This is a genomic window from Coraliomargarita parva, from assembly GCF_027257905.1.
In the GTDB taxonomy this organism is placed as follows: Bacteria; Verrucomicrobiota; Verrucomicrobiia; order Opitutales; family Coraliomargaritaceae; genus Coraliomargarita_A; species Coraliomargarita_A parva.
The window spans coordinates 1-214,745 of sequence record NZ_JAPZEI010000008.1; the positions used below are offsets into that span (position 1 = coordinate 1).

Sequence of the window (214,745 nt, forward strand, 5' to 3'; positions counted from 1 at the left end):
TGCTGGTTGAGTAGGCCAGAGTCTCAACTGCTGTCCAGAGAGCTAAGACGATGTTGAGCCACGCAACTATCTGCAAAGGCTTTGGAAGTGATTTTAGTTTCTTTATCATATTCTTAGCTAACGTCGAAGATGGGCGCGGCGTTAGCCGTTGCCCACTCTGGCTGGTTCTCATTTAGTAGTCAAATGCTGCATACCACAGACGGCTCCTATCTGGTGTCACAATAATATATCTAATAACCGTCGGGATGTGCTTTTCGTAAAGCAACAATGCTCCATTTGGCAAGGGAGGTGCGGCAGGGAAATTCATACCTTCTCTTCGATGAGAATCTGCATTTTCATCGTAATTGACTTTTTCGAAATCGTTCCCTGATAGAATTCTCTCTATTACTTCTGGGTCTGCCTCGAGATAAAGATGCACGGTGTAGTCTAGGCCACCGATATACTCAGCTTCTAATCGATTTATTCTCTCTGAATATTCGATGCCGAGACTATTTTTTAGTAGAGTTTTGGGGCGTGTCGACCGCCAGCTGGAAAGAAAATATAAGATCAGAAGGCCAGCTACGATGGCTAAAAATATCGGCAAGCAACCCAATTTTCTTTTTTCCTTTTTGGTCATTCTTATTTTTTTGAGAACGTAAGTGATAGACGCGACATGGAGGCGCAGCCGTAATGTCGTTGTCTACTCACCCTGGTTGTAGTTTTTATTTCGTTTATCGTGGGTTCTTAAACTCGATCACTTCATCTGATATGTATAGATCGGAATTCGTGTGAATTTTCATGAAGTTGAGAAGGTCTATGGCTCGAATTTCTTTAAAATTACAGGAGACAGGCTGGAATTCACCTTCAGGGGGCGAAACGGATATATGCAGGCCTTCATTGGAATATACCATCCACTCGTTGAGAAGCTCTTCGACAACTTCGAATGCCTTCTCTGATTCTAACTGCTCGAAACGAATAGCTGGAAAAGTAACATTCTCAAGGCGATGCATGAAGTGGGATGGCTCTTTTGGGGAAACCAACAATTCGTATCTGGTTTCTACTGCTAAGAATCCTCTTTTCTGCTCTAATTCCTTTTTGAACTCAAGAGGTTGGTATCGCTGATATCCAGCATGGAATCCGCCCTCATGGTAGGTGAGTATCCAAATTCCTTCTAAGCCTTCCTTGTAGCGTATGTCGGTTGAAATTCGCATGGTGTTGCTTGTCGAAGGCATCTTTAGCGGAATCACTTCTCCTTTTTTGACTTCAAGTTCGTTAAGCGAGTTTTTGAAGACTTCACTGATGCGAATCTCGCCAATATCGAAAAGGTATTCATCCTTTTCAGCGTGACTCCTTGCTGGTGGTATTACTCTTTCAATTTTTCCGGAAACGATGATATCGCCTGTAGCTAAGACCTTTTCGATTGGCATCTCGATGAAGCATGCAAAGGCACAGTTCGAAATCAGGCTAGCAATGATTATGTGGGCTAGTATTTTCATTTCTACAACGTAAAGCGTAGTCGATACGAGCCTAACGAGTCAATCGTGCAAGTGGTTCTCGGACAATCCAGCGGGCTGACTCGCATTGACTGCCGCGTCTGGTTCACCTTTCCGTTTCGTTAAGAAGTTTCTCACCGGGTTCGCATTCTTAATTCGAGTATCCCCATAAATCAGTCCGACAGAAGGTCCACCATCCAAATTCAGCGCTCGCTCCAATTCTGGGATCTCGGATTTCAAGATCCGAGCTAAGTCATAAAGAAAGACCTCGGTCGTGGTCAGAACCAATATTCTCTCATCTTCTGTCTGTCCAATGACTGTTCGCTTTGCTTCTTTCCCCGAGCGCGCGTGGATCCCAATGGTTCCACCTGGATCAATAATAAAGGGTCCAGCCTGTAGAACGTCTCTGTATTCTCCTTCTGGGATGTCCTTCCAGTGCAGTGATAGCTTACCTTTATCCGTAATAGTGATGAATCCAGATAGCTTAGGATTGCGGGTAGTCGATATGGCTTTCCCGTCGATTCGAAAGTAACCGATGGGGTTCAGATTGCCGTCAAAATAGCCAGCATTGACTGTGAAGATATTACTCTCAGGGGAGTAGTGGTCAGAGACGTAACTTTTCTTTTTCGCTCCGTCGATTAATTCAAAATCGAGATTCTCATCTTTCCTGAACTCGATCGCATGGATGCTCACCCCTTCTTTTTCTACGATGAAAGATCGCTCAGCGCAGGCCACGCTTCCAAGGATGAGCAAGCTGGCGATGATGATTTTCATTCTTTAGGTGAACGATGAGGTCTGGCGCGGCGCGTTAGCGACGTTGTCCAGCACCGACTGGTTATAGTTTCATTTCTTCAATTCTCGCCTCCGACATCTCTTTGACCTTCCTCGAAGTGTCATGCCTAAGTTTTTCTCCAATTTCTTTCTGAATCTCTTCGGGAATGTCCTCGAGAAAGCACGCTACTCGAAATCTGGTATTTGCTTTCTTTGATTCCGCCAGTTGGCCCCATACTTCTAAAAAGCTCTCATTCTCATTACAGAGCTTACGCAACCAAGTCCCTGCTGATTCCCATACCCCAGTGCAACCATCTGCGAATGCTAGCTTTATCGACTCTTCGATTCTATTCTCTGTTCCTTCGAGATAGTTATGCAGGTCATCGACGAGAGTGATCAACAATGCAGCTTTCTCTTTTGATCCCACATGCTTTATCGCGTTTTCGATTTCTCGATCTCTTCCTAGAGTGAACATTTTCTTTCTATAACGTGGAGATGTATCGATGGAGTGAAGGCGAAGCCGTAACGGAATTGATACTATCGACTGGTTATACCGATTTCTCTTTTCATGTCAGTTGCCTGAGGAATTCATGAAACACCTGCCAGTAGCAGTAATTCGCGATTTCTGCGACTCCGCATGAAAAAAGAGCAACAACTATCCCTACCCCAAGGCAAGCTGGTTTCTGCTTTCTGACCAGAATCAACGAAATAGCTGCAATAGCAAGGGCCGTTAAGATGCCGTAAATTAAGTTGTGGTGAATCGTAAATATGCGCGCCAGGAACGGCAATTCCCGGCTTCCTTCCAGCATATCGTCGAATGTGAGAGCAAATTGTCCACCATTCCACATAACGTTCCAGAGCCTTAAGTTAGAAGTAATGAGGAATGCGACCACGAGCACTCCCAAAATTTGAGATGACGCTTCAAGCCGATGATTTAGACTGGGAGTCATTTCGTCTTTATCATTCATCTTCGTATAACGTAGAGATGTCTCAAGAAGTGGAGCGCGGAGCGCGTAACTGAATTGAGACGATCGACTGGTTAGAGTTTTAGTTCGTTGGTTCATGGTCGCTCCAGAATGATAGCCAGATTCCATAGGGTAAGAATAATGTGGCTGGGTCTATCAAAGTCGGAATCAGGTAAAAGATGCCATTCTTTGGTGCTAAGAAAAATGCTAACACGCATGCTCCGATTGAGACAAGAGGGATGACTGAGAAGTTCTGTTCATTCCCTTTCTTTCTTTGGATCGCTGCCCAAATCATTCCCCACCAATTGCCAATCGCTATCAGCAATCCGAATCCTGAGAGTATGATAGCAATTACATTCATTCTTTTCTCTAACGTCGAGGTGTATCGATGGAGTGAAGGCGGAGCCGTAACGGAATTGATACTACCGATTGGTTAGATCAGTTGTTTGTTTTGCGAAATCGATGACTCGGATTCCTATGGACTTACCTTCATATGGAGGTTGGTCAAATACGTCTTCAAGTGACATTGAAAAAGCATTTAATTCGTCTGCCCCTTTCTTGGTTTTAATCAGTAATAACCACGACTCCTGATTAGTGATTAGAGTATAGTGCTTTTTGTAATTCGAGTGGCTTTCTATTCGGCGCACAATCTCAGCCCACATATTCTTTGCGAACTCAGAGTTTCTCTTGTTCGGGTTTATATCTAACTCCATTCTGAGATCGTCTGTTGTTAAGATTTGCAAAGTTACAGTTGGTTCTGCTTGTTTTTCGCAACCGACAAGCCCGACCATAAATGATAGTGCGATTAGAAATTTTAAGCTGTTTGTTTTCATTTCTAACAGTATTATAATACCTCTTTGCTCATCTTGAGTTGGAGGTGGATTTAAGTGATTGAAGATATGCTAAGTGCTTGGAGCAAGCTATATTAGCTATCGTTTGAGTGTCGGCAGCACTCTTTGCTTGATTTGCCGTATATGGGCGAGGAAAAGGCTTGTTAGTGGAGGTTTCGGGGCGTTTCTTCGACCGCCGGTCTAACGCATTTTTAAAATAGGGCATAGCTGATCATTTAAGTAAGGTATAAACCTTATTTTACTCTCAAAAAGAGCCTCGATGCGATCCATGGCGCTCAAACCCGCAAGATCAATACCACCGGTGCCCTGAAACCCGCCCTATCAAGGGAGATGTGAAGGGAAGGCTGATGGCTGAGACCTGGGGGCTCAGAGCCTAACCGGTGAATAAATATACACATATCATTTGACAATCCGGACATGTAAATATTTGTTCACCAACTATGGCAGCGGTTCATTTTCCGGATTGGGGCTCGGCGTTGGAGTCCGACATGAAGCTGAGTGAGTCTGAGCGCACCGCGTTCAAGATCACGATCCGGTGGTTTTTGTCCCATTGTAAGCGAAACGGCGTGGGTGCGGACATCGAGCAAGCGCGAGCCTTCGTGGTGAATGCGCAAGCAGAGAAGCAACCAAAGGATTGGGTCCTCCAACGGTGGAAGGAAGCGATCAACTGGTTTTTCCGGAATGCGCCGAAAGAGAAGCGGAAGGATACAGGCTGTCGGGAAGCAGCTAATGGCTCTAATGGCTGCGAATCGCCGGAAACCGAATACAAAGCTGAGCTCAAAGCAGGCAGGCAGACATGTGCTGCGGCACGGTCGCGCGGGCCGGAAGCACAACCGGCCCGCATGGCGGATTCGGAGCCGGAGTGGCGTTTAAAGGCGGTGCGTATGGCGCGCATACGAAGCTACAGTTACCGAACGGAGAAGGCCTATTTGCAGTGGCTGTCCCGTTTTGCCAGCTACTGGAAAACGCAGGATCTGGAAGCACTTGGCGAGAACGAGATCAAACTGTATCTCGATCATCTGGCGGTGAAGGAAAAGGTCAGCGGCGGGACGCAACGGCTGGCATTGAACGCGTTGGTGTTTTTCTACCGCGATACCTTGAAGCGTGAGCTGGGTGATTTTTCCGACTACAAGAAGGCGAGCACGGGCAAGCGGATACCGGTGGTGTTGAGTGTCGAGGAGATCCGGCGCTTGTTTGCGGAATTGAACCCGCACGTCGCCCTGATGGCGCATTTACAGTATGGTGCTGGGTTGCGGGTTTCGGAACTGGTGCGGTTGCGGATCAAGGATGTGGATTTCGAGCAGAAGCAGGTCATCGTGCGTGGTGGCAAGGGCGACAAGGACCGGACTACCTTGCTGCCGGAATCGTTGGTCCCGCGCTTAAAGGCGCAGCAGACCGAGGCGCGGAAGCTCTACGAGAAAGACCGGAAAGATCGCGTGGCGGGAGTCTGGTTACCGGAGGCGTTGGCGCGGAAGTTCCGTCATGGCGGGGAGCGTTGGGAGTGGTTCTGGTTCTGGCCGGCGGCTGGACTGGCGGAAGATCCTCGCTCGCCGGGAACGGTGCGTCGGCATCATGTAGCGGCCAAGGTATATCAGGCGGCAATCTCGCGTGCGGCCCGGGAGGCGGGCATTCCGAAACGGGTCACTTCGCATGTGCTTAGGCACAGCTTTGCCACGCACTTGCTTAGCAGCGGTACGGATTTGTGCCGTATCCAGGAATTACTCGGACATACGGAACTCGAGACGACGCGCATTTATTTGCATGTCGACAACAACCGGAAGACAACGAGTCCGGCGGATAGCCTGTAGCTCCAATTGCAGGGGCGGTGCAGATTCCTGTCGACCGGACCAAGATGATACCGCCTCGCCATCAGGCAAGCTACCGCCATTGGTCGGGCGCTCCCCCACCTCGGGAAATAATGGACTGGCATGAACAAACTCAAACGGTTCGATGCCATGCTAGCGGCAGTGCGGATTCGCTGTCTAGGCTAATTGCGGCTTTTCCTGTGTTTAGGCAGCCCTCCTCATCCGGCTCACGCCGGATGCTACAATTTCAGGCCAACAACCGGAGATCTGCGACAGCCCCAACTCATAATCTTAATCTTACTCTTAATCCTAATCCCTCAGATTCAGAGTATGAGTCTGATAAAGACAGGAACTAGCCCCTCGAAACTCCCGACTCGCGAACCACCCTCATCCGGCTCACGCCGGATGCTACGATTTCAGGCCAACAACCGGAGATCTGCGACACCCCAACTCATAATCTTACTCTTAATCCTAATCCCTCAGATTAAGTGTATGAGTCTGATAAAGACAGGAACTAGCCCCTCGAAACACCCGACTCGCGAACCCTCCTCATCCGGCTCACGCCGTATGCTACGATTTCAGGCCAACAACCGGAGATCTGCCACACCCCCAACTCATAATCTTACTCTTAATCCTAATCCCTCAAACGTAGCTCAATGATTAGGATTAAGAGTACGAGAAAGCTTAAGAGTCAGACTTAGATGCGAATAAGCCTCCACAGAAGAACTGCATCCGGCCTGCCGGGGCCGGCGGCGGCCTAGTGCTTGAAGTGGCGCTTGCCGGTGAAGATCATGGCCATGCCACGCTCGTCGGCGGCGGCAATGACTTCCTCGTCGCGGACGGAACCACCCGGCTGGATGGCGGCCTTGGCTCCGGCTTCGGCGGCGGCGATGAGACCGTCGGCGAAGGGGAAGAAAGCATCCGAGCAGACCACGGAACCGTCGAGGGAAAGACCGGCCTCGCCCGCCTTCCAGACCGCGATCTTGGAGCTGTCCACACGTGACATTTGTCCGGCACCCACACCGAGGGTACGCTCGCAGCCGGCATAGACGATCGCGTTGGACTTGACGTGCTTGACCACATTCCAGCCGAAGATCATGGCGCGCATTTCCTCTTCGGTGGGCTGGCGCTTGGTCACGACCTTCCAGTCGCTCGGACGGTCCGGCATGGTATCGCGGTCCTGCATCAGGATACCGCCCACGACGGAGCGGACCTCGCGCATGGAATCGGCCGGCAGGCTGTCCTTCACGGTCATGAGGCGCAGGTTCTTTTTCTTACCGAAGAGCTCACGGGCGGCCGGCGTAAAGTCGGGAGCGATGATCACCTCGCAGAAGATCTTGCCGATAATGGCGGCCAGATCCACGTCGATCGTCTGGTTGGCCACGATGATGCCGCCGAAGGGTGCCTGCTGGTCGGTCACGAACGCCTGCTCCCAGGCGGTGACGAGATTGTCAGCGGAAGCCACACCACAGGGGTTGGTGTGTTTGAGGATGGCCACAGTCGGCTTCTGGAACTCGCCGATCAGGTAAGTGGCGGCCGTGATATCGATGATATTGTTAAAGCTGAGCTCCTTGCCCTGCAGCTGCTCGAAGCAATCGAAGAAGCTGCCGTAGAGGGCGGCCTGCTGGTGCGGATTTTCGCCGTAGCGCAGGATCTGCGCCTGGGGCAACTGGATGTCCAACTTGGAGGGAATGCCGGAGATTTCGGCGAGGTCCGGCTCGTCGGACTGCAGCTCCTTCTCCAGGTACTGGGAAATCGCACCGTCGTAGGCGGATGTGCGTTGGAAAACCTTGAGGGCCAGTTCGCGGCGCAGTTGGCTCAGAGCGGCTTCGTCATCCATGGCAGCAAGGACGCGGTCGTAATCGGCCGCATCGACCACGACCGAGACGGAGGCGTGGTTCTTGGCCGCACTGCGGAGCATGGAGGGACCGCCGATGTCGATGTTCTCGATAGCCAGCTCGAAGCTCACATCCGGCTTAGCCACGGTGGCTTCAAAGGGATAGAGGTTGACCACCACGAGGTCGATCATGTCGATGCCGTGCTCGGCCGCGGCAGCCATGTGGTCCTCCTTGTCGCGGCGGGCCAGCAAGCCGCCGTGAATCTTCGGGTGCAGGGTCTTGACGCGCCCTTCCATCATCTCGGGAAAACCGGTGTAGTCGCTGACCTCGGTCACCGGAATGCCTTCTTTTTCCAGGAGCTTGGCGGTGCCGCCGGTCGAGAGCAGACGGTAATTGTGCGTCTCGACGAGCGCCTTGGCAAAGGGCACGAGCCCGGTTTTATCACTGACAGAGAGGAGTGCGGTCTTTTGCATGTATCGGAGGTGTTGCGGTGAAAATAAGAAAAGCTAGCGATTAAAGTTCCTCCCCGGGAATCGCCAAGCCTCAATTTGTTTTCGACGCAGCATGCAGACACCCCTGCCGGTATTGAGAACCCAGGCGTCAACGTAGGTTTCAGGCTTCAAAAGAGAATGGCTTACAATGACGTGTTTTTGAAACCACGAATTTACACGAATCCGCACGAATGCTTACAACGACGTGTTTTTTGGACCGTTAATGGACGTTAATTTACGTGAATCGTGCACGAATGGCTTACAACGACGGTGTTTTTGAACCACGAATTTACACGAATCGGCACGAATGCTTACAACGACGTGTTTTTGGACCGTTAATGGACGTTAATTTACGTGAATCGTGCACGAATGCTTACAACGACGGTGTTTTTGAAACCACGAATTTACACGAATCCGCACGAATGCTTACAACGACGTGTTTTTGGACCGTTAATGGACGTTAATTTACGTGAATCGTGCACGAATGCTTACAACAACGGTGTTTTTGAAACCACGAATTTACACGAATCCGCACGAATGCTTACAACGACGTGTTTTATTTTTTTGGGGTGTAGCGAGTGCTGGGCAAATAATCCTCCTTCAGGTTTCAGACTTCAGCCCTCAAAAGCCCGCGTCCTCTCGGACGGATAAGGATATCCGTCCCTACCCGCCTAAAAGCATGCAGCGTTGTAAGAAAATCATTTTGCTGAACCTCCGGTCTTGCCGGCATTGAGTTCAGACCCAGCGTACCTGGTTCACGAAAGCCCCTTCCCTGCGCCAGAGCTCCCGGCGCTCCAGGTCGAGGATACAAAGGGCGTGGTGGTGCACATAGACATGTTCGCGCTCGGCCATGCCGCCGGCCTGACGGGTCACGCCTTTGAGTCGCTTGGCGGTCAGTGACATCGCGAGGTAGCGGCCACAGGGGCTTTGCCGGACCGGGCGCGCGTGCCAGGTCTCGGTCTGGCGGTTTTGCCGGATACCGAGGATCTTCTCGATTTGCCCGCTGCCGGTATCGTAACGAAACAGGTCCGAGCTGCACTCGCCGTACCAGATCCCGCGGCCATCCTGCGACCAGACGGGATGTCGCCCGACCACACTGAGCCGGTCCAGCGAGCCGGCCTCGTAATCCCAGATCCAGATACCGGCCCCGCCCAGCGCCACACGGCCGCCCCCCTGCGGGTCGAAAGAGGCGCCATAGCCTTCCGGCCGGGATTCACGGGTCAGGCTGACCCGGCGCTCCCCTTTCAAGCCCACCACGTGGATGCCTTCGGCACCGGCAAATACCATCTCGCGCCGCTGCCGACTAAAGGCCAGCGGCTTGTAGGCATCCCGGCAGAGCGGACGCACGCGCGGTGCGGCCTCGGCCGGGTTGAAGGCAAACAGGCGGTGCTGGATCACAATGCGGTCGTCGTCCTCGGTATGATCCGAAGCCAGCAGGCCGAAGAGTTGCCCCGGCTCACCGTCCTTGCCGGGGAGCCAGTCCAGCTGCCAGAGCACCCACTGGTTGAGCGGCAGCTCCAGCAACGGAAAAACGCCTCCGCTGTTGAGATCGTAAGCCCGCAGCTGGCTGAAATCCTTCCGCAGCAGCCGGGTCTCGCAGACATAGCGGTAGGCGCGGCGTGAACGGGCATCGTAGGCCAGGGGGCAATCCACCGGCCCGACGGAGCCGAACTGATGCAACTCGTCAAAATCACCGCGCAGATGACGGAGCACGCCCCCCTGCTCGACCAGTAGCTCCGGCGCATCGGCACGCGGATCGACTTCGCGCCAGCCGGGCGCAAGTTCTAGGTCGAGATGGGGCATGCTTCGAGCAAAGTGCCGCTCCGGTAAAAGGTCCAGCGTTTCCCGGAGCGTCTCGCGAATCGCTTAGTAGGCGCGCCCGTCCTTCTTCTCGTAGTAGTTGATGAAGGCGCGGTTGAGCACCGAGTAGCCACCCGGTGTCGGATAGTTGCCGGTAAAGTACCAATCCCCGTTGTTCACCGGTATCGCCTCGCGCATCTTTTCGACGGTCAAGAAGACGATATCGAGGTCCCCCTTCCAGGGGATGTTCTTCGGATAGACCAGCTCGGCGATCTTGGCGGAGATCTGGTCGTCCGTGTAGCGGTCGTAGATGCGCCGCACATGGTTGACCATCTCGGAGGCCGGCAAGTCCTTCTGCGCCAAACAGTCGCGGTAAATCTCCTGCAGGATGTCGCTCGCTCCGTCCTCCTTGAGCAGCGCAACCGTCGCCTTGAACGCGATGAATTTGCCCAGTTCGGACATATCGATCCCGTAACAGTCCGGGTAGCGGATCTGAGGGGCGGTGGAGGCGATGACGATCTTGCGCGGATTGGTCCGGCTCAGGATCTTGAGAATGGATTCCTTCAGCGTGGTGCCGCGCACGATCGAGTCGTCGATCACCACTAGGCAGTCCTTCGATTTGACCACCCCATAGGTGATGTCGTACACGTGGGACACCAGCTGGGCCCGCCCTTTTTCCTGCGAAATGAAGGTGCGTAACTTGATGTCCTTGTGCGCGATCTTTTCGCCACGGGGCCAGTTGTCCATGATCAGTTGGTCGAGCAGGTCCTCATTCAGCGTGCCCTCCGCCTGTGCTTTAATGATCGCAGCCTTCACCTCCTTGCGGCGATGAATGCGGACGGACTCCAGCAAGCCGTAGTAGGCGGTCTCCGCCGTGTTCGGAATAAAGCTGAACACACTGTTGGTGAAATCATTGTCGATCGACTCGACTACCTGATCAAGCAGCGCACCGCCCAGCGCCTTGCGCTCCTGATAGATATCCGGGTCGTTGCCGCGCGAGAAATAGATGCGCTCGAAGGCACAGGGCTTGACCGGCTCGTCCTCGATGAAGCGATCGGAGTAAATCTTGCCGTCGTTCTTGATCACGATCGCGGTGCCCGGGTCCAACTCGCAAACGCTCTCCTGCGGCTGGTTGAAAATCGTCATCAGCGCAACCCGCTCCGAAGCAAAAGCGATGATTTCATCATTCTGGAAATAGAAACAGGGCCGGATGCCCCGCGGGTCCCGCATGACGAAGGCATCGCCGTTGCCAATCAGTCCGGCGATGGTGTAACCGCCATCCCAGCCTTCGGCGGATTTCTGCAGGATACGAATGGGATCCAGCTCCTTGCTGATGATCTTTGGGATCCGCCTGCCGTCCATGTTCTGGTCGCGCATGCGGTGGTAGATGGCGTCGTGCGCCTCGTCGAGATGGAAGCCCACCTCCTCCAGCACAGCCTGCGTATCGGTCCCGAAGATCGGGTGCTGCCCGCGGTTGATGAGCGAGTTGTTGAGGTCCTTCTCGTTGGTAATGGTGAAATTGCCGGCCAGCATGAGGTTCTTCGTCGGCCAATTGGACTGGCGTACGAAGGGATGGCAGTTCTTTGACGTGTACACGCCGGAGGTGCCGTAGCGCAGGTGGCCCAGCAGGATTTCCCCGCCAAAATCGAAATTCTCCTTCACGGTGGCCGCGAACTCGGGGTGGATGATGCCCTTGTCCACCATCTTATGGTAGTCTTTGAGCTGATCCTTGAAAATGCGGGCCAGCGGGTTCGCCTTAATACTGCGCTCCCGGGCCATGTAAGACCGCCCGGGAGAGACGTTGAGCTTCACGCAGCCGATACCCGCACCGTCCTGCCCCCGGTTGTGCTGCTTTTCCATAAGAAGGAAAAGCTGGTTAAACCCGTACAGCGCAGTCCCGTACTTCTCCTGGTAGTAACCGAGAGGCTTGAGGAGTCGGATCATCGCGATACCGCATTCATGCTTCAAAAAGTCGCTCATAAGGTAATAAGGCAGCGGAGGCTAAAAGGCTTGCAGGCAGATAGGCGATGCAAAGTTTCAATTTTGTGAAGGGCGTCAATCCACGATCGCGCCCGGAGGTGAATTTTCCACGTCAAAAATCCCGCTTTGCTTGATGTGTTCGTCATTCGCAGGCTCCACATGGATCAAGACCTTGCTGACTTCAGGGTGCATCTCCAGCATCTGCTGCTTGACCTCCCGGGCAATCGCATGTCCGCGCTCCACCGTCAACTCGGGCTCGACCTGAAGGTGCAGGTCCACCTCGTAAACGTCCCCGACCCGGCGTACCCGGAAATCGTGGTAGGCGAGCGCCCCCGGCACCTGCAGGATGTGCTCCCGAAAATCCTCGATGATCTCCTGCTCGGGCGCTGCATCCAGGAGGTCGTCGCAGGCCCGGCGAAAGATCTTGAAGGCCTCCAGCAGGAGGTAGAAGCCGAGTACCAGCGTGACCGCCCCGTCGAGAAAGGCCCAATCCGCCCCGCCGATCCAGACCGCTACCAGTGCCACGGCCACCCCCAGCGAGGAAATACTGTCCATCCGGTGGTGCCAGGCATTCGCCATGAGCAGGTCCGACTTGAGCCGTCGAGCGACCGCGCGCGTCCACCAGAAGAGTCCCTCCTTGGCCAAGAGGCTCAAACAGGCGACCAGGAATGCGCCCTCCGCCTTGGGCGCCCCGCGGCCGGTACGCAGGTCGATCAGCACCGTGACCAGCAAGCCGCCGGCAAAGACAACCAAGGCCCCACCGATGAACAGCTTGGATAAACTGACAAACTTATGATGCCCGTAATGGTGGTTCGCATCTTCCGGACGCCGCGCCATGATCAGCCCAAAAATGACCGCCACATCGGTCAACAGGTCGATCAGGCTGTGTAAGCCGTCGGCCATCAAGGCCTTGGAAGACAGGTACCAACCGGCAACCACCTTGCCCAAGCCCAGCAAGAGGTTAATCGCCATCCCGATCCACGTGATCCGCAGTCCGTCTTCCATTTGCACCATCTTTTCTTCGCTAACAACTATGCAAGGCGCTGTCGCGCCAATTTTTCCATTGTCGTCCCCTTTTCCGCACCGTTGACTGCCTGCGACAACATCCAACATAAACTTCGTGTCCGACGAGAGCAAAACGCTGCCGGGCCTCCGCGCCTCACTCGACAAACTGGTCTATTTTCACGACGCCCAAAAACGGGGCAGTGAAATGGAACACGTCTTCATCTATTTCATCACCATCAGTAACCTTTCCGACCAACGGGTGACCCTGCTGGGCCGGCGCTGGGTGCTCAACGAGGCCACCGGCCACCGGAAAGTGATCGAAGGCGACGGAATCGTCGGCAAGGAGCCGACACTCTCCCCCGGCGAGGTATTTTCCTACAACAGTTATCATATGACGCATTGCAATTGCACCGCTCAGGGCGCATTTCATGGCCTCGACGAATCCGGAGCACATATCCATGTGCCCATTCCAGCCTTCGAAATGCACATCCCTGAAGCGGACGGAGGTCATTCCACCACATGAAGCTAATCGACCTCAACCGTCACGGCGGCATCGGCGCCAACTCCATCTTTGTTCAAATCGGCGACTTCAATATACTGGTCGATGCCGGCCTGCACCCGAAAATGGTCGGCAAGGAAGCCCTGCCCGATTTCGAACCGATCGAAGACCTGGATCTGGACCTGATCATCCTCACCCACTGCCACCTCGACCACTTGGGCGGGCTGCCGATCGTCGCCTCCCTCCACCCCGACGCCCCGATCATCACCTCGCTGCCGAATCTCACCCTCGCACCGAGGATGCTGCGAAACTCGATCAATGTGATGAAGCGGCAGCGGCAGGAATTGAACATCCTCGACTACCCGCTCTTCCTGCACCGCGATGTGGCCGCCGTTTCGAAGCGCTTGGTCGGCCAGCGCTTCGAGCGGGGCGAGGTCTACCTCAAGGGCAAGGACCGGATCGAGGTGACCCTCCACCCAGCCGGTCACGTGGCCGGAGCCGCCGCCGTCGAGTTCATCCATAAGCACCGGCGCATCGTATTCAGCGGCGACGTCCTGTTCGAGGCCCAGCGAACCCTTCCGGGCGCACACCTGCCCAAAGGCAAGATCGACACCTTGATCCTGGAAACCACCCGGGGACGAACCGCCCGTAAGCCCGAAGTCAACCGCGCGAGTGAAGTCGACCGGCTGATCGACACCGTCGCGGCCATCCTCGAACGAGGCGGCAGCTGCCTGATTCCCGTCTTTGCCCTCGGCCGGATGCAGGAACTGTTCAAGATCCTCTACGAAGCACGGAATTTCGGTCGATTGCCACGCTGCCCCGTCTTTGCGGCGGGCCTGGGCATCGACCTTTGCAATCATTTTGAAAAGATCCGCCGGAGTACGCGTCTCGTCGACTTCGACCTGGGCATGTTGGAAAAGATGCGGGTCCAGCAACCGGACCCCAAAATGCGCCCGGGCCGCGACCTGCCCCGCAAGGGCATCTACCTGGTCAGCAGTGGGATGATGGTGGAACACACGCCCTCCTACCATATTGCGGCTTCCCTGCTCCCCCATCCCGACAACGGGATCTGCTTCGTCGGCTACTGCGACCCCGAAACTCCGGGTGGCGAAATCCTGGCGGAACCGGAGGCGGAAAACTACTTCTTCGATGCCCTCGACTACCTGGCCCCGAGGCAAGCCAGTGTCGACCAGTTCGACCTCAGCGGCCACGCCGACCGCGAGGAGCTCGCAGCCTATGCCGTCCAATCCGAAGCGCGGGCCGTCGTCCTCACCCACGGCGATGCGGATGCGCGCGAGTGGTTCCTGGAGGAATTGCAGGCCAACATGCCAGACAGCACGGTGATCAATCCTGAACCGCTCTGCCAGTACCAAATCTGAGCTGCGCGCCCTTGCAAGCGGCCGGCAACCGCGCTAAACGGTGAGGACATCGTCCCCTTCGGGATCAGGCGGAATTGCCTCATTTCGTACGGCTTTCCTTGTCATTGCCCGACAACCTATCATATTTAAGCTCATCCCCTGCTCAATCAACCCCATGAATTACCAGATCAACATACTCAAGGAACACGGCATCGTCATCGAACGCATCCACGGGGAGGTCACAATCGAAGGCGTCATGCAGAAGACCCGTCAAATAATGGAAAACCCTGACTATGCCCCGCACTACTGCGGCGTGGTCGACCTGAGGGGGGCCACGTCGAAGATGAACAAGGCAGATCTCAACGGCTTTGTGGAGATGATCAATGGCAGTACACTGTTCGGGCAGTCGCTTTGGGTGATGATCGCTGACGACCCGATTGTGGTCGCAATGGGGCAGATTTTCCAGCACCGGCTCAACAATGTCGACAGCCTGCGTGTCGTCAGCTCCCGGCAGGCCGCCATCGATTTCATCCAGAAACCGGTCATCGCGGATTACCTGCCGGACGATTAGTCCCTCCCCGCCGCAATCATTACCATTGACTTCCCGCCCGCCCGCGCCACTTATCGCGGGCTGATTTTTTTTACCCCCGCCGAATCCATACGGCGGGATTTTTGTTTTCGGCCGACCGTGCCGGACTCTCACACACCCTCCGCTTCCATTTTCCATGAACGCCGCACACATCCGAAACATCGCCATTATTGCCCACGTTGACCACGGCAAGACCACCCTCGTGGACTGCCTGCTCAAGCAGAGCGGCACATTCCGCGAAAACCAGGCCACCGAGGAGCGCATGATGGACTCCATGGACCTCGAACGCGAAAAGGGCATCACCATCAAGGCCAAGAATACGGCGATCAAGTGGGCGAACCCCAAGGACGGGATTACCTACACCATTAATATCGTCGACACCCCGGGGCACGCTGACTTCGGCGCCGAAGTCGAGCGGGTGATGAAGATGGTCGACGGTGTGTTACTGCTGACCGATGCCGTTGGAGGCCCCCAGGCCCAGACCCGCTGGGTGCTCCGCAAGGCCCTCGATGCCGGACTCAAGACGATTTGTGTGATCAACAAGGTCGACCGCGAAACCGCACGCCCGGACTGGGTGCATGACAAGGTGCTCGAACTCTTCCTCGATCTGGACGCCGACGAGGACCAATTCAACGCCCCGTTCCTCTACGCCTCCGCCAAGAACGGATTTGCCGACCGCGAAGCAGACGGCCCCCGCGAAAACATGCAGGATCTCTTCGGGACGATCATCGAGCGCATTCCGCCGCCGGTCATCGAGGAAGGTGACTTCCGCATGCTCGTCTCCAACATCGACTGGGACGATTACGTCGGTCGTATGGCCATCGGCCGTGTGCTCTCCGGTACGGTCGCGCAGGGTCAAAACATCCACGCCCTCCGCAAGGATGGGCGTAAGGAACGCATCAAGATCACCAAGATGAAGACCTTTACCGGGCTCGCCACCGACGATGTGGCCGAGGCCGTGGCCGGTGACATTGTCGGCATCGCCGGCTTCGACGAAATCGATATCGGTGACACTTTGTCGCTCACACCCGATGCCGAGGCGATGCCATTTGTCGAGATCGACCCCGCTACGGTGCAGATGGAGTTCTCCGTGAACAATGGCCCGCTCGCCGGCAAAGACGGAAAGAAGGTCACCTCACGCCAGATCCGCGACCGCCTCATCCGTGAAACCCAGTCGAACATTTCCATCTCCGTGGAAGACACCGACGAGGGCACCCGTTTCCTCGTCAACGCCCGGGGCGCCATGCAAATCGCCGTCTTGGTCGAAACCATGCGCCGCGAGGGCTTCGAGGTGCTGGTTTCCCGCCCGACCGTGCTGTACAAGACGATCGACGGCACCCGCTGCGAGCCCTTCGAACAGGTCTGGGTCGAAGTACCGGAAGACCAACTCGGCGGCGTGATGGAAAACTTGTCCAAGCGCAAGGCCAAGGTCACCAACATGGAGCACCACAACGCGGGTGTCACGGTCGAGGCCGAAGCCCCGACCCGCGGCCTGATCGGCTTCGAGAGCGACCTCGTCACCATGACCTCCGGCCACGGAGTGATGAGCCACTCATTCCTCGAGTACCGTCCCTTCTGCGGCGAAATCACCACTCGTCAAACCGGCACCCTGGTGAGCATGGAACTCGGCAAGGCCATGCCCTACGCGCTCGACATGATCCAGAACCGCGGCAAGCTCTTCATCGCCCCCGGCGAGGAAGTCTACGGCGGCATGATTGTCGGTGAAAACCCGCGCAAGGAAGACATGCCGGTCAACCCGGCCAAGGCCAAGCATCTCGACAACATGCGTGCCTCCGGTTCGGACAAAGGCATCCAGCTCGCCCCCCCGGTACAGTTCTCCCTGGAACGTGCGATCGAATACATCGCCGCCGACGAACTGGTCGAGGCCACACCGAACCATCTGCGCCTGCGCAAGCGCATCCTCGACGAGAATACGCGCCGCAAGCTCGCAAAGGCCGCCAAGGCCTAAAATGTAGACGCGCCGCTCCACTCCTGGAAGCGGTAGAGCCAAGTCTTCCAACGCAGCGTCCATCCGGATTCGGCCCATTCCTCGTAGGGCTGGCTCTCGGTGTAGCCGTCGGTATTGTTCCATACCTTGTCAAAATACAGGTCGTAGGCCTCCCCCAGTGAACCTGCCCGGCGGAAGAGCAGGTTCGCTTCGAGGTTGCTGTCCCCGATATTGCGTCGTGTCCAGTTCGAGGAGCCCAGACAGATCAGGTCCAGCCCCGCCCCGGAAACACGCAGTACCTTGGCATGGTATTGCTCGCCATGGGTCGACGCCCAGCGCACCTCGATCTCGTGCGTGGATGCCAACTGCATCAGTTCCGCGGCTACCTGACGGTTCGGAATCCCGCTTTTTTCGCGGCCAAAAGCGTCTCGGTTCGCATCCAGCAACAGACGCAACCGGCTCCCGCGCTCGACCGCCTCGCGCAAGGCCGAAACAACTTTCCGGTCCGAAAAATAGAACAGCCCGATATCAATACGGGCACCTGCCCCACACTGCCCCAGCACATCTACGAGGGCTTCACGCACCTGCCCTTCGCTGAACCAGCTGACCGAAGGCGCCCCGGTACGGACAGTGCCAAGCTCATCCGCCTGCGGCAGAATCACGTCCAACTGCGACAGCGTTTTGCGGAAATGCTCCTCCGGCATCTGTGAATTTTCCCCAGAGCCTGTCGACCATCCTGCAATCGCCATCTCGGAGCGACCTGCGTAGGCCGCCACCGGACCCTCCACCAATGCCGCTACATTGGAGTGATTGGCGCTGCCGTCCGCCGGATTGAAACTGCCGACCAAGGCACGAAAACGCCCACCGTTGCGTCCGGTCACCAGAACCTTGCGATGATTGGCCTTGAAATACAAGAGGCTGGACAGCTGCCCCACCGACAGACGCGGCCCGTCGGGATTGAAAGGGTTCGGGAAATAGCGCATCGCATCGGGCCCCGTGTCCGGCTGGAAGAAGTGCCCCCAAAACTTAGCCTGCGGCCCGTAGATTCGGTTTGAGTCCGGCAACCGTTCCAGATCCGTAAAAATCACAGGGATGCCGGCTTGCGACATGCGTCCGTAAAAGACGGGGTAGTCCTCCCCGTAGACACGGTTGATCGGGTCGGTAATCACCAGAATCGGCATATCCGGATTCTTGATACGCTTTTCGATCAATGCCTGCGCCAGCTCGCTCGATAACCCGCGCAATTCCGTATCTTCCCCGACCGCGCCCTTCCATGGGTTCCAGAGAAAGAAATCGGCGATAATGAAGGTATCCGCCTTCTCGATTTCAGACAGGATCGAGCGAAAGATCTCATGCTCCAGCAAATGGCGTTGGCCCTTCGAGTCCCAGAGCGTACGGTCTACCAGCAGGCGCGCGGAGTCATAGCCGTACTCGGGACTGCGCTGGCTGGTTCCGGACGGCATTTCAGGCTGACGAATCAGAACATAAGGCAGCAGGAAGACCCCAAGCACCGCCCCGACTCCAATCCAGAAAAGTTTCTTCATTCCCGCGAGCATGGAGAAGACCAGAGGCAGTCTGCAAAGTAAATATGACGGGTGTGCGCCCTCCCGGACATGTACCGACGGACCCTATACTTCCCACCGTCATTCATTTTGTTCACAGATTCCATTGGTATCTGCCTTGACCCGGGAGATACGGAGTCAACGATACCAGCATGCCTCGCCTGAGAAAACTCCAGCCCCCAATAACCATACTTTCGACCGTTCTTTTGTTGGCACTCTGGTCGGGCTGCGACGAAGGAAACAATTCGGGATACCGGGCGACGGGACCGGGACCAAATCCGGATGATCCCTTTCCCTTCTCCCACGCTCCGGTACAAATCGCCAAATACGGGCCGGACTCCTGCCTACCCTGCCATGAGCAGGCCGTGCTGGACTGGCGCAAGAGCCACCACGCCAAAGCGAACAGGCGGGTCTCCACAGCCAAGGATCGCGCGGCCTTTACCCCGACCCGGACCGTCGAGGAATCCGGCGTGATCTACGAACTGTCCGAAGCAGAGAACAAGTTCTGGCTCACCGTCGTCAAGCCGGACGGAACACGAGAACCTCATGAACTGGTCGGCGTGATCGGTGAGACGCCACTACGACAATACCTGACCCGTTTCGAAGGGAACAAGCTGCAGACGATCAGCGCCAGCTACGATGTACTCGAAGACGAATGGTTTGACGTGTATGCCGGGGAAAACCGCATGCCGGGCGAATGGGGCCACTGGGCCAGCCAGGGCATGAACTGGAATGCAAACTGCGCCTACTGCCACACGACCCACTACGAGAAGGGCTTTCTATACGGCGCAGACCACTATGAATCGACATGGATACAGCAGGGAATCGCCTGCGCGGAATGCCACACAGGGCTCGACGTACATGTCGAAGCCTCCGCACGGAAAGACTACGTCACGGGACTGACCAAGCTGACGAAGGAACAAACCACCGAGAACTGTGCGAGTTGCCACGCCCGACGCGACCAGCTCACCGCCGATGCCTTTGTGCCGGGTGATCATTTTCACGATCATTTCGACCTGAGCTTGCCGGACCAGCCCGGCTTGTACTATGCCGACGGACAAATTCTCGATGAGGACTTTGTCTATGGCTCCTTCCAGATGAGCCGGATGGCACACAAGGGCGTGCAGTGCATGGACTGCCATAGCCCGCATTCGATGGAGCCCATCCTGCCGATCGACAACAACATGCTTTGCATGCGTTGCCACGAAGGCGGGGTGCTCGAGGCGCCGATCATCCAGCCGCAGACACACAGTTTCCACGCAGCCGACAGCACTGGGAACCTCTGTGTGAACTGCCACATGCCGAAGACCAAGTATATGCAGGTCGATCCGCGGGCCGATCACGGCTTCCACCTTCCGGACCCGCTCATGACCCGCGAGCTGGGCATTCCCAACGCCTGCAGCGGCTGCCATGAAGACAAGGGTCTGGATTGGAACATCGACTGGTCCGAGAAATGGTATGGCGAAAAACTGGCAGACAGCCGACAGCGGGCACGGGCGCGCGCGGTTTCGGCAGCCTATCAGGCAGATCCGGAAGCTGCAGGGCAACTGCTCGCGCTCTGCGAGGCCGAGGACATCCCGGCATGGCGCGCAATTTATGCGGGGCTCCTGGCCAATTACCTGCCTCGGGAAGACGTTCGTCTGCAGCTCGAAGCCTTGAGCCGGGATGCCGATCCCATGGTTCGAAGCCGGGCCATCAGGGGACTGGCAAGAGTGGATAGTCAGGAATCACGATTGAAAGATTCAATGGAAGACCCCTGCCGTCTGGTCCGGATTTCGGCTGCGCGGGGCGCCAGCATACGTGGCATGGCCCTCACACAGGAGCCAGCTGCCGGAGAGTGGGAAGGCTACCTCGCGTTCCAGTCGGACCGCCCGCAGACACTCTTCCTGCTCGCACAGCAGGCGGCTCGAGCCGGTCAGGCGGACTCGGTAGAAGACTATGTCACGCGCGCGATCGCCATGGATACCGCCAACCCGGAAATGTACCATCAGGCCGCGATCCTTTTGAGCAGCGCCGGTCTCAACGAGCAAGCCTCTCAAACACTCTACAAAGGCTGGGATCTGGCTCCGGAGAATCCAATCTTCCCCTACTCCCTGGGACTGCTCGCCGCAGAAGCCAATGATTATGAAAAGGCGATTTCCTTCCTGCAGGAAACGGTCAGTGTGGAGCCTGAATTCTACCGGGCTTGGTACAACCTCTCCCTGGCCTACCAGAAATTAGGACGCGTGGAAGAGGCTCAGAAGGCCATGCAACGTGCGCGTGGCCAATAGCACCGGGAGGCCGGACTCGCTCAGGCTAGCCGATGAATACCGATCAGTAACCAGCCAGTGTAGTCCGAAAACCACCCGGCCATCGGCTCCCCACCTCACTCTCGTAGGTCGACGGCTCGGGAAAATTAACCAATCGGGGCCGGGGCATCGGGGTAGCCGCACGCATTCGCTCAAATAGCTCAACCGCACGGTCACGCTCGCTGCGGCGGACTTCCATCCATTCTGGATCGATACTCGTGAGGTTGCGATCCTCCGGCGTGAATTCCGGACGCAACCCAGCCAGACGCAGTTGGGCCGCCAAACAAGAGGTCGGGACCACGGCGCTCTTGTTGCGCACATGGTAGCGACGGATATCCGACGGCTCGATCGCGTCTTCCGCCAACGAAGGTGTCAGGCTCGTCGTCTCCAACGGAGTCTCAGCATTCAGGGCATTCTCGACCTGGGCCAACATGAAACCGATGCCGACAATGAAACAGGCCGCCATGCCCGCACCGGCAACCCAAGTACGAATGGAGACCACCTTGCCTTCGGCAGAGTGTGTCTCTGCAGCGTCAAAGGCTCCCAAAGCCACCAACATGGCCTTGTGCAGCCGGCAGGAATGCTCAAATTCGTTTTTTCGCGCGCAACTCGACTCCAGCTCGGCACGCAGCTCGGCCAGCTCGGCCGCGCTGATCTCCTTGTCGAGGTAGAGATTTACAAGTTCCTTGAATCGCTCGTCATTCATGCAAAATCATTGCCCATCAACTCGCGAAGACTCTCCCGCGCACGGGCGATTCGACTCTTCACGGTGCCGACACTGATGTCCAACTGCTCGGCAATTTCCTCGTAGGAAAGATTCTTCACATTACGAAGTACCAAAACCTCGCGATGCTTCTCGTTCAAACCGCTCATGCACTCAGACACACGGTCGACAAATTCATGCGTCAGTGTCGCCGCAGCCGGGTCCTCGCCCTCGCTCGGCATCACATTTTCCAAGGTCATGTCCCCGTCATCCGTGATCGGCTGGTCCAGTGAAATGGACTGGTCGCGCTTACGGCGGAACCAATACCAGTACCGGTTGTGGGCCAGATTCGTGGCAATTTGATACAGCCAGGTCGAAAAAGAGGCGTCTCCGCGGAAGTTCTCCAGTCCGCGATGGGCCCGGATAAAGGCGTCTTGAGTCACTTCCTCGGCGTCCTCACGGTTCTTCAAGAGTTGGTGAACACGTGCGTAAATACGGTCCCAATAACGGGTTACCATATCATTATAGGCAGCAACATCCCCCTGCCGGACACGTTCAAGCAGTAGTTGTTCGGGATTAGCGGATTCAGTCTTAGCGCTCATTGTAGTAGATTTGTATATATAGGAGTGCTTAACCTTAGATATGTTCCATAAGAAGATGTTCAAAAATATCCAGCCCCGATCTTGACAACCAGCCGATAGATTCCTTCCATCTCCGGCTTCCAAAGGGGGTCGTTAGCTCAATCGGTAGAGCAGTTGACTTTTAATCAATTGGTTCGGGGTTCGAGTCCCCGACGGCCTACCATCCTTCGCTTGAGCGTAGCGGTGCGAAGGATGCCACGCCGGAGACGCCACAGGCGCGCAGGCGGGCCAACCCCTACTAGACACACGCTCAAGACTACGGCTTGGCATGCCTCCAGACGATTTCACCTACGTTTACATCCTACAAAGTTTGCAGGAGCCAACCAGGCATTACACTGGTTGCACATCAGACTTGGAACGACGCCTGATTAAGCACAATAAGGGCGACGTCTTCCACACCGCTAAATACCGCCCGTGGAAAATTGAAACCGCTATTCGGTTTTCATCGGAAGAAAAAGCTCGAGCCTTCGAAAAATACCTCAAATCGGGCTCAGGCAGGGAATTTGCCAGAAGACACCTATAGGAAGGACCTTCGCTTGAGCGTAGCGGTGCGAAGGATGCCACGCCGGAGACGCCACAGGCGCGCAGGCGGGCCAACCCTACTAGACACACGCTCAAGACTACGGCTTGGCATGCCTCCAGACGATTTCACCTACGTTTACATCCTACAAAGTTTGCAGGAGCCAACCAGGCATTACACTGGTTGCACATCAGACTTGGAACGACGCCTGATTAAGCACAATAAGGGCGACGTCTTCCACACCGCTAAATACCGCCCGTGGAAAATTGAAACCGCTATTCGGTTTTCATCGGAAGAAAAAGCTCGAGCCTTCGAAAAATACCTCAAATCGGGCTCAGGCAGAGAATTTGCCAGAAGACACCTATAGGAAGGACCTTCGCTTGAGCGTAGCGGTGCGAAGGATGCCACGCCGGAGACGCCACAGGCGCGCAGGCGGGCCAACCCAACTAGACACACGCTCAAGACTACGGCTTGGCATGCCTCCAGACGATTTCACCTACGTTTATATCCTACAAAGTTTGCAGGAGCCAACCAGGCATTACACTGGTTGCACCAAAGATCTCGAACGACGCCTGATTAAGCACAATAAGGGCGACGTCTTCCACACCGCTAAATACCGCCCGTGGAAAATTGAAACCGCTATTCGGTTTTCATCGGAAGAAAAAGCTCGAGCCTTTGAAAAATACCTCAAATCGGGCTCAGGCAGGGAATTTGCCAGAAGACACCTATAGGAAGGACCTTCGCTTGAGCGTAGCGGTGCGAAGGATGCCACGCCGGAGACGCCACAAGCGCGCAGGCGGGCCAACCCTACTAGACACACGCTCAAGACTACGGCTTGGCATGCCTCCAGACGATTTCAGAGATAATACGGTTGTCTTTCACGAATCGGCCCTCGAACTAGCATTCGATGGAGATCGACCTAGAAACCATTATCCGCTCCGAACCGGATGCAGTCGTCCCGGGCGTGCGTCAACACAGCGCCGTGCCCATCCGGGTGGTCGACGGCTGGCAACAGGAAATGTGGATATTCGAACCCGAACTGCAGCCTGAATCCCCACATCCCGCCCTCCTCTTCTTCCATGGCGGTGGTTTTGCGGTCGGGCACCCCAACTCAGGCCGGGATTTGGCTCAATACCTGGCCCTTCGCTGTGGCATGACCACATTTTCGGCCAGCTACCGCCTGGCCCGTCCCCACCATCCGACTTATCCAAAGCCTATTGAAGACGTGGCAGCCGCTTGGAACTGGGTCCAGACGTATGCCGCGGATTGGAATGTGGACCCCGAGCGGCTCGCAACAGGCGGCGCCTCTGCCGGCGCCTGCCTCAGCACTTTGTCACTCACAAAGGGCCTACTCCCCGGCGTAAAAGCACACATCTGCTTCTGGGGCCCGATCGACTTGATCGCCAGGTGGTATGACAACGGCGAGAAACCCGGTGCCGAACGCATCCTGTTGGGAACAAACTACCAGGCAAATCCGGCACTCTACCATCAAGCCAGCGCCCTGACTCATGTAAAGCCCGGCCTGCCGCCAGCGGCCTTCATTTACGGGAATCAGGATAAAGTGGTGCATCCCCGCCAGGGACGCTTAGGCGAAGCCGCATGGAAGCAGTGTGGCAGCCACGCGGAACTGCATTATTTTGACAACATTGGGCACGGCATTGAGGGCGACAATACCGCAAGCATGGTCCAAGTGATCGAGCGAGCCGCCAGCTTTCTGGAAGAACAGCTGATCGGGCAGTAGGCTCGCAAGCGCAGCTTAGGACTGCACCCAGTTCAGGTATTTCTGGCTGGCCGATTCGGCCTGTACCACCACCCATTCCGGGTTCTCGTAAGGATGGTTGGCGTTGAGGAAAGCCTCAATCGACTTCAATTTACCGGGGGCAAATTTCAGTGTCAGGCGGAGCTCCTGATGACTATCCATCTCCCCCTTCCATTTGAAAATGGAACGAATCGGGTCCAACTGCACACAGGCGACCAAATCTCGCTCCACAAGTTCCTGAGCCATGCGCTCAGCAATATCTTCATTATCACAGGTTGTCCATCCAATCAAAAGTTCTACACTCATGACATTATAAAAACCGTCATTCCCTTGATTGAAAACAGGAAACGACAATGAAGTGATCAATAATAAGAGCTGCTTTAAGCCCAACCTAGTGCTAATATTAGATCCTCTAACAAGCAGATATGAACCCACCGCTCTACGATGCACATTGCCATTGGGCCGATGCCAGACTCCAGGCATACTGGAGTGAAATCGCCCCACATCTGGAGGGTATCCAGCTGCAAGGTGCCGTGGTGAATGGCACCTCTCCGGACGACTGGCCCGCCGTCCTAGCCTTGGCCGAAAGGGACAGCCGCGTGCTGCCGAGTATCGGCTTGCATCCATGGAGGGTCAACCAGGCGCCTGCCGGTTGGCGTGAGCAATTTCTCGATGCCCTGGATCGGGGGGCCCGCGGCATCGGTGAAATAGGGCTGGATCAATGGATTGAGGGCCACGACATCCAACGTCAGCAGGCAGCCTTTCGCTGGCAACTCAAGCAAGCGGCTGAGCGTAATCTGCCGGCTTCAATCCACTGCCTGAAGGCGACGGGCCCCCTCCTCCAAACACTGAGATCGGTCGAGTTACCGGCCCGCGGCATCCATTTGCATGCGCTGAATGCATCGCTTGAGGTATTCGATCAACTCACTGCCCTCGGGGCCTATTTCTCATTCAACAGCGGCCAACTCAAATCCGGGAGCCACAAGGTCCGGGAGGCCATACGCTTCCTTCCGGCAGACCGGATCCTGGTCGAAACCGATGCACCCGACTTTCTCCCTCCGCCGGAATACCGCCAATTCAGCCTGCCGAAGCCTCCTCAAGGGCAGGAGATTTGCCATCCGGCTAACCTGTGCCGGACCTACGAAGTGATCGCAGAGCTCGGAAACACCTCGACAGAGGCGCTGGCAAAACAGATAGAAGTCAACTTTCTGCGGTTTTTCGGCGCGCCAAAAGGCTGATTTTTTCAGGAAAAAGGCTTGCTTGCGGGCCGCGGTCCCCTACTTTGCACCGCTTTCATCCAAAACAAAGGTATTTCCATGGCACGTATTTGCGCAATCACAGGTAAGCGCCCGATGAAGGGCGGACGCATCATCCGCAAGGGTTTGACCAAGAAGAGCGGCGGTATCGGCACGAGCCTCGTTAAGAACACTCGTCGCAAGTTCCGTCCGAACGTGCAGCGTGTTCGCGTCAAGCTCCCCAGCGGCCAAGTCAAGCGCATGTGGGTCTCCGCCAAGGCCATCAAGGCTGGTCTGGTCGAGAAGGCATAAGCGCCCCAACATGACTTTACGGAGCCCCGGCTTAGGCCGGGGCTTTTTTGTATCACACAAGCCCACACCCCGAGTGTAGAGAAAGCGCGATAGCGATTTCTTCAGGCATCCCCACAAGCCGGTCGAAACGACATTCGTCGTTCCACTCCGACTGAGATCCGTGCTAGTTGCCCAGAACCGTATTGAGGAGATCCAGCCCCATTTCGATATCTTCGCGGCGCTTCTCCTCTTTCGTTTTCTTTTTCTTGGTCTCAGTGGTTCCCGTGCTACTGTCAGTCAATTGCTGGCTCGCATCTGTGGATTGAGCCTCCGTTGTGGCCGCAGGAGTCGTTTCGCTGCTTGCAGTCTTGCTCTTGCCGGGCTTAGTCAGGGCGTTATTGGCGGCCGTCTTCAACATGTCCATGAGTGCATCGGTATCCGGATCACCAAGAGTCCCTCCGATATCAACCGTCTTGTTCCAACGCCTGAAACCGTCATCGGCCGTCTCAGCCATCAACAGCTGCAGCGTTTCCAAGTAAGTGGTGAGACGCCCCTTCGCCCCCAGTTCCATGCTCAGACTCAAGGGTTGGTCCATCACTTCACTCAGAGAACTGGCAGCCACAAAGCCACTGGCATCCAGAAGCAGACTTTCACCGAGAACCTTCAACTGGGGAATCAACAGACGCTTGTCGTCGCCACGCGTCAGCTTGAAGGCAAACTCTTCAAAGTGGATATCCTTGAAATAAGGAACCGTGTTGGCCAGCGCAGTCACGCCAGGCCGGTCCAGACTCTGACCGAGGATGCTCACGCCGATCAGTCCCAGCTTGCTCCGGTCATCAAGTTCAAATGCGGAGACTACTCCGTTCGTGCCCGTGATGCTGAGTTCTCCGGTCGCATCGTCCAAAGCGGCTTCCAGGCTTTGGCCCGCCCCTTCGGCCTTCAGGCTACCATCGAATTTGCCACTGACCGGGATCCGGGCACCGGGCTTGGAAAAAATAGAGGGGTCGATTTGCTTGAAGCCGAGATCGGCCAAAACCGCATACGCACTGGCTCCATCTGGCTCATACCGCACCGAGCTATTCCCATCGATTGTCCCGTCCCCCATTGAGGCGGAAATGTGTTCCAACGCCAAGAGAGGCTCACTTACCTTGGCCCGGGCGTCCAGATTCCGGATCGTCTGGCCTGAATCCAGATAGATCTCTTTGACGGACACGGAGGCCTTGCCGTCAAGCATCGCCCATGGCGGAGGCGTAGTCTCTGTCGTCACAGAACCACCGGCCGGAGTATTTGGCGAGGAATTGCGCCCAGACGTGCTTGCGGCAGGCGCCTTCGGGGTAGTACCCGTTTCACGCGGCGAAAATGCACTCGCCAAACGCATCAGGTCGGACTGCGTCACCCGGTCCCCCTCCAGTTTTGCTGTAACCGGGATCGGTGTTTTGGCAGGATCAACTTCGCCGGCAAACTCCAAGTGCGTGGAGGGTCGCGCGCTCAAACCGGCTTCCAGATTCAGCCCCACGGCGAAGGCACCGGATGCCTGCTGCTTTACCTGCGCGGCAAAGCGATAATCCAGGGGCGATGCCTCGTCCGGAACTCGCAAGCCATTTAGCTCCCCCGTCAACTGAAGCGGGTATTCTTCCGCACCTCGTACGCTCAGGTCAGCCTTCAATCGCCCCGCCAAAAGTCCGTACTTCTGCTGAAATACAGGCTGCCGAAACACGCTGGCCAGATCCGTATCAAGCGTGGCATCTGCCAGAATGCCGGCAAACGGCTCCGCAGCGGTCCGATCGACTTGCACCACGGTCCCTTGGGCGCTTGCACTGACAATGCTTCCGTAGCGGTCCAAAACCTGTATGGCATTCAGATTAAAGGCGACAGAACGGTCCGCCTTCAGGAGCAACTCAGGCTGGATCTTGAAACTCACCTGCTCCAATAATGGCGACTCGTCCTGCGTGATGGTCAGCGGTCCGACCTGCACCGGCTGAAGACTGGTCAGACGCAGACCGCCTCCAGACTCGCCGGAGACCAACAACGCCAAGCTGACCGGATCGCCCTGGATGAACAGTCCTTCAGGCAGCCAGGGATTGATCCAGGACATGGGCAATTGCTTCACCTGCAGTTCCACGAGGTCGCCCGTGTAGTGCTGTCCCGCATCCAGCGTCAGCTTTTGCTTCAAATTAAACTCCATCACGTGAGCCCCGTTGTTGGCAACAAAGGCACGGCCTTGGGTCACACGTACCGTCTCGCCCGCGACACTGGCCTCAAACTGCCCGCCGCTTTCCACCGCCCCAAGGCTCGCAAGCTCGGGAACGAAGAGCTCCGGACGCGGGAGCTTGGCACTGAACTCCAATGCAATCGAGGCTTCCTCCGCGGTCGAATCCAGCTTCAGTTTAAAATTCTGGGATGCCGTCACAATCGAGGTACCCGATGCATCCGTCCCGTTAATCTGAGAGCGGAAGTTGACTTCGTCGAAACCGCCGCGCGACAGCTGGCTCAGCTCCATGACCCCTTCGATGCCAAAGCTCTCGACCCCAGCCTGCAACGACTCACTGGAATCCAAGGTCAAACTGGTCTGGATTTTCGAGCGTTCGCCCGGACGAAGCGGGTCTGCGTCGAGTTTGAATTTAAAGCGATTGCCTGCCCCGTCCCGGAGCCCTCCATCAATCTGGATACCGTCGATGACAAAAAGCCAGTCAAGATCCCCCAGTCCATAGAGTGACTCCATCGGCGAGCCCGAGCGCTTAGTGGCTGAAGGAGACGACGCACCGGATGCCTTTTGCGAAGAGCCAGAGCTCCCCGTGGTATCACTACCAGGAACGCCTGCCTCAGCATCGGAACCAAGCAAGACAGTCGGGGTGTCGACAAAAAGCCCCTCAACTTTCAGCTCTCCGAGTTGGATCGTATTGTCAAAGAGGGCAGCCAAGGGCGAGAAACTGGTATCCAAAGCTTCCAGTTTGACCTTTGTCCCGTCCGGCAAGGCCAAAATCAGACCGCTGATGCTGGCCCGCCCGGTGGTCACCTTGACCTGCTTGACCGAGCTCCCTTCCGGCAGACGCTTTTCCACCATCCTGGTCTGGAAGCCCGAGTTTGTGAGAATAAGATAACCGGCGCCTAGCAAGACGACCACGATGATTACAAGCGCAACCAGGATTTTAAAGACTCGTTTCATAGGCAGAGAAAGTCAGACAGCAGAAAGCGTAGCTTGTATCCATTCGGGAGCAAGGCTCTGTGTCGAATTTCACCCGGTAGGCCGTCATATTACACCAGTCTTCACAGTTCTGCCCCCCTAAGGAGCCTCAGACCGCCCGATCCAGACAGAGACATCGGCGAAAACCAGCCCCCTCCCTCTACGAACGCTCTGATTCCCCGCACGCGCCGGACTGCGAGCGCGCCGCATCGTGAGCCATCCAGAGTGCAGTAGAGAGCAAAAGCTCCTCCTCTTTAAAGGGGAGGGGCTTTTACTTAATAAAACCACCAATGAGTCGCTCGAGATAATCCAAGCTCCTCTCCTGCTTGCAGGGGAGGTGGCCCGGCGACTCTGCCGGGACGGAGGGGTCCCACTCAAGTGCTGCCCTGACGGTATTAGCAGGCTTCACTCTGCCCCCACCGCCACCGCCCTTGACGATGAATTCACAAAAAAAGCCGCCCCAAAGGGCGGCTTCTGAAAAGAACTCGTGTTCGGACTTAGCGGGCTTCGACCAGGCGCTTTTCCTTCACCTGGTTGGCTGCCTTACCGATACGGTCGCGCATGTAGTACATGCGGGCGCGCATGGTGACGGACTCGCGGTCAACCTCGACCTTTTCGATCGTCGGGCTGTTGACCGGGAATACCTTCTCCACACCCACACCGGAAGCGATGCGGCGCACGGTAAAGGTTTCCGCGATGCCGGCACCCTTACGGGCGATGACGATACCGGCGAAAACCTGGATACGGGTCTTGTCACCTTCCTTAACTTTCAGGTGTACGCGAACACCGTCGCCGACTTTGAAGTCGTTGCGACCTTCCAAAAGTTGTTCTTTGGTGATGTCTTCGAGGATTGCTTGGCTCATTTGTGGTGGTCTCCGTTTTCTAAAATGTCTGGTCTCCTGTCCCGGGTCTTTTCTAACTGTTGCTCATGTCGCCATTTCTCAATGGCGGCGTGATTTCCTGATAGTAGGACCTCGGGAACCCGCATTCCGCGGAAGTCCGCAGGGCGCGTGTATTGAGGAAAGCCGAGCAAAGTGGTCATGAAAGACTCCTCCGTCAAGGATTTTTCATCACCTAAAAATCCGGGGATAAAACGACTGACACAGTCGATCAAAACCGCCGCCGCAAGCGTCCCGTTGGTCAGCACATAATCCCCGATGCTGACCTCCCGGTCGATCAAGCTGTCGCGCACCCTCTGGTCGACGCCCTCATAATGGCCACTCAGGATAATCAGGTGCTTTTCCTGCACCAGCTCACGGGCCAATTGACTCGTAAGTGGTTCACCATCAGGCGCCATGTACACAACCTTCGTCTCGGGACGGCGTAATTCCTCGACCGCAGCAAAGATCGGCTCGGGCTTCATCACCATGCCCGCGCCCCCGCCGTAGGGAATCTCGTCCGTCTTGTGATGCTTGTCCGTCGCCCAGCTCCGCAAATCATGCGCACTGGCGCGGATCAGCCCATTCCGTTGGCCTCGCCCCAGCATACTGGACGTAAAAAAACCCTCCACCATTTGCGGGAAGAGGGTTAGAAGATCAAACTCGATGTGCATGACGGCCGGCGTCGAGTCTACCCGCATGGCGGGAGCGCTGCAATTACTCAGCGGCCTGTTCGGCCGGAGCTTCGCGGCGGGCCTTGCGGATCAGGCTGGCTGCAGTGTCGGTCGGCTTTGCGCCCACGGACTTCCAGTAATCGATGCGATCCAGCTTGAGGCTCAGTTCGTCCTGAGCCTTGGCAGCTTGCGGTTCATAAGTGCCAAGAACTTCGACGAAGCGGCCATCACGGCGTGCAGTCGCTTCCGTTACAACCATACGGTAGAAAGGACGGTGGCTTGCGCCGTGACGTTGAAGACGTATTTTGAGTGCCATAAGAATTTACGCTAGAGTGCAGGAAATTGAGAAAAGCGACGAAAAAAGGTGGTCTGTGCCCGCCTGTCAAGCGCGGAACGGAGGATTTTAATCGGGACGCACCACATCGGGGGAATCTGTCCACGGCAACGGAAAGGCGCTTTTTTGCCAATCATTACGAATCTCCCCGATCTTCGCATAATCGTCCTCCACCCCTTCGATCAATTCACCCGTGAATTTGTAGCGCTTCTCCTCGCCTCCGGTCAGGCGCACGACACGCTTGCCACTATAGGATACAAGTGTGCGCGGCGTCTGATAATCAATCTGTCGGACTTTGGACATCATCCATGCTCTCCTTCATCCGAGCCCGGAAGTCAAACCAGCAGATCAGCCCCCTAATTAAGCTGAATCTGAAAATAGCTACTCAAGGTCACCGAAGCGAGTTCGACTTTCTGGCTGATTGCCATCGTAGGAATGGTTGGGATGTTCTTCATTTAAAAGCACTGTCCGCAGTCGAGAGACATTCCCGATTTGCAATCGGCCCGCAGTATGCTTCTCATAACACATGCCCAAAATCATTTTTAAGAAGTCAGGCGTCGAAGCCGAATGGACCGGTGACGACGAAAGCATCCTTGAACTGGCCGAAGCCAATGACTTGGACTTGGACTACGGCTGCCGGATGGGGAATTGCACAGCATGCCAGCAGACCATCCTCTCCGGTGAAGTCGAGTACCCGAACGGACACACCGGCGAACCGGAGCCGGGCAACGCCCTCCTTTGCTGCTGCATGCCGAAAGGTGACAGCGACGTCGAGGTCGACGCCTAGCGTCTAACTGAACACCTGCCTGCGTAGCGGATTGATCACGGCAAGGTCGCCCCAGTCCGCCCCCTCCAGAGCGAGTGCCCTGGGCGGGTATTTCCTGCGTTTTTGGGCCTGCCAGGCCTCGGCAAAGCCCTGCACGAAGTCCTGCGAGCCCAGGATGGCCCCGTCAGTAAAGTAGCGCACCCGGCAGCGCAGCACCGAGGCCTTCGGCAGCTTGCCCTGCTCCTGTTCCAGTACCTGGACTGCCTGCTCCCGGGGAATGCACACCCCCTTGGCCGGCACACTGCCCTTGCCGAAGAGCAGCATCCGGTGCTGGCTCAGCGCATCCGCCGCCTCCCGCACGTAGCCCGACCAGACAAACTGCAGGCCCCGCCGCGCAGCCACCTGACCGGCCACCGCCTCGGCATACCCGCAGAAGCGGTAGTCCTTCGGATCCGAGACCAGGCCGGCACGCACCGGATTCAAATCGATATACGCCGCCATCGTCTGCAGCGGATTGCCTTTTCCCTCCACCAGCACGCTCTTGAAGCGCTCCGACCACAAGGTCCCGTAGCGGCCGTGCCGGCGGTTGAACCACACCGAGAACCGCTGCTTCACCGTCTTCATGTACTCCGAAACGTCCCCCATCCGCGCCAGCAGCTTCGAACGGATCGCCTCAGCCTCCTCGCCCCCCGCCGCCAGCTGCCGCGCCATCTCCACCGCCGAGGCCGCCTGGTACTTCGTCGGACGCGGGTACAGCACACGATACCGCCGCATCAGCTCCGCATCCCCCACCGACTCTCCATCCGGCACACGCAGCAACACATGGAAGTGGTTGCCCATGATGCAGTAAGTTAGCACCTGCACCCCGCAGAAATCAGCCACCTGGTGCAGCATCTTACGCAGCACCTCCTTCTCCACCTCACCAAACAAACTCTCACCGTTCACCGTGCGCGTCATACAGTGGTACACCGCCTCACAACCACTCACCTTCAATCGACGCATCCGCATCACTCAAACATGCACAAAAAAACGCCCTACGTCTAGCTTTTTTATAGACTGTCCCTTAAATATATTTTTATAGACTGTCCCTTAAATATAAACCTAAAGAAAAATCAGCTCATTTGCATGGGGTCGACGTCGAGGAGGTCGATGACTTCTTTGTCGAGGGGGAAGGATTTGCGGAGTTTGGCGATGGATTCGATGACGCGGCTGGCGCTGGGTGCGAAATACCAGAGCTGGAAGCGGTATTCATCCCGGATTTTCTCGATGGGTGCGGGTGCGGGGCCCCGAATTTCAATTTGATCCCCCAATTCTTTTTCCAGCACTTTGAGCCACTGCTCCATATAAAACTCGATCTTTTCGGGGTTTCGACCGCGGAAGAGGTGACGGATCAGGTGGCGAAAGGGAGGATAATTGAACTCCCGCCTTTGCTCGAGCTCCTCCAGTTGAAAGCCATCGAAGTCAGATTGGCGGGCAAACTGGATGGGCGGCGCGTGTGGGGTACTGGTTTGAATGACCACCTCCCCGGCCCGGTCGCCGCGCCCGGCACGGCCAGAGACTTGCACGATCAACTGAAAGGTACGTTCGGCGGCCCTAAAGTCTTCAACATGCAGCGACATATCGGCATCGACCAAGCCCACCAAGGTAACATTTGGAAAGTCGAGGCCCTTGGCGATCATCTGCGTCCCGACCAAGAGGTCAATTTTGCCGATCCGGAAATCGTTGAGGATTTTCCGGTAGAGATTCTTTTTCGACATGGAATCGGCATCCATCCGGACAATCCGGGCTCGCGGGAGTATCTTCTGAACAATGTCCTCGATTTTCTGGGTGCCCTGCCCCCTCCAACGAATGTCCGGTGCCTTGCATTTCGGACAACGATGCGGAGCGGGGTGCATCTCGCCACAAAGATGACAACGGAGGGTTTTATCCGTTCGGTGGAAGGTCATCGGGATGCTGCAATGCTCGCACTCCGCCACATAGCCACATTCCGGGCAGAGCATGCTGGTCGAATACCCCCGCCGATTGAGGAAAAGTATGCTCTGCTCCTTCTTCTCAAAGCGATCGACCATTTTGTCCATCAAGAGCCGGGAAATCGGAGACGGGCCTTTCCCTTGAAGGGCCTCACGTCGCATATCGACAAGATGCAGGCGGGGCAGTTGCCGGTCGTCCACCCGCTTCAAAATCCGGTCCACCGCATACTTGCCGCGCTCCACATTATAGAGTGACTCCAATGAGGGCGTAGCCGAACCCAAGACACAAACCGCCTGATTGATCATGGCACGATAGACCGCCACATCGCGGCCATGATAGCGGGGCGCCTCCTCCTGCTTGTAGGATGGCTCGTGCTCCTCATCGACAATGATCAGCTTCAGGTTCTGGACGGGGGCAAATACCGCCGAACGGGCCCCCACAACGACATGCGCCTCGCCACTGGCCAAGGCATTCCAGGCATCGTAGCGTTCCCCATCCGACAAATGACTGTGCCACACCGTAGTATGGACGCCCCGCGCTTCCAGACGGGAACGTACCCGCCCCACAGTCTGCGGCGCCAGAGCCACCTCGGGGACGAGAAAGATCACACCGCCCCCCGTCGCGACCACCTTCTCGATGGCGTTCAAATACACTTCGGTCTTACCGGACCCGGTGACACCATGAAGAAGACGTACACTGAATGTATCGAGATCGATTGCGCCATTGATCGCTTCCACCGCCTGCGCTTGTTCGGGGGTTAGAGTCGGCCTTAAGGCATGTCCAACTACTTCCGGGGAATCGCTGATATCATCATCGTAGGCCACCCTTGCCTCCTCTGTATCACTCTCCTGCAAATAGCCCTTCGCCACAAGTGCCTCACAGGCAGACGCGCTGATCTTGAGCCTGTTTAATACGGTTGCGCGCGGCAGCGGCTTGAACTGTTGCTGGATGAAACGCAGGAGCTCGGCCTGCTTGGGAGCCCGACGCTCCAATTCCTGCCATGCCTCGGCATCCGGCGCCTCGCCTATGGCAAGATAACGCCGGGTTTTCGGACGCATCCCTTTCCGGATCGCCGAAGGAATCATGGCCTCAAGCATGGATTCGGGCGTCGCCGAATAGTACCGCATCGCCCAACGAAAGAGCTGGAGCATATCTGCAGGCAGGACGGGATGCGGTTGCACGATCTCGTACAACATCTTCAACTTGCCAGGAGGAACAACCTGATCGGTTCCGAGACGCGTGACCACGCCCAACTCACTACGCCGCCGCAGGGGTATGCGCACGAGCAGGCCCGGTCGCATCTGTTCCACACAAATCGGCGGCACCGCATAAGCCAGATCCGCATCAAATCCGGAAAGCGGGACCACCTCCACCACGGCGGTATCGCGCTGTGCCTTAGCTTTGGGCATCCAACAGGTCCTTGAACGCCCCCTCCTGCTCCGCCAACTCGTCCCAGCTGCCCTGGCTCACAATGGATCCGTTCTGCAAGACAACGATGCGATCCGCCGCGCGAATCGTACTCAACCGGTGTGCGATGGTAATCGTCGTGCGTCCCTTGGCGAGACGATCGATCGCTTCCTGCACCGTCTTTTCACTCTCGTAGTCGAGCGCACTGGTCGCTTCATCGAGAATCAATATCTTCGGATCGCGCAGGAGTGCCCGAGCAATCGCGATGCGCTGCCGTTGGCCTCCAGACAAACTCACCCCACGTTCACCGACTTTAGTCTGAAAACCCTCCGGCAACTGCTCAATAAATTCGAGAGCATTGGCATTTTTTGCCGCTTCAAACACCTCGTCCATGGTGGCATTCGGCTTACCAAACCGAATATTGTCCAACAACGACCCCGAGAGCAGCAAGTTATCCTGCATGACAATCGCACAAGTCTGGCGAAAAACCCGAATGGCCAATTGCTCCTGAGGCACACCATCCACCCGGATTTCACCAATTGTGGGCGCGTAGAAACCAAGCATCAAGCTGACCAAGGTACTTTTCCCCGACCCGCTGGGGCCAACAAATGCAACGTGCTCGCCCGACTGGATCTTGATCGAAAAGTCGCGAATTACCGGATCTTTCTCCTCGTCATAGCTGAAAGTCACCGAATCAAACGCAACTTCCCCCCGGAAAGGATCGATGATTTCTTTCCCCTGCCATTTTTCCACATAGCCGGAATCAATCAGCTCTTTAATGCTACGATAACTCTCGGCCCCCTGCATGTATTGCATGCTGAACTGGGTAATAATATTTACTGGCTGCAAGCAGACCGTCAACGCACCGAGCAAGGCCATCATCTCACCCACGGTCATCTTACCCACAATCACCAACCATCCGCAGAAAACCGTCGCAAAAATAGTCAGGCCCGTCACGATCGTAAAGTTCACGTAGCCCATCTGCTGGTTGATGTTCATTTGCGACTCACGTGAATAGCTATAAGCGTCGCTCAATTCACCCAACTGACGTTTGGCTTCCTGCTCCTGGCCATAACCACGGACCAACTTGATCGCCGAAATAAACTCGCTGGCCTGGCCTGTCATTTTCTCTCGAGCCACACGCACGTCATGGTTCGTCGATTCAAGCAATTTAATGTAATGCAGCCGAACGAAAGCGAAGATCGGCAAACTGATGAGAACGATCAACAAGAGCCAAATATTGATCACTGAAAGTGCTATGATCAGGAGCACCGAGCGTAAGAGTTCCGGAATGATATTCGCCACAGTCATGACCATGACCATTTCGATATTATTCGTATCGAAAGCATACTTAGACAACAAGCGGCCCGTCTGCGTGCTGTCGAGGAAGCCAAAATGCATAAAGTTCAGCTTATGAAACAAGCGTCCGCGCAAACGGCGCAGAATCTCCTGGGAACGCGGCGAAATATCCTTCACCGCCAGATGCATCGCCAAGTAGTGCAAGGCCAGCAAGGCAACAAACATTCCGCCAAAGAGCATCAAGGCTTCCATGTCCTGATTCTGGATCGCGATATCGACTATCCACTGAGTCAGAATAGGAAATGGCGTAATCACCAAGACACTGACAATCCGCCAAAACAAGTAGTAGCGTAGGTATCTACGCTGGCTCCAGATATAGCCCTTCAGGGTCTTTTGGTGAAGACCGAGCAATTGATTGGGTTGCATACCGGATATATGAGATAAACTTCCGAAGCGCTAGCCAATCCCCAAATCACATAAAAGTTGCCGATAGCCCGGATAATCCTGCAGATCGGCCAGATCCGGATCATTACGCATCCACTCGAAATCCTTATAGCCCAGCGAAATCGCATCCCTCAACACCTTAACCGCATCCGCCCGCCGATCCTTCAGGGTAAGACTGCAGGCCAGATTATAATGGGCAACCGGGTCCTCCGGCGTCAGGCGGACCAGTTTGCGATCCATTTTAAGACCGGAATCGATTTGCCCTGTATGCGTGTACAAGTGAGCCAGAATCGACACAACCTTGACGTCCCGAGGCATACGCTTGTGCAAAGACTCAAAGAATCCCAGTTCGAACTGGTAGCTATCCCGCTTCGCCATGCCGATCCTTAACTGTAGCCGACCGAAGGGCCTCAGCCTTTGGAAATACCGCCCCGTTCGCAAATTCCGGCTTCGCGCAGCTCATTACAACGAGCTGTGACCTGCAGGCGCTGGCTCTCCACATTCAGCGACAGCTTATCCGCGACTGTTTTACCGTACCATTCCATAAAGGGGGCATCGATTTCGAAAATTTTCTCACAATCGAGACAAATCACCTGCGCCTGGAAGGTGGTGGCATTCTTATTTGCCATATAGAACTTGTAGTCCCGGCCAACGTCGACCTCACGAATCAGGCTGCTTTCAGTCAGGATGGGCAAGGCACGATAGACAGTCGCCCTCGAAACTGAGTCATCAATTTCGCGTGCACGCTCCAAAAGATCCTCAGCCGTGAAATGATCCGCATGGGAATAAGCCGCGTCAAAAATCGCCAGCCGCTGGTTTGTAACACGTAAACCCTTGCTGGTCAGGAACTCTTTGAATGTTTCGCGGACGCTATCGATATTGGCTGTATTCTGCTCCATGACTCTTTATTGAGACAGAATTGAGACAAGAACCCCCATTTGGCAAGACCATTGAGGGCTGCAAAAGCACAGAAAGCTCCCCCGAGAGGGCATTTTTTAGAAAAACTGCTTGATTTCGCTGGTCAGAGCGATTTGCTCCCTCCCTTTTCCCATGAAAGCCACAATCCAAACTCAAGGCCGCCAATTTACCGTCACAGAAGGTGATATCCTCAAGGTGAACTCCTACCCGGAAACCCAGGCAGGCGATACCATCGATATCAACGCAGTTCTGATGGTCGGTGAAGGTGCGGACACACGCTTCGGCACCCCTTATGTTGAGGGTGCTTCCGTCAAAGCTACTGTTCTTGAAAACAAGAAGGAGAAGAAGGTGATCATCTTCAAGAAGAAGCGTCGCCAAGGTTACCGTGTACGTCGCGGCCACCGTCAGCACATCTCCGTGATCAAGATTGACTCCATCAGCGCCTAAGCACTCAACCCAGGAGGAACTGACCCATGGCACACAAAAAAGGACAAGGAACTTCACGTAACGGACGCGACAGCGCATCCAAGCGCCTCGGCGTTAAGAAATTCGGTGGCGAGAAAGTCGTAGCCGGCAACATCATCATGCGCCAACGAGGCACACGCTATCATCCCGGCGTCAATGTCGGCATGGGTCGTGACCACACGCTCTTCGCTCTGAAGGACGGCGCCGTTGCCTTCGACACCGCACACCGCAAGATCAACGTCGTCGAAGCCTAAGCGAGTTCCAGACAACACTTTCAAAATCCCGTTCGATAAGAGCGGGATTTTTTTGTGCCCCATCCGAACGACGGGCTCACAATCCTGTACTCGACATTCCAAACGAAGTCAGGGAGAACAAGGCGGTGGACCGATCCTTGGAAGAGCTAGAGCGTCAGCGGGAATTGCTACGGCAACACCTGGAATGGCTCGACGCCTGTATTGCGGAAGCCAGGCTCAAGCCGAACGCCCCAACCGGAACCGAACCCGCCGCAGCACTTAGCCCTCCGGAAAAGCCGCAGCCCGAGAGCCTTCCCCACCAAGACCCCACCACAGAGGCGCATCTAAACGCGGCGCTCGAAGCGGAAGCACGGGAATACAAGACCGGCTGGGCCGCGATGAACGATGTGGCCAAGGCAAAAGTGGGCTGCTTCGTCCTCTTCGGCGCTGGCATCCTCGCTTTTCTCTTTTTCCTGTTCGTGCTGCCCTTCCTGATGAAATGATCACTCGTGGTGGTACTTCGACCCACTGTTAATGGACACCGCACGGTAGAGTTGCTCGCACAACAGCATGCGGGCAATTTCATGCGTAAAAGTCAGGGGCGAGAGCGAAAAAAGGACATCCGCCCGCGCCTTGACCTCCGGACTGAGGCCATAAGCGCCCCCGATGACAAAGACCGCCGGCTGGCCCTGTAGATCGAACAGTTCCTTGGCCAGCACCGCTGAGGTCCTGGTCTTCCCCTCCTCGGCCATGACGTAAACCCGAGCATCCCGCCGCTTGTCGAGGGCCTCAAGGATACGCTGACCTTCCGTTTGCACGTCGCCGTCCTTTAATTCCAGAAGCTCGAAATTGCCGGGCCGCTTCAAGCGCTTGGCGAAATCGTCGCACAGCGCCGCGAGGGAGCGGTTCTTCATCTTGCCGATCGCAATAATGGTATAGCGAAACATAACTAGTCCCGGATTTTCAAATCCACCAGCACCGGGCGGTGGTCACTGACGAATGAACGAAGCACCTCGCAGCGCGACACTTCATAAGTCGGCGGCACAAAAATAAAGTCCAAGCCATGAATCGGCAGAATCGAAGGGAAGGTACGCCCCGAAGTCGGCAATAGCTGGTACGCGCAATGCCCTTCCAGATAGGAGAAGAGGTGCCGAACCGCATCCCCCGGCTTCCCGGAACGGCTATTGAAATCACCGCAGATCAAGGGTGAGAAGTAATGCTCCCCACCCTTCTGCGCGTGCCTGGCTTCCAAATAGCCGATCAGCCGCTCCACCTGCTCGATCCGGCGGCGACGGGAGCGAAAATCAAGGTGTAGGTTCACGACAGGCAGGTGCCCCGAAGCCAAACTCAGCTCCGTGTAGCAAAAGCCTTTTTCACCGAGCGAGGCCTGACCGAAAGCCTCATGTTCGGCATGTTCGATCGCGAGACGCGACAAGAGACCGTTTCCATAAGCCAAAGGTAAAGGGCCGGCCCGCCGATTGTGGACCCCCAGATAACTGTGGGCATACCCCGCCCCCTCCTTGATGTAGTCGAGCAGATGAATCCGCCGGTTCCAATGCGAGTCCTCGTCGACCTCCTGAAAGGCCACCACGTCCGGCTGGGTCTTCTCCAACAAATTGATAATGCGCTGGAGATTCCGTTCGATCCCCTTCGCACCATGAAAGCCCTGATACGTGGACAAACCACGACCATGGGCAATGTTGAGGGTCATTAAGCGAAGCCGAGGCACAGCGGCGCTCCTCTCACTTAATTACCGTTCTGGAAAGAACGCGCATAGTTGGCGACGGATTTGAAAAGTGCATCGGCAAAAGAAGCCAGAGCGACCAGGACAAGTTGCAGTTCCACATCGCTGAAGACGATCGCCTCGCCTTCGCGGAAGACCTTGCGCTGGTCGACCAACTTCCCGGGCTGACGTCCCTCCGCATCCGGTTCGCCTTGCAGCTCAACGATCTTGAAGTCGAAGGCCAATTCCCCCTGGTCATCAACCTGCTCCGGTTTCACGATCCCGTTTTGCTTCATCAGGGCCTGAAGGGCAAAACCAAGTGAGATAATGGTATCCTCCATCTCGCACATGATCTCGTAGTCCTTCTCCAAACGGTTGAACTTTTCATCCAACTGCGCCTGGACAAAGGTCCGCTGCGACTCCTGCGCTTCCTTCTGCGACTCCGCATCGACCTTCGGGCTGGCATCCGTGGCCTTGATCAAGGCGAGGAAGAAATGCGCGTTATTGAGGGCGGTCACGGCCAGATTCAAGGCATCGCCGATCACCTGACGAACGAGCAAGTCGCGTGCATAAGCCTGCATTTGTTCGAAATTCTGATGCCGTGGCGCAGCCGGCATGACACGAGGCGCATTCACGCGCTTATTATAAGCAGCCTCCTGAACGGCCTCACGGGAAGCCAGATTAAAGGCAAGCATATCGGAATGGCGCTGCAAGCCGGCCATGAATTGCTGTGCCACTTGCTGCAGATTAACTTGTTGGGGCTGAGGCCCTTCAGGTGTATTTGAATCGGACATGGGAAATAAAAAGTCAGTTGAAAGGCCTAGTATCGAGCCAAAGCGGCGATGGCTCAACCCAGAATAGAAATATAGGCGAAAAACCCCTCTATCGGCTTGGCGATAGCCGCTTTTGCCGTTAGCCTTAGCCCTGATGATCGAGTGGCTGCAAACCCATGTGCTGGACCATCTTCCGTTCTGGATGAATACCAGCCTGACGTTTCTCATAACGAATGTGACCACGGTTCTCGGCTTCGTCATGGCGCTGGTCATTCTCCGTCGGGTCATTTCGAAAAAGCGCAGTCCCCAAAACTTCTTTGCCTGGCTCTTTTTCATCCTCCTCTTCCCAATTTTGGCGGTGCCGCTTTATTTCATGTTCGGCGGCCGCAAGAGCCGGAAAATGGCCGAGACGAAGCGTTTGATTACGAAAAAAGCCCACGAGCTGACCGGTAAAACCGATGATGCCCTCGGCTGGGATGCGCTGCAGATTCCCGAAGAGGGGGTCACCACCGGCAACCATTTCGAACTGTTGCCCGACGGGGAAAGCGCGTTTCACCGGATCTGCCAGGAGATCGAGGCCGCCGAGCATACCATTCATATCGCCACCTACATCTTAAGCGATGACGCCACCGGCCGCGCGATCATGGACCTACTGGAAGAAAAGGCGGAACAAGGCGTCACCGTCCGGCTCCTACTCGACTCGCTCGGCTGTTGGAACCAGACGCGGCGCGCCCGCTACCGGCTACGCAAAGCCGGCGTACAGGTCGAAATGTTCATGCCAGTCCTGCCGCTGCAGACACATACCTCCTCGAACCTGAGAAACCACCGGAAAATCGCTATTTTCGACAACTACCGCGCGATCACGGGCGGCCAAAATCTGGACAACCGCTTTCTCGGAGCCACGCCGGATCCGGAGCGTTTCACCGATTTCAGCGTGGTCACGCAAGGGCCGGCCGTCGCGGAACTCACACGGACGTTCCTATCAGACTGGAGCTTTGCGGCCAAGGAGGCACCGAGCCAGTACAAGGACCTGCTGGCCTATGTGCCGGAAGAAGCCGGCGACAGCACGATCGGAATCATCGCCAGCGGACCGGACATGGACAAGGACACGCTCTGGGAGCAGATCCTGCGCATGATCCAGGAGTTCCGCCAGCAGCTCACGATCATCACGCCCTACTTCATTCCGGACGATGTGCTTTTTCAGTCCCTCATCGTCAAAGCCCGGACCGGTCGTAATATCCGCCTAATCCTGCCCCTGCGCTCCAACCACCGGATGACCGACATCGCCCGCTACCATTTCCTCAGGCAACTGGATCAGGCCGGCGTGGAAATCCTCTTTTACACGCCACGTATGCTGCACGGGAAACTCATCCTCGCGGATGGCAGGGTGGGCCTTGTCGGCTCGGCCAACATCGACATGCGCTCGCTCTTCGTAAATTTCGAGATCGCCCTGCTGCACTACAGCCCGGCCGACATCCGCGAAATGGAAGCATGGGCCGCGGAAATCACCGAACACTCGATCCCCTTCAAACAGGCCGTCAGCGACCAGAACTTCATGCCCACGAAGATCACCGAGGATGTCGTGCACCTGATCGCCCCGCTTCTTTGAACTCGGGCCTGCGCCTTGCGTAAAAGGCTCCCGAATTTGTACCTGCAGGGATTTACGTATATTGTTATAGGCGTAAGCAATTCACCCCTACCCGAAAGGAACTCCCCTATGTCTGACCACGTCTACAAGAAAATCGAATTGGTCGGTTCGTCCAAACAATCCATCGAAGCCGCCGTCAACAATGCGGTGCATACCGCAGCCGACAGCGTACGCAACATACGCTGGCTGGAAGTGAACGAAATCCGCGGCCACGTCGTCGACGGCAAAGTCGACCACTGGCAAGTCGGCGTCAAACTCGGCTTCACCTTGGAAAAGAAGGACTCACCCGAAACGCTCGAAGAGAAGCACCATCACGAAGAAGTGGATGAAGCCATCACCAGTGCGACCGGCGGCTCCGCGCTGACGCACAAATAGAGCGAATCCACCAAATCCACTTGCGCGAATACATGAAGCCTCGTAGCGATAGAGGCTCATGCTGATTCGTTGCGTCCCGATCCGATACACCTGCCTGCTGCTGGCCTCCCTCTTGCTCTGGGCCGGCTGCTCGGACAAGGTTAGCAATGTCGAACGCGGCAATGTAAAACAGGAGCTGTACATCAGCCTGGGCACCGAACCTGCGACCCTCGACCCCCAGATCGCAACCGGCCTGACCGAGATGTATGTGATGCTGGCATTCTTCGAAGGCCTGACCACGTTCGACGCGGAGACGATGAAGATCCTACCGGGCGTCGCGCAATCCTGGGACATCTCGGACGGCGGACTGACGTACACCTTCCACTTTGATCCAGCCGCCCGCTGGTCCAACGGCGATCCGGTCACGTCTCAAGACTTCCTCTTTGCCTTCGAGCGGATCCTCACGCCCGTATTGGGTGCCACTTATGCCTACATGCTGTATCCGATGAAAAATGCGGAAGCGTTTAACAAGGGGGAGATCGAGGACTTCAGTCAGGTCGGCGCCAGTGCCCCGGATGAGCGGACACTCGTGATCGAACTGAATGCACCGACGCCATATTTCCTGAGCATGTTAACCCACTGCACCTGGTGGCCCGTGCATGCACCCACGATTCTGGCACACGGATCGATGACGGACCGGATCAGCAAATGGACCCGCCCGGGCAATCTCATTGGCAACGGGCCGTTCACCCTCGAAAGCTGGCGTTTGAACAACGGACTCGTCGCCCGCAAGAACCCGAACTACCGCGACGCCGACAGCGTGCGCCTCAAGCAGATACACTTTCTCACCACCGACCTTGAAGCCGAAGAGCGCGCCTTTCGCGCCAACCAGCTGCATATCACCGAGAGCGTCCCGATTCACCGGTTGGACTGGTACAGGGAACATCGCCCGGACAGCCTGCGTATCAGTACCTCGCTCGGCGTGTACTACTACCTGATCAACACCGAACACCCGCCGCTCAACGACCTACGCGTGCGAAAGGCACTCGCCTACGCCATCAACCGGGAGGAGTTGACCGAGCATGTACTTAAAGCCGGGCAGCAACCGGCCTATCACTTCACCCCGCCGAATACCGGCGGCTACAACGCGCGCGCGACCTTCCCCTACGATCCGGAACTGGCCCGCAAGCTCCTGGCCGAAGCGGGATACCCCGGCGGCAAGGGCTTCCCGGAATTCGAGCTGTTGTTCAACACCAGCGAAGCCCACAAGACCATCGCCACGGTCATCCAGCAGATGTGGAAGAAGGAGCTCGGCATCGATGTTGAACTCTACAACCAGGAGTGGAAGGTCTATCTTGCGACCCGGGAAAACGGCGAGTTCGATATCGCCCGTGCCTCCTGGTTCGGCGACTACGACGATCCCAATACCTTCCTGGACCTGGGCCTGAGTGACAGCGGCAACAACCACTCAGGATGGAAGAACCCGGAATACGATGCGCTCATTTCACAAGCGGCACTCACGACTAATCCGGAAGCGCGAATGGAGCTCTTTCAACAAGCGGAAAGCATCCTCATCGACGAAATGCCCTTTGTACCGATCTACTTCTACGTCACCAGCAAGCTGGTCCACCCGTCCGTCAAAGGCTGGTACCCCAGTCTACTCGACTACCACCCCTATCAAGCCATGTGGCTGGAAGATTAAGAGTACGATTAAGATTTCAAGTCAGACCTGAACGAACTTCCCACTTTCAACTGTAATACCTTTCACTCCACAAAGTGCTGATCCACATCACCAGACGCCTGCTTCAAGCGATTCCCACCCTGTGGGTGATCGCAACGGCAACCTTTGTGATGATGAAGCTCACTCCGGGCGGCCCCTTCGATGACGAAAAGGCCGTCAGCCCGGAGGTGAAACAGATGATCGAGGCCCATTACGGGATGGATAAGCCGGTCTTGGAGCAGTACTTCAGCTTTCTCGGCCAGCGACTGACGGGCGACTTCGGTCCCTCCTATAAATATCCGGGCTGGGATGTGGACGAGATCATCGCGCAGAGTTTTCCTGTCTCGCTTGAACTCGGCTTCTACGCCCTGCTCATCGCTCTGGCCATCGGCATCCCGGTCGGAGTCATCGCCGCCATCCGACACAACCGCCCGACCGAAACGGTTCTCATGGGCTTTGCCATGACGGGTATCTGCCTGCCCTCCTTCGTACTCGGACCGCTACTCATACTCTGCTTCAGCCTGAAGCTTGGCTGGTTCAACCCTTTCGGCTGGGAGTATGCCGGGGACCGGGTACTACCGGCCCTGAGCCTCGGTCTCTTCTACGCGGCATACATCGCCCGCCTCGCGCGCAGCGGGATGCTGGATGTCATGAGAAATGAATACATCCGCACGGCACGCGCCAAAGGCCTCAAGGAAAGCGTCGTGGTAATCCGCCATGCGCTACGCACCGCCCTGTATCCGGTAGTCGCCTACCTAGGCCCCGCCGTCGCCGGCCTCATCAGCGGGTCCTTCGTCGTCGAAACCATTTTCTACATTCCCGGTCTCGGTAGTTTCTTCGTCAACTCCGCCTTCAACCGGGACGACACGATGGTCATGGGGACCGTCCTCTTTTACGCCGTTCTCATCATCGGGTTCAATCTGGTGGTCGACCTCCTGCAGATGTGGATGAACCCACGTACACGCCATGATTAGAAACCGCGACAAACGATTAACAAGTTCCTTCCCTAGATTAGGGAAGGTGTCTGCGCTTGCCGCAGACGGAAGGGTCGACTCGTCCAACCACCCCGCCCTTCGGGCACCCCTCCTTAGCCAAGGAGGGGAATTCGCACTTGCGATTTCCACACATGACTAAGCTGAAACGAGAAGAACTGGCGAATTCGAGTCGCTCCCTCGGACAAGACGCTTGGGATCGCTTGTGCCAAAACCGCATGGCACAGATCGGCGGCATCACCTTTTTCGTCATTCTACTGCTCTGCCTCTTCGTTCCCTTCTTCAGCGGTCAATCCTACCAGTCCACCGACCTGTCGTACGGCGCACATGGCCCCTCCTTGCAGCATTGGTTTGGGACGGATGACTTGGGACGCGACCTGTTCATCCGCACACTGATCGGCGGACGCATCTCCATCGGCGTGGGCTTTGCCGCCACCGCGGTTGCGCTACTCATCGGGGTCAGCTACGGCATGCTCGCCGGCTATTTCGGAGGCAAGACCGAGACGATCATGATGCGTTTCGTCGATACGATGTATGCCCTGCCCTTCACACTCATCGTCATCCTCCTGACCGTCTTCATCGGGAAAAGCCTCATTCTGATCTTCCTTGCCATCGGCGCGGTTGAGTGGCTGACCATGGCGCGCATCGTGCGCGGGCAAACCCAGGCGCTCCGCAAGCAGACCTTCGTCGCCGCCGCCACTGTCAGCGGCGCCCGCTCCGGGCGCATACTGATCCGGCACATTCTTCCAAATCTCCTCGGCCCGGTGATCGTCTATACCACCCTGACAATTCCCGCAGTCATCCTGTTGGAATCCGTCATCAGTTTCCTCGGTCTGGGCGTACAGCCCCCCATGAGTTCTTGGGGCATCCTGATCAACGACGGCGCCGAGAAACTCGACGTTTACCCCTGGATGCTGATCTTCCCGGCGATTTTCTTCTCTCTCACGATCTTCTCGCTCAACTTCATGGGCGATGGCCTGCGCGATGCCCTGGACCCGAAGGAGGTTGGGCGTTGACGGTTGCAAGTTGTTCGTTGGAAACAAAAATGCAGGCAGGTCTCGTGCTTGCCACAGCCGCCACGTTGTAGGCGATACTCTGACTCTTATCAATGGCGGACAAGGCCGCAATGGCGTGTGAGGACACACGCCCCTACCAACGTTCACCAAACAAGATGCAACACCCGCCCTGTCCCCATCTACCAAAGCCCGAGCCGCAGATGTCGCACCGTTGCCTGACCGAGTTGCGTGATGGCGACTGGGAGGCCTATTATTTCAAAGCTTTGCAATACGGACACTACCTCTGGATCAATGGCCATGCCGGCCGCGCAATTCTTGCCGTGACACGCGCACTTTACACCGACCTACCTGCGGATGCCCCGATTCTCAAGAACTGGCCCCTGCCCTACGCGGCCCTGCATTGGATCGTCCAACACCACGACTCCGACCACTTCCCCGGCAACCCACGTATCAGTTTCCAACACCAAGCCACCCGTCTCCGCCGCCAGCCGGTCGTGCGCCTCCGTGCCCGCGCCTGGGCCGTCTGGGCGCTCATTTGCGACGCACGCCCCAGCTTGCCAGGAGACGGCAAACAAGGTATTACCGAACCGAGCCTCATGGAGATCGAACAAAGCTTGAAAGATCACGGCAGACCGAATGAAGCCCGGATCTGGATACAGGCCTTGAAAGCGGTATAACTACCACACCCGCCTTAAGCCATAGCGCTCGAAAACCGGATCGCGACTGATGATCCGGAGGCCACGCCGCTGTGCCTGAATCACCTGAATCCGGTCGAAGGGATCGCCGTGAACCGCTTCCAGATCCTTGGCTAATACCACGTCGTCCAGTTCAACAGGTAGGAGCTCAAAGCCACAATCCTCCAATATGCCCGGAAGCCCCGTTTTCAAATCATAGGGCAACTGGAGTTTCCCAATCCCCACTTTGATCGCCGCCTCCCAGATGCTGGCGATGCTGACATAACACTGCACCTCAGCCGATTCAAGAATCTCGGCCGCGGCGTTACTGAGTTTCGGCGAATCCTCGAAGAATGCAATCCAAGCGTTGGTATCAACCAGATAGCTCACGGCATATATTCTTTAAATTCCTCCAGTGGCGCATCGAAATCCGGTGCCATATAAAACTCGCCCGGTTTGCCCTTCGCACAGCCTCGCTTCGCCTTCTTTTTCTTCGGTGGTTCAGGCGGGACCAGACGGGCCACACGCTTGCCACGACGCGTGATGTAGATGCTCTGGCCTTCCTCCACCAGATTCAGGAGTTCTGACAAATGCGTCTTTGCCTCGAATGTGCCGACCTCTTTATCCATACCAATAAACTAGTCTAACTAGTTAAGTAGTCAAGTGGGAGATTTCCTGAAGTTGAACTGTCACGCCCCATCACCACTCGCCCCCCCCCTTTGGGACACATCCGCAACAAAGCAAATCCAAACTTGTCTCCTCCATGCGAATGCTTAATTCCCATAGCATGTCATTGGACAATTACCAGTTTACCGACCCGCACCTGCTACTCGGCTTGGTGAATACCGAGCTGCGCAATCACAGCGAGTCCCTGGAAGACCTGTGTGCCACCCATGACATCGACGGGGAGATCCTGGTCGAACGCCTCAAGTCCGCCGGCTACGACTACATGCCGGAGCAAAAGCAGTTCCGGTAGGACGAGGTAGCGGCCTCACACAAAGGCACGAAGGCACAAAGCTTATGCCTCGAGACGACCGTTAATGATGCGGCTGATGCCGTACTTCATGAGTTCATCTCCAAAATTGAGGAGCAACCCAAGTTTAATGTCCGACAGACGCAGATACGTGAGTAGCTGCTTCTTGTGAGCGGCTGTCACGCTCTCCACTGACTTTAACTCGAGGATCAACTTGTCGTTAACAATCAAGTCTGCTCGAAACCCTTCCTCATAGATCTCACCATCGAATTCGATCGGCACAGAGACCTGTCGTTTCACATTCAGTCCCCGCTTCGAAAGTTGCCGGGCCAACACAGCTTCGTAAACAGATTCAAGTAAACCGGGCCCTAATTCTCGATGTATATAAAGAGCACAATCAACAACAATACGGCTTATTTCATTTTCATTCATCCAAGCTTTATTACTCGCCTCATTACGTTAGTTCAAGCTTTGTGCCTTCGTGCCTTTGTGTGAGAAACATTAGCCTATCCCAGCAATTCAGTTGCTGCGAGGTCGAACTCCCGAAGTGCAGTCGCCTTTTCAGCGGGTTCCATGAAGCTGGCTTCGAAGCCATTCCGCGCCAGCTCCACCACGGCAGCGGCATCGAGCTTGAAGCAATCCACCACGGCTTTGAAATCGTCAACCATGTCGCAGTCGAACATCGGCGGATCATCCGAATTGATCGTCACGAGCACACCGGCTTGCCTCAAGGTCTCGATCGTGTGTGCCGGCATCTCGGGAAAGACCCGGAGCTGCAAATTGCTCAAGGGGCAAACCGTCAGCGGAATTCGATGCTCCGCCAGATAGCGGACCAAGGCAGGGTCTTCCACCGCACGCACCCCGTGGTCGATCCGTTCAAAGCCGCATTCGCGGATGCCTTCCCACATGTAGGCGGCCGGACCATCCTCGCCGGCATGGCCCGCGCGCCGGAAACCGAGCTCCGCGGCGCGCGCATAGGCAGCCTTGTGCAAAGCCGGCGGAAAGCCATTTTCCTGACAATCCAAACCGACCGCAATGATCCCGGCCCGCTCACACCAGGCCGCTCCCGTCTCCACCAGGTTCAGTCCAAAATCCGCCGGTTTGGTTCGATCGATATCCAGCACAAAGCGGGTCTCGACACCGAACCGTTTGCGATTGAGTTCACGGCCCGCAGCCATCCCCGCAAACACTTCCTGCAGCGGGACATCAGGACGTAGCCCCGGGGAGACCATCAGTTCGTGGTAATGAATGTTCTGTCGGGCCGCGCGTTCACCGATAATCGAAACCGCCCGGCAGTAGTCTTCCGCATCGCAGAGCGTCGCCACCGTTGTACGGAGGATATGGATGAAGTGGTCGAGGCTCTCAAACTTGTAGAACTCGCGGGCCGAATCCAAATCCTCGAAAGGCAGCGGCACCTTGTTTTTCTCTGCCAGTTCGAGCGCAAATTCAGGATACATCGCGCCGCCCTCAATATGAAGGTGGAGTTCCGTCTTGGGCAGTTTATCAATTAGCTCGTGTAGGTCTTGGGACATGCCCATACCCTCGCACGAAGCATGCCATCCGGGCTATTCCTGCACGGCCGCCATTTCCTTCTCGATCGTAGTGAGACGGTGCTGCTTCACGCCGAGCTTGGGAATGCAGGCGATCAGAGCCTTGGTATAGGGGTGCTGCGGGTTTTCGAGTACCGAGTCGACCGGTCCCTGCTCCACAATATCGCCGCGGAACATGACGATGACCTCGTCGGCGAAACCTTTGACGATGCCGAAATTGTGGGTGATCAGGACGATACTCATGCCAAGCTTTTCACGCAGCTCGCGCAGCAGGTCCATGATCTGCGCCTGAATGGTCACGTCGAGTGCGGTCGTCGGTTCATCGGCCACCAGCAGCTTCGGTTCGCAGGCCAGCGCCATGGCAATCATGACGCGCTGCTGCATGCCACCGCTCATTTCGTGCGGGTAGGCCTTGTAGCGCTTGGCCGCGTCACGGATCCCGACCAGCTCCAGCAGTTCCACGACCCGCGCTTTCACATCCTTGATGTCCGGACGGTGTAATTTGACCGCTTCGGCAATCTGGTGTCCCACAGTAAATACAGGATTCAAGGAAGCCGAAGGCTCCTGGAAAATATAGGCAATACCGCCACCTCGAATGGAGCGGAGTTCCTCCTTTTTCATGGCCAGCACATCCCTGCCGTTGAACAGGATCTTGCCACTGACCGTGCAAGTGGGCGGCGCCGGCAACAAACGCGTGAGGGAAAGACAGGTCACGCTCTTGCCGCTACCGCTTTCCCCCAAGATCGCGACGGTCTTACCACCCGAGTCGACCGAAAAACTGATTCCCTTGACGACCTCATTGGCGGCTCCCTTCGAGTGGAAGGCGATACGTAGGTCGGAAACTGCAAGTAGATCGGACATGATACTATGTTTAAACCGTGAATGGACGTTAATTTTTTTCTGCCGGGTGAAGGGCCTGCTGCGTTTGCCAGTAAAGATTCTGACCATCGTGCACCATCGCCCGATAGACAAACTTCTTCTGAGATACGTTGAAGATCAAATCGCTGCCAACAGCACGCCCCCACCACACACGGAGATAAATCAGTTCCTCGTTGATCCATGCCACTTGAGTCGAGAAGTTCGGATAGCGGTCGGTGATCCGAATGATAAAAGGAAGCCCCTGGTCGGGAAGAACGCAGATCCGGTCCTCACTGGAAGACGGTTCGGACAGAAAAGCATAAGCCATCAGCTGATTCGGCGACGTGACCTTGCCATTCACGACTGGAATGACTCCGTCAACCGGCTCGACTGTAATTCGTTCCGAAAACTCCGAGTCAAAATCCAAGAGAAACTGCTTCGGCGCATCCCAAGCTCGCGCATCCGGAACCCCACGAACAGTCTCGGCGGACAATCCAGTCAGCCAGGAACAAAGGGTCATCATCCCACAAAACAATAATCCGTATCCATCCGCGTTCATCTGTGGTTCAAAAATACGCCTGCAAAGATTCACGTCCATAAACGGTTCAAATCACCGCGTCTGCATTTTCGGGTCGACGATATCACGGAGCACATCTCCCAAGACATTGAAGGCGATCACCGTGATGAAAATGGCGAAGCCGGGGGTCAGCATCCACCAGAAGTTCATGAAGAACACGATCATGTTGCCCTGCGACTGCTTGAGCATGAGTCCCCATGAGGTGGACGGCTCGGAAATACCGAGCCCCAAAAAGCTGAGAGCGGCTTCCGCGAGGATGTACCCGGGAATGGAAAGCGTCGCCGCCACGAGCAGATAACTCGCAAGGTTTGGAAGGATGTGCTTGATCAGTATCTTCGGGGCGGACTGCCCCATACTTTCCGCCGCCGTGACAAAGGTACGATTCCGGATCGATGCCGTCATGCCCCGGATGATGCGCGCCGCTCCGGCCCACCCAATCACGGATAGAATCACCACGATGATCGTGTAAACCTGAGCCGGCGACATATCCGGGCTGATGAGGGCAGAACGCAAGGCCAGCAACAAGTACAAGCCTGGGATCGACATGAGCAATTCCACCACACGCATGGCGACGAAGTCCACCGTACCGCCAAAATAACCGGCAAGAGAGCCCACGAGGAATCCAATGATCATGGTGATCGAGATACCAATAAATCCGATCGAGAGCGAGATGCGCGAGCCGTAAAGCAAGCGGCTGAAAATATCACGACCGGTATCATCGGAACCGAGCAGATAGACCCGTGCATCTGGATCATCGCTTTCCAACTGTAAGAACTTCCGCTCCATGGGGATGAATCCCAGAAACTTGTATGGCTCACACTTGGCGAAAAAGCGTAATGGCACCGTCTCTCCGGACGGTACATAGACCGGCGAGCCAAGCTCTTGCTTCTCGTAGAGTTCCACCTGCAAGCGCCCGTCCTTCCATGTATAAGTGCTCGGTGGGTGAAAGGCGTACGACAGGTTTTGTTTGGTGATCGGATAAGGCGCGAAAAACGGGGCGAACAATGCCGCGCCATAGAGCAGCACGAGAACCGCCAGCGCGGACGCACCCAAAGGCCGGCGCAGGATCTGCCCGATCAAATTCTTAAACAAATTGAAGACCACATAGCCGACCAGGGTCACACAGGCGACCGCCAACAGGGCCACGAGCAGAAGTCCGAGATACTTCAGCACCACCCAGATGCTTTGCAGCAGGCCCGGGGCGAACGACTCCAGTAGAATCTCAAAAAGAATCACCCCCAGTACGATCACCCAAAGGAGCCAGGACTTGCCCGCCTTTGAGGCACGGGCGCCGCCTCCCTCCAAACGGATGCGCGGATCGCTCCAAGCCAGCAGCAGGTCGGCCAGCAAATTCCCCAGCACCAGCATAACGACGCCCACGACCACGCCCGCCATGACCACATACTGGTCTTCACGGATGAGTGCGTCATAGATCAACTGCCCCAAGCCAGGGTAGTTCATCACATTCTCGACCAGGAGCGCACCGGACAGCAAGCTGGCGAAAGCATAGCCGAATGAAGTAATCAGCGGATTGATCGCATTGCGAAGTACATGCTTGAACATCACAACCCGCTCCCTCAGCCCCTTCGCCCGCGCGGTGGTGGCAAACTCCGCCTGCATGTAATCGATGAAATTCGCCCGCATGATCCGCATCATTCCGGCCACGCTACCGATCCCCAAAACGATGGTCGGAAGAATGAGGTGGTAGGCATAATCGGCCAGCTTCAGTGCAGCCGGATAAAACTCGCTTTCCACCGAGGACCGTCCCCCTTCCGGAAAAATACCGGTAACCGAAGCAAAGTACACAGCCAGAATCGCAAGGAAGAACTCGGGGATCGAAAGCGCGGCATAGGCCAGAAAGGCAGCGAGTCTGTCGAAGATCGAGTCTTTGTAGATAGCGGCCAAGACCCCGAGCGGGATCGCTACGCACCAGGCAAAGAGGATGGAGCTTAGGGAGAGCAGAAAGGTTGCCGGCACCCGTTGCTTGAGCAGAGTGAGCACCTCGACCTTATAGGTCCAGGACTCCCCGAAGTAAGGGGCACCGAGATGCAGGCCCTTGTCGTCCTGCCCCACCCAGGGGCCGTACTTGACGGGCGAGACATTGGCCAACCAGTGTCCGTAGCGGACAAACCAGGGCGTCGGGTCGCCCGCCTCGTCGACCAACCCCAGCTGCTGCTCCTGCTGCCGGATGATCTCAGGAGAAATATCCTTGGCGGCCCGGGCCTGCGTCAGGAAGTCGCCCGGAGACAGGTACATGAGCAGAGAGACCAGCAAACTCACCGCCAGCAAGAGCGGTATAAGCGAAAGGAGTCGGCGGACAATAAAGGCAAACATCTATGAATTTGAGATCTGGTTATGTTTCATTGGCAGCAAGCCGGCAGCTTGGCAACCTCGTCATTGCTTTTCACTCCGGGTCTTCCGTCCAGATCTCGTCGATATTCCATAACATGGTACCAGCGCTGGGCACATAGACGTTGCGCCACTTCTTTTTAATTCCTGCGTAAGTGATCGGACTGAACCCGTAGAGGAGCGGCAATTCATCTGCCAGGATGGCCTGCACCTCATGCATGTAAGCGACACGCTGATCCATGTCCAGAGTCCGCTCCTGTAAGCCGATCAATTCGTCAATCCGGGCTTCCCATTCGGTCGCCGGTTCCGGCTGCTCGGGATACCATTGGTGATAGACACCGCTGCTCAGATAGAGCGCCTTGCTCCCAGAAGGGTCATAGGCCGCGCTGCTCGACCCCCAGCCCAGAATGGTAATGTCATAGTTAAAGGTGTCATCCGTACGACGCAGCAGGGTGGCAAAATCCGAGCGCTCGATTTTCACATCCATTCCCAGATCCTTCATGTTCTCCACAAAGGTCACCCCGATCTTGTCGTAGGAGGCACTCTCCACCAGAAGCAGCGTAAAGGCCACCGGCACGCCTTCGCTATCGATCAGGCGGCCATCCTCGCGCCAACTAAAGCCCGCCTCCCGCAACAACTCGCGCGCCTTGTCCGGATTATAGTCGTAACGCGGCAAATCCGGATTGTGCCACTTGCCCTGGGCGGGCGGAATGATGGAAGTCAGGGGCTCCCCCTTGCCGAAGAGCAAGGCGTCGATCATGCCTTTGCGGTTCAGCCCATACTGCACCGCCTGACGGAAGCGCTTGTCCGTGAACCAGCGTAACTTATGAGCCGGCACATAGGCAGTGCCTTCCTCGTTCTTTCCACGGTGCTGGTTGAACCAGAAAAAATTCACGCTGGCCGAAGGCCCGCGGTCAAAGATCTTGAAATCATAGGTATCGGCGGCCTTTCGCACCCAGATCAAATCATCCGCACCAATACCGGACGCATCACTCTTGCCGGTGGCAAAATGCGCGATCGCGGTGTTCGACTCGGCGACAAACTTCAAGACCAGATAGTCGAGATAAGGAAGCCGCTGCCCCTCACGGTCCACCCGCCAATAATGCGGATTGGGCGTCATGACCAGGCGCTCCCCCGGCTTGTAGGACCGGATCATGAACGGACCCGTGCCCACGATTTCCACCGGCGATTCGATCGCGACCTGGGTCGACCATTGCTTGGTGAAACTGCCATCTTCGAACGACTGATAGAGCTTGTGCCTGGGAAGGATCGGTTGACTGATGTCGTAGATGAACGGTGCGTAGATCGTCGGCACATGGAAACGCACCGTGTAGTCGTCGATCTTTTCGTAACGAATCTTCTCACCGTTGATGATGTATTGCTCGTAGTAGCGTGAGGGGTACTTCGGCCGCGCCTCCCCCGTCTCCGGATCCACCACCTCGGAAAGGATGCAATCAAAGGTGAAGACGACGTCGTCGGCAGTGAACGGCTCGCCGTCACTCCAGCGTATACCGCGGCGCAGATTGAAGGTGTAGCTGAGCTTGTCTTCACTCACCTCCCAGGACTTCGCCAGGCCCGGCACAAACTGCTCCGTACGCGGATCATAGTCCACCAGACTGCTGAGAATACGCGATAGTATCAGGCTCGTGCTGACGTTATTGGGCACCTGCGGGTTGAAGGTCGTCGGCTGCGTCGTCTCGTTGAGCACGAAAATGCCACCGTACTCACCCGGCTCGCAATCCGCCACCATCGCATCCTCCGGAACCTGAAAGGCACCCCGTTCGATTTTGGGCGGTTCCCCGCAGCCCGACAGAAAAGCCAACAAAACTGCGGCGATACATCGCCAGAAAAATCGGGAGCGCTCGGCAGTCGACATGGTCATCAATCGCTCCTACGAAAGCGCAGGGCTGCACAGGTTCAACGCTTTTTGATGATTTCCAGTGATTTAGCAGGTAGCCCCGTTAAAGTTCCCCTCCTGGGCAGGAGGGGTGGATTCCGCAAGGCGGAAGACGGGGTGGTTCGTCCAGTATGCATGCCCAAAACACTCTCCACCCTCACCTTCACCTTCCACCCCGCTCAAACGCGCGGAACTGCGGCTTGACAATGGACACTTGTTCACCTAAACAAGTGCGCACTATGAAAGACCTGACCCAGCGGCAGAAGGAAATCCTCGAATTCATCGAGCACCACGAATGGCGCAACGGCTACTGGCCCAGCATTCGTGAGATCCAGGAAAAGTTCAATTTCGCCAGCACCAACGCCGTCATGGGGCATCTCAGAGCTCTGGAGAAGAAAGGCGTGATCGAGCGGATCGCCGGTCAGGCCCGAACCTTCCGGATCCACCGACCGGAAGAGAGCGACCTGCCCGACATTCCGGACGACGCGACCGAAGTCGTGGACGTCCCGGTTTATGGTGCCATTGCCGCAGGCTACCCTGACCGGGTGGAACCGGCCGGCGAGATCGGTCGCCTGCAGGTCGACATCCGCACCGCCGGTTTCGGCAACCGCCGCACCAGTTTTGCACTTCAGGTACGCGGGGAGAGCATGGTCGACGCGGAAATCTACGATGGCGACATGGTGATCATCGAGCCACGCGAGCCACGTGACGGCGACATCGTGGCGGCGCTCATCGACCACGAAACGACGCTCAAGCGCTACATCAAGAAGCCCGGCGAACCGCCCTACCTGAAGGCGGAAAACAAATTCTACCCCGAATTGTATCCGATCACCGAGCTGACCGTGCAAGGCGTGGCCAAGGCGGTGGTTCGGAGCCTGTGAGCGCCTAAAGGCGCGATTCGAGATACATGATTCGAGGTTCGGGTTCACCCTTCGACCCCGGCAAGCGGATGCACCCTCCTTAATCACAGGAAGGATTAAAAAATAAATTCCCCTCCTGACTCAGGAGGGGTAGATTCCGCAAAGCGGAAGGCGGGGTGGTCCCGCATCCCGCATCGAAAATTGCCCTGAAAGTTTTGCATTCCAAAGGAAAGCCGCTAGCAATTTCCCCATGCCCATCACCTTCGACCACACCCGTATCCGCGTCTCCAATCTCGAAAAGTCCATCGACTGGTACTGCAAGACCTGCGGCTTCGAAGTGCTCAAGCGCACCGACAAGTCCCCCAGCGGCAACCAGTTGGCTCACCTTCAGATTCCGGGAAGCAGTCACAAGTTGGAACTGACCTATTCGCCGGACTACGAAGTCAAGTTCCCCGAAGACCTGGTGCATACCTGCATCCGGGTCGACGACATCATCGAATACTGCGACATGCTGGAAGGCCTCGACCTGAAGATCGACCTCTGGCCCGAGAACTGGCGCGAGAAATTTGTCGACGGCAACAAGATGGCCTTCATCACCGATCCCGACGGCTACGAAGTCGAGATTCTGGAACACTCGTATTAAGGCGGATGAACCAACGGAGCTAGGGCGTCCCGCCCTAGAACAACTGTATCCGGGCAAGATGCCCGGACTCCGTTCGAGCCAACCACACCCGCTACTCTTTCACTGCCGTCACAATCGCTGTGCAATGAATCCCCAATCCACGCCCGACATCATTCAGGCGCTCGCCGGTCGTTGCGGTAATGCACACATCGTCCACCGTCAGCCCCAGCAAGCCCGCAATCGACTCACGCAACGCCGACACCTTGGGATCGATCTTGGGCCGCTTGCACTCCAAGGCGATGGATAGATGGCTCAGTTCCCAATCCCCCAAATCCTTCAAGGCCTCCTTCAAGTAAACCTTGCTGTCGGTAATTCCCGACCGGCACATCGCATCGGCAACCGCACCAATGACCGTGCGCCCGGTGACTCCGGAAATCGCATCCGTCACCGCATGCAGGATGACATCGGCATCACTATTACCGGACAGCCCCGGCGCATCGTCAAAAACCAGTCCGCCCAAGACCAAAGGCTTTTCCGTTCCGTCTTCGACGAATCGGTGACTATCCAGCCCGAGACCGGTCTTGACCTTCATTTAGAGCTCAGGGAAGAAGCGTTTCTTTTCCGCGGCGGCGGTTTCCGGCCCGTCGGAGGCGTGGACCACATTGCGCATCATGTCGGTGCCGAGGTCGCCACGGATCGTGCCCGCTGCGGCTTCCTTTGAATTAGTCGGTCCGAGCAACTCACGCACCTTGGCAATCACATTCTCGCCGCGAAGAATCATCGGCATGACCGGACGGCTGCTCATAAAAGCCTCGATATCCGGGAAGAAGGGCTTGTCGGCCACGTGGGCATAATGCTCGCGAAGAATCGGACCATCCAACTGCATGACCTTGGCGGCAACGATATCAAAGCCAGCCTTTTCAAAGCGCGAAATCACCTCACCGGCGACGCCCTTTTCCATACAATCGGGTTTCAAAATAATCAATGTTTCTTCCATAAGCCTGTAATAGCGGAACGATTCGAATGCCTGAGCATCCCCGTTATGACAAGAATAAAGGGTGTTGCCTGCCGGTTCGCTGGAGTCCCACCAGCCGACGCTGGCCCGGAATCAACTGCACTCTGCCTCCACGGGGTTGTCCAGCACGCCGATTCCCGTAATCTCAACACGCACCTCGTCTCCCGGCTTGAGGCAATAAGGCGGTTTTGCCGCAGCCCCGACTCCGGGGGGCGTCCCGGTAAGGATGACGGTTCCAGGCAACAAAGTTGTACTGCCGCTGAGGAAGGCGATCAACTCCGCAACCGGGAAGATCATGTCGCCAGTCCAGGACTCCTGACGGATCTTGCCGTTGACAATGGTGCGAAGGGGCAAAATCTGCGGATCCGGAATCTGGTCTGCAGTGACCAGAACCGGCCCCAGCGGGCAGAAAGTATCGAAGCCCTTCCCTTTGATCCATTGCCCCCCTCCATGTTGTTTCTGCCAGTCACGGGCACTGACGTCGTTCGCGCAGGTATAGCCCAGAACATAGTCGAGCGCCTCCTCCTTGGAGACGTTTTTACAGCGTTTCCCGATGACCACGGCGAGTTCGCCTTCATAATCCACCTGGTCGCTATGCAGGTGGCGGGGAAGCAGGATCGGCCCCTGAGGGTCCTGAACCGAAGCAGGCCCCTTCATAAAGACCACAGGATACTCCGGCAACGCCGAGCCCATTTCCTCGGCATGCTCCCGGTAATTGAGGCCAATACAGTAGATCGCAACGGGTTCCACCGGAGCCAGACGCCGCACCGGATTGAGCAGTTCCTCGGTCTGGAAGTAATCACCATAGAGGTCTCCCCCCAGACGATAAACCCGGTTGACGACCTCAACCCCATAGCAGATCGAACCATCTGCCAATTCCACGCGCACGATTTCCATGCCACCGAGTGAGGGCAAAAGCCCCGGAACCGCAATCCGATTCGAAAATCCCCGAAAAAGAAGCGCAATTTTTGCTTGCGCTCCCCAAAACAGCTTCCTTTATTTCCGCCTTCCCATCTGGAACGGGGGCTTAGCTCAGTTGGTTAGAGCGCTACCTTGACATGGTAGAGGTCGTGGGTTCGACTCCCGCAGCTCCCACCAGGCTTCGTCTGAAGCGCAGCGGGTCTACACCAAAGATTGGGGACAAGGCATATTTTGATTATTAGTTTTGTCGTAGTTCAACCGCACAGAGCGATGGCTCTGAGTCTGTAGTTGTTAAAATTTCTGAAGCCATAGGCTCTTCGGGCCAACAGAGCGGGTGTTTGCTCCACTGCTATTTCCGTTCACACCAAAGGATGATCGATGACATACGCCACTCCTTCGTCTGAAGCGCAGCGAAGCAACGAAGCCTGTCCCGGCGTATCGAAGAGGAGCCGGACCCCACGCGGAAAGTCCTTAGAGCTGTTTCTGCGCTTCAAGGGTGAATCGCTTAGTATTCCAGTGAAACTTCTTCTGGATATCCTTATACATGCTACGAACTTCGGATTCAGATCCCTTAAAACTGCATTTGATGCAATAGTGCTGTCCATTCGCCTGCTGCATGAGAACATCAATATCCCTCGAAAAACAAACAGGGCATCGCATGATCGAGATATTGGTAAACGCTTCTTCCATGTCTAAATCAGTGTTTTAGGATTCAATCTTATTGAGCTTCAGCGTACTTCTCACGCAGCCGTTTCCGACAAGCTTATGTTTGAGCTGAAGAGTGAAATAGGGGCTGAACAAATTGCCGCACTTGAGTACACCGCCAATAACGGAATCGTCGGCTGAGTTCAGACTGACTTCGGTATTGACCTGAGGAATAGAGGCAGAGACCTGGGTGGCTCCATTCACTTGAGTCGGCACGCCTGCATAGTCATAATGGATCTTGGTGGCAGCGGGACCATTCGCAGTTAAAATGATATCCCTGAGATCGTCGGCATATTCAGTTTTACCAGGTGCTCCCTTGAAGTGCTCGGTGATGGTGAGTGTTGCTTCCGCACTGGACAGGTTCTCAATGGTTCGGGTGATTCGCGTACTCGCGGCATTATGCTGCAGAGTGTAGCTGGTAATAAGTTTGCCAGTGAGTCCGCTGGGAAAACGAAATTCAGCTGGAGTGAGTTTGAGTGTCGTAACGTGGTCTGTTTTTTCGACCGAGGCAACCTTGGTGCGGATACTCGCCAGATCGACACTTTCCTCTCCAAATTCAATGAAGCAGCTTGTTCGGGCTCCATCTTCGTGGTGATGGGCAAAACCGGTTCGGTGCTGTGATTGTATGATATAAGGATAGGTTCCAATTTCACGGTTGGGGGTGTCCGGTCCTGTTTCTGCCGAGTAGCGACCTACATAGCTGCGAATATCTCCGATCGAGCCACCTTGAGCCGGATCGATTAGAAGACGCTGCTCTCCATCCAGATACCAGAAGTAGTGTTTGCCAGAACCATACAGCATCTCCTTGGCGTGGTATACCTCCACCTCACCGTATTGGCGGTTCTTGCGAAACCATCGTCCATATTCGCTTAAATACATATCTTCAGCCTCACCTTGTTCACGTAGTTCCACCAGATAACGAAGCATTTTTCGATAAAGCTCCCAACAAACCTCGGGCGGATATTCACTGTTATGATTCCAGGTCAGCCAATTAACACCGACAAACGTATTCAAATAAGATTGGCGACCATTGTATTCCTCCTGCAAGCGGTATTGGTCGATCAGGTTGAGGTCGTAGGGGTTGAAAGAAGCATCGTTCCCCATCCCACGAACGACATTTGGCGGGTGGCTCGCCCAAAAGTCATTGCGGCCTTCATAGGATAAACTCATATCGCGAACAAGATGCGGAACGGCGACAACACCTGCGCTATCCGCTTCATCCACAGCGGGACGAAGGCTATGGGTTTTACTGGGATACCAAGGCCCCCATGGCATTCCTTCATTGAATAGATACCAGCTATGATTGCAGCCGTGGAAGACTCTTACCCCCTCTTCGAAGCAACCGCCCACAACGGTCTCACATTGAGGGCAGAGTTCTTTGAGGATCCTCAAAGCGGAACTGTCAAAGTGGTAGCTGGCTACCGATGTCGGCGCGCTGCCGAAAACCTCAATATATTTAGCCAGTATTTTCTGAATGATCTCACGTTTCTTAGCTTTATCAAAAAGCCAGATCGCGGGGAGATCGCCAACCAATCCTTCCATCCCCGGGCCCGACATGTCGTGCAGAGCCAGGCCGACTTCATCGCCAAACTCGCGGGCATCACGGGTGATTGATTCCAGCAGCGTTTCATTGAATAGGTCCTTGTAGTGAACGAAGACAGTGGTCTTAATCCCCAGTTCGTGAACAGTTCGCTGCTGCTCTAGAAAAATCGAGTATTTCGAGCCCTGTGCGGCCCGGTGCATAATATTATAGATCATAGTGGAATGCCTCTCGCTCGTGCCTAAGCGACGACAGACAAGGAGTTGTGATCATGATGGTGTTCGGCTGGCGTAATGAAGAGAAATGATCAGTTCTCCTCTACGGCATGGATCAGCTGCATGTAAACTGCCGCATAACGTCGCCCGAATTCCCGTTGTGATTCGGTGTTAAAGTGTGTTTTATCGGGCAAGCAACTTAGGCCGTCGCTGGAAACAAAACCGACATGGTATAACTCTTCGGCGACCTCACGCTGAGCTTGATCCACTGCGCGCCGGTTTGAGTTCCAGTGGCGTCCGGGGAACTGCCCCAGTTGTCCGATAACGAAAGGCAAACCGGGATCCTGAAACTCTTCCCGGAAGCGCTGAATGAGAGTGATGAGCCTTTCCTTATACTGCTCGGAATTAGGGGACTTACTGTCGGATTCTCCCTGGTGCCATAGGATAGCTTTTAAAGTGCCGTCCTCCATCGCTCGTCGCGTGCGGGCGATGGCGTCATCGTAGGGATGGCTATGAGTTTGATCATGATAGCCTCCGGGCACCCATGTCGTGATCGAGGAGCCACCGCACGCCGCCGGAATCAGACCGATCACAATCGAATCATCGAGTTCGGTGAGGGCCGCCGCAAACGTTCGTCCCGGACCAACACCGGCCGCAGGCTTATCGTAATGAACGGGGTCTCTGGCGGGAACCCATTTCCCACTTTGATCCAGCATCAACACACGCGGATACGGAATCTTACTTTGCACATCCACTTCCCCACGTCCTGCCATATTCGACTGGCCCGCCAATAAGTATAAATGGAAATGATCTTTATCCGGGATTTGAAACTCTTTGTCCTGAGCAAGGGCGATCGCTGAACTGAAGAGAGAGCAACTGACAATGGCCGCAATGACACTTCGGGCATAACGCTGAAAATCCTTTGTCTGTATCATGATCTTGTGGAATTTTTGAATCGAAGAGCCCCGACTAGAGTCTGACCTTTTCGGGTATCTGGCTCGTTGGACAATCGCCAGAAACTGTGGTGGACGAAGGGAGTGTGCTCAGGTCTTCATTCGCAGTTGGCATCTGGTGTCTCGCCTTCACTCGTTTGCCTCCCCAAACCAGAAGCAAGCCAATCGAAAGTATACTCGCAGCGACTCCAGAAATATAAAGTCGCCCAGACCATTCATTTGGAACCAATAGGATCAGCAGGACGAGGGTTCCGGTAACAAAAGCCGCTTTCGCGAGCACGAAATACTGTTCGTAGTCCACAGGAGATCTTCCGATTTCCTTGTCGAAATCCACCGGTGTTTTCATCGTCGTGTAGAATGCCTTGATTTCCTCCTGCTGCTTCAGCGGTGTCTTAAAAGCCAACATGCGGCAGATCACGGTGGCAATCGCTCCAAAAATAAAAATCCACATTGCCCGCTCCTGGATCGTCCATTGGGAACCGTTCAGTTTGCCATCAATAAAAGACCAAACCGACGGAACCAGACAGGCTCCAAAGACCGGGAAGTAGGACCATTTGGGCAATTTCTTAACCCATAAGCCCACGAGCATGGGAAAGCCCATGGGTATGCCGATAATCGAGGCGATAATCAGATAAGAGTCGAAGAGTGCGACTTTTTCCTGGTTGGCGATCAGGTAGGCGTAGCAAGCAATGATGATCCCCAGACAGACTGTAGCGATCTGACAGATACGTAGCTCAACCTTCGAATCGAGAGGTTCTCGGCGCCCAAAGAGACTCCTTAGCCGCGGGATAATATTGCGAGCCAAGACACCAACTTGGTTATTCAAGCCGGTGTCCATACTGCTCATCGTTGCAGCGAACATGGCTGCAATCAGCATGCCGACCATACCATTTGGCAACAACTTCATCGCAATGAATGCATATGAGCTTTCAGCGGCTTTCTCTACGCCCGAAGCAACAAGCTCCCCTTCATACAAGAAACGCGCGATCATCGGCGGGATGAACCAAACCGCGCTACCGATACACATTAAAACAAAGCCCAGCCAACCGGCACGGGAAGCTTCTTTACCATCGCGTGTGGAAATATAACGCCCCGCAATCGTGAGGCTGATTTGGCCGTTGAGCTGCATCAGAAAAACAATGATCGCCCATTTTAGCGTAAAACGTCCGTTATCGAAATCACCTGGCGCGTTGATAAATTGATAGTCCGAAGCAAATCGAGGATCCTTGAAATAGGAGAAAAACTCGCCGAAGCCACCAATTGCCTTGAGCGATAGATAACAGACTAGAAGTGTGATCGTGAACACCACGGTCGCTTGAATGAAGTCGGTGGCCATGACAGCCCATTTTCCACCCGTGGTGGAATAGAAGGTAACGATAATGCCAATCACGATCATAACCGGAACCAAGGGAAGTTCGAGCGTCGTGCTGGCAAAGAGGGATAAGGCATAGAGCTGGATCGCTGCGCTGATGGGGCCGAGGATCAACCCCGTGTAGGCGGACAACTGTTCTACCGAGGTTCCGTATCGGGCTCGAACGACATCCACAGTGGTAACTGCACGTGTCTGACGAAGCCAGGGCCCAAGGAAGAAGGCGCCCATGGCAAATCCCAATATATTGGCCAAATAGATCACCAACAGAGAGGGGCCACTTTCATAAGCAGCTGAGGCATTCCCGGTGAAGGTGAATGCACTGATCGACGACATCAGTATACTGCTGCCAACGAGCCACCAAGTCCCCTGCGCACCGCCTCGGGCAAAGTCGCTTAAGTTCTTGTTAAACTTGGCAAACATCCCGCCCAACACGAGGAGTAGACCGAGGTAGATTGCCAAGGTGACATATTCGATAGCCATGAAATAACTTCTAATTTTGTATAAGTTAGGCAATAAAGCGATATCTTCGATCTCGCTTCTAGCTCAGTTAAAAACGTAAACACTTCAAAGCCGGGTCACTCCACCGGCACAAACTCGACATGCCAGTCGAAGTAGAGTTGCAATCGGACATCACCGAAAAGTGGCTCTGGGAGAAGGTTAGACGCCCAGCCAGCATTCGGATTTCCTACATTAAGTGCATCAGCTGCACACATAGCCCAGGTGACTGTATTATCGCCCTGTAGAACATTAGTGATTTTCTGAGGAAGAACCGCCTCATCCTTTGTCTGGCTTAAGGACTGATACCCCCAAGGATTGCGCTTCCCTGCAGGGACCTTAACTGTCTGTTGCATAAAGTAGGCAGGAGAATTAGGCACTGGACGTATTTCCTCGAATAACGGGCAACTGACTTGTGGAAACTCGTATTTCCCTGAGACCGGATCTGGAAGTTCCAGATAGGATGCAAGATGATACCCAAGTGTTCGGTCATCCGGACCATATAGAGCCGTAGTCGTAGACCATAAGGGTCCAGGCAAATACCCATCATGATCATTCGCATAGAGTTGAATCGCAGCCCCGACTGATCGTAACCCCGCCAGCGCAACAGCTTTCTGGGAACTTTTGCCAACACGCCCGATCACGGAAGACGTAATTGCTGCCAAAACGGCAACAACTGCAATAACCATAAGTAGTTCGATCAGAGTAAACGCGGACTGATCACGCCCCTTATTGAAAATTTCCTGTTTTGAATGTAGCATGGTAGACAAATTTCCTCAGGGTTCAGTTAATTCCGCTAAGTGTGGGGCTAATAGTAATATCGATGACTGCATTTTTGACCGGCTCCAGCAAAACAATACCCAAGCGTTGAGCAAGTGGCCGGTTCGGTTTCGCAAATCCTGTCACGACATCCTCAGATAGCGCGAATGGTTTTCCACCGGTATCGATCTTCACATAAAGCGATACACCCCGGTCGGTAACACGCAAAGTAGTCGCATTGATAACCTTGAATGTTCCACGGGTAATAAGAGCGGTCGAGAAGGTCTCCGCTTGATTAAACTCAACGTGATCAGCCAAGGAGATGGAACCGGCATTCGCTCCGTCCGGTCTCAGGTAATGCAGCGAACGAGTCAGCTTCTCAAGCTCCGGAGAACGGTATGCACGAGTCAAGTCGACCAAGACAGTATCGGCCACATTCGTAGCCTCCGCATCTAGAACTTCACCATGCCCTTCGACACCCACCTTTTGCATACGGTTGGCAACAAGCGGAACCGGATGGCCATAGGAATTGTTCAAGCTCGCTTCATATCGACCTGCGCTGAATGACTTCGAGGTATAGCGCTCCATGCCCGGGTCAACTAAGACCGGGATACCTTTGTAAACCACAGTATAACTGCCAATATCATTATGATTGTGTGACTCGCCGTTATTGCCTGCCCGAATCGCAACGCTCATTGCGTCCTTTTCTCCAGGCCCAGGGCGGCAAATGTATAACTGGCTTTCCGAAAACCAGCTACGGTAATCCATTTCATCCAGAAGATTCGCATCGACTTCAAAGCCACTCACGAGAGGGGCATCCCCACCAAAAGTCCGGATGATCCAAGAGTATAGTTGAGGCGAGAGCGGATGCGATGCCCCCTTGCCCACCTGATCAAAACGCTGCGAATCATCGGTGTTCAGCCCATATCGTCGCGCGGCAAAGGTGCAGATCTGCTTCTGCGGTTTATCATAGATCGCCTGATCGCCAAAGGCACCGTAGATCCCATCCGCGACTTCCAGACTGACAGGTGACTGACTAATACGAAACACTTTCGCGTTATCCATCAAGTCCACCGCCCCATTGCTTGTTCGCCGGATTGCTTCACTGGCATAGAGAAAATGCGAGAAGCCAAAAGACCAGTAGCCGATTCCCTCTTCGCTGATTCCCTCATCGGAGAAGCTATCGATATACCGCGCGAGCAGTTGCTCGGCATCAGCGACAAACTCAGCCCGACGCGTCGGGTCCTCTTCCAAAGTTAAAGCCGCGCCGGTGATCGCACCAGTGCAGACAGCAGTCCAGTTGTTAGGCCTTATCATCCACCAAATGGGATGCCCGGAGCGAATCGCTGTGATATACGGCTCTAACACGCGGCGTTCAATTTCACTTTTTAGCTGAGTGCGCAAATCAGGAGATAGAGATTCTGCAAGCCAGTAGTCCACTGTCGCCAAGGTCCATGAGAGTTGGGCCGCGGCCAGATCGACCACGGTGCGCTCCCCGTTAAAGATTGCGATATCTTTGCCGTGAGCAGGAACACTCCACGCCCCCTGCTCCAGTATCTCAGTGAGCGTTTCTTCAATCGCTGGAATGAATCGTCCTTTGTATTCAATCGCTTCGCCGATCGCCAAATCACGCAGACGATTATAGCGGGAACAGACCGTATCCTGATAGACCTTACGATCACCATTCGTCGCATACAATTGCCATAATTCAAGAGTGATTGGCACGATTGGCTCAAGCAGGGCTTGCTCCGCATTCTTGATCAGCCCCCCGGCTTGCGGCTGGGCTGCAAGCCGGTCCCACACTTCACGATTTCCGGCAGGCACTCCGACGCCGACCGGCTGAGCGGTTACGATCGCCGCCAGTTCATCGATCCGTTCGCGTGTTGGCAACGGCGGCGGAGGTAATTCACGGTGACTGCTATCGGGCTTCACCGGCGTTTCATCTCCCAAGGCAGGCTCCGGAGTCAACGCGGCGATAAACTCAATGGACTCATCGGCAGAAGGTGCAAGATCGAGCCCTTCACGCGTCTTAGCAGGTGGAACTGAACTCTCTGTTTGATTCGAGCTCTGCCTCTGGCAAGCTCCCACAAAAAGCACCATGAGTAGTGCCAGGAACGCGGATACCGTGTATTTGTTCATGCCAGGTTTGGAATACATTATTTTCCGGTGTTTTGAGTCAGTGGCCACTTGGCATTCAACTGGGAAATGAGTTTCGCCTGAATGTCCGCGTAAGCAGGGACATTCGCTAAGTTTTTGATTTCCGGCTGATCCAGCGAGTAATCGTAAAGTTCAAGAGCGATCACTTCATTCGTCCGCGTATCCCACCAACGATTGAGACGATAGTCGCCGCTGCGGATACTACGTCCTTCAAGACTACCATCCCAATTCATGGCTGCATTCTTACCGCCGTCATTGCGTAGGACTTCCGTGTAGGCGTAACCGTCTTCGGAAGGCTGAACTCCCGACATGAGAGGCAGTAGGCTTTTGCCAGCAAGCTGGGGAGGAGCAGGTAAATCCAGAAAATCCAATACCGTCGGATAAATATCAAGCAGCTCCACAGTTTGCGAAACCTTCAATGGTTGAGCCTTATCGCCCGGCACCCGAAGAATCAAGGGCACCGAGCAGGTTGTCTCAAAAAGACAGGATTTATCCCATTGTCCGTTCTCACTCACATGAAAACCGTGATCGGCGGTAAAGATGACTAGTGTCTCCTCTTCGAGTTCGAGTTCGACTAAAGTATCAAGAATCTGCCCAACAAGACTATCGACATAGCTGGCAGCAGCGTAGTGTCCGAGCAGTTGGGCATAATCACGCTCATAGCGTTTATCTCCAGGCTTGGGCGCTGAGGTATGGTGCGTCTTCAGTGCAACCTCGGGAGCATCTTCAGGGATGCCACTCGGCTCCGGGAAGGAAAGCTGGATGTCTTTATAGAGATCGAAGTATTTCTTTGGCGCGGTAAAGGGACGATGCGGACGCTGGTAGCCGACGTAGAGAAAGAAGGGTTGATCTTTCAATTCATGTATAATCTCGATCGCACGTTCCGTCACACGTCCATCAGGATAGGCGTCATCGGCCACATCCGCAGCTTCAAAGAGAGGCCCCATATTAAACCAGCCCCGTTTCCCGGCCTTTATATTCGATTGAAAGAGTGCTTGGTTTTCCGGCAAAGCATATTGCTCATCACCCGACGCTTCGCCCAAATCTTTTCGCGACCAGGAATTCGGATCCGGCGGACCATAGGTTTTTCCCAATCCGATTGAAGTGTAGCCGAATTGCTGCAGATACTGGGGTAAAGTCTGAACATCAGGTTGATAGTTCCTAAACCGGGATCTGCGGTAATTATTGTCACGGGTGCCGACGGCATCCGGTCTCATCCCTGTCATGATACTTGCCCGCGAAGGAGTGCAAATGGTCGCTTGGGCATAAGCATGTTGGAAAAGGACACCTTGATCCGCCAATTTGTCCAAGTGGGGTGATATGACTGGACCGCCATAAGAACCCAAGCGAGGGCTGAGGTCATCAATCAGAACGAAAATAACATTTTTTGAATGCAGTGGACTGATCAGGAAGAGCAGTCCCACAATTAAGGATACAGAGTTTTGCAGAGGCATGGGGTTGAAAAACTAAATTTAGGAAGCGGTATGGATCGATGTCGATCAATCCGAATTGCAATTTAGCCGCGATGTAGCCCAAGCATCAATCAAGCTCATATTTCATACTTATGAATCCGCATCAAGAATGCCGAAATCCCACGCGACAGCTCCCCAACAAAATAAAGCGGAAAAACCAATGTGGTGAATCAAGCAATGGTTTCTCCATCCGTCCACTGCCCCTCGATCTGCAGCATCCGCCGAATTGCAGGCACGCCAAATTCACGACGCCGGATCGCACCAACCAAGACATCCACTGCGGCCATTCCTATATCGTAGGAGTTTTCACGAATTCCTGAGAAATGTTGATCGCTATCCATACAAACAAAATTGGCGATTCCGATATCACGCGGACACAGAATTTTGATCTGATTCAAACTTTCTTCGACAAATTCAGAGCACTCCAGCATGACAGCAACCGCATCAGGACGGTATTGCCGATACCACTCCTGCAGAACTGCAGCCTGATCAGCATTCGTAGACGTCAAGCGAAGCGTCGGTATAGGATCCTGTGCACCTTGCTGCAAAACACTCACCTCGACACCATGCGCCCAGAGGTGGAAATGTCGTTGGCCAAGATGCTGCGGAGGCATGAAAAGCACTGCAGCAATCCGCTCGTATCCACGAGACCGCAAGTTACGGACAAGCTCTGTACTGTTGTATACATGATTCGGACTCACCGAATGAAAACGTGGTTCAATCACCGTCCACCCGAATGTTACAGCAACAAAATGCTGCCAATTCAGTTTCAAGGCAGGCCCCACAACTCGAAGCGGCGGCAGTATAATACCTTCGATACCACGATGATATAATATGTCAGAGAGTCGCCGCTGGTTGGGCGCATCCATATCGACCTCTACGATCTCGAGCTTATATCCATGCTCGAGTGCACGCTCCTGAGCCCCTCTACGGTAATGGTAATATACTGAATTATCATAGTGATCGAGTTCATAGACCTTGGGATCATTCAACCAAGCCAGATTTCCATGATAAGACTTACGCTGGATATCACTCCGATATGAAGACAATGCCGTCAGCATTGGATCCTTACGGTAACCGAGTCTGCGCGCAACTTCCAACACCTGTTGACGCGTTTGAGCATTCACCCGCGGGTCCTCTCTCAATGCGAGGCTTACCGTTGATTGGTCTAAACCCGTTTCCCGGGCGATATCCTTTTGAGTAACCATCAAAGCTCACTCTTTCAGCCGCTCAAAATGGGGCGACTGAAAGAACAGACATCCGCTACAGTGAGAATGAAACATCTCCAAGCAAGCATATTTCATATGTATGAAATACTGGAGCCATGGACAACTCCTGCAGCAAAAGGGTATTTTCAAAGGCATCGCTTACATCGAAGCGTTTCAAACCCAATAACCCCCGAAATAGTCCAATTCTAGTTATGCATCAAAAAATATTCCTACTCGCACTGTCTTCCCTTACCTTAGCCAATCTGGCTCAGGCACAATGGTCTCCCTTGGCTTCCGACGACTTCGAAAGCTATACCTTTGGTGAACAACCTGGTGGCAATTGGTATAAACTAGGCAACAACGCCAGTTCGGCCGCGAATGAATTAATCACAAACCAAACAGGTGGCACCGCCACTGAATCCGGCGTCACCCTCCCGACAAATTCAGCAGGCAGCGGCAATGGGCTCTACTTTTTCGATAACTCAGCTACTTCAGTATCACGCGCGGCAATCAATTTTGGCGACAGCAGCCAGAATTATGACGTGGCCTATGTCAGCTTCGATTTTAGCTTTGCGACGGTGGATGCAGGAAACACGAGCTCTTACGGAGTCATTGTATTAACTTCTGCAGACACCACAGCCTTGGGTAGCACCTCAAATCAAGCACTCGCGATCAACCTCCGGTATGACGGCAGTCTGAGTTGGAGCGGCGGCAGCACATCCCTCGTCAATCCTACCGCTTCGCACACGCTAGAAATTGTTGCAAACGGAGGTGATACGAATTTCTCATACGCGGCACTGGATAACAGCGGCGACACCCTTCTATCGTCAAATACATATGACCTGTATCTCGACGGAGTCAGAGTCGACTCCGCAATTTCCTTCGTCACAGATACAGTCGCCCTTGGTCGTTTATGCCTGAACACCTATACGTCAGCAGCCAGCACTGGTTTCATAATGGACAACCTCGAAACTTATACCGCAGTTCCGGAGCCTGCTCAATATTCCGCAGTGTTCAGCTCGTTCGTTTTGCTAATTGGTTTGTGCATGAAGCGCATCAGAAAGTCCTGAGGATCTAAAAGGTAAAGAGGTCGCATCGACGAGTTCGTCGATCCTTTACCTCAGATACAGGCAGCATTTGGAAACGGTCCAGACGCTGCCGGATCATACAAATTTATTCCATATTACTCAATTACGCCGTGCTTAACGACTAGCATGGCCAGGTATTCCTATATCCGACTTATGAGCAGTGATAATAAATCGCGCCCGAATATTCTTTTCATGATGGCTGACCAGCTGCGTTGGGACTTTCTGGGGTACGCAGGTGCTAGCTTCATCCGCACTCCGAACATCGACCGCTTGGCCAAGGAAAGCACCCGTTACTGTAGGGCTTATTCGATTCACCCCTTGTGTGTGCCGGCTCGTGCGTCCTTGATCACTGGCATGCACGGCCTGAGGACAGGTGTTCTGACCAATGGTCAGTGGATTCGGCCCGATTACGAAAAACAAGGTATCCAGACCTGGCCCTCGCGCCTGAGTCAACTCGGCTATAGCACCGCCGGCATCGGAAAAATGCATTTCTACCCTTGGTCAGAGCGCATGGGATTTGACTACAGGTCAGTCACCGAAGACAAACGATGGCCCTGCATTCGGGACGATTACTACCGCTACCTGCGGGGGCATGGCTCTCGAAAGTATACGGGACTAGAACATGAGGGCTATTTAGAAAATAAAGGTGCAGTCATCAGCCGTAACCCCTGGGAGCTTTCATGGGACCATTTTGTCGGCTCTGAAGCGGTCGATTATATTAACCGTTATGGGCATGAGACGCCCTTTGCAATGATGGTTGGATTCACCGGACCACATTGCCCTTACGACCCCAACGAGGAATTTACCGTCGATATCGACCCGAACCAAATACCCAAGCCAGCACCCAGTGTCTCCAATGACTGCGCAGAGCTCAAGAGAAGGAATCACAACGGCAACCGCATGGCATGGAACGGAGTCGACCTCGATGGTTGGACTCTTGAGCAAAAACAACGCGTCCGCCATCACTATGCCGGCCTGATCCAGCAAATCGACCGAGAGGTCGGAGACATCCTCGATGCACTTGAGGCGAGTGGCCAGCTGGACAATACCTTAATCATTTTCACGAGCGACCATGGTGATTATGTTGGGGATCACGACATGGCAGGTAAGGGAAGCTACTACGAAGGGAGCTGTCACATCCCCCTCATCGTCCGTGATCCTTTGACACAAAGAGGATGTGATTGCGATGAACTGGTCACGTTAATGGATGTAACAGCAACCATACTGGCGTATGCAGGAGCGGAGATATCCAGTGAACTAGATTGCGTCCCCTTGCCCCAACTCCCCTACCCAAATCAGGACATGAACGCAGCAACACCCCGAAAATCCATCTTGGGAGCCTTGTCTGACGGATGTATGTATCTGAGCGGCCCATGGAAATATGCAAAATATGCGACAGGAGAAATAACCCTCTTCAATCTACAGGAAGACCCAATGGAACAGCATAATCGAATCAACGATCCGTCCTGCTACAGCTTGATGCTGGAATTCGAACAAGCGCTATGCCGGGAAATGATACCAATGATACACTCCGGACATCATGACAAAGTTATTGATAATGGGAATCAACTTTGGATAAGCGAAGCATTCGGACGCGAAAACTACACACGCACCTATCCATGCCCATGGTAGTGGTGCTGTTTTTTTGGGGGACGTCAGAGCTGCTTCCTGGCCCATAAAAGCACGAAAGCAGAATTGGACAGTGAATAACTAAAGAGAGACTTAAAGAATATGAGTCGGATAGTTTCACTCTAAATTGAAGGCACATCCGGTATAAAAACAGGTTCTCTCAAATTTAAAGAGCAGGCTCGCATTTCCCGTGAATTGCGACACCTTCAGAGCTAATGGATCTTCGTGATACCCTACTCACCCTCCTCAAAGCACCGGACTATGTCCCGCTTCGCAGAGAGGAAATCATAGCCGTACTCAAACTCAACCGCGACGAAGCCAAGAAGGCACACCAACTGATCGACCGGATGCTTGAGCAGGGCGAAATCGCCTACCTCAAGAAGAACCGGCTCTGCATTCCCAAAGACGCGGATCTGATCAGTGGTAAAATCATCTTCCGTCAAAGCGGCTCCGGATTCATACTCCCGGACAGCGATCCGAACGGCGAAGGCTATCCTGTTTCCGCCGAAGATACCGGACTGGCTTTTCATGGCGACCATGTGCTGGCCCGCATCATCGAGCAACCGAAGCCTCGTTACCGGCACTACCGGCGTAACGAACGCCCCGCAGCGCCCGAGCAGAAGCCCAACCTCCGGGTCATACGCATCCTGAAGCGCGCCCGGAGCAGCTATGTCGGCACGCTGCAAAAAGGCCGCCACGCCACCTATGTCATCCCCGACGACCCGCGTCTCATTCAGGACTTTCTCGTCCCGGACCCACGTAATTCCGGCATACGCCCGACCCCGAAAGAAGGCGACAAAGTCGTCATCAAGCTGGTCGAATGGAAACAACGCCACCTCAATCCCGAAGGTGAAATCATCGAAGTACTGGGGAAGACCCACGAACCCGATGCCGAGTTCAAGGCGATCCTTTACAAGTATAACCTCGAACCGCAATTTCCTGCAGCCGTTGAAAAGCAAACTGATGGTATTCCCGACAAGGTTCGTCCCTCGGATTGCAAGGATCGTATGGACTGCCGGAAACTCTTCACTTTTACCATCGACCCGGACGACGCAAAGGACTTCGACGATGCGCTTTCACTCGAGGAACTCGAAGATGGCAAGCTGCGCGTGGGTATCCACATCGCAGACGTCTCCGCCTACGTCAAACCGGGCAGCCCTCTCGACGTGGAAGCACAGAAGCGCGGCAACAGCACCTACCTGGTTGGTACGGTCATCCCGATGCTACCGCACGCGCTTTCAAATGGGCTCTGCTCGCTGGTTGAAGCCGAAGACCGCCTGACCAAGACCGCCTTCATCACCTACTCGGACAAGGCCGACATCCTGCACGTCGAGTTCGCCAACACCGTGATCCGGAGCAACAAGCGCCTCACCTATCGCCAGGCCTACGCATTCATGCAGAAGGATGACTTCGACGAGATCCGCAAAACTCCGCTACCTCCGAAGCACCAAACCGGCTCGACCGGGCGCTCGCTTGACGAAGTGAACCAGAAGGAGATGAAGCTCCTGCAGGTGCACATCCGCAAGCTCTGGCATATTGCCTCGCAGCTTCGAAAGAAGCGATTCCGTAAAGGATCCCTCGACCTCGACATGACCGAAGTCAAAATCTACGTGGACGAGCAAGGTTATGCCGACAGGCTGGAGATCCAGGAAAACGACGAAAGCCACCAGTTGATCGAGGAATTCATGCTCGGTGCCAACGAGCAAGTGGCCCGGACGATGCAACGCAATCATTTCCCCTGCATCTACCGGGTGCATGACGAACCCGAGGACGAAAAGCTGCAGGAACTTCGGGAGACAATGATCACCTTCGGCGTACAGTGCGGCAACCTGAGTAAAGCCAGCGGGATGGCCTCCCTACTGAAGAAATTAAAGGACCACCCGCAAGGCCACGCACTCAAGGTGCACGTGTTGCGCAGCCTCAAGCAGGCCCAATACCGAGCCAGCCCCGACGGCCACTACGGTCTCGCAAAGCCCGACTACACCCACTTCACTTCGCCCATCCGCCGCTACTCCGACTTGATCGTGCACCGCGTCCTGGACAGCTACCTGCACAAGATCGGGGCAGAATCCGCACCGAAACAACCCGATGTACGTTACTCACAGGGCAAACTGGAGTCTCTCGGCGAACACATCAGCATAACGGAACGCAACAGTGTCGACGCTGAGCGCGAGTCAGTCAAAACCAAGCTGCTCGAATACTACGAACGAGAACTGCACAAGGACAAGAAACAGTCCTTCCAAGCCGTCGTTGCCGACGTCAAGAACCACGGCCTATTCGTCGAGCTAGTCGACTCGCAAGCCTATGGACTGGTTCACATCTCCACTCTCGACGACGACTTCTACCATCCCTCCAGCGACGGCCAGTCCATCGTCGGACGCCGCAAGAAGAAGGTGTATTCGCTAGGCCAATACGTCGATGTACAGGTCGAGCGGGTGGACCGGTTCAAGCGCCAGATCGACTTCCGCATTGTTCCGGAAGAATCAAATAACAAGAAGCCATCGCCCAGACCGACAAAAAAAACCGCGCAATCAGCCAAGGAGCTCTCCCAGATAAGGAAGCAACGCCGCTCGGACCGGCAAAAGAAAAGTCCCGCAAAAAAGCGCCGCTGACTGCAGACAACCTGCGATACAGTGAAATACGGGCGGGAAACGCCCCCAAGCGGAGCTGGACGAGACGATTGACGCCAAGGCAAACCGGCGTTATTTGTATAGCACAATACAATATCCTAAAATGGACAACATGCTCCAATCCCTGATCGTCAGCGCCAGCCTCGGCGCCCTCATTGGGCTCATTCGCCAATGGGGCGAGCAGCAGGATGCACACAAGGACGACAACCACTTCGCCGGCCTGCGCACTTTCGTCCTCTGGGCACTCATCGGCTACACCGCAGCCTTCGTCGACAGTACACACGTGCCTTACGCATTTCTCGCAGCGCTCGGTATTGTCGGGGCACATCTCATCCTTCATGGTTTCATCGCCAAGGATCGGACCAGTATCGGACTGACGACCGGAGCGGCAGCCATTATCACTCTATTACTGGGTGCCCTCGTGTACTGGGGGCAGCTCCTCTTCGCCGTCATGTTCGCGGCCCTGACCATGATCGTCTTGGGCATGAAGCAAATGAGCCATTCGTGGACACGAAAATTCACAAATGAAGACATCCGCTCGACCCTGCAATTCGTCGCAGTGACCGGGGTGGTGCTTCCCCTGGTGCCCAACCAAGGCTACGGCCCCTACGAGGCGATCAATCCCTACTCGCTCTGGCTCATGGTTGTCCTCATCTCCGGGCTGGGATTTGTCGGCTACATACTCATGCGGCTACTGGGCACCAAGGCAGGCGTCATACTTACCGGGCTGGTGGGTGGCCTGGCCTCCAGCACCGCAACCACCCTTGCCTTCAGTCGAGAGTCCAAGACCTACCCTGAAATTTCCGGCAGCTTCGCCCTCGCAATCGTCATGGCCTGCACAATCATGCTCGGCCGAGTGCTGGTGATCCTCGGGTTTATTTATCCCGCTTTCATCGCCCAGCTATGGTACCCCTTCCTGATCATGGCCATGCCGGGTCTTCTTTACGCCGTCTTCATCGCCTTGCTCAGCAAGAAGAGCAAAACCCCTGTCGAAATCCCCAACCTGAAGAATCCGCTCGGTCTCTCGATCGCGATCAAGTTCGGTATCATCTACGGTGTCATTTCCTTCCTCGTCAAATGGTTGAGCCAAACCGAGCTCACCGATGAACTCCTGGCGCTGAGCTTCATTTCCGGCCTGACCGACATGGATGCAATCGCACTCTCGATTACGCAAAACCTGAAAGACGGCAGCGTCGCCCTTCAGCTCGGGACACGAGCCATTATTCTCGCGGCAGTCGCCAATACAATCCTGAAAGCCAGCCTCGTCTTCAGCATAGGCGCCCCGCAACTCCGCAAACATATCGGGATCGCGCTCGGCGCGACCGTACTGGCCGGCATCGGCGCATTCTTCATCGTGTAACGCCTCCCGGGTTCAGCTGCCACCCGGATGAGAATTCCCGGGGCTCGGACACAAAAATTCCGGCAGCGACTCGCACTGCCGGAATTACCTTGCACTACTTACTGAACCTGAAAGCGCCCTTAGCAACAAGAAGGGCACTGACATGAAGAAGCTCTAAAAGCTGAATCCAAACTGGGCACCAACGACGACCGCATCATCGATCTTCCCGGTACCACCGGGGTTCTTGATAAACTGAACGTCGGGCTGGATGTATGCGTACTTGGTCAGTTGAATACGATGCCCCAGTTCGAAAACCATTTCATAATCCGCATCATCCCCCGTACTCGTTTCAAGAGCATCCGAGTAATCATCGCTAAATTGCCCGTAGGTCATGAAGAAGACAGTCCGGTCATCCGGACGCCCGGGAAGTAAGCCCTTATAATGTGCACCCAAAGTGGACTGTAAGGGAATAATCGCCACTTCCTCCTGCGAGGTATAAGCAAGTGTCAGGAAAAGACTCAGGCCTTCGTCCGAATGAGCAGACTCGCGGAACACCTGGTAGTCGGCATGCGCATAGTATCGAGTGAACTCATCCGTCGTATCCGTACTGTCAAACTCATCCATTTCAAAGGAGAACGTCTGATTCACCCCGACATAGAAACGGGCCGGCTTACCAGCGATCTCAGGCGTCCAGTCATACTGAACAAAGAGCGAAACCCCATCTTCCGAGTCGATGCTGAAATCGACACCTTGATTTTCCCGGTCCCACATTTCGTGGGTCAGTTGAAACACGCCGACTTGAAGCGCGCTCTTCTCCGAAATCTTCGCTTTCAGCCGCCCGCCCCAAATTGCAAACGGGTATGAGGTCATGACACCGTCAAACAAGACGGCACGAATTTGGCCGTTCACCGCATTGTTCAAGGAGTAGCCGTAGAAAGATGAGCCGACGAAATCATCAGTTGCAGTCATGCGGCCCAGCTTCAGGGAAAAGTCACCATCTGCAAAAAGCTTTTCCAGAGTGACATTGTAGAGAAAGGTATTCTGCCCGCCAACCAACTGCATTGTACTATATTGGCTGCCAACCGATGGCGTAATGTCACTACCATGGCGCTCGATCCCAGTCAGACTAAAGGTTGTCGCTTCCCAGCCGAGCAATTTCTCAAAGTCAAAGGTAGCACCGGCGAAGAGATCGCCCGCATAGTTCGACTCCCGATCAATGCCGCCGGATACATTCGAAGCAATAATCGCATTGTAATAAGCAAAGAACTCGACACCCGAATCCGACAACTCGGTACGGGTTCCACTCCAGTCGCCGGTGAGTCGATCCGCATAAGGCTCGGCCCAAGCATGGCTGAGCCCTAGGCTGCCCGCAATAACAGTAGAGAATAGAATAGATGATTTTTTCATGGGATGTATTTTTTGGGTAAGTGTTTATGCAGACGCAGCGGAGAGCCTTTCAGCCACAGGGCGCTTGGCAAAATAGAGAGCTACGGTTGCCACGGCGGTCCCGGCGAGAATGGCGCCGACATAAGCTAGCCCTTGAGTAATCGCATTGGGAATCGCCAGCACGAAGATCCCTCCGTGCGGCACGACAAGCTTGCACCCCCACAACATGGAGAGGCCTCCGGTCACCGCAGCGCCGAGTACATTGCAGGGAATCACACGAACCGGATCCGCCGCCGCATAGGGAATCGCACCCTCTGTGATAAAAGAGATCCCCAGCACGGCTGCCGCCTTCGAAGCCTGGCGCTCATCATCGGTAAACTTCTTACGGAAAAGATTCGCGGCAAGGGCACAGGCCAGTGGCGGCACCATCCCCGCCGCCATCACCGCAGCCATGGGTGCATAAATCTGACTGGCCAATAATCCGACACCGAAAGTGTAAGCCGATTTATTGACAGGCCCTCCCATGTCGAAGGCCATCATGCCCCCCAGCAACAGGCCCATAACCAGGGCGCTCCCCTCTTGCATGTTGTTCAACCAAGCGGAAAGACCGTCGAGGATAAACTTCACCGGAGGTCCGATCACGAAGATCATAGCCAGCCCGACGACAAGCGATGTCAGCAGCGGTAGAATGAGTACCGGCTTCAAGCCCTGCAATGACTCCGGCAAGCTGATCTTGTTATTCAGGAACTTCGTCAGGTATCCGGCAAAGAAGCCAGCCGCCAAACCACCGAGGAAACCCGCACCGATTTGCGAAGCGAGCATGCCTCCGATCAAACCGGGCGTCAGCCCCGGACGATCCGCTATGGAAAAGGCGATAAAGCCGGCCAGCACAGGGATAAAGAGGGCAAAAGCGGCCGATCCGCCAATCTGCATCAGGGCCCAGCCAAAAGTCCCTTCAGCGTCTCCCGCGTAGATGCCGCCCACCGCGAAGGCGAGGGCAATCAGGAGACCGCCGGCGACCACCAGCGGAAGCATGTTTGAGACACCGGTCATGAGATGCTTGTAGACCCCCTTGCGCTCTTTCTTCGGAGGCATCTTCAAGCCCCCCGCAGACGCAACAGGTTGAAGGGTCAATGCTTCACGAATCAAAGCCTTCGAATCCTTAATCGCAGGCTTGGTTCCTGTTTCCAGCAGGCGTTTGCCCGCAAAACGCTTTGTTTCAACCGCGGCATCCGCAGCCACAATCACAGCATCGGCCTTCTCAATCTCTTCGGGCGTCAATTCATTCTTCGCGCCCACCGAACCACGCGTTTCCACCTTCATGGTGAAGCCCATCTCTTCAGCCGCCTTGGCCAGCGCTTTGGCTGCCATGAAGGTATGGGCGATGCCCGTCGGACAGGAGGTGACACCGACAAGAAACTTGGATTCCTTTGCGGACTCAGCCGGTTCTACAACATCCGGCTTGGAAGTACGCCGGGAAATCAGGCGGGCCCCATCAGGAAAGAGCTGGTCCAGGACTGCGCCGGTTTCACGGGCCAGTCGCGCGAGATCGACCGACAGGACCGGGTGGGTCGTCGCGGCCGGCTGAGCCGGAGCCTTGAGACCAACCAGAAGGACCGCGTCCGATGGATTCGAACTCGCCTCCCAGGCGGACTCCGGAGCAAGGCCAGGATCTATCTCGATTTTAAGGTCCAAGCCACGACGTTCGGCTTCGGCTTGGAGCGCCCCTTTCGCCAAACGACAGATCGGGCTGCGCTCCTCGGTTTGAATATAGGTATGTAGTGTAGACATGACAGTTCAGGGTTATGAGTTTAAAGAGACAAGGGATTGGACGGAGACCTGCCCCATCCGCTGTTTAAGTACGTCAGGCTCGGGCAAGGCGGAGACCAGCGACTCCAGGCGACTCCAGGCATAGACTGTGGCCAGGCGCGCACAATCCGAAGGGCTGTCGCCCCGAACTGTGGCCTGCAGAAATCCGGCCAGCAGGGAATCACCCGCCCCGACCGTGCTGACCACATTCACAGGCGGCGCACTGGCTTTCAACTCGGCCTCGGGCGTCAGAAACAAGGCGCCTTCATCGCCAAGGGACACGACCAGGCGGGACACCTTCTCACGGCGCAAGGCCCGGGCAGCAAGTAGCACGTCTTCGAAGCTCTCAAGTTTGGCCCCGATCAGTTCTTCAAGTTCATGGTTGTTCGGCTTTGCCAAATCGACACCGGCATCCACCGCAGCGGCAAGTGCCGGACCGCTGGTGTCAACCGCCACAAGCGCATCCTTCGCTTTCAGAGTACGTATAATTCGGACCAGAAAATCGGGGTTCACTCCGGACGGCAGGCTTCCGGCCAGAAGAAACCAGCGTCCGGCCTCGGCAAGAAAGTCGAGACGCATGAGCAACTTATCACACTGGGCCTCGGTTGGAGCCGGCCCCGGCAGGTTAATATCGGTCGTCTCATCCGCAGAAGTATCCACAATCTTGATACCGGTACGGGTTTCACCGGCCACACGAACGAACGCATCTTCCAACTGATGATCGCGAAAATGCTTGATAAAGATCGAGGGATTATCTTCCCCGAGAAAACCGCTGACAGTGGCATCATGCCCGCCAAGCGAGAGCATGGTGGCCACGTTGAGCCCCTTGCCGCCTGCTTGACGATGGGAACGGGACGCGCGATGCACGGTTCCTGCGGCCAGTTTATCAACAAAGACCGTGTGGTCAATCGCGGGGTTCAAGGTGACAGTTACAATGGAATTCATGGTGCTCATCTTCAATTTGGTTTCAGGGGTTAAGCCACAGGCGGGATCAGACGCACGGCAACCGCGTCTTCCTGATCCAAAGCACGTTGCGCCAGGGCCCGAAGGTCGGACAAACTCGTTTTCCTCAGAGTCTCTTTCACTCCGGGAATCAGGGCGGGCGGCATGCTCAGCTCGTCCACTCCGAGGCCGGCAAGGATCTGCGCACCGAGCGAATCGGACGCGAGTCCGCCACAAACACCGACCCATTTACCATGTTTATGCGCCGCGCGTGTGGCCGTATCAATCAATCTCAAGACCACGGGGTGCAGGGCATCCGCCCGCTTGGCCAGCAGCGCGTGAGTCCGGTCAACGGCCAAGGCATATTGCGTCAGGTCGTTGGTGCCGACTGAAAAGAAATCCGCAACCCGTGCCAGTTCTTCCGCCATAATAACAGCGGCAGGCACTTCAATCATAACCCCCAGATCAACCCTCGGACCGTCGACTTCCTTGCGTATTTCTTCAGCCAGCTGCCGCGTGCGACGAAAATCGTTCGAAGTCGCGATCATGGGAAAGAGCAAACGAATCGGCCCATGCTTGGCAGCACGGTAGACGGCCCGCAACTGGGTACGCAAAATGTCCGGCCGAGCCAACCCGAGGCGAATACCACGCAGCCCCAGAAAGGAAAGGTCGTGCTCATTCAAGCCGAGATAATCCACCGGCTTGTCGCCTCCAATATCGACAGTCCGCAATACCATAGGGAGGCCTTGCAACGCTTCAACCATAGCCTTGTACTGCTCATACTGCTCCTCCTCACTGGGTGCATGGTCGCGGTCGAGAAAGAGAAACTCAGTACGTACCAAGCCAACACCTTCGGCACCCGCTTTCAACGACTCACCGGCTTCGGAAACCTTCGCAATATTCGCGACAATTTCCACGCGATGCCCGTCCTGCAGCAAAGCCGGTTGAAAGCGGTGATTCCATGCCTGCTGGCGGCGCTCATCCAGCGCTTTTAGTGCGGCACATGCGGACTCCAGGTCCGCATCGCTGGGTTGAGTCAACAAGCGGGCACCCGAGGCATCAAGAACGACTTTGGTTTCCGCCTCTACAGCCGACAGGGCATCCCCCATCGCAACCACCATGGGAATCCCAAGAGACCTCGCAACGATCGCGGAGTGCGCATTCGGACTACCCTTTCGCAGGCAGATTCCACTTACCTTTCCGGGCGTCAACTGAGCCGCCTCCGACGGTTCCAATTCCTCCGCCAAGAGCACGACAGGTTCGGTGACCCCAGCCAGCGAATCCTGATCGGCACCGAGCAAGACACGGCTGACGCGATGCCCGGCATCTTTCAAATCAACGGCACGCTGGGCAAGGTTTGCATCCTCCAAGGCTTCAAGCTTGGCAACCTTATCCCCGACCACTGCATTCCAGGCGGACAGCACATCCTCCCCCTCACGTATACGAACTTCCGCAGCCTTCTTTAGATCCGCATCTCCAATCAACCCTGCGTGAGCCGTAAATAAGTTGCGCTGCACCTTGTTCATACCCGGGTCCGCAGCGAGTCCTGACAATGTTTCCACAGCTGTATCAATTGCGACACCCAAGGCCGAAATCTCAGCGGCTTCGTCGCCACGCTTCCGGCTCTCCGGCGCCACCCTTAACGCGTCCCAAAGCAGGACCGGCCCCACCGCAATACCGGGAGCTGCCATGGTCCCCTTCAACAGGTAATCCTGTTCACAAGATTCAGGCTCCCAATCGATCGCCGCATCCAGCGCCCCCTCTCCTTCCTGAGGCTCGTCGTTGATCAACTCAAGCAAGCGCTTGAGCTGGCGTAAATGGTCATCCGCATAGGGCGAGTCGGCACGGATTTCAATTCGACTCCCCGGCGTAATTCCGAGACTCACGATACTCAAGGCACTTCTGGCATCCGCTTCCTTGCCATTCACGACCAGACTGATCTTACCATCCATCCGATCGGTGGCTTCGGCCAACTGACTTGCCGGTCGCAAGTGAAAGCCGCGCGGGTTCGTAAATTCAACCACAACACGATCCCCCTCGAAGTCGTCTTCAGCAGCCCGTCCTCCGGCACCTTCGGATTCAATCGCCTCAATAATATCCTCCGCCCGATCGGTCACCGCCAACCTCCGTGCCAGATCCTCATCGGCAATGATTGAAGTCAATTGACCGAGTAACTCGATATGCTCATCGCCCTTCGCGGCGATCCCGAATACCAAATGAGCCTTGTCGCCCCCCTTCCAGGCAACGCCTTCGGGTAGTTGAAGGAGGACGACGCGAGTCTCATGAATGGCCCCCGCGTCTTGCGGTTGGCCGTGCGGGATGGCAACGCCATTCCCCAGATAGGTTGTCGCGGTACGCTCGCGGCCGAGCATACTGTTAAAATAGGTGGACTCCACAGCATTCCGCTCTGCCAGCAAGGCGGCAACCGCTCGGATGGCTTCTTCCCGACTGGATGCAGAGGCACCAAGGCGGATATCTGATGGGGTGAGCTTTAACATGACGGGGTCCTTCGGTTCAGGGTTCAGTAAAAGTATGAGGAAATATGTAATCGTTTACACATATATGTCAATTAAAAAGATCTCTCTCCCCAAACAAGAACTCTTTAAAATATCCTATTTACATTGGTATTGAATTATTTGTAGATTTAGAAAAATCCAAAAACAATCAGTAAACCTTTACACCATGGCTAGTATTAAAGATGTCGCTCGGGAAGCCGGGGTTTCGATCGCCACCGTATCGCGAATGCTGGCCAACAAGGGCTATATCAGCGACGACACCCGCCAAAAGGTACAAACCGCAGTCGACAAGTTAGGCTACCGCCCGAACCGCGTAGCCCAGCGTCTCCGCGAACAGCAATCCCGGATTCTTGCGCTCATCGTGTCTGACATCCAGAACCCCTTCTTCGGACAACTCTGCCGCGCGGTGGAAAACTTCGCGCAAAAGCGAGGCCTCTGCGTCTTTGTCTGCAACACCGATGAAGATTCCGGGCGCGAGCAACACTACCTCGAACTCATGGCCCAAGAACAGGTGGCCGGCATTATCATTTCCCCCTCATCCAAAGGCAGCCAACAGCTGGAAGCCTTACAGAAGTCCAAAATACCAGTCGTCACCGTGGACCGGCGCGCCAGCGACCAGTTCGACTCCGTACTCATCGACAACACCGAATCCGCCCAGAAACTCACACTGCGCGTCTTGGCTGGCGGCTACCGCAGGATCGCAGCCATTGTGGGGGCAAACAGCTTCACCGCGAGCGAGCGCCTGAGCGGGATTGAAGCCGCTTTGGCCACAGCGGGCCTAAAACCACACAAGATCCTCACCACCCCGGCCTTCGAACCGGAGGGACAGGCCGCCATGGAATCCCTGCTCGACGACGCCGACCCGCCGGATGCGGTCATTTGCTCCAGCGCCCTACTCGCAACCGGCGCCTACCGCGCCATCCACCAACGCAACATACAGGTACCTGAAACGCTTGGCTTCGCCTGCTTCGATGATCCACCTTGGGCCACCTTCATCCGCCCGGGACTGACTGTCATCCAGCAACCGGCAGCACTCATCGGAGAGACTGCAGCCGAGCTGCTAATGAAGCGTATCGAACAACCAGACCGGTCCCCCAGCCTCATCCGCCTACAAGGCAAACTCATCGAACGGGGCTCACTGCGCTAGAAGGGGTGACAAACCCAGTCCTCGGCCCCCTCGATTCCCAAAGTCGTGCGTAAGCGCCAAGCCACGACAAGGGCAGCTATCAGCGCGACTGAACGTTGCACCCGTGACAGAACCACCGGACTCAGGCGCCCATTCAGTCGCATGAACTGACTCTGAGCCAACCAGAGGAGCGGCAGCGTACCCAGGCCGAAACCAACTGCAAACTCGGCCCCACGGAACGCGGACCCGGAAAACAGGGCCAAGCCAAAAATCATGTAGAGCGGCCCGCAGGGCAGCAAAGGCGTAGCCAGGCCGATCACGGCAGCCGCAACCGGCTTACTCAGACGCGTAAACCGTTGGGTCACCGTCCGGTAGGTCGATCCCAACCACTTGGGCTTGGGCAGAAAACGGTCCAGCCGGAACGCCACCGAAATAAAGAAGACAACCAGCACCCAGGGAATATAGTTCAACCAGGAGGCCGAAACGGCATCCACCACGATACTGCCAAATGCTCCCGCCAAGGCCCCCACACAGGCATAGGCCAAAAGCTTGCTCAAATGATAGCTGGTAAGAACCAAATGGGGGCTGGCGTCGTCCGGACGAGCCGGCGCAAAGGCGCAGGAGAGCGGACCGCACATGCCCACACAGTGCACACTCGTCACCAAGCCCGCAAGCAGTGCCGTATATCCGTTATAAACTGTCTGGTACTCAAACATCAGTCATGCCGCTCCATCCGCATCAACTGGATATTTGAGGCGAGCACAGCCCGCCGTCAACCGGACAGAGCAATCTATTCACTCCAATCGCTAGCGTGGAGCCTTCTGCGAAGCTTCATTATAAAGCACTGTATACAAGACCCCCACCAGGTTCTTCGGCGTCACCCGATCCTTATCCTCGGTCACATTATTGATCCCTTTCGCGACCCAGGCATCCTTACCCGCCTTCCGGATCAACTGATGGAGCACTTGGTAGCCATCCTTATTCAAGTAGCCCACAATCATTCCAACCTCAAGGTCTTCAAAATCGATCGGCCGAACCACGATAATCGTATTCTTGGTCAGGACTGGCTCCATCGAGGTCCCGCTGGTACGCGCCATATAAAGACCACTATCATTAAACTTCACCATTTGCCCCAATTTGAAGGCTTCATCGTACTTAATCGGAGCAAAGGTCGTCGTGCTACCCGAACTCGTCGTATTGCAGGCAGAAAGCAAAAATAGAGCGGCAAAAAAAAGAGTTCCCAGCAAAGCATAGCGCATAGAAAGGAGCATCAAAATCTACGTGATAAAGGCAAGCTGCTTCCAGCTTTCACTTTAGAGGAAATACCCGATCCAAATGCCATTTTTTACGTTTTATAAAGTATTTGTAAAATCCAAACGCTTAAAACTCAAAACACTGGTAAACATACACTTTCGCCTCGGGTACGTGATTTCACGTACCCTTATTACGCCATTTCCGCGCCTACTCCTAAGAATCCTTCCTAAAGCACTATACAAAGTTCACGCGATACCTGAATTAAACGATAATCAGTATGATAGCGGGCATGAAAACAACAACGCTCGCTACGATCCTCTTCGCCTGCTTTGGCGCAATGCTGACAGCGACCGCAACTCCGAAATCTTCGGCTACTTTTGAACAGACGCTCCGCGACGCGGAGATGATTGCCTCCCTCAACCCTGCCTGGAGCATACACCGCACCGCCGGCGAATCCATGGGCGACTACTTCGGCGATAATTCCCTCATCATCGTCCAAGAAGCTGACATCGAGCAAATCGAAGTCGGGATGATGGTGGTCTACCGCTCCGCCAAGGGCGAACTGATCTCCCACAAAGTGGTCGCCCACGATGGAGACAGCATTCGCACCGCAGGCAGCGCAAACTGGAAAATTGATCCGGAACCAGTCACTTCAGAAATGATCATCGGCACCATCTTCGCGGTATTCCACAGCGAAGGCGCACCGAGCGGTCCCGCACTGACCTCCAACGGCCAAGCCATTCCCACCGCACTCTGCAAATCCCACTAAGCCACCGATGACTTTAATTTCTCGGATAGATTCGTTGTTGTTTTCATCTGTCCGATAATAAGGCCCCTTCCGCACCCCCCACTAGCGGGAGGGGTTTTCACTTTAAAAATTGCCAATAAGAATATGACACAGCTACTATCAACCCCCAAGCAGCGTTACGACAACGAGCTCTACACTGACCAAGACATGAAAAAAGTAGTCGTCATCGAGGATCAAACGATTCTCCGCGATCTCATCTGCCAACTGGTGGAGGGCTATACCTCCATGCAAGTCATAGCGCACACCGGGGACGGTGCCGAAGGCTTGGAGCTGTGCCTCCAGCACAACCCGGATTTGATCATCCTGGACATCATGCTGCCCAACCTGAACGGTAGCGAAGTGCTTCGCCGCCTCAAGGCCAAGAACCCGAAGCTGAACATTCTAATTTTCTCAGCCGCCTCCTCCAACAGCATGGTCAATCGCCTCCTCAAGGCAGGAGTGACTGGCTACATTGAGAAGGATGCCGGCCTCGAAGAACTGGAAAAAGCCATCAATCTGGTGGCCGACGGCCGTTCTTACTTCAGCCCCCGCGTGGTCGAAGCCATGCGAGAGCTCATGGTCAGCGGCGGTCAAGACGACTCACTCGAGTCCCTCACCTCCCGCGAGCGCGAAATCATCCAGCTAATCGCCGAGAGCTACAGCAACAAGGAAATCGCCGCCAAGCTTGGCATGAGCGTCCGCACCGCCGATACACACCGCACGAACATCATGAAAAAGCTCGACCTGCATGATGTCGCCGCCCTCACCCGCTGGGCGATCGCCAACAAGCTGGTAGATCCCGTAGGCGGTAACATGAGCATGGAGTAATTCCGGCAAGCAAGCGTTTCAAAAAAAAACAAAAGGCGCATCCTGAGGGATGCGCCTTTTTGTTTTCACAAACTAGACTTCGACTACTTAGCCACCATATTTTCAGTGACCGGCACCCGATTCAAGCGCGTGGTCCCCTTCACCAAATCGGCATAGAAGCTCCAGCTGACTGTATCATTCGCCAGGCACATGTAATTCACCCAGTTGCCGTTCGACTCAAAAATGACCCCGCGCAGCTCTATCCGCTTACCTTGCCTGCTACGTAGTTTCTGGTAGTAGAACAGACACTCCCCCTTCCACAGTAGCTTACGGTCAAAGTCTATAACGCTTCCCTGATCCCTGTAGGCTTTGATAATCGGATCCAGGGTCGCATTCACGAGGCGTGTGGGGTACCGGACACCGGGCTCCGCTCCGGCAGTGTCCAGGACGGAAAGCGCCAGCTTCTGCCCCCCCGCTGAATCGTCCAGTACGGCCGTATGCAAATAGCCGGCATCACCGAGCGAATTCCCCTTTGAACCGACATAAGACCAGCCGTCTGGAATTCTAACAATGATGCTATCCGCGATCCTCAAGTTTTCCGAAAACAGAGACAGCACGGTGGCTGGAAGCAGCAAGCAGATGAGGAGACAGTTCTTCATTTCAGGATAGGGTTAGCGCTGCGCGCAATTCGTGTACAATTTGCTTCCCGTTTGCGAAGATCAATCTGGCGCACACGAAAAGCATGGAACATGGATTCAGATTAGCGGGCCCGCAGAGTGCAGGCAAATGCAATCACTAACAAAACCGAGTACATCCGCTGTATTTCAAGCGAAAAGACACACTCTACGTCTTCAACCCCAGTCAGCCGACTGAAGGGTTCAACTCAAGCCAACAAGGCAGACCACCCACCCATTCCGCACTGCGGAGAATTCGCCCCCACAGACAGCAAAAAGGGCGCCCCAATTGGAGCGCCCCGTCTGTTGCTTGTTGGGAGGGAAACTTACTGGCAAGCCTCACACTCGCCGCCGTTCATCATGGCTTCGAGCGAGCATGCCTTCACTTGCTCCGGCGTGTACTCCTTCTTCTTTTCAACCGGGGCTTCCGCCTGGCCGGCACGTCCGCGAACCTCCTTCTTCACACTGGTGGTTGCCTTCTCAATATTGGAAGCACCGAGCGTGCGCAGATAGTAAGTCGTCTTCAGTCCCTTGTGCCACGCATCACGATACATGTGCGAAAGGGTCTTGATGTCCGGCGAAGGCAGGAAGAGGTTCACCGACTGCGACTGGTCGATCCACTTCTGACGTCGGGCAGCCGCATCAATGAAGTACTTATAGTCGATCGTGAATGCGGTCTTGTACTTCGCACGCAGGTCTTCCGGCACACCTTCGACCGAATCAAGCTCACCGTCGAAATACTTCACCTGGTCGAGCATCTCCTTGTCCCAGAGTCCGCGGCGTTTGAGGTCACGAACCAGTTCACCATTGAGAACGATGAAATCTCCGGACAGGTTGCTCTTCACAAAGAGGTTCTTGTAGGTCGGCTCGATACAGGGCGAAGTGCCCATGATGTTCGAGATCGTCGCGGTCGGAGCGATCGCCAGAACGTTGGAATTGCGCATCCCCTGCCTTGTGATCTTCTCACGCAGCGGCTTCCAATCCATTTTGCCGGCACGCGGCACCTGAATTTCCACACCACGCTCCTGCTCGAGCAGGTCGAGCGTATCCTGCGGCATCAAGCCACGATCCCATTTGGAACCCTTGTACGTGCTGTAGGTGCCATGCTCAGCGGCGAGGTCGGAAGACGCTTCGTAGGCATAGTAGGCGATGGCCTCCATGAACTCGTCGTTGAAGTCAACCGCAGCTTGCGAGGCAAAAGCGATGTCCTTCCGGAACAGCGCATTCTGCAAGCCCATCACACCGAGACCGATCGGTCGGTGACGGCTATTGGCCGTTTGCGCCGCTTTGGTCGGGTAGAAGTTGATGTCGATGACATTGTCGAGGGCGCGCACCGCAATGCGGATCGTATCGCGCAACTTTTCGTGGTCGAGGTTGCCGTCCTTATCGAGGTGCGAGTCGAGTACAACCGAGCCCAGGTTACAAACCGCGGTTTCCTCCTCGCTGGTATTGAGCGTAATCTCAGTGCAAAGGTTGGAACTGTGAATCACCCCGGCATGGTCTTGCGGGCTGCGGACGTTGCAGGGATCCTTGAAAGTGATCCACGGGTGCCCCGTCTCGAAGATCATGCGAAGCATATTCTTCCAAAGCTCGATCGCAGGAATCTTTTTGCCGAAGATTTCACCGCGTTCGGCCATCGCCTCGTATGCGCAATAGCGATCTTCGAAGGCCTTCCCGTAGAGGTCGTGCAAGTCCGGACACTCGTTCGAACGGAGCAGCGTCCAATCCTCACGGGCCTCCATCCGCTTCATGAACAGGTCCGGAATCCAGTTAGCCGTATTCATGTCGTGGGTACGGCGGCGGTCGTCCCCGGTATTTTTGCGAAGCTCGAGAAAGTCGTCGATATCGTTGTGCCAGGACTCCAGATAGGCACATCCGGAACCACGACGTTTGCCGCCCTGGTTCACTGCGACAAGCTGGTCGTTGTGCAATTTAAGGAAAGGGATCACGCCCTGGCTTTCACCGTTCGTGCCCTTGATGAAGCTGCCGGTACCGCGCACGGAAGTCCAGGAACCGCCAAGGCCGCCCGCCCACTTCGAAAGGAAGGCGTTATCGGCGATACCGCGGTGCATGATCGACTCGATGCTATCGTCCACCTTGTAGAGATAGCAGGATGACAGCTGCGAATGCAGGGTGCCTGAGTTGAACAGCGTCGGCGTAGAGGAGCAGAAACGACGGCTCTTATAGAGATTGTACAAACTGATCGCATAGCCTTCGCGGTCCGACTTCTCGTGATGGAAGAGCCCCATGGACACGCGGATCCAGAAATACTGCGGCACTTCCAGACGACGGTGCTTCTTGCCCGTCTTGTCAACAATCAGGTAGCGGTCGTACATCGTCTGCACCCCGAGATAATCGAAGTCCAAATCGGCCGAGGGATCGAGCGCTTCGCCGATTCGGTCCAGGTCGAAATCGAGGAGCTTCGGGTGTACCCGCTCGATCTCGATCGCACGCTTCAGGTACGGCTTCAGGCCGCGGCGGTGCGCTTCTTTCAAACTGCTGACACCGTCTCGAACGATATCCCAGTCAAGTACTTCCTCATAGATGTAGGACAGGAGAATCCGCCCGGCAAAACGTGCGAAATCGGCATCCCGCTCGATTAGCGACTTGGCATTGAGGATAATGGTCTTTTTCAAGTCCTCACGCTTCATCTCGGGATAGAGCGAGCGGCGGAGTTCGGCCTCTATCTCATCGGCGTTGAGGTTAAGGTCCAGGCCAATGATGGCGAAGTCAATGCGTCGCTTCAGGTCGACACCATCCCAGAATGTATTCTCCCCGTTTTCGTCGGTCACGACGATCATGGACTCCTGCTGGGACTCATCGATCTCGGTCAGTGCGCTTTCCTCGCGGACACGTGCGCGGTGGGCCCGGTAGAGGATGTAAGCTTCGGCCACCTTGAATTGGCCCTGACGCATCATCTCCTCCTGAACCGCGTCCTGCACATCCTCGATATTGACAAAGGCCTTGCCATCGTTGCTGAGACGGTCCGTCACGGCGCGCGCAATGTCGACCGCCGGGCTGGAATCGAGATGCAGGGACAGGAATGACTTGCGCACCGCAATCTCAATCTTGGACTCGCTCCAAGGAACGACCTGCCCGTTACGGCGTATCAGACGCATGGATACCGGCGCGCGTTCCTCGACCTTGCCGCGACCGAAGACCAGGCTTTTGGCGACATCATGGGCGTCGTTCTCGATCAGCGCCTTTTCAATAAGCAGATGGATATCGTGAGTGGAGAGCGTCAACGCACGCCCCTTGTCGATCTGCTCGGCCAACACTTCACCGACAGTCTCGGCGATCTTGGCCACAAACTGCTGGTTCACCTCCGTGAAAATCTCCTCTTCCTGGCGGGAAAGAAGCAGGTCGGTCAGAGCGGCACCGATCGTGTCCGCGATCTCGGCCAGATTGAAGGCGCGCTCGCCGCCTTCCGATTCGATCTTGATATCGCGGCCGTTGAACCGGTCCGGACTAATTACAGTACCCCAGTCGAATCGGGGCTTTTTGTCTTTGGGTGTGGAGGTGTAGCGCTTGAGTTCGAGGTCTTCTTCGAAGGAGATTTTCTGGATCATGTAAGTGTTTGGTTAGTGTCTTGTCGGAGGTAGTTTGCGGCAGGTAGCAAGTGGGTAGGTAGGCACGCAAAGCGGTTGGTAGCCGCCCCGCGGTGGTAAAGCGTCTTAGAGCTCGTCGTCGTCGATGCTACCGAGGGCTGAAGCCTTCTGGTATTCGGTGACGCGGCCTTCAAAGAAGTTCTGCTCTTTCTTGATGTCCATCATCTCGGCCAACCAGGGGAAGGGATTGGAAGTCCCCGGCTTGAGCGGTGCGAGCCCCACGCCCTCAAGGCGGCGGTCGGCGATGTAATCAATATATTGGCAGAATTCGTCGGCACTTAGGCCCACGGCATTGACCGGCAGGCAATCGCGAATAAACTCCTGCTCCAGGGCCACGGCTTCGCGCATCAAGTCACGCAGCTCTTCGCGAAAGGCCGGCGTCCAGACGTCTTCATTCTCCTCAATCAGATCCATGAGCAGGTTACGGAAGACCTCGATGTGATTCGACTCGTCGCGCATGGTGTAGCGGAACATCTGGCCGATTCCCGGGAACTTGTTCTGACGGTAGAGGGACAGCACCATTCCGAAAAGCCCGTAGAACTGGGTACCTTCCATGCATTGCCCGAAAATGAACATGTTCTTGGCAAAGGCTTGCTTGTCCTCGGTCGAATCGAGGTTCATGTCGCGACGCAGCGAGCGCGAGTTGTTCACCACAAAGGCCGTCTTCTTCTCAATCGTCGGAATGTCCTCAAACATGGCCTCACACTCGTGCGGATTGATGCCCAGCGAGCTGATCATGTAAACGAGGGAGTCGGCGTGGATGTTTTCCTCGTGAGCGTGGCGGCCGAGCACCAGCTTCAACTCAGGAGCGGTCACCAACTCACGGGTCACGTGCTGGATATTGTCCCCGACAATACCCTCGGCCGCAGAAAAGTAGCCGATCGCCATCTTGATGATCCAGCGCTCCACATCCGGCAGGTCATTGCTGCGCCAGAGCTCCACGTCCTTTTGCATGGGAATATCTTCCGGCTCCCAGTGATTGTTCTTCATCGTCTTGTACAGATCGTAGGCCCACTGGTACTTCAGTGGCAGGATGTTGAAGAACATGGTATCGCGACCGTTGATGATCTTTTTCGCCGCAAAGGCTTCTTCTGCTTTGGCTTGGTCGAGGACGAAGGTTTTGTTGCCGATAGTGTAGGTTTTTTCCATTGGACGTATAGAGCTGGGTAGTGGTTTGGTTAGAAATCAGCCGACAGCACTGCCACGAATTCGCGGACAGCGTGCGAAAGGCCTTGAGAGGGTGTTGGTTAGGAACGGTAGGGAGGTAGAGGGCGCGGGGCAGACCGCCTGATGGTGGTCCGAAGACTGAGTCCCGAAGATGCAGTTGTCAATATTCGCGACACCATATATCGTACATTTTTGCGCATCAGGCACTAGATATAGTAATTATACACCAATTATTCACAAAAGGCTGTGAGCAAGTCAGGCGCCAAGCCAAGTCTTGGCACCAAATTTATCGCCGATTTTCCTTCACTCGAAAGAGGGGTGATTGCCCCGGCATCCGCAAAGGCCTTGAAGACGAATTTCTTGTGCAACTTTCTTGGCAAAGGAGCGATTTCAGGAATAAGTATGCAGACACATATCCAGCGCATTTTCCCGATCCGCAGCGAGGCCCTAAGCAGCACTCCCGCGCGGGCACGGCAGCGCCCAGCAACGACTACTATGAGCGACTCCCCCGTCGAAGACATCGACAGCATCTGCCTGCGTGCCGTAGCGGACGGCGACCGGCAAGCCTTCTCCAGCCTGGTCGAACGCTGGCAAACACGTCTGATTAACTTTTTCTATCGCTCCGTTGGCAATCGCGCCGATGCCGAGGACCTTGCCCAGGACACACTCGTCGACCTCTACCGCAATGCCGCCCGCTATCAACCACGGGGCAGCTTCAATGCATACATTTTCACCCTGGCCCGCCGCCGCATGATCGACGTCTACCGCAAAAAGGCACGTCGCCCGCTCGACCTGCTCGATCCGATGGATTACACCATGCAACAACAGGCTGAAGAGAACGACGCCTCCCGCGAGATCGAGGAAGCCTTTCATAAGGCGCTGGCCGAGCTGCCGGACAACCAGCGCGAAGCGATCCTCCTACTGCAGCAGCAAGGTCTCGCCTATGAGGAAATCGCGACCAGCATGAATGCAAGCCTCAGCGCCGTGAAGACTTGGATCCACCGCGCCCGCCAGCACCTCCGCAACGAACTCAAAGACTTTTACCCATCCGCCTAAGCCTCCCACCCACCGGACCATGAACACACCCAACAGACCCGACCCGCTCGACCAGAAGATCAACTCCCTGCTGTCCAGCAAACCGCTGCGTCCATCCGAGGGCTTTGCCGACCGCGTGCTCGCCGCCGCCGACGGATGTACCCAAGTCCGGCGCACACGCTCGCTCCGCGCTTGGATCTGGGGCACGACAGCCCCACTGGCAGCCGCCATTGCCCTAGGCTTCAGTTTCCTCATCTTCAAGCAACCGGCCCCCATCACCTCCCCCGGCCCGGCGACCGTGCAGACCGAAACCGATGCAACGGTTTATACGCCAACACTGGAGGAAGCCTTCCTCCTCGACGAGGGCCTCCAAGGCCTGAGCGAGATCGACACCGAGCAAATCTCCGCCAACGGCCTGCTCGCCACCTTCGACGCACTCTACTACGACTTACAGTCATGAAAATCCATCGACTTCACCTCCTGATACTCACAGCCCTGCTTAGCTTCGGATTTCAGCTCGGGGCAGAAGAAGCGACAGCCCCCGAGGCCCAAGGACCACCGCCTCCCCAAGAGGCAGGCGCCCCGCGCCCCGACAATAACGCGCGGCTTCTGCGGCACCTGCTCTCAATGGACAATGCCCAGCTAGCCGAACTCCGTACCACCATCGAGCGCATCGAAAAGATGAGCCCCGAAGAACGCGAAGTCATGCGCCGGCATATCGACAAGATCCAAAAGCAGTCTCCCGACCGTTTTGACAACCTGCGCAAGCGATACGAGGCCATTCCCGAAGAAAAGCGTGAAGCCATGCGCAAGAAGTGGCAGGAGATGCCCAAGGAGGAACGACGCGCCTTCCTCCAGTCAATCAGAGACTTAAGCCCGGAGGAACGAGCCGAGGCCTTTGACGCCAAAGGCGTCTTGCCAAGTCCCCCGCGCAAGTTCCGTCCCGGCCCTCCACCAGACGACGAGACACCTCCACCTCCACCCGTGTCTCCCGAGACAACAGGGACCACGGAAAATTAATCTGTTTTTTTCTGATCAGGGACTTGACACACAGGGGGCGGATCACAATATCCGCCCCTTCTTGTTGAGAAATCAACGAGGTCGCCTGCTGGATTAGCTCAATTGGTAGAGCAGTTGACTCTTAATCAATTGGTTCGGGGTTCGAGTCCCCGATCCAGTAGGCTTTCTTTTTATATACTTCGGCATCATGCCAAGGCCACCTTAGCTCAGCTGGTAGAGCAGTTGATTTGTAATCATCAGGTCGTCAGTTCGATCCTGACAGGTGGCTCCACTTAAAAAGCCCTAGGTCAATGACTTAGGGCTTTTTTATTAAGAATCGACTCGCGTAGGTTGGAGCCCAAACCAATTAACGGAGACCAAAGACCTTCTTAATAAAGTCGAAGATGCTCCAACTGCTGGAGGTCTGAGGCGTTCCGCCCGAGGGACTGCTTGACGGATTGGAAGCTGAATTCGAGTTTGAGCTGCTGGAGGACGAGGTCGGCTCGAAACTAAGCTCGAGTCGATAATCACGGATATCCGGACGCTGGGCCACCGCCTGTTCCACGATGTCCTTGAGTTCGGCCAGATAATCTTCGCCGGTGGACTGCAGGAGGACCGGACCGAAGTAGTAATTGAGCGACTGGTGCTCATAGATGACATACCAGCCCGAACTGAGCGCAGAGGGATCCGGCAAAAGTTCGCCGGGGAAGCGCTGGTCAAAGTCCGCCTTAGACAAAAAGCCCGTATAGGGAATGGCGGATTCATCAATCACCCGGATCTCCGCCGACACCTCGAGCATGCCGCCCAAGACGATGCAAAAAAGGGATGCCCTCAGGCCTCTGAATATTGCCATAGCGTTGTTCATATACCCGATGGAATGTTGGTTCCGTAATCACCACTACCACTGCCGGTCTGCGGGGCAGAGCCTGATCCGCCCGTTCCACTGTTGCCTGTATTCTGATTCCCACTGGTGGTATTGCTCCCAGTCGCCGTTGTGCCGCTCCCCGTAGTGCCTTCGGCACCAGAAGCCCCCCCCGTCGCGCTCCCTGTACCGGGACCGGATTTCGAGCTATTGACTTCCACAGTCTGCGCACCATTAGCACCGCCAAAGCCGAAATCCTCGAAATTGCGATCTTCGCCCCCCGAGGCCGAACCGCCGGAGCCACTCCCCCCGGAGCTCGCAGGCGTGCCACCACTGCCCTCGGTTCCCGAAGTTCCGGCGGCACCGGAGCCACCTGTCACCGAACTACCGGAAGCTCCATCCGGAGCCTCCGCCGTTTCAGTGGAACCGCCACCGTCACTACCACCACTGGCCTGTTCTCCGGATTCCCCGCCGGCGTCCTTCGAGCTTCCTGTATTGACGGGCTGTCCGCCACCAACACCGGCGATCTCACCCATGTCGCGTTCCGAGCCCGAAGCGCCCGCCTCGGCGGAGTCAGCCGAATCCGCCGCCGCCCCCCCGGACGCTCCGCTACTGCCAGACTGTCCTTCTTCGGTTTCTGCTCCAGAACCACCCGCTGCTGAGGATGCGGATGCGGACACCCGGCCGTCAAACAGGTCGGGATCCGGCGCGGCCGGGAGAATCCAAGGTAGCAAGGCCGACAGCAACAGCAGCCCGGCCCGCCCGAGGCGGCCGGGGTAACAGACACCCGGAGTTATCGTTTTTCGGTGCATTCGACAGTGACAGTTGGGGAGGACGCAAGCGCATCCACCTTGAATTCAATCTCCACGTCCTGGTAGCCGCTACGCGTTCCTTTAACCGTATAGACGTCGGGATACAACTTCAGTTCCTCAGTGCGCAACTTACCGGGCGGCAAAACTCCAATGATGCTGACATAGGTGCGATTGTCGGACCGGATCACAACCGAGACCTTTTCCGATTGGGCTTCCAGGGCGGAGCGAATCTTCGCCTCCTCGGCCACTTGCACCGCCGGCACGTTGCCGGGCCGGGCCGCCATGGCCTCATTAAAGAACTTACTGGCGAGCGGATACCGCCCTTCCACCATATACTTGCGGGCGGTGCCCAGATTCTGAGTGTATCGGATATTGGCAAGGAAGAGGCTCGATGCCTTCTCGTAACCGGTTCGTGCCTCCTTGGAATCCGGAGCCAGCTGGGACGCTTCCCGGTAGTCATCCCTCGCTTTTTCGTAATTCCCGGTCTTCAGGGCTTCATAGCCGGACGCGAGCAGGGCCTCCAGTCGCGCGGCCTTGTATTTGGCCTTCAGACTGGCCATGCGTTCCTGCAACTCGGGGGTCGTGCGGATCGCGAGCGCCGCCTCCATGGCCTGCACCGCAGCCGCCCAATCCCCGGCGGCTTCTGCGGCATCCACCTTGACCAGAGCGGCTTTGAGGTCCCGCTCCTGTATCTTGCCATTCAAAATTTTGCGCTGACTGGCAACAAAGGGATTATTCGGATGCGCCTGGGCCAGCGCATCCAGCGCCGCTACCGCCTCTTCCAGCTTACCGGCCTCCGCCAGTGCCTGTACCGCCTGAACCTCCTCGGCAATGCCCTCAATCGCTGCCACCTTTTCGAGCCCGGCACGAGCCCCGGCATGCTCGGGATTTATCTTCAAGACGCCCTCATAGGCAGACTTGGCGGCCTCCAGATCAAAGCCGGCCATGGCCTGTTCCGCAGCCTCCAGCAAGCCCCCGACACGCTGCAAAGCACGCGCTTCCAAATCGCCCAGGATCGCCCCGGTCATCTCAAAGCCCTGAACGCTCTCGGCAAACTCACCACCATTGAGCTGGCGCAGCGCCTCGTTATAGGTCCCCACGGCCTCCTCATAGGTATTGCCAAAGCTGCTCTTCAGATATTCGATTTCCTGTAATTGTGCATAGCTGCTTTCGCTGAGAGCGCGCGCCTTGTCCGCCAGAGCCAATGCCTCCAACTGGACCTCGGCCGACTGGACGACTGCGGACAAATACTTGCGGGCACGCTCCCCCTTGCCGTCGACCAGCGCAGTATTGCCCTTGTCGAACTCCTTGCGGAGCTCGGTCATATAGTCGAGCGACACATCTCCCTGCTTGAGCGCTTCAGCCAATTCACCGTCCAGATAGCCCTGGGCTTTTTCCGAGAGCTGCCGTAGATCATAATCAACCGTCGTAGCTGCGCCGGAACCGTTCACCGGATCCGCCAAAGGCTGGTCTGACCCGCCACGCATGACCATCAGAACAAGAACCGGCAGCACAATCAGAGCGGAAAGTACGATTGCGACCGCAATCGCGGGGGTTTTACTGCGAGACATATTGTCCAAGTTAGGCGGGAAGCCATAAATTGCCACGCGAAAAGACAAATTCAGGGCGAGAGAAGGCAATCTTTGTTCGTGCTTGCATAGAGTTCCTAAACTCCCACGCTACCGACAATTTATGCCAAAACGCACCGACATCGAGACTATCCTCATCATTGGCTCCGGCCCCATCGTCATCGGGCAGGCCTGTGAATTCGACTACTCCGGAACCCAGGCTTGTAAAGCCCTCCGTGAAGAAGGCTACCGCGTGGTACTGGTCAACAGCAACCCGGCTACCATCATGACCGACCCGGAGTTTGCGGATGTGACCTACATCGAGCCCCTGACGGTTGACGCGGTGGAAAAGATCATCGCCAAGGAGCGCCCGAACGCCCTGCTACCGACACTGGGCGGACAAACCGGCCTCAACCTCTCGATGGACCTGAACAAAGCAGGCATTCTGGAAAAATACGGCGTCGAGATGATCGGCGCGAAGCCTGAAGCCATTGAGAAGGGAGAAGCCCGCGATGTCTTCAAACAGGCGATGCTGAAGATCGGGCTCGACGTGGCACGCTCCGCAACAGTCAACACCTTGGCCGATGCCCTCAAGGCGGCTGACGAACTGATCGGTGATTTCCCCATCATTATCCGTCCGAGTTACACCCTCGGCGGCTCCGGCGGCGGGATCGCCTACAACCGCGAGGAGTACGAGCGTATGGTGCAATCCGGCCTCGACATTTCCCCGACCCACGAGGTGCTGGTCGAAGAATGCCTGCTGGGCTGGAAGGAATACGAGATGGAGGTCATGCGCGACCACAAGGACCAGTGCGTGGTGATCTGCTCGATCGAGAACTTTGACCCGATGGGCGTGCACACCGGCGACTCCATCACAGTGGCCCCGGCCATGACGCTCACCGACAAGGAATACCAGCTCATGCGGGACGCTTCCTTCGCTTGTATCCGCGAGGTGGGCGTGGAAACCGGCGGTTCGAACATCCAGTTCTCGGTCAACCCCGATAACGGCCGCATGGTGGTGATTGAAATGAACCCGCGTGTTTCCCGCAGCTCGGCCCTCGCCTCCAAGGCGACCGGTTTCCCCATTGCGAAGATCGCGGCTAAGCTTGCCGTCGGCTACAGCCTCGACGAACTGCAAAACGACATCACCCGCGAGACGCCGGCCAGCTTCGAGCCCACGATTGACTACGTGGTAACCAAGATCCCGCGTTTCACTTTCGAAAAGTTCCCCGGCGCCGATGCCACCCTGACCTCCGCCATGAAATCCGTGGGCGAAGCCATGGCCATCGGCCGCACCTTCAAGGAATCCTTCCAAAAGGCGCTCCGCTCACTCGAAATCGGCGCCAAGGGCTTTGTTGGCCCCAAGAAGTTCGAAGCCCAGATCAGCGACCTGCAGAAGGTCCGCGAGGGCATCAGCGTTTCCACATCCGAGCGTGTATTCTGGCTGCGTCAGGGCTTCCTCAATGGGCTTTCCGTCGAAGACATCCATGAGCTCTGCAAGATCGACACCTGGTTCCTCCAGCAACTCAAGGAATTGGTCGACATCGAGATCGCGCTTCGCACCTTCAGCCTCGGCCGCCTCGAATTCGATCTGCTCAAGCAGGCCAAAGAAGCCGGCTTCAGCGATGCGCTCATCGCGGACCTCGTCGGCTCCAACCGTCAGGCGGTGCGCAAGAAGCGAGAAAAGCTCGGCATCCTGACCAACTACCGTCTGGTCGACACCTGTGCCGCCGAGTTCGAAGCCTTCACGCCTTACTACTACTCGTCCTACGGCGCCGAGAACGAGATCAAGAAGACCGACAAGAAGAAGATCATGATTCTCGGCGGTGGCCCGAACCGTATCGGCCAGGGCATCGAGTTCGACTACTGCTGCGTGCACGCCTCCTTCGCCCTGCGCGAAGCCGGCTACGAAACCGTAATGGTCAACTCCAACCCGGAAACCGTTTCCACCGACTACGACACCTCGGACAAGCTCTTCTTCGAACCGCTCACGCTCGAAGATGTACTCGAGATCTACTACCAGGAAGGCTGCGACGGCGCGATCGTCCAGTTCGGCGGCCAAACCCCGCTCAACCTGGCAACCGAGCTCGAAGCCCACGGCGTGAATATCATCGGGACCTCACCGTCCATGATCGACGCGGCCGAAGACCGTAACCTGTTCCGCAACATCCTGGAACGCGTCGGCCTGAAGCAGCCGATGAACCGTATCGCTAACTCTCAGGAGCAAGCCTACGAGCTGGCCGGTGAAATCGGCTTCCCCATCCTGCTCCGCCCCTCCTTCGTGCTGGGTGGCCGCGGCATGTTCATCGTCTACGACATGAATGAGATGAAGGGCATTATCCGCGAGGTCTTTGACGCCGCTCCGGGCAAGCCCGTCCTGCTCGACCAGTTCCTTGAGGACGCCTACGAGTTGGACGTCGACTGTATTTCCGACGGCGAGATTTCCGTCATCGGCGGCATGCTCCAGCACGTCGAATTCGCCGGGGTGCACTCCGGCGACGCCGCCATGGTCATGCCCCCGCACACCCTGTCCAAGGACATGCTGAACACCGTGCGCGACGCAACTTACGCACTGGCCAAAGAATTGGAAGTGGTCGGCCTGATGAATGTGCAGTACGCCATCAAGGACGACGAATTGTACATCATCGAAGTGAACCCGCGCGCATCCCGCACCGTGCCCTTCGTCTCCAAGGCGATCGGTAAGCCGCTGGCCAAGCTGGCAGCGCGGGTCATGGCCGGTGAAAAGCTCAAGGATCTCGGTTTCACCGAGGAAATCATTCCGCCCTACTGGGCCGTCAAGGAATCCGTCTTCCCCTTCAACCGCTTCCCGGGCGCGCCGATCATGCTCAGCCCGGAAATGCGCAGTACGGGTGAGGTCATGGGCCTGGATGAGGACCTCGGTGTCGCCTTTGCCAAGTCGCAGATGGCCGCCAAGCCCTCCCTGCCCGACTCCGGCGACGTCTTCATTAGCGTGAAGGATGCCGACAAGGAACGTGCGGTCGAAATCGCCCGCGGCCTGAGCGAACTCGGCTTTGGCATCATCGCCACCGCCGGCACCGGAAAGGTCCTGAATTCCCAAGGCATCGAGGTGAAGAGCGTGTACCGCCTGAGCGAAGGGCGCCCGAACGTGATCGACTTGATTAAGAACGGCAAGGTGGCCCTCATCATCAACACGCCTCAGGGCACCGTCCCCCGCCAGAACGAAAACCAGATCCGTACCGAAGCGGTGAAGCACAACGTCTGCATCATGACCACGATTTCTGCCGCGTCCGCCGCAGTCGACGGGATCCGCTCGATCCGCGAGAAGGGCTACAACGTCTGCTCGATCCAGGACTACGGCGACAAGCTGTAAGCACAAGAAAACGCCTGATTTTACCAAAGCCCGCCTTGTCTGAAGGCGGGCTTTTTTGTGGAGATTTTTCCACAAAGGTAGGGCACGATATCCTTATCGTGCCGCGCGACCAATAATGCACCACGACTCACACGAGTTCATCCGCAGGACACCCGCTTACAACAACGGCGGATCGTTAAGGATCCGTCTTCGCTAAAAGCTACGCCGCGACAGGTAACGATCCCCACCCAATACGAATCGAAGCAGGTAGCTTCCCGGAGAAAGAGCATTATCAGGTAGGGCACGATATCCTTATCGTGCCGTTCTGGCACTAATACCACGCGACTCATACAATCGAATGCGATCCCCCACCCCTAGCTCGCTAAGCCTCATAATAGTCGGTGAGTTTTTCGGCGCGCTCACGGACGAGTCGAACCACGAGGGAAGTCCAACCGGTCTGGTGACTCGCACCGAGGCCCTCCCCGGTTTCCGCATGAAAGTATTCGTGGAAGAGGACCAAGTTTTCCCAAGCGGGGATTTCGTCATAACGTTTGGCCACGCCGCCTCCAAAGCAGGGACGATAGCCATTGGCGTCTTTCTGAAAGATGGAGATGAGGCGATGGCTGATGAGATCCGCCACTTCCTTCAAGGTTAATTCCTGCCCGGATCTCGCGGGTGCTTCGATGGTAAACGAGTCGCCGTAGAAATTGTGGTAGCGCTCAAGTGCCTCAACGATGAGGTAGCTGATGGGAAACCAAACCGGTCCACGCCAGTTCGAATTGCCTCCAAACATCCAGCTATCGCTCTCGCCCGGAACGTAGCGAACTTCGTTGTATTCGCCTCCGTGACGGAACTGGAAGGGCTTTTTCTCATGCACCTTGCTGAGCGATCGAATTCCAAAGGTGCTGAGAAACTCGTCTTCATCCACCAGGCGCTCCAGACAGCGGCGTAATCGCTCCTGAGACGGGATGGCGAGCAATCGCACCGATCCCCGGTTGCCCGCATCCGTGCATCGGTCGCAGTAGCTGACATATTTTGCCAGCTCCGGCCGGTTTTCCAGAAACCAGTGCATACGTTTCTTGAAGCCGGGCAGCGCATCGATGACTTCCTGCTTCAAAACGGCCACGGCAATCATCGGAAGCAGACCGACCAATGAACGGACTTTGAGCGGGATCGGTTCCTTATGATCGATAATCAGCTGATCGTAGTAAAACCCGTCTTCCTCATCCCAAAGACCGTCGCCCCCCAGGGAATTGATCGCGTCGGTGATGTTGACGAAGTGCTCGAAGAACTTCGAAGCGATGTCCTCGTAGGCGGGGCGATCACGGGCCAACTCGATCGAGATATTAAGCATGAGCAGACAATACGATGCCATCCAGGCGGTGCCATCGGCCTGATTGAGATAACCGCCACCCGGCAGCGGACGTGAACGGTCAAAGACCCCGATATTGTCCAACCCCAGAAAGCCGCCTCCAAAGACATGACGCCCCTCGACGTCCTTGCGATTCACCCACCAGGTAAAATTGAGCAGCAGCTTCTGAAAGGCCCGTTCGAGGAACTCAATGTCACGATGGCCCTTGGGGTCGGCGGTTTTATAGACCCGCCAAACCGCCCAGGCGTGAACCGGCGGATTCACATCGGAAAAATTCCACTCGTAGGCCGGAAGCTGTCCGTTCGGGTGCATGTACCACTCGCGCAGCAGGAGCAGCAACTGGCTCTTGGCAAAATCCGGATCGACCTTGGCAAACGGTATCATGTGGAAGGCCGTATCCCATGCCGCGAACCACGGATATTCCCACTTATCCGGCATGGAAAGAACATCGCGGGCAAAGAAATGGCTCCAGTCGCTATTGCGGCCCTGCTTCCGGGATTCGGGCGGGGCGGGCTCATCCGAATCGCCATGAATCCAGTCACTAACGATATATTCGTAAAACTGCTTGGTCCAGAGCAAGCCCGCGTAGCCCTGACGACAGATCATGGCATCCTCATCACTGACCCTTTTCGGCAGCATGTCTTGATAGAAGGCATCGCACTCGGCAATCCGGGACGCAAAGGTCGCTTCGAAGTCTTCCAGGCGGGTCAGACCGTTATCCTCCTCCACCGGGTGCAAGCGGCAGCGAACGACGACAGTCGCTCCTGCGGGGATGTCGAACTGCCAGAGAGCCGCCGCTTTGGTGCCCCGTCGGGCTGGATTCACCGCGCCGGCTTCGCGGTTGATGACATAACGGTGAAAGGCGTCCTTTGTGTAACGGGAGGCACTTTTCGAATGAAAAATCCGTTCCTGATTGGTCTCGTTTTCAGTGAAGAGCCATTCGACCCCGGCAGCCGCACCATCGGCTTCGCAGTGAAACAGCATTTCACCCAGCTCCTCATGATGGAGCCGGATCGCATCGTCCTCCGGGTCGAATTCCAATGTCGGTCGCAGCCTGCTCTCCTTATGGATGCAACCCCAGGCCCAAACATTACGGAACCAGATGCTGGGCAGGACATGGAGCGGCGCAGACGCGTTGCCCCGGTTTGTAATCGTGATCTTCCACAGCAGATCATTCGGGCTACGCTTCGCCACTTCCTGCAGGACATCAAAGTATGCCTCGTCCTTGAACGCACCAAGGTCTGCCAACTCGACTTCACCCAAACTCTTGTCCCGGCCCCGGTTTTTTTGAACCAGTTCCTCGTAGGGATATCTGGCATGCGGATATTTGTAGAGCCCCTTGGTGTAAGAATGTGTCGGCGTCGCATCCAGATAGTAATAGCACTCCTTCACATCCTCACCATGACTGCCCTCCTTGCCGCTCAGCCCGAAAAGGCGCTCTTTAAGGATAGCATCCTTCCCGTTCCATAAAGCCGGTGCGAAGCAGACCCGGCACTCGCGGTCGGTCCAGCCCATCAAGCCATCCTCCCCCCATCGATAGGCACGGCTGCGGGCCTGGTCATGCGTAAAATAGGCCCAACTATCCTGGTTTCCCGAATAGTCCTCTCGCACGGTTCCCCATTGCCGCTCGGATAAATACGTGCCCCAGCGCTTCCAGTTGTTCTCCCGCGCCTTATCTTCGGCCAGACGTTGCTTTTCCGCTCCCAACATACCCACAAGTAGAGCAGGAACGATACGCGTTCAAACAAGAAGCGGATTTCACAAAACTTTCGCCCAAGGCAACTTGGCCGCGATGGCGACGCCTGCCGTCCCCTCGGCTCCCCCGACGAATCGCACGATATCCGCTTGATCTCTCCACTGATAATGCTTGTGCTGGTCGGTTTCCATGAGCGCACCCACCATCATCGCACTGCTTTCCGGCCCGGACCAACCGGGACTCGTTTCGCGTGTCTCCAGTTGGATTTTCCTGCGCGGCAGCAATATCCACCACGCCGACCAGCACAAGGATCCGGAAGCCAACATTTTCTTCCAACGGGTTGAATGGTCCCCTTCCGGACGCATCGAGGAAGAAGCCGCCAGCTTCGAGAAATTTGCCTCGACCGAGCTGGGCATGAAAGTCCGCGTCGTGCTCTCGACGGACCGCCCCAAAGTGGCCCTGTTCGTGTCTAAGATCGAACATTGCTTCCACGACACAATCCTGCGCTTCAAATCCGGCGAGCTCAATGGCGAACTGGCCTGCGTGATCTCCAACCATCCGGACTTAAAGGAAGCGACCGAAACCTACGGCCTGCCCTTCTACCACATTCCGGTGACCAAGGACAACAAGCAGGCGGCTGAAGACCAACAGCTTCAAGTCGTCCATGATCATGGGGTCGAACTCGTCGTCATGGCCCGCTACATGCAAATCCTTTCGGCACGCTTCCTCAGCGAACTCGGCTGCCCGGTGATCAACATCCACCATTCCTTCCTGCCCGCCTTTGCCGGCGGCAAGCCCTACCACCAGGCCTATACCCGGGGCGTCAAGCTGATCGGAGCCACCGCCCACTATGCGACGCCTGATCTTGACGAAGGCCCCATCATCTACCAAGACGTGACCCGGGTGAACCACCGGAATACCATCCCGGACCTGATCCGAAAGGGGCGGGACCTGGAAAAATCGGTCTTTGCCCAAGCCATCCGGCTTCACCTCGACAACCGCATTCTGGTCTACAATAACAAGACCGTGATTTTCGACTAAAGCCCACTCCACTTTCCACCTTTAACCTTCGCACTTTCCTACTCCAATCATGCACCGCCCAAAAAAGAAAAAGATTCACAACCCGACCCTTCCGGATGACCAACAGGACGTGGTCGATGAACGCCACCTGATCGACACAGAGGACTCGGTCGATATTTCCCTGGAAGACCGCCTCCGTCTCTACTGGATGGAAAACAAGGGCTTCATCTCCGGCTGCGTTACGGTGATTGCCCTGCTCATCATCGCATTCCAGGGCATGCGCATCTACAAGGAGAAAGCCATCGCCAATATGCAGGCCTCCTTCATGAGTGCCAAGGCAGACGACAGCCTCGACAGCTTTGCCCAGAAGTACGCAAACAAGGAACTCGGCGGTTTTGCCGCCCTCATGGTCGCCGACCAGGCCTTCGAAGATAAGGACTACGCACGCGCCACCGAATATTACGATTTGGCGCAAAGCGCATTGGAAGGCAGTACCCTCGCCGGCCGCGCCAAGATAGGCTCCGCCTTTGCGATCTATCAGGGGGGGGACACAGCCGCCGGCCTGGCCGCGCTCACCGCCGTCGCCGATGCCCCCAGCTTGTCCGAAGCCATTCGCGCCGAAGCCGCCTACCATCTAGCCGTCGAGGCGGATGTCGCCGGCCAGACCGAAATCTACGATGGCTATGTCCAACAAATCAACGCCTTCACCAGTGCCACCGGTTGGCAACAGCGCCTACGCTACTACGAGCAGACTGCGCATTGATTTACTGAACAGCTTCAACTTTCAAAGCCTTCCCCTCCGGAAGGCTTTTTTTGTGGATGGGCAAAGCAACTGGCTTCTACGCCCAAGCATATTCAATTACGACAGCCATCATCACCCCTTCTAAGCGAACAGATCCTAAGTACCTTATTTTCTATACTTGCCAGTCAAACTGCAACACAGTGCTCTCAACCAAAAATGACGAAACAATCACCAGTCAAAGTCATCCTCGTCGGCATCGGCGGCTACGGCCACCGTTACTACGAGACCGTCAAACCACTCGAAGCAAGCGGCCTGGCGGAGCTGGTTGCCATTATCGACCCGATGGCCAAGGCCGCTCCCTCCTGGGATGAAATCGAAGCGAGCGGGCTCCCTGTCTTTGACAATCTGGAAGCGTTCTTCAACTCGCCGCTTGAAGCCGAACTCGCAGGCATCGCCTCCCCCATTTCCTTCCACGCAGACCAGGCCTGCGCTTTGTTGGAGGCGGGAATCAATGTCCTCTGCGAAAAACCGATCTGCCCCACTCTGGAGGAAGCACAACGCATGCAGGAAGCCCGTGACCGATCCGGCAAATTCCTGGAAATTGGCTACCAATGGTCCTTCAGTCAGGGTATTCAGGACATGAAAGCCGATATCCTTGCCGGGCGATTTGGAAAGCCGGTCTGTCTGAAAACCCGCGTCGCATGGCCGCGCAACAGCAACTATTTCAATCGCAACAACTGGGCCGGAAAAATCCACAATGCCCGTGGTCAAGCAATCTATGACAGCCCGGTCAGTAATGCCACCGCCCACTTCCTGCACAATATGCTGTTTGTGCTCGGCCCGGCAACGCACCTCTCCGCCGTTCCCATCCGCATCTCGGCAGAATGCTACCGCAGTAACCCGATCGAGAACTTCGATACGGCCTGCTGCCGGATCGAAACCGAGCAGGATGCGGAAATCCTCTTTTACACGACCCATACGGTGGAGGAAAACGACGGCCCCAACTTCAGTTACGAGTTTGAAGATGCCGTCATCAGCTATGAGTCAGGCAGCCACATCATGGCTGATTTCAAGGACGGACACCAAGTGGATTACGGCGAGGCTGACATGGGCTCCATGCACAAACTGGAGATCTGCGTCCAGAAGTGCCGCCATCCGGATATGCCGGCGACCTGCAGCGTCGAGGCATCGATCGCGCACACTGCCTGTGTGAAGGCACTCCAACAATTGGAGACCCACAGCGTCGAAGAGCAATTCAAGCATATAAAGCAGGCCAATGAAGATGCCACACTCACCTATGTCCCCGGCATGGCAAAAGCGGTACGGAATGCCTATGATGAACGAAAACTCTTCTCCGAACTGGGACTGCCCTGGGCAAAACCTGCGAAAACCACGCCCGTCGATCATCAATTGCAGTCCGCGCTGAACGCCCGGCAACTCGAAGACGCCTAGTCGCCGGCTGCGGTGATTGATCCGTAGTCTCCCCTCGCAGCGATCCGGAAAAGCGAGCATAACCCTCCGATAAGCAGGTTTAATTTCAGCATCGTTCAATAATAGCTGCAATTAATAGCTCGTATAATCGAAATCGGGCTTGGAATTTAATTCGTTCGCCTGACGTGAATCATTGACAGCGAGCGGGTAGACGACACAACCAGTCATGCTTGCTCGGGCAAGGGACCGAGTCACGAGCGATTTCAAAAATTCGAAACCGATCATTGATATGAGCACAACCATCATAGACATCCGCGCCCGCGAGATTATTGACTCCCGTGGCAACCCAACCGTCGAGGTCGACGTTGAACTCGAGTGTGGCGTAATCGGCCGCGCAGCCGTTCCGTCCGGCGCCTCCACTGGCGAACACGAAGCTGTCGAGCTTCGCGATGGCGACAAGGACCGCTTCCTCGGTAAGGGCGTCCTCAAGGCCGTAGAAAACGTCGACACACTCATCGCTCCTGAACTCGTTGGTCTCGACGCATGTGACCAACTTTCCGTCGACAAGGCAATGCTTGCTCTCGACGGCACCAAGAACAAGGGCAAGCTGGGCGCAAACGCTGTCCTCGGCGTTTCTCTCGCAACTGCCAAGGCAGCTGCCGAAGCTTCCGGCCTTCCGCTTTACAAATACCTCGGCGGCCCGAACGCCAAGGTTCTTCCGGTCCCGATGATGAACGTCATCAACGGTGGCTCCCACTCCGACGCTCCGATCGCGTTCCAGGAATTCATGATCCGTCCGGTAGGCGCTCCGACCTTCAAGGAAGCCATCCGCATGGGTGCTGAGTGCTTCCACAGCCTCAAGAAGGTTCTTAAGGGCCGTGGCCTGAGCACAGCTGTGGGTGACGAAGGCGGTTTCGCTCCGACTTTCGAAGGCACCGAAGACGCACTCGACACACTCTGCAAGGCTGTTGAAGCTGCCGGCTACAAGGTCGGTGAAGACATCACCTTCGCACTCGACTGCGCATCCTCCGAGTTCTTCAGCGACGGCGTCTACGACTACAGCAAGTTCGAAGGCGAAACCGGTGCCAAGCGCAACTCCCAAGAGCAAGCTGAATACCTGGCCGAACTTTGCTCGAAGTATCCGATCGATTCCATCGAAGACGGCTGCGACGAAAACGACTGGGACGGCTGGAAGGTTCTGACCGACCTGATCGGCGACAAGGTTCAGCTCGTCGGTGACGACCTTTTCGTAACCAACGTCGAGTTCCTGCAAAAGGGTATCGATCTTGGCGTTGCCAACTCGATCCTGATCAAGGTGAACCAAATCGGTTCCCTCACCGAAACACTCGAAGCAATCGAGCTGGGCAAGGTAAACGGCTACAACTCTGTCGTTTCCCACCGCTCCGGTGAAACTGAGGACACAACAATCGCCGACATCGCGGTTGCCACCAACGCCGGCCAAATCAAGACCGGTTCCATGAGCCGTTCCGACCGTATCGCGAAATACAACCAACTTCTTCGCATCGAAGAAGAACTGGGTGAAAACGCGATCTACGCCGGCACACTCAAGTAGTCCCCGACTCAATCCACCATTTACCAAAAGCCCGGCGGCAACGCCGGGCTTTTTTGTGGGCTAGTTGGTAGCGGCGTGTGTCCTCACACGCCACACCACAGACAACAGCGCAATGGGCCGCTGAGGACAGCCGCCGCTACCACCCCCGCCTTCATCCAGGCAGGAAGGTGTCTCTGACTGGCTGCAGCCATCCGTCTTCTCTCCGATACGCCGTGACAAGCCTCCCCTGGGAAAAGAGGAGGTGTTTTTCTGTACAACGACCTCAACTCACACGCAGAGCCCCAATAAACTCCTCCTCCATGGCTCGGCGTAGTCTTAGACGAAGACGGGTGCAGGCAGGGGAGGTGGATCCGCGGAGCGGAGACGGAGGGGTCCACAATCAAGCCGACCCATAGAATCACTCGAGCTCACAGATAAGCGATACGCTAGTCTGACCCGATGGAATCCGTCCACTTCAACAAGCCCTTACCCGGTAAATGGCGATGATCCAAAAAAAGCCGCCCCCGGATGGGAGCGGCTTTAGAAATTCAATCGAATCCGAAGGACTTAGGCAGCGGCGTGGGCTTCCTTGGCCTTTTCGATGAGGGCCTTGAAAGCTTCCTCGTCGTGGATCGCCAGCTCGGAGAGCTGCTTGCGGTCCATCTCGATACCGGCAGTCTTGAGGCCGTTCATGAAACGGCTGTAGTTGATGCCGTTGGCGCGGCAGATCGCGTTGATACGAACGATCCACAGCTGACGGAATTCGGACTTCTTTTTACGGCGGTCGCGGTAGGCGTACACCTCGGCGCGCTCGACAGCGTCCTTCGCATAGCGGAAGAGACGGGACTTATTCCCGAAATAGCCCTTGGCTTTTTTCAGGACTTTTTTGCGACGTGCAAGCGTCGCGGGAGCATTTGTGGCTCTAGGCATGTTCTGTAATCTCTTGTTTGGGTGCCGTCGGGTCGCCCATTTTCATGTTACCCGGCTGGCTGAGTTTATATTTTCAAACGTTTCGTTGTATTATGCGAACGGCAGACCGCGGATCAGGTTGGCGCGCTGCCCGTCAGCGACGAGCTTGCTGCTACCTGCACGGCGACGTTGCTTCACACTCTTGTTGCGAAGGAGGTGACGGTGCCCCGGCGTACGACGCAGGAGTTTACCGGTGCCTGTCTTCTTGAAGCGCTTGGCGATGGATTTGCGTGTTTTCTGCATGAGAAATGAGGAAAAGATGGGGAAAACACAGATTTACCCCCTGCTTGTAAAGCTGAAAAACGGGTAAAGTGCGGCAATCCGGCCAAATTGGGCTCAGAACGGAGCCTGTCCGGATTTCGGATCCCAGTAACGGATCGCCTCGATCCGACCAGAAGCCCCCAGTTCAAAGACGGTCAGGCGGTCCTCTTCCTGAGGGAAATCGTCGAGCAAGCCCTCGGCATCGGCCAGCATGATGCGATGGTGGTATTTGCGCATCTTGGGCATGGCAAAGAAGCGACCGACCGCAGGCATCCCGTAAATATTGGCCACATAGACCGCATGATTGGCCTGCAGGTAGTCTTTGGGCTGTGCCGAGAAATACCCATTGGCCGCTTTGCCGACGGACATGGTGTAGGAAACCACCACATAACGGGTCTTTTCCGGCATCGGATAATCCAGCTCGTGCTGGTCCTGCATGCCTTCGAAGGCGGGAAAGGGCTGTCCCACCTCCAAGGATTCGGCGGAAAGCACGGAAAAACTGCCCCCAAGGCAGGCAATGAAGCTAAGAACAACAAGGATACGGCGTAGAGAGATCATAATGGTAGTCAGTAGATAGTATGGAGAAGCAATGAAGCAGGCGTGAACGAATTATGAGGATTTATTCATAAATGATTCAGCAAGGCTTCATGGAGAAGAGATAGGATTGCGTAATGAACACAATCCAGACCCTCATTTTCCTGCCAGTTTGCCTGTTGGCTGCCCAGCTCCATGCCGGTAATTTCAAGATGGATCCCGCCAAATCGAGCTTGTCTGTGGATGTAAAGGCCAGCCCTCCCCACAAATTCACCTGCGTCGCCCAAGACTTCAGTTGCGACATCGAGCTCGCGCCCGACACCCTGTCCGTCGTCTCCGCCAGCTGCCACTTCCCTTTCGGCAGCCTGGATTCCGAAAAAGCTTCGCGTGACAAGAAAATGCGCGAGTGGATAGAGATCAGCCAGTATCCGGAGGGCGTATTTACGCTCACCTCAGAATCAATGGACGCTGACGGCCAAACACGGCTGGGCAGTGGCCAATTCAGTATGCACGGGCAGACCCGGGAGGTCGAACTGCCCTACCGCATCGAACAGACTGAGGGCAAGGTGATCATCGAAGGCAGTTGCGAGCTGAAGTACACGAACTGGGACCTTGAAATCATTCGTCTCCTCTTTTTCACGGTCAAGCCGGACCTGACCGTCCACTTTCACCTCGAAGGACAAGTTCAAAACGATGCCTGACACAAGCGCACCGACCGAGATCGAAGAAGTCGTACTGCTGAATGAAGCCGGCCAAGCGATTGGCAGCGCGCCCAAGGACAAGATCCACGGCCGTTCCACGCCCCTGCACAGTGCATTCTCGATCTTCCTCTTTAATCTGCACGGCGAAATGCTGATCCAACAGCGGGCCTGGACGAAACAGACCTGGCCGGGCATCTGGTCAAATGCCTGCTGCGGCCATCCCATGCCGGGCGAAGCCCTCGAACATGCCGCGCAACGACGCCTACGTCAGGAATTGGGACTGCGGGGGATCTCCCTGCGTCTGGCACTCCCCGACTTTCGCTACCGGGCCAGCTATCAGGGAATTGAGGAAAATGAAATCTGCCCGGTGTTCATCGGCCTCTGTTCTCAAGAACCTCAGCTCAACCCCACAGAGGTGGCCGCGCTCGACTGGATCAACTGGGCGGAGTTTCTTAGTGAGGAGGCCGATCCGACAAAACTGGAGGACAGCAGCTATTCCCCCTGGTCGCGCTTGGAGGCTGCAGCCCTGGGGCAATGGAGCCGCCAGCATCCTCTCGGCTCATTCGTCGCCCAAAGGTAGACACCACTTTACGGCGTGTCCGGATGCCGCTGCCGCAAAACGCTGCAGCGGCTCATCCATCGCCTCCAGCGACAAGCGGTAGGTTCCGAAATGGTACGGGACGAGGTATTTCACTCCCAACTGCTCCGCCGCCTCCCAAGCCTCTTCGGGGTTCAAATGACGAATACGCAGGAACCACTGTGGATCGTAGGCCCCGATGGGCAGCACGGCGTAGTCGGGAGCAAAGGATTCACGAATCTGTTCGAAATGCGGACCGCTGGCGGTATCCCCCGCCACATATAAGGAACGCCCCTTGGACTCGAACACATAGCCACAGGCAAAAAGTCCGCGTTGCCAGGGATACCGCCAGCCCCCGTGTTTCGCGGGCACGAGACTGACCCGTAGATCCCCCAGATCAAGGACCGAGCCCATGGCCAGCGGCTCGATTTGGTGCCGGCGCCAGACCTCGGCGGAAAGAAAGCGCTCGGAACCCGCCGGCAGCACGACGCGACTGGGTGGCAGGGCCTCCAAAGTGCTGTTATCCAGATGATCCATATGGGCATGCGTGATCAGGATCAGGTCGAAACTCCGGCTTGTATCCAAAACGCGGTCGCGAAAAAGCCGGGGGGCCACTTTCACCCGGGTATTGGCAACCGGATCGACCACCACTTGTTGCCCCGCCCAAACCACCTCCATGGTGGCATGCCCCCACCAGAGCAAGCGGGGCGCGAGTGGATCCGACTCCCAAGCGTCCCCCGCTTCCTTAGCCCGGTTTCGAACGTCTGACGAAAGCTGGCCCCAACCTGAAGCTTGCGCCCAAGTCGAGCGACGCCCCCAGCCGAGCCAGACGGCGAAGCCGGTCCCGAAACAAAGCAGGGCAAGACTGCCGATGAACCACTTCATCATTCCAGGCAGCAATCTTCCTTGCTCGGCAGGCTCACCTCAACAATCAGGCCGGAACGGTCCTTTCGGTTACGCGCTTGGATGCAGCCGCCATGCCGGCGCACGATACTCCGGCAAATCGCCAGGCCCAAGCCGTTGCCTTTGGTCTCGCTTCCGCTGTCGATCCGCTCGAAACGATTGAAGACGGACTCGAGTTTGGATTCCGGCAAGCCCGGCCCCTCATCTTCCACGCGAAGTGTCGGCTGCCGGTTGAACTCGCTCCAGCTAAAGCTGACCTTCCCTCCCTTCGGGCTGTAGTTCAGCGCGTTCGACAAAAGGTTCAGGAGTACGTGCCGCATCCACACCGGATCCAGAACCACCGGTTCCTCCAACTTGTTATCAAGGACAAAACGCACGCCACGTTCTTCAGCCAGCAATTCCGCGTCGCACTTGAAATCATCCATATAGTCCTGCAAGTCCACCTCCTTGCACTGGAGTGACATCACTCCCGCATCTGCTTTGGCAAGAAGCAGCATGTCATCAATCAATTTGTTCAGCCGGCTGACCTCCTCCAGCTGCTCCGCCGCGGCATCAACCCGTTCGTCATCACTCATCGGATCCGCCGCGGCCAGGCGTTCCGCCTGCAAGCGAATGATGGAGAGCGGGGTTCTCAACTCGTGCGAAGCCTCCGCGGTAAAACGCTTGACCTGCTCATAGGAAGCCTCGAGACGATCCAGCATCTCATTGAGCAGCCCGGCCATACGCGCAATCTCGTCGTTTGTATTCGGAACAGGGATACGCTCACTGAAGCTCGATGCCGTAATCCTGCGCGCGGTCGACTGAATTGCCGCGACCGGACGGATCGCCAGACGGCTGAGCAGGTAGCCGACCCCGATACTAAGCAGGAAGACGACGCCACAGACAATGAATCCGCTTTGCTCGTAGTCGTCAAAGAGCCCCTCCGCGCTGTGAAGGGAAGAAACGATGTGAACATCCAAGCCGGCATATTTGAATTCGGCGGACCGGAGCAGGCCCAGCTCATCATCATAAACCGTCGCCTGCGGCTTTCCGTGAACAGCCTTGGGCAAGGCGTACGGCCCGAGATTGCTGCTCCTGAAAATAATATCACGGTGCCCCCGGCCGACCTGAAAGAAATAAAGCGCCGCATCCAGTTCGGCATGCTCCCGGACAGCCTTCAGAATCGCATCTTCTTCGCCTTCGTGGGAGAGGTCGATGCGCGAGCGGATCTCTTCGAACTCGACCTCGTTCAGCAGGTCGATGCTGGCGATCATGTTATGCTCAAGGTAGAAACGGCCGATGAGCAGCAAGACCGCAACCGTCAGGGTCACGATCAAGGCGTACCAGAAAGTGAGTCGGCTGGAAAAGGACTTCATGGCATCATGTAACCGACGGAACGGACCGTCTTGATCAGGGATGGCGCATCGGGTCCGAAGTCGAAGTGCTGACGGAGCTTGCGCACATAGACATCAATCAGGTTCGTCTGCATATCATAACTGGCATCCCAGATTTTTTCGCCGATCTGGGTACGAGTCAAAGTCCGCCCGCGGTTCGAAAGGAAGAGTTCCAGCAAGGCATACTCACGGTTGGTCAAGTCCACAGTTTCTCCGTCGAAGCTCACGGTATGCGCCAAGAGGTCCATACACACACCACGGTGTTCGAGCACCGTCTTACGGGCGGTGCCATGCCGCCGGAAAAGGGAGCGCACCCGGGCGAGCAATTCCTCGAAGCTGAACGGCTTGGGCAGGTAGTCGTCCGCGCCGAGGTTCAGCCCGCTGACCCGGTCTTCGACGGAATCCCTCGCACTGAGAATCAGCACAGGCTCGTTAAAGGCGCAACGCCGCCAATCGCGCAGCAATTCAATACCGTCTCCATCGGGCAAGCCGAGATCGAGGATCACTAGATCAAACCCGCTCTCACTGATCGCGTCGTTTGCTTCCTCCACACTGCGGCGCCAGACCACGGTGTAGCTGTTCTCCCGAAGGCCTTTTTCAACAAAGCGGCCAATCTTGTAATCATCCTCTACCAGCAGAATTTTCATCGTCTCGTGAGCGTACTGTAGCCGGGACTACGGGATTGTCAGTCACATTCAACTCCGGTTTCAACTGGTCGAGATAATCCAGCAAGGCCGGCCCCCGGGGATCGCCCGCTTCGAAGAGATAGCTGAAGGAAGGCATGCGCGATCCCGGCATAAGCTGATCGGGAGCGAGCAGGTGCAGACGGTTCCACTCCCTGGGACGGCGCAGGGCCACATTGGCCAAATCCGGTCCCTGCCGGCGGTTGCCGATCAAGACCGGCTCCTGCGAGTAAGCTTGCTCGACACTGGTCGGCGCCCCCCAGAGCCGGCGATCCTGGCCAACCGGCCGGATGTACTGCGAGTGGCAATGAATGCACCCCTCGGAGATATAGACCTGGCGCCCGTAGGCCACCGAGCTGTCCACCCTGTAGGATTTCTCACAAGACATCCAGAGCGTCGCGACGGCACTGCTGAACACGACAACCCCCAGATACAGCGATAATCGAAAAACTTGCTTCATGACTGTTTCACTCCTTTCCGCGCAAGCGGTACAAAGATGGCGAGCCCCAGAGCAGCAAACGCAAGGAGCCAGAACAGGATGGGTACTCGCCCGAGATCATCCACCATCCCGATCCCCATCGCCGACCCGAGCCAACCGGCAATGGCAAAGACCCAGCCCGTACCCCTGGCGATACGTAACGGATCCCGCTCCAGTGCCGCAAAGCTGACAAGAGCGGTCGAGTATGCCGAGACCCCGGCAACATAGAGCGCCCCTCCAATCACGCCCAAACCATGTCGACCGATCAACAGATAGCCGAGAAACAGGCAGGCGAATGATCCCAGGTACAGCAGACGGGGCGCATAACGGTCCATCCATTCACCAGCCGCCATCGCGGCCAGGCAGTGTATCACGCCAAAGCCTAACAGTTGGGCGCTGCCGCCCCAACTGGCCGACTTCAACCCACTCGTTTGCTGAATATCCGCAAACGCGGCACTATCACTCCAAATCAAGACAAGGAAGGCCAAGACAGTCCATGGCAACAGACTCCCCCATCCACGCACTCGCGATTGAATGGCCTGCCAGCTTCCCCATGTGCCCGTCCCCCGGATGCCCGGCAGGAAGCCCAGCGCGAGGATGCCTGCCAAACCCGCCATCCAGCAATGCACACGGGGCGATGCGTCAAAAACAGGTGGCAGATTACAGAACCAATAGGCGAGTCCGGTTGCCAAGCCCGCAGTCAAACCGATATGGGAGAATGGACAGGCCCATGGCAGGTACCCCACCACCGCAACCGTCAAGACACCGAGCGACAATCCGGTCAAAGCGGCCACCAAGGTAAATGCAGGCATAGTCTGGCAGACGGTCGCCAGTATCGCGGTCAACCCCGCAACGAGAAACGAAACAAAGATCATGCGATTTCCCCACGCTTCGCGAAAGGCGTAGGCGGCAAAGAGCGCCCCCGCCACTCCAGACAGGGCCATCGAGCCAAGTACCCACTTCAATTGCGGCCCATCCAGACTGGCCTCCATGAGATGGAGCAATCCGAATTGCGCATAAATCAGGAAATAGAACCAGACGGCCCACAGCAGTCCGATCGCCCGCCATCGCTCTTTCAGAAAACCGGACATCCCATCAATCCTTCCTAATCCATCCTGCCAGGACCAGCCAAGCTTGCAGTAATGCCAGCGAACCATCCGAAACCGGGACCGACCACCAGGCGACATCGAGCCCTCCGGAGAGAATCGCATTCAAGGTAAAGAAACAGATCACCGCACGGACCCAGGCAGTCACACCGAAGATCATGCGGAAAGCTTTCCAATCGCGCCTCCGCTGAACCCGCAAGGCGGCATAGAAGTAAAGCGTCCCGATACTGAACACAAAAGCCCCAATGTAGCGGATAAAGACGAGCGCCTCCGGATCAATCGGGGGCACCCCCATCAAGCGAAGGGCAAAAGCCGGGGCAGCCAATAGCAAGCAACCTGTCAGGCCGTCCATCAGGCCCGCGCCAACGGCCAGGGCCAAGATGCACTTTTCTCTCAAACTGTAGCTCATGTCCGGATCGCGCCTCCGACGCCGACAGATTTCAACTCGACCCGCAGGAGTAAGACCGCCCAGCGTGCGCTGGCGGAAACAAGAAGCCCACCTGCCAACAAACGGACAAGGTAAAGCGTCTGCGTAAGCGCATTGCCTCCAAACAGAACCGTCGGGTCCAAGCCTTCCCGTACGCCCTGTACCAGCATGGCCAGCACATAGATCAATGTGCCCGACTGCCAGAGCCAGAAGCCGGCCCGGTCTGTCCAGGGATCCCCGGATTCCGCACGCCCCAAAGTTCCCAACACGAGCATGTTCAGGGCACCGAGCATACCGGCCATGGCCAGGTGCGCATGCGCCACCATCCCGTTGGTGAATTTCAACACATCCAGAACCCCCGGAAGAAAGGTGATAAATCCGTCCACAGTCAGAAAGCCCCACCAGAAAAGGAACGCCAGCAACCAGGGACGCAGTTGGACGGGCCATTCGAACGCCCTGAAGTACACCGCGATCATGGGCACCCACGCGAGCAGAACACCCAAGCCGACAACCTGCCCAGCGCTGCGGTTGGACGCATTCCCGTGTCCGATCAGAGCCCAGACACACAAGGAGGCGAGGTAAGCGCCGGCATAAAAGCGGCTAAGTTTCCGAGCGCGCGCTTTGCCGCGGATCCGCAGCAGGTAGGGCAGGAATCCGAAAATCAGTATGATACCCAGCGTCGAAGCCAACAGGCTGTGCCCGGTCGCCCCGCCGCTCTCCGGATCGATCGGCGGATAGACCTTGCGCCCGGATGTAATGAAAAGCGAGACCGGGGAAGCGATCAGGACCAGCAGTAACAGAGCCTGCAGCCACTGCTTTGTATCAAATTTACCGATACGACGATAGCGACCCACACTTGCAGCGGCCAGGACCGAAAACAGGACCATCTGCGCCACCGGGAAGGCGATTCGCCCCACGCCCGACCAGTTCAGGAACAGTTTCCCGCTGACCTCCCCCTGCAGGCTGAGGAAACCACCGATAAAGAGCGCGACCGACCATGCGCCGTAACCGATGCCGATGTCCATTCGGGTGGATCCGTTGGAGGGCGACATGAAATAACGCATCAACAGGCCAACCAGTGGCAAGGAGCACCATCCATACAGCTGCCAGTCCATATGCAGGGGCATCCACCGTCCATAGGTCCAATCCGGAACCAGATCGCCCAAGTGCGGCCAGACCAGCAAGGCCGCCAGCCAAAGTCCGACCAAGTTGGCGGCAAGCAGCCAGAAAAAGCTGTAACTCGCTGTTGCCAGCTGCAGGTAGCGCGACCAGCTGTCCGGACGCTCAGTCATGCCCGACCTCCTCTACAGTCCCTCGGGTAACACGGAAGATCCGGTCGCAAGACTGTGCATAGCGGCGCTCGTGCGTAGCGATAACGATAGTGACTTTAAGGTTCTCCGAAAGCTCGCCGAGGAGCTTGAAGACCTGGTCGCCGGTATGTTCGTCGAGGGCGCCGGTCGGTTCATCGGCCAATAGGACTTTCGGCTGTTGGATGAGGGCCCGCCCGATCGAGGTGCGTTGGCGCTCGCCTCCGGAAAGGTCCTGGATGCGATGGTTCACACGGTGCGACATGTTCAGGTGCTCCAACAGGTCCTGCAGACGCGTCTCCGCCGTGACGTTGTCCATTCCCGAGGCCACGGCGGGGATCAGGATATTTTCCCGCACGGTCAGGTAAGGAATCAGGTTGTGCAACTGGAAGACAAAGCCCACCAGTTCACGCCGGAGGCGCAAACGGTTGTCCTCGATGGTGGGATCCACTCCGAAAGTACGAAGTGTCCCGTGGTCCGGCAGATCGAGTCCGCCAATCAAATTGAGCAAAGTTGTCTTCCCGGAGCCCGACGCCCCCCAGAGCGCGACTCGCTCCCCTTCACGGATGTGCAGGTTGGCGTCGCGCAGGACCGGTATTTTTCCGTCATCAAAGCTTTTCGAAACGGATTCCACGATGATCGCATTATCACTCATAGCGCAGGGCCTCCGCGGGTTGAATTTTACTGGCGTACCAGGCCGGATAGATGGATCCGGCGACACTGGTTAGGAAAGCGGTCAGGCAGATGCCCCCCAGCATCGTGGCCGAAACACTGGCTTGGATGTAGCCCTGCAACTGGGGAACATGCTCCAAGGTCACCAATAGGCCAAAGCCACAGAGCAGCCCCAGGGCGACACCAAGCAGTGCGATGCACGCCCCTTCTCCGAGTATGAGTGCGGCGATCTGCTTGCGGGAAAAGCCGCAGACCCGGAGTATCGCAATCTCACGAATGCGGGTAAAGACCGACATCGTCATCGTATTGGCCACACTCATGCCACCAAGCAGGAAGGCGCAGAAGCCCACCGCCCAAGCGGTTGCCGACAGTATTTTAAATTGGCTGTAATTGCTGTTGAATTCCTCGTTGGCCAGCGCAGTCAGGTCGGGAAAGGTCGTCTCAATGGACTCGCGGAAGGCATCCCCGCCATCGACGTCATCGAGATTCACCGAGATAATGGACGCCAGCCCTTCGCGGTGGAAGTAGTCCTGGGCAAGCGCAAGCGGGAAAAAGACCCCGCCGTCCTCAAATCCGTTCCGCGTCTTGAGGATACCGCCGACACGGAAGGTCCCCTTGCCGATTTCCACCTCATCCCCGACACCGGCTTCCATGAATGCGGCCGCCCGTTCGCCCAGATAAACGGTATCGTCCTTCGAGCCAAAGCCGGAAGCGTCCCCCGCCAGCCATTCAGCTCCCTGGATCCTCGGATTGTCGCGTTCGACTCCAAAGCAAGTAATGACAGGGTGACCGGGCACATTGACGATGCCGAAAAGCACGGGGTTAGCTTGACGCACCCCGGGCATACGACGCACCTCCTGCCAGGCGTCTTCCGGCACACTACTGAAGAAGAGATCCGACACATTGCGCTCGAAGACCAGAAAATGGCTGTCGCTCTCAAGAATATTTCGAAACATGCCGATCGCCCCCAGCACCACCGCCAGTACGGTCAACATCGCCGCGACACCAAAAGCGATCCCCACCACCCCGAACAGAGTCCGCAGGCGATGACGACGCAGGTTCGTCAAGACCAGACGTGCGAAACGCATACTCAAGCGGCCTCCACTGCGGACTTCAAAGCCGCCGCTTTACCCCCAAACCGGGCGTGATAGTCGCTCAAAAAAGACCATTTCGTATCCTCGACCACAAGGCGCTCGATCTGCTGCTTGGCACGTTCCAAATAGCGGTTGAGTTCGGCATAGGCCTTTTGCTTGCCCAAGGCCAGCACCAGGTTGGGTCGGGCCTGCTGCAGATCGCGAAACGCGGTCTTGCCGCTATTGCCGGGTCCCAACAGGAGATCGGAAAAATCATCCATGCCCTGATAGATGATGCCCCAATAACGGGCCAGGCGGGCAAGGCGCAAAATTGTACGGAAGGAAGCGCCGGCCAATACGGTCGGTAGCAGCAGGGTCAATTCCAGCAAGGCCCCCGTCTTACGGCCGGCGATCGCCTTGACCTCGGCGGCACCGCGGACCGGGTGATAGCTCAGGTCTCGGGCCTGCCCTTCGAGTATGCCCAATTCGCCCATGCTCCGCTCCACGACGCGTCCGGCATAGTGGCTGTAAGCGCTGTACCGAGTGGAAACCTTCCAGCAGAGTGTGTAGGCTCGGTTCACCAGGGCGAGGGCTGCCAGCACGGCCCGGTCTTCCCCGGCCACCCGATGCAGGCACAAGCGGCCACGACGTTCATCCGCATCATCCATGCAGGGCAAATCGTCGAAGATAAGGGAGGCGTGATGAAAGTACTCGATCCCTTCGGCCAGTAAATCGGCGTCACGCGTCTGGAGCCCGCAGGCAGCCGCCACATCGCGGGCCATTGCCTGACGCAGTCCCGAGCCTTTCGATTCGAGTGCATAGGCAATCGATTCGCTCAGTGAATAGGGCACCGTGCGTAGTTCCGGTGCGGAGGAAAAGTGGTTGGTATCGAGTGCGGCTTCCATGTTTTAGCGGTACGTAGTCATTTCAATTCGCCGGAGAGTGTAGCGGAAGGGGATGAGCATAAAATGAAGCTAAAATGAAATTTTCTTCATCGACCCCGATCGCCGATTCGATGCAAGCTCGCCCCGAATGACCGCGACCACAACCACAGCCGACCACGCCCCCACCGCCCTGCTCTACGGGCGGACCGAAGGGCGCATCCGTCGGCTGGGCGGATTTGAAAAGCACCACCATGTGCCGGACAGCCATCATGACGCGGCCCAGAGCTTTGTCCGGCGTGCCGGACATCCGGAGGTCCAAGCTGCGGCGGAACGCCTGCATGCGGACATCCGTAGCCTCTTCGGCTACAAGCGGCGGGAGTTCGACTACAGCTGCGAGGACGGCTCGGCGCTGATCAAGACCCCGGATTTCGAGCTCGAGATCCGGATCGACCAATCACCGGCGGACCCGAAGTCCTACTGTCTCAGCACCGAGGTCACACGCCTGCACAACGAAAGCATCGCAGCAGATCCCCGATTCCACCAGTGCTTCAACCACCATTGCAACCGCCTGCGGATCGAGTTTCCCGAAGCCATCGACCTGGAGGCCAAAATCGACCGCATCGAAGACATCGACGAATTGGCGGGCTGCCTCGACTACGCCCCCGATGCCAGCGAGTTCGAATTGAAATTGCCCGCCCTCGACCTGCGGATCGAGGTCACCGCGAGCGCGATGGAGTTTCAACTCCTCACCCTCGCAAATCTGGCCAAGCTGATGGAGCACAGCCAAAAAGCCTTCGACATACTCACCGCTGCCGGTTTTTCTCTGCGTTTGAGTTAATACCCCATGTTGAAAAAACTAGCGATTGTCTTCGGGATCGGCTTTCTGGTCCTGCTCCTTCTCGTCGGCGGCGCCCTCATCTGGTTCAGCCATGACGCCTCCAAAGCCCTGGCCGAGGCCAAAGCCGGGCTGGTCGAAGACGGCGCTCCCTTCAGCATCGAGCAAGTGCTCCCGGAAGTGGACGACGCCGACAACGCCGCCCCGCTCTATCTGGAATTGGATGCCTATGTGGAGGAGCACCCGTCGATTCTGGCATTCGACGATAGCTTGGAAGGACTCATCCCCGACGAAGACCTGGATCCCTACCAAGCCGTGCAGACCTTTCAGATTGAGCCCGAGCTTTGGCCGGAGATCGGCAAATTACTCAGCACGGAAGACTTCGAAGGCTATTTCAACCGAATCGAACAGATCGCGGAGAAACCATCCTTCAAGCCGGACTGGAATTATGATGCCGGCCCGGCCATGTTGGTCCCGGAAGTCGGCATTATCAAACGGGCAGCCGATCGACTCCTAATGAAAGCGGCCTATTCCATTCATATGGGACAAGACGGTGACGCCGCCCGCTACCTGTACCAGACGCTCCGGCTTTCGGAACACGTGGGCCAAGGGGACAACCTCATCTGCCTGCTCACCAGTGTCGCCACACAGAAGATGGCTTACCGCTTCCAGCAAGCCGCCAGCTGGCAGTCCCAGAACTGGCATCAAGCCGGACTCGGCAACTGGAACCTGAAGCCGAGTGAGCGCTGGATAGCCTCCATGGATATGGAACGGCTCGGACTGGCGAGTCCATTTTTTGAGGCCATCATTGAGGGAGACTATGAGCGCCTCCTGGAATTAAGCGGCGGGGAGGTTCCGTCGCTCCAGTTGAAGACGGCAAGCAATCCCCTTGTCGTGTGGTTTTTCAAATACGACTACGCCGCCTACCTGACTTACATGAGGAAGGCCCGACAACTGCAACCCGAGGCGCTCGGAGCGTTCGCGGACTTTGAAGAACGCTTCCAAGAGGAGGTAAAGAAGCACCGCCATCTTCTGACGGCAATTGTCACACCTGCGGTTCGAAGCATGTATGATCATGTGATCGCAGCTGAAGCACGCAACGAACTGGTACGCACCAGCTCGGCACTGGAAGCTTATAAAACGATCGCAGGCCAGTACCCGGACTCGATCGAGGCTTTGACGCCACAATATCTCGATCAGATCCCCATGGATCCTTTCAGCCAAGCCCCGTTGCACTACCGGAAAGAAGGTAACGCGTTCACGCTCTACAGCATCGGGACAAACCTCGTTGACGATGGGGGTTCAATCGACGAAGAGGACACCAATTGGCCGACGGAGGGCGACATCGTCTGGACCGGCCGCGGCAGTGTGCCGCATCGCGAACAAAGCCCGGGGGATCAGCCCACGAGCGAACCGGCCCTATCCCGGTAAGTGTAAAACGATGCCCCCAAAAGTGCCCGTCCGGGATCGAGATCTAGATATAAACGATCCGGGCGCACTGGTCGCAGTAATGCGGCTCCCCGTAGTGCATCGCCTCTTTGGCCACGTCATTGGACACCCGCAAATGGCAACCGCCGCACTTGTGCGCCTCCACCTGTACCACATAGGGCGGCCGCTTCGTCATCTTGCGCACGCGGTCGTAGTTTTCCAAAAAGTTGTCCTCCACCCCTTCACGTGAAAGCGCCAGTGCCGCCTGGGCTTCCCCCAGGGAGGCTTCGAGGTTGCCGGCACGCTCGGCGAGTTGGGCGATCTGCCCGTTACGGTCTTGGATCCGCAGCTCGATCTTGCCTTTTTCGGTCTGAAAGTCGGCCTGGAGTTCGTCGATCTCCAGCATCAGGGCAATTTCCTTTTCCTCCAGCTCGGCGATGGCCGCCTCGGTCTGCTCGATCTGCTGGGTCAAGGCCCGGTATTCCTCGTTCTTCTTGACCTCCATCTGCTGGGTGCGGAACTTCTGCACCGCCGTTTCCTTCGACTTGACCTCGTTGTCGAGATCGTGGCGCTCCACTTCCTTTTGTTTGAGCGATTGCCGCGCGGCCTCGATATTGGCGGTCTCCTCGGCGATCTGCTTCTCCAAGGCGGCTTTTTCAACCGGGATACGCGCCAGTTCCTGTTCGAGTTTCTGCAGCGCCAGATCACGGTCCTGGACAATCAGCAGTTTTTCAATTTGCGGGTCAGCCATATATTCTAAAACTCACTCAACCCTCACCGATATACCAGAGCAACCTAAAAGACCGCATGAGCGACACTTCCCTGCAGGACCAGATCGACGACGCCACCTTCGACTTCGCCATCGGCGAAAATGACAGTGCTCTGGCCAAGCTCCGCAGCATCACCGGCAGCCATCCCGACAGCTTCGAGGCCTGGCATGCCCTGACCGAGGTCCTCTACGCGAGTGAGGACTATGATGCCGCACTCGGCGCCGCGGAAACCGCACATAAGCTGCGGCCCGACGACATCCACATCAATACAAGCCTGTCGCGGATCTGGGTCGAGCGGGGCGACAAGGATAAAGCCGAACACTATGGGGCGCAGGCTCGCATGCTCGGCTGGAAGGAGGAGCTTAAATCTCCGCCTCAAAAAGACGAGCTCTAGGCGAAGAGGCATAAAATCCACGAAACGACCCAAAATCGTCCGATTTAGACCGAATTTTGGCTAAAACCGGCCCAAAAGTCGCCCAAAGCGCAAAATTTCGGCGCCAATCGCCCTCATTCCCCAAACTGAAAATACAGGGCAATCCGCCTCTCCAGCCTCAGGGCCGACCTTGCCAGCGGCATTGACAGGCCGCACCGAGGAGGGCTAAATCCACAATTTATATTTATGGAAGATATTACCTACACCCTCGAATTTGAGAAACCCCTACGCGAACTCGAAAAGCAGCTGATCACGCTGCAGCAGGTCTCGCAGGAATCCAAAGTCGATGTCAGCAGTGAAATCACCGCGATCGAGAAGAAGATCGAGAAGATGAAGTCCGAAATCTACTCGAACCTCACCGCCTGGCAACGTGTGCAACTGTCCCGCCACCCGAAACGCCCCTACTCCCTCGACTACATCGAACGTATTTTCACCGACTTTGAGGAACTGCACGGGGATCGCCGTTTCAAGGACGATGCCGCCATCGTGGGCGGCCCCGCTTTTATCGACGGACAGCCCGTCATGGTCATCGGCCAGCAAAAGGGCCGGAACACAAAAGATAACCTCAAGCGTAATTTCGGCTGCCCGCACCCGGAAGGCTACCGCAAGGCCATGCGTCTGATGGAGATGGCCGACAAGTTCGGAATGCCGATCATCACGCTGATCGACACGCCGGGCGCCTATCCCGGCATCGGGGCCGAAGAGCGTCACGTGGCCGAAGCGATCGCCGTCAACATCCGCGACATGAGTGCCCTGAAGGTGCCGATTATCACGATCGTGATCGGCGAAGGCGGCTCCGGTGGTGCTCTCGGCATGGCCGTGGCCGACGAGGTCATGATCCTTGAGAACGGCTACTACTCGGTCATCTCACCCGAAGGCTGTGCTGCGATTCTCTGGAAGGACCGTGCCGCCGCCCCGGAAGCGGCGGAAGCCCTCAAGTTCAGCCCGGAGCACCTGATGAAATTCGGCATCGTCGACCAGATCCTGAAGGAGCCGACCGGCGGCGCCCACCGCGACTATGAAGAAGCGGCCGCCAATATGAAGGACGCCATCCTCAAGTCCCTGGCCAAGCTCAACAAGCTGAGCACCGACAAACTCCTGGATCAACGCTACGCCAAGTTCCGCAAGATGGGCGTCTTCACCGAGTTGGAGAAATAGGCGCAGCCGACAAGGCCGCAAATAGGTAGGGCTCGTTGTCCCCGGTAAAGGATATTGAACCCTACCGAGATCGATCGACCCTCGGTACCGTCGAACCCTACCAGCTGACGCGCAAGCCGTCGTAGGCCAGTCGGATATTATCCGGTAGGCGTGCCTCCGTGCTCTCGTGATCCACCATGTAGGTCATGTGGGTCAGAAAGGACATGCTCGCCCCCATCTTTTTGGCGGTATCGACCGCTTCGTCCACCGACATGTGGGACGGGTGCGGATCCGGACGCAGGCCATCCAACACGATCAAATCGGAACCGTCGGCCACAACCAGGGCTTCTTCGGTCACTTCCTTGCAATCGGTGTAGTAGGCAAATTGTTTCCCCGTCTCCGCTTCGGTGAAGACGAGTCCAAGCACCTGCATGGGGCCATGCGGCAAGATAACCGACTCCACGGTGCCACCGGGTAGCTCCAATGCCTGCGGCATGCTGTTGAGTTGAAAAGCCGGATAACCCTTGACCTTGGGCTTATCCAAGACGGCATAAGGGTAGATCTCACGGATCCGCGCCAGTCCGGCCTCGCTGCTGTAGACCGGCATGGCCACGCCTCCATTCAGGTCACAAAAACGGCGCAAGTCATCCATCCCAAGGATATGGTCCGCATGCGGATGGGTGAGAATAAAGGTGTCGATTTGCGTGACCGCATTATTCAGGCACTGCATGCGAAACTCCGGAGCCGCATCGACCTGGATGTGATGCCCTCCCATCTCCACGTGGATGGAAGTACGCGTGCGCCAGTTCTTCGGGTTGTCGAGATCGCAGCCGTCTTCGGGCTGTGCGATCATCGGCACTCCTTGCGATGTGCCCGTGCCTAGAAAGATGATTTCCATAATCGAGATTCACGCTGACAGCGGATTGTCCGCTGGCAACTGAGTAATAGCGCTTCGTGGCCATACTGCACAAAGCGTGCGAGACTCACCGGGAATCTTCTTTGAGGGCACTCAAATCGAGGTCCAGATACACCATACGATGGTCCGAGCCCTCAAGAACCCCGGGAGCGTCATAGATGCAGGCCGAGTCCTGCTTCAAGGCAGGCTTGAGCGCCTCCGAAAGAATGAATCCGTCCACAGTGGTATAGCTGCCCTGCTTGCGGTAATAATGCGTCCACCACTCCTTCCGGGAATCCGTTGCCGGCACGTGCCAGCCCAGCACCAAACTGCCTCGCTGATAAAAACGGCGCAGCGGCGCGCTGTTCAGGTCGTCATTAAAATCACCGGTCACCAAATAATGCCTCTCGCCTAGATCCAAGGTCCGCGCCACCACCCGGTCGCGGCAAGCCTCGGCCTCGCGCACGCGCCGAAGCGCCGATTCCGGGTCCTTTTTCTCATCCGACCACCGGCTTTTCAGGTGGACACCGAAGAGCCTGAACATCACGCCCTCGACGGGTTCGAAACTCACCTCCAGCAGCCCACGTTTCACCGACTCGCGCCGGTCCATGTACTTGAAATCAAGATCGCGGTGCTTCACCACCTGCTTGGGTGCCAGGCGGCTGAGCACCGCAGTCTGCCGGACCTCGTCCTGAGCTTTAAAATGCACGGCATAGGGATAATGCAGGCCAGCATTGGCGAGATCGGTGCGCAATTCCTCTAGAAACATGGTCTCGCCCATCTCCTGAAGAAAAAGAATGTCCGGCCGGACCTCCAGGATCGCTGCCCGTATCCGCGCTTTTTCCGGCTCGGGCTTGGGATAGGCAGGTCGCCACTGCCCGTCCACCATCCGGTCCATGACCAGGTAATTCTGCAGGTTGTAGGTGGCCACGCGCACCGGCTCTGCGCCCAGTGAGCACAAGGCGGAGAGAACACAGAGATAACTGAGCAGAGACTTCATCCCGGGGCTGGGGTTGAACAATGGCTACTGCCCCGCCTCTGCCTCAAATAAGGCGGCTTCGCGCTCCAAAAGCGTCGGGTGGGAGTAGTAGAAGCCACTGTAGGCCGGGTGCGGGGTTAAATTGCTGAGGTTCTCCTTGTGCAGCTTGCGTAAGGCGCGGGACAGGGATTGCGGCTGCCCCATCGCGTCACGGGCAAAGGCATCGGCCTCATATTCGTGCTTGCGGGACCACAGGCTGCTGAACGGAGCCAACCAGAAGGTCACCAGGCCGCTCAGAAGCATGAAAAGCAGGAGCACCGGTACAATCGACTGTGTGCTCTCCGAAGCAAAATGGAACGCTTCGGTGAACCAAGCCGCATTGGCCAGCCAGCCGATCAAGGCAAACATCAGGAAGGTGGTAACCGCCGAAAGGATGATCCGCTGGGGAATATGCCCTTTCTTGTAGTGGCCGATTTCGTGAGCCAAGACGGCTTCCAGCTCATCCGCTTCCATCTGTTCGATCAGGGTGTCAAAGAGCACGATCCGCCGGAACTTGCCGAAGCCGGCGAAAAAGGCATTGGAGTGGCCGGAACGTTTGCTGCCATCCATCACCAAAATGGTCTTCGCCTGGAAACCGGTACGCTCCGCCAGATTAAACAGACGTGTCTTCAGCTCCCCATCCTCCATCGGCTCCAGCTTGTTAAAGAGCGGCATGATGAACATCGGATAGGCCACCACCATGACCAGCTGAAAGAGGAAAAAGACGGTAAAGCCCCAGAGCCACCAGAGACTGCCCACCGCGCTGACCAGAAAGATAAGAAGGGCCAACAAGGGGTAACCGATGATGAAACCGATCAGGAGGCCCTTGAACTTGTCCACGATCCAGAGTTGCAGGCTGCTCTTGTTGAAACCAAAACGTTCCTCCAGACGGAAGGTACTCCACCAGTCGAAGGGCATCCCGGGAATGCTGAGGAGGATACCGGTGGCAAAGAGCACCAGGGCCTGCCCCCAAACCCCGTAACCAAGCAGCGCAGTCAGTTGCCCGTAAAGCCAGGGCAGAAAGCCGGAAAGCAGCACAAGGGCAAGAATGCCCGCATCGTAGAGATCGTTCACGATCCCGAAGCGTGTCTTGGCCACGGTGTACTCGATCGACTTCGCATAGGTCGGCTCGTCGATGAAATCCCGGAATGCTTCGGGCACCTCGGCGGACTGCGCGCGGGCATGGCGCATGTTCAGGACATCCAGCCCGATGGAGCTCAGCAACTTGAGGAGTAGGAGGATGACGAAAACAGTCAGAATCAAATTCATCCCCCCGACCCTGACAGAGCCATCCTCCGCAGGTAAAGCAAATCCGTACCCGGCATGGAAATGGAACCGACTGCTAGGTGGCATGTGCAATTTTTACTTATAGTCTGTCCCTTGTAATAAGGTGCGGCGCGGGACGCGCCTGCGCGACCACTCATTCAGGCTGAAAACGAACCCCTCCACCCTTCGGCAGGCTCAGGACAGGCCGCTTCGCGGTCCCCCTCCCCTGCGTGCAGGGGAGGAATCAAGGGGTATTGCATAGTCTGTCCCTAATTAAAGTTCATAGACCGGGAGGAACTGAACATGCGGATTGCCCTTCGGGCCGATGGGGGCAATGTGTTGCGGAAGGACACGGAACCCCATCACGGTGAACCGAGTCCCAAGACTTGCCGCACACATGGAGCCGACTCACACAACCCCGACACCTGCCCCGGAAACAGTCCGTGCGGCCATGAACGGGAACGAGGCGGCCTTTGCGGAACTGTTCAAGCAGCACTATCCCAGGGTGTACCGAACGGTACATGCCATGCTGTCCGACGAGGCCGATGCCCGCGAAGTCAGCCAAATGACCTGGATCAAGGCCTGGCAAAAGCGAAACCGCTTCGATTTCAACTCCAGTTTCACCACCTGGCTGCACCGTATCGCGGTCAATACGGCGCTGGATGAGCTGCGCCGGCGCAAGCGCTATTGGAAGCGTTTCCAGCGGATTTTTCGCCAAACGGACGACAACAAGGAGGAGGACCTGCCCCTCCCCCATGAAAACAATCCCGCAACCGGCATGATCGAGGACGAGCGGCATCTGGCGGTACGGGAAGCGATTGCCAAACTTCCGGAAGCACAGAGAACGGTGCTCGTACTCCGCGAATTTGAAAACTATACTTATGAGGAAATTGCCGCTACACTCGGATGCAAAACCGGCACTGTGATGTCCCGTCTGCACTTGGCACGTAAAAAACTCCAACAGCTTTTAACCCTGTCCGCACCATGAAACGCCTCCCTTGCATCACAACCATCTGGCTCATCCTCTGCCTGACCTGCTTCGCCCAGACGGAGGTCCGGGGACAGGACGGCGGCCACATCAAGGTCCAGGCCATTCTCGTGGCTGCCTCCAACGATGGCGGCGGGGTCGACGGTTCGCTCAACCGCTACGCCGGCACGCTCAAACGGCTCTTCCGCTTCGACACTTACCGCAAGGCCGGTCAGGGCAGTACAAGCATCGACCTGCCCGGTTCCGGAAAGATCAAACTGGGTAAGGGGCAGAGCCTCAGTATCGATGCCAAGCCGGACAAGAAAGGCGCCTCCCTCGACCTGCGCTGGTCGGAGGGCATCCATGCCCGGATGAAATTGAAGCCCGGCAAGCCCGGTGTGCTCGGCGGGCCCAAGATCAAGGGCGGCGACGGTAACTACCTGCTGCTGGTTATACTCGAGTAGGCCGATCGAAGGTCTGTACTCGTAACGCCGCAGCCCTTTTGGCTTAGGCAAAATCATTCAGCACACCGCAAACGACAACACCGCAGGCGTCCGCAAGCGGACACGCCACGCCGGCTCGTGCGGGCGTAGAGCAACGGAGCCCCAAGAAACGAAGGCGGGACACACTACACTGGCAGCGAATGGCACTACTTTAAGCTTCTTATCGTAGTGGCGACTTCAGTCGCCATCGAGCCGAGGTGGCTTAGGATGCTGAATATGGCAGCTAAAGCAGCCACTACGAGCGACGCTTTGTTGCAAAAGGAACCCTTCTATTTGTCCTTAAAGTAGTGCCATTCGCACTGGCAGCGGCGTTGCTAGAAAATCATTCTGCTGTCCATCATTCTGCCTAAATCACACGGCTGTAAGCATCATTCTGGCCTGTCCTGAAGAGCAGCGTCGAAGGGCAGTAATCATTCTAGAACGCATGCACCGGCACCGGGCTTACAACACTGCCATTTTGGCAGAATCATTTGTAGCCCTTCGACAAGCTCAGGACAGGTCAGAATCATACCTGCACACCGCAACTGACAACACCGCAGGCGCCCGCAAGCGGGCACGCCACGCCGGCTCGTGCGGGCGTAGAGCAACGGAGCCCCAAGGATACGAAGGCAGGGCACGCCACGCTGGTGTTACCCATGTCCTGACCCCTCCACCCCTCCAGTCAGGTCTCAGGTTTCATCCTTCAAGAGTCAGATCTCAGCTTTCATCCCTCAGCCCTCAGAGAGCCAGCGCGGCTCGATCAGCAGGGTCTGACGGAAGCTTGCGGTCGAAAGCGGCAAGCGCCGCATCTTCATCTCCAGGAGGTTGACCGCCACACTGCCGATCGCTTCCAGTCGAAGGTCCATGCCTCGCTTGCCGTCAAAGGGAGGCAGGGTATGCAGCGTGTAGATCGGCAAGGTCATGGCACGGGGCCAGTGCCGACGCAGATAATCCGCCTGCCGCTCGTTGATCGTAATGATCGCCTCCGGTGCCGTCTTCTTTAAACGGGCCAGATCCGCGGCATTCGGTCGCTGTGAAGCCACCACCAGCGAAATATCACCGACTTCCGGCACGGACTCGGCCACATAGGCCGCCCCCAGGATCGTGTGGTCGGAGACCAGTTCCCGCTCGATCGGGAGAAAGCAGGTCACACGATTGAACTTCTGGAGCAAACGCCGACAGGTTTCCTTGACCGCCAGCCGCAGGTCCGGACGCACCATCTCGCCCTCGACTTCACGCAGGAATCCGCAATGGACCACCGGGGCCACCTGCTCATTGAACAGGTCCTCGTCCAGAACCGCACGCGACTGCCCCACCAGCACGCCACGGATCCCGCGGCTCTGCACCACCCGCCAAAATGCGGCCGCCGAGGGAAACTCATCCCAGTAAAAAGTCGTCACGCCATAGCCCAGAAGATCGGCCTGCCGGCGGATGCCCCGCTCGTAGAGCTTGAGCTCCACTTCCTCATCCTTCCGGCTGTCCACCAGAAAGGCCAGCATCACCCCGCTGACCGATCGCCGTCCCTGCCAGCGGCTCGCCGCGATACTCGCCAGGGCGGGGTCCGGCCGGTAGCCCAATCGCTCGGCCGCCTCCCGGACCCGCCGGATCGTCGCCTCCGAGATCCGTGGATGCCCGCGCAGCGCCAGGGAGACGGTCGACACATCCACTCCCAGCTCCCGTGCGATATCCTTCTGCGAAACCCGCTCTTTCATACGCAAAAAATTGAGCGTTCAACGGAAACTAGTCAACGGCATGAACAACGACTCGCTTTCCTTTTTGAAGCCACTGCGGATTAAATGCGCCGTCTTTTTAACCCACCCAGCACCCATACAATTCATGAACGACTACGGACACTTCGACGACGCGAACCGCGAATACGTGATCAACCGCCCGGACACCCCGCTGCCCTGGCTGAACTTCCTCGGACAGGACGATTTCTTCGGGCTCTGCACCAACACGGGCGGAGGCTACACCTTTTACCGCGACGCCAAGCTGCGCCGCCTGACGCGCTACCGCTACAACGAGATTCCCTACGACAACAACGGTCGCTACCTCTACATCAAGGACGGCGACAGCGTCTGGAATCCGACCTGGAAGCCGGTCCGTACCGAGCTGGACAAGTACGAGTGCCGCCACGGCATGGGCTACACCCGCTTCGTCGCCGAAAAGGACGGCGTGGAAGTCGAGATCCTCTTTTTCGTCCCGAACGGCGAAACCCTGGAACTGTGGAAGACCACGGTGCGCAACAAGTCGGGCGCCAAGAAGGACATCCAGATCTTCAGTTTCATCGAGTTCTGCTTCTACGAAGCGCTCAACGACGCCACCAACTTCCAGCGCACCTACTCGATCGGTGAGGTCGAAGTCGAAGGCAGCGCCATTTACCACAAGACCGAGTACCGCGAGCGCCGCGATCACTACACGCTCTTCGGCTGCACCCGCCCTGTGGATGGTTTCGACACCTGCCGCGACGCCTTCGTCGGCATCCACAACGGCCTCCACGACCCGAAGGTGGTCCTGGCCGGACAGTCCGGAAACTCCATCGCCCACGGCTGGAACCCGATCGGCTCGCACAGCATCAAGCTTTCCCTGGAACCCGGCGCCGAAGAAAGCTTCAGCTTCATCCTCGCCTACGTGGAGAACGACCCGGCCAAGAAGTTCATCGCCCCGAAGGTGATCAACAAGGAGAAGGCCGAAGCCATCATGGCGAAGTACAGCGATGTGGCCAACGTGGACGCGGCCTTTGATGCCGTAGCCAAGCGATGGGACGAGCTGCTGGGCGTCTTCCAACTGGAAACACCGAGTGCCGCAATGAACCGGATGGGCAATATCTGGAACCAGGCCCAGTGCATGGCGACCTTCAACCTGAGCCGTTCGGCTTCGCTCTATGAAAGCGGCATCGGACGCGGCATGGGCTACCGCGACTCCAACCAGGACCTCTTGGGCTTCGTTCACCTTGTCCCGGAAAAGGCGCGCCAGCGCCTGCTCGACATCGCCGCCACCCAACTCTCCAGCGGACTCTGCTTCCACCAGTACCAGCCCCTGACCAAAAAGGGCAATGCGGACATCGGTGGTGGCTTCATGGATGACCACCTCTGGCTGGTCCTTTCCACCTGCTCCTACATCAAGGAAACCGGCGACACCGCCGTACTGCAGGAAAACATCGGTTACGCCGACCAGGCGGACGACGCCAAGAAGGGCAGCCTGCTCGACCACCTCGAGCTCTCCATCCGCTACTGCATGGAGAACCGCGGACCGCACGGCCTGCCGCTCATCGGCCACGCCGACTGGAACGACTGCCTGAACCTGAACTGTTTCTCCACCGAGCCGAACGAATCTTTCCAGCTCGCCGGCCACGGGGCCAACGACGATGTCGCCGAGTCCCTCATGATCGCCGGCCTCTTCCTCGTCGCCGCCGACCTGCTTGCCGGACTCTACGACTTCATGGAAAAGGACAGCGATGCCTCCCGTATCCGCAAGGATGCCGACACCATGCGTGGTGCGGTCGACGAGCACGGCTGGGACGGCAAATGGTTCCGCCGCGCCTACGACGCCAACGGCACACCGGTCGGTTCCGACGAAAACGAGGAAGGCAAGATCTACATCGAAAGCCAGGGCTGGCTCATCATGGGCGGCGTGGGCATCGAAGACGGCCGCGCCAAGCAGGCCCTCGACAGCGTGCACGAGCACCTCTACTACGAGCACGGCTGCGTGCTGCAAAGCCCGACCTACACGGATTACCATCTCGAGCTCGGCGAAGTTTCCAGCTACCCGCCCGGTTACAAGGAAAACGGCGGGGTCTTCTGCCACAACAACCCGTGGATCCACCTGTCCCTGATGAAGATCGGCGACACCGACCGCGCGCTGGAGTATTACCACTCCATCTGCCCGGCGGCCAAGGAAGACATAATCGAGACCTACCGCGGCGAGCCGTATGTTTACAGCCAGATGATCGCGGGCAAGGACGCGCCCACTCCGGGCGAAGCCAAGAACGCCTGGCTCACCGGCACCGCGGCCTGGACCTTCCTCAGCATCAGCCAGGGCTTCTGCGGCATCCAACCGGACTACACCGGCCTGCGCCTCGATCCCAGCCTGCCGAGCACATGGCCCGAGATCAAGGTCACCCGCAAGTTCCGCGGGGTCACCTACCAGATCACGGTCAAGAATCCGGACGGCAAGACACGCGGCATCAGCCAGCTGACCGTCGACGGCAAGACCGTCGAAGGCAACATCCTGCCTGCCGCACCCGCCGGTTCCGTCCTCGAAGTCGAGGCCGTCATGTAACTTTTGTCTGAACACAGAACACTAGGGTACAAATGGTGCGCAGGGGGGTTCGCCTCCCTGCGCTTTTTTGTGTCCCCACAGAATGATGGCAGCCCCATCCAGAATCGGGATCGACAGGGTAGCGCAGCCGCGTCCCGAATGGCACTACCTTAAGCTTCTTATCGTAGTGGCGACTTCAGTCGCCATCGAGCCGAGGTGGCTTAGGATGCTGAATATGGCAGCTAAAGCAGCCACTACGAGCGACGCTTTGTTGCAATAGGAACCCTTCAATTTGTCCTTAAAGTAGTGCCATTCGCCGCGTCCCCGCAGCGCAGGCATCGCTTGAAATCAAGTATTACCAGGCGACTCGTGCGGTCCGGGACAGACCTGCGCGACCTGCCCCCGTCCAGACCGAGCATACAACACCGCATTTAGGCAGAATCATTTGTGGCCCTTCGACAAGCTCAGGACAGGTCAGAATCATGCCTGTACACCGCAACCCATCACACCGCAGGCGCCCGCGAGCGGGCACGCCACGCCGTAGGATACGTAGGCAGGGCACGCCACGCCGTAGGAACGAAGGCGGGACACGCCACATCCCCAGCAGTGTTGCTAGAGAATCATTCTGCTGTCCATCATTCTGCCTCCAAGCAGCCACACCAGCTTCAGGTTTCAGGTCTCAGACTTCAGACTTCTGCCACTGCAGTCCCTCCAATGTATATGAATGAACACGAAAAAGGGACGCACTTGCATGCGTCCCTTTTGTTTAAATTCTAACTGACTACTTAGCTGCCGGATTGATCTCGATGAGTTCGCACTCGAAGATCAGCGTGTCACCGGGCTGAATCGGACCGCCCGGACGCGGGTTGTTGCCGTAGCCCAGCTCGCTCGGGATGTAGAGCATGATCTTGCCACCGACGCCCACCTTGGTCAGGCCTTCGCCGAAGCCCGGAACCACTCCGTTGAGCGGGAATTCGGCCGGCTCGCCACGATCGTAGGAACTGTCGAACTGTGTGCCGTCGATCAGGGTACCGCGGTAGTGCACCAGAACCGTGTCGCTCATGGTGGCGCGTTCCTCCGAACCGGCTTCGAGCACCTTGAAGTGCAATCCGGACTCGGTGGATTCCACGCCGTCTTCCGCCTTCAGAGTTTCGAAGAAAGTCTTACCTTCAGCGATGTTGCCTTCAGCCGCCTTGGCCTGGGCGGCCTCAGCCTTTGCCTGCGCTGCAGCCATGCGGGTTTGAATGAAAGCCTGGAAAGCCGGCATCTTGGCCTGCAGCGACTGGTCCGGCAGCTCGTCGGCCAAGCCCTTCTTCAGACCGGCGGCAATCGCCTCGGCCTCGGCCGCACCAAAGCCCAAATCCTTCATTCCGGACTGGAACACGGTGATGTAGCCCAGCAATTCAAGCATTTCGTCGTCCGAATACTCGGGTGCGGCCGGTGAGGTCGCCGCGGGGGCTTCAACCACCGGTGCTTCTTCGGCAAAAAGCGGTGCCGAGAACGGGGCAAGGAAAGAAAGAGCGAGGAGGTATGTGTGTTTCTTAGGCATATGTATGTTAAATGTATGTGAAGGCATCCCTGATTTATCGGGAAAAGGCAATAAAGACTTTGTCCGAAGCAAAGCGGCTTCGTTCCCTATAAATAAAAAAAGCCCCGGCAATCACCGGGGCTTTTCTAAATTCGTAGCGTCTTAGGAACGGCGACGGATCGCAACGTAGGCCAAGGCCAGTAGGCCAGCCAAGGCCGCGTAGGTGGAGGGTTCCGGGACGGCGCCTACTGTGTTAAAGCCATCCAGAGCCCCGCCGCCCAAGCCGTAATCATTGCTATAGTTTCCAAAAGCACCAGCGAGAATGCTACCAGACGAAGTCCCCAATAAGAGATCGCCGGGAGCAGCTGGTTCATCAGGGAAAACCGTATCAAAAACATAAATGAGGTGTTCACTGCTCGTGCTGTCAAATGCACCACCATCAGTTGCCCAAAGAACAATGGTCAAACCTTCAACACCCGCAGTAGACGTCAAAGTAGTAAGCGCAGTCTGAAAAACTCCATCGATACCAGCCCCAAAATCATTCATCCCGAAAACTTCATATTCGATAAAGTTAGCGTCAAGGTCGGCAATATTCCCAGAATCCCATGCTGCTTGCGCATCATATGTATCGGCAAATGCGCCCAAACGCAAATTAGAGGTCAAACTTCCGTCAACCAAAGTTCCGGTCGAGTCAAACAAGCCATATGCAGCATCGCCTGAGTCACTAATATTCTGAATGTTCAAATTCAGAGCGCTCACCGATTGGAATGAGAGAGCAACTGTAAGTAATGAAACAGAAAAGAATTTTTTCATGTGATGAAGTTCGAGTCAGAAATTAAACGATATTATTGATATTAGAAATGCCTTAATAAGCTGGAGTACGATTGAGCGTGACTACGCCATTTCGATTAAATACGGCGAAAGCTGAGGAAAGTTCAACATCAGCCATATCAACACTGCCACCACCAACTTGACGCCAGCCAACACCGGCAAAGCCGCCACTGGAGTAGTAGTATCTTTCGATCACACCATCATCATCGGAATCCGTAAGAATAAGATCTGCAGTAGTAGCGGAACCAGCAGTTAAGCTAGAACCTGGATTTTCTGAATCATAGAGGCCGCTATTCCCTAATGTAGTACCACTGGGGAAGATAGTGCTATACGGCACAAAGCCTTCTTCAACGACTACAGAGGAACTTGTAGTCTTCACGGCTCCAGTAAACGTGAGCGTAGCATCACCTGAACTCTTCTTGTAAATATAGAGACCATCGCTGAAATAAATCGGCAAATCACTCATGTCAGTAGAACCGCCACCGACTTGACGCCAACCAATACCAGCAAAGCCACCAGAACTGTAGTACAGGCGAATCAAACTGCTGCCTGAAGGGTCTGGCATCAAAATCAAATCTGCGGTAGTTGCAGAGCCACCGGCCAGAACATCTCCCCCTTCTCCAAAAATTTCACCGATCGTTGGCAATCGATGAATTCGAACTTGGTCAGAGTTTGCAACTAAGACCGCGGATAAGTCGTCTCCCAGAGTTAAGGTATCTCCAGTCCAACTTGCGATTGAGGTGTTCAGACCAGTATTATCGCCCGAGGTGATGTCGAGAAAGTAATGGCCTCCAGACTCCAACAGTGTATCAAAGTCAACAGAACTAACGGTCGCAGTGGAAGTCCCCACGCTGGAGACTTGGCCGATATAAGTTGCAGCCTCCAACAATTCGACACCAATCAGTGTAAGATTATCGTCTCCGTGAATAGTGACTGTCTTATACCCGACCGGATCCGTGGCAACGACTTCAGCGTGCAGGCCTGCGGACGAGGCAAGCAGGGCGCTGGCGAGGAGTAAAAGTGACTTTTTGGGAGTTTTCATGTGATCAACGGTAGAAAGTTAGACTTGGGTGCATTATGCAAACCGATAATGCAGCAAATAAGCCAGTTCAACCTGACTATTCGTATCTTTAACAATTTATTAAGGGCGAAGTCGCGAGGTCAATGCAAATAAGCCGGAGCGCAACTAGTTGCATGCCTCAGGACATGAAGCATTCCCTTCATTTTAGCCCGAAGGACGGACTTTCCCAAGCGCACGGCGGTTTACTTCGAGGTGCCGAAGGGACTCACAAAGCCCCCCTCAACAGAAGGCGTCCAATCCAAAGACGGCACGAGGGAGGCCCCCTCTGGAGCCGCATCGATCGTTACCGGCTCCTCCGAAAGCTCGCCCCGGCTGAAAAACCAGGGTGTCAGGCCGATATTGGCCTCCACCTCACGCAGACGTATCTCCTGGACAAACTGCCCGTCAATTTCCATACGACTGCAAAAGGGGACCTGCACACCGTCGACCCTACGAATGTCCGAATGCCTAGTCTCCTCCAATGCACCATTCACCGCATTCGTCACGATCAGCATCCGCTCCTGAAAATCAGTGGAATCCACGGCATACCTAACACGCTGCCCCCCCGGAAGGGTGACCTGCAAGTCATAGCAAAGGTCTCCTTCCACCCGCCGCATGCCGAGCAAGTCGATCTGCTTACCCGGCAATAAGGGGTAGAGCAGATGACCGCCAAAAGCGGCATCCCTGATAAAATTCACCGCCTCAGTCTCCGGCATATCGACCGGCACGGGATCCTGGGGGGACTGCTGCCAGGCGTCCTCGCCGTCGTAGGACATGACCATTTCCTTTCCCCCCGCCAGAAGAATACGAACCTTGCAGAAATCGGGCTTCTTCATGTAACCGACAAAACTAGCCTTATTCCCGTTTTCCATCTCCAGCACTCCCTTTAAGCGCATGCTTTCCACACTATCCCAGTTCTCCGCCCCGCCCAGGGAACGCTGATAATACCGCTGCAGAATCGTGGACAAGCGCGGATCCAAGCCTTCGGTATCCATCGGCTTCACCGGCCGGGACGGGGCCACCTCACCGGCCTCCTGAGCGGACAGCGGGACCGACAAGCCGGACGCCAGGAAGATAAGGCAAAACAGAGTAGTAAAAAGACAACGATTCACAACAGGCAGCAATCAGGATCCGGAACGGGGCAGACGGAACATCCAAGGCATCACACCGGAATTCACCTTGACCTCTTGAAGATAGAGGGTGGAGACAAGCTTTCCCTCCTCAAAGCTACGGATTTCCTTGGCGATGGGCATGCCGAATTCACGGATATAATCATCGTAGATGAGGGAATTGGTAAATCCCGAGCGCAGGTCCTTGTTCACGACCTTGATCTCCAGATAGCGGCGAATATCGATGTAATAGTCCACCTGGTAGCCGGTTGCCAAAGTCACCCGGATTTGATGGCAAATCGTCCCCTCGACCGGCACGGTATCGATGTATTCCAAGCGCTTTCCCCCGGCAAAGGGATAGAGCAGGTGGTTGCCAAAGTGGGCACTGTGGATGAAACGGCGGGCCTCATCGTCCTGCATCTTCTCGGCCGTGCGGCTGTTGCCCGCACCGGGCAGGACCTTCCAGGCATCCTGTCCGTCATAGCCCAGCGTCAGGATACCGCCATTCCCCCGAATGGTCATCTTTATCAGGTCCGGTTTCTTTTGGTAGGCCTGAAAGGCGAAATCATCGCTGCCCGAATGTATGGTTCCCGAAACTTTCAGGCTTTCGATCCGATTCCAGTTGTCCGGACCGCCAAGTCCCTCGCGATAGTAACGGCTTAGAATTTGCCCCAAACGGGAATTATTCAGCTGCGGCATGGGCTCCTGACGAAGCGAAACAGTCACCTCCTTGCCGTCTGCGGGCGCGAGGGGAAGTTCCGATTCCGTGGAGGCCGCTCCGGCAACCACGACAGTCATTAGCAAGAAAGCAATCGTTCGATGTATCGAGTAAACGGGAAGCATGTGAAAAATTCAGATAATTCTTACAAAGGTCCTAGTTTGGATGGCAAGGCCGTAGGGAAGTTCCCTGTACAGCGGGAACTTCGTCCATTTGAGCGAGCGTACCGCATCGCACCGACAAGCCGCACCCCTCCGTCCCGGCGAGCCGGTCCACCTCCCCTGCCCGCAGGGGAGGAGTTTTTTGGGGCACTGTGTGAAAAGGCGTTTTTTGATGCCTATGACATTGTGCTCGCAGGGGAGGAGTTTTTGGAGGCTCTGTGTGTAGCTTTACGTCGTTGTACCGTCAAAGCTCCTCCTCTTTCCAAGGGGAGGTGGATCCGCGCAGCGGAGACGGAGGGGTTTGCAACGACCGCACCCCTCCGCCCCGGACCAGCCGGGCCCCCTCCCCTGTTCGCAGGGGTGGAGTTTTTTGGGGCACTACGTGAAAAGGCGTTTTTTGATGCCTATGACATTGTGCTCGCAGGGGAGAAGTTTCTGGGGGCTCTGTGCGTCGCTTTACGTCGTGGTACCGTCAAAGCTCCTCCTCTTTCCAAGGGGAGGTGGATCCGCGCAGCGGAGACGGAGGGGTTTGGCAACGACTACGGCCCCCTCCGCCCCGGACCAGCCGGGCCCCTCCTTCGCTACGAAATGAAAAGTACGCGCTTATTGTCACCCACGCCTAGCCCAGAAAGTGAAGATGCCCCCAAACCATAGTATTAAAGCGGATAAAAGCATCGACTTGACCGGGGAATCCGGGCTCATTCAAAAAGCGAACGACTACCATGCCTCAATTTGTCTATAAAGCGCGCGAGAACAGCGGACAAATCAAGTCCGGGGTGATCGAAGCCCTGGACCGCCGGCAAGCCACACAGCGCTTGCAGTCGCAGGGAGCGATGCCCATCACCGTCGAAGAGGTGAAAAGCCAGAAATCCCTGGCCCTGCGCAAGTTGAAAGACACGTTGAGCAGCTTTGGCAGCAAGCCGGGCGCGGAAGCCTCCAGCGCAAGTGCCAGCCGGAGCGGCGGCCGGCCGCGCAAGGAAAGCAGCGGGCTGGCCCTCTTGAAACGGCTGCTGGAGCTGCACAGCTCGGGACTCCCCGTGGGCGACTCGATCCGCATCCTCAGCCAGCGCCTCAGCAATACGGAACTGAAGAACCTGGCCGGCGACCTCTGGCGGGACCTGAGCGAAGGGGCCACCCTCGCCCTGGCCCTGACCCGGCAGCCCAAATACTTCTCAAACTCCATCACCTACGTGATCGAAGCCGGTGAAGCCACCGGCAATCTGGCTCCCATCCTGAGGAAAGTCATCGACTACCTGGAGGAGAAACAGGCGATCAAGAAGAAGATGCTGGCGAGCATGGCCTACCCCGCCTTCATCCTGGCTGTCGCAGGCATTGTGATCGTGCTCTTCCTCACCGTGCTCCTGCCCAAAATCCAGGAGATGCTGGCCCGTCTGGGCGGCGAAATGACGCTGAGCGCCCGAATTCTCATCGAGGGCTCGGCGCTCATGATCCGGTACGGCCCTATTCTGGCCATCGCCCTGATCGTCGGTTTCATCGGGCTCGGACAATGGCGCAGGTCCGCCAAAGGACGCCTCCTGACAGACCGCTGGCTGCTCCGCGTCCCCCTAATCGGGAAAATCACCCTCCTAAGCGATCTGTTCCAGTCCGGCAGCCTGGTCAGCACGCTGTTGGAAAGCGGGATCAACACAACGGAGACCCTCAACCTCACGGAAAAGACGATTCAGAACCTCGAACTGCGCGAGCGCTTCCACACCGCTCGCGTCCAGGTCAACGAGGGTCTGTCCATCTCCCAGGCATTCAAGCGCAATCATTTCATGCCCGACCTCGCCCTCGACATCCTTTCGGTCGGCGAAAACACCGGCAACCTCGCCCACAGCATGCATGAAGTCACCAAGAGCTTCCGGGAGGAATTGACGCAGCGCCTGCTCCAACTGACCGCCTTCGTGACAACCGGGACCTTGTTTGGCGCCTTCGCCCTGGTGGCCCTCATCGCCATCGGTATCGTAACGAGCATTTTCCAGGTCAGCCAGACCCTTTAGGGAAGTGGGAAGGTAGGAACCGTCTTCGCAGCAGCTACGCCGGTCAAGAGGTGAGAAAGTCTGCCCTTCGACTCGACGTACAACCCCGCAATGGCGTTTGGGACAAACGCCCCTACCCTTTTATTGCCTGGCGGCCTTCAACCTGGCCCTGAGCAGGGCGGGACGCCCTGCCTCCGTTCGCCGTAACCGAATTCGTCAGAATTTGGAAACCACACGAAGCGGCACATGCACCACATGAGACAAGCCCGCATCGTCCCCGAATGGAGGGACCCGCTTCCACGGGGTCCGCTGCAGGATGGTAGGACAATCCACGCCGACTCGCCGCAGGCGTCCTCAAGCGGGCACGCCACGCAGTAGGAACGGAGGCGGGCACGCCACGCCGGCTTGCTTGCCTCGGCGTATTGTAAAGAAGCCGGGTGCGGGCGTAGAGCAACGGAGCCCCAAGGTACGGAGGCGGCACGCCACGCCCAAGGAACGAAGGCGGGCACGCCACACACCCAGCGGCCTTGCTAGAAAATCATTCTGCCTAAATCACAGCGTTGTAAGCATCATCCTGGCCTGTCCTGAGCTTGCCGAAGGGCTGTAATTCATTCTATTCGCCCAACCGTCCGGACATCATCCGGCTGACGCCGGATGCTACAAAAAAGGACGCACCTGCGTGCGTCCTTTTGAAATTCGGTTCTACGGAGAAGCCTAGCTGCGCTTGAGCTTGCTCTCGGATGCGATTTCCGGGCCGCCTTGAGCGAGCGCGCGGCGACGCAGACGCAGAGCATTCAGGCGGATGAAACCGCTGGCATCGTCCGGGTTGTAATCGCTGGCGACCCCTTCCATCGAGGCGACGTTCTCGTCGTAGAGCGAGAGCGGAGACTTGCGACCCACGGTTGTGACATTGCCCTTGTAGAGCTTCAGGCGAACGGTACCGGTCACGGTCTTCTGCGAGTCATCGATCAGGGCCTGAAGGGCTTCACGCTCCGGCGCATACCAGAAACCGTTGTAGACGAGTTGCGCATAGCGCGGGATCAGGCCATCGCGCAGGTGCATGAGATCGCGGTCCATGGTCAGGGTTTCCATGTTACGGTGGCCCATCATGAGGATGGTACCGCCCGGGGTTTCATAAACCCCACGGCTCTTCATGCCCACAAAGCGGTTCTCAATCAGGTCGACACGGCCGACACCGTGCTTCCCTGCCAGCTTATTCAAAGTCTTCATCACCTGGGCCGGAGTCATGGCCACACCATTGACGGCCACGCAATCGCCCTGCTCGAAGTCGAGCTCGACATATTCCGGCTCATCCGGGGCATCCTGCGGATCCACGGTCAGCTTATACATGCCCTTGTTCTCGGCCACCGTCGGGTCGAACCAGGGATCCTCCAGAATGCCTGCCTCGTAGGAGATGTGCAGGAGGTTGCGGTCCATCGAGTATGGCTTGGAAGCGCTGGCCTCGACGTCAATATTGTGCTCGCGGCAGTAGTTGATCATCTCCGTACGGCCCGGGAAGGCCTTGCGGAAGACGTCCATGCGCCAGGGGGAAATGATTTGCAGATTGGGAGCGAGCGCACCGTAGGTCAGCTCGAAGCGGACCTGGTCGTTGCCCTTGCCGGTCGCGCCGTGGGCCACGGCATCCGCGCCTTCCTTCTCGGCGATTTCCACGTGGGCCTTGCCGATCAAAGGGCGGGCAATCGAGGTACCGAGGAAATACTGGCCTTCATAGACCGCATTGGCGCGCATCATCGGGTAGATGAAGTCGCGGGCAAACTCGTCGACGAGGTCCACGGTGTAGTGAGCGGAAGCACCGGTGGCCTTGGCCTTTTCCGGCAAGCCGTCCAATTCCTCCTCCTGGCCCACGTCGGCGGCAAAGGTAATGATTTCGGCCGAATAGTGCTCCTTCAGCCAGCTAACGAGAACGGAAGTGTCGAGACCTCCAGAGTATGCGAGAACGATCTTCATAAGTGATACTACGAGTTAGGCCTTGCTCTCAGGGAAGCAAGCGGAAAGCGCAATTCCGGGCACGATGCAGGACGCCGGCTGCGCAAAATGGCTGAAACCGGCCAGGTGACTGGAATCATTCCCGCCGATGAAGCCCCTACATCACCCGATGGCCCTGCAGGGCGGGACGCCCTGCCTCCGTTGGCGATTTGAAGCTGTCGCCGAATTCGTCAGAATTTGGAAACTCAGGGACCAGGGAAGCGTACAACACCGCAATGGCGTTTGGGGACAAACGCCCCCACCCACCGAACCGTAGCGAAAGCGCGATAGCGATTTCGACCAGCTGTACTGAAGACAGAGCCAAATATCGGTAGACAGTACACCGGGCAGGCAAAGTTGGCACCCGAGACGAGGGAAACGTACAACACCGCAATGGCGTTTGAGGACAAACGCCCCCACCCACCGAACCGTAGCGAAAGCGCGATAGCGATTTCGACCGGCCGTACAGAAGACCGAGCCAGAAATCGGTAGACAGAAACACCGGGCAGGCAGCGTCAGCACCTGAGACGAGGGAAGCGTACAACACCGCAATGGCGTTTGGGGACAAACGCCCCTACCCTCCGACCGTAGCGAAAGCGCGATAGCGATTTCGACCGGCTGCCATGAATCAGAGGCCAGCACTTACCTCTTGCAGGGCGGGACGCCCTGCCTCCGTTCGCGATTTAAAGCTGTCGCCGAATTCGTCAGAATTTGGAAACTCAGGGACCAGGGAAGCGTACAACACCGCAATGGCGTTTGGGGACAAACGCCCCTACCCGCCGAACTGTAGCGAAAGCGCGATAGCGATTTCGACCGGCCGTACTGAAGACAGAGCCAAATATCGGTAGACAGAAACACTGGGCAGGCAGCGTCGGCACCGGAGACGAGGGAAACCTACAACACCGCAATGGCGTTTGAGGACAAACGCCCCTACCCTCCGAACTGTAGCGAAAGCGCGATAGCGATTTCGACCGGCCGCCCATGAATCAGAGGCAGCACTTAGCTCTTGCAGGGCGGGACGCCCTGCCTCCGTTCGCAAAAAAAGCCCGGCGTTGCCGCCGGGCTTTTGAAAATCGAATCGGGTTTCAACTAGAAGGAGAAGAGCAGTTCGACTGCACCCACAAGCTCCTCGTAGTCACCATCCGCACCACCGATGCCGCTGACGCTGGCTTCAACATCACCCTCGATGTAGCTCACTTCCGTGACCAGAAGGAGGTTGTCGGTGAAAGCCCAGCTGTGGGCCAGGGTGTACTTGAAGTAATCCGCTTCAGCCTTGACGGAATTCGGAGGACCAAAGGCCGAGGTATCGGCATCGGCTTCGTAGTCGACATAGCTGAAACGTGCAGTCAGGGCGCCTTGCTCGCTGTAAGCGTAGTTGGCCATGAGCAAACCGCTGAGCGACTCAGTCTCGAGGTCAAGCCCCGGGATACCGACGTCGTCCCATTCGTTTTCGCCATAGTTCAACTCGGCAGCGAAGACCCAGGCACCGGTTTCGTAGGTCACATAGGTGTTAAACACCCAGGCACCGGTATCTCCGGTCGAAACGGTGTCGATCGCATAACCGTCACCATCCTCATATGCCAAGCCGGCGAAGATAGTCAGGCCATTACCCGGCATGAAAGCCGCGGCAATTTCAGTCCCCCAACCACCATCATCGCTGGTGTCGTCGTTGTCGTTACCGCCGAGACGGCTGCTGTAACCGTACACACCATCCTGAACGGAAAGACCGAAGAAGAAGGTGTCGGTTTCATAGGTGTACTTGACACCTTGAGCATAGCCCGGAAGCGGGAAAATCGTGCCCAAGGCAAGACCCAACGCATCATCGAAAGGAGCCGGGATCAGACCAGTGTAATCACCCGCAAAGGTCGGAAGGCCGTAAGCGAAGGAATACTGGTAAAGGCCAGTCGGCTCGAAGGCTTCAAATCCGAGCATGGACGCATAGCGACCTGCGGTCACTGCGCTGCTGCCATCCTCGAAATGGTAGGTAGCGAACGCTTGCTCCACGGCCACACTGTCACCGGAACCTTCGTATTCGAGATCGACTTGAGCCGTAACCGGATCGAAGTCGAAAAGCCAGTCGATCTCAACTTGATCGATCTGGAAGGAATTGCCGGAGTGCTCGACTCCAACGGGTACATCATCAATGCTGGCTTCCCCGTCATAGTGGACATAAGACATGTCAACGAAGCCCTCGAAGGAGAGGAAATCATTGATCACAATCTCGCCATAAGACAGTCCACAGGTCGCCAACAAAGCAGAACTGAGTGCGATTGTTTTCTTCATAGTTTGTTGTTAGTCTAGAGCTGCTTACGAAACCAGCATGGGATCCTAAGCAACGCTCCAGAAAAAAATGCAGAAAGCACCTAGAAAGTGAAGTTTAAAATCGTAAGTTTTGTCACCGAGCTTAGACAGCTACAAGCCTCCAAAACATTGCAAAAGGACGCTATGCTAACCATAGCTGAGCACCGCAAAGCGTCCGCAAGCGGGCATGCCACGTCAGACTGCACCAGTTGTTACCCATGCCCTGCCCCCACCAGCGTTGTAAGAAAATGATTCTGCCTTACATCATTCTGCCTCCTCCACGCGGTTGTAAGAATCATGGTCCGGTCTTCCCGCTCTGCGGGACTCAGCACGCCACGCCGCAGGAACGAAGGCGGGTCGTCACTGCTCTCCTCGGAACTGTCCATAATCATTCTGTTCTCAGTCCTCCGCACAGAGCTAACAACACAGCAGTTTAGGCAGAATCATTTGTGGCAAAATCATGCCGACACACCGCTCCCCAACACTCCGCAAAGCGCCCGCAAGCGGGCACGCCACGCCGGCTCGTGCGGGCGTAGAGCAACGGAGCCCCAAGGAACGAAGGCGGGCACACCACACCAGCAACAGCGTTGTAAGCAATCATTCTGCCTTACATCATTCTGCCTCCTCCACCGCGTTGTAAGAATTATCCTGTCAGAAATCATTCTGTTCGCCTCACCGTCCGAAAACAAAGAAGCCCCCCGGCACGAGACCGGAGGGCTTCAAAGTAAAATTTAGCTTAGGCTAAATTAGAAGGAGAAGAGCAGTTCAACTGCACCGCTAAGGGTGTCGATGTCGTCGCTGTCGATTTCACCGTCAGCAAAGCTAACTTCAGTGACAAGCAGAAGGTTGTCAGTGAAAGCCCAAGCGTGAGCGATGGTGTACTTGAGGTAATCGTAATCGTAACCGCCAAGGACCGCGTCGGATTCTTCACCGTCGATGTAGGAGATACGACCGGTCAGGGAGCCTTGCTCGCTGTATGCGAAGCTAGCCATGATCAGAGCGCTGAGGATTTCAACGTCGTCGACGTCGGAACCAATGCCGAAGGCTTGGTAATCCATGTCAGACTCACCGTAGTTCACTTCAGCAGCGAAGATCCATGCACCGGTTTCGAAGGTCACGTAGGAGTTGATAACCCAGGAGTCACCGTCGTCGCCGTCTTCAGTGGCAGCACCAACGAAGAAGGAGAGACCGTTGTCCATGTAGTAACCGAAGGCAGCTTCAAGACCGAAACCACCGTCATCAGTAGTATCGTCGTTGTCGTTGCCGCCCAGACGGTTGTCATAGGCATCAGTGATGGTGCTATCCTGCACGGAGAAACCGAAGAAAGTCATGTCGGTTTCATAAGTGAACTTCACACCTTGGTTGTAGCCCGGAAGCAGAACACCGAGGTCATAAGCGAAGGAGTACTGGTACAGACCGGTCGGCTCGAACGCTTCGAAACCAAGCATGGAAGCGTAACGACCGGCAGTGATCGCGCCGCCGTTGTCCATGTGGTAGGTTGCGAAGGCTTGCTCAACTTCAAGGCTGTCACCAGCTTCTTCGTACTCGAGGTCGACTTGAGCGGTAACCGGATCGAAGTCGAACAACCAGTCGATTTCAACTTGGTCGATTTGGAAGCTGTTGTCCGAAGCCTCACCCAAGTCGGCGTCGACGTCAGTGTGAGTGTAGGACATATCAACAAAGCCTTCGAAGGAAAGGAAATCGTTGATCACGATTTCACCCATCGAGAAGCTCGAAGCTGCAAGGAATGCAGATGCGATAGCAATCTTGTTTTTCATAGTGTTGTATTTAGTTTGTTTGGTTTGTCTTCAAACCGGCCAAATTGCTTATTTCTGAGCAGATTTGACCAGCTTAAAATCGGGGGGCGTAACAGCAATAACTACGCCATCCTTAAAGGAAATACGGCCACGCAAGGCATTCGCACGATCGCGAATACTGGTCTCGTAATAGTAGACCTCATCGACACGCGGCTTGAGTGACTTGATACTGCGCGGCGGCTCACCGAGGAGTTCGATCACACGCTCCTGGCTAACCCCTTTACGGATACCTTCCCATTGCTCGGCCTGCGTCCAACGCAGGTTGCGCCAGGCACTGTTCGCCAGAATATCAAAAGTCACTGCATTGGAGAGCACATTGCCGCTTGTAGTGCCGGCGGCATTACCGGCCGTAGCGAGGACCTTGACTTCCTTGGTTTCCTGCTCCTGATCGGCCAGACGCGCTTCCAGCTCAGCCAAACGGGCTTCGAGCTTTGCCAGACGTTCCGCATCAACAGTGACCTGCTCCGCAAAACTATGAGTGAACAACGTGCCGGCCAACATGGCTACAGCACAGCCATTACGAAAATTAATACGCATATTCGCATGCTTTAAGCCCTCAAAATACAGCTCATGCAAGCCTAAAATCACCCTCGAAACGGGCGTTCAAGCCGTGTCCAAAGCCGGCTGAAAGCGTAAAACCAGCGGACGAAACAAGAGCAAAATGCAAATCCACCTAAAAACAGTTATCATCTGCCAGTGATACACTTACACAAAAAGCGAATGGATTCCGATTTCCGGCAAGCATTGGTGTTTGCCAAGAATGCAACGACTGAAATAGACCAGAGGCATGACGGAAGCGGAAGACAGAGCAATCCCCAACCCTAAAAGCGTCAGCAAAAACACGGTCTGGGGCGCGAGTTTCGCAGGCCTTGCGGTCGTACTCGGAGCGATGGGGGCACATGCGCTTAAGCCCGACTTATTGGAACGGAACAGTCTCACCACCTGGCAAACCGCGGTCGACTACCAGATGTGGCATGCCCTCGCCCTGATCCTCAGCGGGCTCAGCTCCAGCGCCTGTGTACGAAGAGCCGGCCGCTGCTTCATCCCCGGCATTATCCTGTTTTCCGGCTCACTCTATTGGCTCTCCTTTGATGGCCCCCGATGGCTCGGCCCGATCACCCCGCTGGGCGGGCTTTGCCTGATCGCGGGCTGGATCTTTCTGGCAATCGGGTACTGGCGAAGCAAGTAACACAAGTGCACGGGATCATGAATTTCATTCATCCTCCAAGGCGCATCGGGGTTTGATTAAATAGGAGTTTTGGCTTTGTTGAAGGACCCTATGGCAAATGCACTCGAAGCTCTCAAAACACTGACCACCGTGGTCGCCGACACCGGCGACTTTGAAACCTTGGCTGCCTACACCCCGCAGGACGCGACCACCAATCCGTCTCTCATCCTCAAGGCCCTGCAAAAGGAGGAGTACAAGCCGGTACTGGACGCCGCCATCCGGGCGACCGACGACTCCGGCGCGGAAGGCGAGGCCCGGATCGACCTGGTAATCGACCACCTGCTGGTCGGCTTCGGACAGAAGATCCTCGAAATCGTCCCCGGCCGCGTCTCCACCGAAGTGGACGCACGGCTCTCCTTCGATACGGAGGCAACCATCGACAAGGCCCGCGAGCTCATCGAACTCTACGAATCCAAAGGAACGCCCCGCGAGCGCATCCTGATCAAGATCGCCTCCACCTGGGAAGGGATCCAAGCGGCGAAAGTGCTGCAGAAGGAGGGCATCCACTGCAACATGACCCTGCTCTTCTCGTTGGCCCAGGCGGTCGCCTGCGCCGAAGCCGGGGCCCAGCTCATTTCCCCCTTTGTCGGTCGCATCCTTGACTGGTACAAGGCCAACACCGGCGAGGACTACACCGCGGAAACCGATCCGGGCGTCGCGAGCGTGAAGGAAATCTACACCTATTATAAGAAGTTCGGCTATGCCACCGAAGTGATGGGGGCGAGCTTCCGCAATATCGGGGAGATCCTCGAACTCGCCGGCTGCGACCTGCTGACCATTAGCCCGAACCTGCTCGAAGAGCTCAAGGGCATGGACGCGGAGGTCCCGGTCAAGCTGGACCCCACCGAAGCAAAGGGTACACAGGTCGACGCGATCGACGTCTCGGAGAAATCCTTCCGCTGGCTGCTCAACGAAGACGCCATGGCGACGGAAAAGCTCGCCCAGGGGATCCGCGTCTTTGGGCAGGACATGCAAAAAGTGCGAGACATGGTGGCCCAGGCAGTCGGATAATACGAAAAAAGCTTCATTCTTTTTGCTCTGAGCGCGCTCCCTGCTTAGCCGTGCCTACATGAGCAAAGAAACCATAGGATTCGTCGGTACAGGCGTGATGGGGGGCCCGATGGCCCTGCATCTTCTGAATGCCGGTTACAGCGTATGCGTCTACAACCGTACCAAGGCGAAAGCCGAAGCGATTCTGGAAGCAGGCGGCACTTGGATGGAGAGCCCCGGCGAGCTGGCTGCGGCCTGCGACATTATTTGCACGATGGTGGGCTACCCGACCGACGTCGAATCCACCTATTTCGGCGACGACGGATTGATCAACCGCGCCAAAACCGGGGCGCTGTTCATCGATTTCACCACATCGCGCCCCGATCTGGCGGTCCGCATCGCGGAAGCCGCGGAGAAGGCAGGCAAGGCCTCTCTGGACGCCCCCGTCTCCGGAGGCGACAAAGGTGCCCGTGAAGCGAAGCTGTCCATCATGGTCGGCGGCAGCGAAAGCGCCTATCAGCGGGCGCGCCCCGTCTTGGAAATCGTCGGCGCCAATATCGTGTACCAAGGCCCTGCCGGCAGCGGTCAACATACCAAGATGTGCAATCAGATCGCCGTTGCCGCCAGCACCATGGGGGCTTGCGAAGCTTTGCGCTACGCCGAGCAATCCGGGCTGGACCCGGCAACCGTGCTCCAGTCAATCAGTGCCGGGGCGGCCGGCAGTTGGTCGCTCAGCAATTTGGCACCACGCATCCTGAAGGGTGATTTTGAACCCGGTTTCTACGTGCACCACTTCATCAAGGACCTGAAAATTGCGATTGAGAGCGCCGAAAGCATGGCCATCGAATTACCGGGGCTCCAACTCGCATTGAAACTCTACGAAGAACTCGCCGCCATGGGCCACGAACAGGACGGCACACACGCACTCATGCATTGGTATCGAAGCAAGGACTCGTAAGCCAGGCTTGCCAATTGATAGTTGGCAGAATATGGATTATCCATGGCCTATGAACATACCTCGACACGGCAGATCGAGTTTTCCGAAACCGATATGGCCGGCCTTGTGCACTTCTCAAACTACTTCCGCTACATGGAGATCGCCGAGCGTGATTTCTTTGAAGCCGTGGGGATCGACTTGATTCACTCAAAGCCCGGCGATGTCGTCGGCTGGCCCCGCGTGCGGGTCGATTGCAAGTTTGCCGAACCGCTCCGCTTCGGCGACCATATCGACATTCATCTGGCCGTTAAAAACGTGAAGGACCGCTCCATCGAGTATCAATTCCGCATCTTCCGACGCAATGGCCTCGAAGACCGCAGCCAGGTCGCCAAAGGCAGCATGACGACGGTCCTGACCCGACTCAGCGAAAACGGCGGCCTGCAATCGATCGACCTGCCGCCGCAGGTGCTCGAAAAGATCGAGCCCGCCCCGGCCAAAGTACTGGCCCGTCCGGAAGACGTCTGATCAAGACACGAGCAGAGAAGGTGTTCTGCAGAATGATTTACAGCAGAACGATTCTTCAGTCGAAAACTTGAACGCACCGTGCCAATTGACGTCTCGATATACCTCAGTCCCTTGGGACAGGCCGATTTTCGAAATTTGGACCGAAAGGTCATGAGGCACGCGTTTGACCTGCATAATACCTTAGGCCGTTTTGCCGACGAGCGGATCTATCAGGAGGAAATGGCGATTCGCTGTGAAAGCAGTGGCTTTTCCGTCAACAAGGAGGTCTTGGTCCGCGTCAGCCACAATGGCTTCAGCAAAACCTACGACCTGGATCTGGTCCTTGAGAACGGAACAATTTATGAATTCAAAACTGTTGAGACCTTAAATACCAGACACCAACGACAACTCATCCACTACCTTCTACTCACCAACCAAAACCACGGTAAGCTGATCAACTTTCGACCAACCTCAGTACAGTCGCGGTTCGTATCAACCACATTGGACCATCACGAACGCCATCAAACAGAATGGAATACATCCCAGTATCAAGTGCGGACCACAAAGGACCATGACTTAGTCGAGCGATTTAAAAGTCTAATGAAAGACTGGGGCACTTTTTTGGAAGCCAGCCTCTACGAAGAGGCGCTCGCACACCTCCCCCATGGGGCCAATTCAGCCCCGACACCAGTCAACATAGAAATTAAAAAGCGCATCGTGGGGACACAGAACATGCATCTGCTGGACGACGCAACCGCATGGCACATCTCTGCAATCACACGCTACTCCAATAGTTACGAAACACATCTTTTCCGACTTCTACAGAATTCCAATATAGAACGTATGCACTGGATAAATCTCAACCATAAGACAATCTCTCTCAAAACGCTGCAACGCGGAGGCGCATCTCTCTAAATAATCATTCTGCTGAAAATCATTCTGCGATACAGCACTCAGTCCACAGGAACGCACACACCATGACAGCAAAGCCACTCGCACTCGTGACCAACGACGACGGAATTGATTCCGTCTTTCTCCACAAGCTGGTCGAAGCCCTCTTGCCGATGTTCAAGGTTGCGGTGGCCGCACCGGCCTTTGAGCAAAGCTGGATCGGACGTGCCGTCAGCCGCCGCGAGGAAGTCGAGGTCATCGCCAGCCCATCCTACTTCCCGGAGTCGGTCTCGGCTTGGGCGATTAGCGGTACACCGACGGACTGCGTGAACATCGCGCTGGGTCACCTCGTCACCCGTCAGCCGGACATTGTGATCTCCGGCATCAACATCGGCTTCAACACCACCGAAACCCTCATCCTTTGCTCGGGCACCGTAGCCGGCGCAATCGAGGGGGCCAACTGGGGCCTACCGGCCGTCGCATTCAGCAAGTGCGTGCCAGGCGAGCTCTTCGAAGCCATCCGGGACAGCAAGGGCCAAACCGAAGGCGAGTACAAAGCCTCCCTGGAATGCGCCACCACGACCGCCGCGCGACTCAGCCGGGAACTGCTGGCCCACCCGGAGGCTCCCGGCACGGTCGTGAATGTCAACTTTCCGCATCAGACGAAACCGGGCACTGAAATCGAAGAAAGCTTCCCCGCCAAGATCCGGCTCGGCTCCTTCTACCAGCCCTCACGCCCCGGGCATTACAGCTTCCGCTATTCCGACGGGGTCGAGGTCGATCCCCACCCCCGTTCCGACAGGGCCGTCCTGCAACGCGGCGGCATCAGCCGCAGCGTGCTCGACTTTTCACGGATCTGCCGACTCCGCGAGCAATTGTAAGTATAGAGGCAGAATCATTCCTGTCAGGAATCATTCTGCCTCGGGACCATAAACTGCCAGCACGCCGGCGACAACAGCGTCGGCATAACTCACAAGGATATCGTCCTCGGCCGGCGGTTCACCTGCAGCCCGGGTTGTCAGTGCATTCTGGATACGCGTATAGCCGTCGACCGAATTAGCCAGAAAGGGTTCCAGCAAGACCGACGGACACTCGACCGTACGCAGCAGCATTAGGTTCCGGGCCCAGAGGTAGGGCTCTTCCGGATACGGCAGGACGGCATTTTTCTTGTTATAGACCGAGGGCGGCAAGCCCATGGCCGCCCCCAGAGACGCCGCCAAAGCCGCCCCCAGTTCCAACTCCACCGGACCACTACCATTTCCGAGCTTCACGGCCAGAGCCTCCTGCTGGCGCGGGATCTTGATTTCGGAAGGAGTCAGACAGCCGAAGATCAGCACATGGGAGTGGCCGTTCGGCACCAAGCGGAGCGAGCCGTCTTCCGTTTCGGGCCAAACCGCGGCATTGATATGCAAGGAGATGAAGGCATCCGGTCGGATCTCACGGTTCACACGGTTCGCCCGGGCCTGTAGCTCATTCGACACCACCGCAAGGCGGGTGGCTTCATCCCGGACCGATACGATATAATCCGTCAAGGAAGCCATCGATCCGTCCAGAGGCAACGGGCGGCGGCGAACCACGCCCTCCACATAGTCGATCGGGCGCTTCGGGTTCACCGGCGTGGCATCTTCCCGCAAAAGAACAACTTCCGCCCCCAAGGCCGACAAGCGGGACTCCAGCAAACGCGCCACCAAGAGCACGAGCTCCCCTTCCCGCACCCAATAATCCGTTTCGGAAATGCGAAAATGACGCCCTTCCGCCTCCGCCCAAATACCACCGATATGCCCGGGATCCAAAGCCACCCTCAAGCCGGCCAGCGCCGGTGCGTCCACCGTACGTCCGGCGCGAATCACATCCGGAGTCCGCCAGTAGCGAGCCTCTGAAACGTCCGAAACCCGATCCGGGGCAATCAGCCCCTCCCAGTCCGCATAAGGCGCATAGCGCGTCTCCAAGGCCGCCTGCAGAGGCGATACAGGGGGCTGCGTCTCCTCTGTCACCGCTTCGTCTGCAGCCAACAGTGCACCGGCAGCCAGTAGGCACCAGCCAACCAGACTACAGGAACGCATCCGGACGCGGGGAATCATGCAGGCATCATTTTCCCCGCAACTCCCCATGCAATGCTATTCGACCTTGCGGCAGCGCTTAACTCGCCTGACCGACCCGGCGCAGGGGATTCACATCGATGACATCCATGCCGGCATTGCGGGCGGCTTCCATACCCAGTTCCGTATCTTCAAAAGCATGACAGTTTGCCGGATCGACGCCGATACCCTGAGCCGCCAGAAGGTACACGTCCGGCGCAGGCTTGGGCTGGCTCACCTGCTCCGCCCCCACGACCGCACCAAACCACTCACGGATCCCAAGCGCGCCCAGAATACGTTCCGCCACCCAGGTCATACTGCCCGTGGCCACCGCCAAGGGCATATGGCCGCGATGAGCTTCGGCGATCGCAACCACCTCAGGAATGGGCTGCACATCCTCCAGCAGGTCGAGAAAGAGCAGCTCCTTCTCCTCCGTCACGGCGTCCACGTCCACTTGCTTGCCCTGCTCGCGTGCCAGCATTTCAATAATGACCGGTGCGGGCACCCCGCCCAGCGCATAAAAGCGATCCTCCGGAAACTCGATCCCGTATTTATGCATCGTCCGCGTCCAGGCCACAAAGTGCGTCGGCATCGTGTCCGCGAGCGTGCCGTCCATATCGAAAACCAGGCCGGCATATTTCAACTGTAGGTTTTGCATGCTGCTACAGGAGCGGGAAGCGGGCCGATCGCAAGGGAAATGCCACATTATCGTCATGTAACGGCAGCGCTCAAAGATTGAAATCGATTCGCTTTTTCACCCGCACATGCTTTCTCTCCCTGCCAATACCATGTTTCGTGCGATTCGTAATGCTTTCCTCACCGGGGTCCTCGTCATCCTTCCTTTGGGGGTGACTGTGATCATCATCAGCTTCCTGCTGGAAAAACTCGGCACCCCGGCCAGCAACCTCTTTTTCTGGTTCCTCGACCGTGACCTGCGCGAACAACCGCAGATCCAACTCCTGCTGGAAGCCATTTCCGTCCTCGTCGTCTTTATCCTCATCACCCTACTGGGTTTCGGTTCACGACTGGTCATCGGACGCATGCTGCTCAATACCTTCGAACGTGCCCTGGACCGCCTGCCGTTCATCAATTCCGTCTATCGTACGGTCAAACAGATCGTCGACACCTTCAGCCAACAGAAAAAGGCAGTCTTCCAAGAAGTGGTCCTGCTCGAATATCCGCGATCCCGCTCCTACGTGATCGGATTCTTGACGGGGAAAGCCAGCGGCGAAACGCAGGCCGTCACCGGTGAATCCATCGTCAATGTATTTATTCCCACCACTCCGAATCCGACCAGCGGCTTCCTCCTCATGTTGCCGGAGGAAGATATCACACGGCTCGAAATGTCGGTGGTGGACGGCATGAAGCTGATCATCTCGGGCGGGGCCGTGGTGCCACCCTACAACCCGAGCCAGGCGGTCACGATTGATAACCCGAAATCCGCCGAAGCCGAAGCGCCCGGCACCTTTCTCTAGTTGACATGGGCGCCCCTACCACGACCGAGCGCGCCCTACTCCTGCGCAGCACCCTGACCGGCGAGTCCTACCTAAAACTGGACATCCTTTCCGCCGAACAAGGGGCCTGCGTCTGCCTCAAACGTGTCTCCCGCAAGAACACACAGGCGGTCACACCGGACCTGTTCGACACCGCGGAAATCGAACTGGAACAGGCCCGCCAAGGCACCACCCGGTTCGTCCGTGACTACCGTCCCCTCCTCCGCCGTGATGCGATCGGCAAGGTGTACAAACGCTTGCAGCACGCCGCCCATTTCAGCCAGATCATTATCCTCAACGCCCCCCATATGCCGGATGCCGATACCCTCTTCGCACTCGCCGAACGAAGCTTCGATGCCTTCAACAGCGGCAAGACGCCGGAGATCGTCGCACTGAAAGGCATCTATCTCCTGCTCCGGGACGAAGGCTTTCCCGTCAATGAGTCCTGGTGGCCCCAGGTACCGAACGGACTGCGCAGCACCGCCAAGGACATCCTCAATCAGCCCGCCCCCAGCGACGCCCCCGCCGACATCGTCGATGTGGGCAAAGAACTCATGGAACACCTCCACCACTGGATGCGCCGTGAGACCGACCTGATGCTACCGAAGGGGTAGATGAGCAGCACGCCGAAACAGGAGCGATGCTCCCTATTAAAAATTCATAGTCGCGAAGGAGGGGAAACCAGGAACGCCTTGACCAGAACCCCTCCACCGCTTCGACAAGGCTCAGGGCAATCCGCTACGCGGTGGCTGATCCGGGCTTGATACAGCGGCCCAGCTCAGAAAACGAATAGTGCCAAGCTCAGGCCAGTAGGCGCGGGTCCATCATCCAGCGCAGGATACAGGGACCGAATTGACCGTAGTTGGAGACCGGCGCCCATTCGAGGCAGATCATGCTTCCGGTTTTCAGGCAGATACGACTGCGGCAGCGTTCCTCACAAAGGAGCTGCGAAGCCAGGATTTCGAGATTGGGGTTGTGCCCGACGATGAGGATATCCGAGGTGCAGCGCTCCAATGCGTCGATCACGGGTTGAGGGTCCATTTCCGGCTCCAGGGCTTCCATCTCCCCGGTTTCACTCACCGCACTGCCCCAAGCTTCAAGGAAGAGCTCTGCGGTCTCGACGGCACGCGCCAGTGGGCTGTGCCAGAGTACGCGAGGCGCAAAGCTGGCTTTTCCTTTGAAAAACCGGCCCATCGCCAGAGCCTGAGCGCGCCCCCTTTCGGCTAGGCAGCGGCTGGCATCAGGAAAGCCGGGAACGGCTTTGGCGTGTCTGAGTAGATAGACTTTCATCTAGAATAGCTCCATGGCAGTCGAACCGATACAACTTAGACTAAAAGAAACGCCGCCTTGCAAGCAAAGCGGCGCTCTCCAACAAACAACAAACTAATTACACAATGAAGTGAATCTGATGTAATAGACGGGCCTGCAGGCAAAACGTTCAAAGTTGTCGGAAATTTTCTTTCTTTTCGTTAGCAAGCACCCGCCAGCGGCCCGATCCGGGCAAAAAAAATACGCCGCTTGAAAAAAGCGGCGTATCACAAACAACAAACTTAAACACTTTCGAAATATGTAGTTATAGACGCAGGGGTGCGCAGAACGTTCAAAAATGCCGAAGATTTTGTGTAAAAAGTTCGAGCTCCGCCCCAATCGAATCCGCAAGTCTCTACAATTCAGTATATTTAGAACTTCGCCCGCGCGCCTTTTCGATTGGATATTTTTCGGCATTGCGACGCATTTTACGTTCAATGCATTCCGAAAGGTCGATTCCGGTAACATTGGCGAACTCAAGGGCGTACATCAGGATATCCGCCAGTTCCTCCTCCACCTTGCCGCGCAATTCCGGATTCGACAGATCCGTACGGGACTGCTCGGAGGATTGCCAGAGAAAGTGTTCCATCAGTTCGGCCGCCTCGGCCGCAATCGCCATAGAGAGGTTTTTCGGGGCGTGGAACTGCTCCCAGTCACGCTCGCGCGCGAATGCCAGAACCTTCGCCTTCAAGTCTTCTACCCGCGTTTCTGAGTCGCTCATGGGCACAACAGTTGGGAATAAAGAGGAAAAGGCAAAACCTCGCTGCCTGAAAGCAAAGGAGCACCGAAGCCACCCCCAAAAGTCTTAGAAAGGCTGGCTGGAATCACCGACGGCAGCCAACTCCGGACGGTTCGTATCCTTGTTGAAGCGCATGGAGAGCAGCTTGGAGACTCCCTTTTCGGGCATGGTCACCCCAAAGACGGTATCCGCATTCGAAATGGTACGCTTGTTGTGGGTAATAATGAGGAACTGGGACTTCTCCGTGAACCCGTGCAGGGTATCGCAGAATCGGCCGATATTGGCATCGTCGAGCGCCGCATCGATCTCGTCGAGCACACAGAAGGGACTCGGCTTGACCATGTAGATCGCAAACAGGAGCGCCACCGCGGCCATGGTCCGCTGGCCACCGGAGAGCAGAGTCACGCTCTTAAGGCGGGTTCCCGGAGGACGGGCGATGATCTCGATCCCCGACTCCAGCGGATCCTCCGCGTCAATCAGCTCCAGATCGGACGAGCCACCACCGGAGATCTTCTCGTAGGTGAACGCGAAATTCTTCTTCACCTGCTCGAAGGTGTCGCGGAACAGATTCTGGGAGGTCTCGTTGATCTCGTCGATCGTCTGGATCAAGGCGTTCTTTGAGTTCCAGAGGTCCTCGCTTTGCCCCTTGAGGAAGTCGAAGCGCTCCTTGAGGTCCGCATATTCGCTGATGGCATCCAGGTTCACCGGCCCCATGTTGGCAATACGCCCCTTCAACTCGGACACTTCCTGCTCTACAGAGGACCAGTCGGTGCCGTCCATTTCGGCCAGTTCTTCTTCGTTCGGGTCCCGGCGCTCATGCTTGGGCTGGGCTGCAATCTTGTCGGGATCGTCGAGATCGTCGAGGTTGACGCGTTTCTCAAACTCGAGATTGGCTTCCCAGAGTTCGGCCTTCCAGTCCACCTCACCGAGATGCACCTGGTAATCCCCCTCCGCGGCGGACTCGACGAAACCAAGCTGCGAGCGGGACTCGGCCAGCTTGACCTCCAACTTGTTCAGTTCCTGCTCGTGGGTCTTGGCCTCTCCGCGGCGGCCCCCCAGGCTATTGTCAATCTCGGCAATGGAGAGGTCCATATCCTTTAGCTTGGCACGATCCTGATCGAGCTGATCGGTCGCCACCTGAAGCGTATGGGCGAGCTCCTCGCTTTTCTCCCGTTCCATCACGGCGGTCTGCTCAAAGCCGGCAATCTGCTCGTTGACGGTGTCAATCTCCTGATTACGGCGTAGCACACGGTCCTGAATGCTGGCGGTCTCCCGCTGCACTTCACTCAGGATCCGGTCCACACTTTCGAGGCGCTGCTTCTTCTCGGCCAGTTCCAGCCGTACATCGGCCAAGGCCTCGCGCTTCTGGTCGCGGATTTCACGGGCATGGGCGATCGCATCTTCCAAGTCCGTGTTGCTCTGACGCTCGGCGGCCAGTCCCTCTTCCGCAGCCGAAAGCTCCTGCTGGGCTTCTTCAAGCTCCTGCACCGAGTCCGCATGCTGGAGGTCCAATTTTTCCAGCTCATCCTCGCTGCTTTGACGGGAACGCGCGTTGTGCTCGATTTTCTGCTCCTGGTTGCGCTCTTCGGCCATCAGCCCGGAAACCTCGCCGGAGAGCTCGGAGAGCCGCTGGCGCTGCTCTTCCACCGCCGCTTCGGCAGCATTGCGCTTATCATCCAACTCCGCGGCCTGCTCACGCAGTGCATTCAATTCCTTGCGCCCGGTATCGATCTCGGCACGCAATTGGCGGATCTCCGCTTCACGCTCAAGCACACTGGAGGATTTTTTGCCGGACTCGCGACCGCCGTAGATCAGCCCGCGGCAGTCGATGAGCTCTCCGTTTTTCGTCGCAACATAAAGGAAATTAAATCCGGGATTGCCTTCCCAGTATTCGACAAACGAGGCCAAATCCTCGGCAAAATAGCAGCCCCCAAGCAGTCTCTTGACGGGATCGGCCAAGTCGGCATCCCGGGCCTCGACCACGGAATTGGCCGGAACCAAGCCGTTCGGCAAGTTGGACGCGGGACTGAAACCGGAACCTAAAGTGTCAATTTGCAGGCAGGCTCGCCCCAGCAGTTCCGCTTCAAGCTTGCGTACAATGGCCAGCGTCTTGCCGGAATTGCCCACATAAAGCGCGTCAATCGCCGAGCCCAACAGGGTCTCCAAGGCGCCGGTATAGGCTGCCGCCACCTTGAATTCCTTCGAGAGAATCGTGACATTGGCCTCGCCCGCAGTCTCGCCGAGCTTGCCGCCCAGAATAGCTTTCGCGCCTTCCCCGAAGCCTTCAAACTTGGCTTGCAGGTTTTCCAGGACATTGAGTTGCGCCGTCTTCCGCGCCACGTTCCGGTCCTGTTCCTGGATCTGCTCCTGCTTGGAACGGAACGCGACCAGCGTGCTACTGGACTCCTGCCTGGCTTGCTCGAGAGCGGACTCGCTGGAGGCCTGCTCTTCGCGGCGCTTTTCCAGCAGGTGCTGAATTTCGACCAAACCGCGCTCCAGGACTTCGACTTCCTGCTTCAGGGTCAAAATCGCCTCGTTGAGCGAAGCGTGCTTCACCTGATAGGTCTTGAGCTCGACTTCAAGGGTAGTGCAGCGGGAGCGGGCACGGTTGATCCGGTTCTCCGCCTGCAAGACCGCCTGACGGCGCTCCTGCAAACGTGCCTCCATCTCGCCGAGTTCCTCCTGCGAACGTACCAGTTCGGCACTGCGGTCACGAAAGATGCGGTCGGAATCGTCCACCACACCGAGCTGCATCTGCTTGTTCTCACTCTCATTTTCGGCGCGCTCGGCCAGGGCTTTCTGCTGCGCGTCCAACTCGGCGATCTCTTTCTTGTACTCCTCGATCCGCCCCATCAGGTCCCTCGAACGGATATCCGCAAACTCGGCCTGATTATCGGCATTCTCCTTTTCGGAACGCAGGTTGTAAACACGCTGCTGCAACTCCTGCATGGTCTCGAAGAGCTCGCCACGCGCGCCCTTCTTTTCCGCAAGGATCGCCTCGTCCGTCGACAGGCCTTCATTCTGAACCTCGACCTTCTTGCGGAGCTCGACCGCCTTGGCCGACAATTCATCGATCCCGGACTTCAGTTCGGAGTAGCGGTGCGAGGAGTAGGCCAGGTCAAGGTGGGTCAGCCGGTGCTTGATACGCTGATAACGTAAGGCCTTGCTGGCCTGACGCTTCAGGGACCCGATCTGGCGGCTCACCTCTTCAATCACGTCGGTCACACGAGCCAGGTTGGCATCCACAAGGGACAGCTTGTTCAACGCTTCCTTGCGCTGGGCCTTGTATAAGGTGATGCCCGCCGCTTCTTCAAAAATCGTACGCCGCTCGGCCGGATTGGTCGAAAGAATTTGGTCGATCTGCCCCTGCAGCATGAAGGAATAGGACACACGTCCCACCCCCGTGTTGGCAAAGAGGCGCTGAATGTCTTTCAAGCGGGAGACTTTGCCGTTGATATAGTAGTCACTACCTCCGTCCCGGGTCACCCGGCGGGAAATCTCCACCTCATTGAAAGCGGTCCCCAGATCCGCTTCACAGTCGGTGAAGGTCAGGGAGACCTCGCAGGTCGGCAGGGCCTTTCGCTTGTCCGTACCCTCGAAAATGACATCCTGCATCGAGGATCCACGCAGCGCCTTCGCACTTTGCTCCCCTAGAACCCAGCGAATCGCATCGACAATGTTACTTTTCCCACAGCCGTTCGGCCCCACCACGGCAGTGATCCCTTTGCGCAAGTCCAAGCGAGTCCGATCAGCAAAACTTTTAAAACCACTAATTTCGATCTGTTTGAGATACATGCTTGTCTAGGCGGCGGAGGGAGAAAAACGTCTAAGAGAAGCGTCCCCCCGCAGCCTCGCAACCCAAAAACACAGGGGCGGAACAGTTGCCAATCGCTGCTGTTTATATAGCGTAGCACTCATATAACTATTTCTGATCATTACCATGACCCTCCCAAGAGATTGCTCCCGCGACGAATGGCCCCTCAAAGCCTATAAAAATCTGGATTTCCTGAATAGTGATGCCGCCCGCAGTATCCGCGTACTGTGCGAATTCACGGAACCGAGCCTGCGCTTCGCAGAAGAGAATATTGACGACACCATCGTGCTCTTTGGTTCGGCCCGCACGCTCCCCCCCGAGCGTGCCCGCCGGGAACTGGAGAAGGTGAAGGCCCGGATTGCGGACCCGTCGCACCCGACCCCGGCAGAAAAGCGCGCCCTCCACATAGCCGAAGCGAATCTGCGCATGTCGCCTTACTACGACGATGCGGTCGAGCTGTCCCGACTCATGACCGAGTGGTCCATGAGCCTGCCGGAAGACCACGGCAAGCGCTTCACCATCTGCTCCGGAGGCGGCCCCGGGATCATGGAAGCCGCCAACAAAGGGGCTCAAATGGCCGGAGGCAAATCGATCGGCCTCGGAATCAGCCTCCCGTTCGAGCAGCGCGTCAACGAATACATTCCGGAGGAGCTACAGTTTGAGTTCCATTATTTCTTCGTGCGGAAGTTCTGGTTCGTCTCGATGGCCAAGGCACTGGTCGCCTTCCCCGGCGGTTTCGGCACAATGGACGAGCTCTTCGAAACACTCACCTTGATCCAAACCAACAAGATCGAGAACAGGCCTCCGGTTCTTCTCTACGGACGCGAGTTCTGGAATGACGTGATTGATTTCGACGCAATGGTGAAATGGGGCACCATTTCACCGGAAGATCCGGCCCTCTTCCACATCATCGATTCAGTGGAGGACGCCCGCGACTACCTGATCGAGGAGCTCTCCAAACACTTCATCGACAAACCGGAAAGCTTGCTGAGGCGGCACAGGCCCTAGCCGCCTGCGCTAGGAAAAGCTGGGCTGATAGGCATCGTGCAGACGCAGCAGTCCCTCCAAGCGTCCACTGGCTTCCTCCACCACCGGCAAGACCGAGATCTGCGACGGGCGGTCTTCCATAATGCGAAGCGCTTCGCCGAGTGACATGGCGGATTGCGCGGAAATCGGGTTGCGGGTCATACAGTTACCAACCGCCTTGCCCAAAATATCGTCCTCACTGGAAAGCAAGCGCCGGATGTCTCCGTCAGTCACTAAACCAAGCAGTTTGCCCTCTTCATTCACAACACAGGCAGCCCCCAAGGGATAGCGGGTCATCGCGATCACGACTTCGCGCAAGCTTGCGGTTTCCGGGGCACAGGCGACCTTGGGCGCGGGGTGCATCACCTCCCCCACGGTCATGAGCAGGTTGCGCCCGAGTTGGCCGCCGGGATGGAAGGTGGCAAATTCCTCTGCCGTGAAATCGCGGGCTTTGACCAGGGCTGCCGCCAACGCATCTCCCATGGCCAGGCTGACCGTCGAACTCGAAGTCGGCATCAGGTTCAGGGGGTCCGCCTCCTTCTCGACACTCGCGTCGAGCACGACATCTGCCTTCTCCGCAATGGGTGATTCGGTATTGCCCACGATGGCAATCACAGGCGATTCAAACTTCCGGAACATGGGCATCAGCCGCAGAACCTCGGCGGTACTGCCACTTTTAGAGAGCACAATGGTCGGGTCGCCCGGTTGGTACACCCCAAGGTCCCCATGAATCGCTTCCGCGGCATGAAGGAAAACCGAGGGGATTCCTGAGCTGGAGAAAGTTGCGGCCAATTTCGAGCCGATATGGCCGGACTTGCCGATACCACAAATCACGAGCTTGCTCTTTGACCTCAGGATCAACTCTACGGCCTTATCGAAGGCAGCATCCAGGCGGTCGGCCGCGATTTGAATCGCGACCGCTTCTGCGTGCATGGCTTGCTTGCCTACAGCAACATGGTTGGGGTTCGTGTCCGTCATCCTGTATGAGCTACAATGCCCGCCTCCGAAGGTAAAGCTATTTGCCACCTAGATAGCAAAGCACCAGGCAATCGCGAATGTGCCCAGAACCAGCGCCCCGCTCAACCAGGCAAAGCCCTGGACCCGACGAAAAAAGGATTGAAAAAAGGCAGCGACAAAACCGATGAGCCCCCCACAAAAGAATCCGCTAATATGCGCGGCCACATCCACCCGGTAATCCCCCATTCCCAGCAGTCCGAGCAAGGTTAACCCACCAAAGACCGGTACAAACCAGAGCGGCATATTGAGCCGACGATCCGGCTCCGAGAGGGCCGCCCGAACCCCCACCCCGGTTAAAAGTCCGAGTGCCCCGAAAATGGCGGTCGAAGCGCCAATCGACAGGTGTGCCTCCGGGTAGTAAACCCAGGCATTCAAACCGTTGCCCAGAACGCCTGAAATAAAAATCAACAGCCAGCCGGCAGCTGCCCCAAAGAAACGTGCGACAAAAAAGGCAAAGCCCATACCGGCCACAAGGTTGGAGACGAGATGCACCAGATCGCCGTGCAAGCCCAGCGCGGTTACGATCCGCCAATACTCATGTGCGCGGATGATCGCCACGGCATCTCCCGCCCCCCGGTCCACCAGAGGCAGACCCTGTTGCGCAATGAAGAGCGCAATCAGGACCAAGCCGTAAAGGATGAAGGAAGTGTAGCCGACCTCGAAATCCTCATAGACGAAACGGGAACGCTGCGGGTGCCGTAAGCGCATGCCCGACACAGCATCCAGTTCCTGCCGAACAGCGGTAATGGCCTTCTCGCGCACGCATAGGATATAGTTCTCCTCATGCAGGATCAGCCAATAGGCCTCACCCATCGCCAAAACCGCCAAGCCGGCATCCGCGGCCACTGACCGGTCCGTGTACAATTCGACTGGAACGAAGCCCTCCGGTACGTCCAACCCGGCCGGAACCGACAGCTCGAATTTCGCCTTTTCTTTGCAAGTCGACATCTTTTCATCAAATTAAGCAGTTAGGTTCAGAGATAAACCTTTAACCCAATATATTATGATAAAGAAAATTCTGCTCATTCTTGTGCTGCTGGCCGTTGCAGGCGTAGCTGCCATCTATTTCTTCGGCTCGAGTGCCCTGAATTCGGGGATTAAGAACGGGGTTGAGACTTACGGCCCTCGCGTGACTCAAACGACCGTCCGGCTCGATGCCGTCAATCTATCCGTCCTCTCCGGTAACGGCAAGCTGACCGGACTTTACATTGGCAATCCCGAAGGCTATCAGAGTGAAAACATCTTCGCGCTCGGGGAAATCGAAGTCGAAATCGATAAAGGAACCGTGTTCAGCGACAAGATTGTGATCAACAAGATCATCATCAATAAACCTGAAATGAGTTATGAAAAGAAGCTCATGGGCTCGAACGTGAAAGATCTGCTCAAGAATATTGAGGACTTCACCGGCGGTTCCTCTGAGACCGCCCCCTCGGAGGAGACCGCTACCGAAAGTGACGGGGCTTCCAAAAAGGTCGTGATCAAACAGCTCGTGATCGACGAATGCACCGTTTACGTCGGTGCACTCGGCGTCGGCCAAACCGTGACACTTCCCCGTATCGAGATGACTGATATCGGCGAAGGCGATCAATCCGTCACTCTGGCCCAGGCAACCAATCTCATTCTGACCCAGGTCCTCGCCAATATCGGCCCCGCCATCGCGGAAAGCGGCATTAGCACCGAAAGCACCACCAAAGCGCTGGGTGACGCCGCAGGTGATGCCGTCAACAAGGCAAGCGAGAGCATCAAGGGACTCTTCAACAAATAACCTGATTGGCACTCTTTCAAAGCCCGGCGGCAACGCCGGGCTTTTTTTGGGTTCATCGTGAATGGCACGGACTTAATGAGGGGAATTGAATATTTGGGCCTATAGAGGCTTTGGGCGGTAGTGGCTGCTTTAGCTGCCATATTACGTCCTGCAGGTGCGTCGACTTGCTGGCGACTGAAGTCGCCACTACGGATCATTGCCTTAAGTCCGTGCCATTCGGGTTCATCGTGAATGGCACGGATGAAACAAACCGCTCCGATTTGACAAACCGGCCTTATGCTCATGCTCGTTGCTTCTGCGGTTCGGTAATACCACTTCGAAAACTTATGGAAGTTTTGCAGCACTCGGTCGCACGGCGATTCGGGACAATCGCCCTCCCGTGCTGGTAAAAGGGGAAGAGCCAAACATGATGAATCCCGAATGATCCCAAAGGACCGTAAAACGGCCTGTCCTCAGCTTATCAAAGCGGTGGAGGGGTGTCAGTCACACTCAACTTCAAACGGAATGTCATACATACCCGCTCATCGACGATACACAAAAAAAGCGCGATTCCGGAAAGGAACCGCGCTTCTTGCACAAATGTTAAGGTCTGGCCTTAGAGACGATCGTAGGAGCTGCGCTTGCCACCATCTTCTTCAAGTGCTTTGCGCTCTTCCAAGAGTTGCTTGCGGTATTTGGCATCCTCAATCGCTTGGATCGTCGTGCTCAAGCGCTTGGCTTCCTCTTCACGAAGTTCTTTTTCCTTAATGGACGTCAATTCGTCGATCTTCTGCAACTCAGTGGCCGGCACCTTGTAGCCGGGAATCTCGCTCGGCAGGATATCCATTTGCTCAATCATACGCGGATCAATGACATCCTTGTATGTCGAACCGTCCGGATTCAAGGTCTTGGCGGTGATAAAGATAATCAGGTTACGCTGACGGATCGAATCAGAATCGCTGCGGAACAAACGACCAATACCCGGCACATCCCCAATGAAAGGAACACGCGAGGACTCCTTGGAGATGGTATTCTCGGTCAGGCCACCAATTGCCAGGGTGTATCCATCCTTGATGACAATCGAGGTTTCAGTACGACGACTATCGATGATCGGAATCTGCGTCCCTTCGATCAAGGCGAACTCCTCCGTACTGGAAACTTCCGGAATAATCTTCATGTTAATGAAACCGGCACTGTTCACCTGAGGCGTCACATCAAGGTTGATGCCGATATCTTCGAATTCGATATCATCCAACTGGCGGGTGCCGGTCTCAGCATTGAAGGTGTATTTCGGAATCGGATAGCGTTGCCCGATCGCAATCTTGGCTTGCGTATTGTTCAGCGTAACAACCGTCGGATTGGAGACCAGCTCCACATTATTCTTCGAGTCCAAAGCGCTCACAACCGCTTGGAAGGCATCGGCAGAGAGAACAGCCGTGTCGGCACGCAAGATCGTTTCGCCTCCTTCACGTACAATTTGCCGGGTAATGCCACCCAAGCTACCGTCTTCAGAGGTCAAGTCGCTGGCAGCCTGAAGGGTGAAATCCTGAAGCGAACTCCAGTTGATCCCCAGATCTTTGGAATCCGTATCCGTCACTTCAACAAACTTGGACTCGATCATCACCTGCTCGGTGGCCGTATCCAGACGATCAATGATATCTTGGATCTTGTTCATACGGGAAGGACGCTCGGTAATGATCAGCGCGTTACTCCGCACATCGACCTGAATACGTCCACCAGCGGCAGCATCGACCAACGGTGCGATGGAACCTTGCAGATCCTTGGCCTGCGCGTAATTCACGACAAACACGCGGGTGTCCACCGGCTCAGTGGTCAGTTCTTCGATACTCTTGATCAGGATGATATTGCGGTCTTCAACGTAAGTGTAGCCGAAAGGCTCCAGAACAACTTCAAAGACCTGGCGCCAGGTGATGTTGCGAAGCTTCACCGTCGAGCGGCCCTGCAGGGTCTCTGGAATCACAAGGTTGAGATCAAAGAGATCCGCCACATTACGCAGGATGATACGGACGTCTTCCTCGAGGAAGTCGACGGAGATCTTCTCTTCTTCAGCCATGACCGCTTCACCACCACTGGTTGCAGCGTCCGGCAGCTCCAGGACAATATCGGAATCACTCGGCAAGGCCGTGGTGACTTCGGCGATTTCCGGCTCGCTCGCAAGAGCGGCCCCTTCGATCGGCAGTTCCGGGATTTCGACGACAACAGGATCGGATGTTTCGACAACGACTGCGACATCCGAAGCCGGGCTGGCCGTGCTATCGACGGCTGCGATTTCTTCGACCACGACCACATCGGATACATTCATATCCTCAGTCGCCGGATCTGCTGCCTGCGCCCGGGCAATGATGGGCAGAGCCAGCAGCGCGAATATGACTTTGTTCTTTTTCATAGACAGTGAGCTTGGGTTAAATTTAAGCGATTTGTTCGGTTTATTGTTTAGTTAGAGTTATGTATTATTATTTTATTCGTTAGACAAAGAAATGCTGGAATTACTGTTGGAACTGGTGGCAAACGGAATGGTCTCGGCCAGCTCTTTCATCCCTATCTTGAATCCTTCGGTGGTCACCTCGAGAATCGTGACATTGAATTCCTGACCGGGAAGGTCCGGAAGTTTCGCAGGAAATGACGAGCCCATCCGGAGTAAGCCCCCCCCTTGCAACTGCATGTAGCGGGTCGAGCCGCGGGCCATGGTCCCCCGGACCTGCTTAGCCAGGCTGATTCCAATCGCCTTGAGTATGCTGGCGTCATCATAGACAACCGGGGTCGCCGGAACGTCAACCAGCCCGTCATCGGATGTAGCCACCCCAACGACCGCTTCCTCCGGTTGCTGTTCAAACGAAAATGGATTCTCCATATTTTCAACCACACTGAGAAAACGCGAATCCGCCTTGGATAAATAGCGGTCAGTCGCCTCCAGCACCTCTTCCCGGTTCTGGATCTTCAAAACCATCCCCTTCCCTCCGGTTAACTTGAGCGAGGACTTAGCCGGCAGCGCCTGCACCAAACAGAAGCCCATCACCGCGGTGAACACGATGCGCAAGTTGATCATGATTTACCTCCTTCCCTCTTTTCAGCCAGAACGACGACTCGGATCTTTGCGTCAAGCTGGGTCAAACTCTTGCCCGACTGGGCCATTTGCAGATCCGACACACGGATAAACGGATCCGCCGCATTGAGCGCATACAGTAACTTTGCCAATTGAGGAAAGCTGCCGTTCACCGTGATCTCGTAAACAAGGGTACCATGCAATTTCAAAGCATGCGGCCCTTTCGGAGCGAAAACAGGATCTTCTCCGGGCAACTGGTTCACATTCGAAATGACCACATCGACATCATCCTCGAAGGAATAGAAGAAATTGGTATTAATCGCGCGCTCGTCCTGTTGAAAAAGACGGGACTCAATGAGTTCGACCTTTTCCTCCAAGGACTTCGCATCCGCTTCCAGACCTTTCGAATTCTTTGAATTCTCGTCGATGACCCGCAGACGTGACGTCAATTCCGTCTCAGTCGTAGTCAGTTCTCCCAAAATATCGCCACGCAGGTAGTAGGTCACGGCACTGATCAATGCCACGATCACACATACCACTGCGAGTGGATACTGCTTGATAAGATCTATAATGTCCTTGGGCTTCATGCTCCTCCCTTCTTCACAGGCTTTGCTGCGCTTGGTGTCAGCACGATGGTCAGGCGATAGGGGAAGATCCCCGTCTTCAGATTCTTGGATTCAAGCGATTCACTGATTTCACGGGTATACTCCGCTTGGTTCAGGAATTCCGCTTCCTGCAAGGCATTCTTAAACTCATCGAGTACGGGCAGTTCGCGGACTTCACCGGAAATCGTGATCCGGCATTCCACGATATTCTTATTCTTCTGCTTCACGACCTGCTCGGACAACGCCAAGCGGGTAAAGATCAGATCCTTCGGCCTGAGCGTGAGCAGATCCGCCACAAACTCGTGTGCCAACCAGGGCGCAGAATAGAAGGTATCCACCTCGATGACATAATTAGCGGCATCCCGAAAGCGCTGACTCGTCTTCAAATGTAAATTGTCGTCCGCTTCAGCCACCGTGATCTGCTGCTGCAGCTCCTGGATCGTCGCGCCCAGCGAGTAGGCCTTGTATTCCTTCTGCAAAAGAAGGACCGCGGCAATCAGCGCCACACCAATCGCGATGGAATTAACGATGAATCCGGTCCGGATCACCTTGATATCCGGCAAGGTGGACGGGATATTGAAATTCGGCCGCCAGTACGGTTGAATATCTTTTTTATTCCTGCTCACTGGCAACTTCCTCCCTTAAGTGAAATTCCCCCATGAGGCTGAACAGGCCCATCCAGCGGCCTCCCAGACTCGAAAGTTCGACTTTATCCGAAACCTTGACCTTCAGGCTGTCCAACCAGGCGCCGAGGTCCGGCTGCATAATCTCCAAGCCCAGCGAATCCGAAACAGTCTTGGCCACCCAACTCAGGTTTTTGGGAAGCATGCCAAGAAATACCTTTTCGATAGTCTGGCCGGTCTGCACTTCATAGAATCCGGCCGTCGCCTGCAACTCCTTGGTCATGCGCCGCAGCAGTTTCGGACCCATTTCCGCGAAATCAAAGGTGTTGGAGAAAAACAGCTTTCGCGCCGAAGCCTCGTCCTTGAGACCAAGCTCACGCTGCAACATCGGATAAATGCTATCGAGGCCGAAAGGCAGAGGCCGGGCGACCTCAACTTGCCCCTGGTTCTGAATAAAAATATTGGCACTCTTCGAGGTCAGCTCGAAGCTAAGGATCGGTGCCTTGATGCTATTAAAGCGGGCATAATCGCAAACGCCGCCCAAGGTCGTAATGGTGGAGAGTTCCAAACGGCCGGGATAGACACCGTAGCTGAGCAGTTTATCCTGCTCCTTTTGGAAGGCAACGGTCGGCCCGCCGCAGAAGACCAGCTTCTTACTGAGGCTCTTCTGAAAATCAAAATCCGAGCCGTCACGCGCATCCAGAATCGAGATGCTGTTCTCGTCCGCATTCACGCTGAACTCTGATTTCAGCACTTCGGAGAGATACTTGGGATCCTTGGCTTTATTCACCGTCTCAGCCTCAAAGAACCGGACAAAACGGTTATCGGGGTAGACACCGCAACGGGAAACATAATAAGAGGCGTTCTTAAATTCGACCAGTTCTTCAAGGAAAGCACGAACTTCATCCGGATCCTGCCCATCCTTGAGCGGGAATTCGGCAATTTCCTCGATTTCAATCGGAAGTTTATAACCGGAGGTCCTGGCTGCCAGAATGGCGAACTCAGACGCATCCACGTATAGACCTTTCGTCTTGGGAGTCAGCATATCGATTATTCAGCGCGATAGATTAGAGTGCTTCCGGAACCACGGCCCGTCGGTATGTACACAAGAGAGCAGGTTAAGTCTAACACAGGGACAATCTTTGAACTCACCCATTTAGCTGGGCAAGCCGAAAAGCCCAAACTAATCACCTAAAGCCTTTAATAAAAAGATATTTACAAATATTCAGGGGCATTTACCTCATAGCTAGACCCAGCCCCCCAATAAAGACTCTACGAAGTTTAACGTAGAAATGCGGATCCAGTCCCTTCGCCATCTTCAGCGCAAAAAAAACGGCCCCATTTCGGGGCCGTTTGAAAATTGTAGGTGGAATACCTCTCCCAAGTGCGGGACTTTACCAAGTCCGCTTCTTGTGACGATTCGACTTCAAGCGCTTACGACGCTTGTGCTTGTTCATCTTGAGACGACGCTTCTTTTTAAGGTTACCCATTACAGTATTTGTGCGATTAAAGAGTGGAAAGTGGCGGAGAAAGACAAAATTGGGGAGCCATGTAAAGCGTTTTCTTTATTTACCTCCTCCCGCCAGCTCCGGCTCCAGCCCCAACAACCTCAAGAACACGCCCAGAGAAGACGGCACCTGGGCCCGAAGACAATCGCCATCGACAGGTTCCAGGAGCGCCAAATGCAGCGCCAGCCCCTCAAATGCAGAGCCTGCCAATCCCGGCCCCCGCTGCTTCGGCTTCAAATCTCTCAAGCTGGGAGCACTCCCCCCGCCGTAAAGGGCATCCCCGAGGAGGGGAAATCCCAAAGTCGCCGCGTGGGCGCGGATTTGATGCGGTCGGAGAAAGTCACATTCCGCACGCCAGAGACACAGGCCCGAAGCGCCCTCCCCGACAAGTGTAAAGCGTGTCCAAGCCTTCTTTCCTTTCGCCGAGGAAGGGATCATCTTTGGCTTAACCCGATGCGGCAAGAGCGGCGCCTCGCAGAGCAGCTCACACTCCCCCCCGTCGGCTGCACCGGCAATGCAGTAAAAGACGAAATGCATCTCCTGCGAACCAAAGCAATTACGCAAGGTACCAACGGCCTCACGGGTTTTACCGAAAAGCGCGACCCCACTCGCCTCGGGATCGAGATAATAAACCGAACCGAAGGCTGAAGCGTTCCGACGAAGCAATTCCGGCTTTCCGGATGCAAGCTGCGCATTCAAGGCGGAGTCCATGTCAGGCACGCCGGCATTCCAGGGATGCTGACGAATCGCAACGCCGGCCGGTTTATCCAGCGCAATCCAATCATCGGTTTCAGCCAGCACCTCCAGACGCAGAGGCTGGTCTCCGAGATAAGGCGGCGGAAAGCCGATCGCATTACTTGATTTGCTACGTCCCATATCCGCAGGTAAAAACAAAACACCCCCGGTTCGACAAGCGAAACCGAGGGCATAGTGGGTGGGGTAGAAAAATTCTACTTGGCCAGAAGCTGGGCGCAACGAGCCTTGTGACGTGCAACCTTGTTCGCGTGCACCAGACCGGCCTTGCCGGCCTTGTCCAAAGCGGAGATGTAAAGGCGCGAAGCATTGCCGAGCGCATCCTTGTCACCGGCAGCCACAGCTGCGTCAACCTTCTTGGCAAGGGTCTTCAGGCGGCTCTTCACCTGGCGGTTGCGAAGTGTACGAGTCTCCGTTTTACGGATATATTTGAGTGCGGATTTACAATTAGCCATATCAGAAAATGTTTAAGAGGCGGGAAAGTGGTGAGCGAGCCCCCCCCTGTCAAGGCCGAAAAACGCTCGATTCGTGTTCGCCGGACGCAACGAAAAACAGGCTCCGGACCACGAGAGCCGGCAAGTGTCGATCCCGGCATGCTGTAAGCCGGATTTTGTCCGCCAGTCGCAAGCGACCGGCTGTGCGCCCATTCATCTACCTCGCCGGAGCGAAGTTTCCGCGATGCGGAATGCGGCATACCCGGAATCATAGGACGGGCCGCCCGATTCCCTATTTTGCCTTGCACCGGATTGGGTTTATCCTGCCTTCATTGTTACCTCTGAAGCGGTGAGCTCTTACCTCCCCTTTTCACCCTTACCCCTCGACTCGCTCGGGGCGGTATATTTTCTGTGACACTATCCGTCATGACCGGTTACCCTGCCATGCCCCCGCTTTCACGGGGAATCCTGCCCTGCGATGTCCGGACTTTCCTCTCACCAGAAAACTGGCAAGCGGACGCCCGCATGCCGGGATCGACCCCACCAGCCTGCAGGCTTGAGTGGGAAAATCAAGCGGCGAATCCGCTACTCGACAACAGGCGCCGCCGGCGCCTCAGCCGGGGGCGTAGCCGCTTCCTCAAGGGAAGGCACATCCACGACCGGCTCATCGTTCCCCGAAATATGCGAAATAATCGGAAGGAAGAGAGCAAGAAGGACCGCGATCGATGAACCGAAGAAAGCCTTGCCCGCGTCACTGAAGATCAGATTGGTCACCTTCTTCTTACTGCGGTGTCGCATGCGAAGGGCCAGACCCACCTCACGCCCCGCCAAAAGGCCGAGGAAAACCCAAGTGGTGCTCATCGGCATCTTCTCAGGCCAGGGAATATCCATGTTCAACTTTGCAAATAGTTTCGGAATGTAGTCCACCTTGAAAAAGAGCAGCACCAGACCATAATGCAGGTCGATGAAGGTCGCGGAGCGGACGTCGAGCGTATTGGTCTTCTTGGTCACCACCTTTTGGATCTTCCCGCCCTTCTCGCGGAAGATATAAGCCTGCATCAGCGACATCGACCCGAGGGCCAAGGCCAAGCCCCACCAGCTGACCTCACGCGGCAAATATACAAAGATATTCGCCAAGTCCTGCACCAGCCACATCGACCAGAGGAACCCGGTAGAGAGCCATTGGAAACACATCCATGCCGGGTGCAGTTCGTTGTGGTGGTCCCCTTCCGCCTTAATTCTGCGTTCTACGAGATAAAGCACCGCATAGAAGATCAGGAGGCCGATCGCAAATGCGATGGCGTAGCCCACGAGCGACTTCTTCATCATCGAGGTAAAGAGATCCACCGCGGAACTGGGATCCTTGCCCTGCTGCTGGGCCACCAAGCCCTTGAACGCAGTCAACACCAGCAATGAGGTGCTGACCGGTATTCCTAAACGCGTCAAAAAGACAAGAATCAGAGGCGGCAGGACGAAAAGCCAGGTAAAGACACCGCTATACTGAAAGGGGTGCGGCACCACCTTCCCTTCGGCTGAAAGACGACCGAATGCCGGATCGCCCCCATTGGCCACCCAGCCCCAGGTCACCGTAACAATCATAATACCGGTGATCCAGATCCAAAGCCACCACCACGGACGCTTGGTGTTCGAAGCAATAAAGGTCCCTAAAGTTTGAATCGAATCGTTTGCCACAATGGCGTAAGCCGCCAAAAGGAAACCACAAATCATGAATAGCTCAGACATAGCAGAAATCGGGAAAGCCTTTGGACAAATAGCAATCCGAACAGCCCGCCAAGCACGAAAAAGCATTCAAGGCCAACAATTCGCTCCCCTTACGTCTCGCAATTCCTGTCCTTTTCTCCCAATACAAGCTCTGATCGAACTTTTCATCTCCAGAAAAATCCCCGAAATGCTACGTAAGTCCTTCATCGCCATAGCCCTGCTCACTTGCCTATTCCGCACCGCAGGGGCCGAAACCATCGTCATCATGGGTTCAGACACCATCGGGGCCAAACTCGTCGTCCTCCTGGCAGAAAACTTTCGCGCGAAAATGGAGGCACGTCACACCCCGGTCGCCTTTGAAATTTCTTCGGAAGGCTCCGCCACCGCGCTCGCATCTGTCATGGAGGGCAAGGCCGAAATCGGGATGTCCTCCAAAGCCCCCAGTAGCCGTGAAAAAGCCCGCGCCAGCGCAAAAGGTGCCGAATTACGCACCATCACGGTGGCCCACGATGCCATCGCCATTGTCGTCAATGCAGCCAACCCGATCGAATCGATCAGCCTCGAGGAACTCGAAATGATTTACTCCGGAGATGTGACCGACTGGTCGACCATCACTCCCGAATTTACCGGTGAGATCTCGGCCTACACACGCAATACGGCCTCCGGAACCTACAGCATCCTTCAACAGGTCGCGATGTCCTCGCGCGACTATGGCGACAACACCCGAAAAATGGCAGGAAACGAACAAATCGCATCCGAAGTCGCCAGCAATGCAAAGGGCATCGGTTATGTCGGCCTGGCTTACGCCCAGACGCCCGGCTTAAAGATCATCCCGATCGAAGGGGTCCGCCCCGGCGAAAAGGAGTATCCGCTGGCCCGGACACTGAATTTCATCATAGACAGCACCAAGCCCCTTTCCCCGGCAGCCAATGACTTCATCGGCTATACACTCAGTCCGGAGGGGCAGGCAGTGGTCTCGGAAGTCCAGTTCCTACCGATCTACTAAGCGGCCATTTCTCAACGCCATCGCCGAATTCCGGAATCTGCGTCCGGCGACAGGCCCTCGCTTGCGCACAGAGGAGGAGTTTGGACGCGTTGTTTGCTCCTGATGGCACCGCGTTTAGAAAGGGTGCCTCACGATTGATTCCAGGTGGAGGCCGCAAAATAAAAAGCCCGGCGTTGCCGCCGGGCTTCGTACCAAACAAATCTAAGACCTGGCCTAGAACAAGGCCTGCAGACGCAGACGGAATGCGTCGATCTCGACTTCGCTTGAGCCATTGGCACTCTCGAAAGAGGCACGCTCGTAACCACCACTCAGCTTCAAGTCGTTGCCGATGATGTAGTAGTTGAAACCGATGTAGTAGGAAGTCCCTTCGTCATAGCCCTTGCCGGTGTTGGAGCGGCGGACCAGATCATCCGCATCCAACAGATCGGCACCATCCGTATCGATGGTCGAAAAGGCGGCAACCAGCTCCCACTTGTCCGTGATCTTGTAGGACGGGATTACTGTCACACCAAACACATCAACGTCTTCACCAGCGACGTCCTCGACCGTTGCGCCCAGGAATTCGCCGCTAAGATTGAAGTTGCCGACACTGTAATTGGCGTGCAGGCCATATCCGAACAGATCGCCCATACCGACGCCGCCCGTACCTTCGTTGCTGGAATCATCCACGAAGTAGGAACCGTCCTGCTTGTAGCCCAGATCAAGGCCTACGAGCAGTTGGCCCATGTCGGTCTTCTCGCTCTTCCACTCAAGGCGACCAAAGGCACCCAGACCATTTTCGTAGCCGACTAGATCATCGTCACGCGCATTACTGGCATCCGCCGTAACCAAGGCGGCGTCATAGCTGAAGCCGGCACCGAGATCACCGTCCACAAAGACACCCGTATAGCGGGAAGCAAAACGAAGGCCGTCTTCTTCCGCGAAATAGCGGTTCGCGATGGAACGTTCAACGGTCTTGATCTTGGAAGACGAGGTGGTCTCATAGAAGCCGAAAGGAACCTTGGTGTAACCCACTTCGAACTCAGCCTTCGGATCGTACTTCCACCCGACCACAGCCTTGTCGACGTTGATACTATCGTCCTTGCCTCCGAAGTTCCCCACGATGCTGCCGTACCAGTCGTTCGCAAACTTGGCCTCGGCACCGAGATAAATGCGACGGAAGTAGAAACCGTTTTGCGAGTCACGATTGTCGTCATTGCTGATATTATCGTACTGCATATGGAGACGACCGGTCAGCTTGAGGTCTTTGACCGCCTTGCTTTTCGCGGTCACCATGACCGGACGCTCGGCTTCAAGTTCCTTGGCGACCTGGCTCGCCTCATCCTGGGAAATCACGCCTTTCTGAACCAGCAGGTCCAGAAGAGCGTCATTGGAAACTGCGAAACCGGTCGAGGCCATCATGGCAGCAAACAGGGCAGCAGTCTTGGTAATGTTACGTGTTTTCATAGTTTGTCGTATGTAAGTCTGTGTCGCGCTGGCGACCGACACAGCATACGGCAGCAATGTTACGCTATAATCTCGTTTATGTTACATACGTGTGAACTGTTACATTTTTGCCTGTTTTGTTACCCCTATAAGTCACCTACGAAACAGCCAGGTGAACTTCGTCGACAAAAAGACACATTCGAGACCGCCACCAGCCGCGCGCAAGCAACCCCAGCACGAAAAAACAAGCAACAAGCAACTGAACTTCAGCAAGTTGCAGAGGAATCGAGTAGGAAAACCCGCTGAAACATTCCCAAAAAATAGAAACAATTGTTACCCGACTGTAACACGTAAGCCACATTTACGACACATTGCCGGTGTAAGCTTTCTCCCATGCGCTGGCCCGAACGATACAGAGCCACGCACACAAAACGAACATTACACGCGTTATCTATGAATACACCATCCATCCTTCGTGCATTGGGCGCAGCTGCCCTCTTCAGCGCAGCCTCCCTCCATGCGACCGAAACTTTGGTCATCAAAGGCTCCGATACCCTCGGCGCTAAGATGGTCCCCCAACTGGCCGAAGCCTACAAGGCAAAGCTGGACGCCAAGGGCATTGAGGTTGCCTTCGAAATCGCCGCTGAAGGCTCTTCCACCGGCGTGGCCTCTGTAATTGACGGCACGGCTGAAATCGGGATGTCCTCCCGCGACGTCAAAGAAAAGGAAGTCGCCACCGCCCAAAGCAAGGGTGTGAACATGAAGAAGATCACCGTCGCAAAGGACGGGATCGCGATCATCGTCAACGAAGCCAATCCGCTCGAAACGCTCAGCCTTGAGGAAATCGAGCTCATCTTCACCGGCGATGTAGCCGACTGGTCCGGCGTCTCCACGCAAACAGGCGCCATTTCCGCCTATACGCGTAACACATCCTCCGGCACCTACGCTGTCTTCCAGAAAATGGCCATGTCGTCCCGCGACTATGGCGCCGACAGCCAAAAGATGGCCGGCAACGAACAAATTGCATCCGAAGTCGCCAGTAACCCGAATGGCATCGGCTATGTCGGTCTGGCCTATATCAGCACTCCGGGCGTAAAAGTGGTTCCCATCGACGGCATCGCGCCCGATTCAGCCGATTATCCTCTGGCACGCCCGCTCTACTACCTGATCGATAAGAACAAACCCCTGAGCGAAACCGCGAACGACTTCATCGGCTTCACCATGAGCCCGGAAGGCCAGGCGATCGTCAACCAAGTGCATTTCCTGCCGATCTACTAGGAACGCCCTCCATCCATTCAACAGGGGCCATTGCTTCAAAGCAATGGCCCCTTACTTGTTATGAGAGGACGAACACCACCGCCACGAATTGTCACACGACTGTAACATTGCAAGTCGGTGTATGCTTGGCTTCCTGCCGACGTAAACTATATCCATCCCCTTCATCGCCATTTCATCCGGGATATCTCTACCAGTCAGTTTTTTTCCAAACCAACCGCCGACCTGCACCAGAACCTCCGACCATGCCCAAGCAGAACCTAGAGCTTTCCAGCGACAAACCCAGATTCGGAAGAAAACGGGCGGTATTCCTTGGCAAGGAATCCGACAGCATCATCAAGGGCTTTTTTGGAAGCTCCGCGACCGTGGCGATCGTCATTCTCGCCCTGATCACGATTTTCCTATTCAAGGAAGGCGCCGGCTTCCTCGGCAGCTACCACCGCAGTCTCCAGACCTACCGTGCATCCGGCTTGGAGTATGTCGACATCCTCAAAACGAAGCAGGACGACTACACCGCCCTGACCCGCTATCTGAACGACATCCGGGCGGAGTGGATCAACAAGCTCAAAGCGGACGGCCTGACACAAAAGGAAATCAACGCGCAGGTTGCCTCGCCCGAAGCCAAATCGCTTTTCCTCGGCTACATGCGGATCGGCTCCGACATGCGCCGGTTCATCCGTGAAAAGATGAATACCGCCATTGAGATCCGGGACCAACACATCACCAACGAGAACCTCCGCGCCACCCTCGAAAACTACGCCAGCAAGATATTTGAAGTCCGCGGGGAAAGCTACCGCCTGACCAGCGAGGACAAGGCACAGTTCATCCTCCGGCTACAGGAAGCCAACCGCACGAATGCGCTGAACCGGGAACTGGTGACAAGAAACCAGCAGCTAATTGATAAAGTCCAATCAGGCGTGGAGTTGAACGCCAAAGACCGAAAAGTTTTCCTCGAACTGCTTGAAGTCCAATACGACTCCGTCGAGAGCTCGATCGTGCCGGTTCACTTTGAGGAAGCGGTCAAAAAGGTTACCAGCGGCCAAGAGGAATACGCCGCGCTCCTCGAAGACTTGAAGCAATCCATCGCAGAGACACTGCCGAAGGCCGATGCGATCAATTTCGACAGCGCGGGAATCGACGCACGCATCATTCGCTTCGAAGCGCTCAATCAGGAATTCATCGAGAATATACCGGTTCATCTCCGCCAACTGGAAACATGGAATCCGGAACAGGACGTATCCTTCTGGCATGCCTTGGGCGCATTTCTGACGGGACGTGAATGGATCACCGCAAGCGACCAGCAGGACTGGTACGGCCTGATCCCCCTGCTCTCCGGCTCGCTCCTCATCTCGGCGATTGCCCTGTTTTTTGCCGTGCCGCTCGGTGTCGGTGCTGCCATCTACGTGAACCAGATTGGTGGGCCCACCGAACGCAACCTGATCAAGCCTTATATCGAATTTGTTTCCGCCATCCCCTCCGTTGTGATCGGATTCTTCGGGGTGGTTGTCTTCGGCGAAGCGATCCGCTTGTTCTCACAATTGGAATGGATGCAATGGGTCCCGTTCTTCCCCATACAGGAACGACTCAACGCCTTTACCGCCGGTTGCCTGCTCGCGCTGATGGCGATCCCGACGATTTTCACATTGGCGGAGGATGCCATCAATAACATCCCGCGCCATTTTAAGGAGGCCTCGCTCGCCATCGGCGCGACTCCACTGCAAACCACCTTGCGTGTGATCGTCCCCACCGCGCTCTCAGGGATAATCTCAGCGATCATGCTCGGATTCGGCCGGGTGATCGGAGAAACCATGGTGGTGCTGCTCTGCGCCGGTAACCGCATCAAAATCCCCGACTTCAGCGAGGGCATGGGCGTCTTTTTCGAACCGGTTCACACCATGACCGGAATTATCGCACAGGAAATGGGTGAAGTCGTCCGCGGAAGTATCCACTACCGGGCCCTCTTCATGGTGGGCATCGTCCTTTTCTTCATCTCCCTGCTGATCAATTACAGCGCACAGTGGGTCGTCAAACGCTACCGAAAGGTGGGCGACTGATCCCATTCGCAACGTCAGCTGTCATCTAGCCATGCACCTTTTCTCACATCGCAGATCCCACCGAAAAACCGCAGAGCAGTTAACCATCCTGTTCTTCCGTCTTTCAACCTACTGCATCATCGCCGCGGCCGGCTACATTTTCCTGAATATCGCGGTCAACGGCTCAAAGGCGGTCTTCACCAGTCAGGCTCCTTTCATCAATTTCGAATTTCTGACGGATAAGCCCCAGACCTTACATGTCTTCGAACCGAAAGAAATCGACACCGCACTGAAACGGATCAATTCCGAAATCATCGGCCTGCGCGCCAAGCGCAGTGCACTGGGCAGCAACCAGGACGAGGAACGGGCTGAATATAATGCCGAGATCCAGGCTCTACTAAAGGAGAGCAAAGCACTCGATAAGGAACGCAAGGCAGGGCGCCTGATGTACAGCGACACCGAGTTCCGCGCCTTGGAAACACCTCCCTCGCGCGAGGCCTACAGCTACAACACCTACGCCTACAGCGGTGGAGGGATCGGTCCGGCGATCATCGGTACATGCCTCCTCGTGCTCGGCTCAATCGCGATCGCCCTCACCCTGGGGGTGCTGTGCGCCATCTACCTGAGCGAATACAGCAAACCGGGCCGGATGCTCCAGACCATCCGCCTGTCCATTCTCAATCTGTCCGGGGTTCCCTCGATTGTCTTCGGCCTCTTTGGCTTTGGCATGTTCGTGCTCTTCTTCGACTGGGGTGTCTCCATGATTGCAGGCTGGTTCACCCTCGCGATCATGGCGCTGCCGGTGATCATTGCCGCCAGCGAGGAATCCATGCGTGCGATCCCCAAAGGCTTCCGTGAAGGTTCACTCGCACTAGGCGCCAGCAAATGGACATCGATCCGCACCAACGTGCTGCCCTACGCCATGCCCGGCATCCTGACCTCCTCCATCATGGGCATCGCCCGGGTCGCCGGCGAAACCGCTCCCATCATGTTCACGGCGGCATTCGCACTGCGCGACCGACTTCCCTGGGAAGGACTGGAAAAGCCGACCGACTTCATCTTTCAGGGTGTGATGGCCCTACCCTACCATATTTATGTCGTCAGTTCGAAGATTCCCCAGAACGAGTACACCCGCGACATGCAATATGGCACCGCCTTCGTGTTCCTCTTTATCGTCGGCGTCTTTGCTCTCAGCAGCATCGTCCTCCGGATCCAAGTCCGCAAGAAGTATAAATGGTAAGCCGCATCCTACTGCCTAGAACGAATAGTCCTTTCTTATTATGACAGACAACGTCGAGACATCTACCACCGGTTCCGATCGGCAGGCCCCGATCATTGAGGTGAGCAATTTCAACTTTGCTTACGGGGACTCCCAGGCCCTGTTCGATATCAACATGAACATCAAGGCCAAGGAGGTGACCGCATTCATCGGCCCTTCAGGTTGTGGCAAATCCACCTTTCTCCGCTGCTTCAACCGCATGAACGACCTGATTGACGTAGCCCGCATCATGAGCGGTTCGGTCCGGATCAGCGGGATCGACATCTATGGTAAAGACGTCGACGTCATCGAGCTGCGCAAATATGTCGGCATGGTCTTCCAGAAGTCCAACCCCTTCCCCAAGTCGATCTATGACAACATCGCCTACGGCCTTCGCATCCAGGGGATTAAGAAAAAGAGTTTAATCGACGATGTCGTCGAAGAGTGCCTACGCGGAGCAGCACTCTGGGATGAAGTCAAGGACCGGCTCAATGAAAGCGCACTGGGCATGTCAGGTGGACAGCAACAACGACTTTGCATCGCCCGGGCCCTCGCAGTCCGCCCCAAGATCCTGCTCATGGACGAACCTTGCTCCGCGCTGGATCCGATCGCGACCGCCAAGGTCGAAGAATTGATCCACGAACTGAAGAAAGACTACACCATCGTAATCGTCACCCATAACATGCAGCAAGCGGCCCGCGTCTCCGACCGCACCGCCTTCTTCTACCTTGGCAAGCTCATCGAATTCGATGAAACCGACACCATCTTCATGAAACCGTCCAATCCTCAAACCGAAGCCTATGTCTCCGGTCGCTTCGGATAATTCACTCCCTCAAAACAAGTTATTAAACGACACCAATGAAACGCTACTTTCATAACGAACTGCAGGACATTCGAACCAAGCTGATTCTCCTCGGCGAAAAGGCGATCGAAGCCGGGCGCATGGCCATCTCAGGCTTTCTTGAAAACGACTTGGAGAAAATCGAGAAGGCACTCAAGCTGGACGACGAGATCGACAACCTCGAGATCGAGATCGACCGCGCGGCCGTCCGCTACACCACGCTGCGAGGCCCGGTGTCCAGCGACGTCCGCCTTGTCTTTGTCGCCATCAAGGCAAGCCACGACTTTGAACGAGCCGGCGACGAAGCCCACAGCATCGCGAAAAAGGCCCGCACAATCCTAACAAACAATCCAACAGTCAAAGAATTCTATGGCTTGGAACGCATGAGCGCACTGGCCTTCAACCTGATGCAGGATGCCATCTCTTGCTTCGTCGATGAAGACATCGAGAAGGCCCGTGATATCCTGAAACGGGATGCTGAGATCGATCGTATCAACAAGCAGAACTTCACCGAACTGGCTGGGCCGGAGGCAAGCGCAAGCTCACTCGACAATGCGACCAGGGTCAATCTGATCCTAATCTCAAAATCGCTTGAACGCATCGGTGATCATGCCAAGAATCTTGCCATGGAAGTGATCTACCTGCACACAGGCGAATAAGCCCCCCCAGGCGAAGGCTCTAGAACAGACATTTAAAATTTACATGCGGACGGCTTTTTTGAGTGTCATTTTGGCTTCATTTCTGCTAGCTAGGTTTTGACTGTGTGACAGGCTTCTCCCTGTCCCGGGTCTGAACAACAAACAGAAACTTGATCAACCTGTCTTATGGCTAAGAAAGCAGTAACCAAGAAAGCAGCGAAGAAAGTAGCTGCAAAGAAGGCGGCAAAGAAAGTAGCTGCAAAGAAGGCGCCTGCAGCTCCGGCTCCGGCGAAGAAAGCAGCGAAGAAAGCACCTGCCAAAAAAGCAACGAAGGCTGTCGTGAAGACGACGGTCACAGCTCGCGTCGACGTGGGCTTCGGCAACAGCCTGTATATTCGCGGTGAAGGCGCAGGCCTCAGCTGGGACAAGGGCGTCCTCCTTGAGAACGTCTCCCCCTATGAGTGGACCTGGACCTCGACCAAGGCGAAGTCTGACATCGAGTTCAAATTCCTCATCAATGATGAGCTTTGGGCAGAAGGTGAGGACCTGACCGTCAGCGCCGGTGGCACATCCATCAGCACTCCGGTCTTTGCCTGGTAATTCACCGAGCAAAGAGTCTTATTTCAGCCCGCTTCATGATTGAAGCGGGCTTTTTTGTCACAACCGAGACCTAGAGGTACAGGGGCGGCGCTCCGGCACCCCTCACGAATGAGATCCAAATCGGTACGGCCTAGACTTTCAAAGGGTCAACCGTCACGCCGTCCATCTGCTTCTTGATCACGACAACCCGCTCATCCGTATTTTCGCACGCACGGAGTTCATCCATATCAGGGAAGGCAAACTCCGCCGTCACTTTGGAGAAAGGGTAAGGCAGATAAAAATGGTCCCACGTCTTCAAGCGCCAGGCCCGGGTGAAATTAAACGACATCAGCACAATCGGCACCCCCGTTTTGGCGGCCACCGCAACCGCCCCCGGTTTCATGTCATACATGGGCCCTTGCGAACCATCCGGAGTAATCGCAATATCACGACCGGACTGCAGGCACGCAATCAGGTCGCGCACCGACTGGGCACCTCTACGATTGCGTGAACCACGAACTGACTCGAAGCCCATCTTCGCAAGCAGGGAGGCCAGCCAGGCCCCGTCCCCGCTGGCACTGATTAAAGCGGAAATCTTGCGATGCCTCAAGTGCCGCCGGGTAAACTCAATCGCGGCAAACAGGCGGTTGTGCCAGAGAATCAGGATCGAGGGCTCAGCTTCCCGGGCTTTAAAAGCTTCGGTCGGCCCACTACATTCAAAACGAAGCGTGCGCATCCATAGGCGCAGGCAAAAAGCCAAGACGAAAAGCAGGCACTGTTCATGCCATTTCAGCTGTTTTGCGGTTCCCTCTTTACCAGGATTTTTTGCCATAGTGTGGACACCTTGAAACAAATAATGCCCGACTCAACCTCCAACTTATCTCTGCCCTCCGGGCGTCCGAACGCTTATTCCACCTTGACCCACCGGTTCCCCCCTTCATTTTGAGCCCCTTATGACAGCTCAAGCAGCATCCAGTGAAAACCTCATGGAAGAACTCGTCGGCCTCTGCAAACGCCGCGGTTTCATTTTTCCCTCTTCGGAAATCTACGGGGGTTACAACGGCTTTTTCGACTACGGTCCACTCGGTGTCGAACTTCGCAACAACATCAAGAACGCATGGTGGCGCGACATGGTGCACCGCCGTGACGATATCGTCGGCCTCGATTCCAGCATCATCATGCACCCCCGGATATGGAAAGCGTCCGGACACGTGGACGGCTTCTCCGACCCGATGGTTGACTGCAAGGAATCCAAGCTCCGCTACCGGGCCGACCAGCTCTTCGTCGCGCCGGTGGTCCTCGATGGCAATGCATCCGGCTATGTCGCCTTCATGGAAGATGCGGACGAAGCAGCCATCATCAAGCAGGCCAAGAAGCTGCGCGACTCCCTGGGCAACAAGCAAGCCCAACTCGACGAATCGAAACTACTGGAGGAACGCACCGAATTCACCGAAGTCGATGAAGCCGTCCGCCTGCAGACCTTGGGCCCGGATGCCTCCAAGGTCGGTTCGCTGACTGCTCCGCGTGAATTCAAGCTCATGTTCGAGACCAAAGTTGGCCCTCTGGCCGATGACTCCGCGACCGCATACCTGCGCCCGGAAACCGCCCAGGGCATCTTCGCCAACTACAAGAACATCGTCGATACCGGCCGTGTAAAAATCCCTTTCGGCATCGCCCAGATAGGGAAGGCTTTCCGCAATGAAATCACCCCGAGAAACTTCATCTTCCGCTCCCGCGAGTTCGAGCAGATGGAAATCGAATATTTCATCGCACCTGAGGCCGACTGGAAAGCCCTCCACCGCGAATGGCTCGACACCTGCACCAACTGGCTGGTCTCCATCGGACTGCCCCGCGAGTCCATCACCGAGGATATCCACCCGCAGGAAAAGCTGGCTTTCTATTCACAGGCAACGACCGACCTGATGTTCCACTTCCCGCACGGGGAACAGGAACTCTGGGGTGTCGCCTGCCGCAGCGATTACGACCTCAAGCAGCATCAGGAGCATTCCGGCAAGAACATGGAAATCTTCGACGAGGCTTCCAAGAGCAAGTTCGTGCCACATGTCATTGAGCCCTCGCTCGGGGTCGACCGCACCCTTTTGGCGGTCCTGACGGCCGCCTACTGCGAGGATGAAGTGCCGAACGACAAGGGCCAGGCCGAAAAGCGTACCCTGCTCAAGTTCAGCCCGCGGGTGGCCCCCTACAAAGCGGCGGTCTTCCCGCTCCTCAAGAACAAGCCGGAACTGGTGGAACGCGCCCAAGCCATCTACAAGCGCCTGCAACGCCGCTGGAATGTCTTCTACGATGCGGCCGGCGCCATCGGTCGGCGCTACCGCCGCCAGGATGAGATCGGAACACCATTTGGTATTACCATCGATTTCGATACCATCGAAAAGGATGGGACCGTCACCCTTCGGGATCGCGACACATGCGAGCAACGCCGCGTGAGTGAAGACGAACTCTTCGACTTCCTCGAAGAGCAAATCGACGGTTAATCCCGGATCGCCGGCGCCGGTTGACCTGCGAAAAAACCGCAGGTCAACCCGGCGCCAGCCAGGAAAAAGGCCAAGACGGCAGGTTCCGAAGAATTTCGAAAGCGGTCAGAACGATCAAAGAAAACCAGGCAACCTGCGCGAGCAATCGCTCACAATTCAGAGCGAGGCTTCATTAAGCCTTCTTCTTTGATTTCTTTTCCTTCTTCTTTTTCTTACGTCCACGCAGGAGCTTCTTCACCTTCTTTCGCTGGTCCTCGCGGACAATATAGCCGATACAGGTATCCGCCCCGCATTCACACGGATGATCCAGGAAGTGCTCCATGTCATACCCGTAATCATAGGTCAGCTCTTCACCTTCCTTGATCGCCTTGCGGGCGACAATCCAGATCTCGCCATCGTAGTTGATCGCCTCACAGTTTCCATCACAGGAGTGATTGATATAACGAGCGGGGTTTTTGCCTCTCCGGCCATCCAGGTCCCAGTCGTCGTCGAGCTCGAAAATATAGACCAGTCCGGCGCCCTTTTTACGCGCCTGTTCCTCCCATTCCAACGCTCTGCGCGTCGACTCCTCCTTACTTATCTTTTCGCCTACATACTGAATAATGTCAGTACCCGCTTCGATGTCAGCTGTAGCGAAAAGGCCACGTTTATGAATGGGGGAAGGAGCGACTTTACACAGGCGTTTTGACATAATTGCAATCGATAGGTTTAGGTAGTTAGCGTTTGATCCGAGTGTGCCGAGGCTCACTCATGTTTAAGTTCACGGCTCATAAGGGACTGGAGAGCGGCCAGAGGCTCCTTGTCCTCGTAAAGAATCGCGTAGATTTGCGAGAGAATTGGCGCGTCAATCTGCTTCTGTTCGCAGAGTGCCTTCAGGCATTTCGTCGCCCGATAGCCTTCCACAACTGTCTTCTGGCTTTCAATCACGGTGGCAGGAGCCTCCCCTCGACCGACCCGCTCACCAAAACAGCGGTTTCGGCTCCAGACACCTGAGCAAGTGGCAACCAAGTCGCCAAACCCACTCAATCCGTAAAAGGTCGCCTGCTGCCCACCGAGATGTTGGCCCAGGAGAACCATCTCATTCAGGCTGCGGGTCAGGAGTGCGGCTTTCGCATTATCTCCGAGCTGTAGTCCATCACATAAGCCGGCTCCGATGGCATAGATGTTCTTCAGTGTCCCCCCGAGTTCCGTGCCTTTGACATCACGGGAGAGATACACCCGGAGCGAAGCGCTACTGAAAGCTTCCTGGTAACGAGCAGCCTCCTCGAAATCCGCCGATACCGCAAAGGTGATCGCAGTCGGCTTGCCGGCAGCGACTTCCCCCGCAAAGGTCGGCCCGGAAAACGCAGCACAGGCGATATCCGGGAACACCTCGGAGACGGTCTCAGTCGGCGCCTTGAAAGTCTCCAACTCCAGCCCTTTGCACATGGTAACAAAAAGCTTCAGCTGCCAAGCCGCATCCAAATGATCCACCAAGCGAAGGCAGAGCTGGCGCAGAGCTTTTGAGGGGCATGCTAGAAAAACCACCTCCGCCTCCATCAGAACCGGGCTGAGTTCGTGCCCGATCTGAATGGTATGGGGCAGCGGGTACCCTGGCAGGTAATCCTCGTTCACTCGGGAGGAAGCGATCGCCAATGCCTGTTCGATGCGTCGCGGCACAAGCGTCACCGCATGACCACAACGATCCAGGTGAAGGGCCATGGCGGTGCCCCAGGCACCGGCTCCAAGAATACAGATATTCATGAGGGGAATTTACGATTTCGTACTTCTTCAGCATAGGCCGCGAAAGCGGCCTGGGCTTGCTCGCCGATCTGGGCGTACTGCTTGACAAAGGAGGGCACATATCCGGCGTTCATGCCGAGTAAATCATTACAGACGAGAATCTGGCCGTCACAATGCGGACCGCTACCAATGCCGATCAGGGGGATGCCGATTTCCGCCGCGATGGTTCCGGCCAGTGTGCCATCCATCATTTCAGCAATAATGGCGAAACAGCCGGCTTCCTCCAGCGCCTGGGCATCCTTCAACAAGATATCTTTCTCCAGGTCCGTACGGCCGAACTTACGGTAGCCGCCGAGTTGATGAAACTGCTGTGGCAAGAGACCGATATGCCCCAAAACCGGGATCCCCGCGGCGACCAAGCGCTCAACCGTCGGCGCCAACAGAACCCCTCCCTCCAACTTGACCGCTTGGGCGCCCCCTTCCTGCATCAAGCGGCGGGAGGCATTCAAAATCGAGGAAAAGTCATCGTGAGCCAACGCGAAAGGAATGTCCGCGACAACAAGCGCATCCGGCTTGGCCCGGGCGACCGCAGCCGCATGATGTAACATCATGTCGAGCGTAACCGGGACCGTCGTATCGAAGCCCAACTGCGTCGTGCCCACGGAATCACCGACCAAAATCAGATCGACGCCCGCGGCATCTGCATAATGCGCCATCGCGGCATCATAAGCGGTCACCGCCACAATGGGCCGCTCCCCCTTCAAACGAGAAATTTTCTGCGTGGTAATACTCAAATCAGGACGAATTTAGATTGAAGAATGAGTCTGAAAAAACTCTATCATGTTGAACAGAGAAAGCACTGACAATCTTTTGTCGCTCACGAATCGACCCGCGAGACTAGCTCCAAGTATTTATTGACTGCCCATGTTCCGATTCTTTTACCAATGGCGCTACCGCCGGTCTCAGAAAGCCGACTCCTTCGACGTCCCCTCCGGAGGAAATGAACGGCGTTCCAACTTCAGCAGCTACCTGTCCCAAAGCTCCGTCAGGGGCCGCCAGTTCGATCGTTTCGATCTGCCGAACCGTCGGAAGCTCTGGCTTCGCATCGCATTCTGCGCAACGGGAGCCGCAGTCGTTGGCTGGTTGATCTACGAAAGCGTCGCGGCACTCTCGATTTTCAACAATTAGTCCTGCTTTTCGGCATCCTCAGCGCGCATCTGCTCCAGCTCCACCTTGACCACCTTATCATAGCAGGTCGGACAGACACTGTGGCTGAAATTCGCACCCGTACGCGACGAAATATAAGTCTCCACCTGCTGCCAGTAGTTATTGTCGTCGCGAACCCGTTTGCAATAGGAGCAAATCGGCATCATGCTTTCGAGGGTACTAATCTGAGTGGTATAGCGAAGAATACGTTCCGCCACTTGCAGGCGCATCCAGATCTGGTCGCGGTCCAGCGGCTTCGCCATAAAATCGTCAATGCCGGCCTTCATCGCTTCCAGATAGGTCTCTTTACCTCGGGCATTTGCAGTCAGCAGGATGAAATAGGTATAATCGGTCGAGGGACGGGAACGTACCTTACGGCACAAATCCAAACCATCGACTCCCGGCATGAGCCAGTCGCTGACAATCACCCGGAACGGCGATTCGTCGAATGCGGCCCAAGCCTCTCCACCATTATCAAAAGCCGTCACGTCATGCCCGAACTGGCGCAAAGTCGTCAGCAAGAGCTTACGTGAAATCAAATCGTCTTCAGCTACCAAGATTTTCATAACACCTGAACAACAGGAATGCTTGCTACGCTAGGAGCACTTGTCCGGACCCGCAAGTCAGTAAGCCCGCGCGCCGGCGTCAAGTTGCCCCAGATAGGCCTCAAAAGCATACCAGCACTCCACATAGTCCTGCAATTGGTACAAGGCCTCCGCCCGCCAGTAGTAGACATAAACCGGCGCTCGACTCTGCTCAATCATGCGGTCGCAAACCGACAAGATCTTCCTGTAATCTTGTTTTGCCAAATATTTGCGCAGCAGTGCCGTTCCTTTCGAAAGATCCCGCGAGTTTGTCATGAAGGCACGCTCCAAACGTGCGATCGGAGCCTCCTCGTCGGTCTGCCGGCCTTCCGGCACGACTTGCTCCGTCAAGGCCTCACGCGCAAATTCGATCGATTCCTTGAAACGAGCCTGATTCTTGCGCAGCAGGAACCAGAAGCGCCATGGCTGCTCAAGTTGCCCGGCGTGCGCGCTCATGAAAGTGTCAAACGCCTCGATATCCCCATGTTTTACCCATTGGAGGGCAATCCGCTTGCGCTCCCCCGGATCAAATTGGGATAAGTCCGGTTCTTCCCCCAACTCCTGCTCGATCTCCTTCATCAAGGCGTCCCCCTTGAGCGTGGAAATAAACAGCACACGATAATGCGAATCGATTCTGGACAACGCTGCCATGCGATCCATCACCGGTGGATGCTTTTTCGCCGCCCGTAGCATCACCTGATAAGCCCCATCTTTGTTTTCAAGTTCACGAAAAAGCGTTTGCCTGAAGGCCGAAACTGCACGTCCGGGATCATAGCTCAACCAAACCATCCCTTCTTCCATGGTGACCAGCCCTAGAATAGGCTCAAAATAGCGGGACCGTTGAAAATCATCGGCCGCACGGCTACGGTTTCCACTCTCGGCCAGTGTCAATTGGGCACGTTGAAAATAGGCCCGCCAGTCCATCGGATGCAGCGAGAGAAGTCGATCCAGCGATCGCCGGGACCGTTCGTAGTCGCCGATTTGCATGCTCCGGCTCGCATCCTCCCGGAAAACAGCTTCGGCCGTACGCGAATACACCGTCCACCCAGACAGCGCTCCAACACACCAGACTACTCCAGTCAAAAGGAGAACCACGCCCACGCCCCGGAAGTACAGAGCATTATACCGCCTCTCCGAGGCATCCATTCGCGGCAGCGCCAATGCCGCAAAAAGGATAGCAAAATAGACGGTACCTGGACGATGCCCCGGAACGTCGACCAGGGCATGAAGCAAAAAGATCAGAACCGCCGTCAAAGCAGTCAGCCGATAGCTTCTTCCTTGGCCTTCTTCTCTAGGCCAACATCGCAAGAGGTAGGCGCCAACAAACACGATCAGGCAGAGTGCGGCCAGTAAGCCGCCTTCGGATGCCAGCCAAAAGAAGTCACTCTCAGGGTGCACCACCGTCTGGTAGTTTCTGGAAAGATCACGGTATTGGGGAAAAACCGCCGAGTAATTGCCCAGCCCCACCCCCAACACCGGCGCATCTTGCATCATCTTAAAGGTATCTCGATACAACAGGAGCCGAAACTCTTCCCGGATTTGATCCGGCGCCTCCCAAAGATGTGTAATGCGGCCCATCGTACGCTCATTGCTGGAGATCAGGAAGCTGAAGATAATGAGTACTAGCGGAAGTCCGATTTTGAAGGAGCGCGCCACACGGCTCCCCTTCAAGCGAAAGATAAACCAGATGAAAATCCCGGTAAAATAAAGCAGCACACCTGCCCGGGAAACACCGAGTACCAAAGCCATTAGACAGACACTGGTGGCAAACAGCCCCGCCAGATGTATCAACCGGCGATGCCGCAACCCATCGATCGCGAACCCGAAAGTCACAACGCCCCCAAGAGCAAGAAAGTTCGCCATCTGGTTGCGGTTCGGGAAGAAACTAAAGGCAGTCGCATCCTCAGCTCCCGGGTAACGCAAGCCCAAGAGATTACAATAAATGGAGACCCCTCCAAATACGACCAGCAAGATGCAAAGAAGAAACATCAGCCACCGCCGGCCCGTCGTATTAATCGGCCAGTTGGCCGCCGCGTAGAGCCAGGCAAATCCCGCCAGGGCCAGCAACCAGGCTTCCAGACTGACTCTCGGCTGTACGGAGTGAAAAGCACCTAGATCCAAGTGGTAGGAACTCTCTGCAGTACTACGCCATTCGGCCTGCCCCGTCAACAAACTCGGGAGGAAGGCCCCCAACAAAAGCAGCAACAGTACAAACACAGCCCCGTCTCCCCATCGCCCAAGACTACGTCCCACCGGCCCGAAAACCAATGCAAGCCCGGGCAGAATCAAAGCCAACCCGAGTGCATAGGCATTATGCCCCCCCCCCAGTAGGACCAGCGCAAAGATGGAAACCAAACCGAAGACATACCATTTGAAGATCGGCTTGCGCGCCGTCTCGATCCGGATGGTGGCACGAGAGGGCGCCGGCATCGAAAACGAACTCCCCGTCCGTGTCGACGCCCCATGCCCGACACTGCGTCTGCTCGTTTTATGGCGATGGGACGAATGGCGGTGGCGGCGAGGATGATTGCCTGAATCCGAAGGCATATGTCTCTATCTCAGAAAGACATGCGGGGAACGCGAGATTAAATCCCGGTTCCAGTCGTTTCGCTTCGGTTGCGTTTGGTATCGGTGTAGTATTCCGAATAGCGATAGTAATAATAGCCCGGCTGGCTGGTATCCACACAATTCAGAATCAAACCGGAAACATTGATCTTGTGCTCATGCAGTCGTCCAAGCGCAGGACGAATCTGACGGATCTGGGTATACGCACTGCGAATAGCAAACAGGACCGCATCGACCTTGTTGGCAAAACAGGTGGTATCATCGGTAGCCAGAATAGGAGCCGTATCGAAAATGACGAAGTCGTAACTCGAACGCGCCTGCTCAATCAGGCCGTCAATCTGACGGCTCATCAACAATTCGGCCGGCTGCTCGGGATAGTCACCGATGGAAATAAAGTCCAGATAGGAGTACTCCGTCGACTGGATCGCCTCTTGCATGGGCAACCCCTCCTCCAGGATGTCAGCCAGCCCCTTTTCCTTCCGAAGATCAAAGAGCTTGTGCAAACGCCCACGGCGCAAATCGGCATCCACGAGAAGCACCCGGGACTTCGAAAACGAGAGCGCAATCGCCAAGTTTGCGGAAACCGTGGATTTGCCCTCAGAGGGCACGGCACTGGTGACGGCCAAAACACTCGGCTTCGTTCCGTTGTGTTCAAGAAAGTACACCGAGGTGCGTAGATTGCGACAGGCCTCCGCAAAAACATAGCGGTCATCCCCCTTTTTCAACAAACCGGTCGATGTCTGGTCTTTCTTTAATTCGGCTTGGTAAGGGATCGCGCCGAACAAAGGTTCCTCGAAATGGGCCGAAACCTCACTCGCAGAGAGAATACGGTTGTCCAGTGACCCTAAGAGGAAAAGTAAGCCCCCGCCTAATATAATTCCGTAGAGTGTTCCTTCTGCAAAACGACGTACCATTCCCTGCCCGGCCGGGCGGGGATGACGGGCAGGCTCGAGGATGGTCACCGTTTCCTGTTGCAGGTTCTCATTGGCATCAATCGCACGAAGGGCATCCTGGCTCTGGGCGTAGGCGGCCTTGGAACGCGCCAAACGCGATTGCAGGCGCTCGAACTCGGCGATTAAGCGGCTGTTTTCCAAGGCGCTCTGCTCCCAGATCGAAATCTCCTCATTCAGGTTCTGGATCAGGCTTTTCACCACTTCACGCCGTTCGGCAATCCGGACCAAGGCCTGACGGCGCAGGATACGCAACTGATTCTGGGTGCGCTCAATCTGGTCCTTCAACTCGATGATCTTGGGGTGCTTCGGCTTCAGGTAGATGGAAAATTCCTCCAATTCAGCCTGCAACTGTTCCAGTTGCTCCTTGCTCATTAAATACTTCTGATTGTCTTCTTCGCTCCCAACCGCGTCCACCAGAGCATTCCGACTGTTGTTGTCCTGTACCGCAGCCGTGTTGTTGTTCAGCAGGAGATGCTCGACATCTTCCCCGGAACCGAGGGATGCCAACGCCCGGCTTTCGGTCTTCAACTCGGCCAAACGACGCTTCAAATCCGCCAGATAGGTCCCGGCATTCGAGCCCTGCTCCTGGATAAACACGATATTGTTTTTCTTTTGGAATTCGACGATCGCGTCCTCATTTGTGTCGATCTCAGTTTCCAGGTCCTTCAACTGCGCCACCAAAGCCTCGTAGGTACGCTCCGAGGTTTGTGTGCGCATTTCACTGCGCCGGTTGATGTATTCCTCCATCACCGAATCCAGATAGGCTTGCGTGAATTCAGGATGCGGACCGTAGGCCGTCAGCTCGAAGATATTCGTGTCATCCTTGACATCGGCATCGATCGAAATCGTCTTCAAGCCCTCCTTCTTGTAGGCATCCGTCCTCAAATAGGCCTCATAGAGCTCCGGATTCATCAGCCGCACACGCTCGACCGACCGCGCCTTGACCTGATCGCTGGTCATCAGCTCGATCTGTGTACCGAAGAAATTATCCCGCTCCTCGGAATAGACCTCATTGCTGGGCAAGGCAATCCGCCCGCTCATGATCATTTGGGAGTCGGACTGGTAGTAAGGTTCTTCCAGGTAGCCTTCGATCGCCTTGTAGGCGACCCCTAAAGCCAGGGCGGTCGGCAGGATCCACCAATGGCAGCGCAGGACTGTCTTGGTCCGATAGAGAAACTTATGCAGCAATTCGGAGTAATCGACCGATTTTGCTTTGCTGTCATCCTGAAATAGATCGTCCATTCGAAGGTAGTAGAAGGTAATAAGGTGGCTGCTCCCTTAGCCGCCGAAACTGATCATCTTTTCTTCCACAATGACCATGTCGCCCGGCTTGAGCGGACGGTCCGCACTGCGGTCGCCGCCTTCGAGGATCTTCCCCACATCGATTTCAAGCTCTGTTTTTGCTCCTGCATCATCCTTGGTGATCAAACGTACTCGGTTGCGTTTCGCAAAGCGGGTAAAGCCGCCGGCCTTGAGGATGGCCTGACTGATCGTCACCGCATCGTCACGTATTGTAAGCAGGCCGGGTGCCTGAACCGCACCAAGTATGTAAACCTGACGGTCCGCCTGGTTCGAGCGCCCAATGATTACGACATCCCCCGCTTTCAACATCGGGTCCTTCGAGAAATCGCCCCCATCCATCATCGCACCGACGTCGACTTCGATGCGAGGCTCCTGCTGGCCCTCGCTCACCACACTCACTTTCGAGCGATCCGCCACAATGGTGAAACCGCCGCTCTGAAGAATGGCCTGACTAAGAGTCAACGGCGAATCCACCGGGATCAATTGCTCGCCCTGCTTGTTCACCTCGCCGATCACCGTGACACGGCCACGGTTCCGGTCCTCCTCCCGTTGTATGATCAGCACCGTGGCCCGGTGAAAGAAATCCTTTTCCAGCGCCGTCTTGATTTCATAAGCCAGCGCCTTGCTCGTTTTCCCCTCGGCCTTGAACGAACCGACCAGTGGCAAGAGCAAATCGCCGTTGCCGTTCACCGCCAACAACAAGGGCTCCTCACGCTCTTCCATCACCTGATAGATCAGCCGGTCCCCGATCTGCAGCTTCCACTCGTCGTCAAGCAGAGCCATACGGGTAGGCGCCTCGGTGCTCGCAACCCCCGCCTGCGCCGACAGATGCGGCAACATGCCTGCAAGCAATAGCCCCAGACAGCTGGTTTTCCAAAGAAGTTTCAATATCATCTGTTTCAGCCGTTTTCTTTAAAAGTCATACTTAAAGAAAACACGAAACTGGTTTTGTTCATAGCTTTGGAATTCTGCGGAAGAACTCTTGTCGATGTAGCGGTAACCGACTTCAGCCGTCAAACGAGGCCCGAGTACCAATTCGGTAGAAATCCCGGCAATCCAGCGATCGTAGTCGTCGTTCAGCAAACCGCCCGAACTTTCATTCTCATCGTAACCGACGGAACCATTGAGGGTGATACGCGAGTTGATGCTGTAAACGCAACTGTAACGGATGCCGTCAAGTGTGTTGAAATTGGCCGTATTGCTGACATTGACCGCACGGTACAATTCCAGCTGATGGTTGAAGACCTCATTCAGGACATGACTCAGGCGGACATTCCAAGTGAAATCCTCCTTACTGTCACTGTCACCGTAAAAGGCGGGGTCGTCCGTGAACGCACCACTGTCAAAACTGCGGTCGTTGTAGGCCACACCGGTATAGAGTCCGATGAACTCGGTAATCTTCCAATCCAGATAAGGGCCGATCGAAAACACGTCACCGTCATTGTTCACGTCCTGGTCAAAGTCGAAAACGGTGTAGGACGTCCCGATTCCCGCGAGCAGATTGGCGGCAAGCGCACGCTCCACATTCAAGGCCGCCTTATATTCATAGCGATTCACGTACTCGAACTTACTGTCCGGACTGTAAACATCCTCCCGACTCAGCTGGCCGCTGAACACAGTCTCGCCAATGAACCATTCGCTCTGTACCCCGAGCACATTACGCCAGCGCTCGAAGGTTTCCGGATCGTTTCGGGTCACCCCGTTCTTGTCGATATAGACGGCATCCGACGAATCAAACGCATACTGGATGCGGTCATACACACGGAAGACCACGTCGCCGACCAGCACGCGAAACGACAACTCCGTATTAGGCGAGATCGCCAACTGGTTCGACGCGTTGTTTAACTCATTGTGGTCGAGATAGTACCAGTACTCGGCGCCCACATTGACATCAAATTCATTGTTTTCGGAAATCTGCCATTTCAAACCAAAGTTGATCCCCGGCTGGAGAATCCAGTCCTCGATCGGCTTGTCCTCCGAGGTGTTGATGTTGTCGTTATACTCGATCCCGAAGGTGCCGACCACATCGACATTCACCGGTCCAATCCGGAAGTTGTAGTCCTCGCGCTCCACCCGTTTATCCAGGATGAAGGGGGCATAATTCGGAACAGGATCAACTTGTCCGAAGGCGGAAGAGGTAAGAAAACACCCGAAAAACAGCAAGCGGGCGTAATGCTTAGAGGTTACAGCATTAGTCTTCGTCATAATAGTTAGCTAAGGTGAACGTTAGGGTACAAATTTTTTGAACTCCAACGTATTCTTATATGTTAATGAAAATATCGAATCCCAGTAAAGCATAATATAGGCAGTGAACCTGCTCAAAATACGTGATTGCATTTAGAAGCAGCATGGTTACATTACTTACAAGACGCTACTATATAACCTTAATTTACTAAGAACCATGAGCGCACAGAAGCACTACCTAAAAACATTTACGTCCTGCCTCATGCTTGCGACGGCAGTGACTGCACCCCGAGCACTGGAAGGAGCTGCAACAGATGCCTCGATCGATCTATACCGGGTGCCGGAACCCACCGTCCGCGAACTGGAGCAAATCCCCAAGAATTTGGCCCGCTGGCACATGGGCGCAACCTTGGTGCTGATCAAGGACGAACAATTCCAGCGCATCCAAGTGCCCGATGTCGGCTACTTTGAGGAATCCGTTTTCCTCAGTGATAACTCCGCGCTGACTTATGCCATTACCCGCGGCCAACATGACTACATCATCGACATGGGCCAGTTCATGACGATCTCCCGCTTCTTCCTAAACAACCAGAGCGCGGGGGGCTCCTTCCAGTTGATGTCTTGCGATACGCTGGAACCTTTGGAGAGCGGCAAGTGGGTCAAGGTCACCGATCCGGTCAGCTTTGCCAAAGGCGTCTTGCCCTCAATCACCTTCCCTGAAGTCGAAACCCGCTACCTTCTGGTGCGCTTCGCGATCGAGGATGCCGGCCTGATTGGCAACTTTGGCGCCACTGGCCCACTCAAGATCACGCAGGCCGAATTCAATGTCGGCAAGGGTGAGGAAACTGACACCGTCAACAAGGCACAGTCGCCCATCATCGATTACGACTTCGCGTCTTCCTATACCGGTACACGGATTGCCTACGTCAGCGGTGGCCCGATCGACCAGATTTACAACTTGATCGATGAAGACCCGACCACCAACTACCAGTTCCCCAGCACTGAGGAATGCGTCCTGATACTGGACCTGCGCAAAGAGACACAATTCCGTACCTTTTCAGCGCAATATACCACCAGCATCTCCGGCTTGGTTCAGGTCTACATGACAGACAGCTTGCCCAGCTACTTCGAAAAAGTGATGCAACCTGAAGTCGCGACAACCCGCGATGCGGACGGCTTCATCCAACGTGCGGAGCTGGCCGATGCAAACAGTTCAGACTGGGGCTACCTGCTGACCGCAGCCAACAAATACGAAGTGGTGCGTGTCCCTCAGGATTTCTTCAAGGAAATCGAGGACTCCTATACCGCACGGGTTTCCTCTGGTGAAGACCGTAGCGTGCAGATCTTCGACGACTTGGAACGCCGTTATGTCATCTTCCGCTTCGTCCCCGAAGCCATGGAAAGCGAGCCGGAAATCCAAACCGCACTCTACCGTCCGGGAAGCAAGGCCTTTGAACTGCAAAAAGCCCAAGCCGCACCGATCTCCTTCAGTGGAGTCCAGGTGATTGGCGATGTGGAATTCGAAGACCTCTTTTTCACGATGGATGACGACCAAGGCAAGCCCGGCAACCCTCCGGCTAATCCGCCGGAAAACCCGCCGGTCATCTCCGAGTAATCCGAAATTCTCTCCTTCAAGCCCTTGCCTCTCCGGCAAGGGCTTTTTCATGCGAACCTGAATTGACCTGCTCTCCGGCCCGGCTTAAGCCTCATTGCGCAAAGAATTCGCATGCCGGCCCCAAATCAGCAATCTCAGACCATCACAGGCGTCCTGGAACGGATCATCTTCTACAATGAAGAGAATGCCTACTGCGTGGCGGAACTCTCGGTTACGGAAGGACGCCAGCCGGTCACCGTACTGGGAAACCTTCCCGGCGTACAGTGCGGCGAGACCCTGCAACTGAACGGCGAGTGGACACGTCACGCCCAACATGGGGATCAATTCAAGGTTGCGGCCTTCAAGTCCCAGTTGCCCGCATCGGTGCATGGCATCCGCAAGTACTTGGGTAGTGGCCTTATTCACGGGATCGGCAAATCCTATGCACGAAAGATCGTGGACCACTTTGGAGCCGATACGCTCCGGGTGATTAGCGAGGAATCAGGTCGACTACACGAGGTTCCGGGCATCGGAAAACAACGCGCCAAATCGATTAAGGCCGCATGGGATGAACAGAGCGCCGTTCGCGATGTCATGATGTTCCTACAAACCTATGGCGTGACGCCTTCTCAGTGTCTGCGTCTGGTTAAGAAGTACGGCAATGGCGCCAAGCGCATCATTCAGGATCAACCCTATCGCCTGGCCGAGGACATTGAACGCATTGGTTTCAAAACGGCTGACAAGCTGGCACTCAACCTGGGCTTCCCCACCAACTCCAAGGAGCGAGTGGACGCGGGGATCCTTCATAGCATGCAATTGCTTGAAGACGAGGGACACACCCTCGGCCTCGAACAATCCCTGGTTGAGCAGGCGACCCAGCTCCTGGGCGTCGAACCTCATCTGGTTCAAGAACGCATCCGTGCGCTCTGCAAAAGCGAAAAACTGTATCAAGTTCAAGCTTACGACGGAAATCAGGACTTACTCGGCCCGGCATGCCAGGAACCCAAGCTCGCGGGTGCCGAAACCCGGATCGCCGAATCACTACACCGGATCGGGGAGACCGCCGGCACCCTGCCACAGGTCAAGGTCGAAGCAGCGGTGCGCTGGGCCCAGGAACGAGCGGGATTCGATTTTGCCGACCAACAAAAAGTAGCGATCGAGACCGTGCTCCGCAACAAGGTCTCCATCATCACGGGCGGTCCCGGCACCGGGAAAACCACCATTCTTCGGGCCGTCGTCGACATTCTAAGGGCCAAGCGGGCACGCATCCTTCTGGCCTCCCCCACCGGCCGGGCGGCCCAGCGACTGGCGGAGGCAGCCGGCGCACCGGCCAGTACCATTCATCGCTTATTAAAGTTTGATGGCGTAAGCCGTAGCTTTCTCTATAATGACGAAAACCCCTTGCCCTGCGATCTTTTGATCGTCGACGAAGCGAGTATGCTCGACACCCGTCTCGCGGCAAATCTCTTTCAAGCCGTACCGGCCGGAGCCCACTTGCTGCTGGTCGGCGATGCCGATCAACTGCCTTCGGTAGGCCCCGGAAACGTACTGGGCGATCTGATGGCCGCGCCCCCGGCAAAAGTCACCTGCCTCGACACCATATTCCGGCAGGGCGAGACCAGCGGTATCATCACCACCGCGCACGCGATCCTCAAAGGGGAATCGCACCCCGGCAAAACCTATACCAGCCTGCGCGATTTGGAAAGCGCGGCCGACTTCAGCTTTATCGAGGCGGAATCTCCCGAACAATGCGCTCAGGCCATCACATATCTGGCCCGTGAATACATTCCCAAAGCACACAAGATCGACCCGATCCGGGACTTACAGGTGCTGGCACCGATGCACCGGGGTACGGGCGGAATCGGCGCACTCAACCTCTCCCTTCAGGAAGCGCTCAACAGCAAGCAGAAAGCGGAATCCAGGCTGCGCTCGGATCCCGACTACGCCCCCGCCCGCCAGACTCATTTCCGCGAAGCCACGCGTAAACCGCTTCCGGCGGAATTGAACTACGGAACAACGCAATTCCGCATCGGGGACAAGGTCATCCAAACGCGCAACAACTACGATAAAAGCATCTTCAACGGCGACACCGGAATCGTCCATAGTATCGCCCCCGACAGTTCCGGCCTGACAGTGGACTTCGACGGCGAACAGGTCGAGTTCACCAAAGGGGAACTCTCTGAGCTACAACTTGCATACGCCATCTCCATCCACAAAAGCCAGGGCAGTGAATATCCGGTGGTCGTCATCCCCCTGCTCAAACAACACTTCGTCCTGCTGCAACGCAATCTGGTCTATACGGGTATCACGCGGGCACGCAACAAGGTGTATTTGGTCGGCTCGGTCGACGCCTACTCCATGGCGGTTCGAAACAACAAGACCCAGGTGAGGCGCACACACCTACAGGCACGCTTGCGTAAAAAGTGCGAACAGTCGGACTAACGCGAGAGATCGTAAATACCGTAACCGGAGAATAAATTGGGCAGGAACTTCTGCTCGCCCTTCCAATTCCCTGAAAGCAGGACCCGGTTACGAATGTGAATGCCTCGGTCCCGGCAAAAGCTCTCAAACTCATCGATGGAAAACGGATTCGCCGGCAAGCTCGAGTACCACGGCTTCGGGTAGACATCGTTCAGCGTGCGCTGCCCTTTCAGTAAATAGTTCAAGCGATTCACCCAGTAGCCGTGATTGACAAAGCCGACCGTAACCCGGCCTCCAACCCGCAAGCCCTCCGCCAGGATCGCATCGGGAGAGTCGAGCTGCTCGACGGTGCGACTGAAAATCACACGATCAAACGCACCATCCGGAAACTTCGCCAAAATCGAACGAATGTCTCCCTGGTAGGCCGGCACCCCGCGCTTCACACAACTGAGTACCTTATCAAACTCGATATCAACACCAAGTCCGTAAATGGACTTCTTCTGCTTCAAGTATTCGAGTAGCACCCCTCGGCCACAGCCAAGATCAAGCACACGATCTCCTTCATTCACCCATTCGGCGATGACCTGGAAGTCGACTTGGCGTTTTTTGGCGTTCGGATTCATGATGCGGATCTAGCCAGGAAACCACGGATCAACTCATCGAGTTTCGGTGAACACAAGAGAAAGGAATCATGGCCGGCATCCATCTCCAGTTCGACGTAAGTCGCATCCTTGCCCAGCCGAAGCAGCGCTTCGGCAATTTCGCGATTGCCCTGCGGCGGATAGAGCCAGTCGGAGGTAAATCCCACCACTAAGCCCGGAGCTGTCACCGCGTGTAGGGTTTCGTCCAGCTTGCCTTCGGGGCCATATAGATCAAAACGATCAAGTGCCTTGGTCAGGTACAGGTAAGTATTGGCATCAAAACGCGACACGAAGGCCTGCCCCTGGTATCGCAGGTAACTTTCCACTTCAAACTCAACATCGAAGTGCTCCTTGGCGTCCGCTTTACGACGCTTTCGTCCGAATTTCGCCTCCATCCCGGTGTCAGAGAGATACGTAATATGAGCCATCATACGAGCCACCGAAAGCCCTTCCGCCGGCTGCCCCCCATCGGGATAATTGCCCTGCATCCAGCTCGGATCGCTGATAATCGCTTGGCGTCCGGTATCATTGAAGGCAATCGCCTGGGCATTGTGCCGCGCACAGCAAGCCAGCGCAATATAACTGCCAACTCGTTCAGGATAGGCAATCGCCCATTGAAGCGTTTGCATGCCGCCCATACTGCCCCCAATCACCGAGTGCAACTTATCGACTCCCAGGTGATCGAGCAGCATGGCCTGGGCATTGACCATATCCCCCACAGTCAACTTTGGAAAATCCAAATTGTAGCGAGTCCCTGTAGCAGGATTGATCGACTCTGGCCCGGTCGAACCACTACAGCCCCCCAATACATTCGAACAAATTACAAAGTAGCGACTGGTATCAATCGGCTTGCCGGGCCCTACCATGAAATTCCACCAGCCTTGTTTACGCTCTTCCAGGTTGTGCACCCCGGCAACGTGGTGATTACCTGTCAAGGCATGGCAGATGAGCACAGCGTTGTCCTTGGCCGCGTTCAAGTGGCCATAGGTTTCATAGCGGAGCGTGAGTTCCGGAATCGTGCCTCCGGACTCGAAGCGAAACGGCTCCTTTGAGACAAAATCCAGAAACTCGACGATCCCCACCTCTCCCACTTCGGGAATCAGCGGTGACTGTTCAGAGTCATTCATTCGGTTTTCGTGACTAAGACTTCAGTGGTATAGACCACGCGGCTAACGAATCCAGTCCAATCTCGGATTAGTTCGATACCGGCCGGTACGCCACTGCTTTCATATTGTTCGCCGGCCGGACGTCGTCGACCACGGATTCTGTCAGGACTTGGGCCGCGACCTGAAGAAGACTGGCATCCTTGATCGAAGGTACTTTGGCATAGATTTTACGGCTTACGGACTGCCCCGGACCGATCGACTCCAAACTGAAATCGAGCGGCTCCGCCTCACCCACCGCCACTTCCAATTTCGCCCCCGTCAGCCAGCGGGTGCCTCGGTTTTCGACAATAATTTCAACCGGCATGGTCGTCCCCGGCTCCGCGTCCGGGCGCATGTAGATCTCGGCGAGGGCCACGTCGACCACCCCGGGAGTCGCATACTCGCGCAAACGGTCCCAGTCCATCACGCCGCCCCCGTACACAGGATCTACCCCCGCCGCACCGGCTTCGTCCCGGTAGAGCTTCATCCGCTCAACTGCCTGCTCGGGCGTCAGATTGGGGTCGCTCGAGAGCAAGGCTGCCAAGGTGCCGCTGATAAAGGGTGCCGCAGCCGACGTCCCGGTAAACAAGGCGGTGCCTTCCTCGTCCTGCGCCGCAAGTATCCCGAAGCCGGGTGCGGCAAAATCGATCGATTTGGACTGGTTCGGAAAAAGTGCCTGACGCCCGTTCGCGTCCACTGCAGTAACGGCAATAACTTCCGGATAGGCTGCCGGATACGGCAATCGCGTATAACCGTCGTTCCCCGCTGCGGCGACAATCAAGACACCTTTGGAATGGGCGTAGCGCACCGCTTCCCTCAGAACCTCGGAGTTCTGGTAGAGCCCCAGACTCATATTGACCACCTTCACGCCCAGATCGACCGCTTGCACCAATCCCTCGGCCACATGAAAACTGCTGCCAATACCGTTGTCGTCCAACACACGCACAACAAACAGCTCGGCGGCCGGAGCGATCCCTTCACGCCCCGAGATAATCGATGCCACCGAAGTCCCATGCGCTGCACCAGGCCCATCGACACCGCCTCCGACCAAATCGATATGGACGATATACACATCATCGAACTGCGGGTGCTCGGCGATTCCGGAATCTAAAATCGCCACGATGACCCCGTGCCCGTCCCCGACCGCTTGGCCGACAATCTCACGTGCACTGCGACCATATGCCTGCAAGCTGGACAGCGCCTCCGGTGAAATTTCCCGCGGAGGCTGAGGTCGCTCAACTTTGTAGGAAAACCCCGGGAGTGCTCCGTACTCCGACGGATCCACGGCATGCAAGTCGGCCTCATTGATACGCAGGACTAAAAGCTCGTCGATGCTCCCCAGAGGAGTGATCCCGGCACGGGACAGAGCGGCCAGGTAAGCGTCCAGCGAATCACGGTCCGCAAACCGCAGCAACATCTCACCGCGGATCGCCTGCGCCGGATATTCGATGCCGATCCCAGATCCGCCCGACAATCCGTCCGGCTGCACTCCGACCTGCGCCCATTGATCCTCCCCAGAACGCTCGCGCAGCTGATCTTCAGAACCGGTGTCGTCGTTCGAGAGCTTCTTCCGCAACTCATATTTACCCAAGTAAACACCCAAAACCGCTCCGAGGAAAACGAGAGCGAGGAAGAGGAAGACAAGGCGCACGGCTCGCATAGCGAATCACGTTAAGCCACCTTCTAATTTTGACAACTGAGTTTTGATGATCCAGCTGCCGGAGACCAAGCCACTACCTGGCCCAGGCGCAGACTATTTCTCCCACTCGATCGCGCCCTTCTTCAACTCATATGCCAGGCCCAGCACGAGAACGAAGAGGAAGAAAAAGATCGGCATGAGAATCGGCAGGTTCTCTGCCAAAAATTCACGGTAAACCAGCGCCCACGGAATCAGGAAAACGACTTCGATATCAAAAAGGATGAAAAGCATCGCGGTCACGTAGAACTTAACCGCAAAACGGGCGTGCCCGGAGCCCTCTGCCAGCATGCCACACTCGTATGGAGTGTCCTTGATCGCGGTCTTCTTTCCACGCTGGCCAAAGATATGGGATGCCACCAACACCACTGCACCGATGCCGAATGCGATGACGACTTGTACCAAAATCGGATAATAGTCCGCGATTTCCATGGAACCACTAAGAATTCGCTTTCCCCTCCGGATCAAGGCGTTTCTTCATCCAAAGGCAAATTTACCGGGGTTTCGACGGGAATTGTAGCAACGGACACCTCTTGTAAATGGATCTGATCCACCTCAAATACCCCCAAACCAAGGCTCGCGGCAAAGCTCAGCTGACGAGGCAGCGGGCTGATTTCGGGAAAACCATTCAGCCTGCGCTGCTCATTCATTCGCTCATAGAGAAGCCGGTCCAGTGCAATCGGGTCGCCGCTAAGCCATAATTTCGGTTCGGATCGCGTGTAGAGTGAGTTGAAATAAGGCCCGGCAATAAACTGGTAACGCTCCAGGCTGACCATGTGCAGGATCATGCGCTCACTCAACTCGGGAATCGCGGCAATTTCGGCCACCGCAGCCGATGCCGTTGCCTGATTGACCAGAAAACGCTGACTATTGCTGACGTTCCAAAGGGTCGCACTGGCCAGGACGCCGTCGATCCCAAGCGCCGGATCATCCACCCCGACCGCCAGGTTGATCCAGAAATCAACCTCAAAGAGGAGCGGCTCCGGCAGGAAACTTTTACGTTCCCGGCTATCCGCCATCAATTCCCGCACCCGCTCCGATCGCTGGAATAATCCGGGCTCCTGCTGCTGCACCGGCGGTAGCGGACTGTCGTAGAACCAATCCTCGTCGTAATACCGACCACTGTCCAAGGGAAGCACAGGACAACCTTCAAAACCCTGTCCAGACTGGCTCAAAGGGGGTAGTATGCCCGACTGCCGCAGGCTATGCGACGAATAGTCAACAATGAGAATCGAGTCTCGGGAAAATCCACGCACCTCAAAGGCTTCGATGACAGCCCGAATCAACTGGGGAGGTGTCGCCATCCCGCGCCCGGCCCGGGTATTCACCTTGAGTCCCACCTTGCCACGCTCTCCCGGAGCCAGCGCTTTCCCGACCTTCCTTTCGTAGGCCGCCAGCAAGGCATCGACCTCAGAATAGTAGAGCTCGCCATGCGACAGCGGAGCCTCCCAGACCAGACCATTCGGCCCGCGGGGCAACAGGTCTGCGCGGAGCGGCACAGTCAGAAAAGCGAAACAGATGCAGCACACGCCCCGGCACAAACCGCCGACGACTCGCAGTGCTCGCCGCCTCCGGCCATGCCTATCCACTTGACAGCCCATAGTCGTGTAGGAAAGTGACTGTGCACCCGAGGTAAATCGATCTGTTATCCTCACAGTCCGCACAAAATTCCAGCTCATGCCGAACGCAACCATCAAACGCGCATTGTTCATACTCCTCGCTGCCACTCTCCTCCTATTAGGGGCATGCAGCAATCCCGAAGCGGAAAAAGCCAAATTGCTGGCGAAGGCAAGTGATCTGAGTGCCGCAGGACAGTACCCCGAAGCCCTGGCCATTTTGGATGAGCTCTCCAAGCAATACCAGAACGACTGGCAGATCATGCAACAGATCGGCCAAATTCATGCCGCAAACGGCGATGCCACCATGGCCGCCTTCGCCTTGGAACAAGCCTACCGGATGAACCCGGAAGACGTTGAACTGCTCTTTCAAACCTACAAGGCCCAGGAAGCCGCCGGGCAACCTGTTCGCGACTCGCTCGAAGCCCTCGCCGCCAGCCAGCAGGACGTTATGTCCCCCGAACTCTGGCGCAAACTGGGAGCCGCCCGGGCCAGCGCCAAGCAAACACAGCCCGCCCTCGACGCTTATTTGAAGGGAGTCGATCCTGAAAATGCCTCGACCGACCCGGAAACCGCTTCGGCCATCGGTCAACTCTTCCTTCGCTTGGGAAATCTGCCTCAAGCCGAAAACTGGTTCCAACAGGCGACCGACACGGACGACCCCAGTGCGCTGACTGCGCTATTTGGCTTGCTGGAGATCCATCTGCGCCAGAAGCAGTGGGCTGCGGCAGAGGCGGACATTGCTCGACTCGACAAGCAATTCCCCGGCGCGGTCGACGCCAGCCAGTGGTCCGATGCCCGCGCGGAACTGAAACGCTGGCGCCAGGCGCAGGAAACGATGAAGACCGAGCTGGCCAAGACGGAAGCCGCGAAAAAGGCCGCAGCTGACGCGAAAGCGAAAGCGAAAGCCGAAGCCGAAGTAGCTGCAGCCAAGGCGAAAGCCGAAAAAACAGCCGCCTCCAGCGAGGCAGTTGCGACCGGTACCAGCAACACGGCAACCGAAGGTGGCAAAGCCCAGATCATAGCGGATCTCGAACATGCGGAAGCCATGGCAAACGCACCGGCAGTCGAGACCGTTGCCACCTCGGATCTGGAAGACGAAGGCAAAACAATTACCTACGATCCGAGCATCGCCATCGAGCCGGCGGACCCGGAACTTGGCATTGAGGTGAATTTTGACCAGCAGACCAATGGCGCGACCGTCGAGTATTCGGTGAATTCCATCAACGATGCCCTCGACCCGGCCACACCGGCCCGACCAAGTGTCGAACTCCTCCCGGACTCGGGCCCCATACAGGCCGGCAGCAGCCCGGATTCCCTCGAAGACATTCTTACCGATGCGGAAACTGCGACCTTCGAACGCGAATACAGCCAAGCCATTTCCTTGTACTGGCAAGCCTTGGGTAAAGCCAACACCCGCGCAGACATCTGGAATAAATTATCCCAGGCCTATGTATTGACAGGGCAAAACAAGAATGCGGAGACCACCGCTCTCGAGGCCATTCGCCTGTCGCCCAACGATGTCGCCTATACCTTGGATTACCTCCGTGTCGCTCAGCGAACGAAGGATCCTAAAACCTTCCTCAGCGAATTGGAGACTGCCTACGATCGTTTCCCTCAGAGCCCCGAAATCACACTTTCCTTGGCTCGGGCTTACGAGCGGATCAATCAGGACAGCGCCAATGCACGGATATTCTACAGCCGCTTTATCGAATTGGCTCCAAGCCACCCGCTGCGCACGGAAGCCGACTCCGCACTCGCCCGCTTGCGCTAGCGATTCGCCCCGAAAGCTGCCATCGCATTCTCAATAAGCCTCGATGCCACGGATCGCGCAAAGCTCCATTGAAGCGCTCAAGCACCAGATCAACCTGCTCGACGTTGTCTCCCCCTACGTCCAGCTAAAGCGTGCCGGCCGCTCCTGGAAAGGGCTCAGCCCGTTCACCCAGGAAAAAACCCCTTCGTTCTACGTCCACCCGGACCGCGGATTCTACAAATGCTTCAGTACCGGCGAGGGTGGCGACTGCTTCACCTTCATCATGAAGGTCGAAAACCTCGAATTTATCGAGTCTGTCGAATTCCTCGCTAAGAAATTCAATATCCAGCTCCAGTACGAAGAGGGAGGCCCCAGCCGAGAAGAACTCTCCGTGCGGAAGCAACTCTTCGATCTCCACGAACTGGCCACCACCTGGTTTCACGAGCAATTCCTGCAGAGTGAGGAGGCGATGCCCGTGCGCGAGTACTGGGAGCAAGGCCGTGGCTTCTCGATGGATACCGCAAAGGAAATAAAGATTGGCTACGCGCCCGCCGGCGTCAGCACCTTTGCCCTCTACTGCAAATCGAAGCAGATCAGCCTGGCTGCCATGCATGCCTCCGGCCTCTTCTTTGCCCGTGATCGGGAAAGTGACTACGCCCGGTTCAAGTCTCGCTTCCGGGGCCGGCTCATGATCCCGATCCGAGACGTCCAGGGCCGGGTGGTCGCATTCACCGCACGCCAATTGCCCCAGACCCCGGAAGACGATCCCGCCCGGGAAGCAAAATATGTGAATTCCCCGGAAACCCCGATTTTCCACAAAGGACGCATCCTCTTCGGGATGGACCATGCCCGGACTCATCTGAAAGAGGACGATAGCTTTCTCATGGTGGAAGGCCAATTGGATGCGATCCGCTGCTGGTCTGTCGGTCTCCATACTGCGATCGCCCCCCAGGGTACCGCCATCACCGAAGAACAACTCCACCTCCTGCGACGCTACGAACCCAGCCATATCGATTGTCTCCTCGACGGCGACCGAGCCGGACGTAAGGCGGCTCTGCGCATCCTCCCCCTCACCTTTAAGGCTGGCTTGGAGTTCCGCTACCTGCGCCTGCCCGATAAAGCCGACCCGGACGATCTGCTCCGAGAGCAAGGAGCCGAAGCACTCGAACCGCTGAGGGCTCAGGCCTGTGGTCCCATCGAACTGGCCATGGAAGAAGTCCTCCCCCCCGGCCAGAAGGCAACGACCCAGGAGAAAACAAGAGCCTTGCGCCGCATCTTTGAACTGCTCCAGAGCGTCCCCTCCGAAGTCGCGCGAGAGGACTATTTGGCACACGCCGCCCGAATTGCCCAAGTGGACCTGACCGCCACGCAACGGGACTACCACCAATACCAGCAAAGCAGCCAACCCCGACGAGCCCAGACAACCGCCGATCCCCTTCCGACCCAGCAATTAAAGGCCAAAGACCCGCTATTGACACAAGCGCAATGGGAACTACTTTGGCTCCTTTTACATTTTCCCGAATTCGGGCAATCCGTATCCGAAATTATTGATTACGAATGGATTAACACCAATTCACAGGTCGGGCAGCTACTCTCCCGCATCCTCGCCGAGTTCCGTGAAGGACTGCTGGAAGACACCTCCCAACTAGAAAACATCATCGAAACCATCGAAGAAAGGCAACTTCTCGCCGAACTTCATACCAAAGAATTAATTGTTGAAGAACCTAAAACAGAAATTCGCAAATGCCTCGAATTACTGTACCGTAATTTTTTGATCAACCGGCAAAAAGACCTGAAACATCGCGTCACTAATGCTGACGCAAACGATGATCAGAAGCTCGTATGGATGCGGGAAGTCAGCACCATACGCCGGGAACTTGCCAAACCCCAGCCTATTGAATTCTAAGCCAGCTTTAAAGCCTCAGTCGTCCACCCGTCCATAAATTATGTCCGCCGCCAAAAAGAAAACCGCCGTTACGAAAACTTCCACGAAGACCGCTACCACGAAAAAGAATGCCGCAAGCAAGAAAAAGGCACCTGCCAGCAACGAAGCGCTGGAAGTGACTGCCGCGGAAGAAGCTGTCATTGCAGGCAGTGAGGAAGACGGTGATGAGGCGACTCCCAAGAAACGGCGCCGCAAGTTGTCAGCAAAGGCCCAGGAAAAACTGAATGAGCGCATCCGCAGCCTCATCCGCCTGTCCAAGGAACAAGGTTTCCTCACCTACAAGGATATCAACAAGGGACTGCCGGACAGCGTCAATAACCCGGAGGAAATCGAAAACGTCATCTCCATTCTCCAGAATCTGGAAGTCGATATTCTCGACGAGAATGAGGTGGAGGCCTTCAAGGCACGTCAGGAAGAAACCGAGGAGAAAGAGGTTCGCACCTCGCAAAACGACATTCTGGACGATCCCGTCCGCATGTACCTCAAGCAGATGGGTCAAGTGCCCTTGCTGACCCGGGAAGAAGAAGTCGCCATCTCCAAGCGCATCGAGAAGGCCGAGCAGCGTGCCCAGGATGCCCTGTTCTCCACCGCCCTGACGCTCGAGTTCCAGAACAACATCGTCCAGAAGTTGCTCAACCGCGAGGAACGCTTCGACCGTGTCGTACTCGACAAGAAGATCGAGAGCCGGGAAGCCTACTTCAACAGCCTGCCCAAACTCCTCGACGAAGCCCACAAACTGGGCGAGCGCATTTACGCCGCTTGGGACAGCCACCTCGAAACCGACAACGACTCGACCCGCAAGCGCGCGATCACACGCATGCGCAAGTACGAGGACGAGCTTCGGGCGGTCCTGAGAAAATACTGCCTCAAACTGAAAATCTTTGAGGATTTCCTCAATAACCTGAATCCGATCTACCGCGAGATCTGTGATATCTACGACGACCTCGAAGCGGCTGAAAAGGTTTCCACGCGTCGCCGCAAGAAGGTGGATGTGGAGGCCATCAACGTACGCCTCGAAGAGCTCAAGCTTGAGTTCAAGATGGAGTCCAAAGACTTCATGGAGATCATCAAGGAAGTCCGCACAGGCATGCGCGAGGCCCACAAAGCCAAGACAGAGATGGTCGAAGCCAACCTCCGTCTGGTCATTTCCATCGCGAAGAAATACACCAACCGCGGCCTCTCCTTCCTCGACCTGATCCAGGAAGGCAACATGGGCCTGATGAAGGCCGTCGAAAAATTCGAATATCGCCGCGGCTACAAGTTCTCCACCTACGCGACCTGGTGGATCCGACAAGCGATTACCCGTTCGATCGCCGACCAGGCACGTACCATTCGTATCCCGGTTCACATGATCGAGACCCTGAACAAGGTCATGCAGGTGCAGAAGCAACTCCTGCAAGAGCTCGGCCATGAACCCACCGCCGAAGAAGTCGCCGACGAAATGAACCTGCCGATCGAGCGCGTGCAATCCATCATGAAGATGGCACAACAGCCGATCTCCCTCCAGAGCCCCGTCGGTGATTCGGACGACACCAATTTCGGAGACTTCATTGAGGACAAGGGGGCGGAGAATCCTTACGACATGACCGCCTACAGCCTGCTGCGTGAAAAGATCACCGATGTCCTCGACTCGTTGACGGAACGCGAGCGGCGGGTGCTTTCACTGCGCTTCGGCTTGGCTGACGGGTATTCGCGCACACTTGAAGAGGTCGGCCGCCAGTTCAAGGTCACCCGTGAACGTATCCGTCAAATCGAAGCCAAGGCACTCCGCAAGATGCGCCACCCCACCCGTATCCGTCAGCTTCATGGCTTCTTCGAAGGTGACATCAATCTCGACAAGCCGGGCATGGATAGCATCAAGCGCGAAAATGCCAACCGCTCCTAAGCCCGACGGACAACCAAGCAATTAATGAAGTCAGCCATTCGTATTTTTCTCCTCAGCCTCGTCGCCGTTGTTTTCAGCGCATGTTCCCAGAGTGGCGTCCGGATTTCGGAAACGGCACAACAGGATGTCTCTGCAGACAAAGTCACGATCCTACGCGCTGGAGATCCATATATTGTTCATGTGGACCGCCGAACACGCATAGTTACACTGCGCAACAGCGTGAGCCTGACTCCCGGCTTCTATATCTCGACAAACCGCACCGGCGAAGAAACTGCAGTGCTCAAGCTGCTTCCTGACGATGCGGAGCACCTCCGCACTGCAGACATCCTCGAAGGTGACCCGCAAATCAACAACCGTATCCGCCCTGCTTCCAGCACCCGGAGCGAGGAACTGGCTAAAATTTACCGAGACGTCAGCGAATAATTATAAATTGGCGCGACGGACTTACCCTCAGTCATCATACCAAAAATGAATACACTCGCCTTCTTGCAAAATCTGAGTGGCTACGAGATCCTTCTGATCTTCCTGGTCGTTCTTCTCTTCTTTGGCGCCAAGCGCCTCCCTGAGCTCTTTCGCTCCATGGGCAAGTCCGTGAAGGAATTCAAGAAAGCCACCCAAGAGATCGAGGACGAGGTACGCAATGCCATGGATTCCGAAGATGAGCCGAAGAAACCCTCACAACCGGCTCAACCCAAGGTCGAAGCTTCCGAAAACACGAAAGACAAAGAAAAATCCTGAGGTCGACGCTTAGCGTCTAACTGAACACCTGCCTGCGTAGCGGATTGATCACGGCAAGGTCGCCCCAGTCCGCGCCCTGCAGGGCGAGCGCCTTGGGCGGGTATTTCCTGCGTTTTTGGGCCTGCCAGGCCCCGGCAAAGCCCTGCACGAAGTCCTGCGAGCCGAGGATCGCCCCGTCGGTAAAGTAGCGCACCCGGCAGCGCAGTACCGCCGTCTTCGGCAGCTTGCCCTGCTCCTGTTCCAGTACCTGAACTGCCTGCTCCCGGGGAATGCACACCCCCTTGGCCGGCACACTGCCCTTGCCGAAGAGCAGCATCCGGTGCTGGCTCAGCGCATCCGCCGCCTCCCGCACATAGCCCGACCAGACAAACTGCAGGCCCCGCTGCGCAGCCACCTGACCGGCCACCGCCTCGGCATACCCGCAGAAGCGGTAGTCCTTCGGATCCGAGACCAGGCCGGCACGCACCGGATTCAAATCGATATACGCCGCCATCGTCTGCAGCGGATTGCCTTTTCCCTCCACCAGCACGCTCTTGAAACGCTCCGACCACAAGGTCCCGTAGCGGCCGTGCCGGCGGTTGAACCACACAGAGAACCGCTGTTTCACCGTCTTCATGTACTCCGAAACGTCCCCCATCCGCGCCAGCAGCTTCGAACGGATCGCCTCAGCCTCCTCGCCCCCCGCCGCCAGCTGCCGCGCCATCTCCACCGCCGAGGCCGCCTGGTACTTCGTCGGACGCGGGTACAGCACACGGTACCGCCGCATCAGCTCCGCATCCCCCACCGACTGCCGGTTCGGCACTCGCAGCAGCACATGGAAGTGATTGCCCATGATGCAGTAAGTCAGCACCTGTACCCCGCAGAAATCAGCCACCTGGTGCAGCATCTTACGAAGCACCTCCTTCTCCACCTCACCAAACAAACTCTCACCGTTCACCGTACGCGTCATACAGTGGTACACCGCCTCACTTCCACTCACCTTCAATCGACGCATCCGCATCACTCAAACATGCACAAAATAACGCCCCATGTCCAGCCCTCTTATAGTCTGTCCCTTTAAAGTAGGATGACGCGTATTGTGCCTACGTAAAGTAGAGCGATGAAAGTTATTGGATTTGAGGGCGAAAGTTAACCAATTAGATCGCTGAACTTGATTTCAGGCAGCCGAAGACCCAAAAAGCAGAACTTGCCCTTCGTTCTGGCTCTAGCGCTGAGGGCTATTGGATCAAGCCGCGATCGCCCTGGCTGCTGCTTATCCCCTATTCCCATGCCCCGATGGGAACATTTTCCTTTTGGATAGCGATACAGTAGCGCTGGCATCGAGGCTTAGCCTCCTCTGACGCGACACTTGGACAAGAGAATTACTAACGTTTTATGCGGTTAGGATTGGTGCGAATACACCAGGGTACTGCTTCCAGATGGCATTTTCACTACCTGACAGTCGCTATCAACACACCGTGTCATCGTAGAATTAGCGAAGGGCCACATCTACACAATTTAATGGGAGTAATCGCGGAAACAGTACCGCCCGCAAAATCTAACGTTTTTTCCATGTATATTGGTACGTTTGCACCATCACAGTGATCGCCACACAACTACAGCTGACAGTTGAGCCGCTATCAACTCAAGGTGAATACAAGTATTCGGTCTTCGAAACTGTGCAACGAGCGGGTACTGGCTGAGAAATCCCTCATAAGCCACAACCTCTGGATCAAGCTGATCCAACAAAGGATTTTACAAAGAGAAAGCCTAAAGCGACCAAGACTAGATTCGCGATTACTCCCGTAAGATAGGACAGCTTCCACCCAAAGCTCATTCTCCGAAATTTTGCAATAAAGAGGCTCACGAATAGAGTTTGTATCGTAAGATTCGCTAGCGCCGTATTTCCCCCAAAAGCAGCCGTTTCAAATCGAAACAAAATAAAAGAACATGCAGTGGATACAGCGTAGGCTAGATTCACAATGCAGATGGCTCGAATGTCTCGCATTATAATTTAAGAGAAAACACTAGCGATACCACACTGCCGCCGGATCAAATGGGAACCAGAAAACCTATAGATAAAGACTCGAACCTCTAGCAGGCCCAAAATAGGGGAAGAGGATGCGGGAACCCCAGATGCATCCAAACGGCACAATCGTCCTCTGTCCAGATCTACGTAAAAATGCTCGAGTCGGACCACATTCAGAATGAGCCGGCCCCGTAAAGTTGGACAGGTTGCTTCACCGAGTTAAAGTAAAGCAACCAATGAAAAAGAGACGAAAGTTCACATCCGAGTTCAAAAGCAAGGTAGCGCTGGAGGCGCTGCGGGAACAGC

Annotated in this window: 194 protein-coding genes, 4 tRNA genes and 1 other RNA gene; 81 read left to right on the forward strand and 118 right to left on the reverse strand. The window is 56.1% G+C overall.

The window, feature by feature from the left end; all coding sequences use genetic code 11:
• Window positions 1–172: 172 nt before the first annotated feature.
• The 6 genes from O2597_RS12485 to O2597_RS12510 form a co-directional block, all read right to left on the reverse strand.
• Entirely contained in the window at window positions 173–616 is a 444-nt protein-coding gene (locus O2597_RS12485; protein WP_269525323.1) for a hypothetical protein, read from the reverse strand.
• 94 nt (window positions 617–710) lie between these two features.
• Complete coding sequence (locus tag O2597_RS12490; RefSeq protein WP_269525325.1) at window positions 711–1,475, reverse strand: hypothetical protein; 765 nt, start codon at window positions 1,473–1,475, stop codon at window positions 711–713.
• Between the two features lie 39 nt (window positions 1,476–1,514).
• Window positions 1,515–2,246, reverse strand: coding sequence for a phosphodiester glycosidase family protein (locus tag O2597_RS12495; protein ID WP_269525327.1), 732 nt, complete (start codon window positions 2,244–2,246; stop codon window positions 1,515–1,517).
• Window positions 2,247–2,307: 61 nt separating this feature from the next.
• Entirely contained in the window at window positions 2,308–2,718 is a 411-nt protein-coding gene (locus tag O2597_RS12500) for a hypothetical protein (protein ID WP_269525329.1), read from the reverse strand.
• Window positions 2,719–2,809: 91 nt separating this feature from the next.
• Window positions 2,810–3,211, reverse strand: coding sequence for a hypothetical protein (locus O2597_RS12505; protein WP_269525331.1), 402 nt, complete (start codon window positions 3,209–3,211; stop codon window positions 2,810–2,812).
• 419 nt (window positions 3,212–3,630) lie between these two features.
• Window positions 3,631–4,041: a hypothetical protein gene (locus O2597_RS12510; protein ID WP_269525333.1), complete on the reverse strand. Its 411-nt coding sequence runs from the start codon at window positions 4,039–4,041 to the stop codon at window positions 3,631–3,633.
• Window positions 4,042–4,499: 458 nt separating this feature from the next.
• On the opposite strand from O2597_RS12510, the gene O2597_RS12515 reads away from it, so the two are divergent.
• A complete protein-coding gene (locus tag O2597_RS12515; protein WP_332108366.1) occupies window positions 4,500–5,867 on the forward strand; it encodes an integron integrase in 1,368 nt (455 codons plus the stop codon).
• A gap of 754 nt (window positions 5,868–6,621) precedes the next feature.
• On the opposite strand, the gene purH is transcribed toward O2597_RS12515, so the two are convergent.
• The 4 genes from purH to O2597_RS12535 all read right to left on the reverse strand — a co-directional run bounded on the left by purH (window position 6,622) and on the right by O2597_RS12535 (window position 12,978).
• Window positions 6,622–8,175, reverse strand: a complete 1,554-nt coding sequence (purH, locus tag O2597_RS12520; protein ID WP_269525335.1) for a bifunctional phosphoribosylaminoimidazolecarboxamide formyltransferase/IMP cyclohydrolase — start codon at window positions 8,173–8,175, stop codon at window positions 6,622–6,624.
• A gap of 753 nt (window positions 8,176–8,928) precedes the next feature.
• Window positions 8,929–9,996, reverse strand: coding sequence for a TolB family protein (locus tag O2597_RS12525; protein WP_269525337.1), 1,068 nt, complete (start codon window positions 9,994–9,996; stop codon window positions 8,929–8,931).
• A gap of 63 nt (window positions 9,997–10,059) precedes the next feature.
• Window positions 10,060–11,973 carry an amidophosphoribosyltransferase gene (locus O2597_RS12530; protein WP_269525339.1) on the reverse strand — a complete coding sequence of 638 codons (1,914 nt, stop codon included), beginning with the start codon at window positions 11,971–11,973 and terminating at the stop codon, window positions 10,060–10,062.
• A gap of 75 nt (window positions 11,974–12,048) precedes the next feature.
• Window positions 12,049–12,978, reverse strand: a complete 930-nt coding sequence (locus O2597_RS12535) for a cation diffusion facilitator family transporter (RefSeq protein ID WP_269525341.1) — start codon at window positions 12,976–12,978, stop codon at window positions 12,049–12,051.
• A 115-nt stretch (window positions 12,979–13,093) separates the two neighbouring features.
• Between O2597_RS12535 and O2597_RS12540 the strand changes: the two genes are divergently transcribed.
• The 4 genes from O2597_RS12540 (at window position 13,094) to typA (ending at window position 17,393) form a co-directional block, all read left to right on the forward strand.
• Window positions 13,094–13,501 (forward strand): Co(2+)/Mg(2+) efflux protein ApaG, encoded by a 408-nt coding sequence (locus O2597_RS12540; RefSeq protein WP_269525343.1) that lies wholly within the window; start codon window positions 13,094–13,096, stop codon window positions 13,499–13,501.
• Complete coding sequence (locus O2597_RS12545; RefSeq protein ID WP_269525345.1) at window positions 13,498–14,856, forward strand: MBL fold metallo-hydrolase; 1,359 nt, start codon at window positions 13,498–13,500, stop codon at window positions 14,854–14,856. The genes O2597_RS12540 and O2597_RS12545 overlap by 4 nt, the downstream gene beginning before the upstream one ends.
• A 154-nt stretch (window positions 14,857–15,010) precedes the next feature.
• Window positions 15,011–15,406, forward strand: coding sequence for a hypothetical protein (locus tag O2597_RS12550; protein WP_269525347.1), 396 nt, complete (start codon window positions 15,011–15,013; stop codon window positions 15,404–15,406).
• Window positions 15,407–15,560: 154 nt separating this feature from the next.
• Complete coding sequence (gene typA, locus O2597_RS12555) at window positions 15,561–17,393, forward strand: translational GTPase TypA (RefSeq protein ID WP_269525349.1); 1,833 nt, start codon at window positions 15,561–15,563, stop codon at window positions 17,391–17,393.
• Here the strand turns inward: typA and O2597_RS12560 are convergent.
• Window positions 17,390–18,916, reverse strand: coding sequence for a phospholipase D-like domain-containing protein (locus tag O2597_RS12560; RefSeq protein ID WP_269525351.1), 1,527 nt, complete (start codon window positions 18,914–18,916; stop codon window positions 17,390–17,392). The genes typA and O2597_RS12560 overlap by 4 nt on opposite strands.
• Window positions 18,917–19,086: 170 nt before the next feature.
• Here O2597_RS12560 and O2597_RS12565 point away from each other — a divergent pair, with 170 nt between their 5' ends.
• Complete coding sequence (locus O2597_RS12565) at window positions 19,087–21,204, forward strand: tetratricopeptide repeat protein (protein WP_269525353.1); 2,118 nt, start codon at window positions 19,087–19,089, stop codon at window positions 21,202–21,204.
• A 43-nt stretch (window positions 21,205–21,247) separates the two neighbouring features.
• On the opposite strand, the gene O2597_RS12570 is transcribed toward O2597_RS12565, so the two are convergent.
• Complete coding sequence (locus tag O2597_RS12570; RefSeq protein WP_269525355.1) at window positions 21,248–21,928, reverse strand: hypothetical protein; 681 nt, start codon at window positions 21,926–21,928, stop codon at window positions 21,248–21,250.
• Window positions 21,925–22,527, reverse strand: coding sequence for an RNA polymerase sigma factor (locus O2597_RS12575; protein ID WP_269525357.1), 603 nt, complete (start codon window positions 22,525–22,527; stop codon window positions 21,925–21,927). Before O2597_RS12575 ends, O2597_RS12570 begins: the two co-directional genes overlap by 4 nt.
• A gap of 126 nt (window positions 22,528–22,653) precedes the next feature.
• On the opposite strand from O2597_RS12575, the gene O2597_RS12580 reads away from it, so the two are divergent.
• From O2597_RS12580 to O2597_RS12585, 5 genes are all read left to right on the forward strand, one after another.
• Window positions 22,654–22,729, forward strand: a tRNA-Lys gene (locus tag O2597_RS12580).
• A gap of 105 nt (window positions 22,730–22,834) precedes the next feature.
• On the forward strand, window positions 22,835–23,089 hold the full coding sequence (locus O2597_RS18640; protein ID WP_345783016.1) for a GIY-YIG nuclease family protein: 255 nt from the start codon (window positions 22,835–22,837) through the stop codon (window positions 23,087–23,089).
• Between the two features lie 109 nt (window positions 23,090–23,198).
• Window positions 23,199–23,453: a GIY-YIG nuclease family protein gene (locus tag O2597_RS18645; protein ID WP_345783016.1), complete on the forward strand. Its 255-nt coding sequence runs from the start codon at window positions 23,199–23,201 to the stop codon at window positions 23,451–23,453.
• Window positions 23,454–23,562: 109 nt separating this feature from the next.
• Window positions 23,563–23,817: a GIY-YIG nuclease family protein gene (locus O2597_RS18650; protein WP_345783017.1), complete on the forward strand. Its 255-nt coding sequence runs from the start codon at window positions 23,563–23,565 to the stop codon at window positions 23,815–23,817.
• A 176-nt stretch (window positions 23,818–23,993) separates the two neighbouring features.
• Window positions 23,994–24,827, forward strand: a complete 834-nt coding sequence (locus tag O2597_RS12585) for an alpha/beta hydrolase (protein WP_269525359.1) — start codon at window positions 23,994–23,996, stop codon at window positions 24,825–24,827.
• A 15-nt stretch (window positions 24,828–24,842) separates the two neighbouring features.
• On the opposite strand, the gene cutA is transcribed toward O2597_RS12585, so the two are convergent.
• A complete protein-coding gene (cutA, locus tag O2597_RS12590) occupies window positions 24,843–25,151 on the reverse strand; it encodes a divalent-cation tolerance protein CutA (protein ID WP_269525361.1) in 309 nt (102 codons plus the stop codon).
• A 119-nt stretch (window positions 25,152–25,270) separates the two neighbouring features.
• On the opposite strand from cutA, the gene O2597_RS12595 reads away from it, so the two are divergent.
• Window positions 25,271–26,083 carry a TatD family hydrolase gene (locus tag O2597_RS12595; RefSeq protein ID WP_269525363.1) on the forward strand — a complete coding sequence of 271 codons (813 nt, stop codon included), beginning with the start codon at window positions 25,271–25,273 and terminating at the stop codon, window positions 26,081–26,083.
• Window positions 26,084–26,161: 78 nt separating this feature from the next.
• Window positions 26,162–26,392 carry a 50S ribosomal protein L28 gene (gene rpmB / locus O2597_RS12600; RefSeq protein ID WP_269525365.1) on the forward strand — a complete coding sequence of 77 codons (231 nt, stop codon included), beginning with the start codon at window positions 26,162–26,164 and terminating at the stop codon, window positions 26,390–26,392.
• 163 nt (window positions 26,393–26,555) lie between these two features.
• Here rpmB and O2597_RS12605 read toward each other — a convergent pair whose 3' ends face one another.
• From O2597_RS12605 to O2597_RS12625, 5 genes are all read right to left on the reverse strand, one after another.
• Window positions 26,556–29,537: a hypothetical protein gene (locus O2597_RS12605; protein ID WP_269525367.1), complete on the reverse strand. Its 2,982-nt coding sequence runs from the start codon at window positions 29,535–29,537 to the stop codon at window positions 26,556–26,558.
• Between the two features lie 515 nt (window positions 29,538–30,052).
• On the reverse strand, window positions 30,053–30,418 hold the full coding sequence (rplS, locus tag O2597_RS12610; RefSeq protein ID WP_269525369.1) for a 50S ribosomal protein L19: 366 nt from the start codon (window positions 30,416–30,418) through the stop codon (window positions 30,053–30,055).
• The gene (trmD, locus tag O2597_RS12615) at window positions 30,415–31,134 is read right to left on the reverse strand and encodes a tRNA (guanosine(37)-N1)-methyltransferase TrmD (RefSeq protein ID WP_269525371.1); all 720 of its coding nucleotides are present in this window, start codon (window positions 31,132–31,134) and stop codon (window positions 30,415–30,417) included. Before trmD ends, rplS begins: the two co-directional genes overlap by 4 nt.
• Before the next feature lie 16 nt (window positions 31,135–31,150).
• Complete coding sequence (gene rpsP, locus O2597_RS12620) at window positions 31,151–31,423, reverse strand: 30S ribosomal protein S16 (RefSeq protein ID WP_269525373.1); 273 nt, start codon at window positions 31,421–31,423, stop codon at window positions 31,151–31,153.
• Between the two features lie 87 nt (window positions 31,424–31,510).
• Window positions 31,511–31,747 (reverse strand): hypothetical protein, encoded by a 237-nt coding sequence (locus O2597_RS12625; protein ID WP_269525375.1) that lies wholly within the window; start codon window positions 31,745–31,747, stop codon window positions 31,511–31,513.
• Window positions 31,748–31,967: 220 nt separating this feature from the next.
• Between O2597_RS12625 and O2597_RS12630 the strand changes: the two genes are divergently transcribed.
• Window positions 31,968–32,228: a 2Fe-2S iron-sulfur cluster-binding protein gene (locus tag O2597_RS12630; protein WP_269525377.1), complete on the forward strand. Its 261-nt coding sequence runs from the start codon at window positions 31,968–31,970 to the stop codon at window positions 32,226–32,228.
• Window positions 32,229–32,231: 3 nt separating this feature from the next.
• On the opposite strand, the gene O2597_RS12635 is transcribed toward O2597_RS12630, so the two are convergent.
• The 5 genes from O2597_RS12635 to O2597_RS12655 all read right to left on the reverse strand — a co-directional run bounded on the left by O2597_RS12635 (window position 32,232) and on the right by O2597_RS12655 (window position 38,227).
• On the reverse strand, window positions 32,232–33,209 hold the full coding sequence (locus O2597_RS12635; protein ID WP_269525379.1) for a transposase: 978 nt from the start codon (window positions 33,207–33,209) through the stop codon (window positions 32,232–32,234).
• 110 nt (window positions 33,210–33,319) lie between these two features.
• Window positions 33,320–35,587, reverse strand: a complete 2,268-nt coding sequence (gene priA / locus O2597_RS12640) for a replication restart helicase PriA (RefSeq protein ID WP_269525381.1) — start codon at window positions 35,585–35,587, stop codon at window positions 33,320–33,322.
• A complete protein-coding gene (locus O2597_RS12645) occupies window positions 35,574–37,310 on the reverse strand; it encodes an ABC transporter ATP-binding protein (protein ID WP_269525383.1) in 1,737 nt (578 codons plus the stop codon). The genes priA and O2597_RS12645 overlap by 14 nt, the downstream gene beginning before the upstream one ends.
• Window positions 37,311–37,340: 30 nt before the next feature.
• Window positions 37,341–37,706 carry a tetratricopeptide repeat protein gene (locus O2597_RS12650; RefSeq protein WP_269525385.1) on the reverse strand — a complete coding sequence of 122 codons (366 nt, stop codon included), beginning with the start codon at window positions 37,704–37,706 and terminating at the stop codon, window positions 37,341–37,343.
• 32 nt (window positions 37,707–37,738) lie between these two features.
• On the reverse strand, window positions 37,739–38,227 hold the full coding sequence (locus tag O2597_RS12655; protein ID WP_269525387.1) for a Fur family transcriptional regulator: 489 nt from the start codon (window positions 38,225–38,227) through the stop codon (window positions 37,739–37,741).
• Between the two features lie 151 nt (window positions 38,228–38,378).
• On the opposite strand from O2597_RS12655, the gene rplU reads away from it, so the two are divergent.
• The 3 genes from rplU (at window position 38,379) to O2597_RS12670 (ending at window position 39,447) form a co-directional block, all read left to right on the forward strand.
• A complete protein-coding gene (gene rplU / locus O2597_RS12660; RefSeq protein ID WP_269525389.1) occupies window positions 38,379–38,693 on the forward strand; it encodes a 50S ribosomal protein L21 in 315 nt (104 codons plus the stop codon).
• Window positions 38,694–38,719: 26 nt separating this feature from the next.
• Window positions 38,720–38,965: a 50S ribosomal protein L27 gene (gene rpmA / locus O2597_RS12665; protein WP_269525391.1), complete on the forward strand. Its 246-nt coding sequence runs from the start codon at window positions 38,720–38,722 to the stop codon at window positions 38,963–38,965.
• A 125-nt stretch (window positions 38,966–39,090) separates the two neighbouring features.
• Complete coding sequence (locus O2597_RS12670; protein WP_269525393.1) at window positions 39,091–39,447, forward strand: hypothetical protein; 357 nt, start codon at window positions 39,091–39,093, stop codon at window positions 39,445–39,447.
• On the opposite strand, the gene O2597_RS12675 is transcribed toward O2597_RS12670, so the two are convergent.
• From O2597_RS12675 to O2597_RS12685, 3 genes are read right to left on the reverse strand one after another with little or no spacing between them, the layout of a single operon-like run.
• Complete coding sequence (locus O2597_RS12675; RefSeq protein ID WP_269525395.1) at window positions 39,448–39,891, reverse strand: 23S rRNA (pseudouridine(1915)-N(3))-methyltransferase RlmH; 444 nt, start codon at window positions 39,889–39,891, stop codon at window positions 39,448–39,450.
• A gap of 2 nt (window positions 39,892–39,893) precedes the next feature.
• Window positions 39,894–40,655, reverse strand: coding sequence for an endonuclease/exonuclease/phosphatase family protein (locus O2597_RS12680; RefSeq protein WP_269525397.1), 762 nt, complete (start codon window positions 40,653–40,655; stop codon window positions 39,894–39,896).
• Window positions 40,656–40,690: 35 nt separating this feature from the next.
• Entirely contained in the window at window positions 40,691–41,461 is a 771-nt protein-coding gene (locus tag O2597_RS12685; protein ID WP_269525399.1) for a hypothetical protein, read from the reverse strand.
• Between the two features lie 133 nt (window positions 41,462–41,594).
• Between O2597_RS12685 and O2597_RS12690 the strand changes: the two genes are divergently transcribed.
• From O2597_RS12690 to O2597_RS12715, 6 genes are all read left to right on the forward strand, one after another.
• Window positions 41,595–43,049: a phospholipase D-like domain-containing protein gene (locus tag O2597_RS12690; RefSeq protein ID WP_269525401.1), complete on the forward strand. Its 1,455-nt coding sequence runs from the start codon at window positions 41,595–41,597 to the stop codon at window positions 43,047–43,049.
• A 108-nt stretch (window positions 43,050–43,157) separates the two neighbouring features.
• Window positions 43,158–43,463: a dodecin gene (locus tag O2597_RS12695; protein WP_269525403.1), complete on the forward strand. Its 306-nt coding sequence runs from the start codon at window positions 43,158–43,160 to the stop codon at window positions 43,461–43,463.
• Window positions 43,464–43,521: 58 nt separating this feature from the next.
• Window positions 43,522–45,144 (forward strand): peptide ABC transporter substrate-binding protein, encoded by a 1,623-nt coding sequence (locus O2597_RS12700; protein WP_269525405.1) that lies wholly within the window; start codon window positions 43,522–43,524, stop codon window positions 45,142–45,144.
• A gap of 74 nt (window positions 45,145–45,218) precedes the next feature.
• Window positions 45,219–46,136: an ABC transporter permease gene (locus O2597_RS12705; protein ID WP_269525407.1), complete on the forward strand. Its 918-nt coding sequence runs from the start codon at window positions 45,219–45,221 to the stop codon at window positions 46,134–46,136.
• A 152-nt stretch (window positions 46,137–46,288) separates the two neighbouring features.
• A complete protein-coding gene (locus O2597_RS12710; protein ID WP_269525409.1) occupies window positions 46,289–47,170 on the forward strand; it encodes an ABC transporter permease in 882 nt (293 codons plus the stop codon).
• A 155-nt stretch (window positions 47,171–47,325) separates the two neighbouring features.
• Complete coding sequence (locus O2597_RS12715; protein ID WP_269525411.1) at window positions 47,326–47,847, forward strand: hypothetical protein; 522 nt, start codon at window positions 47,326–47,328, stop codon at window positions 47,845–47,847.
• On the opposite strand, the gene O2597_RS12720 is transcribed toward O2597_RS12715, so the two are convergent.
• Both O2597_RS12720 and O2597_RS12725 read right to left on the reverse strand, forming a co-directional pair.
• The gene (locus O2597_RS12720) at window positions 47,848–48,234 is read right to left on the reverse strand and encodes a type II toxin-antitoxin system VapC family toxin (RefSeq protein ID WP_269525413.1); all 387 of its coding nucleotides are present in this window, start codon (window positions 48,232–48,234) and stop codon (window positions 47,848–47,850) included. It abuts the gene before it with no gap.
• Complete coding sequence (locus O2597_RS12725; RefSeq protein WP_269525415.1) at window positions 48,231–48,473, reverse strand: type II toxin-antitoxin system Phd/YefM family antitoxin; 243 nt, start codon at window positions 48,471–48,473, stop codon at window positions 48,231–48,233. Before O2597_RS12725 ends, O2597_RS12720 begins: the two co-directional genes overlap by 4 nt.
• Window positions 48,474–48,631: 158 nt before the next feature.
• Here O2597_RS12725 and O2597_RS12730 point away from each other — a divergent pair, with 158 nt between their 5' ends.
• Window positions 48,632–48,820 (forward strand): DUF4250 domain-containing protein, encoded by a 189-nt coding sequence (locus O2597_RS12730; RefSeq protein ID WP_269525417.1) that lies wholly within the window; start codon window positions 48,632–48,634, stop codon window positions 48,818–48,820.
• 42 nt (window positions 48,821–48,862) lie between these two features.
• Here O2597_RS12730 and O2597_RS12735 read toward each other — a convergent pair whose 3' ends face one another.
• The 6 genes from O2597_RS12735 to O2597_RS12760 all read right to left on the reverse strand — a co-directional run bounded on the left by O2597_RS12735 (window position 48,863) and on the right by O2597_RS12760 (window position 56,033).
• The gene (locus O2597_RS12735; RefSeq protein ID WP_269525419.1) at window positions 48,863–49,249 is read right to left on the reverse strand and encodes a GxxExxY protein; all 387 of its coding nucleotides are present in this window, start codon (window positions 49,247–49,249) and stop codon (window positions 48,863–48,865) included.
• A 74-nt stretch (window positions 49,250–49,323) separates the two neighbouring features.
• On the reverse strand, window positions 49,324–50,349 hold the full coding sequence (gene add, locus O2597_RS12740; protein ID WP_269525421.1) for an adenosine deaminase: 1,026 nt from the start codon (window positions 50,347–50,349) through the stop codon (window positions 49,324–49,326).
• A 33-nt stretch (window positions 50,350–50,382) separates the two neighbouring features.
• The gene (locus O2597_RS12745) at window positions 50,383–51,228 is read right to left on the reverse strand and encodes an ABC transporter ATP-binding protein (protein ID WP_269525423.1); all 846 of its coding nucleotides are present in this window, start codon (window positions 51,226–51,228) and stop codon (window positions 50,383–50,385) included.
• Window positions 51,229–51,256: 28 nt separating this feature from the next.
• Complete coding sequence (locus O2597_RS12750) at window positions 51,257–51,784, reverse strand: hypothetical protein (protein ID WP_269525425.1); 528 nt, start codon at window positions 51,782–51,784, stop codon at window positions 51,257–51,259.
• Between the two features lie 51 nt (window positions 51,785–51,835).
• Window positions 51,836–54,136 carry an ABC transporter permease subunit gene (locus O2597_RS12755; RefSeq protein WP_269525427.1) on the reverse strand — a complete coding sequence of 767 codons (2,301 nt, stop codon included), beginning with the start codon at window positions 54,134–54,136 and terminating at the stop codon, window positions 51,836–51,838.
• A 70-nt stretch (window positions 54,137–54,206) separates the two neighbouring features.
• On the reverse strand, window positions 54,207–56,033 hold the full coding sequence (locus tag O2597_RS12760) for an ABC transporter substrate-binding protein (RefSeq protein WP_269525429.1): 1,827 nt from the start codon (window positions 56,031–56,033) through the stop codon (window positions 54,207–54,209).
• 254 nt (window positions 56,034–56,287) lie between these two features.
• Between O2597_RS12760 and lexA the strand changes: the two genes are divergently transcribed.
• Window positions 56,288–56,929 carry a transcriptional repressor LexA gene (lexA, locus tag O2597_RS12765; protein WP_269525431.1) on the forward strand — a complete coding sequence of 214 codons (642 nt, stop codon included), beginning with the start codon at window positions 56,288–56,290 and terminating at the stop codon, window positions 56,927–56,929.
• Between the two features lie 229 nt (window positions 56,930–57,158).
• Window positions 57,159–57,551, forward strand: a complete 393-nt coding sequence (locus O2597_RS12770; RefSeq protein WP_269525433.1) for a VOC family protein — start codon at window positions 57,159–57,161, stop codon at window positions 57,549–57,551.
• A gap of 91 nt (window positions 57,552–57,642) precedes the next feature.
• Here the strand turns inward: O2597_RS12770 and ispF are convergent, their stop codons facing one another.
• The 3 genes from ispF to O2597_RS12785 form a co-directional block, all read right to left on the reverse strand.
• Window positions 57,643–58,122 carry a 2-C-methyl-D-erythritol 2,4-cyclodiphosphate synthase gene (gene ispF / locus O2597_RS12775; protein ID WP_269525435.1) on the reverse strand — a complete coding sequence of 160 codons (480 nt, stop codon included), beginning with the start codon at window positions 58,120–58,122 and terminating at the stop codon, window positions 57,643–57,645.
• Complete coding sequence (ndk, locus tag O2597_RS12780) at window positions 58,123–58,527, reverse strand: nucleoside-diphosphate kinase (RefSeq protein WP_269525437.1); 405 nt, start codon at window positions 58,525–58,527, stop codon at window positions 58,123–58,125.
• Window positions 58,528–58,638: 111 nt separating this feature from the next.
• Window positions 58,639–59,442, reverse strand: coding sequence for a fumarylacetoacetate hydrolase family protein (locus tag O2597_RS12785; protein ID WP_269525439.1), 804 nt, complete (start codon window positions 59,440–59,442; stop codon window positions 58,639–58,641).
• Window positions 59,443–59,566: 124 nt separating this feature from the next.
• Here O2597_RS12785 and O2597_RS12790 point away from each other — a divergent pair.
• Both O2597_RS12790 and O2597_RS12795 read left to right on the forward strand, forming a co-directional pair.
• A tRNA-Val gene (locus O2597_RS12790) sits at window positions 59,567–59,643 on the forward strand.
• 201 nt (window positions 59,644–59,844) lie between these two features.
• Complete coding sequence (locus tag O2597_RS12795) at window positions 59,845–60,162, forward strand: hypothetical protein (RefSeq protein WP_269525442.1); 318 nt, start codon at window positions 59,845–59,847, stop codon at window positions 60,160–60,162.
• A gap of 9 nt (window positions 60,163–60,171) precedes the next feature.
• On the opposite strand, the gene O2597_RS12800 is transcribed toward O2597_RS12795, so the two are convergent.
• From O2597_RS12800 to O2597_RS12830, 7 genes are all read right to left on the reverse strand, one after another.
• Window positions 60,172–61,929, reverse strand: a complete 1,758-nt coding sequence (locus O2597_RS12800) for an LYR motif-containing protein (protein ID WP_269525444.1) — start codon at window positions 61,927–61,929, stop codon at window positions 60,172–60,174.
• A gap of 89 nt (window positions 61,930–62,018) precedes the next feature.
• Window positions 62,019–62,861 carry a sialate O-acetylesterase gene (locus O2597_RS12805; protein WP_269525446.1) on the reverse strand — a complete coding sequence of 281 codons (843 nt, stop codon included), beginning with the start codon at window positions 62,859–62,861 and terminating at the stop codon, window positions 62,019–62,021.
• Between the two features lie 34 nt (window positions 62,862–62,895).
• Window positions 62,896–64,731, reverse strand: a complete 1,836-nt coding sequence (locus O2597_RS12810; protein WP_332108367.1) for a sodium:solute symporter family transporter — start codon at window positions 64,729–64,731, stop codon at window positions 62,896–62,898.
• Window positions 64,732–64,826: 95 nt separating this feature from the next.
• Entirely contained in the window at window positions 64,827–65,507 is a 681-nt protein-coding gene (locus O2597_RS12815; protein ID WP_269525448.1) for a type II secretion system protein, read from the reverse strand.
• Between the two features lie 22 nt (window positions 65,508–65,529).
• Window positions 65,530–67,662 carry a heparinase II/III family protein gene (locus tag O2597_RS12820; protein WP_269525449.1) on the reverse strand — a complete coding sequence of 711 codons (2,133 nt, stop codon included), beginning with the start codon at window positions 67,660–67,662 and terminating at the stop codon, window positions 65,530–65,532.
• Window positions 67,662–69,116, reverse strand: coding sequence for a sulfatase (locus tag O2597_RS12825; protein WP_269525451.1), 1,455 nt, complete (start codon window positions 69,114–69,116; stop codon window positions 67,662–67,664). The genes O2597_RS12820 and O2597_RS12825 overlap by 1 nt, the downstream gene beginning before the upstream one ends.
• A gap of 188 nt (window positions 69,117–69,304) precedes the next feature.
• Window positions 69,305–70,342: a LacI family DNA-binding transcriptional regulator gene (locus tag O2597_RS12830; RefSeq protein WP_269525453.1), complete on the reverse strand. Its 1,038-nt coding sequence runs from the start codon at window positions 70,340–70,342 to the stop codon at window positions 69,305–69,307.
• Between the two features lie 212 nt (window positions 70,343–70,554).
• Here O2597_RS12830 and O2597_RS12835 point away from each other — a divergent pair, with 212 nt between their 5' ends.
• From O2597_RS12835 to O2597_RS12850, 4 genes are all read left to right on the forward strand, one after another.
• The gene (locus O2597_RS12835) at window positions 70,555–71,412 is read left to right on the forward strand and encodes a hypothetical protein (protein WP_269525455.1); all 858 of its coding nucleotides are present in this window, start codon (window positions 70,555–70,557) and stop codon (window positions 71,410–71,412) included.
• Between the two features lie 171 nt (window positions 71,413–71,583).
• Window positions 71,584–73,062, forward strand: coding sequence for a sulfatase family protein (locus O2597_RS12840; RefSeq protein WP_269525458.1), 1,479 nt, complete (start codon window positions 71,584–71,586; stop codon window positions 73,060–73,062).
• A 212-nt stretch (window positions 73,063–73,274) separates the two neighbouring features.
• On the forward strand, window positions 73,275–75,671 hold the full coding sequence (locus tag O2597_RS12845; protein WP_269525460.1) for a ribonuclease R family protein: 2,397 nt from the start codon (window positions 73,275–73,277) through the stop codon (window positions 75,669–75,671).
• Between the two features lie 121 nt (window positions 75,672–75,792).
• Window positions 75,793–77,049 carry an MgtC/SapB family protein gene (locus O2597_RS12850; protein WP_269525462.1) on the forward strand — a complete coding sequence of 419 codons (1,257 nt, stop codon included), beginning with the start codon at window positions 75,793–75,795 and terminating at the stop codon, window positions 77,047–77,049.
• A 153-nt stretch (window positions 77,050–77,202) separates the two neighbouring features.
• On the opposite strand, the gene O2597_RS12855 is transcribed toward O2597_RS12850, so the two are convergent.
• The 4 genes from O2597_RS12855 to ptsP are packed head-to-tail and all read right to left on the reverse strand — an operon-like array spanning window position 77,203 to window position 83,663.
• Entirely contained in the window at window positions 77,203–78,435 is a 1,233-nt protein-coding gene (locus O2597_RS12855) for a carbohydrate porin (RefSeq protein WP_269525463.1), read from the reverse strand.
• Window positions 78,436–78,459: 24 nt separating this feature from the next.
• Window positions 78,460–80,205, reverse strand: a complete 1,746-nt coding sequence (locus tag O2597_RS12860) for a fructose-specific PTS transporter subunit EIIC (protein ID WP_269525464.1) — start codon at window positions 80,203–80,205, stop codon at window positions 78,460–78,462.
• Between the two features lie 12 nt (window positions 80,206–80,217).
• Window positions 80,218–81,168 (reverse strand): 1-phosphofructokinase, encoded by a 951-nt coding sequence (pfkB, locus tag O2597_RS12865; protein ID WP_269525465.1) that lies wholly within the window; start codon window positions 81,166–81,168, stop codon window positions 80,218–80,220.
• A gap of 29 nt (window positions 81,169–81,197) precedes the next feature.
• Window positions 81,198–83,663 (reverse strand): phosphoenolpyruvate--protein phosphotransferase, encoded by a 2,466-nt coding sequence (gene ptsP, locus O2597_RS12870; RefSeq protein WP_269525467.1) that lies wholly within the window; start codon window positions 83,661–83,663, stop codon window positions 81,198–81,200.
• A 184-nt stretch (window positions 83,664–83,847) separates the two neighbouring features.
• Between ptsP and O2597_RS12875 the strand changes: the two genes are divergently transcribed.
• Entirely contained in the window at window positions 83,848–84,828 is a 981-nt protein-coding gene (locus O2597_RS12875) for a LacI family DNA-binding transcriptional regulator (protein WP_269525469.1), read from the forward strand.
• Here O2597_RS12875 and O2597_RS12880 read toward each other — a convergent pair.
• Both O2597_RS12880 and O2597_RS12885 read right to left on the reverse strand, forming a co-directional pair.
• Window positions 84,825–85,523, reverse strand: coding sequence for a sulfite exporter TauE/SafE family protein (locus O2597_RS12880; protein ID WP_269525471.1), 699 nt, complete (start codon window positions 85,521–85,523; stop codon window positions 84,825–84,827). The two genes, O2597_RS12875 and O2597_RS12880, sit on opposite strands and share 4 nt — an antisense overlap.
• 90 nt (window positions 85,524–85,613) lie before the next feature.
• Entirely contained in the window at window positions 85,614–86,078 is a 465-nt protein-coding gene (locus O2597_RS12885) for a S24/S26 family peptidase (protein ID WP_269525473.1), read from the reverse strand.
• Window positions 86,079–86,350: 272 nt separating this feature from the next.
• On the opposite strand from O2597_RS12885, the gene O2597_RS12890 reads away from it, so the two are divergent.
• Window positions 86,351–86,830 (forward strand): S24/S26 family peptidase, encoded by a 480-nt coding sequence (locus O2597_RS12890; RefSeq protein WP_269525475.1) that lies wholly within the window; start codon window positions 86,351–86,353, stop codon window positions 86,828–86,830.
• A gap of 123 nt (window positions 86,831–86,953) precedes the next feature.
• Window positions 86,954–87,676 carry a response regulator gene (locus O2597_RS12895; RefSeq protein ID WP_269525477.1) on the forward strand — a complete coding sequence of 241 codons (723 nt, stop codon included), beginning with the start codon at window positions 86,954–86,956 and terminating at the stop codon, window positions 87,674–87,676.
• An 83-nt stretch (window positions 87,677–87,759) separates the two neighbouring features.
• Here the strand turns inward: O2597_RS12895 and O2597_RS12900 are convergent, their stop codons facing one another.
• The 3 genes from O2597_RS12900 to O2597_RS12910 all read right to left on the reverse strand — a co-directional run bounded on the left by O2597_RS12900 (window position 87,760) and on the right by O2597_RS12910 (window position 93,086).
• Window positions 87,760–88,314, reverse strand: coding sequence for a hypothetical protein (locus O2597_RS12900; RefSeq protein ID WP_269525479.1), 555 nt, complete (start codon window positions 88,312–88,314; stop codon window positions 87,760–87,762).
• A gap of 341 nt (window positions 88,315–88,655) precedes the next feature.
• On the reverse strand, window positions 88,656–91,898 hold the full coding sequence (locus O2597_RS12905) for a ribonucleoside-diphosphate reductase subunit alpha (protein ID WP_269525481.1): 3,243 nt from the start codon (window positions 91,896–91,898) through the stop codon (window positions 88,656–88,658).
• 105 nt (window positions 91,899–92,003) lie between these two features.
• Window positions 92,004–93,086, reverse strand: a complete 1,083-nt coding sequence (locus tag O2597_RS12910) for a ribonucleotide-diphosphate reductase subunit beta (RefSeq protein ID WP_269525483.1) — start codon at window positions 93,084–93,086, stop codon at window positions 92,004–92,006.
• A gap of 513 nt (window positions 93,087–93,599) precedes the next feature.
• Here O2597_RS12910 and O2597_RS12915 point away from each other — a divergent pair.
• From O2597_RS12915 to O2597_RS12935, 5 genes are all read left to right on the forward strand, one after another.
• Window positions 93,600–94,160, forward strand: coding sequence for an RNA polymerase sigma factor (locus tag O2597_RS12915; protein ID WP_269525485.1), 561 nt, complete (start codon window positions 93,600–93,602; stop codon window positions 94,158–94,160).
• A 19-nt stretch (window positions 94,161–94,179) separates the two neighbouring features.
• On the forward strand, window positions 94,180–94,599 hold the full coding sequence (locus O2597_RS12920) for a hypothetical protein (RefSeq protein WP_269525487.1): 420 nt from the start codon (window positions 94,180–94,182) through the stop codon (window positions 94,597–94,599).
• The gene (locus O2597_RS12925) at window positions 94,596–95,159 is read left to right on the forward strand and encodes a DUF3106 domain-containing protein (protein WP_269525489.1); all 564 of its coding nucleotides are present in this window, start codon (window positions 94,596–94,598) and stop codon (window positions 95,157–95,159) included. The genes O2597_RS12920 and O2597_RS12925 overlap by 4 nt, the downstream gene beginning before the upstream one ends.
• An 87-nt stretch (window positions 95,160–95,246) precedes the next feature.
• Window positions 95,247–95,319, forward strand: a tRNA-Lys gene (locus O2597_RS12930).
• Between the two features lie 35 nt (window positions 95,320–95,354).
• Window positions 95,355–95,430 (forward strand) — tRNA-Thr (locus tag O2597_RS12935).
• 75 nt (window positions 95,431–95,505) lie between these two features.
• On the opposite strand, the gene O2597_RS12940 is transcribed toward O2597_RS12935, so the two are convergent.
• From O2597_RS12940 to O2597_RS12950, 3 genes are read right to left on the reverse strand one after another with little or no spacing between them, the layout of a single operon-like run.
• Window positions 95,506–95,991 (reverse strand): hypothetical protein, encoded by a 486-nt coding sequence (locus tag O2597_RS12940; protein ID WP_269525491.1) that lies wholly within the window; start codon window positions 95,989–95,991, stop codon window positions 95,506–95,508.
• An 8-nt stretch (window positions 95,992–95,999) separates the two neighbouring features.
• The gene (locus O2597_RS12945) at window positions 96,000–96,812 is read right to left on the reverse strand and encodes a hypothetical protein (protein ID WP_269525493.1); all 813 of its coding nucleotides are present in this window, start codon (window positions 96,810–96,812) and stop codon (window positions 96,000–96,002) included.
• Entirely contained in the window at window positions 96,794–98,383 is a 1,590-nt protein-coding gene (locus O2597_RS12950; protein WP_269525495.1) for a tetratricopeptide repeat protein, read from the reverse strand. Before O2597_RS12950 ends, O2597_RS12945 begins: the two co-directional genes overlap by 19 nt.
• A 121-nt stretch (window positions 98,384–98,504) precedes the next feature.
• On the opposite strand from O2597_RS12950, the gene carB reads away from it, so the two are divergent.
• Window positions 98,505–101,732 carry a carbamoyl-phosphate synthase large subunit gene (carB, locus tag O2597_RS12955; protein ID WP_269525497.1) on the forward strand — a complete coding sequence of 1,076 codons (3,228 nt, stop codon included), beginning with the start codon at window positions 98,505–98,507 and terminating at the stop codon, window positions 101,730–101,732.
• Window positions 101,733–102,093: 361 nt separating this feature from the next.
• Here carB and O2597_RS12960 read toward each other — a convergent pair whose 3' ends face one another.
• On the reverse strand, window positions 102,094–104,793 hold the full coding sequence (locus tag O2597_RS12960) for an MGH1-like glycoside hydrolase domain-containing protein (RefSeq protein WP_269525499.1): 2,700 nt from the start codon (window positions 104,791–104,793) through the stop codon (window positions 102,094–102,096).
• A 175-nt stretch (window positions 104,794–104,968) separates the two neighbouring features.
• On the opposite strand from O2597_RS12960, the gene purU reads away from it, so the two are divergent.
• The 4 genes from purU (at window position 104,969) to eno (ending at window position 109,545) form a co-directional block, all read left to right on the forward strand.
• Entirely contained in the window at window positions 104,969–105,820 is an 852-nt protein-coding gene (gene purU, locus O2597_RS12965) for a formyltetrahydrofolate deformylase (RefSeq protein ID WP_269525501.1), read from the forward strand.
• 49 nt (window positions 105,821–105,869) lie between these two features.
• Entirely contained in the window at window positions 105,870–106,562 is a 693-nt protein-coding gene (locus O2597_RS12970; RefSeq protein WP_269525503.1) for a YfgM family protein, read from the forward strand.
• A gap of 195 nt (window positions 106,563–106,757) precedes the next feature.
• Window positions 106,758–107,993 carry a Gfo/Idh/MocA family protein gene (locus O2597_RS12975; RefSeq protein WP_269525505.1) on the forward strand — a complete coding sequence of 412 codons (1,236 nt, stop codon included), beginning with the start codon at window positions 106,758–106,760 and terminating at the stop codon, window positions 107,991–107,993.
• 268 nt (window positions 107,994–108,261) lie between these two features.
• The gene (eno, locus tag O2597_RS12980) at window positions 108,262–109,545 is read left to right on the forward strand and encodes a phosphopyruvate hydratase (RefSeq protein ID WP_269525507.1); all 1,284 of its coding nucleotides are present in this window, start codon (window positions 108,262–108,264) and stop codon (window positions 109,543–109,545) included.
• Between the two features lie 546 nt (window positions 109,546–110,091).
• On the opposite strand, the gene rplT is transcribed toward eno, so the two are convergent.
• From rplT to O2597_RS12995, 3 genes are all read right to left on the reverse strand, one after another.
• Window positions 110,092–110,454: a 50S ribosomal protein L20 gene (gene rplT, locus O2597_RS12985; protein WP_269525508.1), complete on the reverse strand. Its 363-nt coding sequence runs from the start codon at window positions 110,452–110,454 to the stop codon at window positions 110,092–110,094.
• A 90-nt stretch (window positions 110,455–110,544) separates the two neighbouring features.
• Window positions 110,545–110,736: a 50S ribosomal protein L35 gene (gene rpmI, locus O2597_RS12990; RefSeq protein ID WP_269525511.1), complete on the reverse strand. Its 192-nt coding sequence runs from the start codon at window positions 110,734–110,736 to the stop codon at window positions 110,545–110,547.
• A 93-nt stretch (window positions 110,737–110,829) separates the two neighbouring features.
• Entirely contained in the window at window positions 110,830–111,312 is a 483-nt protein-coding gene (locus O2597_RS12995; protein WP_269525513.1) for a hypothetical protein, read from the reverse strand.
• 113 nt (window positions 111,313–111,425) lie between these two features.
• On the opposite strand from O2597_RS12995, the gene O2597_RS13000 reads away from it, so the two are divergent.
• Window positions 111,426–111,989: a YceI family protein gene (locus O2597_RS13000; RefSeq protein WP_269525515.1), complete on the forward strand. Its 564-nt coding sequence runs from the start codon at window positions 111,426–111,428 to the stop codon at window positions 111,987–111,989.
• Window positions 111,982–112,569, forward strand: a complete 588-nt coding sequence (gene idi / locus O2597_RS13005; protein WP_269525517.1) for an isopentenyl-diphosphate Delta-isomerase — start codon at window positions 111,982–111,984, stop codon at window positions 112,567–112,569. The genes O2597_RS13000 and idi overlap by 8 nt, the downstream gene beginning before the upstream one ends.
• On the opposite strand, the gene O2597_RS13010 is transcribed toward idi, so the two are convergent.
• From O2597_RS13010 to O2597_RS13055, 10 genes are read right to left on the reverse strand one after another with little or no spacing between them, the layout of a single operon-like run.
• On the reverse strand, window positions 112,549–113,454 hold the full coding sequence (locus tag O2597_RS13010) for an MBL fold metallo-hydrolase (protein WP_269525519.1): 906 nt from the start codon (window positions 113,452–113,454) through the stop codon (window positions 112,549–112,551). The genes idi and O2597_RS13010 overlap by 21 nt on opposite strands.
• Window positions 113,451–114,824, reverse strand: a complete 1,374-nt coding sequence (locus O2597_RS13015) for a HAMP domain-containing sensor histidine kinase (protein WP_269525521.1) — start codon at window positions 114,822–114,824, stop codon at window positions 113,451–113,453. Before O2597_RS13015 ends, O2597_RS13010 begins: the two co-directional genes overlap by 4 nt.
• Window positions 114,821–115,489, reverse strand: a complete 669-nt coding sequence (locus O2597_RS13020; RefSeq protein ID WP_269525523.1) for a response regulator transcription factor — start codon at window positions 115,487–115,489, stop codon at window positions 114,821–114,823. The genes O2597_RS13015 and O2597_RS13020 overlap by 4 nt, the downstream gene beginning before the upstream one ends.
• Complete coding sequence (locus O2597_RS13025) at window positions 115,464–115,985, reverse strand: cbb3-type cytochrome c oxidase subunit II (RefSeq protein WP_269525525.1); 522 nt, start codon at window positions 115,983–115,985, stop codon at window positions 115,464–115,466. Before O2597_RS13025 ends, O2597_RS13020 begins: the two co-directional genes overlap by 26 nt.
• Window positions 115,982–117,094: a hypothetical protein gene (locus O2597_RS13030; RefSeq protein WP_269525526.1), complete on the reverse strand. Its 1,113-nt coding sequence runs from the start codon at window positions 117,092–117,094 to the stop codon at window positions 115,982–115,984. Before O2597_RS13030 ends, O2597_RS13025 begins: the two co-directional genes overlap by 4 nt.
• Before the next feature lie 4 nt (window positions 117,095–117,098).
• Entirely contained in the window at window positions 117,099–117,518 is a 420-nt protein-coding gene (locus O2597_RS13035; RefSeq protein WP_269525528.1) for a hypothetical protein, read from the reverse strand.
• A complete protein-coding gene (locus tag O2597_RS13040; protein ID WP_269525530.1) occupies window positions 117,515–118,828 on the reverse strand; it encodes a heme-copper oxidase family protein in 1,314 nt (437 codons plus the stop codon). Before O2597_RS13040 ends, O2597_RS13035 begins: the two co-directional genes overlap by 4 nt.
• Window positions 118,821–119,498 carry an ABC transporter ATP-binding protein gene (locus O2597_RS13045; protein ID WP_269525532.1) on the reverse strand — a complete coding sequence of 226 codons (678 nt, stop codon included), beginning with the start codon at window positions 119,496–119,498 and terminating at the stop codon, window positions 118,821–118,823. The genes O2597_RS13040 and O2597_RS13045 overlap by 8 nt, the downstream gene beginning before the upstream one ends.
• On the reverse strand, window positions 119,491–120,603 hold the full coding sequence (locus O2597_RS13050; protein WP_269525534.1) for an ABC transporter permease: 1,113 nt from the start codon (window positions 120,601–120,603) through the stop codon (window positions 119,491–119,493). Before O2597_RS13050 ends, O2597_RS13045 begins: the two co-directional genes overlap by 8 nt.
• 2 nt (window positions 120,604–120,605) lie before the next feature.
• A complete protein-coding gene (locus O2597_RS13055) occupies window positions 120,606–121,493 on the reverse strand; it encodes a polyprenyl synthetase family protein (protein ID WP_269525536.1) in 888 nt (295 codons plus the stop codon).
• A gap of 127 nt (window positions 121,494–121,620) precedes the next feature.
• Between O2597_RS13055 and O2597_RS13060 the strand changes: the two genes are divergently transcribed.
• Both O2597_RS13060 and O2597_RS13065 read left to right on the forward strand, forming a co-directional pair.
• Entirely contained in the window at window positions 121,621–122,310 is a 690-nt protein-coding gene (locus tag O2597_RS13060) for a hypothetical protein (protein WP_269525538.1), read from the forward strand.
• A gap of 6 nt (window positions 122,311–122,316) precedes the next feature.
• Window positions 122,317–123,738, forward strand: a complete 1,422-nt coding sequence (locus O2597_RS13065; protein ID WP_269525540.1) for a hypothetical protein — start codon at window positions 122,317–122,319, stop codon at window positions 123,736–123,738.
• Window positions 123,739–123,781: 43 nt separating this feature from the next.
• Here the strand turns inward: O2597_RS13065 and O2597_RS13070 are convergent, their stop codons facing one another.
• Window positions 123,782–124,486, reverse strand: a complete 705-nt coding sequence (locus O2597_RS13070; RefSeq protein WP_269525542.1) for a zinc ribbon domain-containing protein — start codon at window positions 124,484–124,486, stop codon at window positions 123,782–123,784.
• 56 nt (window positions 124,487–124,542) lie between these two features.
• Between O2597_RS13070 and O2597_RS13075 the strand changes: the two genes are divergently transcribed.
• Together O2597_RS13075 and O2597_RS13080 are read left to right on the forward strand one after the other, a co-directional pair.
• Window positions 124,543–124,899, forward strand: coding sequence for a tetratricopeptide repeat protein (locus O2597_RS13075; protein WP_269525544.1), 357 nt, complete (start codon window positions 124,543–124,545; stop codon window positions 124,897–124,899).
• Window positions 124,900–125,124: 225 nt separating this feature from the next.
• Window positions 125,125–126,096, forward strand: a complete 972-nt coding sequence (locus tag O2597_RS13080; RefSeq protein ID WP_269525546.1) for an acetyl-CoA carboxylase carboxyltransferase subunit alpha — start codon at window positions 125,125–125,127, stop codon at window positions 126,094–126,096.
• A 97-nt stretch (window positions 126,097–126,193) separates the two neighbouring features.
• Here O2597_RS13080 and O2597_RS13085 read toward each other — a convergent pair whose 3' ends face one another.
• The 3 genes from O2597_RS13085 to O2597_RS13095 all read right to left on the reverse strand — a co-directional run bounded on the left by O2597_RS13085 (window position 126,194) and on the right by O2597_RS13095 (window position 129,341).
• Window positions 126,194–126,973, reverse strand: a complete 780-nt coding sequence (locus O2597_RS13085) for an MBL fold metallo-hydrolase (RefSeq protein ID WP_269525548.1) — start codon at window positions 126,971–126,973, stop codon at window positions 126,194–126,196.
• Window positions 126,974–127,058: 85 nt separating this feature from the next.
• On the reverse strand, window positions 127,059–127,970 hold the full coding sequence (locus tag O2597_RS13090) for an endonuclease/exonuclease/phosphatase family protein (protein ID WP_269525550.1): 912 nt from the start codon (window positions 127,968–127,970) through the stop codon (window positions 127,059–127,061).
• 24 nt (window positions 127,971–127,994) lie between these two features.
• Window positions 127,995–129,341 (reverse strand): M48 family metallopeptidase, encoded by a 1,347-nt coding sequence (locus O2597_RS13095; protein ID WP_269525552.1) that lies wholly within the window; start codon window positions 129,339–129,341, stop codon window positions 127,995–127,997.
• 310 nt (window positions 129,342–129,651) lie between these two features.
• On the opposite strand from O2597_RS13095, the gene O2597_RS13100 reads away from it, so the two are divergent.
• Together O2597_RS13100 and O2597_RS13105 are read left to right on the forward strand one after the other, a co-directional pair.
• Window positions 129,652–130,242, forward strand: a complete 591-nt coding sequence (locus O2597_RS13100) for a sigma-70 family RNA polymerase sigma factor (protein ID WP_269525554.1) — start codon at window positions 129,652–129,654, stop codon at window positions 130,240–130,242.
• Window positions 130,239–130,685, forward strand: coding sequence for a hypothetical protein (locus O2597_RS13105; RefSeq protein ID WP_269525556.1), 447 nt, complete (start codon window positions 130,239–130,241; stop codon window positions 130,683–130,685). Before O2597_RS13100 ends, O2597_RS13105 begins: the two co-directional genes overlap by 4 nt.
• A gap of 749 nt (window positions 130,686–131,434) precedes the next feature.
• Here the strand turns inward: O2597_RS13105 and O2597_RS13110 are convergent.
• Complete coding sequence (locus O2597_RS13110) at window positions 131,435–132,415, reverse strand: LacI family DNA-binding transcriptional regulator (protein ID WP_269525557.1); 981 nt, start codon at window positions 132,413–132,415, stop codon at window positions 131,435–131,437.
• A 124-nt stretch (window positions 132,416–132,539) separates the two neighbouring features.
• Between O2597_RS13110 and O2597_RS13115 the strand changes: the two genes are divergently transcribed.
• Entirely contained in the window at window positions 132,540–134,984 is a 2,445-nt protein-coding gene (locus O2597_RS13115) for a glycoside hydrolase family 94 protein (RefSeq protein ID WP_269525558.1), read from the forward strand.
• A 760-nt stretch (window positions 134,985–135,744) separates the two neighbouring features.
• Here O2597_RS13115 and O2597_RS13120 read toward each other — a convergent pair.
• The 5 genes from O2597_RS13120 to O2597_RS13140 all read right to left on the reverse strand — a co-directional run bounded on the left by O2597_RS13120 (window position 135,745) and on the right by O2597_RS13140 (window position 140,289).
• Complete coding sequence (locus O2597_RS13120) at window positions 135,745–136,512, reverse strand: FKBP-type peptidyl-prolyl cis-trans isomerase (protein WP_269525559.1); 768 nt, start codon at window positions 136,510–136,512, stop codon at window positions 135,745–135,747.
• A 141-nt stretch (window positions 136,513–136,653) separates the two neighbouring features.
• Window positions 136,654–137,304, reverse strand: coding sequence for a PEP-CTERM sorting domain-containing protein (locus O2597_RS13125; RefSeq protein ID WP_269525561.1), 651 nt, complete (start codon window positions 137,302–137,304; stop codon window positions 136,654–136,656).
• A gap of 52 nt (window positions 137,305–137,356) precedes the next feature.
• The gene (locus O2597_RS13130; protein ID WP_269525563.1) at window positions 137,357–138,364 is read right to left on the reverse strand and encodes a TIGR02597 family protein; all 1,008 of its coding nucleotides are present in this window, start codon (window positions 138,362–138,364) and stop codon (window positions 137,357–137,359) included.
• Between the two features lie 221 nt (window positions 138,365–138,585).
• A complete protein-coding gene (locus tag O2597_RS13135) occupies window positions 138,586–139,494 on the reverse strand; it encodes a hypothetical protein (protein WP_269525564.1) in 909 nt (302 codons plus the stop codon).
• 12 nt (window positions 139,495–139,506) lie between these two features.
• The gene (locus O2597_RS13140; protein ID WP_269525566.1) at window positions 139,507–140,289 is read right to left on the reverse strand and encodes a hypothetical protein; all 783 of its coding nucleotides are present in this window, start codon (window positions 140,287–140,289) and stop codon (window positions 139,507–139,509) included.
• Between the two features lie 803 nt (window positions 140,290–141,092).
• On the opposite strand from O2597_RS13140, the gene O2597_RS13145 reads away from it, so the two are divergent.
• Window positions 141,093–142,370: a type II secretion system F family protein gene (locus O2597_RS13145; RefSeq protein WP_269525568.1), complete on the forward strand. Its 1,278-nt coding sequence runs from the start codon at window positions 141,093–141,095 to the stop codon at window positions 142,368–142,370.
• A gap of 693 nt (window positions 142,371–143,063) precedes the next feature.
• On the opposite strand, the gene O2597_RS13150 is transcribed toward O2597_RS13145, so the two are convergent.
• From O2597_RS13150 to O2597_RS13165, 4 genes are all read right to left on the reverse strand, one after another.
• Window positions 143,064–144,317, reverse strand: coding sequence for an argininosuccinate synthase (locus O2597_RS13150; protein ID WP_269525569.1), 1,254 nt, complete (start codon window positions 144,315–144,317; stop codon window positions 143,064–143,066).
• Window positions 144,318–145,424: 1,107 nt separating this feature from the next.
• A complete protein-coding gene (locus O2597_RS13155) occupies window positions 145,425–146,618 on the reverse strand; it encodes an outer membrane beta-barrel protein (protein ID WP_269525571.1) in 1,194 nt (397 codons plus the stop codon).
• A gap of 764 nt (window positions 146,619–147,382) precedes the next feature.
• Window positions 147,383–148,414: a porin family protein gene (locus O2597_RS13160; protein ID WP_269525573.1), complete on the reverse strand. Its 1,032-nt coding sequence runs from the start codon at window positions 148,412–148,414 to the stop codon at window positions 147,383–147,385.
• Window positions 148,415–148,462: 48 nt separating this feature from the next.
• A complete protein-coding gene (locus O2597_RS13165; RefSeq protein WP_269525575.1) occupies window positions 148,463–148,990 on the reverse strand; it encodes a coiled-coil domain-containing protein in 528 nt (175 codons plus the stop codon).
• Window positions 148,991–149,240: 250 nt separating this feature from the next.
• On the opposite strand from O2597_RS13165, the gene O2597_RS13170 reads away from it, so the two are divergent.
• From O2597_RS13170 to surE, 6 genes are all read left to right on the forward strand, one after another.
• On the forward strand, window positions 149,241–149,642 hold the full coding sequence (locus O2597_RS13170) for a DUF423 domain-containing protein (protein WP_269525577.1): 402 nt from the start codon (window positions 149,241–149,243) through the stop codon (window positions 149,640–149,642).
• 90 nt (window positions 149,643–149,732) lie between these two features.
• Entirely contained in the window at window positions 149,733–150,692 is a 960-nt protein-coding gene (gene tal / locus O2597_RS13175) for a transaldolase (RefSeq protein WP_269525579.1), read from the forward strand.
• A 58-nt stretch (window positions 150,693–150,750) separates the two neighbouring features.
• Window positions 150,751–151,629: an NAD(P)-dependent oxidoreductase gene (locus O2597_RS13180; RefSeq protein ID WP_269525581.1), complete on the forward strand. Its 879-nt coding sequence runs from the start codon at window positions 150,751–150,753 to the stop codon at window positions 151,627–151,629.
• Window positions 151,630–151,671: 42 nt separating this feature from the next.
• Window positions 151,672–152,133: an acyl-CoA thioesterase gene (locus tag O2597_RS13185; protein ID WP_269525583.1), complete on the forward strand. Its 462-nt coding sequence runs from the start codon at window positions 151,672–151,674 to the stop codon at window positions 152,131–152,133.
• 78 nt (window positions 152,134–152,211) lie between these two features.
• Complete coding sequence (locus O2597_RS13190) at window positions 152,212–153,027, forward strand: GxxExxY protein (protein ID WP_269525585.1); 816 nt, start codon at window positions 152,212–152,214, stop codon at window positions 153,025–153,027.
• A gap of 62 nt (window positions 153,028–153,089) precedes the next feature.
• Window positions 153,090–153,884: a 5'/3'-nucleotidase SurE gene (gene surE / locus O2597_RS13195; protein WP_269525587.1), complete on the forward strand. Its 795-nt coding sequence runs from the start codon at window positions 153,090–153,092 to the stop codon at window positions 153,882–153,884.
• 30 nt (window positions 153,885–153,914) lie between these two features.
• On the opposite strand, the gene O2597_RS13200 is transcribed toward surE, so the two are convergent.
• Both O2597_RS13200 and O2597_RS13205 read right to left on the reverse strand, forming a co-directional pair.
• On the reverse strand, window positions 153,915–155,084 hold the full coding sequence (locus O2597_RS13200; RefSeq protein ID WP_269525589.1) for an N-acetylmuramoyl-L-alanine amidase family protein: 1,170 nt from the start codon (window positions 155,082–155,084) through the stop codon (window positions 153,915–153,917).
• Window positions 155,085–155,142: 58 nt separating this feature from the next.
• The gene (locus O2597_RS13205; RefSeq protein ID WP_269525591.1) at window positions 155,143–155,739 is read right to left on the reverse strand and encodes an HAD family hydrolase; all 597 of its coding nucleotides are present in this window, start codon (window positions 155,737–155,739) and stop codon (window positions 155,143–155,145) included.
• Window positions 155,740–155,845: 106 nt separating this feature from the next.
• On the opposite strand from O2597_RS13205, the gene O2597_RS13210 reads away from it, so the two are divergent.
• Both O2597_RS13210 and O2597_RS13215 read left to right on the forward strand, forming a co-directional pair.
• Window positions 155,846–156,556: a DUF502 domain-containing protein gene (locus tag O2597_RS13210; protein ID WP_269525593.1), complete on the forward strand. Its 711-nt coding sequence runs from the start codon at window positions 155,846–155,848 to the stop codon at window positions 156,554–156,556.
• A 5-nt stretch (window positions 156,557–156,561) separates the two neighbouring features.
• On the forward strand, window positions 156,562–157,188 hold the full coding sequence (locus O2597_RS13215; protein ID WP_269525595.1) for a hypothetical protein: 627 nt from the start codon (window positions 156,562–156,564) through the stop codon (window positions 157,186–157,188).
• A 187-nt stretch (window positions 157,189–157,375) separates the two neighbouring features.
• On the opposite strand, the gene O2597_RS13220 is transcribed toward O2597_RS13215, so the two are convergent.
• The 3 genes from O2597_RS13220 to smc form a co-directional block, all read right to left on the reverse strand.
• On the reverse strand, window positions 157,376–157,864 hold the full coding sequence (locus O2597_RS13220) for a SixA phosphatase family protein (RefSeq protein ID WP_269525596.1): 489 nt from the start codon (window positions 157,862–157,864) through the stop codon (window positions 157,376–157,378).
• 373 nt (window positions 157,865–158,237) lie between these two features.
• On the reverse strand, window positions 158,238–158,603 hold the full coding sequence (locus O2597_RS13225) for a nucleotide pyrophosphohydrolase (protein ID WP_269525598.1): 366 nt from the start codon (window positions 158,601–158,603) through the stop codon (window positions 158,238–158,240).
• Between the two features lie 84 nt (window positions 158,604–158,687).
• Window positions 158,688–162,416 carry a chromosome segregation protein SMC gene (gene smc, locus O2597_RS13230; RefSeq protein WP_269525600.1) on the reverse strand — a complete coding sequence of 1,243 codons (3,729 nt, stop codon included), beginning with the start codon at window positions 162,414–162,416 and terminating at the stop codon, window positions 158,688–158,690.
• A 145-nt stretch (window positions 162,417–162,561) separates the two neighbouring features.
• Between smc and O2597_RS13235 the strand changes: the two genes are divergently transcribed.
• A complete protein-coding gene (locus tag O2597_RS13235; RefSeq protein ID WP_269525602.1) occupies window positions 162,562–163,443 on the forward strand; it encodes an LOG family protein in 882 nt (293 codons plus the stop codon).
• 9 nt (window positions 163,444–163,452) lie between these two features.
• Here O2597_RS13235 and O2597_RS13240 read toward each other — a convergent pair whose 3' ends face one another.
• A complete protein-coding gene (locus O2597_RS13240) occupies window positions 163,453–164,439 on the reverse strand; it encodes a KpsF/GutQ family sugar-phosphate isomerase (RefSeq protein WP_269525604.1) in 987 nt (328 codons plus the stop codon).
• A 48-nt stretch (window positions 164,440–164,487) separates the two neighbouring features.
• Window positions 164,488–165,426, reverse strand: coding sequence for a rhomboid family intramembrane serine protease (locus O2597_RS13245; protein WP_269525606.1), 939 nt, complete (start codon window positions 165,424–165,426; stop codon window positions 164,488–164,490).
• Window positions 165,427–165,481: 55 nt separating this feature from the next.
• On the opposite strand from O2597_RS13245, the gene O2597_RS13250 reads away from it, so the two are divergent.
• Window positions 165,482–166,243 carry a hypothetical protein gene (locus O2597_RS13250; RefSeq protein ID WP_269525608.1) on the forward strand — a complete coding sequence of 254 codons (762 nt, stop codon included), beginning with the start codon at window positions 165,482–165,484 and terminating at the stop codon, window positions 166,241–166,243.
• Window positions 166,244–166,838: 595 nt separating this feature from the next.
• On the opposite strand, the gene O2597_RS13255 is transcribed toward O2597_RS13250, so the two are convergent.
• The 10 genes from O2597_RS13255 to O2597_RS13300 form a co-directional block, all read right to left on the reverse strand.
• Complete coding sequence (locus tag O2597_RS13255) at window positions 166,839–168,629, reverse strand: type II secretion system protein GspD (RefSeq protein ID WP_269525610.1); 1,791 nt, start codon at window positions 168,627–168,629, stop codon at window positions 166,839–166,841.
• A gap of 72 nt (window positions 168,630–168,701) precedes the next feature.
• Window positions 168,702–169,289 (reverse strand): hypothetical protein, encoded by a 588-nt coding sequence (locus tag O2597_RS13260; protein WP_269525612.1) that lies wholly within the window; start codon window positions 169,287–169,289, stop codon window positions 168,702–168,704.
• On the reverse strand, window positions 169,286–169,873 hold the full coding sequence (locus tag O2597_RS13265; RefSeq protein WP_269525614.1) for a GspMb/PilO family protein: 588 nt from the start codon (window positions 169,871–169,873) through the stop codon (window positions 169,286–169,288). The genes O2597_RS13260 and O2597_RS13265 overlap by 4 nt, the downstream gene beginning before the upstream one ends.
• Complete coding sequence (locus O2597_RS13270) at window positions 169,870–170,517, reverse strand: hypothetical protein (RefSeq protein WP_269525616.1); 648 nt, start codon at window positions 170,515–170,517, stop codon at window positions 169,870–169,872. The genes O2597_RS13265 and O2597_RS13270 overlap by 4 nt, the downstream gene beginning before the upstream one ends.
• Entirely contained in the window at window positions 170,504–171,559 is a 1,056-nt protein-coding gene (locus O2597_RS13275; RefSeq protein WP_269525617.1) for a hypothetical protein, read from the reverse strand. The genes O2597_RS13270 and O2597_RS13275 overlap by 14 nt, the downstream gene beginning before the upstream one ends.
• A 349-nt stretch (window positions 171,560–171,908) precedes the next feature.
• On the reverse strand, window positions 171,909–172,004 hold the full coding sequence (locus tag O2597_RS13280) for an AURKAIP1/COX24 domain-containing protein (protein ID WP_110132168.1): 96 nt from the start codon (window positions 172,002–172,004) through the stop codon (window positions 171,909–171,911).
• 75 nt (window positions 172,005–172,079) lie between these two features.
• Entirely contained in the window at window positions 172,080–172,898 is an 819-nt protein-coding gene (locus tag O2597_RS13285; protein ID WP_269525619.1) for a pseudouridine synthase, read from the reverse strand.
• A 74-nt stretch (window positions 172,899–172,972) separates the two neighbouring features.
• Window positions 172,973–173,230, reverse strand: a complete 258-nt coding sequence (gene rpsT / locus O2597_RS13290) for a 30S ribosomal protein S20 (protein WP_269525620.1) — start codon at window positions 173,228–173,230, stop codon at window positions 172,973–172,975.
• A 128-nt stretch (window positions 173,231–173,358) separates the two neighbouring features.
• Window positions 173,359–173,742, reverse strand: an RNA gene (rnpB, locus tag O2597_RS13295) — RNase P RNA component class A.
• Between the two features lie 52 nt (window positions 173,743–173,794).
• On the reverse strand, window positions 173,795–174,952 hold the full coding sequence (locus O2597_RS13300; RefSeq protein ID WP_269525622.1) for a hypothetical protein: 1,158 nt from the start codon (window positions 174,950–174,952) through the stop codon (window positions 173,795–173,797).
• 166 nt (window positions 174,953–175,118) lie between these two features.
• Between O2597_RS13300 and O2597_RS13305 the strand changes: the two genes are divergently transcribed.
• Window positions 175,119–175,937, forward strand: coding sequence for a phosphate ABC transporter substrate-binding protein (locus O2597_RS13305; RefSeq protein ID WP_269525624.1), 819 nt, complete (start codon window positions 175,119–175,121; stop codon window positions 175,935–175,937).
• 213 nt (window positions 175,938–176,150) lie between these two features.
• Here the strand turns inward: O2597_RS13305 and O2597_RS13310 are convergent, their stop codons facing one another.
• Complete coding sequence (locus O2597_RS13310) at window positions 176,151–177,383, reverse strand: porin (protein ID WP_269525626.1); 1,233 nt, start codon at window positions 177,381–177,383, stop codon at window positions 176,151–176,153.
• Window positions 177,384–177,815: 432 nt separating this feature from the next.
• On the opposite strand from O2597_RS13310, the gene O2597_RS13315 reads away from it, so the two are divergent.
• The 6 genes from O2597_RS13315 to O2597_RS13340 all read left to right on the forward strand — a co-directional run bounded on the left by O2597_RS13315 (window position 177,816) and on the right by O2597_RS13340 (window position 184,007).
• Complete coding sequence (locus tag O2597_RS13315; RefSeq protein ID WP_269525628.1) at window positions 177,816–178,640, forward strand: phosphate ABC transporter substrate-binding protein; 825 nt, start codon at window positions 177,816–177,818, stop codon at window positions 178,638–178,640.
• Between the two features lie 242 nt (window positions 178,641–178,882).
• The gene (pstC, locus tag O2597_RS13320; RefSeq protein ID WP_269525630.1) at window positions 178,883–180,691 is read left to right on the forward strand and encodes a phosphate ABC transporter permease subunit PstC; all 1,809 of its coding nucleotides are present in this window, start codon (window positions 178,883–178,885) and stop codon (window positions 180,689–180,691) included.
• 31 nt (window positions 180,692–180,722) lie between these two features.
• Complete coding sequence (pstA, locus tag O2597_RS13325; RefSeq protein ID WP_269525632.1) at window positions 180,723–181,910, forward strand: phosphate ABC transporter permease PstA; 1,188 nt, start codon at window positions 180,723–180,725, stop codon at window positions 181,908–181,910.
• Window positions 181,911–181,950: 40 nt separating this feature from the next.
• Window positions 181,951–182,751, forward strand: a complete 801-nt coding sequence (gene pstB / locus O2597_RS13330) for a phosphate ABC transporter ATP-binding protein PstB (RefSeq protein WP_269525634.1) — start codon at window positions 181,951–181,953, stop codon at window positions 182,749–182,751.
• A gap of 35 nt (window positions 182,752–182,786) precedes the next feature.
• A complete protein-coding gene (phoU, locus tag O2597_RS13335) occupies window positions 182,787–183,428 on the forward strand; it encodes a phosphate signaling complex protein PhoU (RefSeq protein ID WP_269525636.1) in 642 nt (213 codons plus the stop codon).
• Between the two features lie 165 nt (window positions 183,429–183,593).
• Window positions 183,594–184,007 carry a CBM20 domain-containing protein gene (locus tag O2597_RS13340; RefSeq protein WP_269525638.1) on the forward strand — a complete coding sequence of 138 codons (414 nt, stop codon included), beginning with the start codon at window positions 183,594–183,596 and terminating at the stop codon, window positions 184,005–184,007.
• Window positions 184,008–184,137: 130 nt separating this feature from the next.
• On the opposite strand, the gene O2597_RS13345 is transcribed toward O2597_RS13340, so the two are convergent.
• Window positions 184,138–184,818, reverse strand: coding sequence for a lysophospholipid acyltransferase family protein (locus O2597_RS13345; protein WP_269525640.1), 681 nt, complete (start codon window positions 184,816–184,818; stop codon window positions 184,138–184,140).
• Between the two features lie 121 nt (window positions 184,819–184,939).
• Here O2597_RS13345 and O2597_RS13350 point away from each other — a divergent pair, with 121 nt between their 5' ends.
• Window positions 184,940–186,481, forward strand: a complete 1,542-nt coding sequence (locus O2597_RS13350) for a glycine--tRNA ligase (protein ID WP_269525642.1) — start codon at window positions 184,940–184,942, stop codon at window positions 186,479–186,481.
• Between the two features lie 172 nt (window positions 186,482–186,653).
• Here O2597_RS13350 and O2597_RS13355 read toward each other — a convergent pair whose 3' ends face one another.
• From O2597_RS13355 to panB, 3 genes are read right to left on the reverse strand one after another with little or no spacing between them, the layout of a single operon-like run.
• Window positions 186,654–187,172, reverse strand: a complete 519-nt coding sequence (locus O2597_RS13355) for an SET domain-containing protein (protein ID WP_269525645.1) — start codon at window positions 187,170–187,172, stop codon at window positions 186,654–186,656.
• 53 nt (window positions 187,173–187,225) lie between these two features.
• Window positions 187,226–188,224: an NAD(P)H-dependent glycerol-3-phosphate dehydrogenase gene (locus O2597_RS13360; RefSeq protein WP_269525647.1), complete on the reverse strand. Its 999-nt coding sequence runs from the start codon at window positions 188,222–188,224 to the stop codon at window positions 187,226–187,228.
• Complete coding sequence (gene panB, locus O2597_RS13365) at window positions 188,221–188,997, reverse strand: 3-methyl-2-oxobutanoate hydroxymethyltransferase (RefSeq protein WP_269525648.1); 777 nt, start codon at window positions 188,995–188,997, stop codon at window positions 188,221–188,223. Before panB ends, O2597_RS13360 begins: the two co-directional genes overlap by 4 nt.
• Window positions 188,998–189,127: 130 nt before the next feature.
• Here panB and O2597_RS13370 point away from each other — a divergent pair, with 130 nt between their 5' ends.
• Window positions 189,128–189,391 carry a hypothetical protein gene (locus tag O2597_RS13370; RefSeq protein WP_269525650.1) on the forward strand — a complete coding sequence of 88 codons (264 nt, stop codon included), beginning with the start codon at window positions 189,128–189,130 and terminating at the stop codon, window positions 189,389–189,391.
• Here the strand turns inward: O2597_RS13370 and O2597_RS13375 are convergent.
• The 5 genes from O2597_RS13375 to O2597_RS13395 form a co-directional block, all read right to left on the reverse strand.
• A complete protein-coding gene (locus O2597_RS13375) occupies window positions 189,388–189,975 on the reverse strand; it encodes a response regulator (RefSeq protein WP_269525651.1) in 588 nt (195 codons plus the stop codon). The two genes, O2597_RS13370 and O2597_RS13375, sit on opposite strands and share 4 nt — an antisense overlap.
• Window positions 189,976–190,032: 57 nt before the next feature.
• On the reverse strand, window positions 190,033–192,423 hold the full coding sequence (locus O2597_RS13380; protein WP_269525653.1) for an O-antigen ligase family protein: 2,391 nt from the start codon (window positions 192,421–192,423) through the stop codon (window positions 190,033–190,035).
• Window positions 192,424–192,578: 155 nt separating this feature from the next.
• Window positions 192,579–194,753, reverse strand: coding sequence for a polysaccharide biosynthesis tyrosine autokinase (locus O2597_RS13385; RefSeq protein WP_269525655.1), 2,175 nt, complete (start codon window positions 194,751–194,753; stop codon window positions 192,579–192,581).
• Window positions 194,754–194,789: 36 nt separating this feature from the next.
• Window positions 194,790–195,707: a polysaccharide biosynthesis/export family protein gene (locus O2597_RS13390; RefSeq protein WP_269525657.1), complete on the reverse strand. Its 918-nt coding sequence runs from the start codon at window positions 195,705–195,707 to the stop codon at window positions 194,790–194,792.
• An 18-nt stretch (window positions 195,708–195,725) separates the two neighbouring features.
• The gene (locus O2597_RS13395) at window positions 195,726–197,018 is read right to left on the reverse strand and encodes a porin family protein (protein WP_269525659.1); all 1,293 of its coding nucleotides are present in this window, start codon (window positions 197,016–197,018) and stop codon (window positions 195,726–195,728) included.
• Window positions 197,019–197,214: 196 nt separating this feature from the next.
• Between O2597_RS13395 and O2597_RS13400 the strand changes: the two genes are divergently transcribed.
• Together O2597_RS13400 and recD2 are read left to right on the forward strand one after the other, a co-directional pair.
• Entirely contained in the window at window positions 197,215–198,612 is a 1,398-nt protein-coding gene (locus tag O2597_RS13400) for a hypothetical protein (RefSeq protein ID WP_269525661.1), read from the forward strand.
• A gap of 111 nt (window positions 198,613–198,723) precedes the next feature.
• The gene (gene recD2, locus O2597_RS13405; RefSeq protein WP_269525663.1) at window positions 198,724–201,033 is read left to right on the forward strand and encodes an SF1B family DNA helicase RecD2; all 2,310 of its coding nucleotides are present in this window, start codon (window positions 198,724–198,726) and stop codon (window positions 201,031–201,033) included.
• Here recD2 and O2597_RS13410 read toward each other — a convergent pair.
• From O2597_RS13410 to O2597_RS13430, 5 genes are all read right to left on the reverse strand, one after another.
• Window positions 201,030–201,635, reverse strand: a complete 606-nt coding sequence (locus tag O2597_RS13410) for a methionine biosynthesis protein MetW (protein ID WP_269525665.1) — start codon at window positions 201,633–201,635, stop codon at window positions 201,030–201,032. The two genes, recD2 and O2597_RS13410, sit on opposite strands and share 4 nt — an antisense overlap.
• The gene (gene metX, locus O2597_RS13415; RefSeq protein WP_269525667.1) at window positions 201,632–202,780 is read right to left on the reverse strand and encodes a homoserine O-acetyltransferase MetX; all 1,149 of its coding nucleotides are present in this window, start codon (window positions 202,778–202,780) and stop codon (window positions 201,632–201,634) included. The genes O2597_RS13410 and metX overlap by 4 nt, the downstream gene beginning before the upstream one ends.
• Before the next feature lie 67 nt (window positions 202,781–202,847).
• Entirely contained in the window at window positions 202,848–204,458 is a 1,611-nt protein-coding gene (locus O2597_RS13420; RefSeq protein ID WP_269525669.1) for a S8 family peptidase, read from the reverse strand.
• Between the two features lie 93 nt (window positions 204,459–204,551).
• Window positions 204,552–204,926, reverse strand: a complete 375-nt coding sequence (locus O2597_RS13425; RefSeq protein WP_269525671.1) for an NADH-quinone oxidoreductase subunit A — start codon at window positions 204,924–204,926, stop codon at window positions 204,552–204,554.
• A 32-nt stretch (window positions 204,927–204,958) separates the two neighbouring features.
• Complete coding sequence (locus O2597_RS13430; RefSeq protein WP_269525673.1) at window positions 204,959–205,993, reverse strand: hypothetical protein; 1,035 nt, start codon at window positions 205,991–205,993, stop codon at window positions 204,959–204,961.
• 178 nt (window positions 205,994–206,171) lie between these two features.
• On the opposite strand from O2597_RS13430, the gene O2597_RS13435 reads away from it, so the two are divergent.
• From O2597_RS13435 to O2597_RS13460, 5 genes are read left to right on the forward strand one after another with little or no spacing between them, the layout of a single operon-like run.
• Complete coding sequence (locus O2597_RS13435) at window positions 206,172–207,884, forward strand: tetratricopeptide repeat protein (protein ID WP_269525675.1); 1,713 nt, start codon at window positions 206,172–206,174, stop codon at window positions 207,882–207,884.
• Window positions 207,885–207,927: 43 nt separating this feature from the next.
• Entirely contained in the window at window positions 207,928–209,769 is a 1,842-nt protein-coding gene (gene dnaG / locus O2597_RS13440; protein ID WP_269525676.1) for a DNA primase, read from the forward strand.
• Between the two features lie 40 nt (window positions 209,770–209,809).
• Window positions 209,810–211,693: an RNA polymerase sigma factor RpoD gene (gene rpoD / locus O2597_RS18575; RefSeq protein WP_332108370.1), complete on the forward strand. Its 1,884-nt coding sequence runs from the start codon at window positions 209,810–209,812 to the stop codon at window positions 211,691–211,693.
• A gap of 24 nt (window positions 211,694–211,717) precedes the next feature.
• Window positions 211,718–212,116: a hypothetical protein gene (locus O2597_RS13455; RefSeq protein WP_269525678.1), complete on the forward strand. Its 399-nt coding sequence runs from the start codon at window positions 211,718–211,720 to the stop codon at window positions 212,114–212,116.
• A gap of 45 nt (window positions 212,117–212,161) precedes the next feature.
• Window positions 212,162–212,431: a Sec-independent protein translocase subunit TatA/TatB gene (locus tag O2597_RS13460; RefSeq protein ID WP_269525680.1), complete on the forward strand. Its 270-nt coding sequence runs from the start codon at window positions 212,162–212,164 to the stop codon at window positions 212,429–212,431.
• A 16-nt stretch (window positions 212,432–212,447) separates the two neighbouring features.
• Here the strand turns inward: O2597_RS13460 and O2597_RS13465 are convergent, their stop codons facing one another.
• Window positions 212,448–213,425 (reverse strand): transposase, encoded by a 978-nt coding sequence (locus tag O2597_RS13465; protein ID WP_269525682.1) that lies wholly within the window; start codon window positions 213,423–213,425, stop codon window positions 212,448–212,450.
• Between the last annotated feature and the right edge of the window lie 1,320 nt (window positions 213,426–214,745).

Bases quoted from the DNA above. Each gene is read 5' to 3' on its own strand.
- O2597_RS12995 (WP_269525513.1), bottom strand. From the start codon at position 111,312: ATGATCTCTCTACGCCGTATCCTTGTTGTTCTTAGCTTCATTGCCTGC.
- O2597_RS12545 (WP_269525345.1), top strand. From the start codon at position 13,498: ATGAAGCTAATCGACCTCAACCGTCACGGCGGCATCGGCGCCAACTCC.
- O2597_RS13250 (WP_269525608.1), top strand. From the start codon at position 165,482: ATGATAAAGAAAATTCTGCTCATTCTTGTGCTGCTGGCCGTTGCAGGC.
- O2597_RS12655 (WP_269525387.1), bottom strand. From the start codon at position 38,227: ATGGAGCAGAATACAGCCAATATCGATAGCGTCCGCGAAACATTCAAA.
- O2597_RS13265 (WP_269525614.1), bottom strand. From the start codon at position 169,873: ATGAAGCCCAAGGACATTATAGATCTTATCAAGCAGTATCCACTCGCA.
- rpoD (WP_332108370.1), top strand. From the start codon at position 209,810: ATGTCCGCCGCCAAAAAGAAAACCGCCGTTACGAAAACTTCCACGAAG.
- O2597_RS13420 (WP_269525669.1), bottom strand. From the start codon at position 204,458: ATGCGAGCCGTGCGCCTTGTCTTCCTCTTCCTCGCTCTCGTTTTCCTC.
- O2597_RS13465 (WP_269525682.1), bottom strand. From the start codon at position 213,425: ATGCGTCGATTGAAGGTGAGTGGAAGTGAGGCGGTGTACCACTGTATG.
- pstA (WP_269525632.1), top strand. From the start codon at position 180,723: ATGCACCTTTTCTCACATCGCAGATCCCACCGAAAAACCGCAGAGCAG.
- trmD (WP_269525371.1), bottom strand. From the start codon at position 31,134: ATGCGGGTAGACTCGACGCCGGCCGTCATGCACATCGAGTTTGATCTT.
- O2597_RS12800 (WP_269525444.1), bottom strand. From the start codon at position 61,929: ATGATCTATAATATTATGCACCGGGCCGCACAGGGCTCGAAATACTCG.
- O2597_RS12950 (WP_269525495.1), bottom strand. From the start codon at position 98,383: ATGTCTCGCAGTAAAACCCCCGCGATTGCGGTCGCAATCGTACTTTCC.
- O2597_RS12595 (WP_269525363.1), top strand. From the start codon at position 25,271: ATGAACCCACCGCTCTACGATGCACATTGCCATTGGGCCGATGCCAGA.
- O2597_RS13355 (WP_269525645.1), bottom strand. From the start codon at position 187,172: ATGTCAAAACGCCTGTGTAAAGTCGCTCCTTCCCCCATTCATAAACGT.
- rpmB (WP_269525365.1), top strand. From the start codon at position 26,162: ATGGCACGTATTTGCGCAATCACAGGTAAGCGCCCGATGAAGGGCGGA.
- O2597_RS12760 (WP_269525429.1), bottom strand. From the start codon at position 56,033: ATGACCATGTCGACTGCCGAGCGCTCCCGATTTTTCTGGCGATGTATC.
- O2597_RS13215 (WP_269525595.1), top strand. From the start codon at position 156,562: ATGGGCGCCCCTACCACGACCGAGCGCGCCCTACTCCTGCGCAGCACC.
- O2597_RS13070 (WP_269525542.1), bottom strand. From the start codon at position 124,486: ATGGCTGACCCGCAAATTGAAAAACTGCTGATTGTCCAGGACCGTGAT.
- surE (WP_269525587.1), top strand. From the start codon at position 153,090: ATGACAGCAAAGCCACTCGCACTCGTGACCAACGACGACGGAATTGAT.
- O2597_RS13130 (WP_269525563.1), bottom strand. From the start codon at position 138,364: ATGAAAACTCCCAAAAAGTCACTTTTACTCCTCGCCAGCGCCCTGCTT.
- O2597_RS12565 (WP_269525353.1), top strand. From the start codon at position 19,087: ATGCCTCGCCTGAGAAAACTCCAGCCCCCAATAACCATACTTTCGACC.
- O2597_RS13050 (WP_269525534.1), bottom strand. From the start codon at position 120,603: ATGCGTTTCGCACGTCTGGTCTTGACGAACCTGCGTCGTCATCGCCTG.
- O2597_RS13100 (WP_269525554.1), top strand. From the start codon at position 129,652: ATGGAGCCGACTCACACAACCCCGACACCTGCCCCGGAAACAGTCCGT.
- O2597_RS12490 (WP_269525325.1), bottom strand. From the start codon at position 1,475: ATGAAAATACTAGCCCACATAATCATTGCTAGCCTGATTTCGAACTGT.
- O2597_RS13435 (WP_269525675.1), top strand. From the start codon at position 206,172: ATGCCGAACGCAACCATCAAACGCGCATTGTTCATACTCCTCGCTGCC.
- O2597_RS12695 (WP_269525403.1), top strand. From the start codon at position 43,158: ATGTCTGACCACGTCTACAAGAAAATCGAATTGGTCGGTTCGTCCAAA.
- O2597_RS13035 (WP_269525528.1), bottom strand. From the start codon at position 117,518: ATGAGCTACAGTTTGAGAGAAAAGTGCATCTTGGCCCTGGCCGTTGGC.
- O2597_RS12850 (WP_269525462.1), top strand. From the start codon at position 75,793: ATGGACAACATGCTCCAATCCCTGATCGTCAGCGCCAGCCTCGGCGCC.
- O2597_RS12635 (WP_269525379.1), bottom strand. From the start codon at position 33,209: ATGCGTCGATTGAAGGTGAGTGGTTGTGAGGCGGTGTACCACTGTATG.
- O2597_RS12830 (WP_269525453.1), bottom strand. From the start codon at position 70,342: ATGGTTACTCAAAAGGATATCGCCCGGGAAACGGGTTTAGACCAATCA.
- O2597_RS13255 (WP_269525610.1), bottom strand. From the start codon at position 168,629: ATGAAAAAGAACAAAGTCATATTCGCGCTGCTGGCTCTGCCCATCATT.
- O2597_RS12630 (WP_269525377.1), top strand. From the start codon at position 31,968: ATGCCCAAAATCATTTTTAAGAAGTCAGGCGTCGAAGCCGAATGGACC.
- O2597_RS13380 (WP_269525653.1), bottom strand. From the start codon at position 192,423: ATGCCGGCGCCCTCTCGTGCCACCATCCGGATCGAGACGGCGCGCAAG.
- O2597_RS13025 (WP_269525525.1), bottom strand. From the start codon at position 115,985: ATGAAGCAAGTTTTTCGATTATCGCTGTATCTGGGGGTTGTCGTGTTC.
- O2597_RS12915 (WP_269525485.1), top strand. From the start codon at position 93,600: ATGAGCGACTCCCCCGTCGAAGACATCGACAGCATCTGCCTGCGTGCC.
- O2597_RS13225 (WP_269525598.1), bottom strand. From the start codon at position 158,603: ATGAGCGACTCAGAAACGCGGGTAGAAGACTTGAAGGCGAAGGTTCTG.
- carB (WP_269525497.1), top strand. From the start codon at position 98,505: ATGCCAAAACGCACCGACATCGAGACTATCCTCATCATTGGCTCCGGC.
- O2597_RS13205 (WP_269525591.1), bottom strand. From the start codon at position 155,739: ATGCAAAACCTACAGTTGAAATATGCCGGCCTGGTTTTCGATATGGAC.
- O2597_RS12560 (WP_269525351.1), bottom strand. From the start codon at position 18,916: ATGAAGAAACTTTTCTGGATTGGAGTCGGGGCGGTGCTTGGGGTCTTC.
- O2597_RS13120 (WP_269525559.1), bottom strand. From the start codon at position 136,512: ATGCCTAAGAAACACACATACCTCCTCGCTCTTTCTTTCCTTGCCCCG.
- O2597_RS12690 (WP_269525401.1), top strand. From the start codon at position 41,595: ATGATCGAGTGGCTGCAAACCCATGTGCTGGACCATCTTCCGTTCTGG.
- O2597_RS12845 (WP_269525460.1), top strand. From the start codon at position 73,275: ATGGATCTTCGTGATACCCTACTCACCCTCCTCAAAGCACCGGACTAT.
- pfkB (WP_269525465.1), bottom strand. From the start codon at position 81,168: ATGAATTCCATTGTAACTGTCACCTTGAACCCCGCGATTGACCACACG.
- O2597_RS12945 (WP_269525493.1), bottom strand. From the start codon at position 96,812: ATGCACCGAAAAACGATAACTCCGGGTGTCTGTTACCCCGGCCGCCTC.
- rpsT (WP_269525620.1), bottom strand. From the start codon at position 173,230: ATGGCTAATTGTAAATCCGCACTCAAATATATCCGTAAAACGGAGACT.
- O2597_RS12960 (WP_269525499.1), bottom strand. From the start codon at position 104,793: ATGTTGGGAGCGGAAAAGCAACGTCTGGCCGAAGATAAGGCGCGGGAG.
- O2597_RS12885 (WP_269525473.1), bottom strand. From the start codon at position 86,078: ATGCTCCTTTCTATGCGCTATGCTTTGCTGGGAACTCTTTTTTTTGCC.
- O2597_RS13165 (WP_269525575.1), bottom strand. From the start codon at position 148,990: ATGCGTATTAATTTTCGTAATGGCTGTGCTGTAGCCATGTTGGCCGGC.
- O2597_RS13090 (WP_269525550.1), bottom strand. From the start codon at position 127,970: ATGAAGTCTCTGCTCAGTTATCTCTGTGTTCTCTCCGCCTTGTGCTCA.
- O2597_RS12920 (WP_269525487.1), top strand. From the start codon at position 94,180: ATGAACACACCCAACAGACCCGACCCGCTCGACCAGAAGATCAACTCC.
- tal (WP_269525579.1), top strand. From the start codon at position 149,733: ATGGCAAATGCACTCGAAGCTCTCAAAACACTGACCACCGTGGTCGCC.
- O2597_RS12890 (WP_269525475.1), top strand. From the start codon at position 86,351: ATGAAAACAACAACGCTCGCTACGATCCTCTTCGCCTGCTTTGGCGCA.
- O2597_RS13145 (WP_269525568.1), top strand. From the start codon at position 141,093: ATGCCTCAATTTGTCTATAAAGCGCGCGAGAACAGCGGACAAATCAAG.
- O2597_RS13020 (WP_269525523.1), bottom strand. From the start codon at position 115,489: ATGAAAATTCTGCTGGTAGAGGATGATTACAAGATTGGCCGCTTTGTT.
- O2597_RS12825 (WP_269525451.1), bottom strand. From the start codon at position 69,116: ATGCCTCTGCAAAACTCTGTATCCTTAATTGTGGGACTGCTCTTCCTG.
- O2597_RS13350 (WP_269525642.1), top strand. From the start codon at position 184,940: ATGACAGCTCAAGCAGCATCCAGTGAAAACCTCATGGAAGAACTCGTC.
- O2597_RS13060 (WP_269525538.1), top strand. From the start codon at position 121,621: ATGACCGCGACCACAACCACAGCCGACCACGCCCCCACCGCCCTGCTC.
- O2597_RS13385 (WP_269525655.1), bottom strand. From the start codon at position 194,753: ATGGACGATCTATTTCAGGATGACAGCAAAGCAAAATCGGTCGATTAC.
- O2597_RS13340 (WP_269525638.1), top strand. From the start codon at position 183,594: ATGGCTAAGAAAGCAGTAACCAAGAAAGCAGCGAAGAAAGTAGCTGCA.
- O2597_RS12485 (WP_269525323.1), bottom strand. From the start codon at position 616: ATGACCAAAAAGGAAAAAAGAAAATTGGGTTGCTTGCCGATATTTTTA.
- O2597_RS12515 (WP_332108366.1), top strand. From the start codon at position 4,500: ATGGCAGCGGTTCATTTTCCGGATTGGGGCTCGGCGTTGGAGTCCGAC.
- O2597_RS12550 (WP_269525347.1), top strand. From the start codon at position 15,011: ATGAATTACCAGATCAACATACTCAAGGAACACGGCATCGTCATCGAA.
- O2597_RS12710 (WP_269525409.1), top strand. From the start codon at position 46,289: ATGACTAAGCTGAAACGAGAAGAACTGGCGAATTCGAGTCGCTCCCTC.
- O2597_RS13315 (WP_269525628.1), top strand. From the start codon at position 177,816: ATGAATACACCATCCATCCTTCGTGCATTGGGCGCAGCTGCCCTCTTC.
- O2597_RS13285 (WP_269525619.1), bottom strand. From the start codon at position 172,898: ATGGGACGTAGCAAATCAAGTAATGCGATCGGCTTTCCGCCGCCTTAT.
- O2597_RS12805 (WP_269525446.1), bottom strand. From the start codon at position 62,861: ATGATACAGACAAAGGATTTTCAGCGTTATGCCCGAAGTGTCATTGCG.
- O2597_RS13360 (WP_269525647.1), bottom strand. From the start codon at position 188,224: ATGAATATCTGTATTCTTGGAGCCGGTGCCTGGGGCACCGCCATGGCC.
- O2597_RS12700 (WP_269525405.1), top strand. From the start codon at position 43,522: ATGCTGATTCGTTGCGTCCCGATCCGATACACCTGCCTGCTGCTGGCC.
- O2597_RS13240 (WP_269525604.1), bottom strand. From the start codon at position 164,439: ATGACGGACACGAACCCCAACCATGTTGCTGTAGGCAAGCAAGCCATG.
- O2597_RS12880 (WP_269525471.1), bottom strand. From the start codon at position 85,523: ATGTTTGAGTACCAGACAGTTTATAACGGATATACGGCACTGCTTGCG.
- O2597_RS13000 (WP_269525515.1), top strand. From the start codon at position 111,426: ATGAACACAATCCAGACCCTCATTTTCCTGCCAGTTTGCCTGTTGGCT.
- O2597_RS12750 (WP_269525425.1), bottom strand. From the start codon at position 51,784: ATGAACGCGGATGGATACGGATTATTGTTTTGTGGGATGATGACCCTT.
- O2597_RS12785 (WP_269525439.1), bottom strand. From the start codon at position 59,442: ATGGAAATCGTGCGCGTGGAATTGGCAGATGGTTCGATCTGCTATGGG.
- O2597_RS13055 (WP_269525536.1), bottom strand. From the start codon at position 121,493: ATGGAAGCCGCACTCGATACCAACCACTTTTCCTCCGCACCGGAACTA.
- O2597_RS12875 (WP_269525469.1), top strand. From the start codon at position 83,848: ATGGCTAGTATTAAAGATGTCGCTCGGGAAGCCGGGGTTTCGATCGCC.
- O2597_RS12745 (WP_269525423.1), bottom strand. From the start codon at position 51,228: ATGTCCGATCTACTTGCAGTTTCCGACCTACGTATCGCCTTCCACTCG.
- O2597_RS12585 (WP_269525359.1), top strand. From the start codon at position 23,994: ATGGAGATCGACCTAGAAACCATTATCCGCTCCGAACCGGATGCAGTC.
- O2597_RS13045 (WP_269525532.1), bottom strand. From the start codon at position 119,498: ATGAGTGATAATGCGATCATCGTGGAATCCGTTTCGAAAAGCTTTGAT.
- dnaG (WP_269525676.1), top strand. From the start codon at position 207,928: ATGCCACGGATCGCGCAAAGCTCCATTGAAGCGCTCAAGCACCAGATC.
- metX (WP_269525667.1), bottom strand. From the start codon at position 202,780: ATGAATGACTCTGAACAGTCACCGCTGATTCCCGAAGTGGGAGAGGTG.
- O2597_RS13260 (WP_269525612.1), bottom strand. From the start codon at position 169,289: ATGATCAACTTGCGCATCGTGTTCACCGCGGTGATGGGCTTCTGTTTG.
- O2597_RS12575 (WP_269525357.1), bottom strand. From the start codon at position 22,527: ATGAGCGCTAAGACTGAATCCGCTAATCCCGAACAACTACTGCTTGAA.
- O2597_RS13080 (WP_269525546.1), top strand. From the start codon at position 125,125: ATGGAAGATATTACCTACACCCTCGAATTTGAGAAACCCCTACGCGAA.
- O2597_RS13065 (WP_269525540.1), top strand. From the start codon at position 122,317: ATGTTGAAAAAACTAGCGATTGTCTTCGGGATCGGCTTTCTGGTCCTG.
- O2597_RS13245 (WP_269525606.1), bottom strand. From the start codon at position 165,426: ATGTCGACTTGCAAAGAAAAGGCGAAATTCGAGCTGTCGGTTCCGGCC.
- O2597_RS13030 (WP_269525526.1), bottom strand. From the start codon at position 117,094: ATGTCCGGTTTTCTGAAAGAGCGATGGCGGGCGATCGGACTGCTGTGG.
- O2597_RS12840 (WP_269525458.1), top strand. From the start codon at position 71,584: ATGAGCAGTGATAATAAATCGCGCCCGAATATTCTTTTCATGATGGCT.
- O2597_RS13300 (WP_269525622.1), bottom strand. From the start codon at position 174,952: ATGTCTGAGCTATTCATGATTTGTGGTTTCCTTTTGGCGGCTTACGCC.
- add (WP_269525421.1), bottom strand. From the start codon at position 50,349: ATGTCCCAAGACCTACACGAGCTAATTGATAAACTGCCCAAGACGGAA.
- O2597_RS13455 (WP_269525678.1), top strand. From the start codon at position 211,718: ATGAAGTCAGCCATTCGTATTTTTCTCCTCAGCCTCGTCGCCGTTGTT.
- O2597_RS12510 (WP_269525333.1), bottom strand. From the start codon at position 4,041: ATGAAAACAAACAGCTTAAAATTTCTAATCGCACTATCATTTATGGTC.
- O2597_RS12795 (WP_269525442.1), top strand. From the start codon at position 59,845: ATGACATACGCCACTCCTTCGTCTGAAGCGCAGCGAAGCAACGAAGCC.
- O2597_RS12685 (WP_269525399.1), bottom strand. From the start codon at position 41,461: ATGTCCGATTCAAATACACCTGAAGGGCCTCAGCCCCAACAAGTTAAT.
- O2597_RS13200 (WP_269525589.1), bottom strand. From the start codon at position 155,084: ATGATTCCCCGCGTCCGGATGCGTTCCTGTAGTCTGGTTGGCTGGTGC.
- rpmA (WP_269525391.1), top strand. From the start codon at position 38,720: ATGGCACACAAAAAAGGACAAGGAACTTCACGTAACGGACGCGACAGC.
- O2597_RS13275 (WP_269525617.1), bottom strand. From the start codon at position 171,559: ATGCTGACTCCCAAGACGAAAGGTCTATACGTGGATGCGTCTGAGTTC.
- O2597_RS13345 (WP_269525640.1), bottom strand. From the start codon at position 184,818: ATGGCAAAAAATCCTGGTAAAGAGGGAACCGCAAAACAGCTGAAATGG.
- O2597_RS13305 (WP_269525624.1), top strand. From the start codon at position 175,119: ATGCTACGTAAGTCCTTCATCGCCATAGCCCTGCTCACTTGCCTATTC.
- ptsP (WP_269525467.1), bottom strand. From the start codon at position 83,663: ATGTTAAAGCTCACCCCATCAGATATCCGCCTTGGTGCCTCTGCATCC.
- O2597_RS12530 (WP_269525339.1), bottom strand. From the start codon at position 11,973: ATGAGCGACTTTTTGAAGCATGAATGCGGTATCGCGATGATCCGACTC.
- purH (WP_269525335.1), bottom strand. From the start codon at position 8,175: ATGCAAAAGACCGCACTCCTCTCTGTCAGTGATAAAACCGGGCTCGTG.
- O2597_RS18650 (WP_345783017.1), top strand. From the start codon at position 23,563: ATGCCTCCAGACGATTTCACCTACGTTTATATCCTACAAAGTTTGCAG.
- ispF (WP_269525435.1), bottom strand. From the start codon at position 58,122: ATGAAGGTCAAGACCGGTCTCGGGCTGGATAGTCACCGATTCGTCGAA.
- cutA (WP_269525361.1), bottom strand. From the start codon at position 25,151: ATGAGTGTAGAACTTTTGATTGGATGGACAACCTGTGATAATGAAGAT.
- O2597_RS12835 (WP_269525455.1), top strand. From the start codon at position 70,555: ATGCATCAAAAAATATTCCTACTCGCACTGTCTTCCCTTACCTTAGCC.
- O2597_RS12815 (WP_269525448.1), bottom strand. From the start codon at position 65,507: ATGCTACATTCAAAACAGGAAATTTTCAATAAGGGGCGTGATCAGTCC.
- O2597_RS12725 (WP_269525415.1), bottom strand. From the start codon at position 48,473: ATGGATAAAGAGGTCGGCACATTCGAGGCAAAGACGCATTTGTCAGAA.
- O2597_RS12650 (WP_269525385.1), bottom strand. From the start codon at position 37,706: ATGGCGAAGCGGGATAGCTACCAGTTCGAACTGGGATTCTTTGAGTCT.
- O2597_RS13040 (WP_269525530.1), bottom strand. From the start codon at position 118,828: ATGACTGAGCGTCCGGACAGCTGGTCGCGCTACCTGCAGCTGGCAACA.
- O2597_RS12570 (WP_269525355.1), bottom strand. From the start codon at position 21,928: ATGAATGACGAGCGATTCAAGGAACTTGTAAATCTCTACCTCGACAAG.
- O2597_RS13105 (WP_269525556.1), top strand. From the start codon at position 130,239: ATGAAACGCCTCCCTTGCATCACAACCATCTGGCTCATCCTCTGCCTG.
- phoU (WP_269525636.1), top strand. From the start codon at position 182,787: ATGAAACGCTACTTTCATAACGAACTGCAGGACATTCGAACCAAGCTG.
- priA (WP_269525381.1), bottom strand. From the start codon at position 35,587: ATGCCCAAAGCTAAGGCACAGCGCGATACCGCCGTGGTGGAGGTGGTC.
- pstB (WP_269525634.1), top strand. From the start codon at position 181,951: ATGACAGACAACGTCGAGACATCTACCACCGGTTCCGATCGGCAGGCC.
- rpmI (WP_269525511.1), bottom strand. From the start codon at position 110,736: ATGCAGAAAACACGCAAATCCATCGCCAAGCGCTTCAAGAAGACAGGC.
- O2597_RS13185 (WP_269525583.1), top strand. From the start codon at position 151,672: ATGGCCTATGAACATACCTCGACACGGCAGATCGAGTTTTCCGAAACC.
- O2597_RS12970 (WP_269525503.1), top strand. From the start codon at position 105,870: ATGCACCGCCCAAAAAAGAAAAAGATTCACAACCCGACCCTTCCGGAT.
- O2597_RS13370 (WP_269525650.1), top strand. From the start codon at position 189,128: ATGTTCCGATTCTTTTACCAATGGCGCTACCGCCGGTCTCAGAAAGCC.
- O2597_RS13460 (WP_269525680.1), top strand. From the start codon at position 212,162: ATGAATACACTCGCCTTCTTGCAAAATCTGAGTGGCTACGAGATCCTT.
- ndk (WP_269525437.1), bottom strand. From the start codon at position 58,527: ATGGAAGAAACATTGATTATTTTGAAACCCGATTGTATGGAAAAGGGC.
- O2597_RS12505 (WP_269525331.1), bottom strand. From the start codon at position 3,211: ATGAATGATAAAGACGAAATGACTCCCAGTCTAAATCATCGGCTTGAA.
- O2597_RS12855 (WP_269525463.1), bottom strand. From the start codon at position 78,435: ATGAAAAAATCATCTATTCTATTCTCTACTGTTATTGCGGGCAGCCTA.
- pstC (WP_269525630.1), top strand. From the start codon at position 178,883: ATGCCCAAGCAGAACCTAGAGCTTTCCAGCGACAAACCCAGATTCGGA.
- O2597_RS12940 (WP_269525491.1), bottom strand. From the start codon at position 95,991: ATGGCAATATTCAGAGGCCTGAGGGCATCCCTTTTTTGCATCGTCTTG.
- O2597_RS13125 (WP_269525561.1), bottom strand. From the start codon at position 137,304: ATGAAAAAATTCTTTTCTGTTTCATTACTTACAGTTGCTCTCTCATTC.
- O2597_RS12625 (WP_269525375.1), bottom strand. From the start codon at position 31,747: ATGATGTCCAAAGTCCGACAGATTGATTATCAGACGCCGCGCACACTT.
- O2597_RS13160 (WP_269525573.1), bottom strand. From the start codon at position 148,414: ATGAAAAACAAGATTGCTATCGCATCTGCATTCCTTGCAGCTTCGAGC.
- O2597_RS12500 (WP_269525329.1), bottom strand. From the start codon at position 2,718: ATGTTCACTCTAGGAAGAGATCGAGAAATCGAAAACGCGATAAAGCAT.
- O2597_RS12495 (WP_269525327.1), bottom strand. From the start codon at position 2,246: ATGAAAATCATCATCGCCAGCTTGCTCATCCTTGGAAGCGTGGCCTGC.
- O2597_RS18640 (WP_345783016.1), top strand. From the start codon at position 22,835: ATGCCTCCAGACGATTTCACCTACGTTTACATCCTACAAAGTTTGCAG.
- O2597_RS12715 (WP_269525411.1), top strand. From the start codon at position 47,326: ATGCAACACCCGCCCTGTCCCCATCTACCAAAGCCCGAGCCGCAGATG.
- O2597_RS13410 (WP_269525665.1), bottom strand. From the start codon at position 201,635: ATGAATCCGAACGCCAAAAAACGCCAAGTCGACTTCCAGGTCATCGCC.
- lexA (WP_269525431.1), top strand. From the start codon at position 56,288: ATGAAAGACCTGACCCAGCGGCAGAAGGAAATCCTCGAATTCATCGAG.
- O2597_RS13395 (WP_269525659.1), bottom strand. From the start codon at position 197,018: ATGACGAAGACTAATGCTGTAACCTCTAAGCATTACGCCCGCTTGCTG.
- O2597_RS13170 (WP_269525577.1), top strand. From the start codon at position 149,241: ATGACGGAAGCGGAAGACAGAGCAATCCCCAACCCTAAAAGCGTCAGC.
- O2597_RS12525 (WP_269525337.1), bottom strand. From the start codon at position 9,996: ATGCCCCATCTCGACCTAGAACTTGCGCCCGGCTGGCGCGAAGTCGAT.
- O2597_RS13155 (WP_269525571.1), bottom strand. From the start codon at position 146,618: ATGAAGAAAACAATCGCACTCAGTTCTGCTTTGTTGGCGACCTGTGGA.
- O2597_RS12680 (WP_269525397.1), bottom strand. From the start codon at position 40,655: ATGACCCTCAACATTGCCCATGGTCGTGGTTTGTCCACGTATCAGGGC.
- O2597_RS13375 (WP_269525651.1), bottom strand. From the start codon at position 189,975: ATGAAAATCTTGGTAGCTGAAGACGATTTGATTTCACGTAAGCTCTTG.
- O2597_RS12900 (WP_269525479.1), bottom strand. From the start codon at position 88,314: ATGAAGAACTGTCTCCTCATCTGCTTGCTGCTTCCAGCCACCGTGCTG.
- O2597_RS12810 (WP_332108367.1), bottom strand. From the start codon at position 64,731: ATGGCTATCGAATATGTCACCTTGGCAATCTACCTCGGTCTACTCCTC.
- O2597_RS12735 (WP_269525419.1), bottom strand. From the start codon at position 49,249: ATGAATGAAAATGAAATAAGCCGTATTGTTGTTGATTGTGCTCTTTAT.
- O2597_RS12820 (WP_269525449.1), bottom strand. From the start codon at position 67,662: ATGTATTCCAAACCTGGCATGAACAAATACACGGTATCCGCGTTCCTG.
- O2597_RS12770 (WP_269525433.1), top strand. From the start codon at position 57,159: ATGCCCATCACCTTCGACCACACCCGTATCCGCGTCTCCAATCTCGAA.
- rplT (WP_269525508.1), bottom strand. From the start codon at position 110,454: ATGCCTAGAGCCACAAATGCTCCCGCGACGCTTGCACGTCGCAAAAAA.
- smc (WP_269525600.1), bottom strand. From the start codon at position 162,416: ATGTATCTCAAACAGATCGAAATTAGTGGTTTTAAAAGTTTTGCTGAT.
- O2597_RS12905 (WP_269525481.1), bottom strand. From the start codon at position 91,898: ATGATCCAGAAAATCTCCTTCGAAGAAGACCTCGAACTCAAGCGCTAC.
- O2597_RS13400 (WP_269525661.1), top strand. From the start codon at position 197,215: ATGAGCGCACAGAAGCACTACCTAAAAACATTTACGTCCTGCCTCATG.
- O2597_RS13075 (WP_269525544.1), top strand. From the start codon at position 124,543: ATGAGCGACACTTCCCTGCAGGACCAGATCGACGACGCCACCTTCGAC.
- O2597_RS13280 (WP_110132168.1), bottom strand. From the start codon at position 172,004: ATGGGTAACCTTAAAAAGAAGCGTCGTCTCAAGATGAACAAGCACAAG.
- O2597_RS13180 (WP_269525581.1), top strand. From the start codon at position 150,751: ATGAGCAAAGAAACCATAGGATTCGTCGGTACAGGCGTGATGGGGGGC.
- O2597_RS12910 (WP_269525483.1), bottom strand. From the start codon at position 93,086: ATGGAAAAAACCTACACTATCGGCAACAAAACCTTCGTCCTCGACCAA.
- O2597_RS13095 (WP_269525552.1), bottom strand. From the start codon at position 129,341: ATGCCACCTAGCAGTCGGTTCCATTTCCATGCCGGGTACGGATTTGCT.
- O2597_RS13110 (WP_269525557.1), bottom strand. From the start codon at position 132,415: ATGAAAGAGCGGGTTTCGCAGAAGGATATCGCACGGGAGCTGGGAGTG.
- O2597_RS12860 (WP_269525464.1), bottom strand. From the start codon at position 80,205: ATGTCTACACTACATACCTATATTCAAACCGAGGAGCGCAGCCCGATC.
- O2597_RS12645 (WP_269525383.1), bottom strand. From the start codon at position 37,310: ATGCAACCCAATCAATTGCTCGGTCTTCACCAAAAGACCCTGAAGGGC.
- O2597_RS12975 (WP_269525505.1), top strand. From the start codon at position 106,758: ATGACGAAACAATCACCAGTCAAAGTCATCCTCGTCGGCATCGGCGGC.
- typA (WP_269525349.1), top strand. From the start codon at position 15,561: ATGAACGCCGCACACATCCGAAACATCGCCATTATTGCCCACGTTGAC.
- rpsP (WP_269525373.1), bottom strand. From the start codon at position 31,423: ATGGCACTCAAAATACGTCTTCAACGTCACGGCGCAAGCCACCGTCCT.
- recD2 (WP_269525663.1), top strand. From the start codon at position 198,724: ATGCCGGCCCCAAATCAGCAATCTCAGACCATCACAGGCGTCCTGGAA.
- O2597_RS13390 (WP_269525657.1), bottom strand. From the start codon at position 195,707: ATGATATTGAAACTTCTTTGGAAAACCAGCTGTCTGGGGCTATTGCTT.
- O2597_RS13140 (WP_269525566.1), bottom strand. From the start codon at position 140,289: ATGACTGTCGTGGTTGCCGGAGCGGCCTCCACGGAATCGGAACTTCCC.
- O2597_RS13210 (WP_269525593.1), top strand. From the start codon at position 155,846: ATGCTTTCTCTCCCTGCCAATACCATGTTTCGTGCGATTCGTAATGCT.
- O2597_RS13150 (WP_269525569.1), bottom strand. From the start codon at position 144,317: ATGAAGATCGTTCTCGCATACTCTGGAGGTCTCGACACTTCCGTTCTC.
- O2597_RS12535 (WP_269525341.1), bottom strand. From the start codon at position 12,978: ATGGAAGACGGACTGCGGATCACGTGGATCGGGATGGCGATTAACCTC.
- O2597_RS18645 (WP_345783016.1), top strand. From the start codon at position 23,199: ATGCCTCCAGACGATTTCACCTACGTTTACATCCTACAAAGTTTGCAG.
- O2597_RS13115 (WP_269525558.1), top strand. From the start codon at position 132,540: ATGAACGACTACGGACACTTCGACGACGCGAACCGCGAATACGTGATC.
- O2597_RS12605 (WP_269525367.1), bottom strand. From the start codon at position 29,537: ATGAAACGAGTCTTTAAAATCCTGGTTGCGCTTGTAATCATCGTGGTC.
- O2597_RS12895 (WP_269525477.1), top strand. From the start codon at position 86,954: ATGACACAGCTACTATCAACCCCCAAGCAGCGTTACGACAACGAGCTC.
- eno (WP_269525507.1), top strand. From the start codon at position 108,262: ATGAGCACAACCATCATAGACATCCGCGCCCGCGAGATTATTGACTCC.
- purU (WP_269525501.1), top strand. From the start codon at position 104,969: ATGAGCGCACCCACCATCATCGCACTGCTTTCCGGCCCGGACCAACCG.
- O2597_RS13310 (WP_269525626.1), bottom strand. From the start codon at position 177,383: ATGAAAACACGTAACATTACCAAGACTGCTGCCCTGTTTGCTGCCATG.
- rplU (WP_269525389.1), top strand. From the start codon at position 38,379: ATGAAAGCCACAATCCAAACTCAAGGCCGCCAATTTACCGTCACAGAA.
- O2597_RS13425 (WP_269525671.1), bottom strand. From the start codon at position 204,926: ATGGAAATCGCGGACTATTATCCGATTTTGGTACAAGTCGTCATCGCA.
- idi (WP_269525517.1), top strand. From the start codon at position 111,982: ATGCCTGACACAAGCGCACCGACCGAGATCGAAGAAGTCGTACTGCTG.
- O2597_RS12730 (WP_269525417.1), top strand. From the start codon at position 48,632: ATGTCATTGGACAATTACCAGTTTACCGACCCGCACCTGCTACTCGGC.
- O2597_RS13010 (WP_269525519.1), bottom strand. From the start codon at position 113,454: ATGATGAAGTGGTTCATCGGCAGTCTTGCCCTGCTTTGTTTCGGGACC.
- O2597_RS12925 (WP_269525489.1), top strand. From the start codon at position 94,596: ATGAAAATCCATCGACTTCACCTCCTGATACTCACAGCCCTGCTTAGC.
- O2597_RS12755 (WP_269525427.1), bottom strand. From the start codon at position 54,136: ATGTTTGCCTTTATTGTCCGCCGACTCCTTTCGCTTATACCGCTCTTG.
- O2597_RS12675 (WP_269525395.1), bottom strand. From the start codon at position 39,891: ATGTTTCGCTATACCATTATTGCGATCGGCAAGATGAAGAACCGCTCC.
- O2597_RS13085 (WP_269525548.1), bottom strand. From the start codon at position 126,973: ATGGAAATCATCTTTCTAGGCACGGGCACATCGCAAGGAGTGCCGATG.
- O2597_RS13015 (WP_269525521.1), bottom strand. From the start codon at position 114,824: ATGAAGTCCTTTTCCAGCCGACTCACTTTCTGGTACGCCTTGATCGTG.
- O2597_RS13235 (WP_269525602.1), top strand. From the start codon at position 162,562: ATGACCCTCCCAAGAGATTGCTCCCGCGACGAATGGCCCCTCAAAGCC.
- O2597_RS13220 (WP_269525596.1), bottom strand. From the start codon at position 157,864: ATGAAAGTCTATCTACTCAGACACGCCAAAGCCGTTCCCGGCTTTCCT.
- rplS (WP_269525369.1), bottom strand. From the start codon at position 30,418: ATGAGCCAAGCAATCCTCGAAGACATCACCAAAGAACAACTTTTGGAA.